At 53.9% G+C, this 230,686-nt stretch carries 214 protein-coding genes, 1 tRNA gene and 2 pseudogenes (2 of these 217 only partly in view); 118 read left to right on the top strand and 99 right to left on the bottom strand.

All coding sequences use genetic code 11. From position 1 onward, the window contains the following. Positions 1-339, top strand: the end of a protein-coding gene (locus QCD60_RS26685; protein WP_279789987.1) for a DUF4328 domain-containing protein. 390 nt of this gene lie to the left of the window's left edge; 339 of the gene's 729 nt are visible here — the last part of the coding sequence; its start codon lies beyond the left edge, outside the window; the stop codon is at positions 337-339. Here the strand turns inward: QCD60_RS26685 and QCD60_RS26680 are convergent. The 3 genes from QCD60_RS26680 to slyA are packed head-to-tail and all read right to left on the bottom strand — an operon-like array spanning position 332 to position 2,914. After that, positions 332-1,348: a DUF2955 domain-containing protein gene (locus tag QCD60_RS26680; RefSeq protein ID WP_279789986.1), complete on the bottom strand. Its 1,017-nt coding sequence runs from the start codon at positions 1,346-1,348 to the stop codon at positions 332-334. The genes QCD60_RS26685 and QCD60_RS26680 overlap by 8 nt on opposite strands. 40 nt (positions 1,349-1,388) lie before the next feature. Next, positions 1,389-2,453, bottom strand: coding sequence for an HlyD family secretion protein (locus QCD60_RS26675; protein WP_279789985.1), 1,065 nt, complete (start codon positions 2,451-2,453; stop codon positions 1,389-1,391). A 14-nt stretch (positions 2,454-2,467) separates the two neighbouring features. Continuing rightward, positions 2,468-2,914 (bottom strand): transcriptional regulator SlyA, encoded by a 447-nt coding sequence (gene slyA / locus QCD60_RS26670; RefSeq protein WP_279789984.1) that lies wholly within the window; start codon positions 2,912-2,914, stop codon positions 2,468-2,470. A 268-nt stretch (positions 2,915-3,182) separates the two neighbouring features. On the opposite strand from slyA, the gene QCD60_RS26665 reads away from it, so the two are divergent. Beyond that, positions 3,183-4,298: a hypothetical protein gene (locus tag QCD60_RS26665; protein ID WP_279789983.1), complete on the top strand. Its 1,116-nt coding sequence runs from the start codon at positions 3,183-3,185 to the stop codon at positions 4,296-4,298. 18 nt (positions 4,299-4,316) lie between these two features. Here QCD60_RS26665 and QCD60_RS26660 read toward each other — a convergent pair whose 3' ends face one another. The 3 genes from QCD60_RS26660 to QCD60_RS26650 all read right to left on the bottom strand — a co-directional run bounded on the left by QCD60_RS26660 (position 4,317) and on the right by QCD60_RS26650 (position 8,458). Beyond that, positions 4,317-4,562 carry a hypothetical protein gene (locus QCD60_RS26660; RefSeq protein WP_279789982.1) on the bottom strand — a complete coding sequence of 82 codons (246 nt, stop codon included), beginning with the start codon at positions 4,560-4,562 and terminating at the stop codon, positions 4,317-4,319. Positions 4,563-5,245: 683 nt separating this feature from the next. Next, positions 5,246-7,639 (bottom strand): ATP-binding protein, encoded by a 2,394-nt coding sequence (locus tag QCD60_RS26655; protein WP_279789981.1) that lies wholly within the window; start codon positions 7,637-7,639, stop codon positions 5,246-5,248. 228 nt (positions 7,640-7,867) lie between these two features. Then, positions 7,868-8,458: a malonic semialdehyde reductase gene (locus tag QCD60_RS26650; RefSeq protein WP_279789980.1), complete on the bottom strand. Its 591-nt coding sequence runs from the start codon at positions 8,456-8,458 to the stop codon at positions 7,868-7,870. A gap of 161 nt (positions 8,459-8,619) precedes the next feature. Here QCD60_RS26650 and QCD60_RS26645 point away from each other — a divergent pair, with 161 nt between their 5' ends. Both QCD60_RS26645 and QCD60_RS26640 read left to right on the top strand, forming a co-directional pair. Continuing rightward, a complete protein-coding gene (locus tag QCD60_RS26645) occupies positions 8,620-9,540 on the top strand; it encodes a LysR family transcriptional regulator (RefSeq protein ID WP_279789979.1) in 921 nt (306 codons plus the stop codon). 86 nt (positions 9,541-9,626) lie between these two features. After that, positions 9,627-10,022, top strand: coding sequence for a thioesterase family protein (locus tag QCD60_RS26640; protein WP_279789978.1), 396 nt, complete (start codon positions 9,627-9,629; stop codon positions 10,020-10,022). Positions 10,023-10,206: 184 nt separating this feature from the next. Here the strand turns inward: QCD60_RS26640 and QCD60_RS26635 are convergent, their stop codons facing one another. Then, on the bottom strand, positions 10,207-10,848 hold the full coding sequence (locus tag QCD60_RS26635) for a hypothetical protein (RefSeq protein ID WP_279789977.1): 642 nt from the start codon (positions 10,846-10,848) through the stop codon (positions 10,207-10,209). A gap of 322 nt (positions 10,849-11,170) precedes the next feature. Here QCD60_RS26635 and yfcD point away from each other — a divergent pair, with 322 nt between their 5' ends. From yfcD to QCD60_RS26620, 3 genes are all read left to right on the top strand, one after another. Then, the gene (gene yfcD, locus QCD60_RS26630) at positions 11,171-11,674 is read left to right on the top strand and encodes an NUDIX hydrolase YfcD (protein WP_279789976.1); all 504 of its coding nucleotides are present in this window, start codon (positions 11,171-11,173) and stop codon (positions 11,672-11,674) included. A 105-nt stretch (positions 11,675-11,779) separates the two neighbouring features. Continuing rightward, positions 11,780-13,936: an EAL domain-containing protein gene (locus QCD60_RS26625; RefSeq protein ID WP_279789975.1), complete on the top strand. Its 2,157-nt coding sequence runs from the start codon at positions 11,780-11,782 to the stop codon at positions 13,934-13,936. Between the two features lie 68 nt (positions 13,937-14,004). After that, positions 14,005-14,601: a response regulator gene (locus QCD60_RS26620; RefSeq protein WP_279789974.1), complete on the top strand. Its 597-nt coding sequence runs from the start codon at positions 14,005-14,007 to the stop codon at positions 14,599-14,601. A gap of 57 nt (positions 14,602-14,658) precedes the next feature. Here the strand turns inward: QCD60_RS26620 and QCD60_RS26615 are convergent, their stop codons facing one another. After that, positions 14,659-15,168 (bottom strand): hypothetical protein, encoded by a 510-nt coding sequence (locus tag QCD60_RS26615; RefSeq protein ID WP_279789973.1) that lies wholly within the window; start codon positions 15,166-15,168, stop codon positions 14,659-14,661. A gap of 94 nt (positions 15,169-15,262) precedes the next feature. Here QCD60_RS26615 and QCD60_RS26610 point away from each other — a divergent pair, with 94 nt between their 5' ends. Beyond that, positions 15,263-16,132, top strand: coding sequence for a mechanosensitive ion channel domain-containing protein (locus QCD60_RS26610; protein ID WP_104152177.1), 870 nt, complete (start codon positions 15,263-15,265; stop codon positions 16,130-16,132). An 86-nt stretch (positions 16,133-16,218) separates the two neighbouring features. On the opposite strand, the gene rimK is transcribed toward QCD60_RS26610, so the two are convergent. From rimK to QCD60_RS26590, 4 genes are all read right to left on the bottom strand, one after another. After that, positions 16,219-17,124, bottom strand: coding sequence for a 30S ribosomal protein S6--L-glutamate ligase (gene rimK, locus QCD60_RS26605; protein ID WP_104152176.1), 906 nt, complete (start codon positions 17,122-17,124; stop codon positions 16,219-16,221). Next, on the bottom strand, positions 17,121-17,588 hold the full coding sequence (locus QCD60_RS26600; RefSeq protein WP_279789972.1) for an ATP-dependent zinc protease: 468 nt from the start codon (positions 17,586-17,588) through the stop codon (positions 17,121-17,123). Before QCD60_RS26600 ends, rimK begins: the two co-directional genes overlap by 4 nt. Positions 17,589-17,734: 146 nt before the next feature. Next, positions 17,735-18,268, bottom strand: a complete 534-nt coding sequence (locus QCD60_RS26595) for a carboxypeptidase-like regulatory domain-containing protein (protein WP_104152175.1) — start codon at positions 18,266-18,268, stop codon at positions 17,735-17,737. A gap of 8 nt (positions 18,269-18,276) precedes the next feature. Next, positions 18,277-19,017 carry a DUF4198 domain-containing protein gene (locus tag QCD60_RS26590; protein WP_279789971.1) on the bottom strand — a complete coding sequence of 247 codons (741 nt, stop codon included), beginning with the start codon at positions 19,015-19,017 and terminating at the stop codon, positions 18,277-18,279. Between the two features lie 242 nt (positions 19,018-19,259). Between QCD60_RS26590 and cobT the strand changes: the two genes are divergently transcribed. From cobT to QCD60_RS26575, 3 genes are all read left to right on the top strand, one after another. Further along, positions 19,260-20,315, top strand: a complete 1,056-nt coding sequence (gene cobT / locus QCD60_RS26585) for a nicotinate-nucleotide--dimethylbenzimidazole phosphoribosyltransferase (RefSeq protein WP_279789970.1) — start codon at positions 19,260-19,262, stop codon at positions 20,313-20,315. Between the two features lie 99 nt (positions 20,316-20,414). Continuing rightward, positions 20,415-24,350, top strand: a complete 3,936-nt coding sequence (gene hrpA, locus QCD60_RS26580; RefSeq protein ID WP_279789969.1) for an ATP-dependent RNA helicase HrpA — start codon at positions 20,415-20,417, stop codon at positions 24,348-24,350. Between the two features lie 11 nt (positions 24,351-24,361). Then, positions 24,362-24,628, top strand: a complete 267-nt coding sequence (locus QCD60_RS26575) for a DUF1653 domain-containing protein (protein WP_104154847.1) — start codon at positions 24,362-24,364, stop codon at positions 24,626-24,628. An 80-nt stretch (positions 24,629-24,708) separates the two neighbouring features. Here QCD60_RS26575 and QCD60_RS26570 read toward each other — a convergent pair whose 3' ends face one another. Then, positions 24,709-25,368 (bottom strand): hypothetical protein, encoded by a 660-nt coding sequence (locus QCD60_RS26570; protein ID WP_104154846.1) that lies wholly within the window; start codon positions 25,366-25,368, stop codon positions 24,709-24,711. 402 nt (positions 25,369-25,770) lie between these two features. Between QCD60_RS26570 and topA the strand changes: the two genes are divergently transcribed. The 3 genes from topA (at position 25,771) to QCD60_RS26555 (ending at position 29,543) form a co-directional block, all read left to right on the top strand. Then, a complete protein-coding gene (topA, locus tag QCD60_RS26565; protein WP_279789968.1) occupies positions 25,771-28,386 on the top strand; it encodes a type I DNA topoisomerase in 2,616 nt (871 codons plus the stop codon). A 220-nt stretch (positions 28,387-28,606) separates the two neighbouring features. Further along, positions 28,607-29,128: a DUF6586 family protein gene (locus QCD60_RS26560; RefSeq protein ID WP_279789967.1), complete on the top strand. Its 522-nt coding sequence runs from the start codon at positions 28,607-28,609 to the stop codon at positions 29,126-29,128. Between the two features lie 139 nt (positions 29,129-29,267). Next, positions 29,268-29,543, top strand: coding sequence for a hypothetical protein (locus tag QCD60_RS26555; RefSeq protein WP_279789966.1), 276 nt, complete (start codon positions 29,268-29,270; stop codon positions 29,541-29,543). A gap of 312 nt (positions 29,544-29,855) precedes the next feature. Here QCD60_RS26555 and QCD60_RS26550 read toward each other — a convergent pair whose 3' ends face one another. Further along, a complete protein-coding gene (locus tag QCD60_RS26550) occupies positions 29,856-30,314 on the bottom strand; it encodes a SulA-like leucine-rich domain-containing protein (RefSeq protein WP_279789965.1) in 459 nt (152 codons plus the stop codon). 3 nt (positions 30,315-30,317) lie between these two features. Then, positions 30,318-30,953 carry a transcriptional repressor LexA gene (gene lexA / locus QCD60_RS26545; RefSeq protein WP_347950262.1) on the bottom strand — a complete coding sequence of 212 codons (636 nt, stop codon included), beginning with the start codon at positions 30,951-30,953 and terminating at the stop codon, positions 30,318-30,320. 187 nt (positions 30,954-31,140) lie between these two features. Between lexA and dinG the strand changes: the two genes are divergently transcribed. The 3 genes from dinG to QCD60_RS26530 are packed head-to-tail and all read left to right on the top strand — an operon-like array spanning position 31,141 to position 36,263. Beyond that, entirely contained in the window at positions 31,141-33,261 is a 2,121-nt protein-coding gene (gene dinG, locus QCD60_RS26540; protein WP_104154840.1) for an ATP-dependent DNA helicase DinG, read from the top strand. Positions 33,262-33,289: 28 nt separating this feature from the next. Continuing rightward, positions 33,290-34,831 (top strand): ATP-dependent RNA helicase RhlB, encoded by a 1,542-nt coding sequence (rhlB, locus tag QCD60_RS26535; protein ID WP_279789964.1) that lies wholly within the window; start codon positions 33,290-33,292, stop codon positions 34,829-34,831. Beyond that, on the top strand, positions 34,809-36,263 hold the full coding sequence (locus QCD60_RS26530) for a protein adenylyltransferase SelO family protein (protein WP_279789963.1): 1,455 nt from the start codon (positions 34,809-34,811) through the stop codon (positions 36,261-36,263). Before rhlB ends, QCD60_RS26530 begins: the two co-directional genes overlap by 23 nt. Before the next feature lie 95 nt (positions 36,264-36,358). Here the strand turns inward: QCD60_RS26530 and minE are convergent, their stop codons facing one another. The 3 genes from minE to minC all read right to left on the bottom strand — a co-directional run bounded on the left by minE (position 36,359) and on the right by minC (position 38,266). Beyond that, the gene (minE, locus tag QCD60_RS26525) at positions 36,359-36,613 is read right to left on the bottom strand and encodes a cell division topological specificity factor MinE (protein ID WP_104154837.1); all 255 of its coding nucleotides are present in this window, start codon (positions 36,611-36,613) and stop codon (positions 36,359-36,361) included. 1 nt (position 36,614) lies between these two features. Then, entirely contained in the window at positions 36,615-37,424 is an 810-nt protein-coding gene (gene minD / locus QCD60_RS26520; protein ID WP_104154836.1) for a septum site-determining protein MinD, read from the bottom strand. Positions 37,425-37,528: 104 nt separating this feature from the next. Further along, positions 37,529-38,266 carry a septum site-determining protein MinC gene (gene minC / locus QCD60_RS26515; protein WP_279789962.1) on the bottom strand — a complete coding sequence of 246 codons (738 nt, stop codon included), beginning with the start codon at positions 38,264-38,266 and terminating at the stop codon, positions 37,529-37,531. A gap of 255 nt (positions 38,267-38,521) precedes the next feature. Between minC and QCD60_RS26510 the strand changes: the two genes are divergently transcribed. From QCD60_RS26510 to QCD60_RS26495, 4 genes are all read left to right on the top strand, one after another. Next, positions 38,522-39,547, top strand: a complete 1,026-nt coding sequence (locus QCD60_RS26510) for an NAD(P)H-dependent glycerol-3-phosphate dehydrogenase (RefSeq protein ID WP_279789961.1) — start codon at positions 38,522-38,524, stop codon at positions 39,545-39,547. Further along, complete coding sequence (locus QCD60_RS26505) at positions 39,548-39,826, top strand: DUF4389 domain-containing protein (RefSeq protein ID WP_279789960.1); 279 nt, start codon at positions 39,548-39,550, stop codon at positions 39,824-39,826. Positions 39,827-39,891: 65 nt separating this feature from the next. Continuing rightward, positions 39,892-40,347 (top strand): phosphohistidine phosphatase SixA, encoded by a 456-nt coding sequence (sixA, locus tag QCD60_RS26500; RefSeq protein WP_279789959.1) that lies wholly within the window; start codon positions 39,892-39,894, stop codon positions 40,345-40,347. 18 nt (positions 40,348-40,365) lie between these two features. After that, on the top strand, positions 40,366-41,238 hold the full coding sequence (locus tag QCD60_RS26495; RefSeq protein WP_279789958.1) for an alpha/beta hydrolase: 873 nt from the start codon (positions 40,366-40,368) through the stop codon (positions 41,236-41,238). A gap of 49 nt (positions 41,239-41,287) precedes the next feature. Here the strand turns inward: QCD60_RS26495 and QCD60_RS26490 are convergent, their stop codons facing one another. Beyond that, on the bottom strand, positions 41,288-42,205 hold the full coding sequence (locus tag QCD60_RS26490) for a chemotaxis protein CheV (protein ID WP_104154830.1): 918 nt from the start codon (positions 42,203-42,205) through the stop codon (positions 41,288-41,290). Between the two features lie 192 nt (positions 42,206-42,397). Between QCD60_RS26490 and QCD60_RS26485 the strand changes: the two genes are divergently transcribed. After that, the gene (locus QCD60_RS26485) at positions 42,398-43,300 is read left to right on the top strand and encodes a DUF4892 domain-containing protein (protein ID WP_279789957.1); all 903 of its coding nucleotides are present in this window, start codon (positions 42,398-42,400) and stop codon (positions 43,298-43,300) included. A 67-nt stretch (positions 43,301-43,367) separates the two neighbouring features. Here QCD60_RS26485 and folE (QCD60_RS26480) read toward each other — a convergent pair whose 3' ends face one another. After that, on the bottom strand, positions 43,368-43,907 hold the full coding sequence (gene folE, locus QCD60_RS26480; RefSeq protein ID WP_104154828.1) for a GTP cyclohydrolase I FolE: 540 nt from the start codon (positions 43,905-43,907) through the stop codon (positions 43,368-43,370). Positions 43,908-44,023: 116 nt separating this feature from the next. Continuing rightward, positions 44,024-44,569: a Smr/MutS family protein gene (locus tag QCD60_RS26475; RefSeq protein WP_279789956.1), complete on the bottom strand. Its 546-nt coding sequence runs from the start codon at positions 44,567-44,569 to the stop codon at positions 44,024-44,026. 155 nt (positions 44,570-44,724) lie between these two features. Here QCD60_RS26475 and prmB point away from each other — a divergent pair, with 155 nt between their 5' ends. The 6 genes from prmB to rhtB all read left to right on the top strand — a co-directional run bounded on the left by prmB (position 44,725) and on the right by rhtB (position 49,473). Further along, positions 44,725-45,642 carry a 50S ribosomal protein L3 N(5)-glutamine methyltransferase gene (gene prmB, locus QCD60_RS26470; protein ID WP_104154826.1) on the top strand — a complete coding sequence of 306 codons (918 nt, stop codon included), beginning with the start codon at positions 44,725-44,727 and terminating at the stop codon, positions 45,640-45,642. A gap of 116 nt (positions 45,643-45,758) precedes the next feature. Beyond that, positions 45,759-46,862, top strand: a complete 1,104-nt coding sequence (gene aroC, locus QCD60_RS26465; RefSeq protein ID WP_279789955.1) for a chorismate synthase — start codon at positions 45,759-45,761, stop codon at positions 46,860-46,862. Positions 46,863-46,866: 4 nt separating this feature from the next. After that, positions 46,867-48,036: an MFS transporter gene (locus tag QCD60_RS26460; protein WP_279789954.1), complete on the top strand. Its 1,170-nt coding sequence runs from the start codon at positions 46,867-46,869 to the stop codon at positions 48,034-48,036. Positions 48,037-48,156: 120 nt separating this feature from the next. Next, entirely contained in the window at positions 48,157-48,429 is a 273-nt protein-coding gene (locus tag QCD60_RS26455) for a DUF6489 family protein (RefSeq protein WP_104154823.1), read from the top strand. 74 nt (positions 48,430-48,503) lie between these two features. Then, positions 48,504-48,830 (top strand): hypothetical protein, encoded by a 327-nt coding sequence (locus tag QCD60_RS26450; RefSeq protein WP_279789953.1) that lies wholly within the window; start codon positions 48,504-48,506, stop codon positions 48,828-48,830. 13 nt (positions 48,831-48,843) lie between these two features. Next, positions 48,844-49,473, top strand: coding sequence for a homoserine/homoserine lactone efflux protein (rhtB, locus tag QCD60_RS26445; protein WP_279789952.1), 630 nt, complete (start codon positions 48,844-48,846; stop codon positions 49,471-49,473). 103 nt (positions 49,474-49,576) lie between these two features. On the opposite strand, the gene QCD60_RS26440 is transcribed toward rhtB, so the two are convergent. Next, positions 49,577-50,389, bottom strand: coding sequence for a DUF2927 domain-containing protein (locus QCD60_RS26440; protein ID WP_279789951.1), 813 nt, complete (start codon positions 50,387-50,389; stop codon positions 49,577-49,579). A gap of 189 nt (positions 50,390-50,578) precedes the next feature. On the opposite strand from QCD60_RS26440, the gene hutI reads away from it, so the two are divergent. From hutI to hutH, 3 genes are all read left to right on the top strand, one after another. Then, entirely contained in the window at positions 50,579-51,847 is a 1,269-nt protein-coding gene (gene hutI / locus QCD60_RS26435) for an imidazolonepropionase (RefSeq protein WP_279789950.1), read from the top strand. A gap of 135 nt (positions 51,848-51,982) precedes the next feature. Next, on the top strand, positions 51,983-53,674 hold the full coding sequence (hutU, locus tag QCD60_RS26430) for a urocanate hydratase (protein ID WP_279789949.1): 1,692 nt from the start codon (positions 51,983-51,985) through the stop codon (positions 53,672-53,674). A 102-nt stretch (positions 53,675-53,776) separates the two neighbouring features. Beyond that, positions 53,777-55,315 carry a histidine ammonia-lyase gene (gene hutH, locus QCD60_RS26425; RefSeq protein ID WP_279789948.1) on the top strand — a complete coding sequence of 513 codons (1,539 nt, stop codon included), beginning with the start codon at positions 53,777-53,779 and terminating at the stop codon, positions 55,313-55,315. Positions 55,316-55,420: 105 nt separating this feature from the next. On the opposite strand, the gene QCD60_RS26420 is transcribed toward hutH, so the two are convergent. From QCD60_RS26420 to QCD60_RS26405, 4 genes are all read right to left on the bottom strand, one after another. Beyond that, positions 55,421-56,218 (bottom strand): copper resistance protein NlpE N-terminal domain-containing protein, encoded by a 798-nt coding sequence (locus tag QCD60_RS26420; protein WP_279789947.1) that lies wholly within the window; start codon positions 56,216-56,218, stop codon positions 55,421-55,423. 192 nt (positions 56,219-56,410) lie between these two features. Continuing rightward, complete coding sequence (locus QCD60_RS26415) at positions 56,411-59,173, bottom strand: EAL domain-containing protein (protein WP_279789946.1); 2,763 nt, start codon at positions 59,171-59,173, stop codon at positions 56,411-56,413. A gap of 18 nt (positions 59,174-59,191) precedes the next feature. Continuing rightward, on the bottom strand, positions 59,192-59,668 hold the full coding sequence (locus QCD60_RS26410; RefSeq protein WP_279789945.1) for a prepilin-type N-terminal cleavage/methylation domain-containing protein: 477 nt from the start codon (positions 59,666-59,668) through the stop codon (positions 59,192-59,194). 147 nt (positions 59,669-59,815) lie between these two features. After that, positions 59,816-61,009, bottom strand: coding sequence for an aspartate/tyrosine/aromatic aminotransferase (locus tag QCD60_RS26405; protein ID WP_279789944.1), 1,194 nt, complete (start codon positions 61,007-61,009; stop codon positions 59,816-59,818). Between the two features lie 337 nt (positions 61,010-61,346). On the opposite strand from QCD60_RS26405, the gene QCD60_RS26400 reads away from it, so the two are divergent. Further along, on the top strand, positions 61,347-61,841 hold the full coding sequence (locus QCD60_RS26400; RefSeq protein WP_104154812.1) for an Lrp/AsnC family transcriptional regulator: 495 nt from the start codon (positions 61,347-61,349) through the stop codon (positions 61,839-61,841). Here QCD60_RS26400 and QCD60_RS26395 read toward each other — a convergent pair. From QCD60_RS26395 to QCD60_RS26380, 4 genes are all read right to left on the bottom strand, one after another. Continuing rightward, a complete protein-coding gene (locus QCD60_RS26395) occupies positions 61,831-62,658 on the bottom strand; it encodes a ketol-acid reductoisomerase (protein WP_279789943.1) in 828 nt (275 codons plus the stop codon). The genes QCD60_RS26400 and QCD60_RS26395 overlap by 11 nt on opposite strands. Before the next feature lie 150 nt (positions 62,659-62,808). Then, positions 62,809-63,645, bottom strand: a complete 837-nt coding sequence (locus QCD60_RS26390; protein WP_279789942.1) for an endonuclease/exonuclease/phosphatase family protein — start codon at positions 63,643-63,645, stop codon at positions 62,809-62,811. Between the two features lie 16 nt (positions 63,646-63,661). Next, positions 63,662-64,462 carry a DeoR/GlpR family DNA-binding transcription regulator gene (locus QCD60_RS26385; protein WP_279789941.1) on the bottom strand — a complete coding sequence of 267 codons (801 nt, stop codon included), beginning with the start codon at positions 64,460-64,462 and terminating at the stop codon, positions 63,662-63,664. A gap of 308 nt (positions 64,463-64,770) precedes the next feature. Then, positions 64,771-65,559, bottom strand: a complete 789-nt coding sequence (locus QCD60_RS26380; protein WP_279789940.1) for an HAD-IIB family hydrolase — start codon at positions 65,557-65,559, stop codon at positions 64,771-64,773. A 744-nt stretch (positions 65,560-66,303) separates the two neighbouring features. Between QCD60_RS26380 and tal the strand changes: the two genes are divergently transcribed. Continuing rightward, complete coding sequence (tal, locus tag QCD60_RS26375) at positions 66,304-67,263, top strand: transaldolase (protein ID WP_279789939.1); 960 nt, start codon at positions 66,304-66,306, stop codon at positions 67,261-67,263. Positions 67,264-67,531: 268 nt separating this feature from the next. Here tal and QCD60_RS26370 read toward each other — a convergent pair. The 3 genes and pseudogenes from QCD60_RS26370 to cysK form a co-directional block, all read right to left on the bottom strand. Further along, positions 67,532-68,031 (bottom strand): annotated as a pseudogene (locus QCD60_RS26370) (transposase); the annotation flags it as partial. Positions 68,032-68,392: 361 nt separating this feature from the next. Continuing rightward, positions 68,393-69,262 (bottom strand): annotated as a pseudogene (locus QCD60_RS26365) (leucine zipper domain-containing protein). A 95-nt stretch (positions 69,263-69,357) separates the two neighbouring features. Then, positions 69,358-70,317: a cysteine synthase A gene (gene cysK, locus QCD60_RS26360; protein ID WP_279789938.1), complete on the bottom strand. Its 960-nt coding sequence runs from the start codon at positions 70,315-70,317 to the stop codon at positions 69,358-69,360. A gap of 230 nt (positions 70,318-70,547) precedes the next feature. On the opposite strand from cysK, the gene QCD60_RS26355 reads away from it, so the two are divergent. Further along, positions 70,548-71,396 carry a MoxR family ATPase gene (locus QCD60_RS26355; protein ID WP_279789937.1) on the top strand — a complete coding sequence of 283 codons (849 nt, stop codon included), beginning with the start codon at positions 70,548-70,550 and terminating at the stop codon, positions 71,394-71,396. 3 nt (positions 71,397-71,399) lie between these two features. Beyond that, positions 71,400-72,578, top strand: coding sequence for a VWA domain-containing protein (locus QCD60_RS26350; RefSeq protein WP_279789936.1), 1,179 nt, complete (start codon positions 71,400-71,402; stop codon positions 72,576-72,578). 336 nt (positions 72,579-72,914) lie between these two features. Here QCD60_RS26350 and QCD60_RS26345 read toward each other — a convergent pair whose 3' ends face one another. From QCD60_RS26345 to QCD60_RS26325, 5 genes are all read right to left on the bottom strand, one after another. After that, a complete protein-coding gene (locus QCD60_RS26345) occupies positions 72,915-73,325 on the bottom strand; it encodes a hypothetical protein (protein ID WP_279789935.1) in 411 nt (136 codons plus the stop codon). A gap of 424 nt (positions 73,326-73,749) precedes the next feature. Next, on the bottom strand, positions 73,750-73,935 hold the full coding sequence (locus QCD60_RS26340; RefSeq protein ID WP_279789934.1) for a DUF1289 domain-containing protein: 186 nt from the start codon (positions 73,933-73,935) through the stop codon (positions 73,750-73,752). 215 nt (positions 73,936-74,150) lie between these two features. Then, entirely contained in the window at positions 74,151-77,201 is a 3,051-nt protein-coding gene (locus tag QCD60_RS26335; protein WP_279789933.1) for an FAD-binding and (Fe-S)-binding domain-containing protein, read from the bottom strand. After that, the gene (locus QCD60_RS26330; RefSeq protein WP_279789932.1) at positions 77,198-78,826 is read right to left on the bottom strand and encodes an amidohydrolase family protein; all 1,629 of its coding nucleotides are present in this window, start codon (positions 78,824-78,826) and stop codon (positions 77,198-77,200) included. Before QCD60_RS26330 ends, QCD60_RS26335 begins: the two co-directional genes overlap by 4 nt. A gap of 187 nt (positions 78,827-79,013) precedes the next feature. Next, positions 79,014-79,388 (bottom strand): TonB-dependent receptor, encoded by a 375-nt coding sequence (locus QCD60_RS26325; protein WP_279789931.1) that lies wholly within the window; start codon positions 79,386-79,388, stop codon positions 79,014-79,016. Between the two features lie 646 nt (positions 79,389-80,034). Between QCD60_RS26325 and QCD60_RS26320 the strand changes: the two genes are divergently transcribed. The 5 genes from QCD60_RS26320 (at position 80,035) to yccS (ending at position 85,064) form a co-directional block, all read left to right on the top strand. Next, positions 80,035-80,202, top strand: coding sequence for a DUF1328 domain-containing protein (locus tag QCD60_RS26320; RefSeq protein ID WP_279789930.1), 168 nt, complete (start codon positions 80,035-80,037; stop codon positions 80,200-80,202). Between the two features lie 213 nt (positions 80,203-80,415). Next, complete coding sequence (locus QCD60_RS26315; protein ID WP_279789929.1) at positions 80,416-80,886, top strand: PA2169 family four-helix-bundle protein; 471 nt, start codon at positions 80,416-80,418, stop codon at positions 80,884-80,886. Positions 80,887-81,047: 161 nt separating this feature from the next. Further along, positions 81,048-81,419 carry a glyoxalase superfamily protein gene (locus QCD60_RS26310; protein ID WP_279789928.1) on the top strand — a complete coding sequence of 124 codons (372 nt, stop codon included), beginning with the start codon at positions 81,048-81,050 and terminating at the stop codon, positions 81,417-81,419. Between the two features lie 51 nt (positions 81,420-81,470). After that, positions 81,471-82,769 carry an APC family permease gene (locus QCD60_RS26305; RefSeq protein ID WP_279789927.1) on the top strand — a complete coding sequence of 433 codons (1,299 nt, stop codon included), beginning with the start codon at positions 81,471-81,473 and terminating at the stop codon, positions 82,767-82,769. Between the two features lie 99 nt (positions 82,770-82,868). Further along, complete coding sequence (gene yccS, locus QCD60_RS26300; protein WP_279789926.1) at positions 82,869-85,064, top strand: YccS family putative transporter; 2,196 nt, start codon at positions 82,869-82,871, stop codon at positions 85,062-85,064. Positions 85,065-85,128: 64 nt separating this feature from the next. Here the strand turns inward: yccS and QCD60_RS26295 are convergent, their stop codons facing one another. Both QCD60_RS26295 and QCD60_RS26290 read right to left on the bottom strand, forming a co-directional pair. Continuing rightward, positions 85,129-85,740, bottom strand: a complete 612-nt coding sequence (locus QCD60_RS26295) for a Yip1 family protein (protein ID WP_279789925.1) — start codon at positions 85,738-85,740, stop codon at positions 85,129-85,131. A gap of 394 nt (positions 85,741-86,134) precedes the next feature. Then, positions 86,135-87,007, bottom strand: coding sequence for a DUF4349 domain-containing protein (locus QCD60_RS26290; protein ID WP_279789924.1), 873 nt, complete (start codon positions 87,005-87,007; stop codon positions 86,135-86,137). A gap of 113 nt (positions 87,008-87,120) precedes the next feature. On the opposite strand from QCD60_RS26290, the gene QCD60_RS26285 reads away from it, so the two are divergent. Together QCD60_RS26285 and QCD60_RS26280 are read left to right on the top strand one after the other, a co-directional pair. Then, entirely contained in the window at positions 87,121-87,945 is an 825-nt protein-coding gene (locus QCD60_RS26285; RefSeq protein ID WP_279789923.1) for an inositol monophosphatase family protein, read from the top strand. Next, complete coding sequence (locus tag QCD60_RS26280; protein ID WP_279789922.1) at positions 87,942-89,147, top strand: methyltransferase; 1,206 nt, start codon at positions 87,942-87,944, stop codon at positions 89,145-89,147. The genes QCD60_RS26285 and QCD60_RS26280 overlap by 4 nt, the downstream gene beginning before the upstream one ends. Positions 89,148-89,393: 246 nt before the next feature. Here the strand turns inward: QCD60_RS26280 and QCD60_RS26275 are convergent, their stop codons facing one another. The 4 genes from QCD60_RS26275 to QCD60_RS26260 all read right to left on the bottom strand — a co-directional run bounded on the left by QCD60_RS26275 (position 89,394) and on the right by QCD60_RS26260 (position 93,681). Further along, positions 89,394-90,122 (bottom strand): amino acid ABC transporter ATP-binding protein, encoded by a 729-nt coding sequence (locus QCD60_RS26275; protein WP_279791071.1) that lies wholly within the window; start codon positions 90,120-90,122, stop codon positions 89,394-89,396. A gap of 45 nt (positions 90,123-90,167) precedes the next feature. Next, entirely contained in the window at positions 90,168-91,265 is a 1,098-nt protein-coding gene (locus QCD60_RS26270; protein ID WP_279789921.1) for an amino acid ABC transporter permease, read from the bottom strand. Position 91,266: 1 nt separating this feature from the next. Further along, the gene (locus QCD60_RS26265) at positions 91,267-92,472 is read right to left on the bottom strand and encodes an amino acid ABC transporter permease (RefSeq protein ID WP_279789920.1); all 1,206 of its coding nucleotides are present in this window, start codon (positions 92,470-92,472) and stop codon (positions 91,267-91,269) included. A gap of 192 nt (positions 92,473-92,664) precedes the next feature. Continuing rightward, the gene (locus tag QCD60_RS26260; RefSeq protein WP_110185982.1) at positions 92,665-93,681 is read right to left on the bottom strand and encodes an amino acid ABC transporter substrate-binding protein; all 1,017 of its coding nucleotides are present in this window, start codon (positions 93,679-93,681) and stop codon (positions 92,665-92,667) included. 651 nt (positions 93,682-94,332) lie between these two features. Between QCD60_RS26260 and QCD60_RS26255 the strand changes: the two genes are divergently transcribed. From QCD60_RS26255 to QCD60_RS26240, 4 genes are all read left to right on the top strand, one after another. Continuing rightward, positions 94,333-95,091, top strand: a complete 759-nt coding sequence (locus tag QCD60_RS26255; RefSeq protein WP_279789919.1) for a paraquat-inducible protein A — start codon at positions 94,333-94,335, stop codon at positions 95,089-95,091. Continuing rightward, positions 95,088-95,717, top strand: a complete 630-nt coding sequence (locus QCD60_RS26250; protein ID WP_279789918.1) for a paraquat-inducible protein A — start codon at positions 95,088-95,090, stop codon at positions 95,715-95,717. The genes QCD60_RS26255 and QCD60_RS26250 overlap by 4 nt, the downstream gene beginning before the upstream one ends. Beyond that, on the top strand, positions 95,710-98,271 hold the full coding sequence (locus QCD60_RS26245; RefSeq protein ID WP_279789917.1) for an MlaD family protein: 2,562 nt from the start codon (positions 95,710-95,712) through the stop codon (positions 98,269-98,271). Before QCD60_RS26250 ends, QCD60_RS26245 begins: the two co-directional genes overlap by 8 nt. Positions 98,272-98,409: 138 nt before the next feature. After that, complete coding sequence (locus QCD60_RS26240; RefSeq protein WP_279789916.1) at positions 98,410-99,474, top strand: alpha/beta fold hydrolase; 1,065 nt, start codon at positions 98,410-98,412, stop codon at positions 99,472-99,474. Positions 99,475-99,614: 140 nt separating this feature from the next. Here the strand turns inward: QCD60_RS26240 and QCD60_RS26235 are convergent, their stop codons facing one another. Beyond that, positions 99,615-100,511 (bottom strand): co-chaperone YbbN, encoded by an 897-nt coding sequence (locus QCD60_RS26235; protein ID WP_279789915.1) that lies wholly within the window; start codon positions 100,509-100,511, stop codon positions 99,615-99,617. A 192-nt stretch (positions 100,512-100,703) separates the two neighbouring features. After that, complete coding sequence (gene cobO / locus QCD60_RS26230) at positions 100,704-101,315, bottom strand: cob(I)yrinic acid a,c-diamide adenosyltransferase (RefSeq protein WP_279789914.1); 612 nt, start codon at positions 101,313-101,315, stop codon at positions 100,704-100,706. Positions 101,316-101,490: 175 nt separating this feature from the next. Between cobO and QCD60_RS26225 the strand changes: the two genes are divergently transcribed. The 3 genes from QCD60_RS26225 (at position 101,491) to rraA (ending at position 105,422) form a co-directional block, all read left to right on the top strand. Continuing rightward, the gene (locus tag QCD60_RS26225) at positions 101,491-102,561 is read left to right on the top strand and encodes an NAD(P)-dependent oxidoreductase (RefSeq protein WP_279789913.1); all 1,071 of its coding nucleotides are present in this window, start codon (positions 101,491-101,493) and stop codon (positions 102,559-102,561) included. 287 nt (positions 102,562-102,848) lie between these two features. After that, positions 102,849-104,729 (top strand): methyl-accepting chemotaxis protein, encoded by a 1,881-nt coding sequence (locus QCD60_RS26220; protein WP_279789912.1) that lies wholly within the window; start codon positions 102,849-102,851, stop codon positions 104,727-104,729. A 189-nt stretch (positions 104,730-104,918) separates the two neighbouring features. Further along, positions 104,919-105,422, top strand: a complete 504-nt coding sequence (gene rraA / locus QCD60_RS26215; RefSeq protein ID WP_279789911.1) for a ribonuclease E activity regulator RraA — start codon at positions 104,919-104,921, stop codon at positions 105,420-105,422. An 89-nt stretch (positions 105,423-105,511) separates the two neighbouring features. Here rraA and astA read toward each other — a convergent pair whose 3' ends face one another. Then, positions 105,512-106,558, bottom strand: a complete 1,047-nt coding sequence (astA, locus tag QCD60_RS26210; protein ID WP_104155230.1) for an arginine N-succinyltransferase — start codon at positions 106,556-106,558, stop codon at positions 105,512-105,514. Between the two features lie 265 nt (positions 106,559-106,823). On the opposite strand from astA, the gene QCD60_RS26205 reads away from it, so the two are divergent. Continuing rightward, complete coding sequence (locus tag QCD60_RS26205; RefSeq protein ID WP_279789910.1) at positions 106,824-107,438, top strand: HAD-IA family hydrolase; 615 nt, start codon at positions 106,824-106,826, stop codon at positions 107,436-107,438. Positions 107,439-107,474: 36 nt separating this feature from the next. Here the strand turns inward: QCD60_RS26205 and phrB are convergent, their stop codons facing one another. After that, a complete protein-coding gene (phrB, locus tag QCD60_RS26200) occupies positions 107,475-108,887 on the bottom strand; it encodes a deoxyribodipyrimidine photo-lyase (protein ID WP_279789909.1) in 1,413 nt (470 codons plus the stop codon). A gap of 31 nt (positions 108,888-108,918) precedes the next feature. Continuing rightward, complete coding sequence (locus QCD60_RS26195) at positions 108,919-109,854, bottom strand: MerR family transcriptional regulator (protein WP_279789908.1); 936 nt, start codon at positions 109,852-109,854, stop codon at positions 108,919-108,921. Between the two features lie 168 nt (positions 109,855-110,022). Here QCD60_RS26195 and hemH point away from each other — a divergent pair, with 168 nt between their 5' ends. Further along, positions 110,023-111,024, top strand: a complete 1,002-nt coding sequence (gene hemH, locus QCD60_RS26190; RefSeq protein ID WP_279789907.1) for a ferrochelatase — start codon at positions 110,023-110,025, stop codon at positions 111,022-111,024. A 77-nt stretch (positions 111,025-111,101) separates the two neighbouring features. Here hemH and folX read toward each other — a convergent pair whose 3' ends face one another. The 3 genes from folX to QCD60_RS26175 all read right to left on the bottom strand — a co-directional run bounded on the left by folX (position 111,102) and on the right by QCD60_RS26175 (position 113,198). Continuing rightward, positions 111,102-111,482: a dihydroneopterin triphosphate 2'-epimerase gene (folX, locus tag QCD60_RS26185; protein ID WP_279789906.1), complete on the bottom strand. Its 381-nt coding sequence runs from the start codon at positions 111,480-111,482 to the stop codon at positions 111,102-111,104. A 91-nt stretch (positions 111,483-111,573) separates the two neighbouring features. Continuing rightward, the gene (gene folE / locus QCD60_RS26180; protein ID WP_279789905.1) at positions 111,574-112,131 is read right to left on the bottom strand and encodes a GTP cyclohydrolase I FolE; all 558 of its coding nucleotides are present in this window, start codon (positions 112,129-112,131) and stop codon (positions 111,574-111,576) included. A 65-nt stretch (positions 112,132-112,196) separates the two neighbouring features. Continuing rightward, positions 112,197-113,198 carry a DUF523 and DUF1722 domain-containing protein gene (locus QCD60_RS26175; protein ID WP_279789904.1) on the bottom strand — a complete coding sequence of 334 codons (1,002 nt, stop codon included), beginning with the start codon at positions 113,196-113,198 and terminating at the stop codon, positions 112,197-112,199. 223 nt (positions 113,199-113,421) lie between these two features. Here QCD60_RS26175 and QCD60_RS26170 point away from each other — a divergent pair, with 223 nt between their 5' ends. The 3 genes from QCD60_RS26170 to folM all read left to right on the top strand — a co-directional run bounded on the left by QCD60_RS26170 (position 113,422) and on the right by folM (position 116,260). After that, on the top strand, positions 113,422-114,318 hold the full coding sequence (locus QCD60_RS26170) for a TIGR01777 family oxidoreductase (protein WP_279789903.1): 897 nt from the start codon (positions 113,422-113,424) through the stop codon (positions 114,316-114,318). 219 nt (positions 114,319-114,537) lie between these two features. Further along, a complete protein-coding gene (locus QCD60_RS26165; protein WP_279789902.1) occupies positions 114,538-115,548 on the top strand; it encodes an NAD(P)-binding protein in 1,011 nt (336 codons plus the stop codon). Between the two features lies 1 nt (position 115,549). Further along, a complete protein-coding gene (gene folM, locus QCD60_RS26160) occupies positions 115,550-116,260 on the top strand; it encodes a dihydromonapterin reductase (RefSeq protein WP_279789901.1) in 711 nt (236 codons plus the stop codon). A 25-nt stretch (positions 116,261-116,285) separates the two neighbouring features. On the opposite strand, the gene QCD60_RS26155 is transcribed toward folM, so the two are convergent. The 3 genes from QCD60_RS26155 to QCD60_RS26145 form a co-directional block, all read right to left on the bottom strand. Further along, positions 116,286-117,341, bottom strand: a complete 1,056-nt coding sequence (locus tag QCD60_RS26155) for an amidohydrolase family protein (RefSeq protein ID WP_279789900.1) — start codon at positions 117,339-117,341, stop codon at positions 116,286-116,288. Positions 117,342-117,492: 151 nt separating this feature from the next. Then, a complete protein-coding gene (gene lon, locus QCD60_RS26150) occupies positions 117,493-119,919 on the bottom strand; it encodes an endopeptidase La (RefSeq protein ID WP_279789899.1) in 2,427 nt (808 codons plus the stop codon). A gap of 256 nt (positions 119,920-120,175) precedes the next feature. Further along, positions 120,176-120,385 carry a cold-shock protein gene (locus QCD60_RS26145; protein ID WP_104155174.1) on the bottom strand — a complete coding sequence of 70 codons (210 nt, stop codon included), beginning with the start codon at positions 120,383-120,385 and terminating at the stop codon, positions 120,176-120,178. A gap of 314 nt (positions 120,386-120,699) precedes the next feature. On the opposite strand from QCD60_RS26145, the gene QCD60_RS26140 reads away from it, so the two are divergent. Further along, positions 120,700-121,086 carry a DUF3461 family protein gene (locus tag QCD60_RS26140; RefSeq protein ID WP_243409974.1) on the top strand — a complete coding sequence of 129 codons (387 nt, stop codon included), beginning with the start codon at positions 120,700-120,702 and terminating at the stop codon, positions 121,084-121,086. Between the two features lie 229 nt (positions 121,087-121,315). Continuing rightward, positions 121,316-121,391, top strand: a tRNA-Gly gene (locus QCD60_RS26135). Between the two features lie 373 nt (positions 121,392-121,764). Here QCD60_RS26135 and QCD60_RS26130 read toward each other — a convergent pair. Then, positions 121,765-122,592, bottom strand: coding sequence for a kinase/pyrophosphorylase (locus tag QCD60_RS26130; RefSeq protein ID WP_279789898.1), 828 nt, complete (start codon positions 122,590-122,592; stop codon positions 121,765-121,767). A gap of 482 nt (positions 122,593-123,074) precedes the next feature. Between QCD60_RS26130 and ppsA the strand changes: the two genes are divergently transcribed. Both ppsA and QCD60_RS26120 read left to right on the top strand, forming a co-directional pair. After that, positions 123,075-125,441 (top strand): phosphoenolpyruvate synthase, encoded by a 2,367-nt coding sequence (gene ppsA / locus QCD60_RS26125; protein ID WP_279789897.1) that lies wholly within the window; start codon positions 123,075-123,077, stop codon positions 125,439-125,441. A gap of 328 nt (positions 125,442-125,769) precedes the next feature. Then, positions 125,770-126,321, top strand: a complete 552-nt coding sequence (locus QCD60_RS26120) for a hypothetical protein (protein WP_279789896.1) — start codon at positions 125,770-125,772, stop codon at positions 126,319-126,321. Between the two features lie 104 nt (positions 126,322-126,425). On the opposite strand, the gene QCD60_RS26115 is transcribed toward QCD60_RS26120, so the two are convergent. The 6 genes from QCD60_RS26115 to QCD60_RS26090 all read right to left on the bottom strand — a co-directional run bounded on the left by QCD60_RS26115 (position 126,426) and on the right by QCD60_RS26090 (position 131,919). Then, the gene (locus QCD60_RS26115) at positions 126,426-127,088 is read right to left on the bottom strand and encodes an aminodeoxychorismate/anthranilate synthase component II (RefSeq protein WP_279789895.1); all 663 of its coding nucleotides are present in this window, start codon (positions 127,086-127,088) and stop codon (positions 126,426-126,428) included. Between the two features lie 2 nt (positions 127,089-127,090). Beyond that, positions 127,091-128,497 (bottom strand): chorismate-binding protein, encoded by a 1,407-nt coding sequence (locus QCD60_RS26110; protein WP_279789894.1) that lies wholly within the window; start codon positions 128,495-128,497, stop codon positions 127,091-127,093. A gap of 157 nt (positions 128,498-128,654) precedes the next feature. Beyond that, entirely contained in the window at positions 128,655-128,894 is a 240-nt protein-coding gene (locus tag QCD60_RS26105) for a Trp family transcriptional regulator (protein ID WP_104155180.1), read from the bottom strand. Positions 128,895-129,055: 161 nt separating this feature from the next. Beyond that, the gene (gene aguA / locus QCD60_RS26100) at positions 129,056-130,162 is read right to left on the bottom strand and encodes an agmatine deiminase (RefSeq protein ID WP_279789893.1); all 1,107 of its coding nucleotides are present in this window, start codon (positions 130,160-130,162) and stop codon (positions 129,056-129,058) included. Between the two features lie 2 nt (positions 130,163-130,164). Beyond that, the gene (gene aguB / locus QCD60_RS26095) at positions 130,165-131,037 is read right to left on the bottom strand and encodes an N-carbamoylputrescine amidase (RefSeq protein WP_279789892.1); all 873 of its coding nucleotides are present in this window, start codon (positions 131,035-131,037) and stop codon (positions 130,165-130,167) included. Between the two features lie 240 nt (positions 131,038-131,277). Next, complete coding sequence (locus QCD60_RS26090) at positions 131,278-131,919, bottom strand: TetR/AcrR family transcriptional regulator (RefSeq protein WP_279789891.1); 642 nt, start codon at positions 131,917-131,919, stop codon at positions 131,278-131,280. A gap of 223 nt (positions 131,920-132,142) precedes the next feature. On the opposite strand from QCD60_RS26090, the gene QCD60_RS26085 reads away from it, so the two are divergent. The 19 genes from QCD60_RS26085 to QCD60_RS25995 all read left to right on the top strand — a co-directional run bounded on the left by QCD60_RS26085 (position 132,143) and on the right by QCD60_RS25995 (position 152,555). Continuing rightward, complete coding sequence (locus QCD60_RS26085) at positions 132,143-133,129, top strand: D-glycerate dehydrogenase (protein WP_279789890.1); 987 nt, start codon at positions 132,143-132,145, stop codon at positions 133,127-133,129. A gap of 110 nt (positions 133,130-133,239) precedes the next feature. Next, positions 133,240-133,941, top strand: coding sequence for a YebC/PmpR family DNA-binding transcriptional regulator (locus QCD60_RS26080; RefSeq protein WP_279789889.1), 702 nt, complete (start codon positions 133,240-133,242; stop codon positions 133,939-133,941). Positions 133,942-134,078: 137 nt separating this feature from the next. Further along, positions 134,079-135,410: an IS4 family transposase gene (locus QCD60_RS26075; RefSeq protein ID WP_279781589.1), complete on the top strand. Its 1,332-nt coding sequence runs from the start codon at positions 134,079-134,081 to the stop codon at positions 135,408-135,410. A 170-nt stretch (positions 135,411-135,580) separates the two neighbouring features. After that, entirely contained in the window at positions 135,581-136,228 is a 648-nt protein-coding gene (locus QCD60_RS26070; RefSeq protein ID WP_279789888.1) for a TetR/AcrR family transcriptional regulator, read from the top strand. A gap of 186 nt (positions 136,229-136,414) precedes the next feature. Beyond that, positions 136,415-137,398: an oxidoreductase gene (locus tag QCD60_RS26065; RefSeq protein ID WP_279789887.1), complete on the top strand. Its 984-nt coding sequence runs from the start codon at positions 136,415-136,417 to the stop codon at positions 137,396-137,398. A 365-nt stretch (positions 137,399-137,763) separates the two neighbouring features. Then, entirely contained in the window at positions 137,764-138,795 is a 1,032-nt protein-coding gene (locus QCD60_RS26060; RefSeq protein WP_279789886.1) for a substrate-binding domain-containing protein, read from the top strand. 28 nt (positions 138,796-138,823) lie between these two features. Further along, positions 138,824-139,843 (top strand): ABC transporter substrate-binding protein, encoded by a 1,020-nt coding sequence (locus tag QCD60_RS26055; protein WP_279789885.1) that lies wholly within the window; start codon positions 138,824-138,826, stop codon positions 139,841-139,843. Beyond that, a complete protein-coding gene (locus QCD60_RS26050; protein WP_279789884.1) occupies positions 139,843-140,736 on the top strand; it encodes an ABC transporter permease in 894 nt (297 codons plus the stop codon). Before QCD60_RS26055 ends, QCD60_RS26050 begins: the two co-directional genes overlap by 1 nt. Before the next feature lie 2 nt (positions 140,737-140,738). Beyond that, positions 140,739-141,572, top strand: a complete 834-nt coding sequence (locus QCD60_RS26045; RefSeq protein ID WP_279789883.1) for an ABC transporter permease subunit — start codon at positions 140,739-140,741, stop codon at positions 141,570-141,572. Positions 141,573-141,597: 25 nt separating this feature from the next. Continuing rightward, complete coding sequence (locus tag QCD60_RS26040) at positions 141,598-142,743, top strand: ABC transporter ATP-binding protein (RefSeq protein ID WP_279789882.1); 1,146 nt, start codon at positions 141,598-141,600, stop codon at positions 142,741-142,743. Beyond that, positions 142,740-143,570 carry a phosphodiesterase gene (locus QCD60_RS26035; protein WP_279789881.1) on the top strand — a complete coding sequence of 277 codons (831 nt, stop codon included), beginning with the start codon at positions 142,740-142,742 and terminating at the stop codon, positions 143,568-143,570. Before QCD60_RS26040 ends, QCD60_RS26035 begins: the two co-directional genes overlap by 4 nt. A 153-nt stretch (positions 143,571-143,723) precedes the next feature. Continuing rightward, positions 143,724-144,221, top strand: a complete 498-nt coding sequence (locus QCD60_RS26030; protein WP_279789880.1) for a DUF4124 domain-containing protein — start codon at positions 143,724-143,726, stop codon at positions 144,219-144,221. Positions 144,222-144,446: 225 nt separating this feature from the next. Next, positions 144,447-144,872: a DUF1294 domain-containing protein gene (locus QCD60_RS26025; RefSeq protein WP_279789879.1), complete on the top strand. Its 426-nt coding sequence runs from the start codon at positions 144,447-144,449 to the stop codon at positions 144,870-144,872. Positions 144,873-144,990: 118 nt separating this feature from the next. After that, the gene (locus QCD60_RS26020) at positions 144,991-145,461 is read left to right on the top strand and encodes a GFA family protein (RefSeq protein ID WP_279789878.1); all 471 of its coding nucleotides are present in this window, start codon (positions 144,991-144,993) and stop codon (positions 145,459-145,461) included. A gap of 53 nt (positions 145,462-145,514) precedes the next feature. Beyond that, positions 145,515-147,065, top strand: coding sequence for an alkaline phosphatase family protein (locus tag QCD60_RS26015; protein WP_279789877.1), 1,551 nt, complete (start codon positions 145,515-145,517; stop codon positions 147,063-147,065). 457 nt (positions 147,066-147,522) lie between these two features. Beyond that, a complete protein-coding gene (locus QCD60_RS26010) occupies positions 147,523-149,484 on the top strand; it encodes a methyl-accepting chemotaxis protein (RefSeq protein ID WP_279789876.1) in 1,962 nt (653 codons plus the stop codon). 190 nt (positions 149,485-149,674) lie between these two features. Continuing rightward, entirely contained in the window at positions 149,675-151,144 is a 1,470-nt protein-coding gene (locus tag QCD60_RS26005) for a diguanylate cyclase (protein WP_279789875.1), read from the top strand. 163 nt (positions 151,145-151,307) lie between these two features. Further along, complete coding sequence (locus tag QCD60_RS26000) at positions 151,308-152,036, top strand: VIT family protein (RefSeq protein WP_279789874.1); 729 nt, start codon at positions 151,308-151,310, stop codon at positions 152,034-152,036. Positions 152,037-152,054: 18 nt separating this feature from the next. Next, positions 152,055-152,555 carry a hypothetical protein gene (locus QCD60_RS25995; RefSeq protein ID WP_279789873.1) on the top strand — a complete coding sequence of 167 codons (501 nt, stop codon included), beginning with the start codon at positions 152,055-152,057 and terminating at the stop codon, positions 152,553-152,555. A 106-nt stretch (positions 152,556-152,661) separates the two neighbouring features. Here QCD60_RS25995 and paaZ read toward each other — a convergent pair whose 3' ends face one another. The 7 genes from paaZ to QCD60_RS25960 all read right to left on the bottom strand — a co-directional run bounded on the left by paaZ (position 152,662) and on the right by QCD60_RS25960 (position 159,194). Then, a complete protein-coding gene (paaZ, locus tag QCD60_RS25990; RefSeq protein ID WP_279789872.1) occupies positions 152,662-154,719 on the bottom strand; it encodes a phenylacetic acid degradation bifunctional protein PaaZ in 2,058 nt (685 codons plus the stop codon). Positions 154,720-154,827: 108 nt separating this feature from the next. Continuing rightward, positions 154,828-155,925, bottom strand: a complete 1,098-nt coding sequence (gene paaE / locus QCD60_RS25985) for a 1,2-phenylacetyl-CoA epoxidase subunit PaaE (RefSeq protein ID WP_279789871.1) — start codon at positions 155,923-155,925, stop codon at positions 154,828-154,830. 119 nt (positions 155,926-156,044) lie between these two features. Continuing rightward, positions 156,045-156,617, bottom strand: coding sequence for a 1,2-phenylacetyl-CoA epoxidase subunit PaaD (gene paaD, locus QCD60_RS25980; protein WP_279789870.1), 573 nt, complete (start codon positions 156,615-156,617; stop codon positions 156,045-156,047). A gap of 27 nt (positions 156,618-156,644) precedes the next feature. After that, positions 156,645-157,424, bottom strand: a complete 780-nt coding sequence (gene paaC / locus QCD60_RS25975) for a 1,2-phenylacetyl-CoA epoxidase subunit PaaC (RefSeq protein ID WP_279789869.1) — start codon at positions 157,422-157,424, stop codon at positions 156,645-156,647. 10 nt (positions 157,425-157,434) lie between these two features. After that, entirely contained in the window at positions 157,435-157,716 is a 282-nt protein-coding gene (paaB, locus tag QCD60_RS25970) for a 1,2-phenylacetyl-CoA epoxidase subunit PaaB (protein ID WP_104155204.1), read from the bottom strand. 33 nt (positions 157,717-157,749) lie between these two features. Beyond that, complete coding sequence (gene paaA / locus QCD60_RS25965; RefSeq protein WP_279789868.1) at positions 157,750-158,742, bottom strand: 1,2-phenylacetyl-CoA epoxidase subunit PaaA; 993 nt, start codon at positions 158,740-158,742, stop codon at positions 157,750-157,752. Positions 158,743-158,840: 98 nt separating this feature from the next. Continuing rightward, complete coding sequence (locus tag QCD60_RS25960; RefSeq protein WP_279789867.1) at positions 158,841-159,194, bottom strand: hypothetical protein; 354 nt, start codon at positions 159,192-159,194, stop codon at positions 158,841-158,843. A gap of 53 nt (positions 159,195-159,247) precedes the next feature. Here QCD60_RS25960 and QCD60_RS25955 point away from each other — a divergent pair, with 53 nt between their 5' ends. The 9 genes from QCD60_RS25955 to QCD60_RS25915 all read left to right on the top strand — a co-directional run bounded on the left by QCD60_RS25955 (position 159,248) and on the right by QCD60_RS25915 (position 166,166). Then, positions 159,248-159,679, top strand: a complete 432-nt coding sequence (locus QCD60_RS25955) for a hypothetical protein (RefSeq protein WP_279789866.1) — start codon at positions 159,248-159,250, stop codon at positions 159,677-159,679. A gap of 2 nt (positions 159,680-159,681) precedes the next feature. After that, positions 159,682-160,137: a hypothetical protein gene (locus QCD60_RS25950; protein ID WP_279789865.1), complete on the top strand. Its 456-nt coding sequence runs from the start codon at positions 159,682-159,684 to the stop codon at positions 160,135-160,137. A gap of 147 nt (positions 160,138-160,284) precedes the next feature. Beyond that, positions 160,285-160,680 carry a hypothetical protein gene (locus tag QCD60_RS25945; RefSeq protein ID WP_279789864.1) on the top strand — a complete coding sequence of 132 codons (396 nt, stop codon included), beginning with the start codon at positions 160,285-160,287 and terminating at the stop codon, positions 160,678-160,680. 481 nt (positions 160,681-161,161) lie between these two features. After that, entirely contained in the window at positions 161,162-161,920 is a 759-nt protein-coding gene (locus QCD60_RS25940; RefSeq protein WP_279789863.1) for a hypothetical protein, read from the top strand. Positions 161,921-161,998: 78 nt separating this feature from the next. Continuing rightward, positions 161,999-162,307 carry a hypothetical protein gene (locus tag QCD60_RS25935; protein WP_279789862.1) on the top strand — a complete coding sequence of 103 codons (309 nt, stop codon included), beginning with the start codon at positions 161,999-162,001 and terminating at the stop codon, positions 162,305-162,307. Positions 162,308-162,419: 112 nt separating this feature from the next. After that, a complete protein-coding gene (locus tag QCD60_RS25930) occupies positions 162,420-163,112 on the top strand; it encodes a hypothetical protein (protein ID WP_279789861.1) in 693 nt (230 codons plus the stop codon). Positions 163,113-163,257: 145 nt separating this feature from the next. Continuing rightward, positions 163,258-164,073, top strand: coding sequence for a DUF2971 domain-containing protein (locus QCD60_RS25925; protein ID WP_279789860.1), 816 nt, complete (start codon positions 163,258-163,260; stop codon positions 164,071-164,073). Between the two features lie 135 nt (positions 164,074-164,208). Then, positions 164,209-164,895, top strand: coding sequence for a class I SAM-dependent methyltransferase (locus tag QCD60_RS25920; protein WP_279789859.1), 687 nt, complete (start codon positions 164,209-164,211; stop codon positions 164,893-164,895). Positions 164,896-164,948: 53 nt separating this feature from the next. Further along, on the top strand, positions 164,949-166,166 hold the full coding sequence (locus QCD60_RS25915) for an IS256 family transposase (RefSeq protein ID WP_279789858.1): 1,218 nt from the start codon (positions 164,949-164,951) through the stop codon (positions 166,164-166,166). A gap of 354 nt (positions 166,167-166,520) precedes the next feature. On the opposite strand, the gene QCD60_RS25910 is transcribed toward QCD60_RS25915, so the two are convergent. From QCD60_RS25910 to paaF, 6 genes are all read right to left on the bottom strand, one after another. Then, positions 166,521-167,054 carry a demethoxyubiquinone hydroxylase family protein gene (locus QCD60_RS25910; protein ID WP_279789857.1) on the bottom strand — a complete coding sequence of 178 codons (534 nt, stop codon included), beginning with the start codon at positions 167,052-167,054 and terminating at the stop codon, positions 166,521-166,523. Positions 167,055-167,276: 222 nt separating this feature from the next. Then, the gene (pcaF, locus tag QCD60_RS25905) at positions 167,277-168,497 is read right to left on the bottom strand and encodes a 3-oxoadipyl-CoA thiolase (protein WP_279789856.1); all 1,221 of its coding nucleotides are present in this window, start codon (positions 168,495-168,497) and stop codon (positions 167,277-167,279) included. Between the two features lie 114 nt (positions 168,498-168,611). Next, a complete protein-coding gene (gene paaI / locus QCD60_RS25900) occupies positions 168,612-169,067 on the bottom strand; it encodes a hydroxyphenylacetyl-CoA thioesterase PaaI (protein WP_279789855.1) in 456 nt (151 codons plus the stop codon). Further along, positions 169,051-170,601, bottom strand: a complete 1,551-nt coding sequence (paaH, locus tag QCD60_RS25895; protein ID WP_279789854.1) for a 3-hydroxyacyl-CoA dehydrogenase PaaH — start codon at positions 170,599-170,601, stop codon at positions 169,051-169,053. Before paaH ends, paaI begins: the two co-directional genes overlap by 17 nt. 16 nt (positions 170,602-170,617) lie before the next feature. Then, positions 170,618-171,409 (bottom strand): 2-(1,2-epoxy-1,2-dihydrophenyl)acetyl-CoA isomerase PaaG, encoded by a 792-nt coding sequence (paaG, locus tag QCD60_RS25890; protein ID WP_279789853.1) that lies wholly within the window; start codon positions 171,407-171,409, stop codon positions 170,618-170,620. 28 nt (positions 171,410-171,437) lie between these two features. Beyond that, positions 171,438-172,226, bottom strand: a complete 789-nt coding sequence (gene paaF, locus QCD60_RS25885; protein WP_279789852.1) for a 2,3-dehydroadipyl-CoA hydratase PaaF — start codon at positions 172,224-172,226, stop codon at positions 171,438-171,440. Between the two features lie 514 nt (positions 172,227-172,740). Between paaF and paaY the strand changes: the two genes are divergently transcribed. Together paaY and paaX are read left to right on the top strand one after the other, a co-directional pair. Next, on the top strand, positions 172,741-173,331 hold the full coding sequence (gene paaY / locus QCD60_RS25880; RefSeq protein WP_279789851.1) for a phenylacetic acid degradation protein PaaY: 591 nt from the start codon (positions 172,741-172,743) through the stop codon (positions 173,329-173,331). A gap of 122 nt (positions 173,332-173,453) precedes the next feature. Next, on the top strand, positions 173,454-174,383 hold the full coding sequence (paaX, locus tag QCD60_RS25875; protein WP_279789850.1) for a phenylacetic acid degradation operon negative regulatory protein PaaX: 930 nt from the start codon (positions 173,454-173,456) through the stop codon (positions 174,381-174,383). Between the two features lie 98 nt (positions 174,384-174,481). Here paaX and pbpG read toward each other — a convergent pair whose 3' ends face one another. Then, positions 174,482-175,435 carry a D-alanyl-D-alanine endopeptidase gene (pbpG, locus tag QCD60_RS25870; RefSeq protein WP_279789849.1) on the bottom strand — a complete coding sequence of 318 codons (954 nt, stop codon included), beginning with the start codon at positions 175,433-175,435 and terminating at the stop codon, positions 174,482-174,484. Positions 175,436-175,982: 547 nt separating this feature from the next. On the opposite strand from pbpG, the gene feaR reads away from it, so the two are divergent. After that, positions 175,983-176,903, top strand: coding sequence for a transcriptional regulator FeaR (gene feaR / locus QCD60_RS25865; RefSeq protein ID WP_279789848.1), 921 nt, complete (start codon positions 175,983-175,985; stop codon positions 176,901-176,903). A 310-nt stretch (positions 176,904-177,213) separates the two neighbouring features. Here the strand turns inward: feaR and QCD60_RS25860 are convergent, their stop codons facing one another. From QCD60_RS25860 to QCD60_RS25825, 8 genes are all read right to left on the bottom strand, one after another. Then, positions 177,214-178,194 carry a helix-turn-helix domain-containing protein gene (locus tag QCD60_RS25860; RefSeq protein WP_279789847.1) on the bottom strand — a complete coding sequence of 327 codons (981 nt, stop codon included), beginning with the start codon at positions 178,192-178,194 and terminating at the stop codon, positions 177,214-177,216. 428 nt (positions 178,195-178,622) lie between these two features. Next, the gene (locus QCD60_RS25855; RefSeq protein ID WP_279789846.1) at positions 178,623-179,297 is read right to left on the bottom strand and encodes an aldehyde dehydrogenase family protein; all 675 of its coding nucleotides are present in this window, start codon (positions 179,295-179,297) and stop codon (positions 178,623-178,625) included. Between the two features lie 41 nt (positions 179,298-179,338). Further along, complete coding sequence (locus QCD60_RS25850; RefSeq protein WP_279788527.1) at positions 179,339-180,271, bottom strand: IS5 family transposase; 933 nt, start codon at positions 180,269-180,271, stop codon at positions 179,339-179,341. Beyond that, positions 180,268-181,113 (bottom strand): aldehyde dehydrogenase family protein, encoded by an 846-nt coding sequence (locus QCD60_RS25845; RefSeq protein ID WP_279789845.1) that lies wholly within the window; start codon positions 181,111-181,113, stop codon positions 180,268-180,270. Before QCD60_RS25845 ends, QCD60_RS25850 begins: the two co-directional genes overlap by 4 nt. A 45-nt stretch (positions 181,114-181,158) precedes the next feature. Beyond that, on the bottom strand, positions 181,159-182,082 hold the full coding sequence (locus tag QCD60_RS25840) for a transporter (protein ID WP_279789844.1): 924 nt from the start codon (positions 182,080-182,082) through the stop codon (positions 181,159-181,161). 85 nt (positions 182,083-182,167) lie between these two features. Continuing rightward, on the bottom strand, positions 182,168-183,325 hold the full coding sequence (locus QCD60_RS25835) for an MFS transporter (protein ID WP_279789843.1): 1,158 nt from the start codon (positions 183,323-183,325) through the stop codon (positions 182,168-182,170). Positions 183,326-183,653: 328 nt separating this feature from the next. Next, positions 183,654-185,561 (bottom strand): FAD-dependent monooxygenase, encoded by a 1,908-nt coding sequence (locus tag QCD60_RS25830; RefSeq protein ID WP_279789842.1) that lies wholly within the window; start codon positions 185,559-185,561, stop codon positions 183,654-183,656. A 10-nt stretch (positions 185,562-185,571) separates the two neighbouring features. After that, positions 185,572-187,029: a carotenoid oxygenase family protein gene (locus tag QCD60_RS25825; RefSeq protein WP_279789841.1), complete on the bottom strand. Its 1,458-nt coding sequence runs from the start codon at positions 187,027-187,029 to the stop codon at positions 185,572-185,574. Positions 187,030-187,659: 630 nt separating this feature from the next. On the opposite strand from QCD60_RS25825, the gene QCD60_RS25820 reads away from it, so the two are divergent. The 7 genes from QCD60_RS25820 to QCD60_RS25790 all read left to right on the top strand — a co-directional run bounded on the left by QCD60_RS25820 (position 187,660) and on the right by QCD60_RS25790 (position 195,913). Next, complete coding sequence (locus QCD60_RS25820; protein ID WP_279789840.1) at positions 187,660-188,046, top strand: c-type cytochrome; 387 nt, start codon at positions 187,660-187,662, stop codon at positions 188,044-188,046. 45 nt (positions 188,047-188,091) lie between these two features. Then, positions 188,092-189,582 carry an aldehyde dehydrogenase family protein gene (locus tag QCD60_RS25815; RefSeq protein ID WP_279789839.1) on the top strand — a complete coding sequence of 497 codons (1,491 nt, stop codon included), beginning with the start codon at positions 188,092-188,094 and terminating at the stop codon, positions 189,580-189,582. 273 nt (positions 189,583-189,855) lie between these two features. Then, the gene (locus QCD60_RS25810) at positions 189,856-192,000 is read left to right on the top strand and encodes a TonB-dependent hemoglobin/transferrin/lactoferrin family receptor (protein WP_279789838.1); all 2,145 of its coding nucleotides are present in this window, start codon (positions 189,856-189,858) and stop codon (positions 191,998-192,000) included. Between the two features lie 151 nt (positions 192,001-192,151). Next, complete coding sequence (locus QCD60_RS25805) at positions 192,152-193,234, top strand: ChuX/HutX family heme-like substrate-binding protein (protein WP_279789837.1); 1,083 nt, start codon at positions 192,152-192,154, stop codon at positions 193,232-193,234. 47 nt (positions 193,235-193,281) lie between these two features. Beyond that, positions 193,282-194,112: an ABC transporter substrate-binding protein gene (locus tag QCD60_RS25800; protein WP_279789834.1), complete on the top strand. Its 831-nt coding sequence runs from the start codon at positions 193,282-193,284 to the stop codon at positions 194,110-194,112. Continuing rightward, positions 194,109-195,134: an iron ABC transporter permease gene (locus QCD60_RS25795; protein ID WP_279789832.1), complete on the top strand. Its 1,026-nt coding sequence runs from the start codon at positions 194,109-194,111 to the stop codon at positions 195,132-195,134. The genes QCD60_RS25800 and QCD60_RS25795 overlap by 4 nt, the downstream gene beginning before the upstream one ends. After that, positions 195,134-195,913: a heme ABC transporter ATP-binding protein gene (locus QCD60_RS25790; RefSeq protein ID WP_279789830.1), complete on the top strand. Its 780-nt coding sequence runs from the start codon at positions 195,134-195,136 to the stop codon at positions 195,911-195,913. Before QCD60_RS25795 ends, QCD60_RS25790 begins: the two co-directional genes overlap by 1 nt. A 38-nt stretch (positions 195,914-195,951) precedes the next feature. On the opposite strand, the gene prfH is transcribed toward QCD60_RS25790, so the two are convergent. The 3 genes from prfH to QCD60_RS25775 all read right to left on the bottom strand — a co-directional run bounded on the left by prfH (position 195,952) and on the right by QCD60_RS25775 (position 198,966). Next, complete coding sequence (gene prfH, locus QCD60_RS25785; protein ID WP_279789829.1) at positions 195,952-196,581, bottom strand: peptide chain release factor H; 630 nt, start codon at positions 196,579-196,581, stop codon at positions 195,952-195,954. Next, on the bottom strand, positions 196,578-197,729 hold the full coding sequence (locus QCD60_RS25780; RefSeq protein WP_279789827.1) for an RNA ligase RtcB family protein: 1,152 nt from the start codon (positions 197,727-197,729) through the stop codon (positions 196,578-196,580). Before QCD60_RS25780 ends, prfH begins: the two co-directional genes overlap by 4 nt. Before the next feature lie 340 nt (positions 197,730-198,069). Continuing rightward, positions 198,070-198,966 (bottom strand): LysR substrate-binding domain-containing protein, encoded by an 897-nt coding sequence (locus QCD60_RS25775; protein WP_279789825.1) that lies wholly within the window; start codon positions 198,964-198,966, stop codon positions 198,070-198,072. A gap of 196 nt (positions 198,967-199,162) precedes the next feature. Between QCD60_RS25775 and QCD60_RS25770 the strand changes: the two genes are divergently transcribed. From QCD60_RS25770 to QCD60_RS25725, 10 genes are all read left to right on the top strand, one after another. Then, on the top strand, positions 199,163-199,951 hold the full coding sequence (locus QCD60_RS25770; RefSeq protein WP_279789822.1) for a fumarylacetoacetate hydrolase family protein: 789 nt from the start codon (positions 199,163-199,165) through the stop codon (positions 199,949-199,951). Positions 199,952-199,962: 11 nt separating this feature from the next. Continuing rightward, a complete protein-coding gene (gene dmpH / locus QCD60_RS25765; protein WP_279789820.1) occupies positions 199,963-200,766 on the top strand; it encodes a 2-oxo-3-hexenedioate decarboxylase in 804 nt (267 codons plus the stop codon). Positions 200,767-200,779: 13 nt separating this feature from the next. Further along, positions 200,780-200,971 carry a 2-hydroxymuconate tautomerase gene (locus tag QCD60_RS25760; protein ID WP_279789818.1) on the top strand — a complete coding sequence of 64 codons (192 nt, stop codon included), beginning with the start codon at positions 200,780-200,782 and terminating at the stop codon, positions 200,969-200,971. A gap of 63 nt (positions 200,972-201,034) precedes the next feature. Continuing rightward, positions 201,035-201,988, top strand: coding sequence for an acetaldehyde dehydrogenase (acetylating) (locus tag QCD60_RS25755; RefSeq protein WP_279789816.1), 954 nt, complete (start codon positions 201,035-201,037; stop codon positions 201,986-201,988). After that, a complete protein-coding gene (locus tag QCD60_RS25750; protein WP_279789814.1) occupies positions 201,985-202,311 on the top strand; it encodes a 2Fe-2S iron-sulfur cluster-binding protein in 327 nt (108 codons plus the stop codon). Before QCD60_RS25755 ends, QCD60_RS25750 begins: the two co-directional genes overlap by 4 nt. Positions 202,312-202,379: 68 nt before the next feature. Next, a complete protein-coding gene (locus tag QCD60_RS25745) occupies positions 202,380-203,303 on the top strand; it encodes a catechol 2,3-dioxygenase (RefSeq protein ID WP_279789811.1) in 924 nt (307 codons plus the stop codon). A gap of 71 nt (positions 203,304-203,374) precedes the next feature. Further along, positions 203,375-204,388: a 4-hydroxy-2-oxovalerate aldolase gene (gene dmpG / locus QCD60_RS25740; RefSeq protein WP_279789809.1), complete on the top strand. Its 1,014-nt coding sequence runs from the start codon at positions 203,375-203,377 to the stop codon at positions 204,386-204,388. Between the two features lie 22 nt (positions 204,389-204,410). Beyond that, entirely contained in the window at positions 204,411-205,520 is a 1,110-nt protein-coding gene (locus tag QCD60_RS25735) for a hypothetical protein (RefSeq protein WP_279789807.1), read from the top strand. Between the two features lie 256 nt (positions 205,521-205,776). Beyond that, positions 205,777-206,451, top strand: a complete 675-nt coding sequence (locus QCD60_RS25730) for a PadR family transcriptional regulator (protein WP_279789804.1) — start codon at positions 205,777-205,779, stop codon at positions 206,449-206,451. Further along, positions 206,451-206,777 (top strand): DUF3861 domain-containing protein, encoded by a 327-nt coding sequence (locus QCD60_RS25725; protein WP_279789802.1) that lies wholly within the window; start codon positions 206,451-206,453, stop codon positions 206,775-206,777. Before QCD60_RS25730 ends, QCD60_RS25725 begins: the two co-directional genes overlap by 1 nt. Before the next feature lie 173 nt (positions 206,778-206,950). On the opposite strand, the gene QCD60_RS25720 is transcribed toward QCD60_RS25725, so the two are convergent. The 6 genes from QCD60_RS25720 to QCD60_RS25695 form a co-directional block, all read right to left on the bottom strand. Continuing rightward, positions 206,951-207,472 (bottom strand): cytochrome C, encoded by a 522-nt coding sequence (locus QCD60_RS25720; protein WP_279789800.1) that lies wholly within the window; start codon positions 207,470-207,472, stop codon positions 206,951-206,953. 85 nt (positions 207,473-207,557) lie between these two features. Further along, on the bottom strand, positions 207,558-208,082 hold the full coding sequence (locus QCD60_RS25715; protein WP_279789798.1) for a methylamine dehydrogenase light chain: 525 nt from the start codon (positions 208,080-208,082) through the stop codon (positions 207,558-207,560). A gap of 15 nt (positions 208,083-208,097) precedes the next feature. Continuing rightward, entirely contained in the window at positions 208,098-208,709 is a 612-nt protein-coding gene (gene mauD, locus QCD60_RS25710; protein ID WP_279789796.1) for a methylamine dehydrogenase accessory protein MauD, read from the bottom strand. A 3-nt stretch (positions 208,710-208,712) separates the two neighbouring features. Then, entirely contained in the window at positions 208,713-209,252 is a 540-nt protein-coding gene (locus QCD60_RS25705) for a MauE/DoxX family redox-associated membrane protein (protein WP_279789794.1), read from the bottom strand. A gap of 106 nt (positions 209,253-209,358) precedes the next feature. Beyond that, positions 209,359-210,516, bottom strand: coding sequence for an amine dehydrogenase large subunit (locus tag QCD60_RS25700; RefSeq protein ID WP_279789792.1), 1,158 nt, complete (start codon positions 210,514-210,516; stop codon positions 209,359-209,361). 299 nt (positions 210,517-210,815) lie between these two features. Next, positions 210,816-211,640: a helix-turn-helix transcriptional regulator gene (locus QCD60_RS25695; RefSeq protein ID WP_279789790.1), complete on the bottom strand. Its 825-nt coding sequence runs from the start codon at positions 211,638-211,640 to the stop codon at positions 210,816-210,818. Between the two features lie 216 nt (positions 211,641-211,856). On the opposite strand from QCD60_RS25695, the gene QCD60_RS25690 reads away from it, so the two are divergent. Next, positions 211,857-213,098, top strand: coding sequence for an MFS transporter (locus tag QCD60_RS25690; protein WP_347950260.1), 1,242 nt, complete (start codon positions 211,857-211,859; stop codon positions 213,096-213,098). A gap of 685 nt (positions 213,099-213,783) precedes the next feature. Continuing rightward, positions 213,784-215,085 (top strand): PAS domain-containing methyl-accepting chemotaxis protein, encoded by a 1,302-nt coding sequence (locus tag QCD60_RS25685; protein WP_279789788.1) that lies wholly within the window; start codon positions 213,784-213,786, stop codon positions 215,083-215,085. A 119-nt stretch (positions 215,086-215,204) separates the two neighbouring features. Here the strand turns inward: QCD60_RS25685 and paaK are convergent, their stop codons facing one another. Beyond that, positions 215,205-216,515 carry a phenylacetate--CoA ligase PaaK gene (gene paaK / locus QCD60_RS25680; protein WP_279789786.1) on the bottom strand — a complete coding sequence of 437 codons (1,311 nt, stop codon included), beginning with the start codon at positions 216,513-216,515 and terminating at the stop codon, positions 215,205-215,207. A gap of 578 nt (positions 216,516-217,093) precedes the next feature. Here paaK and QCD60_RS25675 point away from each other — a divergent pair. The 8 genes from QCD60_RS25675 (at position 217,094) to fabG (ending at position 224,579) form a co-directional block, all read left to right on the top strand. Then, positions 217,094-218,116 carry a TRAP transporter substrate-binding protein gene (locus QCD60_RS25675; protein ID WP_279789784.1) on the top strand — a complete coding sequence of 341 codons (1,023 nt, stop codon included), beginning with the start codon at positions 217,094-217,096 and terminating at the stop codon, positions 218,114-218,116. A gap of 18 nt (positions 218,117-218,134) precedes the next feature. Next, on the top strand, positions 218,135-218,674 hold the full coding sequence (locus QCD60_RS25670; RefSeq protein WP_279789783.1) for a TRAP transporter small permease: 540 nt from the start codon (positions 218,135-218,137) through the stop codon (positions 218,672-218,674). Continuing rightward, entirely contained in the window at positions 218,671-219,990 is a 1,320-nt protein-coding gene (locus QCD60_RS25665) for a TRAP transporter large permease (protein ID WP_279789780.1), read from the top strand. The genes QCD60_RS25670 and QCD60_RS25665 overlap by 4 nt, the downstream gene beginning before the upstream one ends. A gap of 123 nt (positions 219,991-220,113) precedes the next feature. Further along, a complete protein-coding gene (locus QCD60_RS25660; RefSeq protein ID WP_279789778.1) occupies positions 220,114-220,317 on the top strand; it encodes a type II toxin-antitoxin system VapB family antitoxin in 204 nt (67 codons plus the stop codon). Next, on the top strand, positions 220,317-220,553 hold the full coding sequence (locus QCD60_RS25655; RefSeq protein WP_279789776.1) for a hypothetical protein: 237 nt from the start codon (positions 220,317-220,319) through the stop codon (positions 220,551-220,553). The genes QCD60_RS25660 and QCD60_RS25655 overlap by 1 nt, the downstream gene beginning before the upstream one ends. Positions 220,554-221,235: 682 nt before the next feature. Continuing rightward, positions 221,236-222,321 carry a phosphotransferase gene (locus tag QCD60_RS25650; RefSeq protein ID WP_279789774.1) on the top strand — a complete coding sequence of 362 codons (1,086 nt, stop codon included), beginning with the start codon at positions 221,236-221,238 and terminating at the stop codon, positions 222,319-222,321. Then, positions 222,314-223,708: an aminotransferase class III-fold pyridoxal phosphate-dependent enzyme gene (locus tag QCD60_RS25645; protein WP_279789772.1), complete on the top strand. Its 1,395-nt coding sequence runs from the start codon at positions 222,314-222,316 to the stop codon at positions 223,706-223,708. Before QCD60_RS25650 ends, QCD60_RS25645 begins: the two co-directional genes overlap by 8 nt. 100 nt (positions 223,709-223,808) lie before the next feature. After that, positions 223,809-224,579: a 3-oxoacyl-ACP reductase FabG gene (gene fabG / locus QCD60_RS25640; RefSeq protein WP_279789770.1), complete on the top strand. Its 771-nt coding sequence runs from the start codon at positions 223,809-223,811 to the stop codon at positions 224,577-224,579. Positions 224,580-224,661: 82 nt separating this feature from the next. On the opposite strand, the gene QCD60_RS25635 is transcribed toward fabG, so the two are convergent. Then, complete coding sequence (locus QCD60_RS25635) at positions 224,662-225,702, bottom strand: AraC family transcriptional regulator (RefSeq protein ID WP_279789767.1); 1,041 nt, start codon at positions 225,700-225,702, stop codon at positions 224,662-224,664. A 191-nt stretch (positions 225,703-225,893) separates the two neighbouring features. Here QCD60_RS25635 and QCD60_RS25630 point away from each other — a divergent pair, with 191 nt between their 5' ends. Continuing rightward, on the top strand, positions 225,894-226,121 hold the full coding sequence (locus QCD60_RS25630) for a hypothetical protein (protein WP_104156961.1): 228 nt from the start codon (positions 225,894-225,896) through the stop codon (positions 226,119-226,121). Positions 226,122-226,128: 7 nt separating this feature from the next. Then, positions 226,129-226,461, top strand: coding sequence for a hypothetical protein (locus QCD60_RS25625; protein WP_279789764.1), 333 nt, complete (start codon positions 226,129-226,131; stop codon positions 226,459-226,461). A gap of 12 nt (positions 226,462-226,473) precedes the next feature. Here QCD60_RS25625 and QCD60_RS25620 read toward each other — a convergent pair whose 3' ends face one another. The 4 genes from QCD60_RS25620 to QCD60_RS25605 all read right to left on the bottom strand — a co-directional run. Continuing rightward, on the bottom strand, positions 226,474-227,244 hold the full coding sequence (locus QCD60_RS25620; RefSeq protein ID WP_279789762.1) for a DeoR/GlpR family DNA-binding transcription regulator: 771 nt from the start codon (positions 227,242-227,244) through the stop codon (positions 226,474-226,476). An 85-nt stretch (positions 227,245-227,329) separates the two neighbouring features. Further along, entirely contained in the window at positions 227,330-228,991 is a 1,662-nt protein-coding gene (locus tag QCD60_RS25615) for an ABC transporter permease subunit (protein WP_279789760.1), read from the bottom strand. Further along, positions 228,988-230,004 carry an ABC transporter ATP-binding protein gene (locus QCD60_RS25610; protein WP_279789758.1) on the bottom strand — a complete coding sequence of 339 codons (1,017 nt, stop codon included), beginning with the start codon at positions 230,002-230,004 and terminating at the stop codon, positions 228,988-228,990. The genes QCD60_RS25615 and QCD60_RS25610 overlap by 4 nt, the downstream gene beginning before the upstream one ends. 196 nt (positions 230,005-230,200) lie before the next feature. Next, positions 230,201-230,686 carry the 3' portion of an ABC transporter substrate-binding protein gene (locus QCD60_RS25605; RefSeq protein WP_279789756.1) on the bottom strand. The gene runs 531 nt beyond the window's last position, so 486 of the gene's 1,017 nt are visible here — the last part of the coding sequence; the start codon falls outside the window, past its right edge; its stop codon occupies positions 230,201-230,203.

Below are 230,686 nucleotides of genomic sequence, written 5' to 3'. Positions count from 1 at the left end.
CAACCGGCACGCAGCACTGTCCTGTTTTACTTCATTCCTGTGCTCAACTTGTGGAAGCCTTATCTGGCATTACGCGAGGTTTTTAACGAAGCCGTACCCTGTTCAGGCAGTCGTTGGCTGTTGCCGGTGTGGTGGGGCTGCTGGGTGCTTTTTCAGTCACTGTCCTGGCTGGCATTTCGTCTGGTCCAGGATACGGATGAGCTGGTGGCCTTGATGGATATGCTGCTGGCGCGGCTGCTGGCAGATGGTGCCGCGTTGCCATTGCTGATCATGTTCATGCTGGTGGTACGTCGACTGGGCACTGCGTTGCTGGCGATGCCCAGTCGCGCGGCTAGTTGACCACGTAGCGAGTGGTCTGGAAGCGGTTAAGCAGACTGTGAAAGAAATAGACAGCAGTCAGGGTGAGGAGCACGGCAACCGTGACCGAGCTGATACGGTAAAGCGCGCTATAAATCAGATCCTGATCTGCTTTCAGATATTGACCAAAGATGATGCCAAGTGTCGTCATTCCCCCAAAGGCCACTCCTGACCCCGGCCCTTCCAGATGCTGAACCCGTGCAAATAACAGCAAGCCAATAAAGAAGACCAGCACTGACAGCGTCAAATTCTGATAGTAGGTGTACAGCAGCAACTGCGCGACGATCGCATAGCTGGAGCCGAGCATAACCCCCTTTGCCCGCTTCATGCCGGAGTCCAGCACGCCGCTCAGTGTCATCGGAAACAGTATCAGGACCGACGTTGCCTGGGCTGACAGCGAGTCACGCAGATCGGCAATCTGGAATAACACAAACGACGTGGTGGCCACCGATGCACCAAGCAGCGTCTGATGAATTACCTGATGTGTTGGCTTGGCAATACGTGGCGGTGCCGCAGGTGCCTGATGCACCGGAAACCACCATAACACCAGCATGCAAATGACCAAACCTATCACTGTCGACAGCACGTTTGCCCAGGACATAACGCTGAAGTCAGCATCCGGATAGCTGGTAAAGTGCAGAAAGACGCTATTGTTGATGGTGCCCATGGCACCAAAAAGGAACAGCGGGCCTTTGGCCATGCAATAGAAGGTGAATAGAAACACCATGAAAATGAGGGGGGTAGCCAAAAAGGGATGGTTATCACAGAGGTTGTAACCGAATAGCACCACCGCGCCGAAAAGTGGCGAGGCCAGTGCCTGCAGTGCTACGAAGCGGTTGATGCGTGGCACCAGGCCCAGTAGCAGGATGGGAACAATAGTGTAAAACACTCCCCAGCTATCGAGATCGGCCACTTTGCAGATAATCAGCCCCAGGCTGGCACCGAAGGCAATTCTGAGGACCTTATTCAGGTGGTCAAGGCTGTTGATCATGGTGTGTCTTCGTTGATGGCATCAAAGATTCAGCAGGTTGCTAGTAGATATAGTGCAGCCAGCTGATCAGGCGGATCTGGGAGCTGGCCAGAAAACTGAACAGGACGTTATCAGAAGGTATCAGCTGCACTGTCGCGCGTGAGCCGACGACCAGATTGGCTGGAAAGGCTTCTTTCAGCTCCAGATTGACTCGGACTCGTTGTGCATCCCTCACCCAGCGGGTACTGGTTTCTGCACTGGCCAGCTTGCCATCGGGGCTGCCCTGAGCACTGGCCACACCGTAATCGCGATGACTTACTTCTGCATCAAAGACGGTGCCTGGCAACGCATCAAAAACAATTTTTGCCGGGGTGCCACTGCTGACTTTTATCAGGCTCTTCTCACGGAAGTCTGCTGTTACCCAGGGCGAACTGTCGGAAACCAGTGCAACTACGGGTTGATTAGCAGATGCCATGGCGCCTTCTTCCAGCTGCAGATCAGTAATGAAGCCTGCACCCTCTGCTTTTACCTGAGTACGCCCAAGTGCCAGCCTGGCGGTAGCCAGACTATTTTTAGCCTGTTTGAGAAGGATGCTTTCGCCATTTTCAATGCCAAGTTCTGCTTCGATAGATTTTACTTTGGCTTCGCTGGCGGTAACTTCAGCAGATGCTGCGCGCTGCTTGAAGACGGCGTCATCGCGATCCTTGACTGGAATGCTGCCTTTGTTCACCAGTGCCTGATAACGCTGTACGTCGCGCTGATCGTTGGCAAAGTTGATACGGGCTTTGTCCAGACTGGCCTGAGCGCTATCGAGTTCTGCCTGAAGTTGTGAAACCTGTTGCGTCACCTGCTGCAGATGTAGTTCTGCCTGTTGCACGCTCAATTGGTAATCCACGGGGTCAATCTGGAACAGCAGGTCACCTTTTTCGACGTGCTGGTTGTTGTGCACCAGTACCTGAGTTACCTGTCCGGAAACACGCGGAGCTACCTGTACGACGTAGCGTCGGACAGTGCTTTCGGTAGTGGCGGGCATGTAAATATCTGCCAGCAGGAAATAGGCAAACAAGATGACGAAAACGCCGATGGAAATTTTTAACCAGCGGTGAAACAAATGTTCTGGAGACATGGAGGTAATGCCTGTTATGTCGGGTTTTTACTACGTTCGGTCAGCGCCAGAGCGTTGGACTGAAGGAGATTGAGGGTGTGTTGGAACTGTGCCGCCTGATCCTCTGACAGACCTTGCATGACCTGCAACTGGCAACGCTCCCGTACGGTGTTGACGGGCTCAACCAGTGCTTTTCCTTTCTCGGTAAGAAACAAGCGCTTGCTGCGGCGATCATTCTGGCAGGCGCGGCGTTCTATCAGTTCCAGTTTGACCAGCTGATCCAGCGTTCTGACCAGAGAGGGATGCTCGACCGCCAGAATACGAGCCAGCTCAGTTTGGGCTATGCCTTCACCCTCAGCGTGAATGTAAACCAGTGCTACGCCCGTGGTTTGCGTCAGACCAAGGGTGGCCAGCTCCTGATCCAGCACACTGCGCCAGAGGCGGGACAGTTGATGAATGCACAACCCAATACTTGGCTTCATAATTATTGTTCGCTGAGTAATTATTAGCTTGCTAATAATATTAGTTAGGAGGCAAACCAGTCTCAAGATGGAGATGCATTGTCAGTCCGTTGCATAAATGGAACAGCAGTAGAAGTGGGGCAGGCGTGAATCAATGGAGCACCTTTTCGCAACATATTCTGCACCACCAACCAATGGTTTGGTGTCGATGTATTAGGTAAGCTCTCGGTCGGTTTGTCAGGTAAGAGACTCATGTATGCGGCTAAGGAAGGGTGTTTTCGCCTCGGTTATGGTGATAGTGGCTGGGGGCTATCTGCTGTCTTGCCTGCTGACGGCCAGAGTAGTCAGGCAGCAGCTGAATGTGCTGGGCGAACAGATTCCAGGCAGCGCAGTGCAATGGCAGGAGCAGGGGTGGCTTGGGGACCAGATAAGCATATCAGTGCCTCTGTCTGAAGAGGTGGGCTCGTTGTCATTACAGCTAAACTTGTCAGCTAGCTACTGGTGGCCGCTTCATGTGCAAAGCCACGGCGTGCTTGATGTATCAGGCAATGAACAGTCTTTGTTAAGTTCTTACCTCGGCCTGCCACCATTGGCATTCAGCGGCAGTGTTGGTTTGTCATCAGGCAATCTGAAAATTGAATTACCAAAGCTGGATCTTCATAACAGTCTGGAAGCGCTTAAAGTTGCGCAGAGTCTTGCTGAGTTGGCCTGGGACACGACGAGCATCCGTTTGAACTGGATAAGCTCGTCTGCTGACTGGTCCCGTGCCGATATGCAGATCAGGGCACAAGGTATCAATATCCATAGTCAGCTTTTCCGGACTGCAGATGTTTCAGGAGTGACAAACGCACTGAGTCATCAGGTAAATGCCGTTATTGCCTCATTGGATGTAACAGGTAAGCGTAATAACGCAATGGTCCCAATGTTAAGTGCAGAGCAGCTTCAGGCTGAGTCGCAGGGGCTGCTGTCAAACGGGAGGCTGGGATATAAGTTTCACGTATTCAGCCCAAGCATCGATCTTCTTGGTTTGAAGGGGGAATTTGAGTCCAGATCTCACGTACAGTCGATGCACACGCCCAAGTTGATGAAACTGGTGGACAATATAGGGTTGACGAGTGGTGGTGTTGCGTTGCAGGACGTACAGTCAGAGCTGATGACACAACCGATGGTGTTAATACTGGAAAACGCAGAGATGCAACTGGAAGCTGGTCTGCCCCCCTCTGCGCAGGGAGAACTGACTACGTTGCCTCAGAATGCTGCAGCCTTAGGGAAGGTTCCAACATGGCAAGGCACGTTGATTCTGTATAACATCCCGCCTTTGTTCGGGCTGATCACTGGAATGCATGTGCCGTTGGGTAAACCAGTGGAATTGGCCTTTCAGCATGGTCAGTGGTATCAGCGATAGTTCGTTTGGTGCTCGGTCTCAGTTATTGCTGTGATTGTCAGCATTTATCTGAATCAATGCTCTCAGGCGAATGATTCCTGCCGTTATGCACATGCAGACACCCACAATAATCATCGTCCACTGGTAAAAAGGGAATCGCCAACCGTCGGGAACCAGGTCTAGCGGTGTCAGCAGATCCACAACGGCGATACCTACCAAGAGCGTGCCAACGCCATTGAAGAGCATCAGGGCAAACTGGAGGTTCAGAGGAATAGAGCCACTCATAAGACATTCCTGTTTTGAGTAGATCCAGAAGAAACGTAATAAGCAGTCACCCATAGCAGAGCGGGACTTATTCGTGTTTTAGGCTACGTGAGCCACGTCAAACGTTTTATAACGATGGCGAGTCAATTGCTACGAAGTTACTGATTAAAAATCGCTACAACAGATTACATCTTTGCTACAAAGGAGGCGCTGTGGTTGCCGCAGATTTACTTCCCCAGAAGTGCTTTGGAGATATCACTGTCAGCACTTTTACGGTCTTCACTGGTATTTATCGCCATGTGCGGCAGAGCGCTGAGGGTTGTATTACTCGTAGTGTCAGGGTTTTGGTTCGCTTGATAATGGGTTCGTGCTCGATGCAGTAAATAAGTGAGCGATGACAAATAGGAGATGTAGTTAGTCTGACTTTTTGGACTGTTATGCACGACGTTGCCTTCCATGGGTATTGCTATTGCTACGTAGTGTAATCGCGAAACAGTATTTTACAATTAATTTTTCAATTTATATACAAAGTGCTTTGTATTGTATTGTCAGGTATCCCGAGCCAACATTGTCTGCTGGTGAAGTGGATAAGGGAGATGCATTGAAATGCCTTTGCTGGGCAGTAGTGAAGGGCCGAAGTGTTAATCATGATATGTATGGCCAGATTGCATTGCGCAATCTGGCCATAGCTGAACTGGGGATGGTTACTCTTCGTCCCCGTCGCCAAACTCCAGACTGATTCTGGCCAGTTCCTCAAGGCGATCAATAACACGTGCATTCAGGCTGCGTTTTGGAAAGGTGCCGTCTTTGCGTATTACACCGGCCGTCTGGCCAGTGAACAGTTCCAGGGCTTCATCTACTGTTGATACGGCATAAATAGAGAACTTGCCCTGACGTACTGCGTCAACAACATCATCTTCCAGCACCAGGTTCTGTACATTGCTTTTCGGAATGACAACCCCCTGTTCACCAGTTAAACCACGTGCCTGGCAGACGCGGAAGAAGCCTTCGATCTTCTCATTGACTCCGCCAATTGGTTGCACTTCACCATGCTGATTGACTGAGCCCGTGATGGCCAGAGACTGCTTCAGGGGGGCTTTGATCAAAGCCGAGATCAGGCAGCAAAGTTCTGCCAGAGAGGCGCTGTCACCATCGATGTAACCATAGCTCTGTTCCATGGCAATATGGGCGCACAGCGTCATCGGGGTCTCCTGAGCGTACATGTTGCCCAGATAGCCAGACAGTATCATCACTCCTTTGGAATGAATTGACTGGCCCAGGTCAACCTCGCGCTCGATGTCGACAATCCCTTTGGAACCCGGATAGGCGGTAACGCTGATGCGTGCTGGAGCACCGAACTGGGCATCACCAATCGACATGACAGTGAGGCCATTGATTTTGCCGACAGCTTTGCCGCTGGTTTCGAGCAAAACGGTGCCGTCCAGAATCTGTTTGTTGACTTCTTCGCTGACACGTCCGGTACGCTCTTGTTTGGCTTTCAGCGCTCGTTGGACATGTTCACCGGTAATCTGCTCGGCAGACCCTAGCCTGGCCAGATAGTCAGCCTCTGCCAGCAGTTCGAACAGCTCGCCAATGGAGGCAGTCATATGGTGCTGATGCTCAGCCAGGCGCGCGCTGTGGGCGATGAGACGTGCGATGGCATCATCGCTCAGGCTCAGATAACCCTCTTTGTCGCAGCGATCACGAATCAGCCGGCAGAATGACATCAGATTGTCTGGTGTGCGTTCAATGTAGTCTTCGTAGTCGACCAGTACACGGAACATTTCACTGAACTCTGGGTCCAGCGACTGCAAAGCGTAATAAATGTCGCGCGAGCCAATCAGGACAAGTTTGACATCCAGTGGAATGGTCTCTGGCGAAAGCGTAGTAGTGCTGACCAGACCCATTTCTGCGTAGGGTGACTCAATTTTCAGCTCACGACGTTTCAGAGCACGCTTCAGGGCGTCCCATACATAGTCTGACAGAACCTTATCGGCATCGACGATCAGGTAACCGCCGTTGGCTGCATGTAATGCGCCCGCGCAGATCTGCTGGTAATTGGTCACCAGTGCGCCTTGGTCATGCAGGTACTCAATACGGCCAAACAGATTGTTGTAGGTCGGGTGAGGCTCGTACACCACGGGGGTGCCAGCTGTCTGCTTTCTGGAGACCGCCAGATTGGGGCTATACAGGGACGACAGTGCTTCTCGTTTTGCAGGTTCGTCGCGGGTGTCCTGATCAACCAGTTCTTCAATGACAATTTTCTGAAGGTTGCTGGCTACCTGCTGCAGGTAGGTCAATACTTCCTGATTGCTTTCGTACTTCTCCTCTAGGGGAGCCAGCAGTGGGGCAATTGACTCTGAGATAGTGCTCTGATTCAGCGTGCGCAGTTTTTCGCTGGTCTCACGACGCCATAGGGGAAGGCCGATAAGTTCATCACGTAACTGGCTTTCCAGATCACTGATCTGACTGTTTATGCGATCACGCTCTTCTTCGGATAGCTGTGTGAAGTCGGCATCATCAAGAGGTTTGCCTTCGACAATCGGTGCAAAAGATACTGAACCTGCTTCACGGAATAGCGCAATGCCCTGGCGACTGGCTGCTTTTTCTACGCGCTCCAAGGCTTCTTCGTAGTTTTGATTGAACTCGCGCTCGATAGCATTTTTGCTTTGCTGATAGCGTGGGTCTTCAAAGGCTGCCGGGAAAGTGAGCAGCAGATTATCAATAAGTTGATTGATGTCGTCTTTGAAGGCTGCGCCTGCCTCGGCTGGCAGCTCAATAGCATTGGGGGAACGCTGGTCACTGAAGTTATTAACGTACACCCAGTCAGAGGGCGTCTTCTGGCGTTTGGCTTCACTTTTCAAATAGGAGCGTACATACGAAGCTCGGCCGGTGCCTGGCTCGCCCATAACGAAAATATTGTAGCCGGGGCGACGCATGGCAACACCAAATTGCAATGCTCTTACAGCCCTTTCCTGACCCAGGATACCGCTGAGTGGCTCAAGGTCAGCAGTTGATGAAAATGGTAGATCGCTCTTGCTTAGATGAACGGACAGCTGTTCCGGCTGTAAAGGGGAAAGACGAGGCGCTTTTGCCATCCTTTGAACTTCCTAAGGGTAAAAAACTGCCAGTCTTGTATCAGGCTGGCGCATGCAATGCAACTAACGTTGCCCGTGCCTGAGTAATGTACCTGTTTGCGCGTGTTTCTTTAGCCTGAGGCCTGGGAGTTGCTGGTTGAGTACTGCTTATATGGTTCACTTAAACTAGCTCAGTACCATGCAGGCAGCCAGCGAAATGGCTGCCTACAGGCAAGCAAGTGTAAATGTTCAGGTAATGGTGCACGCCTCGTCAAAGTCGTAGCGTGGTCCTCGGGGATAGACTTTATCAGAGAGGCCATAACCGAGATTGACAAGAAAATTCGCTTTAATGGTTGTGCCTGCGAAAAACAGATCATTCACTAGATCGGCATTGAAACCGGACATTGGCCCGCAATCCAGTCCAAGTGCGCGAGCGGCCAAAATCAGGTAGCCACCTTGTAGCGTCGCGTTACGCAGGGCGGTTGCTTCCGCTAACGCCGTATTGTTGGCAAACATATCTCTGGCGTTTGCATTGGCAGGGAATAGTCTGGGCATACCTTCATAAAATGTCATATCTGTGGCAACGATAACAGTTACCGGGGCATTCATCGTTTTATCGACATTGCCGGGAGCCAGGGCTTGCTTGAGCTTTTCTTTGGCTTTCGGCGACTTTACAAAAACCAGCCGCATGGGCTGGCAGTTCATGCTGGTTGGTCCCCATTTGGCCTGTTCATATAAAGCCTGTAATAGTGAGTCTTCGATGGGGCGAGGCTGCCAGTGGCTGTGTGTTCTGGCATCACTGAAGAGTTGCTGCATTGCATCCTGCGAGAGGTTGGACATGGATTCGTTTTCCTTGGGAGCTAAGTATCTTTGAGTTAATGTGCCAATGCGAAAAAAACAAGCCACTGTCTGATATTGAGTATCTAATTAAGGCGTCTGGACGCTGTTTTTCTTTAGATGCGATACCCGTACTTGCGATTGATACAACAGGAATATCTATTATGTCACTACCGATCAGTCTGGAAGCCTTACGTGTACTGGATGCCATTGACAGGCGAGGAAGCTTTGCCGGAGCTGCTGATGATCTGAATAAAGTGACATCTGCTGTCTCCTACACCATTCAGAAGCTGGAGCAGGATATGGATATGCTGCTGTTCGATCGGCAGGGGCATAAGGCCAAATTGACTCCCGCCGGGCAGTATTTGCTGGAACAGGGGCGGCAACTGTTGCAGACATCTGAGCGAATCGTCGAGGAGGCCAGGCAGTTGGCCAATGGATGGGAGTCGCGTCTGACGCTGGCTGTTGATTCCGTGATGCCCGTGTTTCCGATTCTCGAACTGGTGGGGCATTTCTACAGGGAAGAGCAGGGGCATACCGACATCAGATTGCAAGAGGATGTACTCGGTGGTGGATGGGACGCGTTGCTGAATGATCGTGCAGATTTGTTAGTTGCGCCATTGCACCCGGAGTTCGCTCGCGGTCTGCATCAGATCACACTAGGGTACGTGAACTTTCATTATGTTGCGGCGCCGGATCATCCTCTTACCAGACTGCAGCGCCCAGCCGATGATGAAGACATCAGAGAGTATCGGGCGATCGTCGTAGCAGACACTTCGCGTGATCGTGCACCGCTGTCTACTGGCCTGCTGGACCGTCAACCCACGCTCACTGTGTCCAGTTTTAATGCCAAGATTGCCGCCTTGAAGCAAGGGATGGGTAGTGGTTTTCTGCCGGTCAAAATGGCTGACCCGTTAATTGAAGAAGGCGTATTGGTACAAATTCCAGTAGTGAAAGAGCGTGAGCCGGTGCCAGTTTCTTTGTACTGGAAGCCAAAGCCAGGTGGGAAGGCGCGCGACTGGTTCGTACAAAATCTCCCCTCTCATCTTAAATTGCAGTGTAAGAAAGTGGGCATGGATCTGTAATCCTGCGTTTGTGGCGCTCAGTTGACGTAAACGTAAATAATTGTGATAACTGCTGCCAGATAAATAGCGGCAGTGGAGGAGTAATCATGTTTAGCAAGATGATTGAGCCAGGCTTTTATGATACGGATGCTTTAGGTCATATCAATAACACCCGCCTGCCTGTCTGGTTCGAATTAGCCAGGAATGACTTGTTCCCGCTGTTCACGCCAGATATGGACCCCAAAAAATGGAATCTGATTCTGGCGCGACTTGAGGTCGATTTTATTGGTGAGTTGTTCTTCAATCAGCCAGTAGAGGTGAAAACCTGGATTGAACGTATAGGCAATTCTTCATTTGTCGTCCTGCAGGAGGCTTGGCAAGGTGAGACACTGGGGGCTAGAGGTCGAGTGACAATGGTTTACTACGACTGGACTCAAAAGACATCGGTGCGGATTACTGACGATATCAGGGAGCGTTTACAGCTGCACATGGCCATAGCTTAATCCTTGCGAGTGGTTAAATTAAAGTCTTGTCAGGGGAAGCTGCTCTCGTGAGTCAGAGGCTCTCTTTTCACGACGAGTTAGGCAACATCAGCGGGAACTAAAAAGATCAATGTTGCCAACTATTTACAGATTCAATATTAAGAAATAGCTGGTCAGATTGCTGAAGAGTGTGCAGGAGTGATAGTTATTGCGGGAGTTCGTAACCTAGTTTCTCCAGAGCGTTAACTACCATGGCACTATCCAGCAGGTGTAGCCAGCAGGCTTCTTGCTCTGGATCATCAAGATAGAAGTGATCAATCACTGCAACAGGGCGGAGCTTTGATGGAGGCATCACCGCCCATTGGTTGCGATCAATTCCTGCTTCCATCAGCAAAGGAACAGGTACGAACCCTTGTGAAGCTCCATTTTGTCGCAGGACGTCAAATATACGCTGGCTGGGCTGAAGGCTAATAAGTTCCATTGGCCATGGCCAAGTGTGATTTTCGACCAAATAGCTCTGACTTGCCTGACCATAGGCATCTTTACGGGGGTCGGCTATTGCTAACGGCGCGGTTGGATCAAGATCTGCAAGGGTTACGCTGGTTGCAGACTGAGGGCGCCACAATGCCAAAGGCGCTGTGGCCAGCAGAGTATCGTCTTCATAGTAGCCGTCAGCACGCCAGCTCAGACGGAGTGACGCTGCCAGATTCTCGGGCGGGATATCATGCTGCTCAATGAAAAACTGAGGCTGCAGCTCACAGTATTGTGGTAGCTCCGCTGCAATTATGGATTGCAGTGGCTTCAGTGTTTCATCTATCTGGATGGAAAAAGATGCAGCAAAACACACGTTCGCAATACCAGAGCATATTGCAACGATTAGGCAGGATCGAACCAGGGAAACCATAGCAGGGTGACGAGTGATCATTGGAGGTGAGCGCATTATGCCTGAATTGCGCCTAATAAAAAGAACAGACAGAAAAAATAAAGGCCCTTTCCGGGGAAAGGGCCGCTCCCATACTCTTCAGGAGCCAAGTGAGCCAGGGAGGAAAGCGTTAGCTTTCGATGATCACTATATCTAAAGTGCGGTTTCAGGCCTTTGATAAGTATCAATGTTTGGAACGAATGCTCATCATGTTGTGAGTCGTACATCTCGTTTGAGAGGGATATAGATGAGTGATGAGCTGATTATGTGGGTTGACCGCGAGAATACCGTCATAGGCAGTGTCTCTCGTGCACGAATGCGTGCGGAAGGACTATGTCATCGCGCTGTATATGTGTTGGTCTTTAACAGTGCCGGTGAGATATGTGTACATCGTCGTACTATGCGCAAGGATTTTCGGCCGGGCTGGTTAGAGTTGTCTGCTGGCGGTGTTGTCGCTGCTGATGAAGAGTGGAGGGATGCAGCACAGCGGGAGCTGGAAGAGGAGTTGGGTGTTAAGGCTGTTCTTACTGATCACGGCATGTTCTTTGATGAGGGCGATGACTATCAGGTCTGGGGACGAGTCTACTCCTGTATGTGGGATGGAGATCTGCGCCTTCAGCCAGAAGAAGTAGAGGAAGCATGGTTTATGCCGATAGAGAATATCTCAACTAAGCTAATGGATCACATTACAGAAACAAGTCTGAACGCCTTTCACTACTGGCAGTCGGTACAGCGAAATGAGAAGATGTGACTAATTTGTTGTTTCTGAAAAGATTGCTAATTGAATATGTGGTGCGGCCGGACTGATAAGGTCAGGTAATGGCAGAACTATGTTGGCGATAACAGTCTGGGATGTATGGCTACGCTGGATATGATGAATTCGTCTTGGGATAAACAGTGGTTTCCGACGCTCACAAGTTTGATAGAGCGTATCGGCCATCTTTCTGAGGATGGATCATCGCGTGGCTTTTCAAGAATAGAGGCTGAGTGGAGTCGGTTACGGCAGGCAATGCAGCTCATGGGGGGCTATGTCTGGGAATATCGTAGTGAAGAGGGGTGGTGGCTGTCGCCTGAGCTGAAAAGTTTGCTCGGTATGGATAGTTCACCATATTGGCTCCGCTCCGAAGACTGGATGACTGTTCTCCCTGAGTCAGAGCAAGAGTTTCTGCGTGGATTAATGCAGTCAAACTCGACAGCAAAGCAGTCCAATCTGTCATTTCCCCTTACGTTGAATCAGCAGTCTTATCACTTTTCCCTGCGTGCTATTTGTCTGAGTGATGAAGGGTATAAGCGCTGGGTTGGCGTGCTGGAAGATGTCACGTCTTCCCGGGCGCTGGAAAATAGAGTGCAAATAGCGGCACATGTACTGGAGCATGCTGCTCAGGGCATCATCATTACCGATCGGCATTTTAATATCCTGAATACTAACCAGGCTTGTACAGATATCTGTGGCTACGAGCAGGCCGAGATCATTGGTCGTAAGCCACGAATGCTGGGCTCTGGCTGGCATGGTCAGCCATTCTATCAGTCCATGCTAACCCAGCTGTTTACTCAGGGGCATTGGCGCGGCGAGGTGCTGGATCGGAATAAAAGCGGCGAGATGTACATTAGCCAGATGGATATTTCATCCGTTCTGGGTGAGCAAGGAGAGGTTACTCACTTTGTCCTGTTTTTCAGTGATATCACTGAGCAGCGGCTGGCTGAGCGTAAGCTTAATCAATTGGCCTACCTTGATGTATTGACTGATTTACCCAACCGCCAGCATTTCGTCGATAATCTCAATCGATTAATGAAGCAGGCTGAAGCTTCTCGTCAGCTTGGGCTGATACTGCTGGATATGGACAACTTCAAGCTGGTGAATGAGTCATGGGGGCATGCCACTGGCGATGCGCTCTTGATTGCTGTAGCGAGAAAGTTGAAGAAGCAGCTAGGTCAGCGTGGTGAAATTGCCCGGCTGGAAGCGGACGAATTTGCTGTTCTGGTACCTGATGTCGCTACTGAAGCTGAGGCGCTGTCGGTCGCCCGAGAGCTGCATACCATCTGCACAGAATGTTTTGATATAAACGGCAAGCAAATCTACCCCAGCGCTACGCTAGGTGTTGCTCTGTTTCCCAATCAGGCCAGAGACGCTGATGAGTTATTTAAACACGCCGATATGGCACGTTTTCGTGCCAAGGCGCTGGGGAAGAATCGTATTCTCTGTTATGAGAACTCTATGGGGGAGCATCCTCAGGGACGTCTGCAAATTGCAAACAAACTACGGCAGGCCATTCCCCGTAATGAGTTAAAACTGTTTTATCAGCCAAAAATGGATACGTCTGGCCCATGTCAGTTAGCTGGAGTTGAGGCTCTCATCCGCTGGTTTCCCTTGGGTGAGGAGGGAATGATCTCGCCTATGGAGTTCATTCCAGTCGCTGAAGAAACTGGCATGATTGTCAATCTGGGGTACTGGGTGCTTGAGGAGGCTTGCCGGCAAATCGCAGACTGGCGATCCATGGGGTGGACTATCCCAATTGCTGTCAATCTGTCGGCCAGACAACTGATGGATGCGTCCCTGGTAGATAAAGTGCATGAGTTACTGCAGAGATTTGATGTTCCTGCTGAGATGCTGGAACTAGAGCTAACTGAAAGCACACTGATGTTAGATGTGGATGAGGCGCTTTATCAGTTGTTTGCTTTACGTGATTTAGGTATCGGTCTGGCCATTGATGATTTTGGCACTGGTTATTCATCCATGGCCTATCTCAAACGTTTACCCATTCAAACACTGAAAATCGATAGAGCTTTTGTTCGTGATATCGAGAACGATAACGAAGATCGCGCAATTATCTGCGCTATTTTGGCATTGGCTAAGAGTTTAGGCCTGAAAGTGGTGGCAGAAGGCGTTGAAACACAGCCCCAGTGGCAATTCCTGGCTGAAGCAGGTTGTGATATGACTCAGGGATATTTGCAGGGAAGGCCAATGCCGGTAGAAGAGTTTGAAGGCTTTCTCGAGCGTCAGGGATACAAATAACTGCCTGTTGTCAGCGGAGTATCAAATGGCTCCCTGATTGTAATAGTTTAAGAAGAAGAGGTTGTCACGTGAAAAAAGCCCTTACCACAGGCGAAGTCGCTAAATACTGTGGTGTGAATTTTCGCACAGTTATCAGATGGATCGAGCGCGGCCAGTTGAAAGCGTTCAAGCTGCCTGGCAGAGGAGACAACAGGATCAGTATTGACCATTTTGTCGCCTTTCTGCGTGAGCATGATATGCCTGTTCCTGCAGAGTTTCAGGACTTGAGCCGGCGAATCTTGATCATTGAAGATCAGCCAGCGATGGCTAGTGCTATCGAAAGGGTGTTACGACGTGCAGGTTTTGAGACCCGGGTTGTGCATGACAGCTTTCAGGCCGGGGCTCAGCTGGCTGAGTTCAATCCTTCGCTAATCACATTGGATTTGCAAATGCCCGGGCTTAATGGGTTTAGTGTTCTGGATTTTTTGCGTCAGGATGAGCGTTGGCGAGGAGTGAAAGTGCTGGTGGTTTCAGCGCTCAGTGAGAGTCAGCTGCAGGATGCTATTCAGCAGGGAGCGGATGACATTTTGTCGAAGCCATTTGAAAATCAGATGTTATTGAAGAAAGTTGCTGATTTGTTGGATATGCAAATACATATTGAAAAACCTGGCTTAAGTGCGGAATAGCATTCTGCTATTAATACATTTATATAAATAAAAAGGACCATGTGGTCCTTTTTTTCATCAGGAGTGATGCGGTAATTCAGCAGAGTGAGAAAAGTTCACATTGAACCATGCATTCCAGCAGCAGTACCAAAAAGAAAGTATTCCCCATATTAGGCCAGCCACAACACCCCCATCCAAAATTCCACGCCAGGGCTGGGGTAGAAAATGGAAAAGTATAATCAGGAGAATAACGGTGCAGGTAATGCTGATCGAGATGATCTGTCTTTTTCGCGTAGTGTGGAAATAACCCATGCAGAAAAAGGGAGCAAAAATGGCTTGCGCTGGAGTAGCTGATTGACTGAGATAACGTGCACGTGCTGCGGTGCGCGGAGAGAACGCTTTTTGAAAGCCACGATAGCCTTCGTTGTAGAGCATAAAGATTAGAAATGCCCAAAAGGTTATCCAATGCTGCCAGGACAGTGGCATGTCAAAAGCAGACAGACTCAGAGGCAACAGACGACCTATTGCCGACAGCAGCAACAGTGAGACCCCTGCAATGCCCCAAAGACCGGCAAATACTTGTAGCACAACAGTTTTCCTCTGAATCGATCAAAAAAGTCGATTATACTCCAATGGTGTCATTGATTGGATGTGACAATCCAATATCAATTCAGGAGTAAATATGGAAAATTTTGCATTCGATAGTCAATATGTGGAGACAATTATCCTGACCTGGGGGCCCAGACTAATTTCCGCCTTATTAGTCTTTATTCTTGGGTGGTGGCTGAGCAGAAGAATTAGCAGTGTCGTATTGGGTTTGTTAGTCAAAGCGCAGATGGATCCCACTTTGGCCTCTTTTGTGCGCACATTGACTCATGCCGTGCTGGTCATTTTGACCGTTATTATCACACTGACACAGCTGGGTATTCAAACAACGTCTTTGATAGCTGTCGTGGGTGCTGCAGGTTTGGCTGTAGGCCTGGCATTGAAGGACTCCTTGTCTAATATCGCCGCAGGTATCTTGTTAACCGCGTTTCGCCCTTTCCGCATTGGTGATTTTATCGATTGTGCGGGCACTGCGGGGACAGTTGAGCATATCGGCCTGCTGTATACCGAGCTCAAGACATCAAATAACCAGCATGTCGTGATGCCAAACTCCAACTTGCTGCAGAATACGCTTACTAACTTCTCAACCAAAACCGAGCGTCGTATCGATATGACAGTGGGAGTAGGGTACAGCTCGAATCTGGCCCATGTCCGTAAGGTTCTGGAGCGTATTCTGGCTGAAGAGAGCCGTATTCTGCCTGCGCCCGCACCTGTTATTGGCGTCGCCGCTCTGGCAGATAACTCTGTAAACTTTGTGGTGCGTCCATGGGTAAAAAGTAGCGATTATTGGGATGTCTATTTTGCACTTAATGAGCGTATTAAAACGCTGTTTGATGAGGAAAATATCGAAATTCCCTTCCCGCAGCGAACTATTCACATTGAAGGTGGATTCACTGGACCTGCGGCGGCATTTGCTTCTTCAGACAAGGTTGAGACCCAGGCATAAGGCCAATCTGTTCAGTCCAGCCTGACCATCAGGTCAGGCTGAGCGTCGTTAGCTGGATGTTGAGTTTCACTTTTGGGAAAGGAATCTTAACCGCGGCCTCTGGTGCGAGTGCGATTGGGCTTGGCTTGTTTTTCGATAAACTCAATGATCATTGCCGCAACATCTTTGCCCGTGGCTGCTTCTATCCCTTGCAGTCCGGGTGAGGAGTTGACCTCCATAACCAATGGGCCTCTTTCCGCTCGAAGAATATCAACGCCACACACATTCAATCCCATGATGCGTGCGGCATTTACTGCCGTCTCGCGTTCCTCTCTGGTCAACCGAACAAGAGAAGCAGAGCCGCCTCTGTGTAGATTGGAGCGGAACTCGCCAGGCTGAGCCTGGCGTTTCATGGCTGCCACGACCCGGCCACCCACTACGAAACAGCGAATATCTGCTCCTCCGGCTTCCTTGATGAATTCCTGCACCATAATGTTGGCATCGAGCCCCATAAAAGCTTCGATGACACTTTCTGCGGCCTTACGGGTTTCTGCGAGCACTACTCCTATGCCCTGAGTACCCTCAAGTAGCTTGATGACAAGGGGAGCGCCACCGACCATATCGATTAGGTCAGGGATGTCATCGGGAGAATGGGCAAAGCCGGTTACAGGCAAGCCAACGCCTTTGCGTGATAACAGTTGAAGTGAGCGAAGTTTGTCGCGGGAGCGAGAAATACCAACAGACTCGTTGAGAGGATAGACACCCATCATTTCAAACTGGCGAAGTACCGCAGTGCCATAAAACGTCACTGATGCTCCGATACGTGGAATCACGGCATCGTAGTCATTCAGGTCTTCACCCATATAGTGAATGCTGGGTGCATTGCTGGAGATGTTCATATAACAACGAAGGGTATCGATCACACGCGCTTCGTGTCCACGTTGCTCGGCAGCTTCCAGAAGGCGTTTGGTAGAGTAAAGTCCCGGGTTACGGGAAAGGATGGCAATCTTCATGATTCGGCCTTCTTGGATTTCTTTTTGCTGGCAGGTTTGCCAGACATCAGTCGTGAACGATGTGGGTCCACCACGCAGCCCTTGGGTATGGATGTACGCCCAAGCAGCATGCGGAATTGCATGTCATCGCGTGCTGTCAGGGTGATTTCAACCTGATGAAGCAGCGTACCGAGGCTAATGGTTGTCTCGATGACATACCTTAATGTGGTATGCCCTCCAGAATCCCTTACCTGACGCTGCTCCTTGACCTTGGCTTCGCAGCAGATAGAAGTGTCACTGTTGTGCTGTAAGGGATGAACATGGAACCGAATCCAGGGTTCTCCATCACGATTAAATGGCTCTACCCTGTAGGTGTGCAGGCAGGAAGTACGTGCCCCGGTGTCCACCTTCGCTTTAATCGCAGGCAGTCCGAGCTCGGGTAACGAAACCCATTCATACCATCCCAGCGTATTGCTCTGAGTCATGGTCTGTTTCCTCAACACCATAGTGGGGGAGTGCTTTTTTAACAGTGGATGATGACGTTTCTACGGCAGAGCAGACGATGGGAGGTACCAGACAACATCCGCGCAGTGTAGGTCATCAAGCTAGAAATGCAATATGCCTGTATGGACTATCGGCGGTTGTGATGACGCCAGAGCAGTAAGCCAAACAAGATCGCCAGAATGTAGCCCAGGCCACCAAAGATATCGAACAGGCGGGTGCGCTGATCATGCTGTTGCAGCTGTTCGTGCAGGTTGTCGAGCTGGTGTTGGATGATGCCAAAGTCCAGTCTCTGCGAGGGGCTCATGTCATCATCAATGGGGGTTGTCTGGCTGACAGTCGGTTGTGGCGTGAGGTGCACATGATCGGAGTGACCCGCACCTGCATCGGCTTCAACCATTACTTCCCCTCGTTCAGGAAGAGGCAGGCGAAAATAGCCATCCGCGTCAGACAGGATCTGGGTAATGGTTCTGTTTTGTGCGTCCAGTAGTTTGATAGTGGTGCCGGGGGCGGGGCCATCATTTATAAAGTAGGTTTGCCCGGAGACATAACGGCCCTCAACAGAGAGGAACAGCTTTAGTTTGTGCGCAAATGCTGAGCTGCTGAACGAGCACAGTATGCCCAGAAGGCAAAGGGAGGGCAGCTTGGAAAACAGTTTGCGCATAGGTTTGATCAATGGGCCTTGTGAATGTCGAGCGCGTGAACCCAGATCACGCCAGTTTCTTCGTGGTTAACGGCTTCACCCTCTGGATTTTTGAGGGGGTCGTTGGCCATGGCAGCGGCGGCAAAACCCCACCAGCCTGCCTTCGGTATACCATAGGTGAATGTGCCGTTGATGTCTGCTCTGATGATTTGTTCTGAATAGGAATCTGCAGGCGGAATCACACTGCCATCGTTGTGGTAGGCTACCGATAGTTCGGCATACGGGACGGGCTCTCCATGACGCAGGACGACGCCCTGAAATACATTGCCAGCCCATAGTGCATAAGGGCGGCTCAGGGGTTGAATTTCCATCGGCATACCGACCAGTACGTCCCAGCCATTACCTGCACCGTAGGCGTCCACAATGACCTTTGCATACTGGCTGATCATTTTTTGCTCGGACGAATCCCAGTAAGGGGTTGGTACTATATAAAAGATATGATCACCTGGTGCTTTGACTTCGTAGTCCAAACTGAACGTTTGCGCACCGTCTTCTGTATTTGTCTGTAGTTTGTCAGTCAGAATGGTCCGACGGCCATTGGCAATCACACCGACTTCCTCCGGGTAATCCATCGGTAGCACTGGACCCATGTCCATCGGATGAGTAAAGCGAATGTCCAGATGCAGGTGGCGTTGCAATACGTCCTGCAAAATTGCCTGATCGGGGATGATCTCCTGAAACTGTGCCTGTGCCGAGACCGAAATCACCATGCCCGCTGCAATGCCTGCCCCCCATCGTATGAGGCGCTTGGATAATCCTAAGCAGCAGAGCTGTGTATTCATCGGCTGGCGTCCTTGGTAAGCATGCCGCAGATGGTAGGAACAGGGCTTGTGATGGTCAAGGGGCAAGTGGATTAATAACTGGACTCCCTGTATGGCATTGCTTATAACCTTGGACACTTTTTATACCACCTTCACGAAAGATGTCGGTCCCCGAGGCCAGAGGAGCGAAAGTGACTGATTACTGGTTTGAGCAGGCGAGTAAATCTCCCAAGCAGATCTTCAGGCAGCAGGCTGAAGCAAGGCAGGCCTGCCTTGCCAAGCCCCTTGGAAGCTTGGGAGAGCTTGAAAAAGTGGCAGTGTTGCTGGCGGCGATGCAGTCCACAGCCAGGCCTGCCATCGATCCTGTTCATATTACTGTCTTTGCAGCCGATCACGGTGTCATTGATGAGGGTATTTCGTCCTCCCATGAAAAGCTTACCAGAGAGCGTATCCGCATATTTTCACGTGGAGGTGCGGCGATCAGCATCCTTGCTCGGACTCAGGGGGCTCGTTTTGAGCTGGTCAACGTCGGGGCGCGTGGTCAGCTTGAACCTATGCAGGGCGTGTTGAATCGAGTTGTCAGGCAAGGTACAGCCAGTTTCGTTGATCAGGTGGCAATGCAGGAAGATGAATGCTTCAAGGCGATGGCGATTGGCCGAGACCGCGTTGATGCTGCATGGGAGTCCGGCTGCCGCTTATGGCTGGCGGGGGATATCGGCAGCGGTGCAACGTCTGCAGCCGCCGCCCTAGCCGCTGCCTGTCTGGGCCTGAAAGCCGAGCAGGTCTGTGGTGCTGGCAGTGGGCTGGATGAAGATGTGCTGGCGTTGAAGGTTTCCCGTGTCGCTGATGCACTCAGATACCATCAGATAACATCTGCCACTGCGCCGTTGAAGGTGCTGCAATGTCTGGGTGGACTGGAAATAGCGGCTCAAGTCGGGGGCTTTATCCGTTGTGCCCAGTTAGGTCTTCCTGCCATGGTGGATGGTGTGGTGGGTAGTGCTGCTGCCTTGCTGGCCGTTCGCATTCAGCCTGCTGTAAGACAATGGCTGATTTTCAGTCATGTCTCTGCCGAGCCTGCGCACGAGCCTCTTCTTGCGGCAATGGAAGCGAGGCCTTTGCTTAACCTCAATATTCGCCTGGGGGAGGGTAGTGGGGCGGCCATCGCTCTGGGGGTGCTGCGCCAGGCCTGTTTGTTACACAACGACATGGCCACAGTGGAAGAAATGGAGTGGGATTGGGCTGAATAGCGGGTTCTGTCATGCGTACTCGGAGCCCACAGCTGCATAGCCTTAGGCTCTCGCCTATAATGCCCAGCCCAAATCGACAGGTTAGGATACAGGTCTGTAGTGGAAAACCTATCATTTAATGAGCTGTACGACCGCCTCGCACATTGTACGCTCGCTGATGCGCGTCAATTGCGGCGAATATTGGGTGCTATTCGCAAAGCTCAGAAAGAGCAGCGGCCGTTTGACAAGCTGCTAGGACGCTTCGAGACGCTGGCTGAGAACTCTGCGGCTACCGTCGCTTCCCGCCTGGAACAACGCGTGGTTTTCAACTACGACGAGCAACTGCCTATTTGCCAGAAGCGCGATGAAATACTGAGATTGATTGATGGTCATCAGGTAGTCGTCATTGCAGGCGAAACGGGCTCAGGTAAAACCACACAGTTGCCCAAGCTGTGTCTTGAGTTGGGTCGTGGTGCCCGAGGTCGCATCGGCCACACTCAGCCAAGACGGCTGGCCGCTCGAGCAGTGGCTGCGCGTGTGGCAGAAGAACTGTCCGTGCCGCTGGGTGAGATGGTGGGTTATCAGGTCCGCTTCACTGATGAGTCAGTCGCCAGTACACGCATTAAACTCATGACCGATGGCATACTGCTGGCAGAAACCCAGCATGATCCACTCTTGGAACAATACGATACGCTGATTATCGATGAGGCTCATGAGCGGAGCCTCAACATCGACTTCCTGCTTGGTTACCTGTGCAGAATTCTGCCGAAGCGCCCTGACCTGAAAATCATTATCACCTCTGCAACTATCGATCTGCAGCGCTTTTCCCAGCACTTTGATAATTGCCCTGTGCTTGAGGTCTCTGGCCGAACCTACCCGGTCGAAGTGCGTTACCGTCCGCTGGTGGGCTGGTCTGACGATGATGAAGAGGCTGGTGATCGTGATCTGACGCAATACGAAGGTGTGTTGGAGGCGGTAGAAGAACTGGCGGAGTACGAGCGTCAGCAGCGCTTGCCGCTAGGTGACGTGCTGGTATTTCTCAGTGGGGAGCGAGAAATACGCGAAGCAGCTGAAGTGCTGCGCAAGGCTAATCTGCGTGATACCGAAGTACTGCCTCTCTATGCGCGTCTCTCTAATGCGGAACAGCAAAAAATGTTTCATCCTTCGGGGCGTGGCAGGCGTATTGTTCTTTCGACTAACGTGGCCGAAACCTCGTTAACAGTGCCGGGTATCCGCTATGTGATTGATACCGGTGTCGCGCGCATCAGTCGTTATAGCTATCGATCTAAAGTGCAACGCCTGCCGATTGAGCCCATTTCCCAGGCGAGCGCCAATCAGCGAAAAGGGCGTTGTGGGCGTCTTGGTCCTGGCGTCTGTATAAGGCTGTATAGCGAAGAGGACTTTATTTCGCGGCCCTTGTTTACCGATGCAGAAATTCTGAGGACTAATCTGGCGTCCGTCATTCTGCAGATGTTGTCGCTCAAGCTTGGCGATATCGAAGAGTTCCCTTTCCTTGAACGGCCCGACAGCCGCTTTGTGAATGATGGCTTCCGCCTGTTGCAAGAGCTGGGGGCGGTAGATAGCAGCCGAGAGCTGTCGGCTCTGGGGCGGCAGCTGGCCAGACTGCCAATCGATCCACAATTAGGTCGCATGATTCTTGCCGCAGCTGAGCGTAGCTCCCTGAGCGAAGCACTGATCATTGTGAGTGCCCTGACGGTACAGGATCCTCGCGAGCGTCCGACAGAGAAGCAGCAGGCCGCTGATGAAAGGCACCGGCAGTGGCAGCATGATGACTCGGACTTCCTCAGTTATGTGCAGTTATGGCAGGGCTATGAAGAGCAGCGTCAGGAGTTAAGCCAGAATCAGTTGCGCCAGTATTGTCGCAAGCAATTCCTTAACTATTTGCGCATGCGGGAGTGGCGTGATGTGCATCGCCAGCTGTATTTGCTGATCAAGGAGATGGGGCTGGCTCTCAACGCAGATCCGGCAAGCTACGAGGCGGTCCATCAATCATTGCTGACCGGGCTGTTGGGGAATATCGGCCAGAAAGCGGACGAGGGGGATTATCATGGTACCCGCAATCGTCGCTTTATGATCTTCCCCGGCTCTGCACTCTTCAAGAAAAAGCCTCGTTGGGTTGTTGTTGCCGAGCTGGTGGAAACCAGCAGGCTGTACGGTCGTTGTGCGGCCCGAATTGAGCCTGAATGGGTAGAACCGCTTGCAGAAGGCTTGCTCAAAGATGCCTATCTGGAGCCGCATTGGGAGCGCAAACGTGCAGAGGTAGTGGCCTATCAGCAGCGAACCTTGTTTGGGCTGATTATTGTCCCGAAACGCAAGGTCAGTTATAGCAAGGTAGATCAGGAAGTTAGCCAGACCCTGTTCGTTCGCGAGGCGCTGGTGAATGGTGACTATGATACGCGCGCACCTTTCTTCAGTCACAACCGGGATCTGCTTGACGAGGTAGAAACATTAGAGGCGAAGTCACGCCGTCGCGACATTCTGGTCGATGAAGAAACACTGTACGCGTTCTATCGCGAGAAGCTGGATGAGCTGGGTGGACAGCAGGTCGTTGGGGGGGCGTCGTTTGAGAGTTGGCGTAAGCGTGTTGAGCAGCGCGATCCTAAAGCACTGTTTCTGACCAAAGCCTATCTGATGAGACATCAGGCCGAAGGTGTCACTGAGGCTCAATATCCCGACGTTTTCCGCTGGCAGGGCATGGAGCTCCCGCTGAATTACCATTTTGATCCGGGGCATAAGCTCGATGGTGTCACGCTGGACGTGCCTGTGGCACTGCTGCGGCAGTTACCCGCGGAGCGCCTGCAGTGGCTGGTTCCAGGCATGCTGCGCGATAAGTGTATCGCCTTGCTGAAAGGTCTGCCTAAGCAGTTACGACGTAATTTCGTGCCTATCCCTGACTTTGTTGATGCCATGCTGGCATCATTGTCCTCTGCTGACGGTAGCTTGCTCGAAGCGATAACCCATCAGCTACGCCGCATGACGGGAGTGCTCGTGCCTGCAGAGGCCTGGCAGCTAGACGCCCTTGAGGCGCATCATTTATTTAACCTGCGTGTGCTGGATTCCAAGGGCAAAGATCTTGGCATGGGGCGTGATCTCGAGGCGCTATGCGAGCAGTTTGCCGGGCAGGTGCAGCAGCAAATGGCACGCATGCCCGTGGCGGAGCTGGAGCGGACGGGGTTGACTGACTGGCCAGAGGATGTCTCCTTGCCTGAGGAGATAACGCTGGAGCAGGCGGGGATAAAGTTGAAAGGTTATCCAGCCTGGCAGGATGCTGGCGATCAGCTTGAGGTGAAAGTTTTTGATCACCCTGATCTGGCCAGAGCATCCATGCGTTTGGGGTTGTTGCGACTCTACCGGCTACGTCTGGCTCAACAAGTTAAGTATCTGCAGAAAAATATGCCTAAACTGAATCAGTCGGCTCTGTTCTTTGTGGCGGTAGGGCGGAAGGAAGAGCTGGTGGATGATGTTATTAATGCTGCTTTTGAACAGGTGTTTCTGCACGATAAAGATTGGCCGCGTACACGAGAAACCTTTGAGCTTGGCCTTGATGCAGGGCGAAATCAGGTTGTGGCGGCTGCCAATGAGCTGGCGGAGCTGGTGGCTGCCATATTGGAAAGTCGAAATCGTGTAGCAAAATTCCTGCAGGGCAAGGTCAATCTGGCCTGGGCTCTGATACTTTCGGATGTGAAGCAGCAGCTTGAAAATTTGGTATACAAAGGGTTCGTGTCTGCAACGCCTTTGCAGCATTTGAGGCGCATGAGTCTATACATGCGTGGTATTGAGCTAAGGCTGGAGCGTTTTCAGAATCATCTAGGCAAGGAAATGGCCGCCAGTCAGGAACTGCAGGCGTACTGGATGCAATACACTGAACGCAGGTCTGCTCATGAAAAACAGGGGATCGTGGATCCCAGTCTCGAAGCATTTCGCTGGATGCTGGAAGAATATCGGATTTCGTTATTCGCTCAGAATCTGGGAACATTGCAGCCTGTATCTGCAAAACGGCTGAACAAACTGTGGGAACAGGTACGACGTGCCTAAGGAGCAAAGCAGTGAGTGATGAACAGCAACCTGTTGTCCAGCCAGGATTCTACCTGCACTTCAAGGGCGGGCGGTATCAGGTGTTGGAGGTGGTGCGGCACACGGAGACTGAAGAGTGGATGGTGCTCTACAGGGCGTTATACGGAGAACGTGGCTTATGGGTAAGGCCGGTAAGCAGTTTCTGTGACAGCGTCGATGTGCTTGGCGAAATCGTTCCTCGCTTCTCCTTGCAGAAGGCGGGTTCCGGTTTGAGTGACAGCGAAGAGAGCGGGCAGTAAGTTAAGTACGCTGACTCACTGTACTTCTCTCGGCAGTGAGCCTGAATTTGCGCTGATGGGGCGCATGAAGCGGAGCCATATCAGGAAGCGGGATGGCTATAGGGGTTGGCCAGATACTGGTCAACCTTCTGCGTGCGCTCCTGACGTTCTTCGTCATGCATCACGGTACGGGCAATCATCGCCTTGGCATGCTTGAGGTGTGTGACACCCTCCTGATAATGACGTTGCTCCAGTGCCTTAATACCCTGTTGCGTGTGGGCGTCAATCTCAATGACGTTATGCACGTAGGAGAGTTGATGAATGCTTTCATCCAGCTGATGAGCGCTCAGCATGTTCTCTCCTCTCATCTGGCGAAGTGTGCGCATTACGTACTTTATATATTTTTGTGCCCGAACGATCGATCGGTCAGTGGCGGGTACCTGGTAAACGCCCTGCTGACTGCGTAGAGCCTCTTGCTCCTCGATAAGATCGTTAAGGTACGCTTCATCGGGTTTTACTTCTTTCATTTGTGTCAGCAGGCTGATATGGAAGTCGATGAGGTAGTTCCAGATCAAAGGGGGCATGATCAGGTGTTGAATGGCACTTTGAATTTCCTGAAGAAATTCAGTTCTGCTGCGTAATGCTCCAAACCGCTGTTCAATTGCCAGCATTGCCTGTTCACGCTTATAGGCCAGGTGGCTGACGAACAGTGAAGCGATCAGTACCAGCAGTAGTGCAGCGATAACAACGGTAAGCCACATAGAACATCGATCCAGGTAAATAACTCGAGATAGGATTGTACTTAATTTTGCTTTTGCTTCACGACTTATGCTGAAGTGTTTCCACTATCTACGCGAGTGATGAGTTGATTGGTAATAAAGGTCAGTAAGCAAATATCACACACGTGGTTGCGCAATCATTGCCGTTGGAGTGAAGGCGGCAGTAGTAAAAACTGCAGCTATCTTTGATACCGGCAAAACTGGTTACGTGCTGTACTGATACTGTCCTTAAATAAGATAAAACTTGACAAGGCGTTTTTGAGGTCGTTATAAGTGCCGCGCAAGACGTCGTATGAATTAGGCTTGATCCGCAATGCGCCTGCATCGTATTGCCTGGTTATGGGTTGTGGCTGTCACCCACCTGAAAGGGGTTTTTAAGGGGTTATGGGTAAAGTATTAGTAATTGTCGAGTCACCTGCCAAAGCCAAGACAATCAACAAGTACCTTGGGCCGGAGTATGTGGTTAAGTCCAGTGTGGGGCACATTCGTGATTTGCCTACCAGTGGTAGTGGCAAGACCGTAGACCCCAAGCAACGTGCTCAAGAGGCTGCGAAGACCAGAAAGATGTCAGCGGCTGAGAAAACTGTCTACAAAACCAAAAAGGCACATGAGCAGCTGGTTGCTCGGATGGGCGTCGATCCTGACAACAACTGGGACGCCCATTATGAAGTGTTGCCAGGCAAAGAGAAGGTAGTAGACGAGCTCAAACGCCTTGCTAAAGACGCTGAAGCTATCTATCTGGCAACGGACTTGGATCGCGAAGGGGAGGCTATTGCCTGGCACCTGATGGAGTCCATTGGCGGCAATCCTGACCGCTATCGTCGCGTAGTCTTCAACGAAATTACCAAGAATGCCATTCGCCAGGCTTTTACCAACCCTGGAAGCCTGGATATGAGTCGCGTGAACGCTCAGCAAGCGCGGCGTTTCCTTGATCGGGTTGTGGGCTACATGGTTTCTCCATTGCTGTGGGCCAAAATTGCACGAGGACTGTCTGCAGGCCGTGTGCAGTCTGTAGCAGTGCGCCTTATCGTTGAGCGTGAACGTGAAATTCGTGCCTTCATCCCTGAAGAGTACTGGGAGGTTGCTGCGGATCTGAAACAGAACAAAGATCAGGTGCGCTTTCAGGTGGTCAGACAGTCTGGGGAGGCGTTCCGCCCTGTCAGTCGTGGTCAGGTTGATAAGATTCTGGCATCCCTTGGAGCTTCACAGTTCAATCTTACAGAGCGTGAGGACAAGCCAACCCAGTCCAAGCCGGGAGCGCCATTTATCACTTCTACTCTCCAACAGGCAGCGAGTACGCGTCTTGGCTTTGGGGTGAAAAAGACCATGATGCTGGCTCAGCGTTTGTATGAAGCCGGTTACATAACCTACATGCGTACAGATTCTACGAACCTGTCAGCAGAGGCTGTTGCGGGATGTCGCGACTATATTCTCAGTCAGCTTGGTAGCGAATATTTGCCAGAAACAGCGAATGTTTACTCAAGTAAGGAAGGTGCTCAGGAGGCCCATGAAGCCATACGTCCTTCCGACGTAAATCTCAAGGCAACTCAGCTTGCTGGTATGGATCGTGATGCAGAGCGCTTGTATGACCTGATTTGGCGTCAGTTCGTTGCTTGTCAGATGGTGCCAGCTAAGTACCTTAGTTCAACACTGACGGTAGTGGCGGGCGAGTTTGAATTAAAAGCTAAAGGCCGGATTCTGAAATTTGACGGCTACACCCGTGTTCTGCCTGCCGCAGGCAAAAAAGAAGAAGATGTCATTCTGCCGGACTTGCAGACTGGATCGGTCATGACGTTGCAGGAGCTGTTGCCAAGCCAGCATTTCACCAAGCCAGCACCTCGATTTACTGAAGCAAGCCTGGTCAAGGAGCTGGAGAAGCGGGGGATTGGTCGCCCATCCACTTATGCTTCTATTATTTCCACCATTCAGGAACGGGGTTATGTAGAAGTACAGAATCGTCGCTTCTATGCGGAAAAGATCGGGGATATTGTCACCGATCGTCTGGTAGAGAACTTTCCCGACTTACTTGATTACGGCTTCACGGCCAAGATGGAAGAGCGTCTGGACGATGTGGCGACCGGAAGGGAAGACTGGCGTACGCTATTGAATGTGTTCTATCGTGAGTTCTCAGCCAAACTGGATGCGGCCAACGATGATGATGGCGGTATGCGTGCTAATGCACCGACTGAGACGGATATTCCCTGCCCTAAATGCGGTCGTCCAATGATGATTCGGACAGGTACCACAGGTGTTTTTCTGGGCTGCTCAGGCTATAACCTGCCACCAAAAGAGCGCTGTAAGGGAACTATCAATTTGGTTCCTGGTGATGAGGTGGTCAGCTTAGAAGGGGATGACGAAGAGGAATCCCGTCTGCTGCGTAATAAAAAGCGTTGTCATTTATGTGGTACGGCGATGGAGAGTTACCTCATAGATGCTGATCGCAAGCTCCATGTGTGTGGTAATAATCCGGACTGCATTGGATTTGATGTCGAAAAAGGTCAATTCAAGCTCAAGGGATACGATGGTCCACTGATCGAGTGTGATAAGTGCGGCGCTGATATGCAGCTAAAAACGGGTCGATTCGGCAAGTATTTTGGGTGTACCAGCGAGAGTTGTGGTAACACTCGTAAGCTTCTGAAAAGTGGTGAAGCTGCGCCCCCCAAGATGGAACCTGTCTCAATGCCTGAGATTCGCTGCCAAAAGGTAGATGATCACTACGTACTGCGTGATGGCGCGACCGGATTATTCCTGGCGGCCAGTCAGTTCCCCAAAAATAGAGAAACTCGTGCCCCATTTATCCACGAGTTGCTACCGCATAAGGATGAAATCGATTCTAAATACCATTTCCTGTTAGATGCACCTGTAAAAGATCCGAATGGTAATCCCGCAATGGTTCGCTTTAGTCGCAAAGCTAAAGAGCAATATGTCATGACAGAAGTTGAAGGGAAGGCCACCGGGTGGAAAGCACACTATAAGGATGGTCACTGGGTAGTGGGCTAGTTGAAACTGCGGTGTGGAAACATGTCGGTTTCGGTTCATGCCTGTTTGAGTTTTTAAACTCGTTGATGGGGCGACTTTGTTGAGGCTGGGTCGACCCTCAATTTATTAGTACTGCCTACTTATAATATCCTTGGTAGGGTTTCGCTATATTCTTCATGACAAGTTTCTAGTGCTTCCCTCTCTCTATTACCATCTAACGTCATAAGTTGAGGTCGTGATCATGAGCCCGCTCTATGCCAGCAGGACCAATAAGAAATTATATTTTGCACGTCTGCATCTGGATGCTCTTGTCCAGGCTGGTAATTCTACGAGTTGGGATAAACACGCTTTAATCGAGTCATTTCATGAATCCGTTTTGTTTCATCTCTACGGTGCTTATCATGCCTTTCTGAGGGAGATTGCTCAGGGCTATAAGCTCCCAGCGGAGCAGGTAAGATCTGCTTTGGATTTGCATGATTTACTCGAGCAGCGAGGTTATGAAGGGCCAGAGTATGCTTATATTCAGCAGTTACTGGGTGAGTCAGATAGCTGGTTAAGTATGCTCATTGCTGAATATCAAGGCTGCTGGCGTGCGGTTGATAAGGCTGCTACAGATCAGCCTTCCAGCAGTTCCGAAATACACATCGTCCAGCTGTCAGCCAATCACGCTGAAGACGGGTACAGATACGAGCAGTTAGCAACATGGTTGCAGGCATTGAAGGCGTTGGTTGAGCAGGGGCGCGAGCAGCTCGCTGAGTGGTAAGGTTGGTCGTATTTGCTCATAGCCTTGAGGTTATGGTCCTGGCTGTTGCGGCTTACAGAGCGTTGGTTTTCCTAAGATTCAGTCTCACCGTTTAATAGACTCAATGAATGGGTGAGCTTCATGTTGGAGTTTTGGATAAGTGAGTGAGAAGTTAGCCAGCTTGCTGGAAAATACAAAAGTATTGGAAATTGTTGAGCTGGAAAATGGGGAAATGTTGCTGCAGCTTCATGATGAAGATGAGGTTTTACCTCTAATCAAACTTCAGGTAGTGAGTGAGATGCGTGATTTTCTGGGTGAGCAATACCTGGAAATGGCCAGAGGAATGTTGTCATCAGGCGTACAAGCGTTGACTGAGAAGTTAGCGGAAAGGCAGTCTGCAGAAGTTGATTCGGAAGCGCCTCGCATATTGCATTAAGGTCGGAGCGGCTAAGCGCTTTGTGACGGGCTTGGTGGCTTGTTTGCTGAAGAGCTGTGCAGAATTAGATAGTGCCTCTATGCTGGCTAAGCCCACTGCCAAACATATGAGGCTTTTTAACTAGTTAAAGACGTCACTTATTTATTCTCATAAATCATCAAGCTAACGTCTAAGTTACTGATGAGTCTTACGTGGCATGCTTTTCATTAGGTTATGTGACATGCATCGCTCAGAACGAATCCATCTGTCCGAGTCACCGTCTTCAGTTGTCATTAAATGCCATTCACACGTTTATACAGGTGTTTAGCTGATTTAACGGGTGCGAATCAAAATGCAATGGCTGTCACCATCAAGAGCTGCTTGCTCCAAACCTTCATATTCCGCTGATGAAATTTCCTTTTCCGGCCAGTTGACAACAAGGTGGCAGTTTCCTTGGCGCAATGCTCGACGACTAAGATTGTAGACGTCATGGCCGCGACATGGTTTCAGCAGAATGCATTTGTTGAGGTCGATACCGACTGTGAGCAGCCAGTCCTTTTCCAGATTATTCGGGGGAGCTACCCAGGTAAACCAGCGGTCATCCACATTAAGCTGTGCCAGCATCGGCAGCAACCATAGTTCTTTGCCATCTCTCTGCTGATTTACCACGACTTCAGTTATACCTGCTTGGTTATGATTACCAGAGTATTCTGTGGTAGGTGGTAACGTCCGGATGTTGGCAATATGGTCTAGCTGCAATATTGAAGTGGCACGAGTATGGGATGACAGCATGGTTTAATTTCCTCTGCGAATGACGCCTACACCTAAACCTTCGATCACCAGTTCTTCAGTGGTGAGGTCTAACTCTATGGGAGAAAAGTCTGGGTTTTCAGCAATGAGTTGTACTGAGTGTCCATTGCGCTCAAAACGCTTTACGGTCACATCATCACCAATTCGAGCTACAACGATCTGCCCATTGCGGACATCCTGAGTGCGATGTACTGCGAGTAGATCACCATCAAGAATTCCAGCATCGCGCATGCTCATACCTTGAACGCGTAACAAGTAATCTGCTTTGGGGGAAAAGAAATCAGGTGGGACCTGGCAACGGTCAGATATATGTTCCTGAGCAAGAATAGGGCTGCCCGCTGCGACGCGACCGACTATAGGTAAGCCAGTCTCTTCCTCGGTTGAGGATTCATCATTGGCAGAGCCTGAATCGCTTGGAATGCGAATGCCGCGTGAGGCGCCAGCGATAATTTCGATTGCGCCTTTTCGAGCCAGGGCTTTCAGGTGCTCTTCTGCCGCGTTAGGAGAACGGAAGCCAAGCTCTCGTGCCAGGTCGGCGCGCGTTGGAGGAAAGCCAGTGCTTTCAATATACCGGCGAATGCACTCAAGAACTTCTGATTGGCGATGCGTTAGCTTAATCATTGTGATTTTATCTGTCTGTTTATACAGTATCTGTGATTATATACAGTCATCTCATGTTGTAAATCCAAAAGATGAAAATCTGACCAGCTCTGTTGGCTTGTAGTAGCACTGGTGGCAACGGACATACAAAGGGATTACCTATACAATGCTGGCGGAATGAGCCAGTCAGAATTGCGGAAGATGTTGCATGTTAGAAGAAAGCCATAAAGAGGCTATCCAGCAAGCCTATCGAGCTTATCTAGGGGCAAAATCTCTTCGACCCAGGCTTGGTCAGAGGCAGATGATTGGAACTATTGCGCGTACTTTTGGAGAGATCGAGCAAGATTCTGAGCATAACCGCATTGGTGGTCGGCACCTTTGCGTTATAGAGGCGGGCACTGGAACAGGGAAGACAGTCGCCTACTTGCTTGCTACCCTGCCGCTGGCAAAAGTATGGAAAAAGCAGGTTGTTGTATCTACTGCAACAGTTGCTCTGCAGGAGCAGATAACGCAAAAAGATCTGCCGGACTTGAAAGCTAATGGTGGTATGCAGTTTTCCTACGCTCTGGCGAAAGGCAGGGGGCGCTATCTCTGTCCAAGTAAGCTGGAGCGTCTGACAGGAGCGACAAGCGACCCGACGTTGGCATTGTTTGAACAGGATGCTCTGAACAATAAAGATGCAGAGGGTGAGGATTGGCAAAGTCTGATGCAGGTCTGGTCATCTGGTCAATGGAACGGTGACAAAGATAATTTACCCAACCCGTTGCCAGACAGCAGTTGGAGTAAGCTCACGACTGATCATCAGCAATGCACTCGCCATCGTTGCCAGTTTTTTAGTCAGTGTCCATTTTATCGTGCCCGACAGGAGCTTGAGGACGCAGATTGTATCGTCGCAAATCATGACTTGGTGCTGGCAGATCTCTCCTTGGGAGGGGGGGTCATTTTACCTGCTCCAGCCAAGACCATTTATGTATTTGATGAAGGCCATCATTTGCCTGACAAGGCGCTTGGGCACTTTACTTTTGCGATGGCTGTGCGCTCAACCGATCGATGGTTGAAGCAGCTGAACAAAAATATGGCATCAATGGCTGCGCAGTTAAGACTGACAGGCGATATGGTCAAGGCTGTGGAGCAGATTCCTTCCGAAGTGAGAACCCTTGAGCAGGGTTTGCTATACCTTAATGAATTGATTGGCAGCACTGTTACGTGGGGTGATGATAGCGAGTACAGCTCTAATGTATACCGTTTTGCTGAGGGGCGTGTGCCGGAAGAGCTGCGTGGCTTATGTGATCAGTTACGGCAAGGTTGGGGCGCACTGCAAAGTCTCGTTGATAAACTGAGTCGCGGCATTCAGCAGGCGATGGGTGGGGAATATCCTGATATATCTGCCAAGGAAGCTGAGGCCTGGTTCCCTATCATTGGGCAGATGCTTGCGCGTATTCAGGAGGCTCGGGCGCTGTGCACGAGTTACAGCGAGCATGATGCAGAAGGCGCTGTGCCATTGGCTCGGTGGGCAGAGAAGCTCGACTATCAGGATATATTGGATACTAATTTATGCTCCAGTCCGATACTGGCGGCAGAGCGTTTACGTCAGGTGCTGTGGAATAGATGTTTTGGCGCTGTAATATGCTCAGCAACATTAACAGCATTAAACAGGTTTGATCGCATTATGATGCGCGCCGGCTTGCCAAGTGATGCAGCTTATGAGCGAGTGCAGAGCCCATTTAATCATGGTGATGCTGCTGAGCTGTGGGTTCCTCTCATGCGTAATGAACCTACGCGAGCGCAGGAGCATACCGCCGAGCTGGTCGAGTGGCTGAAGCAAAACCTCAACCTGAATGAAGGGTCGCTAGTGCTATTCAGCTCTCGCAGGCAAATGGAAGAGGTGCTGGAAAAAATCGGCAAGCCCTGGGCTGATCTGATCCTTGCCCAAGGTACTTACAGCAAGCAGGAAGTCTTGAGGTTACATCGCGAAAACCTGGATGAGGGGCGAGGTAGTATTTTATTTGGGTTAGCTTCTTTCGCAGAAGGTATTGATCTGCCGGGAAAATACCTGACTCATGTTATCATTGCCAAAATTCCGTTTGCGGTGCCTGATAGCCCTGTTGAGGCTGGCCTGGCTGAATGGATTGAAAAGCGGGGTGGCAACCCCTTCATGGAGATCAGTATGCCTGATGCCAGTATTCGACTTGTGCAGGCTGCGGGAAGGCTCTTGCGCTCGGAGCAGGATACTGGCCGTATTACATTGCTTGATCGCCGGGTTGTCTCCAAAAGATACGGAAAGGCATTGCTGGATTCACTGCCCCCATTTCGTCGTCGAATAGATTAATGAATTAGTGCCTACCAGAGAGGATTTGATGCAAGAAAACAACGTGCGTGAGGCTGAAAAGCTCGACAGTGGGGCTGTGACCCAGTCTGAAGGCGAACGTGACCGTGGCGAGCGAAAGGCGTCTGGTCGTTCTAGTTCTCGTGGTCGTAATAACAAGTCTCGTCGACGTACGGATGGACGACGTAAACCCGCTTCAGAGCGTCTTGACCAGCGTGATGGTGACGAGAGCGACTCTGAGATAGAGGCCCTCTCTGCGTCAGATGATCAGCAAGAGAAAGCTGGCAATGCTCCCCGTCGTGCCAAGAATGGAACACGACGCAGTTCGCGAGATATTGAATCTCGTAACTCTTGGAGTCCTGCCGAGTTTGAGGTTTATCCAGCAGAAGGTAAGGTGCGATTTCATGATCTGAATCTGCCAGATGATGTGCTGCATGCAGTGGCTGAGCTGGGGTATGAGTATTGTAGCCCCATACAGGCCAAAACATTGCCCTTTAGCCTTCAGGGACGGGATATAACCGGTAAAGCCCAAACGGGTACAGGTAAGACCGCTGCTTTTCTTGTCAGCATTATTACCGACCTGATTGACTTCCCGTTAGATGTCGCATTGCCAAATGGAACTCCGCGTGCGCTGATACTGGCACCTACACGTGAGCTGGTAATGCAGATTGCCAAAGACGCTGTAGCACTGTCACGATTTACTGATTTGAATGTTGTCAGCATTCTTGGCGGTATGGATTTCGAGAAGCAACGTGAGCAGTTGATCGGTGAGAGAATCGATATTCTGGTTGCTACGCCAGGTCGACTGATCGACTTTATTGGCCGCGGTAATGTCAATCTGCGAGATGTTGAAGTGCTGGTTCTGGATGAAGCCGATCGCATGCTGAGCATGGGCTTTATTCCTGATGTGCGTCGCATTATTCGTCAGACTCCCCGTACGGGTGATCGGCAGACGTTACTGTTCAGTGCCACCTATTCGGGTGACATTTTGGCATTGGCTGAACAATGGACACAGGATCCGGTGCATGTCGCTATCGAATCAGAGCGATTGACCACTGACAGTGTCGAGCAAGTGGCCTACATGGTGGCCGAAAGCGATAAATACCGAATCATTCGCAATCTGGTTGTGGTTCGTGAGCTGAAACGGGTGATGGTGTTTGCTAATCGCAGAGATCAGACACGACGTTTGTACGAGCGTTTGCGCAAGGATGGAGTCAAGGTCGCAATGCTTTCTGGTGAGGTTACTCAGCGTAAGCGAGTGAGTACGCTGGAGGCCTTCCGTTCAGGATCAATTGATGTACTGGTCGCTACAGATGTCGCTGGACGTGGCATTCACGTTGACGATATCAGTCACGTGATCAATTACAATCTTCCAGAAGATCTTGAAGACTATGTCCATCGCATCGGCCGTACCGGGCGTGCGGGTAAAACGGGAACGTCTATCAGTTTGATTGGCGAAGATGATGCCTTCCTGTTGCACTCCCTGGAAGAACTGATTGGGCATAAGTTGCCGTGTGAACACCCCCCAGAAGATCTCTTAGGAGTTGCCAGTGAAAACACTGGAAACACTTGAGTTTATAAATCGATATAGCCGCTTGCCGCAGGAGTTCTATTCCCGGCAAGCGGTTGCTCCTTTAGCAGGGCTGCGGTGGTTGACTGGTAGTCCTGCCGCTGCGGCCTTGCTAGATCTGGATATCGAACAGTTCAAACGCCGTGACATTGCTGACGTCATTGCTGGTAGTGCATCGTGGGCTGGCTCCGACCCGCTCGCTATGGTGTACAGCGGCCATCAGTTTGGTGGGTATACTCCCAGGCTTGGTGATGGTCGAGGTCTCCTGTTAGGTGAAGTACAAAACACCAAAGGTGAAGTTTGGGATGTGCACCTGAAGGGGGCTGGCCCGACGCCTTATTCCCGTATGGGGGATGGGCGCGCTGTCTTGCGTTCGAGCATTCGCGAATATTTGTGTTCGGAGTCGCTTGCGGCATTGGGTGTACCAACGACAAGAGCGTTGGGTTTGCTGGGGAGTGATGAGCCGGTTTATCGAGAGTCGGAAGAGCGTGGAGCTATGCTGATTCGCATTGCTAAAACCCATGTGCGCTTCGGTCATTTTGAGTACTTCTATTACAGTCAGCAGCATGAGTTGCTAAAACGGTTGTCTGAGTTCTGCCTTGAGACGTATTTCACCCATTGCACATCGTTCGTACTTCCTTACGAAGCCATGTTTGCAGAGATTGTTGAACGCACTGCGAAGATGATCGCCTATTGGCAGGCCTACGGGTTTTGCCATGGCGTGATGAATACTGATAATTTTTCTATTCTTGGTGACACCTTCGACTTTGGGCCATTCGCATTCCTGGACGATTACGATCCACGCTTCATCTGCAATCACTCTGATTCGCAAGGGCGCTATGCGTTCTACCGACAACCATCAATTGCTTACTGGAACTTGCAATGTCTGGCGCAAGCGCTGACTCCTGTAATTGAAATGGAAGGCCTGCGAAAAGGATTGGAAAGTTTTGAGCCTGTTCTGGTGAAGGAGTTCTCTGAGCTGATGAGAAGACGCTTAGGGTTGCCTGAGTTCACGGAAAGCGATCATGAGATGCTTAAGGCCTGGTTACAGCTATTAGCTACTAATAAAATGGACTACACCCTGGCATTTCGTTGGCTGGGGGAGGTTAGGCCAGGTCGACAGCCTGAAAAATTGCGTAATGAGTTTATGCAGTTGCCTGAATTTGATGCTTGGCTTGAGCAGTATCAGCGCCGTCTGAAAGGGCAAGACTGGGATCAGCGTCAACAGTTGATGAATGCTGTTAATCCCCACTACGTGATGCGTAATTATTTGTTACAGGAAGCTATCGAAAAGGCAGGGGCAGGAGATATTAGTGAAGTCGAGCGTCTTTTCCTGATCATGCAAAATCCGTTTGATGAGCAGCCAGAGTTTCTGAAGTATGCGAAGAGATCTCCACAGTGGGGGAAATCGCTTGAGATTAGCTGCTCGTCCTGAATGTAGAATGCAAAGTACCGCACCGTAACAAAAGACCCGAGCCGACAATTAGTCGGCTCGCACTTTTATATTGATAGGCTCTTGTTAAAACGTGCTTATTTTTCTGGCAGCGTGATGTTGAGCTCCAATACCGAACAGTTGTCGGTATTGTCGATCTGAATCGATATATCGTCCTGTGCAACCTGCACATATTTCTTGATAACTTCCAGCAGTTCCTTTTGCAGCGCAGGTAAGTAATCCGGCTGCTGTCGCTGTGAACGTTCATGTGCAACGATAATTTGCAAACGTTCTTTCGCGACGGAGGCGGAGTTGGGCTTACGGCTTCGGAAATAATCGAAAAAACTGGCCACTTTAACCTCCGAACATACGTTTGAAGAATCCTTTTTTCGGAGCAGTCAGGAAACGCATCGGGCGTTCATCGCCGAGCAGTCGGGACACGGCATCTTCATAAGCCTGACCGGCGTCGCTCTGTGATTCCAGAATGACGGGAATACCTTGGTTGGAGCACTTTAGTACTGCTTCTGACTCAGGGATTACACCAAGCAGAGGAATGGCAAGAATGTCCTGCACGTCTTTGACGCCGAGCATTTCTCCCAGTTCTACACGTTCTGGGTCATAGCGGGTCAGCAGCAGGTGCTCTTTGATCGGCTCCTGACCTGTCTCTGCACGACGTGATTTACTGTGGAGAATTCCGATAATCCGGTCAGAGTCTCTTACGGAGGAGACTTCGGGATTGGTAACCACGACAGCTTCGTCTGCGAAGTACAGGGCCATCAAGGCACCTTTCTCAATGCCCGCTGGGGAATCGCATACGATGTAGTCAAATGTTTCGGCCAGTTCATTCAGTACCTTTTCCACACCCTCACGGGTCAGCGCGTCTTTGTCGCGTGTCTGTGATGCGGGCAGGATGTAAAGCGTTTCAACTCGCTTGTCCTTGATCAGGGCCTGATTGAGGGTTGCCTCATTGTTGACTACGTTAATAAAGTCATAAACAACACGACGCTCGCAATTCATGATGAGGTCGAGGTTTCTTAGACCAACGTCAAAGTCGATAACGACTGTCTTGTGGCCACGCAGGGCTAAGCCTGTGCCAATGGCCGCGCTAGAGGTGGTCTTGCCTACTCCACCTTTACCGGAGGTGACAACGATAATTTTAGCCACGGTCGTGTTTTCCTTAAAAAGCAAAAATCTGATTACTGCGTAAAATTGAAACGGCCAATTCTATAAATGACATCAAAGCACTTGGGTGAACGGCCAGCGCGAAGTTAGCTGAGCGAAAGTGGGCTCAGCTGAAGTTTGCTTTCATCCTCTAGCATGGCTTGTACACTTTGCTTCCAAAGCTCGGAATGCTGCAAATCTTCGCTCAATTTATATTGGCCTGCGATTGACAGCAGTTCTGCTTCCAGTGCATTGCAAAAAATTCTTGCCTGAGTATTGCCGTTTATACCTGCCAGAGCACGTCCGCGTAAAGGCGCGTATACGTGAATATCACCATCTGCCAACAATTCAGCCCCCGCACTGACGGGAGCAAGAACTATCAGGCTGGTATTCCGTGCATATATTTGCTGGCCAGAACGCACAGGTCGGTCAACGATACGGGCCGGTACCAGGCTGGGCTCCACAGCGGCTGGCTGTGCGTTGGAAGTCTGCGCCCGCTGTGGTGATGGAGACGGTGTGGCAGAGCCCATACTGGGTAGGCCTGCAGTAAACGCATTTTCCACCATGGCATCGCTCCCTCCTCGAATACCTACAGGATTCACCTTCAGTGAGCGGCAGATTTCGATGATTTCCTTGAAGTCAGGAGTGCTGTCGTCTGCGAGATGTTCCAGAGAGATAACCACTGGCATTTGCTGAAAGAAACGAGGTGCCTGGTTGACGGTTCTGGACAGTTGGTTGCTGAACTCTGTAGCCGAATAATGCATTAGCTCAATCATGCTGAGCGTAAACATGCTGCCTTTCAGGCGAAAACAGTCGGAAGCTTTCGATGGTGCGGGCGATGACATGAGTCGGTTGCCTGTATGTTTGCGATTGCCTAAATTGTTTGGGGCGGCTGCCAACCAGCAATCAGGGCGTGGTCGCAGGGTGAGTTCAGTAAATTAGCGGTGCAATAATAGCACGACTTTTTCATAGTTGTGTCTCAGAGGCCTCATTGACGCTGTGTAATTGCATGCGGCCTTATATCTTCAGCGAACAGCAGTGGTACCATTCGCGCAATCTCTGCCAGATTGGCGTTCAATATCGGAATATCGAGGAGAGCTATGTCTCATCATCAGGCCATAACCGTTCTGGGTGGAGGAAGTTTTGGCACCATCATTGCGAATATTGCGGCCGAGAATGGTCATCAAGTCCGGTTATGGATGCGGGATGCCCAACAGGCTGAAGAGGTCGAAAGTAGCCGCGTAAATAATCGTTACATGCCAGATTATCCATTGCTGGCAAATGTTGAGGCATGCAGTGATATAGGTTATGCCGTCGCAGATAGTCATCTGATATTTATGGCTGTACCTAGTAAGGCATTTCGACAGGTATTGCAGTTGATAAAGCCTTGTATTCAGCCCGAGGCTCAGATCGTCAGTACCACCAAGGGAATTGAGTCAGACAGCTTTAAACTGATGAGTCAGATCATGTGCGAAGAGCTGCCAGATCATCCTATTGGAGTCTTGAGCGGGCCCAACCTGGCCAAGGAAGTCGCCAGACGTCAATTAACTGCAACGGTGATTGCCAGTAACAATCCTCAGGTCCGTGCGTCTGTTCAACGTGTGTTGCGAAGAGATTATTTCCGCATTTATGCCAACAACGATATGTATGGGGTGGAATTAGGCGGGGCGCTCAAGAATATTTATGCCATAGCTACAGGTATGGCGGCCGCCCTTGGAATGGGAGAGAACACGCGTAGTATGTTAATGACGCGCAGCTTGGCAGAAATGAGTCGATTCGCAGTATGTCTTGGGGCTAATCCCCTTACCTTTATAGGATTGGCAGGTGTGGGTGATCTTGCTGTTACCTGTATGTCGCCCCTCAGTCGCAACTATCGGGTTGGGCACGCTCTGGGAAAAGGAGGATCGTTGGCCCAGATTGTTGAAGAGTTGGGAGAGGTAGCGGAAGGGGTTGGTACCCTCCAGATTGTAAAACACTGGGCGACAGAACTGGGTGTGTATATGCCTTTGGTCGATGGGTTATATGAAGTAGTGTTCAATCAGCGATCGGTACAACAGGTTGTACAGGCGTTGATGGGAGGGGAGCAAAGCTCTGACGTTGAGTTTGTACTACCAAGAGGGAACTAGATGAAATCGTCATTTTTTGGTCGGCTGTTCTCAGAAGAGAATATGATCCGCACGGTGTACATGATTTTCTTTGTTTTTCTATTGAAGCTGGCAGTCCTGGCAACCTTCGTTGTTATTGTCTTGCAGTGGCTTGTCCGCTTGATTATTGGTGAGTCCAGCCGTGCTCTGTTGGAGTGGGGATATTCGCTTCGAGAGTTTATTGGTCAGGCATTTGCATTCTTGACTTACCATTCTGAAGAAAAACCTTTCCCCTTCAGTTCATGGCCGCGCAGTAAATAGAAATCGCTATGACGTTAACCTGAGCTTGATGTGCATTTTGCTCGCTTAAGAGTGCCTGGAAAAATATGAAATTGATTGTCATGCGCCACGGTGAGGCGGAACAATGGGCAAATTCTGATGCCGAGCGGCAACTGACCTTGCGTGGTCAGAAAGACAATACGCAGGTGCTGGCTGCGTTGCTCGCACGTCATAGTCCGTCGCTTCTTTGTGCGAGTCCATTTGTACGTGCGCAGCAGACGGCTCAGCGTTGTTCAGAAATGTGCAAACAGCCGATCATCACCAGTAGTCTTTTAGTTCCAGATGCTCCCATTCATTCGACACTGGATTGGTTGAGGCATGTGCTCGAAGAGCAGCAGACTGTGATGCTGGTATCGCACATGCCTCTTGTAGGCGAACTGCTTGGTTGGCTGTTGGGGACGGATGGCGAACCATTGGGCACCAGTGAGGTTCGGGTAGTCACTATGGATGTGGTTGAATACGGGTGTGCCATGGCTGAAGGTCGTTGGATAGCAGCGCGTTAACTGAGCCGAGAGAAAAGAATGAAGGAAGTGAGTTTTCTGGGGCAGCGAATCGCTGCGCTGGAATGGGGAACACCAGGCGCTGAACCTGTGCTGGCAGTTCATGGCTGGTTAGATAATGCAGCCAGTTTTTCCCAGTTACTGGATGCGTTGGATGGGGTGTATCCCCAGGCTAGGCAGCAGATTCATCTGATTGCTGTTGATTTGCCAGGACATGGTCGCTCTGCGTGGCGGGATGAAAGTCAGCACTATCCGGTTGGGCAATATGTTAACGATGTATTGGCCGTAGCTGACGAGCTGCAATGGCGCTCTTTCACGTTGCTTGGTCACTCCTTGGGTGCGGCAATATCTACACTTGTCGCAGGTGTTGCGAGTGATCGCATCAGGAAGTTATTGCTGATTGAGTCGTTAGGGCCTCTGTCGACTGCCTGGAGTCCATCGGTATTGAAAGTGTTGCGAAAGCCCGAGGGGGCTGAACCGAAGCGGTCGGTGCGCTACTTCAAGGATTATGAGCAGGCTGCTCTAGCACGCATGAATGGGCTATGGCCACTGAGCCGACAAGCTGCAGATCGCCTGATTGAGCGGGGAGTTTCTGTGTCGGATAAAGGGCTCAAATGGAGTCATGATCCCCGTTTACGTGAAAGTACTAAGCGGATGACTGAGGAGGAAGTGATCTCTGTATTGGCTGGTCTTTCGATGCCAGTTCATTTGTTGCTAGGTGATCAAGGGAACATCAAGCTGTGGCCAGTTATGGCTCAACGTCGGGCTGTTATTTCGCATTTGCAGGTGGCTCAATTACCTGGAGGACACCACCTGCATCTGGAGGATGACACAGGCAAGGTGGCGGACTGGTTTTGGCAGGGGCTTCGAGAAGGCAAATTGCTAGTTGACTGATGCTTAAGAGCAGAAACGCGCCTCTTTAGGCGCGCTTCCGATTAACGCGTTAGCGTTTGTGAAACAGTACGCGTTCAGCTAGCACATCTGGCTGGAATTTCGCCAAAAAGTCATCAGCGCCTACTTTATCGACCATGGATTGATTGAAAACCCCGCTCAGCGAGGTGTGAAGCATCACATACAGGTCTTTCAGATCACTGTTTGAACGTATCTTTGCTGTCAGGGTATAACCATCCATTTCTGGCATTTCCACGTCGGAAATCAGCACATAGTAGTGTTCAGCTACGTTTATACCTTGGTCATTGAGCTCCAGCAGATGTCGGTAAGCCTCTGCACCGTCATTGAGCAACACGGTTTCTGCACCAACGGCCTCTACTGCTCGTTTAATCTGCTTCCGGGCCACAGACGAGTCGTCGACGATCAGTACACGGAAGTGTTCTGGGCGCTGATCCTTGACCTTGGTAACAATTTCTTCACTGACATCGTCATTGCGTGGCGCTACTTCGGACAGAATCTTCTCTACATCAAGAATTTCAATCAGACGATTCTCAAAGCGTGTAATTGACGTCAGATAGTGGCGATTTCCAAGACCACTGGGAGGCGGAAGAATATCTTCCCAATTCATATTGATAATGCGTTCAACCGCACGTACCAGAAATCCCTGAACGGTCATGTTGTATTCACTGATGACTATAAAGCTGCCATCAATGTCAGTGGGTACTGAACCACCCATTGCCAATGCCAGGTCAATAACCGGAATGGTACGTCCGCGAATATAAGCAGTACCTCTGATCACCGGATGGCTTTCAGGAATCTCGGTTAATTTGGGGGTTTGTAGAATTTCCCGTACTTTAAAAACGTTAATACCGTAGATCTGCGGACCATTCAGTCTGAAGGTAAGTAACTCAAGACGGTTCTTGCCCACCAGCTGGGTGCGCTGGTTTACGGAGTCTAGTACGCCAGCCATAGAAAATCCTGCTCGTTCAGTCCCATCTAGATGGGTTGTTGCATTCGATAAGTTCTGGCTCTATATGCTTGTTGAGCAACGGTATATCTTTGTTGTGCCAGCGCTTTTGGAAAGTGGCAGCGGTGCTGCGACAACAAGTATGATGCGGCCAGTTCACAATAGTATCAATAGTCTAGTATGTGGGGGCTGAGTGTGACAGCGTTAGCGGGAAGAATATCACTATTAGCGCGGTGGGTTGGTATCTTTGTCGTGCTTAATACAGTTTTGCAGATTTCTGCCTTTGCTGAAGATGATGTGCCAGGCAGTCAGGATAACCCTCTGTTCAGTCGTTACCCGGGTTCCTGGATAGTGACTTACCGACGAAACACCGTTGACTATCATCTGTTACCCACCGGTCCGATGGTTAAATCCAATGGTCAGATTCAGGCCGAGAGTGAGGTTCGCAGCAAAGGCAGATTATGGCGTCTGACTTACCAGTTGCCAGCTAATGTTGCACCACGAGAGGCTTTCGAATCGATCAAAGAGCAACTCGGGCCGCACGATCCCGAAGTTCTTTTTCAGTGTCAGTCGCGGGCCTGCGGTGATAGCAGCTATTGGTCCAGCGATGTGTTCAATGATCCCGTGCTTTACGGTATGGATAGAGAGCAGGACTATCTGCTAGCACGCTTTGCTGCAGAGGATGGCGATATCTACGTCGCTGCGTACTCGGTGTTACGTGCAAATCGACGCGCCTACCTTCACCTTGATATTGTGCAAACGGGGCGAAGCGGATCTGCCGAAGGGCCGCTGAAATTGCAGGTTCCGGTAGAGTTTTCGTCTGATGATCAGTTGGTGACACCTTTCCTGCCTGATCACTGGATCGATCCTGTTTTACAGGGGCAGTGGAAGTCTGTTTGGCTGGTCAGTCGCATCAAGGGGGCAGAGGATCCGGCTGACTTGCTGGAGCGTGCTCGCAACCGGGGTGAGCAGGTGAAACGTTTGCTCAGGGACCAGGGTGTCGAGGATGTCGAGATTGAAGTGTGGCCATTAGGACCATTCTCAAACGCCACTGACGATGGAGTGGCGCTCTGGGCTTATCCTAAAGACGAAAAATAGAGCTAAACAACAGTGTGAGGTCAGGGGAGTTCAGCGAGAACTCCCTAGCTTTGTAATGTTGAGCGAATCAGCGAATCAGTGACAGGAATTCGTTGCGGGTACGTTCATCGGTGCGGAAGTTTCCCAGCATCATGGATGTTGTCATGCTGGCATTCTGCTTCTCAACGCCGCGCATCATCATGCACATATGCTGAGCCTCGATAACGACGCCAACGCCTGCGGCCTCGGTGACCTGAAAGACCGCTTCAGCAATCTCTTTGGTGAGGTTTTCCTGAATTTGCAGGCGCCGAGCGAACATGTCGACAATCCGCGCCACTTTTGACAGACCTAACACTTTGCCTTTAGGAATGTAGGCGACATGTGCTTTACCAATGAAAGGCAGCATATGATGCTCGCACAGTGAGTACAGCTCGATATTGCGTACAATCACCATTTCACTGTTTTCAGAAGGAAATAGCGCATTGTTGACGATTTCCTGCAGATCTTGCTGGTAACCGCGAGTCAGATAACTCATCGCTTTGGCTGCACGCTTGGGCGTGTCACGCAGGCCCTCCCGGCCAAGATTTTCTCCTATGCTCGTGATGATATGAGCGAAAGCCTGTTCCATACAGGGTCCTCAGCTAGTCTGGCAAAAAGCCGCTAAATTACGGAATAATGCGCGTCGGGTAAAGCCCGCGAGCAGAGAGAAATGGTGAAAACTTCACACGTTGCCGTTCATGAAGTTCATCTTTGCCTGCCTTTTTTCAGCAGAACGTAGAGTGCGCCGTTGCCGCCGTCTTTGGGTAAGGCACTGCAGTAGGCCAGTACAGCAGGCATCTGTCGTAACCAGTCGTTAGTGTGGGACTTCAGTAACGGAAACTTGCCCAGATCACTGACGGCCTTGCCATGTACAACCAGTACTACGCGCATATCCATTCGTAATGCATCACGGATAAAGCGGTCTAGCTCTTCACGTGCCTGCTCTATCTTGAATCCATGCAGGTCCAGACCGGCCTCCCATGCCAGACGGCCCTGACGAAGTCGTTTGAATAAATTGAGTTGGACACCTGGCGTGCAGAACAGCAGTGGAGTATCAGATCCAACCAATTCGACGTGAGCATCAGTCAGTTCAGACTGATCCTGAACGATCTCCTGACTGGCAGCATAGCGGCGATACTGATTGAGGCTCTGATCTTTGCTTGGGCGGGAGTTGTCTACCTGCTGTGGTGCTTTTATCCGTCTTACCCCGTGCATCTGGTTGCGGAATAGCTCGAATTCGTCCTCAGTCATGGATGTTCACAGATAGCCTTGTGCTGCGTGTTTCATTAATATTGGGGCACTTTAACCGAACTGGTCCCTCCCAGCCAAATTCTGCTACTGAGACGGCAATGCTACTAAGAGTGCGCACGCTGTCCATGCTGGGACCAGGGTAAACAGGACTAGAGATGCAGTTAAACACCGAACAGGCCGTCGAAGAGCTTCGCACGGTACGCGACATGATCCGTTGGGCAGTAAGCCGTTTCAGTGAAGCAAAAATCTTCTTTGGTCATGGCACGGACAACGCATGGGATGAGGCCGTTAATCTGGTGCTCAATGCTGTTCACCTGCCGTGGGATGTGGACAAGGAGGTACTGGACGCACGCCTGACACGTCAGGAGCGCGAGAAGATTACTGACTGGGTGGTAAAACGCGTCAAGGATCGTATACCAGCAGCGTACCTGATTGGCGAGGCATGGTTTGCTGGCCTGAAGTTCTATGTTGATCAGCGTGTACTAGTGCCACGTTCACCTCTTGCAGAAATGATCGAGCAACGTTTCGAGCCTTGGCTGCAGTGCAAACCGGTACACCGCATTCTGGATTTGTGCACAGGGTCAGGTTGTATCGGTATTGCCTGTGCCAGTGTGTTTGATGATGCCAGCGTTGATCTGGTTGATATTTCTCCTGATGCGTTGGCTGTTGCCAAGCTCAATATCAAGCGCCACCAGATGGAGGATCGTGTCAAAGCGATACGTTCTGACGTCTTCAACGGTTTGGCAGAGCAGCAGTACGACCTGATTGTCAGCAATCCTCCCTATGTTGATGCCGAAGATATTGCGTCGATGCCTGATGAGTTCCACCACGAGCCTGCACTCGGTCTTGCATCTGGGGACGATGGACTGGATGTTACCCGTCGAATTCTGCGTCAGGCGGTAGACTATCTGACCCCTGATGGTTTACTCATCGTAGAGGTTGGCAATTCTGAGATTCACTTGCAGGAGCAGTACCCGCAGGTACCTTTCCTGTGGCTGGACTTCGAGCGTGGTGGACATGGTGTCTTCATGCTGACCGCTGATCAACTGCGGCAGTGTGCACATCTGTTCTGATGGCAGTATCCTGATGGGTCGGCTGGCTCATTAAGCTGCCAGATTAATCATGCTCCATGGAGCATACGAATTTTTTACAGGTTGTATGGGCAACCTGAGCAGAGGTTAGATTTCACATGGCAGGTAATACCATAGGCCAGGTATTCACGGTGACTACCTTCGGAGAAAGTCACGGTATCGCCTTGGGTTGCATCATTGATGGTTGCCCACCCGGCATTGCGCTGACTGAAGCAGATATCCAGATCGAACTGGATCGTCGGAAGCCCGGACAATCGCGTTATACCACTCAGCGCCGTGAGCCGGATGAGGTCAGGATTCTGTCCGGCGTGTTCGAAGGTGTGACAACGGGTACTTCCATTGGCCTGCTGATCGAAAATCAGGACCAGCGCTCCAAGGATTACTCCAATATCAAGGATACGTTCCGACCTGCTCATGCTGACTACACCTATACCCACAAATACGGTATTCGTGATTATCGTGGCGGTGGCCGCTCTTCTGCACGTGAGACTGCCATGCGCGTGGCTGCAGGTGCCATTGCCAAGAAGTTTCTGAAAGAGCGGCTGGGCATTGAGATCAAGGGCTACCTCTCTCAGCTGGGGCCAATCAAAGCAGATCCGGCCAAGTTCTCATGGGATGAAGTCGCCAACAATGCCTTCTTCTGTCCCGACGCGGACGCTGCAGTGCAGATGGCAGACTATATGGATGCACTGCGTAAAGAAGGAGACTCCATCGGTGCACGGATCAATGTGGTAGCCACAGGCATGATCCCTGGTTTTGGCGAGCCGGTATTTGATCGACTGGATGCCGATCTTGCCCATGCCATGATGAGTATCAATGCCGTAAAAGGTGTTGAGGTGGGGGCCGGATTTGCCTGTGTAGAGCAGAAGGGTACGGAGCATCGTGACGAGCTGACACCACAGGGTTTTCTGTCCAACAATGCCGGCGGCATTCTGGGTGGGATCTCCAGTGGACAGGATTTACTCGTCAGCATTGCATTAAAACCCACTTCCAGCTTGCGTCTGCCTGGGCGCAGTATTGATGCAAACGGAGAGCCTATCGAAGTCGTCACCCACGGTCGTCATGACCCCTGCGTTGGCATTCGTGCTACTCCCATTGCAGAAGCAATGATGGCTATTGTTGTGCTGGATCACTACCTGCGCCATCGCGCGCAAAATGCGGATGTTCAGGTAACTACACCTGTCATTCCCGCTTCTGCCTGAGCAGATGCAAGTACCTTTCAGTCGAGACGGGCTGCCTTATTGGCGCCTGTCCGGCTTTTACGCCTGCTACTTTGCCTTCATCGGCTGTTTCTCTCCCTACTGGGGTCTCTACCTCAAAGATCATGGTTTTGACGGCGTAGCCATCGGCCAGTTGATGTCCATTTATATGGCTACCCGCATCGTTGGTCCGAATGTATGGGGGTGGTTGGCGGATAATACCGGCAAGCGGCTGCGTATCATTCGTATTGGAGCCTTTCTTGGTACGCTCAGTGTCATCACTGTCTGGCTGGCCGATAGCTGGTTGACGATGGCGCTGGCCATGACGGCGTTCACCTTCTTTCTGAATGCCGTGCTGCCGCAGTTTGAAGTGATTACGCTGCAATATCTGGATTTGCAGCGGCCTTACTACAGTCGCATTCGTATCTGGGGATCGCTGGGCTTTGTACTGGCTGTGGTCGGCCTGGGGGCATTGTTTGAGAAGTTTCCTGTAAGTTTGCTGCCGCTGTTCCTGATGGCTGCACTAGCCGGAAGCTGGGGGTGCGCCTGTTCCATTAGCGAGCCACAGGTGGCCGTCAATAATCAGCAGCGACCTTCTTTCCTGCAGCGTTTTCTTGTTCCTCAAGTAATACTTTTCTACGTGGTTTTTCTGCTGTCGCAGGTCGCCATGGGGCCGTATTACACGTTCTATAGTCTCTATATGCAGGCGCATGGTTATTCCAGTATGGCCATCGGCGGATTCTGGGCGCTGGGTGTACTGGCAGAGGTGGTATTGTTTTTCTACATGTACCGTTTTTTGCGCCTGGGTGTATTGCGTCTGTTGAAGCTGGCGTTGCTGATCAGTATTGCCCGGTGGTTGCTGACAGCCTGGGCTCCTGAGTCGTTGCCGCTGGCGACGATCAGTCAGCTGTGTCACGCGGCAACTTTTGGCGTACTGCACGTTTGTGGTATCAACCTGGTCCAGCAGTATTTTTCCGGCGGGAATGAAGGGCAGGGGCAGGCGCTGTTTTCTGCAGTGGCGTACGGTGCCGGTGGCTCTCTGGGAGCCTTGGTCAGTGGCTATATCTGGGTAGAACTGGGTATGTCGCAAACGTTTATCTTTGCTGCCATAGTGACCGGCCTCGCACTGTTGCTGGCGTGGTGGGGATTGAAGGAACAGACAGCAGCAAGTACCTGATGCTTCACTCAGGGGCCGTTGGTATTGCAGCGGGCCCTCGGCTAGGCTTGGTGAAAAGATATTTAAGTGATTGTTTACGGCGTCGCGTGTACCGAGGCCATACAGACATGGAGTAAAAACATGAAGTTCAATGTTGTGGTAGACGTCACGCCTGAGGAGTTGCGTAAAGTGTTCGGCTTACCTGATCTGGAGCCGCTGCATCAGGAAATGTTGAACCGTTTTCGCGAGCAGATGGAAGCAGGAGTGGAGGGCTACGATGCCCTCAGCTGGCTAAAGCCTCATATACCTGGAGCCATCGGGACCATGGAAGCCTGGCAGAAAATGATGCTGGGAATGATGAGCAACAGCTTCGGTATGCGTCAGGAGTCTAATGAGACTGATAAGAAGGAATAGTCTCTCCAGCGACTAGCTATGCTGGAGTCCTTCATTGTCCCTCACTACAATGGGCGGCTGTTGTTGGAGGGTCTATGAACGGTTTACTTGCTGCGTTCCTGTTGGGAGGAACGTTTTCCATGTCAGCCGCACTGTCAGTGCAGGCTCTGATGAAAAAGAGCGCCTCGGAAATCAATGCAGAATTGATGATTTGGGGCAATCTTGGTGCGTTAGTGCTGATTCTTTCCGCGGTCTATGGCGCACTGAATCTTAACGGATGGATGGTGCTCTGTAGCTTGTTCGTTACCTTCCCCATTCTGCATTTCGTCATTCTGCAAAAAATTCTCAGTGGCCGGCTGGCAGCACGCGTTTATGGCGCGTTGTCAGTGCTGTCCGCTGTCTGGATGATCCTGAACTGGTAGAGACTCCTGCATCATGTCCTTAAGCGTGTGGATTACGTTCTTTGTCGCAACCCTGTTGCTCAGCCTTACTCCCGGGCCAGGTGCCGTCAATACCATGAGTAATGGGCTGAAGCATGGTTTGCGTGGCTCTATTGCCGGTATTGTCGGACTGCAGCTGGGATTGCTGGCGGTTGTTGCTATTGTGGGGATTGGATTGGGGGCTCTGGTGGCAACGTCTGTCGTTGCCTTCACGCTGATCAAGTGGATCGGTGTTGGCTATCTGGTCTATCTGGGCATTCGCAAGTGGCGAGAGAAATCCACTCTGGACTGGCAGGCGGGCGGAGATCCGCGCAAGCAGGATAGTCTCAAGCAGCTGTGGACAGCGTTTTTTGTGAATCTGACCAATCCGAAATCGATTATTTTCCTGGGGGCACTGTTCCCGCAATTTCTCGATCTGAATAAACCACTGCTGGCGCAGTACCTCATTTTGGGAGCCACGATGGTCAGCATCGACTTTGTGGTGATGGTAGGGTTTGCGTCATTAGCTTCCCGTCTGCGGCCTTTTTTCGCGGACAGTGCGCGGGTCAAAATGCAGAATCGTGTGTTGGGTAGCTTTTTTATCGGTGCCGGCAGTCTGCTGGCTGTAGCCCGCATGGGGCACTGAGTAAGCTGCTCACTCACTATACGGGCTGCTCAGGTGGCCCGTCTGAGCATGCTTTTAAACTACTCTTCCCACTGCCTGTTGTGCGGTAGTGGGATACATCCTGTCAGCTGCCGCCTAACTGGCGATACAGACCCTCACTGCGTACTTTCCGTTCAGCCCCCGTGATTTCCCCCCGTTGCTTTAGATCTTTGATAATCGTCGGAAGCAGCTTTTGCACTTCGGTGGTGCTCATGCCTGTCTGCAAGCGCGAGTCAAACAAGATCTTCAGCAGTACGTAGTCCAGACCGGACAGGTAACGGTCAATGCTGTGGTCATTGAAGATGGACGGGAAAACCTGATCCGAATCATTGGGCAAACCAAGTACCTGAGTCGTCTCCTCAATTAAGCAGTCGATGGCTTTACCCTTGGCGATGGCATTATCGATAGGGATGACTATCGTCGCGCCCTGCAGCACGCTGTTGTGCAGCTTGACCTGGCCATAACACACCGCATGACTGGTAATTTTCTTATTGAACGGTTGCCGTCCGTAGAAGCGAATCAGGGTTTGATCTACCTGAGCCTGAGGGACAATAAATATCTGCATGCGCGCTTGCTTGAAGGGCACTGATCGAAGGGGTAGTCCGGTGATGTCTGATAGCTGCTGCAAATGTGTTTTCATCAGGGCCGCGAAGGGGGCAATGGCCTCATTGGGTGTGTAGATGTAGTAGTCAATCGGATTTTGCCACTTCAGCAGGATGCCGCTGCGGACTTGCTCATGTTCGCGCTGCAGTGCGATTTTGATAAAGGATGAGGCGATGTAGCTGGGGGCTTGCCAGTTGTGTACTGAAGTAGTCTGAGCTGCATCTGCCATACCGCTCAGTAATAACGGCACAAGGCTCGTCAGGCTGCTTGCCCAGCGCTTTATTGTCCTTTTCATAACACCCTCCTCGTCAAGATCCGTATTCAGCATAGCCGATCAATAGTTAGCCATGTGCGCTAAGGATCCGATCTGCAAACAACTTACTTGTTCGTGGATATCGCTACCAAACTTTGTGTCGGGCAGTTGACGGGTAAATATTAATGTATATAGTTGTATATACAAGCAAGTACATGCAGGAGCAACCTCATGCCTCAGGTCAACCATGGCTGCGAACGTGTCTTGATCAACGCCAACCTCATTACGCTGGATCCGCAATGTGACGGAGCCTATGGCGTAATGGAGCGCGCGGCGCTACTGATTGCAGATGGCAGGATTGCCGCGATCAGATCAATGGAGGAATGGGCCGCCACCACACTGAATACTGATGGCATCGAAGTTGTTGACCTGGTAGGTCAGTGGGTCAGTCCCGGCTTTATCGACTGCCACACTCATCTGGTGTTCGCTGGCAACCGTGCTGCTGAATTTGAGCAACGCTTGTTAGGGGTTCCTTACGAAACCATCGCCCGACAAGGTGGTGGGATTCTCAGCACTGTGCGCGCTACGCGGCAGGCTGAAGTGGAAGAGCTGGTGGCAGCGGCACGTCCGCGTTTGCTGGCGCTGATGCGAGAAGGGGTGACCACCATTGAGATCAAGTCAGGGTATGGCCTGACACTCGAGGATGAGATCAAGTTGCTGCGAGCGGCGCGGCAATTGACGGCCGATATGCCAGTCAACGTATCCTTGACCTTGCTGGCTGCTCATGCCATCCCTCCTGAATTTCAGGGTAAGGCAGACGACTACGTCGACATGATCTGCCAGACCCTTATTCCTCTGGTCAGCGAAGAGAAACTGGCTGATGCCGTCGATGTGTTCTGCGAAGGGATTGCCTTCAGCCCTGCCCAGTGTGAGCGGGTGTTTCAGGCAGCGCAGACACATGGGCTGGCTATCAAGGGGCATACCGAGCAGTTGAGCCTGCTGGGGGGCACTGAGCTGGTCGCACGCTATCAAGGCTGGTCGGCGGATCATGTCGAGTATCTGGATGAGGCTGGCGTTGCTGCGATGGCCGAAGCAGGCACGGTGTCGGTATTGCTGCCCGGGGCGTTCTACTTCCTGCGTGAAAAAACCTTGCCACCCATCGAACTGTTGCGGAAGTACCGGGTGCCGATGGCCGTGGCTACGGATTTCAATCCAGGCACATCACCGCTGGCATCAATCCGACTCATGATGAACATGGCCTGCACGCTGTTCCGTCTGACTCCGGAGGAAAGCTTGCGTGGCGTCACCCAGCATGCAGCAACCGCACTGGGGCGTAGTAGCCAGCTGGGCATGCTGCGTGAAGGCATGCAGGCCGATCTGCTGGTCTGGAGTATTCGTCACCCCGCAGAGCTGGCTTATGAATTTGGGGTATCTCAGCCCACATTACGGTTTTGGAAAGGACGGCTGTCAGAGCATGAGCCTGATAGCAAGTCGATATAGGAAATACCGCCCGCGTGTGCGTGGCAATGAGAAAACTGGAATCAGCAGCAATCTCCGTTGAATTAGTAAACATCTCCGTTGGAAAAATAACTGTGCTCCGACCCGGTCGGAGGGAAAGATCAGAGGTGCATCAGCATGACTCAACAAAATACTCAAGCTAACAGCCGCCTGGATACCAGCCGGGTTATCCGTGCGCCCCATGGCACCGAGAAAACCTGTAAGAGCTGGCTGACCGAAGCCGCCATGCGTATGTTGATGAACAACCTTGACCCCGATGTGGCCGAGCATCCGCAGAGTCTGGTGGTGTACGGTGGTATCGGCCGTGCTGCACGCAACTGGGCCTGCTACGACAAGATCATTGAAGTATTGCAGCGTCTGGAAGATGACGAGTCCCTGCTGATTCAGTCCGGCAAGCCCGTGGGTGTGTTCAAGACCCATGAGAATGCACCGCGTGTTCTGATTGCTAACTCCAACCTGGTACCTCACTGGGCCAACTGGGAGCATTTCAACGAACTGGATAAGAAAGGCCTGATGATGTACGGCCAGATGACGGCTGGTTCATGGATCTATATCGGCTCACAGGGCATCGTTCAGGGTACCTATGAAACCTTCGTCGCCGTCGCCAAACAGCATTTTGGCGGTGTTGCTACAGGGCGCTGGATTCTTACTGGCGGTCTGGGTGGCATGGGTGGCGCCCAGCCTCTGGCCGGTGTGATGGCAGGCTTCAACGTACTGGTTGTTGAGTGTGATGAAACCCGTATCGACTTCCGCCTGCGTACCCGATACGTGGATTACAAGGCTACGTCGCTGGACGAGGCGCTGGAAATTATCAACGAAGCCAATGAGAGCGGCAAAGCTATCTCTGTCGGTCTGCTGGGTAACGCTGCCGATGTATACAGCGAGCTGGTCAAGCGTGGCGTCACACCTGACGTGGTCACTGACCAGACTTCTGCACATGATCCGCTGAACGGTTACCTGCCACAGGGCTGGACCATGGAGCATGCCCGCGAAATGCGTCAGCAGGACGAAGCGGTGGTAGTCAAGGCAGCCAAACTGTCCATGGCAGTGCAGGTGCAGGCCATGCTGACCTTGCAGGAACGCGGCGCAGCGACGCTGGACTACGGCAACAATATTCGTCAGATGGCGCTGGAAGTGGGCGTGGAAAACGCGTTCGATTTCCCGGGCTTCGTACCTGCTTATGTACGTCCGCTGTTCTGTGAAGGTATTGGTCCATTCCGTTGGGCGGCACTGTCAGGTGACCCCGAAGATATTTACAAGACCGATCAGAAAGTGAAGGAGCTGATTCCTGATAATCCCCATCTGCACAACTGGCTGGATATGGCGCGTGAACGTATTGCCTTCCAGGGGCTGCCAGCTCGTATTTGCTGGGTAGGGCTGAAGGATCGTGCACGTCTGGCGCTGGCTTTCAACGAAATGGTCGCCAAAGGTGAGCTGAAAGCGCCTGTGGTGATCGGTCGTGATCATCTGGACTCAGGCTCCGTTGCCAGTCCCAACCGCGAAACCGAGTCCATGCTGGATGGCTCCGATGCGGTGTCCGACTGGCCATTGTTGAATGCCCTGCTGAACACCGCTGGCGGTGCGACCTGGGTTTCTCTCCACCACGGTGGTGGTGTGGGGATGGGCTTCTCTCAGCACTCTGGCGTCGTCATTGTGGCTGACGGTACTGAAGCTGCGAGCAAGCGTCTGGGTCGCGTCCTGCGCAATGATCCGGGGACCGGGGTGATGCGCCATGCGGATGCTGGCTATCAGATCGCTGTGGACTGTGCTCATGAGCAGGGGCTGGACTTGCCGATGCTGAACGGCTGATAGGCCCTTTGTTTTAATTACCCGAGGGATGAAGTGACTCACTTCATCCCTTCAGACTTTCAAAAAAATAAAAGTGCGTCCTGCACAAGTGGAGTGGTTGCTGTGTTCAAACTCACTATCAAACCCGGTCAGCTGACGCTGGCTGATCTGCGCCGAGTGGCTCGTGAAGCGGTTGAGCTGCATCTTGATCCGGCTTGTCATCAGGCCATCCATAAAAGTGCGGCAACTGTCCAGCAGGTGATTGCGGAAAACCGCGTGGTGTACGGTATCAACACTGGATTCGGGCTGCTGGCCAATACCCGTATCTCCCCCGAAGATCTTGAGCTGCTGCAGCGCAGTATTGTGCTGTCTCACGCTGCCGGTGTGGGCCAGTTTATGGAGCCTTCCACGGTACGCCTGTTGATGGTACTGAAAATCAACTCTCTGGCGCGTGGCTTCTCCGGTATCCGTCTGGAAGTGATCGACGCGCTGGTACGTCTGGTCAACGCAGAGGTATACCCCTGTATCCCTGAGAAAGGCTCAGTCGGTGCCTCCGGTGATCTGGCGCCACTGGCTCATATGAGCACCGTACTGCTGGGCGAGGGTGAAGTGCTTTACAAGGGTGAACGTCTGAGCGGTGCGGAAGGTCTGAAGATTGCCGGGCTGGATGCGATTACCCTGGCACCGAAAGAGGGTCTGGCACTGCTGAACGGTACTCAGGCGTCTACGGCTTTTGCCCTGCAAGGGCTGTTCTATGCAGAAGATCTCTATGCGGCGGCGACAGTGGCGGGGGCCATGTCGGTTGAGGCCGCATTGGGTAGTCGTCGCCCCTTCGATGCGCGTATTCACGAAGTGCGTGGCCATCAGACGCAAATGGATGCAGCGGCGGCCTACCGCCATTTGCTGCAGGACGCATCAGAGATTGGTTCTTCTCACCAGAACTGCGAGAAGGTGCAGGATCCCTACTCACTGCGTTGTCAGCCACAAGTCATGGGTGCCTGCCTGCAACAGATCCGTCAGGCAGCCGAAGTGCTGCTGGTGGAAGCGAACTCCGTGTCTGATAACCCGCTGGTATTTGCAGACGACGGTGACATTATCAGCGGTGGTAATTTCCACGCTGAGCCTGTGGCCATGGCGGCAGACAATCTGGCGCTGGCCATTGCTGAGATTGGTTCACTGTCTGAGCGTCGCATGGCGCTGCTGATTGACAGCAATCTGTCCAAGTTGCCGCCGTTTCTGGTTAACAACGGCGGCGTCAACTCGGGCTTCATGATTGCTCAGGTCACTGGTGCGGCACTGGCATCGGAAAACAAGACGCTGGCACATCCAGCCTCTGTAGATAGTTTGCCCACCTCTGCCAATCAGGAAGACCATGTTTCCATGGCGACCTTCGCTGCTCGTCGTCTGCGTGATATGTCAGACAATACGGCAGGGATTCTGGCGGTGGAGCTGCTGGCGGCCTGTCAGGGCGTTGATTTTCGTGCACCGCACAGGCCTTCGCAGCCGTTGCAGCAGGCCCATGCTATGCTGCGTGAAGAGGTGAGCTTCTATGACAAAGATCGCTATTTTGCTCCTGACATCGCCAGAGCACAGATACTGATCCAGCAGGCTCACTACAATGCGCTGATGCCAGCCCGTCTGTTGCCCAGCGTGGGTGAATAACCACAGCCTTTGCATTGGCTAATGCAACAAAGCCGACCACTAGGGTCGGCTTTGTTGTTTTCTACGGGAGGCTTTTCAGTTCGATGGCTACTGACGGCCAGGTGCTTATTGGCATTTGCCTGCAGTCGTCAGCTTCTGCACCTGTTCAATATCCAGTACATCCTGGCCTTTGTCACCATTACCCAGATGGCCTGATACTTCCGCCAGCAGCGCTTCCTTATCCTTGCCTTGCAGCTTTTTGTACATGTTTTGCAGGTTGAGTGCTTCTGGTGTTGCTGTCAGCTGGAAGGTTTTGCCACTGCTGCACTCTTTGAGTACGGCGATATCGCCCTGATAGCTGAAGATCCCCTTAAGAGGCAGGGCGTTATCTTCATCGCTCTGGTTCAGCGTCAGGCTGTAGTTCTGTTTGGAGTCGATGGGCTGACCGTCCTGATCCAGTTGGTGCAGGGTGTGATTACTGGTGACCGCATAGCCCAGTTTGCGCTGCGGGTTATCCAGCAGGACCCGGTAGTCCTCGTATCGCCAGTTGCCCACCTGAGTGGTGGTGTGAGACTCGATTCCCAGATATGTCTCCTGCAGAACATAGGTATGGGAGGCGAGCAGGATCAGGTGGGTCGCAATACCTTCACAGTCAGCGCAGGGCAGAGTGCCATTAAAGCTGGCAGGCATATTCCAGGGTGTTCCCAGAGTGACGGCCGGTGCAGGCGCGACCACTGGTTTAACCGGTTGTGCTGATTGAGCGGATGCCACTGGTGGCATGACCTGCAGATTCTGGCCCGACGTTGTGCTACCAACCTGCGCGGTACTCTGACAACCGGCCAACAGCAGAGCAGGGCAGAGCAGCAATGCCAGATGAAGAGGGCGGCGATTGGCAGTAGCTCTGTTCCTGATAGCAGTATTCATAGTGAGGTTTCCTGAGACGGATAACGATACAGGCAGCCAGCTTTATTGATGGGCAATACAGCGGGCTGCGAGAGACGGCGTCATAATAGCAGCCGTCGTGAGCTTCCCCTACGTCTGACTCGTGAAAGTATATTTCATTGAGGTCAGATGTCGGTGTTGTGGTGAGCAGTGTAGCGTGGGGCACATGGCCTGCTAGGGCAAATCAAATACGGGGGCTAGCTGTCCTGCCTCTTCTCCGGGAAGGGGGCGGCTGAAGTAGAACCCCTGAATTTCATCACATCCCAGCTGTTGTAGCATTTTCAGCTGGCCTTCAGTTTCAACACCTTCCGCCACGACTTTGATATCAAAAGTGTGAGCCAGATCTATGATGCAGCGGATGATTTCGACCTGCTTTTGCTCCGTCTCCAGCGGAATGACAAAACCTCTGTCGATCTTTAGGACATCAATCGGCAGCTTGCCGAAGTAGGAAAGTGAAGAATAGCCTGTGCCAAAATCATCGAGTGAAATACGTACCCCCAGTGCTCTGATTTCCTCCAGCAGGCTGCAAACAGAGGCGGGCTGATTGATCAGAACACTCTCGGTGATTTCCAGCTCGAGGTGCTCAGGATTAAAGCCCGTTTCAGACAGCACGCTATGCAGCTGGCCAATAAAGCCGGTGCTGAACAGCTGCACTGGTGAAATGTTGACCGCAAGGCTGCTGACAGTTTTGCCTTCCTCACGCCATCGCAAACACTGATTCATGGCATCACGCATCACTTGCAGACCTAACCGATGGATCAGCCCGGTTTCTTCTGCGATTGGGATCAGTAACGCAGGTGAAATGTAGCCGAAATCAGGGTGCTTGCAGCGCATCAGTGCTTCAAAACCCTCCAGTTGGCCAGAGCTGGCACACACCTTGGCCTGATAAAACACCTCGATATGATGGCTTTGAACCTGAGAACGCAGAAAGTACTCCAGATCCGCTCGCTGCTTGCTGGCCTTGGTCATGTCTTCGCTGTACATATAAAGCCGGTTACGTCCGGCTGCTTTTGCGTAATACATCGCTGTATCAGCACGCTGCAGTAACTCATCGTAATTGTGTGCGTGGGTCGGATAGAAGGATATGCCGACACTGGCGCTGACAAAGGTATTGACGCTACCGAGATGAAATTCAGCTTCTGTGGATTTTAATATGGCACGCGCCGCCTGTTCGGCCATGCTGACGCTGGTATCGGGAATAAACAGAATGAATTCGTCACCACCGTAGCGGGCAAGGATGGCCTGCTCTGGGGTGACTGACTGCAGACGCTGGGAGATCTGCTTGAGCAGCAGGTCGCCCACGTGATGGCCATGGACATCGTTGACCTGCTTGAAGCGATCAATGTCGATAAACAGCATGGCGCACACTAACCCATGCTGGCTTTGATATTCCTCGATCGAATCCTGTACACGCTTTTTGAGCAACGTCCGGTTTGGTATCTGGGTGAGAACGTCATAGGTCGCCTGATAGGTCAGCTGTTTTTCACGCACGAGAGCAGAAAGTGCGATGGTGCTTCTGTTAATGAAGGCGTCCAGTGCGGCCTGTTGTGCAGGCTCAGAGGGTGTGCTTTCAGTCTGGATGATCAGCCCGCCAAGCAGTTTCCCTTGTGTGATCAGTGGCATGTAAGAGCAGTGTCCGGCGCCGTACATCGCTACCACCGCAGGTTCGCTAAGGATGGCTTCGATAGGAACGGATGCAATGCTCTTGTCAGAGGCGGCAATTAATAACGATGGCTCTAGTGGTAAGCTTTCCAGCGTGAGGGTGGCTGGTCTGGAGTGAAGTGTGCGAGTTGCCTCAAAGTAAATGGATGCACGCTGATAGGGATACACATTGTTGAGACCCTGAAGGATAGCGCGTGCAATACGTGCTTCGGCATTACCAGTGAGGATCAGTTGATCAATTTCGGTCTGGGACGTCTCCTGCTCTCGGTGAGCGTTGAGTACCATTGCCATGTCGTTGAAGGCGACCGCCAGCTCGGAGAACTCATCATGGCTGTCAATCTCGATTCTGTGCTTAAGCTCGCCAGCAGAGATATGCCGTGCTCCGATAATCAGATTGTTGATAGGTTTCAGTGAGCGACGGATGGTTCGCACACTGAAAAGCAGAATAGACAGCAGTGATAAGCCCAGCAGTGGAATATACAGCGTGCGGAATTGTTGCAATGTGGCCAGTGCTCTGTCTTTGCGTTGACTGGCAACGATCGTCCAGGGGCGGCTATTGAACTCGTGGTCGAGGAATAAGTCCCAGAAGCTGGCGATATACTCGTGATCCTGATCCTGCCAGGTAAAGTTGCGCTGAGTAGACATATTCAGCTGTGACTTCACATCTTTAACGGAGGTAAACAGGCCGTTGTCGTAGCAGGAAATCTTGTTTTTGCGGCTATCCAGAACGCAGATATCAGTGTTCTCCGGGATCGCCGTATCAGGTAACACATAGCTGTTTTTTACGACGCCCAGGGCATAAGCGTTGCCTCTTTCAAGCACTATCGGGATGGAAAGAATGACGCGAGGTTTGTCTTCTTCGTCAGGTAATACGGACAGCTTGCTGCCGTCAGATTCTGTGGGGCGCAAGCGTTGTAATACCGCCGGAGGATGTCCAAACAGGGTTGCAACGCTGTTGCCGCTTACTATCAGTGCCGCGTCGAACATGCGCTCAAGTTTCGGCTTTTCAATCGAGGTCATCAGTGAGTGTGCAGATTCGGCAAGATAGGCACTGTCTCGTAGCGTGATCTCTGCGTCCTGCAGTCGCTCGAACAGGGCAAGGCCATAGCTCTTGCTGAGATCACGCAAGTAGACCTGACGCTCTTCTGTGATCAGGTTGCTCACCTGACGGTAGGATAGCCAGGCAGTAATACCGATAGGCAGCAGGGCGGAACAGAAGAACAGTATAAAGACGCGTCTTGCGACTCGACTGTTCAGGGAGCGGCGCTCAATCATCGAGATGCTTTGTCACCCTTAGTAGTCTGAAGCAAGGCCATAATACTGGCCGTTGTTGGCCCGAATAATATCGTCCTGACTGGCCTGCGCGGTAAGTGGGCTGACTGATTTGCCATCCGGGCCCATGCTATAGAGGTCGAAGTCCGAGTTGATTGGGACGAGGTTTTTGTCTTTGCGGACCTTTCCCTTGCCTTTCGTCGTGGCAATGTTGAGGTACTGGTAGGGGTTGCCCCAAGGGTCTTCGTAGCCGCCCTGGCCAATATCATCCAGAGAGTCTGGGAAACTGCCGTTGTGGTCAAAAGCATAGGATGAGATCTGGACCGACAGCAGGCGGATATCCTGAATTGCCTGTTCCTGTTTGATTCGTTCCTGATAGTTCTGATATTGCGCTACGGCAAGGGTTGCCAGAATAGCGAGAATCGCCGTAGCAACGACCAGTTCAAGTAAGGTGAGCCCCAGCTGGAGACGTTTAATGTTGTTAGATGTGGGATGCATGAAAACCTCTGAGGGGGTAAGCACTCAGCTTATTCGACATGTGGTTGAGTATCCCGTTGCAGACAGGTATAGAAAGCAATTAATGGAATAAGGCGTGGAAAAGGCGCTATCTGTCACGACAGGCATAGCGCCTTTGGAGATAGAAGGTTAACGAATCACTGTGGCAATGGATGATGCAACGTATTCGATATTGCCTGAAGCCAGTCCGGCAATATTGACCCGGCTGGAGTCGACCATATAAATGGCGAACTCTTCGCGCAAGCGCAGGATCTGTTCTTTATTAATGCCCAGGAACGAGAACATACCTTTCTGACGTTCGATAAAGCTGAAATCCTGATCGACTCCTTGTGTTTGCAGTGCCAGGTTCAGCTCGCGACGCAAGCCATTAATGCGCTGGTTCATGACATTCAGCTCATCCAGCCATTGTTTCTTGAGGTCGGCGCTGCTGAGGATGGTCTCAACGATAGCAGCCCCATGTGACGGAGGCATGGAGTAGTGCGCTCGGATAGTCGTCATGACCTGACTACCAGCGTTGACAGCCTGTTCGGCACTGGCTGACAGCACGACCAGATAACCCACGCGCTCACGGTACAGACCGAAGTTCTTGGAGCAGGAGCCTGCCACGACCATTTCAGGTACATGAGCCGCTACATAACGAACGCCGTAGGCATCTTCATCCAGACCATCCCCCAGGCCCTGATAAGCGATATCGATAAAGGGTAGTAAGCCTTTGCGCAGCATCAGCTCGGTGACAGCGTGCCACTGGTCCTTGTCCAGATCGGCTCCGCTGGGGTTGTGGCAGCAGCCATGCAGCAGCACGATATCGCCTGTTGCGGCCTGCTCCAGAGCGCTCATCATTGCATCAAATCGAATTTCTTTTTTGACACCGTCGTAGTAGGGGTAGGTTTTCAGCTGCAGACCAGCACTGCTTAGCAGTGGAATGTGGTTACCCCAAGTTGGGTCGCTTACCCACACGGTACTGCCTGGCGCGCATTGATGCAGAAACTCAGCAACCATACGCAGAGCACCACAGCCGCCGGGCGTCTGGGCAGTGACAATGCGTTTGTCTTTGATCGCAGGGTGATCACTGCCCAGCAGCAGTTCAGCGATACGCTCATTGAACAGGGCTGAACCGGCCATGCCGATGTAGGTTTTGGTGGTTTCTTCTGTCAGCAGACGTGTTTCTGCCGCGTGAACAGCCGCCATAATCGGCGTATTGCCCTGTTCGTCCTTATAGACGCCAACACCGAGGTCCACCTTATTGCTGCGGGTGTCCTGACGAAACAAGCCCATCAGGGACAGAATGGGATCCGGAGGCAGGGCAGTCAGTTTTTCGAACATGGCAATTCTCTATAGTTGGTCGGACATGATGAGTATCAGCCTGATCTTTCGTGGCGAGAGGCCATTTTACCTTGGGTCTGTTTCGGTGGCCGGGCAGTCTGCACTGGCTGTGACGTACAGAGGTAATGGATTGGCGCCTGGTCAGATCATGCGATGGAAGTCAGGCTCTCCTGAAGAGCGGTACGCTTAAGGAAATGATTTAGCGTGGCTGTATTGTAACGACGTCTGCAGGAAATTTGCTTGCTATTTCTTTAACAAAAACGGGTTGAAACAGTTTATTCTTTCTCAGGGATGGTATTAGTCACAATAACCTTTCTTTCGCCTGAGGTCTGCTGGAATGTCGTTTTTGCCCTTTGATCAATTTGACCGCCTAATACTAGCGGAATTGCAGCAGGATGGCCGCATAAAAAATCAGTTGCTGGCAGACCGGGTCGGGCTGTCTCCTGCTGCCTGCTGGCGCCGCGTCAAAGCGCTGGAAGAGCAGGGAGTGATCCGCAAGTACACGGCTCTGCTTGACCCTCAGGCGCTGGACCAGGGGCTCTGTGTTCTGGTAACGGTCACTTTGTTACGTCACTCAGCCGATGCCGGCCGGGAGTTTGAGGAGGCCATCGTACAGTTCCCCGAAGTCCTGCAATGCTATGCCGTGACTGGCAATTCCGATTATCTGCTGCGTATCGTGGTACCTGACATGGCGACCTATGATCGCTTTCTGAATCAGAAGCTGTTCAGCATGCCAGGTATCTCTCAAGTGCATTCCAATTTCGCGCTACGTGAGGTCAAGAATGAAACCAGCATGCCTATGCAGCGCGCCATGTCTTCTGTCAGTGGCTGATGTCCTGTATGTAGCGAGCCAGCGCCTGAGCCAGTCTTGAAAAGCGCTGCGCCTCAAGATTGCCTGAAGAAGGCATGACATAGGTGGAGTTGATCTCCAGTTGGATAGCAGGTACACCATGCTGATGGCTGAAGCGGGTGATGGTAGCGTTTTTTGCAGCAGGAAAACGGTTACCCGAAAGGCTGAAAATGCCGTCCTGATGCAAGCGCTGAACCAGGTCTGACAGCAGCTTATCTTCACCCTGCAGGGATTCTCCATTCATTGTGCCAACATCCACATCGTAAGAGCGGTAAGCATGGCTACCGTGAATATCCAGCACCATACGGGGCTTGTTAAGGGCGATGAGCTGTGCCAGTTGTTCCTTAAATGCGTTGTCGTCGTAATAGTTGGGGTCTGAAGGCCCCTCGTACGTGGTGTAGATGACAGTTGCGCCCGTCAGCTCATGCAGCAGTACTGCCAGCGATGCTGTACCTCCCCCGTCAGAAAAACGTCTTTTCCCTTCTCGCCAGGGCCGTGTGGCATGAGGGGCGGTGATGATGACGGGAATGGTGCCCGGCAGTACTTTGAACCAGTTTTCGCCAGAGGGAATGGCTTCATCGGTGCGACTGTTGAGCTGTTTCTCCAGCCCGATGGCCTCTTCCACCTGTGCCGGTTCAACCAGCGCTTTTTCCAGCGACATGGGTGAAGACAGCGCGGTGGTAACCGCCTTTTGCTGCGGAGCGCAGCCTGCCATTGCCAGAAATAACGCTGTGCCCAGTATCGTAACGGCGAATGGCGCTATTGATGCCTTCGTGGCGGATTGATGTGAAGTATCCATATTGAGTGTAATTCCTTCCTTGAGGTATGAATTTAATCGGTTTTCAGCATCCCAGCATCCCAGCATCCCAGCATCCCAGCATCCCAGCATCCCAGCATCCCAGCATCCCAGCATCCCAGCATCCCAGCGTGCCTGGGTTGGCCTGTTGACTCAGGCCAAGGTGACCAGCAGGGGTTGGTGATCGGAGCTGGCTGTCGTGATATCGACTTCAATGGCCTTGATCCAGCTGGCCAGAGCTTCACTGACCAGGGCAAAGTCACGGCAATGCGGGCCTTCAGGCCATTGGTCAGCATCATGAACACCACAGGTAGGGGCGTGTGCGCTTTCCGGGTGCAGCAGATGCCAGGCATCCAGCCAGAAACGCTGCTGTAGCAGCCATTGGTAGTCGTCACTGGTCTCGGCAAGGTTCAGATCGCCACACAACATGCTGGCCAGCGGTCGGGGAGGAAATTGATAGGAGCCCTGAGCAGTGGCACAGGGAGCTTCGTTCCACTGCCTGATGCTGTGCTCCCAATCAAGCAGATAGCCAATCTGTGCCCGACGTTCGGCCTGGCTATGGAATGCCAGATGAGTGTTAATGATCCGCAGTGATCGGGTTGATTCGGGTATTTGCACTATGGCTTCCACTGCACAGCGTGGCATCTGCTTGACGCCGTGGGCGGGTGGCATAGGCAGAGTATGGATGCGGCCATCCAGAGCCAGAGGCTGGCGCACCAGTGTGAGGTTACCAAATTCGCGCCTGCTGCCACCTTCGCCCGGCCAGTTGATGGCCGCTCCCCAAAATGGCACATAGTCAGTGAAAGCTTCAGTGATGGCTGATAACTGGTCTGGTTGCTGCGCATGGCAGTACTCGGGAAAGTGTCTTGCCACTTCTTGCAGGCACAGCACATCGGCAGCAAAGGCTTTCGCCTCTTCAATGATGCGATCCAGTCTGATTTGCCCGTCGCAACCGAGACCACATTGGATATTCCAGGTAAGAATCTTCATCTGTTCGATGACCCTGTCATTCAGCAGTTGAAAGCGAGGAGGCCAGCTCGGATTGTGGCAGGCATTCAATCACTGGCACGGATTCAGTCTCACACAGGGCGCGTAGCGGGGCGGGCAGATAGTCGGTAAAAAACTCGTCCACTTCGTTCAGATGACTGCTGATCACCGGTGCATTGCGCAAATATTTGCTGGCATCGGCGACCAGAATACGTTTCTCGCTGTTGGCGATAATGGATTGAGACAGATGCGACTCTTCAGGAGAGAAGTCGACCAGTGTGCCGTCGGCACCGATTCCCCCAACGCCGAAAATGCCATAGTTGATGCGGAATCGTCGAAAGAAGCGAGTGGTGTCTTCGCCCATGATGTCCTGGTCATCCGGACGTACTCTGCCGCCGGCCAGCAAGGTTTCGATGCGAGGGTTGTGGCAAAGGGTGAGGGCGACGTTGAGGTTGTTGGTCACAACGATCAGGCCGGGGTGATCTACCATGGCCAGCGCAATCTGCTGGGGTGTAGTACCGATGCCGAGAAATACGCTGGAACCTTCCGGCAGGCTGTCTACTATTGCCTTGGCAATAGCCTGTTTGGCACCCAGATTCATAACCTGACGATTACTGAAAGACAGGTTGCGGTTCGTAGTGGGCAGGGTAATGCCACCGTGTACACGCTTGACCAGACCCTGATCGCTTAATTCATTGAGATCTTTGCGTATGGTCTGCGCGGAGACGCCGAAGGCTTCGGTAATAGTACCGCTGGAAAGTGTTCCACCCGTCTGTTGTAACCAGTCCAGAATCTTTTTTTGTCTAGAAGACAACCCCATAGATCGCATCTCCTGAGTACATCGCTTGCCTGGGCAGCCAATGTCATATGATTCGTTTCACAGGCCAGTGCGCTCATTCGCATGGTGAGGTCGATCCCTCCACTCACCGCTTTACATTCCATGTCACTGCCAACAGCTGCGTGCGCTGACAGGCAACCCGTACTTCGCGCTTAGCTGAGGCATTGTGGCACGTCTGGCCGTATTGGATATCGGATTCACCACGTTGTAAACCTATTACCCTTTTGCGTCGAAATGATGAATCTTTGGCTTTAGGCTGTACTAAATCGAGATTCATAGTGCCAGGTTCTCTACAGACTCCGCAGAACAGTATCTGCCAGTTCGACAAACCCGTATCCACCGGGGTTAAAGGTGATATAGCGCGGTGGTGGATTGAGTGTAGTCAGGAAACGCTGGATATTGGCGACGCCTACCGTGTGAGGGAAGACCGAAAACATGTTGGCATCATTGGGTGAGTCGCCGATGAATATGCTCTGCGCCAGTGCTTTTTCGTGACTCAAATGCTGTTCCTGCTCTAGCCAGGCCAGCGCACTGGAGGCTTTGTCATAGGCTCCCATCCAGATATTGACGTGAATCGAGCTGACTCTTACTGACGCTGGTGAAAGACGAATGAGTGCGAGTAGCCTGTCTAAATCGCTATTGGCGAGCCGTTCATCCTGACCAATATCGTATGCAATATCCGTCAACCGATAAGGATGATCCTGGGTCAGTCTGGCCTGGGGTAACTCTCTGGCAATATTCTCGATCAGTTGTTCAAGCTGTGATCGATTCTGGGAGCGCTCTGAAAAGGGTAAGCGGAAGCGCTGCTGCAGGCGCCCCTGCTGATCCTTCTGAATCCAGAATGCGCCGTTTTCACCTATTACAGCGGCAATAGGCCAGGTGCGAATCATGCAGTCGCACCATCCAGAGCAGGCGCCGGTCACAGGGATAATTTTCACGCCTGCCTGCTGCAGGTTTTCCATCGCGGAGTAAGTCTCAGCGGGCAGGCGGCCCTGCCACGTCAGGGTGTCGTCCACATCAGTGAACAGGTAACGAGGCAAAAAGGGCAGAGTCTCCGGCAACCCTCCTGGTCTCATCATGGTTGAGTTCCTTACTGGTAGGCGATGAAAGGGCGTGATCTGGATGAAATATGTTTCATATTGTAGTTCTTCATTCGCGCGTTGTGGTGGTTTTATTTTGTTTCAAACGAAAATTTTATTATTGCGTACGATGTGTTGTGACTGTCCGATAGCTGAAACAATCCCTTCGTTCAGGTGCGGAAACAGGTAATTGCACTGGCCTGACAATGTTGTCGCAAATTGACAAAAAAGACGCCCAGAGTACACTTGTTACACGGCATAAATGGAAAATGCCATGTCGTTGTGAAAGATGAGGAAAAGGATGCCGCATTTGCAGCAACAGACACCAAAACGATGTCTGGTGGACCAGTATCTCGAAACGAATTTGACTAACTATCGCTGCAACTGAATCACTTTATTTTTACTGTTCAATCAATACCTCGCACATTGATTGCATTTGACTATCAGTTCCCGTGCTTTCTGATAGCGTTACTTGATTCAGCGGTTCAGCGCATACCACCGACTTTGTTTTACCCTCAAAAACCCGCCTCCCAGCGGGTTTTTCCTTATCTGGTGTGTTGTTTTGCCTTTGTTAGTGCTTGTGCTGCCGTCTGTAACCATATCGTTATTTCCCCGTGATCATATGTCGGGGCTGGTGCATAATCGGCGCACTGGTTACAGCGGTGGGCAAATCTTCTGATTTGACACTCCTGAGCACCGTCAGCCAGACGGACTCGCCGTCTGTCGTATTTTGCGTGAGGGAATATGGCTACGCTTCTGCAACAACTGAGTAACGTTACCACTGTCGTCGCCGATACCGGTGACCTTGCAGCTATTCAGGCTTTCCAGCCAATCGATGCCACCACCAATCCATCTCTGGTACTCAAGGCCATGGGCCAGCCACTGGCTGAGTCGCTGATCAGCACCGCTGTTGCCTGGGCCAAGCAGCAGGGTGGTGATCAGGCTACCCTGCTGGACAATACCGCCGACAAACTGGTGGTCAGCCTTGGTATGGAAATCCTCAAGCACATCCCGGGCCGTGTTTCTACCGAAGTGGATGCCCGCCTTTCCTTTGATACCGAGAAAACACTGACCAAGGCTCGTAAGCTGATCAAGCTTTATGAAGACGCTGGCATCGGCCGTGAGCGTGTGCTGATCAAGATTGCTTCTACATGGGAAGGCATCAAAGCGGCTGAGATTCTGGAAAAGGAAGGTATCAACTGCAACCTGACCCTGCTGTTCAGCTTTGCGCAGGCGCGTGCCTGTGCTGAATCGGGCGTATTTCTGATCTCTCCGTTTGTTGGCCGCATTCTGGACTGGTTCAAGAAGCAAAACCCTGGCACCGACTACGCACCTGAAGAAGAGCCTGGTGTCGTCTCTGTCAGTGATATCTTTAACTACTATAAGCGTCATGGTTATCACACCATCGTCATGGGCGCGAGCTTCCGTAACATCGGGGAAATCATTGCGCTGGCAGGCTGTGATCGCCTGACTATCAGCCCCAACCTGCTCGAAGAGCTATCAGCCAGTGAAGGTGATCTTCAGGTACGTCTGCACGCTCAGGCTGCCAGTGCCGACAAACCCCAGGCTTTGTCAGAGGCTGAGTTCCGCTGGCTGCACAACGAAGATGCTATGGCCACTGAAAAGCTGGCTGAAGGCATTCGCCTGTTTGCTGTTGATCAGAACAAGCTGGAAAAAATGTTGAGTGAGCGTCTGGTTGGCTGATCGCTGCTGACTTTTAGATAGAACCGGTATGGGGCTTCGGTTACTGAGAGCTGATAAGGTCTTCACCTACGGGTGAGGACCTTTCAGGTTGCCATGCCAAAGAATGGAGAGTGTGTTCATCCTGTTTGATTTAGCTTATTTTGGTATGCCATCTGCCGCGAAAAGTTGATAAAACAATCTGCTTCGATTCTCCCCAAAACTTTGTCAAAAACTTTTACTACCGCAACAACGGATAATTGACACGCCCCTTGGCTTTTATCTTAAGTATGGCCTGGCCGATGCGAATGTGAGCGATCACGTCACGACCGTAGCGCGCCACCACATGAAACAAGTCGTACACCACTTCGGTTCGAGGGTCGTGCCGCTTCACTTCCAGATCAAAAGCCGTATTCATGTCCATCGCGACCGCTTCGGTGTGCTTGCAGTGCTTGCCAAGCACCTGGAAGAAGGGACAGATGGCCTCACAGCTGTCGCCATGACCCACTCATAGCACACGCTTTCGCCCGGCATCCATGATCACCGTGGCATAGCGATGACCTTTGTGCAGAGCGAATTCATCCATGACCAGACGGCGTACCTTGCCCGGCTCGAAGGTATCGATGTCCGTTTCCAGACGGCGTTAATCGAGGGCCTGAGGGTATGCCAGTGCAAACCGGTCATTTGGCTGACAGGCTGTATGCGTAGCAACTCTTCAAGCCAGCTCTGCAAACGGCGAGTCAGACGGGAGGCGCCTTCCAGCCAGTCGATGTGCTCGCCCACACGTCCACACGTCTACACGCCCACAGTACAGGCAGCCGACCTGAGGCGACAGTTCAATCAGCAGCGTATTTTCAGTGACAGAGTGAGAGGTGACGACGTCGCAGCTTGGCTAGAAAACGGTAAAGTCAATAGGATGCATGGCGATAGCAGGGAGAGGGTGTTGGTGTGTTTGGCGACTACCAATCTACTCACTTCCCTGACTGTCAATCTGCTCTTCCCCAGAATCAGCGAAGAACCATTTTTTGGGATCAGCCGCCACAGGTCTACTACCAGCGCAATCACGCCTGGGAGCGCGCGAGCTGCATTAATTACTACATCGATCAGTGATCTCGCGTCGGACGGGATCGTCTCTTTCAGGTGCTGGCGGGTATCAGCTGCTTGTGCGCCCCTGGCTGTGTAAACCTACCACGTTGTTCAGTAGAGGAGGCCGGTTGACTGGAGGCTGATAGTGCAAGCTGGCATGAGGACGATGCCAGTTGTACTGATGAAGCCACAGCGGCCAATGAGCTCTGAGGATTCATAGGAGCGGGCATAAGTCCACTCACGCAGCGCCGTCTGGATAAAACCTCCGCCTTGCTATTCGTGCGTGGCGTATAAGGTTTGGTTCGATAGTGGCGGAGGTTCAAACGTATGCACAGCCGATGGAAGTGCCGGGATTGATAGCACGCGCCATTGTCTGTCAGCACGCGCACGAGACGAATGCCGAGGCGCCGATAATAGCGCACTGCCTGTAACAGAAGTGGCACGCACTTTTGTCGGTTTCGTCGGGGTAGATTGAACTGAAGCCAATGTGTGAATGATCATCGATGGCCACATGGGTGTTTTCCCAGCTGGCGCCGGGCGAGTCCTGTCGCCGGTTACCTGTTACGCGATGGTCAGGACGAAGGAAGCGGCCGAGCTTCTTGATATCCAGATGCAGCAAGCCGCCTGAGCAGACGTGCCACTGTACTGCATCCTACCTTCAGGTGGGCGCTGATCTGGCGATACGAGTGCCGGGCACGGCGTTGCTCGACGATGAGTTCCTATGTTTGAGGCGTGGCACGTGGGCTGCGATGCGGTCGGGATGAGCGTTTGTGCAGATCGGGCTCCCTCGGTAGCGCCTGAGCCATTTGTAGGCGGTGCGTACACTGAATCCAGCGGCCTGCGCCGCTTTTTCGGGGTGTAAGCCGACTTCGACAATGCGTTTGACGAACAGGGTTCGACCGTGAATGGTTAATTGGGCATGTTTATGGTTGTTCATTCGGGGTCTCGGTGTGTTGGGTCGCGCCTCCAATTCTCCGGATACGTCCCGAATGAACAACCTAATGAGAAATCACAGTTAGACATCGCAGCCTGTTATTGCTGTGTTTCCTGCTCACTGAACATACCGTCGAACAGGACGGACGACAGGTAACGCTCACCTGAATCGGGAAGAATAACTACGAAGGTCTTGTCTGCAAATTCGGGTTGTTCAGCCAGTCGAATCGCAGCAGCCATTGCCGCCCCACAGGAAATGCCAGCCAGGATGCCTTCTTCCTGCATCAGGCGGCGAGCCATAGCAATGGCCTCGTCATTAGTGACTTGCTCCACCCGGTCAACAATGTTCAGATCCAGATTCTTTGGTACGAAACCAGCGCCAATGCCCTGAATCTTGTGAGGGGCGGGTTTGATTTCCTGGCCCTGCAATTGCTGAGTGATCACGGGGGAGTCCACTGGCTCTACCGCCACTGAAGTAATGGCCTTGTGCTGTTTGATAAAGCGGCTGGTGCCGGAAATGGTGCCACCTGTACCTACACCCGCTACCAGTACGTCAATATTACCTTCCGTGTCGGCCCAGATTTCAGGCCCTGTGGTTTCTTCGTGAATCTTGGGGTTGGCAGGGTTTTCGAACTGCTGAAGCATCAGGCGCTTGCCGGGCTGCTCTTCCACAAGTTCGCGTGCTTTTTCTATAGCGCCTTTCATGCCTTTTGCAGGCTCAGTCAGTACCAGATTGGCGCCCAGCGCTTTGAGTACTTTGCGTCGCTCAAGGCTCATGGAGGCGGGCATGGTCAATGTAATGGTATAGCCACGGCTGGCAGCGACGAAGGCCAGTGCAATCCCGGTGTTGCCGCTGGTAGGTTCGACAAGCTCCATGCCTGGTTTGAGGGCGCCGGACTTTTCTGCTTCCCAGACCATGCTGGCTCCAATGCGGCACTTGACCGATCCTGCTGGGTTACGACTTTCCAGCTTGGCATACACCCTGGCTTTGGTCAGGCGATTGATTCTGACTAGCGGGGTGTGGCCGATGGTGAGCGAATTGTCAGCATAGAGAGGCATAGTAAAAATCCTTCTGTCTTTATAACTAAATGCAATACGTTTTTGAGGAGCTTTGGCTGCATGAGTATATAGCGACTATCCAGCCAGGTTGCAAATGAGTAATTCGGCAATTAATTATCTGGATTAGCGGAAGCTGGCAGGCCTCTCGATGCCTTGGTTATGGCCGTTAGTCTAAGTGGGGATTGCGGTGCTTTTCGCTATGCTGGATGGAAAGTGAATGGGAGTTGGTTATGACGCGTTTTTCAGGCAGTGATCGTTATATCGCGCCATCAGATCTGCAGCTGGCAGTTAATGCTGCTGTTCGTTTGCAGCGACCGCTGCTGGTCAAAGGAGAGCCTGGCACCGGGAAAACGCAGCTGGCGGAAGAGGTGGCCCGCAGTCTGGGCTATTCACTGATCAGCTGGCATATCAAGTCAACGACCAAGGCTCAGCAGGGCTTATATGAATACGACGCAGTATCTCGCCTGCGTGACTCTCAGCTTGGCGATGAGCGCGTCCATGATATTGCCAATTACATTGTTAAAGGTAAGTTGTGGGAGGCTTTTACTGCGGACAGCCCGGTGGTTCTCCTGATTGATGAAATCGATAAGGCTGACATCGAATTTCCCAACGATCTGCTGTTGGAACTGGATCGCATGGAGTTCTATGTGTACGAGACCAGGCAGACGGTAAAAGCAGTTCATCGACCGATTGTTATCATCACCAGTAACAATGAAAAGGAATTGCCGGACGCATTTTTGCGGCGCTGTTTCTTCCACTACATTAACTTTCCTGAGCGCGAAACCCTGAAGCAGATACTGCATGTACACCATGGAGATATAGAGACAGAGTTGGTTGAGCGGGCGCTGGACGTGTTCTTTGATATTCGCCAGCAAAACGGTATTCGCAAAAAGCCCAGCACTTCAGAGTTGATAGACTGGCTTAAGTTATTGATGGCCGATGAAATCAGTCGGGAAGCCCTGATCGAAAAGCAGGGCGCGCAGGCGATCCCACCTCTCGCCGGAGCGCTACTGAAAAACGAGCAGGACGTACACCTGCTGGAGCGCCTGGCATTCATGCATCGCCAGCAGAAGGGTTAAGACGTGCTGGTCGACTTTTTTACCGCCGTTCGTCAGGCGGGCGTCCCCTGTACGTTGCGTGAGTGGCTGGACTTGGTTGCCGCACTGGCCGCCGACGTGGCCTTTGCCAGTATGGATGATTTTTACGTGCTCGCCAGAACGGTGCTGGTCAAGGATGAAGCACACTACGATCGCTTTGATCGGGCTTTCGCAGCTTACTTCAAGGGTATTGAAAGCGTTGAGCTTGATGTTGCGCAGCTTATTCCTCGTGAGTGGTTGCTCAACCAGTGGCAGCGCTGGCTGACTGAAGAAGAGCGTCAGCAGTTGCAGCAGCATAACAACCTGCAGGAGCTGATGGAGAAGTTGTATCAGCGCTTGCGCGAGCAGAAGGAACGGCATGCAGGTGGCAACAAATGGATCGGTACCGGGGGGACATCTCCCTTCGGCGCTTATGGCGATCATCCTCAGGGGATTCGTATCGGCCAGGACGGCAATCGGCGTCATAGTGCAGTAAAGGTGTGGGATCAGCGCCTGTTCCGTGATCTGGATGGAGACGCCACGCTGGGTATTCGTCAGATCCAGATGGCCCTGCGACGATTGCGCCAGTTTGCCCGGGATGGCGCAGCAGATGAACTGGATCTGGAACATACCATCCGGGCGACCGCCCGTCAGGCGGGTATGCTGGATCTGCAGATGCGTGCGGAACGTCACAATGCGGTAAAGGTGTTGCTGTTCTTTGATATCGGCGGGTCAATGGACCCCTACGTACAGCTCTGTGAAGAGCTGTTCTCAGCCTGCCGGACAGAGTTCAAGCATCTGGAGTATTTCTATTTCCATAACTGCATCTACGAGTCAGTGTGGAAAACCAACATGCGCCGACAGCACAATCGGACAGAGCTGGAAGAAATCTGGCGCACTTACGATGCAGACTACAAAGTCATCATTATTGGTGATGCGTCCATGGCTCCCTGGGAGGTAACGCATCCTGGAGGCAGTGTCGAGCATTTTAATCAGGAAGCGGGGTCAGTCTGGTTGCAGCGTCTGAAGTCTCATTTCCGCAAGGTTGTGTGGTTAAGCCCCATGGCAGAGCGTTATTGGGACTACACGGAATCGCTGGTATTGATCCGACAGCTGATGGAAGGGCATATGTATCCACTCAGTCTGACCGGTGTTGAAGAAGGGATACATCATCTGAGCCGCTGATCCTATTGAAGCAAGAAAAAATAAAGGCAGCGTCACGCTGCCTTAAGGTTCAGTCATTGCATCGAAGGGGATGTCAGCAACGACCTTTTTTTGCTTGTCCCGGAGGGCAATGAGCAGGTCCGGGTGCCACGATTACGCCGGGTGTGTATACCTCGGCCTGCACACCGGGAGTGCTGACTCTTGCAGCGCACCCACTTAACGCCAGACCCATTGAAGCCCACACCAGTACAGTGATGACCAATCGCATTGCTACTCCTCGTATGCCACTCGCCTTGTATATTGTTGTGGCTTCAGGTGTGTTCTAGCAAGCAATGTGTATTTTATTTCAGCAGATTGTCAGTTTTTCTTGGGGTCCAGAGGGCGAGCAGGGCTCCACTTTGGATCAACCTTATAGCCGTTGACTTCCCCCGGGCGTGTATCCCCTTTGTAGGTATAGAGTGGCTGGCCCTTGTAAGCCCATTGCAGTGTTTCATCGGCCCGCCAGAGCAGGCTGAAATGCTTGAAGCCCTGATCATTGGCTTCGGCGTGGTATGGCTCCCAGTGTTCCAGGCAATCTCTGTAGCACATGGTACGTCCCGGTTGGTCATCAGCAAAAACATACAATGTCATCTGATCCCGTGTTGCCAGCACTTTGCCCAGTTTGGTTTCGCGAAATTGCAAAGTGGCCGGAGGATTGGTGCTGTCAGCTACGGCTGATCCGGCAACCATCATCAGCAGTGATAGACATGTAAGCGTCTGCAGGCGCATTGGGAACCTCTCCTTTGTACGGTAAGTCACGGCATTTCGAGTAGCGCTAAGGCCTGTTACCCGAATCCATACTGCACTGTCTGAAGCAGTGTAGAACAGAATCACGTATTTACCCGTTCAGTCCACAGTTCAGATAGCAAACGGATAGGCTGGCGCTCATTCGCTTTACTCTGCAATTAATGAACAGATGTTAATATCGCCGCAATCTATGAAAAAATACTTATAAATAAGTGTATTGGTGTTGTAATTGGTTAAATGGTTGCTTTTTGTAATTTTTTGAAAATAAGGTTGTGTGAGCCAGACGGATACATGCATTGGCTGGGGATAGTGCTGGTCTGAATGGGAAGGGGCATAGCAAAGGCCAGAAGGATAACAATGCGCATGGGCATTCAATGGTTTGAGCGCCCCCTGCACAACTTATAAATCAGCCTGCTGAGCGTGCATCTGCCTTTTGCAGTACTTCACGCTTTTCATCATTGTTCATATCCCACCAGCGACTGATTTCCTCCAGTGTCCGCCAGCAGCCAATACAGACGTTCTGGGCATTGAGTTCGCACACGCTGATGCAGGGGCTTTCCACATTTTTTGCTGATGATGACGTCGGCGTCATAAAGCAACCTTTTATCAATGACTGGGGAGTGGAGGCAGCTATCCCGCGATAGCTGCTTCTTCACTTTTTAGCGATCTTGCGACGTGGACACGACCTCATGAGTTGAGGCCTGACAGGTGAAAAAACAGGAAGGCTGAATTGACTGGTCATAAACGAACCTCCCTAAGACTTTTTCAACGCCTCACGTTTGCGCGCAGCCGGTCGTGAAAACCTGCTTAGTGCAACTGCTGCAGCAGAATCTGCAATGGATGAGGCAACTGCTGGGCATCCATTCGCTTTACCTGACTGCGGCAGGAGTAACCTGTTGCCGTCAGTTTTCCCCGGTTAGCCGGATCATTCACCACTTTGGCCCAGCTCTGGCCATAAATGGTTTTTGATGTATCCAGATTGGCCGTTTCATGACCATAGGTACCTGACATGCCACAGCAGCCCGTGTTGATTACCGCCAGTTCCTGACCCAGCGCAGCAAAGACTTTCTGCCAGGCACTGACACTGGGTGCAGCATTGGTTTTTTCGGTGCAGTGAGCCAGTAGTTTGAAGCTTCCCTGACGCAGGCGGTCTGCTTTTGACTGCAATGTGGTGACGTGCTCTGACAGCCACTCCTGCAGCAGCTGAACCTGAGGCGCCTGTCCTGCTGCCAGATATTTTTTGTATTCGCTGCGATAGGTCAGGGTCATTGACGGATCAATGCCCACCAGAGGAATACCGGTGGCTGCCAGGGTATTGAGCAGTTGTGCCTGACGTTCTGCCGTGCGCGTGAACTGCTTGAGGAAGCCATGCACATGCAGCGGCTTACCATTGGCCCGGAAAGGCGCCACCATGGGGTTGAAGCCCAGTCTGCTGAGCAGGGCCAGAATATCGGTCACGACCTGGGTATCGAAATAGGACGTGAAGGCATCCTGCACAATAATCACAGCCTTGCTGCGCTGTTCTGCGGTCAGAGCCTGCAGACTTTCCTGAGTGGCAAAGGGAATGCCCATACTTGCCATGGCACGATCCAGTCGAATATCACTGAGTAGCGGACTGTCGGCCATGCCTGCGTATTTCTGCAGTGCTTTGCGCGTCAGGCCGTTCCCCATCAGGCCGTTATACAGCCAGGGAGTGCGTGCCAGATAAGGGATGACGAACTCCAGTGTGCCAATAAAGTAGTCCTTCAATGGGCGCAGATAGCGGCCATAGTAAAGCTCGAGGAACTGGCTGCGCAGTTCGGGCACATTGACTTTGATGGGGCATTGTCCGGCGCAGGATTTGCAGGCCAGGCAGCCCGCCATGGCTTCATGTACCTCATGGCTGAAGTCATATTCGCCACGACGTTTTGCCAGCGTGTTTTTGACCTTGGGAATAAAGGTCTGAACTGCAGAACTCTGTCGCTGTTCTTTGGCCAGCTGTACCGGGTCGGCATGTTCCTTCTGCATCAGTCGCAGCCACTCGCGGATCAGCGAGGAGCGGCCTTTGGGTGAATGGATGCGCTGCCGTGTACCCTTCCAGGACGGGCACATGGCGTCGTCCGGGTCGAAGTTGAAGCAGGCACCGTTACCGTTACAGTGCATGCCTTCTTCAAACTTGAGACGGCTGGCAACGGGAATGGTGCGATCAAACTGGCCTCGGGTCGGCACTTCATCAATTTTCAGCAGGGTTGCACCGTCTTTGGCGGGTGTGGCGATCTTGCCCGGGTTCAGCTGGTTGTAGGGGTCAAAGGTGCCTTTGAGTTCCTGCAGGCAGGCATAAAGGTTGCCGAAGAAGGCAGGGCCGTATTCCGAACGGACACCTTTGCCGTGCTCTCCCCAGATCAGACCTTTGTATTTCTGCGTTAGTGCGACGACGCCATCAGAGATGATGCGGACCAATGGCTCCTGCTCGGGATCTTTCATGTCGATGGCTGGACGTACGTGCAACACGCCGGCATCAACGTGCCCGAACATGCCGTATTGCAGACCATGGCTGTCCAGCAGTGCTCGAAACTCAAGAATGTAATCCGCCAGATTCTCTGGAGGCACGGCGGTGTCCTCGACAAAGGGAATTGGCCGACGCTCGCCCTGCGCATTGCCCAGCAGGCCGACGGACTTCTTGCGCATTCCCCAAATCTGTTTGACGTTGTCGTTGCCCATGGCCACGGTATAGCCGAGGCGGACTCCACCAGAAGCTTCAGCATCCAGCTGGGCGGTGAGGCGGTTTACCTCTTCTGCCAGTATGGCCTCATCGTCACCGGTGAACTCCACCAGATTGATACCCTGAATAGGCGTCTCGCTGGTCTGGGGGAACCACTGGGCCACGCTATGCCAGATGATGTCCTGCATCGCCAGATTGAGTACCTTGGAGTCAACCGTCTCAATGGACGTCGGGTTGCCGCGCATCAGGCCCTGAGCATCCCGCAGTGCTTCGTTGAAACTGCCATATTGCACATTGACCAGCGCAGAATATTTGGGGATGGGCAGCACATTGAGCTTGGCTTCAGTAATGAAGGCCAGGGTGCCTTCAGAGCCACACAGCAGGGCATTGAGATCAAAGCGCTGCTGCTCATCGCGGATATGCGCAAGGTCATAGCCGGTCAGGCAGCGGTTCAGTCTCGGGAAGGTCGCGCTGATTTCTTCCTGACGGGTACGTTGAATACTGTCTGCCAGACGGTGAATTTCACCGACGCGATCCTGTCTCTGCAGCATGGGCTCCAGCTGCTCCTGCGTCAGCGGGCTGGAGTGCCACAGAGTGCCGTCAAGCAGCACGCTGTGCAGTTCCAGTACGTGGTCGCGTGTCTTGCCGTAACGCACGGATCCCTGGCCACTGGCATCAGTATTGATCATGCCGCCAATGGTGGCGCGGTTGCTGGTAGACAGTTCAGGGGCGAAGAACAGGCCGTAAGGCTTGAGTGCGGCATTGAGCTGATCCTTGACCACGCCCGCCTGCACCCGCACCCAGCGTTCAGCTGCATTGATCTCAATGATTTGGTTCATGTGCTTTGACACATCCACCAGCAAGCCGTCATTCAGGGACTGGCCATTGGTGCCGGTGCCACCGCCACGGGGTGACACCTTGACCTTGTGAAAGCGAGGCTGGTTGAGTAACTGGGCAATGCGTTGCAGGTCAGCGGTCGAGGCGGGGTAGAGCACGCCCTGTGGCATCACCTGATAGATGGAGTTATCCGTTGCCAGCACCGTGCGGTTGGCATAATCCGGGTTGACGTCGCCTTCAAAACCCTGAGCTTTCAGGGCATCCAGGAAGGCCAGATAGTCGCTTTGCAGCGGCGATACTTCGGCAAGACGGGGAATCATAGGGTACTCACTTTCTCATCAGGGCCGACAGGCTGGCCTTGCTCAATCGGCTCAAAGCCGTAGAGCAATGCCGGGTTGTCGACTAAAACACGGTGTTGAAGGGCTGGGTTATCGGTCCACAGTCCCAGTAGATCCAGCAAATCGCCATCATTGGGCATGGCGCCGGGCAGGCAGGTATGAGGCCAGTCGCTGGCCCACAGTAAACGTTCAGGATTGGTCGCCAGCAGCGTTTCTGCCAGCGGGCGTACATCGATATAGGGCCAGCGATCAGCACTGATGCGCTCGGCCCCAGACAGTTTGACCCACAGCTGACCACGTTCCAGCAGGCGCAGCATGCTGACAAAGCCGGGATGCTGAGGGCCGAACTCCGGTGGCAGATGGCCCATATGATCAATGACTACCGGCACAGGCAGCCTGCCAAGGCTGGCTTCGATATCGGAGAACTCTGATACATCCAGCAGAATCTGCAGGTGCCAGCCCAGAGGGGCAACTTTGGCCGCCAGAGTACGTACGTCCGACACGGCGACGCCGCTCTTGAACAGCAGGTTGATGCGCACGCCACGTACGCCGAGTGCGTGCATGCGTAGCAGTTCATTCATCGGTGTATCAGGGTCAATCACGACCACGCCGCGGAAACGGTCACCGCCCTGTCGCAGGGTTTCCAGCGTGACGTGATTGTCTGTGCCATAGACGCTGGGTTGTACGACGACGGCGCGGGACAGGCCCAGTTTATCCATCACCCGCATATAGTCCTGCAGTGAAGAAGGGGGCGGTGTGTAGGAGCGATGAGGTGTAAAGGGGCGTTGCAACTCAGGCCAGAAGACATGCATGTGGCAGTCACAGGCGCCCAGGGGAATTGGTAATCGGGGGCGGCGAGGCATTGCATCCGGGGCCGCGCAAAGCGGAGCGAAGGGTTCTGCCAGATTGCTCATGCGGGTCCGCTCCCACCCCTGCAGGCCACGAATCCCGCAACCTTCCGCACTGTCAAGCAGATAGCGCCAGTACTCACGGCGGGCCAGGTCCGGGTCACCAAGGCGAATGGCGGCAATAATCTGCTGCCAGTGGCGGATCAGGTCCGCACGGTGCTGACTCCACCAGACGGTCAGAAAGCCGTCGGCCAGTCGGTCGGCCCCATTAAGGTAGGCCAGGAAACCGCTGAGATATTCATTGCCGGAGGCCTCGGCAACACACTCCTGCATCTGCTGCTCAATCTGCAGTGGCTGCGGGCTGTCGGTCAGTACTAGTAGCAGCTGCTCAAGTCTTATCAGCTGTTCACTCTGGCGGCGTCGTGCTGCCATGCTGGCGGCGGCCACTTCTACTTCTAGACGCAGTTCGAACAACTTACGCAGTGCCAGACGATCTCCCTCACTGGTAACGATGCGAAAGCTCTGGTGAGCAGAGGCTGAAAGTACAAACACGCCTGCGCCCTGACGGCTTTCTACCAGTCCGGATGATTTCAGTCTCGCCAGAGCCTCGCGCACTACATTGCGGCTGATGCCGTACCGCGCGCATAGCTGTGCCTCACTGGGCAGCTTGGTTCCCGCAGGATAGTCGCCAGTACGAATCTGGGCTTCCAATGCTCCGGCCAGTTCATTGGAGAGAATGGTAGGTTTACGTAGCGTCAACAGGCACCTCAACAAGTTGTCAGCTTGTAGGACAAGTTGGGGGATTCTACTGATTTCTGAGCGGAGGTGAAAGACACTGGGAATAACTTGAACAGGGGTATTCAAGGTGGAAACCGGGAACAGAAGTCTGCTGCGTTGAGCCTGGTTTCAAAAACCAGGCAACACAGAGCCAAAAGGTACGGGCAGGTCAGGTTCTGGCGTACTTGATGAACATCACTTTCATCAGCACCAGCCCACTAAAGACAATGACAGAAGCGATCCCTAACACGGGCCCCAGAATGGGTTCCGGGACAAGGCCAGCAAAAAGACAGAACAGACCGATCAGGAGCACCAGCGTGCCCAGCTGATGAATATAGAACTGCAGGTTGGCCATGCGAACAGGAACATTCTGCAACCAGAGTCTGTGACAGACGCCGTAGATAAACGACACGACAAAGCCAAGCAGCATGATATGGGCATGTGTCACCAGCTGGCTGTGGTTTTTAGACGCAGCCATATAGATGCCCAGAGCCAAACCGACTAACGCGTAGCCCAAGCCTGCCATAACAAACTTTCTGTCCATTCTCAGTCTCCTGAGGATCAGAATTACACCAGATATCAAATCGCCGTTATTCAAAGAGCAAAAGACACCTGTAGGGATCATGCTGGTGCTCATTGTCAGCATAGGCACAGGTTGCCATTTAAGGTGTAGCTCAATAAAGCGGAGTGGGCTAATACCTGACGAGGATGAGTCCAGTTAGTGTCAGGGTAATGCCATGATGATGAGCAGTTGTGGCGTGCTGAGTTGCAAACGGTTATCTGGCTGTTTTTAAGATGCGAATTGTGATGTGTAGAGATTGAATATAATTAATTGAAAACATTCAGGTTCTGACTATGTAATTATTGCCAGTTATTCCTTGTAATATTGATCTCTCAATTTTTATGAAAAATATTTAATTAATATAAATCAATCATTTATAGTTTGGCATGCATCTTGATTTGTATTTTTGCGAGAGCTGGCTTACAGCTTTCGACGCAAGATAAGAATTACGTGATTGAGAGATTGGCTATTGATGTTTTGAGAATGGCTAATCAGAACAGAGAAGAGTCAGAGGTCATGGATGATCATCACGTAAAGAACTAATAAAGGAAACTGCTAATTCTGAAATTGATTTTCTATTTGTCAGATAATAGCGAATTATTTCTTATGAATTGCCAAGGAGAATGTCATGCTTTCATGGGCTGCTGTATTTTTTATTCTCGCTATTGTGGCGGGCTTGCTGGGCTTTACCGGAATTGCTGCGGCATCGACCGGAATTGCGAAAATTCTGTTTCTGGTCTTTCTGGTGATGTTTGTCATCTTCCTTATTACTGGCAGAAGACCCCCAAAAGTCTGATCGATAAGTAAGTTTACTGGTCGTCAATCAGGTTTTTTGATAGCTGATTCAAGGATTTAGAGGCGACAGCAGCAATAATGCATTGTTGTTTTGCGAGTGTAGTTGTTGTTTTGCGAGTGTAAGACGGCTTCAGGTCAGGCCTTCATCCAAGGGATTAACAGGGATGCAACAGGGAAGTGGCGCCGACTGAAGCGCTGATTCAGGGAGAATTGTATGCGTAACCAAATAATCAATGAGTATGATGCTGATGTCCTGTCACATATCGTCAACGTGTGCGAAGACGGTAAACAGTTCTATCAGCATGCGGCGCAGCAGGCGCATAACCCGGCGCTGCGTCAGGTGTTTGACGAACAGCTGAAAGCCCGCCTTTCAGTCATCAATGCGCTTCGACCGGAGTATGAGATGCGCAAGGCTAAACCGCTCTCGCGTGAGCAAACCGTCGAGGGATACCTGCGCGAACTGTACACGGAAGTTAAAACAGCACTGGCTGCAGACGACAAGGAAGATTATGTGCTGGTTGAACAGCTCCTGGCATCTGAGGATCGTACGCTGATCGAGATGCAGGAGGCGATCAATGCCGTGAGCAACCCGGCGTTGAGCATGCAGTTAAATGACCAGTTAACCCACATCCAGCAGGCGCATGCGCGGATGCATCATCTGAAAAACGTGTTAAAGCCGCATTGAGATAAAGGGTGCACCTGCGGTTAGAAATATATCCGCAGACTCAAGAACGTGGTAAGCAGCGAGAACGTTTAAAAAGTGAGGAAGTTTGCCCACTGTGTCGCTTGAACTCAGTGGGCACGCTATTCTTGGGGCTTCCTGTGCGGCAACAACTGGAGGTTCCCATGTCGTTATCCGGTGCTATTCCGATCCTGAGAATCTTTGATGAAGCCAGAGCCCGGGAGTTCTATCTGGACTTCCTCGGCTTTCATCTCGACTGGGAGCATCGCTTTGATCGCGACTTTCCTCTCTACCTGCAAATTTCCCTCGACCAGTGTGTACTGCATCTGACTGAGCACCATGGTGATTGCTGTCCTGGCAGTGCCATTCGTATCCCCTGTGACCATCTGCATCAGTATTGCGAGCAACTGAACACCAGGAACTATGCCTACGCGCATCCGGGGATCAAGAAGATGCCATGGGGAACCAGTGATATGGCGATAATCGATCCCTTTGGAAACCGACTGGTTTTTACCAGAGACGACGAAGTTTGCTAAGCACGTGAAAACGTTCTAAGGCACCACTATTTCCGGCTTTCGGGACGATATATGAGGCAAAGCACGGCAGAGCGTATGGGGCTGATGGGGGCAATCGCCATCGGCATCGGGGGAATGGTCGGGGGTGGTATTTTTGCTGTACTGGGCGAGGCGGTGTCGACCGCCCACGGCGCTACTCCTGTGGCTTTTGCACTGGCTGGTGTAGTTGCGCTGTTAACCGCTGTGAGTTATGCCCGTCTTGCTGTGGCCTATCCCAATCGGGGCGGTACGGTGGTCTTCATTGATAATGCTTTCGGTAACAATCTGGCCTCGGGCAGTGTGAACGTCATGCTGTGGCTCAGCTATCTGGTCACCATTGCTCTCTACGCCAGTGCATTCGCCTCCTATGCGGCGACTTTTTTCGCAGATGGCGTTTCACCCCTACAGCAGCATGCCCTGATCAGTGTGGCGATTATTCTGCCAGCCGCCATCAATCTGATCAGCGCCAGTTTTGTCAGCCGTTCGGAGACCCTGATTGTGGTGCTGAAACTGGCACTCTTGGTGTTCATCATTTATTCCAGCCTGCCTTATATGGATATTCAGCATGTCAGTCCGGCCCAGTGGGGGGATCCGCTTTCTATTGTGGCGGCGGGCATGATTATCTTCGTGGCATACGAAGGATTTGAGCTCATTGCCAACGCCGCAGAGGATATCGAGAACCCGCGACGCAACCTGCCGCTGGCTTTTATCTTGTCGGTTGTGCTGGTCATGGTGCTGTATGTGGTGATTGCGGTGCTGACGGTCAGCACGGTAAGTGAGGCGCAGCTGGTGACTGCCAGGGATTATGCACTGGCCGTGGCTGCCAGGCCTGCTCTGGGCCAAAGTGGCTTTGTGATCGTAGCAGCAGCGGCTTTGCTGGCTACCTTCTCTGCTATCAACGCTACCATCTATGGCAATGCGCGTCTTGGCTACACTCTGGCCAGAGACGGACAGCTGCCTGAGCAGTTTGATCACGAGGTCTGGAATAAACCTGTGGTCGGTGTGCTGATGACCGCCATTATCAGTCTGCTGATTGCTAATACGATCAGCCTCAATGAAATCGCCATTATCGGCAGTGCCAGTTTTCTGTTGATCTTTACACTAGTGAATGCCAGTGCATGCAGATTGCGTCAGCGCATCGGGGGCAGCATCTGGCTTTATGGAGCAGGTACCGTGTTGTGTGCTCTGGCGCTGGTTGTGCTGCTCATTCACACCTGTCAGACCGACGTGCGTGCTCTCTGGGTTTTTCTCGGTTTTTTACTGATTTCCTGTGGTTTTGAGGGGGTCTTTGGCACGATCGTGCGGGGCCACTTTCTCGGCAGGCAATACTGATTACCTCATTCCGTCAGCGTAGTGGTGTGAAGACGTGGACAGTCTGGCACGGCATTCGCTAGGCTTGGAGTCGTTTGTTTCCTGGTTTTGTAGAGTCTGATGTCATTACCTGCCTTTGCCGAATCTCTGCGGCGCCTGTGGGCGCTGGAAAAGTTCACCTACAGCTTGCGTGTCTTTATTGCTCTCAGCGGCGTCATGGCGGGCTGCTGGCTGACAGATCAGATCGCGCTGGTTATTCCGCTATTTCTCGGTGTTATTGCCAGCGCACTGGCGGAAACCGATGACAGCTGGCTCGGCCGTTTACGCGCCAGCGGGGTGACTCTGGTTTGTTTTGCTGTTGCGGCTTTCGCAGTCAAGCTGCTGATGCCTTATCCGCTGCTGTTTGTGGCGGGTCTGGCGCTCTCCACCTTTGTCCTGACGCTGTTTGGTGCACTGGGTGATCGCTATGCAACCCTGGGGCAGGCGACACTGATCTTGTCGGTGTACACCATGATCGGTGTTGATCAGGGCAAAATGGCGACCACATTCTGGCACGAACCCTTGCTGCTGACGCTCGGTGCCAGCTGGTACAGCCTGTTGTCGGTGATCTGGCATGCCTTGTTTGCGCACCAGCCGGTGCAGCAGGGGCTGGCAACACTCTTTGTTGAGCTGAGCAGTTATCTGAAGATCAAGGCGACGCTACTGGAGCCAGTGAAAGAACTGGACATCGAGGAGCGTCGTCTGGCATTAGCCAGACAGAATGGTCGGGTGGTGGCCGCCCTCAACCTGGTCAAGGAAACCATCCTCAGTCGGATGGATGGCAGTGGCGGGCAGAAGGTCAATCGCTATCTGCGTCTCTATTTCATTGCGCAGGATATCCACGAGCGTGCCAGTTCGTCTCATTACCCCTATCACCAGCTGAGCAAGACATTCTTTCACAGTGACGTGTTGTTCCGCTGTCAGCGCTTGCTGGATCAGCAGGGCAGAGCTTGTAAGCGACTGGCCTTTGCCATTCGCCTGCGAAAGCCGTTTGACTATGGCGATACGCGACAGGCTCACGCCGACCTGCAAGCCTCGCTCACCTATCTGCAGGAACAGCAACGGTCTGAGTGGCGTAGCTTGCTGCGCTCGCTGAATGCGCTGGCGGACAATCTGGCCAGTCTGGAGCAGCGTCTGGCTACAGCTAATAATCCCGATGCGCTGGCCAGCGATCAGGACAGTGTGCTGTTCGACCACAATCCCCGCACGCTTAAACAGGCATGGCAACGCTTGCGCCAGCATCTGTCCGTTACCTCACTGCTGTTCCGGCATGCTTTGCGCCTGTCGATTGCGCTGTGTATTGGCTATGGCGTACTGCATGCCATTCACCCGTCACAGGGTTACTGGATTCTGTTGACCACGGTATTCGTCTGCCAGCCCAACTATGGCGCAACGCGCATCCGTCTGGGGCAAAGGGTAGGGGGAACGGTCGTTGGACTGATCGCTGGCTGGGCGCTGATTACGCTGTTTCCCAGCCCGCTCATTCAAAGCCTGATTGCAGTAGTGGCAGGCGTTTCCTTCTTTGTTACCCGCAAGAGCCAGTATGCGCTGGCGACGGGATTTATCACCCTGATGGTAGTGTGCTGCTTCAATCAGGTGGGCAATGGCTACGGGCTGATCTGGCCCCGTCTGCTAGATACGGTGTTAGGCACCCTGATTGCCGGGCTGGCAGTCTTCACCATTCTGCCAGACTGGCAGGGGCGCCAGTTACATCGTGTTGTAGCCAATGTGCTCGACTGTAATGGGCGTTTTCTGCGCCAGCTGATGCAGCAGTATGCGACCGGCAAGAAAGACGATCTGGATTATCGCGTCGCGCGGCGCGATGCCCACAACGCTGATGCAGCGTTATCGACAGCGCTGTCGAATATGCGTCTGGAGCCAGGGCATTTTCGTAAGGATGCGGAGGCTTGTTTCCCTGTGCTGGTCGTCAGTCATACTCTGCTGAGTTATCTGTCAGCCCTGGGTGCTCACCGCCATGAGCTGCTGGATGTGGCCGGTGATGAAGTGCTGGATCAGGCGGCGGAGGTGATCGTCAGCCAGTTGCAACGCATGGCGGAGGATCTGGCAGAGCGACGGCCCGTCACTCCTGCACAGCCCGATGAGCAAGCGACTTTACTGGCATTGGAGCAGCTGGCTGACGGCCTTGATGATCAACATCGTCTGGTGCAGACGCAGTTGCTGCTCATTAGCCAGCAGCTGGTACCTTTACGGGAGCGTTTGCAGGACATGCAGCAGCGGGTAGCCAGTGCAGCCCCTGCTTTGACTGAGCAGAAATAGAATGACCCGGCAGCAGGCCGGGTCATCAGGGACAGAATAATGGCTTACACCGGAGGTGGTGAGTTTATTTCATATACATCCATACCAGACTGTAATCAGAGCCCATGCTCCACAGCAATACGACCACTGCCAGCAGCGCCTCGAGCACCAGAACGCCGATGCCAAGGGTGGTGCTGGAGAGGATGAAGCCCTGTTTACGGCTTATGCCAAGGAAGCTCGGTGTGCCGATATAAAGCAGGTAGCCGGTGTAGCAAACCCCGCTGACGACTGCCAGGAAGCACAGCCACGCAATCGGGTAGAGCGCAAACAAACCACTGAGGAACATCGGTGTGGCGATGTAGCCAGCGAAGACGACACATTGCTGAAGGTCTGGGCGCTCAGGCAGGTGACGCGCCATCCAGTGGATCACACCGCCAACAAAACCGACGGCACCGATAATAAGTACGTAGAACATGATGCCGAGCCAGAGGCCATCGAGCATCGACACCTGAACGGCCTTTTCGCCTCCCAACGTCCAGCCGACCTGCGTTGTTCCAATGTAAGCACTGATGACAGGTATCGCTGCCAGCCACAGCACATGATGGGTGTAAAGGTGACTGATCGTCTCGCCTTCACTGTTGATGGACCGCCATTCACGATCGGGATGGTGCAGCAGACCCCAAATGTGATTAATCATGGATTCCCCCTCGCTTCTTTTGAAGAAGCCTTTTTATTGTCAACCCACACACTGATTCCATGCAGATGCAGTGAACTGTGTCTTGCACTTTTTCAGTATAGATGACTCTGAAAAAATCAAAGGCCTGCCTTCTTGAAAGTTATGCACACTGTGCACTCTGGCGGCTGATCGAGGCGCTATGCCAGGGGAATATGTGGCAGAAAGGGCGAAGAGCGGCATTTCTGGCGCGATTGTCTAAAGGACGGGTCCAGCAGAGCAGAAACAAAGTGAAGCAAAAAGAGTGGCTGCCAAGTGATGTCTGATCGATAGCGGCTGAGCAGATGTTTTTGGGAGGCGGGACAAGGTGATGGGGCGCGTTCCCACAACGGCTGGGAGGCGCGCCCGTTCACGGAGGTTATTTCCTTTGTTTACGGCGTACCAGAGCCACCAGAATCCATGCGGTTGGGATCAGTAGTATCAGCCAGGGCAGCAGGGCGACAGCAAAGGTCAGTACCTCGGCCACACTGCGGAAGAATACGGCGCCACTGTTGTACAGCGCATCAATAAGCGGCTGGATGATGCTACTGTCGCTGAAGGTTGGCTGCACTTCATAGTTCAGATCAATACGTACTTTTTCCGTGAGATTGGAAAGATAGGCACGTTTGCCTTTGGCGGCATCCAGATCACCCTGTACACGTCCCAGCTCACGTTCCAGTTGCACAACGTCTCCGAGGGACGCTGACTGGGTGTTGAGCAGGCCACGCAGACGATCTCGCACCTCTTCCAGATTTTTCAGGCGTGCTTCCACGTCAATCACTTCATCGGTGCGATCCTGACGGTCGATGCTGGACTCCACCAGTCCGGCATCACCGAGTGCCTTGAGGAAGTCAGCCATCTGCGGACGGGCAACACGCACACTGAGAGTGGCCCGGGCCTGCTGGTATTGCTGAGTGGTCTGGATGTTGGCGTTGATGACTTCGCAGTCAAACTTCTGGCAGAGATCTGCATGCTTCTGCCAGGTGGACTGAAGGTCTGCTTCCGGTAGCTGGAAGCGCAGATAGCGGTGTTCTTCAATGAATTGCTGCTGTTCTCCCGGCGCTGCGTCCTGCGCGGCCTCCTGAGCAAGCATCATTCGCTGTGGGGCGGGAGCCATTTTGGCAAAGCCTGCAGCCACTTGCCCGGCGGGAGCACTGCTTGCAGCGTCCTGGCCTTGCTGACAGGCCGTCAGACCCAGTGTGGCTATCAGGGAAAAGCCAATGATCGCGAATGAACGAGGTATTCCTTTCATGAAGTGCTCCTGCATATGAGAGAGGGTCAGCTGGCCATAACAGATCTGACATCGGTGCTGACGGCTGATTTTGGTAAACTGGCGCTCATTCTAGCCTAGGCCATGGACACGATATGTTTAAAGGTGATTCAGATTCATTTATTTTGCCTCTTGCTGCTTATGCCGAGTCACTGGCTCGTCATGCCGGTGAGGTACTGATCAGCGAGCGTAATAACCAGAGCTTTTCTCTTGATTACAAGCGCGGTGTCGAGCTGGTAACGACTGCGGATCTGGCAGCCGATGCGTTGATCCGTGCCGGGATCGAGTCGGTCTATCCTGACCACAATATTCTCTCTGAAGAGTCTGCTCCCGACTTTTCTGACCCTCAGGCACTGATGGGGCCGCTGTGGGTGATAGACCCGATCGACGGCACCGTCAATTTTGCCAATCAGCAACCCGCTGTTGCTGTGTCTATTGCCTTTGCTGTGGATGGCGTGACACAAGTCGGCGTGGTTCACTGCCCCTTCATGAAGGAAACCTTCACGGCTATTCGAGGTCAGGGAGCATTCTGCAACGGTCAGCCCATCAAGGCTGCTCATGTTACCGAGCTGCGACAGGCCCTCGTAGCGACCGGCTTTCCCTATGAGAAAGAAGGTGTACCGCATCTGCTGCAACGGCTGCAGCACGTGATGGCAAAGGTTCAGGATGTGCGCCGGATGGGATCGGCAGCCATTGATATCTGCTATGTGGCGGCGGGGCGCCTCGGTGCTTACTACGAAACGGTCAACCCCTGGGATATGGCCGCAGGCTATTTGATTGCCAGAGAAGCGGGGGCGCAGGTCGGGCGCTTTGCCAAAGCGAAGTCGCTGGTGCCTGAAGAGCTGAATGGCGAACATCTGCTGGTTGCCAGCCCCCCTCTATTTGGACCTCTTCAGCAGATTCTTGAATCTACCCTATGAGTGAAAATCTCGCCGAAAGGTTTGAGCAGCTCAGCCAGCTGCTGGTGGAGGGGGCTGAGTTCTGGCAGCAGGTGCCGTTCAAAACAGAGCAGCTGGACTGGCAGAAAAACTATCGCCCGCTTTGGCGGGCACTGCAGCGGGTCGATGACAAGCAATTGCAGCGTTTTGAAGATGATCCGGAACAGGCAGAAAGCTGGCTGGCAGCATGGTTGCCTGTTACTGCGCTCCAGCAGCTGAGCGGCATACCAGCGACAGGGCAGACAGTTTTATCGCTGCCCTCTACCTGGGGTGATCATATGCCGGGCCGGAAATGGCAGCAGGTATGCGCCTTTGTTTCAGGGGTGACGATAGCGTCTCCCTCGCATTTGCTGGAGTGGTGTGCGGGAAAGGGCCATTTGGCCCGGACTATTTCAAGGCTGTATCAAATGCCGGTAACGGCTCTGGAATGGCAGGTGTCGCTGTGTGAAGAAGGGGAGCGTTTGAGTCGCAGTCAAAACACCTCCGTCACAGCTGTGACTCAGGATGTACTGGCCGACTCGGTGTGCCAGCATCTGCAGGCAGACAGTCATGTACTGGCATTGCACGCCTGCGGTGATCTCCATCGCCGCCTGATTGCGTTGGCAACGCCTGAGAAGATGCAGCGTATTACGCTGGCTCCCTGTTGTTATCACCTGACTGAACAGCCGGTCTATCAGCCTCTTTCACGGCGAGGCCAGCAGATATGTGCTGACCTGCAACTCTGTATCAGTCGCGAACAGTTGCGTCTTGCTGTACAGGAGACTGTAACGGCGCCAGCTTATGTCCGGCGTCAGCGCAGGCAGGCAAGTATCTGGCGTCTGGCCTTTGATCTTCTGCGGCAGACGCTGCAGCAAGACAGCCAGTATCTGTCGATGCCCAGTATTCCGTATGGCCAGCTACCTGCTGCTTTTGCTGACTTCTGCCAGCAGCAGGCAGAGCAACTGGGGTGCTCCATACCGGATCAGACGGATTTTGCTCACTGGCTGCAACAAGGCGAGATGCGTTATCGACAGGTGCGTCTGGCAGAGGTGGTGAGGCATTTGTACCGACGGCCACTGGAAGTGTGGCTGGTGCTAGACCGTGCTTTGGCGCTGGAAGAGCAGGGGTTTTCCGTAGCGCTGAGTACCTTCTGTGCCAGAGAGCTGACACCACGTAATATTTTGCTCAGTGCACATCGGTTATAGCGTTGCCTGATGGGCCATCGCTGTTATCAGGTGTCTGGCCAGCTGTAGGTCTGTAAAAAAACGGGCCCCATAGGGGCCCGATAAACTGCGAGATTGGAGAAGATGTTTGCACATCTTCGGTACAAGCCTCAAGGTTACTCACCCACTCGGTGTGATTTTCGAGGCCGGATCATCCGGTTACCAACACACCGATGACTGCGGGACAGGGGTGGATTGGTAACTGGCTGAATCAGGAGCAACAGAGGCTTAGTGATTAAGAATCTGGCTCAGGAACAGCTGTGTACGTTCATTTTGTGGATTATTGAAGAACTCGTTCGGTTCGTTCTCTTCCACAATCTGACCGCCATCCATAAAGATCACGCGGTTGGCCACGGATTTGGCGAACCCCATTTCGTGGGTTACGCACAACATGGTCATACCGGTTTCTGCCAGGCTGATCATGGTATCCAGCACTTCCTTAACCATTTCCGGGTCAAGAGCTGATGTTGGCTCGTCAAACAGCATCACATCGGGGTTCATGCACAGTGCACGGGCAATCGCCACACGCTGCTGTTGGCCGCCTGACAGCTGGCCAGGAAATTTCTTGGCCTGATCAGGGATCTTCACCTTTTCCAGATAGCGCATGGCGGTTGCTTCTGCTTCCCGACGGGGAACCTTTTTGACCCAGATGGGGGCCAGGCAGCAGTTCTCCAGCACGGTCAGATGAGGAAAGAGGTTGAAGTGCTGGAACACCATGCCCACGTCACGACGGATGGATTCGATGTTCTTCAGGTCATTGTTCAGGGTGATGCCATTCACCATGATCTCGCCCTGATGGTGCTCTTCCAGGCGGTTGATGCAGCGAATGGTGGTCGATTTGCCTGAGCCTGATGGCCCGCAGATGACGATACGCTCGCCTTTCTTGACATTAAGGTTGACGTTTTTCAGAACGTGGAAGTTTCCGTACCACTTGTTCACGTTCTTCAGCTGTACCATGTAGTTTTCTGAACTCATTGTCTAAATCTCCAAATCCGGTACGGCTCAGCGTTTGTGGCCGGTGTGCAGTTTGCGCTCAAGGTGCTGGCTATAACGTGACATGCCAAAACAGAACACCCAGAACATCAAAGCGACGAATACATAACCTTCGGTGGAAAAGCCCAGCCATTTAGGATCGGTCAGTGCTGCCTGAACAATCGCCAGCAGATCAAACAGACCAATGATCAGCACCAGACTGGTGTCTTTGAACAGTGCGATGAAGGTGTTGACGATACCGGGAATCATCATCTTCAGAGCCTGAGGCAGGATGATCATGCTCATGCTGCGCCAGTAGCTCAGGCCCAGCGCATCCGCGGCCTCATACTGTCCTTTGGGAATGGCCTGCAGACCACCACGTACCACTTCAGCCATATAGGCCGACTGGAACAGGGTGATACCGATCAGTGCGCGCAATAGTTTGTCAAAGGTGATGTCCTGCGGAACAAACAGCGGCAGCATAACGGAAGCCATGAACAGCACGGTTATTAACGGCACGCCGCGCCAGACTTCGATGAAGACGACGCAGAAGCTTTTAATAACAGGCATCTGTGAGCGGCGACCCAGTGCCAGCAGGATGCCCAGAGGCAGCGCGGCCGCAATGCCGACGACAGCAATGACCAGCGTCAGCATAAAACCGCCCCAGCGATGGGTTTCGACTTCCATCAGGCCAAAATGACCGCCATGCATAAGTACATAAGCAACGAAGGGGAAGACAAACACGGCAAAGATCGATACCCATTTCTTCCAGGGCAGGTGGTCGATCATCAGCCATGCCAGACAGGCTGCAAGCACCACGAAGGTAGTGTCCACGCGCCAGTACTCGGTTTCCGGATAGAAACCGTAGATGAACTGAGAAAAGCGCGAGGTGATGAACACCCAGCAGGCGCCGCCTGAGGTACAGGCGTCACGGCTGGTACCGAACCAGTCTGCCTTAATGAAAGCCCAGTTGATGGCCGGGATCAGCAGCGACAGGACAATGTAGCCCAGAATCAGACTCATCACCGAGTTCAGTGGTGAGGAGAACAGGTTACTGCGCAGCCAGCCGACGATACCGGTGGTTTTCACTGGTGCGGGCAGGCTTGGCAAAGGTTTGAATTTTTCCATGTTAACGCTCCACCAACGACATGCGTTTGTTGTACCAGTTCATGAACACCGAGATGAGCAGACTGATCAGCAGGTAAACCGCCATGGTGATGAAGATAATTTCAACAGCCTGGCCGGTCTGGTTGAGCGTGGTACCAGCAAAAACAGATACCAGATCGGGATAGCCAATGGCGGTTGCCAGTGAAGAGTTTTTGGTCAGGTTCAGGTACTGGCTGGTGAGTGGCGGAATGATGACACGCATCGCCTGAGGGATAATCACCAGCTTCAGAGTACGACCGTGTGGCAGACCCAGAGCGTGTGCCGCTTCAGTCTGACCATGATGGACTGACTGGATACCTGAACGAACGATTTCGGCAATGAAGGCGGCGGTATAGATCGATAATGCTACCAGCAGGGCCAGAAACTCAGGGATAACAGTGATGCCACCACGGAAGTTAAAGCCTTTCAGTTCAGGATATTCGAGGCTGACAGGTGAGCCGGAAATAAAGAAGGCAATGACAGGCAGACCCACGATCAGGCCCAGATTGACCCAGGTAGTCGGGAAGATCTGACCGGTGTCGTCCTGACGTTTGTGCGCCCAGCGAGCAACGAAGAAGGACGCGATAACACCCGCAATCAGGGCGATCAGGATGATACTGCTGCCTGCTTCAAACACCGGGCTGGGGATATACAGGCCGCGAATATTGAGGAATACGCTCTCACCGATAGACAGGCTCTGCTTGGCAGTGGGCAGGGCGCGCAGAACGGCGAAGTACCAGAAGAAAATCTGCAATAGCAATGGAATGTTGCGGAAAATCTCGATGTAGACCAGTGCCAGGCGAGAGATCAGCCAGTTGTGGGACAGGCGCGCCACACCGATAACAAAACCGAGCATGGTGGCCAGGGCTATACCTATACCGGAAACGAGTAAGGTGTTTAGTAAACCGACTATAAAGGTACGGCCATAGGATTCTTGTTCGTTATATTCAATGAGGGATTGAAGAATCCCGAAACCGGCAGGTTTCGACAGAAAATCAAAGCCGGTCGTGATACCACGTTGCTCCAGATTGGCGAGAGTGTTATCGACGATGATCCAGATTGCTCCCCCAACCGCAAGAATCAGCAACGCCTGGAAAAACAGCGCACGTTTTTCTGGATCATTCCAGAACAGCGGCTTGTTATTAGGCATGGTGCTGTGGGCCTGAGGCTTTTTGGCTTCAGACGACATTCGCAAACCTCCTGAAAGGGATAATTCGATACTCGGGCTTCCGCCGTGGCTGGCGACCGGGTCGCACACATCTTCACCACCGACCAAGGGCATACGGCAGGGTGAGAGGCATCAGCTGAGCATTGAGAGCGGGAATATCCATTCCCGCTCGTGTTTCAAGTGCTGCGCTTTGACAAGCGCATCACACAACCATTAACGCATGGGAGGTGCGTACTGCAGGCCGCCTTTGCTCCACAGGGCGTTCAAACCACGGGCAATGCCCAGAGGAGTGTTGGCACCTACGTTGCGCTCAAAGATCTCGCCGTAGTTACCTACCTGCTTAACGATCTGGTAAGCCCAGTCATTGTTAACGCCAAGCGCCTTGCCGAAGTCGCCTTCAGCACCGGTGAAGCGTTTCACATCGGGGTTGTCACTGTTTTTCATCTGATCAACGTTGGCAGAAGTCAGACCCATTTCTTCAGCAGTAACGGCTGCGAACAGAGACCACTTGACCAGGTTGAACCACTGATCGTCACCCTGACGAACGGATGGGCCCAGTGGCTCTTTGGAGATCACTTCGGGCAGAACCATAGCAGATGAAGGATCAGCCAGTTTGATACGCAGTGCGTACAGCTGAGACTGGTCAGAGGTCAGAACGTCGCAGCGACCTGCTTCAAAGCCCTGCACGGTCTGGTCAGAGGTATCGAATACCACGGGCTGATAGGTCATGTTGTTCTGACGGAAGTAGTCAGCCAGGTTCAGCTCGGTAGTAGTACCTGCCTGGATACATACGGTGGCGCCGTCCAGTTCCAGAGCACTGCTGACGCCCAGCTTCTTGCTGACCATGAAGCCCTGACCGTCATAGTAGCTGACGCCAGTAAAGTTCAGACCCAGCGTGGTGTCACGAGTAAGGGTCCAGGTGGTGTTACGTGACAGCATGTCAATTTCGCCAGACTGCAGCGCAGTAAAGCGCTCTTTGGCGTTCAGAGGGACATACTTTACTTTGCTGGCATCACCCAGGGCGGCAGCAGCCACCGCACGGCACACGTCCACATCAAGTCCCTGCCAGTTGCCTTTGTCATCAGGGTTGGAGAACCCAGGCAAACCTGTGCTGACACCACACTGCAAGTAGCCGCGTTCTTTTACTGTATCCAGAGTCGCTGAGTGACTCTGTACAGAAAAGGTCAGCGCAACCGCTGCGGCGGCAGCTACAGAACCGATCTTCTTCATCTTGGTTATTCCTCGGTCTATCACTGGTTTGGAAGTGCCATATCTGCTAATGGCGAGCTCGACAGGTATAAAGCAAAAGCCGTGCCTGAATTTTTGGCATATGAAAAATTCATTCAAAAACCGTAACTTGAAATGCCAAACTATACGACTTTGCAGGGAAAACCTGTCTAAAACCATTAAGTTTGGCGTTATTGAGTATGTCTAATTCATATGATTAGTTGTGCTCTTGCAGAGTTGACTAAAGTCGGATTGTGTTCTAGTGGCGCTCTTGCGTAACGCCCTATGGGGAAAGTGGTAACAACGAATTGCACTACATTGATGCAAGTGCGTAAGAACTACCCTGCCAGGGTTCTTCACAAAGAAAGTGGCTTGCGTCTTGTTGCTGAAAGGATTCTTCGCCTGCATGTGAGCAGAAAAGTCAGACAATTTACGCTTGCTGACACTTTTGCTCCGGCTCGCCACGTATAATGCGTGGTTTTTCATTTGCACAGTGGGGCGCATTGTCTTTAAAACAGGGTGGCAGAGCTGATCTTCTGATAACCAGCTTCTCCAGAAGATGGTATCTGTCCATTAATCGCTGCAAGGTCTGTCATCAGTGCGCGAGTCTGATTGATGCAGGCGGACAGGTAACAGATGAGTGTTAAGGACGTTATGGCAACGAGCGATATCAGGCAGAATGCGTTGCATCAGGATGAAGGTGAATGGCTGGCGTGTCACGAGTGTGATGCCGTTTTCAGGAAGCAGGCGATTGATGTTCGTTTTGATGCCTATTGCCCACGCTGTGGATGTCATCTCTATGCCAGCCGTCCCGATACGGTGCGCCGTACGCTGGCGCTCAGCCTGACCGGGCTGATTCTGTTTTTTCCGGCGGTCTTGTTGCCGATTATCGGCCTTGATGTGTTGGGCATGTCCAATAGTGCCACTTTGCTTGCTGCGGTAATGGCACTGTTTAATGAAGGATACTGGTGGACCAGTTTTCTGGTACTTGCATGCAGTATTGCAGTGCCCTTTATCGAAATGCTGAGCCTGACAGTGGTGCTGATTGCAATCAGCCTGGACCACTATAATCCCTGGGTCAAAAGCATGTTCAAGTTCTGGCACCTGTTAAAAGGCTGGGGAATGCTGGAGGTCTATCTGATCGGCGTACTGGTTTCCATGGTCAAGCTGCTGGATATGGCGTCGGTCCATATTGGCCTTGGGCTTTATGCATTTATTGGCATGCTGCTGATGACGCTGCTGATGACGTTGAGTCTGGATACTGAAGAAGTCTGGGAGTTTCTGGAGCAGGGGATTCATGCGCCTGTACCTCATCCCGAAGCAGGATCTGCATCGACTGCGACCCCTAACGGAGATGATCAGGTGGCCACTGAGCGTTATGCATTAAAGGAAGAAGGATTAAACAGGCGATGATGGACATCCGTTCTGCCCGCTCGCTGGGCATGGCTTCCTGTAGTCTCTGTCATAAATTATGCCGTTTTGTCGATGACGACGAGATAGCTCAGTACTGTCCCCGTTGCGGTACGCGATTACATAGCCGCTATCCCAACAGTGTGGTCCGTACATGGGCGCTGCTGATTACAGCGGCGATATGTTTTTTACCGGCTAACCTGTACCCCATCATGGTGGTATCCCAGTTAGGTAATGACACGCCAAGTACCATTTTTGGTGGTGTTGTGACTCTGGTACACCATGGCGCTTACGGCATTGCGGCGGTGGTATTTATCGCCAGCCTGGTGGTCCCTTTTTTGAAGTTGATTGGTTTGGTGATTTTGTTGATCAAGATTCAGAGAGGCTGGCATCTGAATGCCAATCAATGTACCTCGATGTACCGCATGATCGAATTTATTGGCAGGTGGTCCATGCTGGACATCTTTGTCATTGCCTTACTGGCGGCCTTGGTTAATTTGGGTGCGGTCGCCCGCATAGAAGCAGGGCCAGCTGCCACGGCTTTTGGACTGACGGTGGTGCTGACGATGCTGGCGGCGATGACCTTCGACCCCCGTCTGATATGGGACAAGGAGGTTGGAGATGAGTGATACCTCCGGTAACGACAGAGACAAGTCGGTCACACTGTCTGATGACAGTGATCAGCGGATAAAGGCTGCCTCGCCAGAACAGGCTGAAGTGCAGAAGGAAGCTACTGGCGATGCCAGTCTGGCAGCGGAAGAGAAAGTAGTGTCAGAAGAAATAAAAGCAGATGAGGATGTCGTTGTTGACGAGCCTCTGGGTAGTGCTCGTCAAGCGTCATCTGACGATCGTCTTGACTGTGCCGAACTACTGCCTACGCCACGAGGTGCTGCACCGGTTGTGCGCAAGCGTCGTAGCTGGTCACTGGTGTGGTTACTTCCTCTGGTGGCTTTGTTGATGGGAGGTTGGCTACTGTGGAAGACGCTGTCAGATGTCGGTATCACAGTACACATCACCTTTAAAAGCGGGCAGGGCATTGAGGCCGGAAAAACCGAGATCCGTTATAAGGGCCTGAAGGTCGGTCTGGTCAAGAAAGTCGACATTGGCAAAGATCTGGAAACGGTCATCGTTGAAGCCGAAGTTGATCGGGCTGCCGAGTCGGGGCTGAGGACAGGAACTGAGTTCTGGCTGGTAACACCGAGCGTCAGTTTTGAAGGGGTGAGCGGTCTGGAAACGCTGGTTTCGGGTAACTACATCGGCGTGCAGCCGGGGGGAGGTTCAGAAACCACTGAGTTTGTCGCCGCCGATAAGGCACCACCCGTGAGTATGGATGAGCCTGGGCTGCATATTACCTTGCGTGCTGATTCACTGGGGTCCGTCAGCCCTGGCACGCCGGTGTATTACAAGCAAATCAAGGTGGGGACGGTACAGGAATATCGTCTGGCCAATAACAGTCAGAATGTTGAAGTCGACATCTATGTTCAGCCGCCCTTCGATGAACTGATTAACAGTGAGACCCGCTTCTGGAATGCCAGTGGTGTTGATATCAGCGGTGGTCTGAACGGCTTCAAGGTACGTACCGAGTCACTGGTTTCTTTGATAAGCGGCGGCATTGCGTTCTCTACACCTAACGATAACAAGGGCGAACCGGTGCGCAACGGCCACATTTTCTCGCTATACAGCGATTACGCCAGCGCTGAAGCGGGCATCAAGGTCAACATCGAATTCGGTTCTGCACAAGGCCTGGTGGAAGGGGTGACTCAGGTGGTCTATCGCGGGGTGCCCATTGGTACATTACAGAAAATGGAACTGAGCCCCGACTTTAACAGGGTGGATGCACATATTCTGTTCGATCCCAAGGCCGAGAGTTTTTTACGCAAAGGTTCCCGGTTCTGGCTGGTGAAGCCGAGTATCAGCCTTTCCGGCTTTTCTGATCTGGATACCCTCGTCAAAGGCAATTACATCGCTGTTGAGCCTGGAGGTGGTGAGCCATCCACTGACTTCACCGCGCTGGGACAAGCGCCTGCCTACAATGAGGCCGAGCCCGGTCTGAAGCTGACTCTGCATGGTCATCAGCTGGGCTCGGTAGCACCGGGGACACCGCTTTACTATCACCGTGTTGAAGTCGGTAGCGTGATGCAGTACAGCCTCGACAAGGATGGTCAGGGGATCACGATGGAGGTGAATGTCAGGCCGCAGTATGCGCGCCTGGTGAATACGGCTACCCGGTTCTGGCATGCCAGCGGTATCAATATCAAAGGCGGGCTGGGAGGGATCAGTATCCAGACAGAGTCGCTGCTGGCCATTGCCACCGGCGGCATTGCTCTTGGTAATGTTGATGACGAAAAGGGAGCACCGGTAAAGCCGGGAACCGAATTTATCCTCTATGACAGCCTCGATAAAGCGATGGAGCGGGGGCGTGTCGTGACAGTACGCTGGCAACAGGCAGATGGTCTGAGTGTCGGCAGTAAGGTCAGATGGAACGGGCTGGAAATTGGTGAGGTCAGAGGGCTACAGCCGGACCGAAACTTTAGCAGCATTACAGCATCGATTTTTCTTGATCTGCAGGGGCAGCGTCTGGCCCGAGAAGGTACCGAGTTCTGGGTCGTGCATCCGCAGCTGAAGCTGACCGAGGTGAGTGGTCTGGACAGCATTGTGGGCGGGGCTTATGTGCAGGTTCGTAGCAAAGGTATGAACGGGCAGCTGAAAACGCAGTTTACCGGTCTGGATCAGGCGCCGGTTGAACAACAGCTGAGCGGATTCCCGGTTATTCTGGAAACCCGTGATCTGGGCTCCATACGCCCGGGGGTTACGGTGTTCTACCGGGGGGTTGCCGTGGGCAAGGTAGTGGATACCCAGTTGGCTGATACGGCGGATAAAGTGTTAATTCAGCTGGCGATTACGCCACGATACAGATCGCTGGTCAGGACGGGATCGCGGTTCTGGAATAACAGCGGCTTCGGTATGGATTTTGGCCTGTTAAGCGGAGCCTCCATTCGCACCCAGTCTGTCGAAACGTTGCTGGCGGGGGGGATTTCATTCGCTACACCAGAGGGCGAGAAAATGGGCCAGCCTGCGGCAGCCAATAGCCGATTCGAGCTCAATGCAGAACCACAACCTGAGTGGCAGCAATGGGCGCCGCGTATTGCCTTGCCACCCCAGTCCAGGGGCAGTGAGCAGTGAAGGTCTGATCAGATGTAACATTCTTTCGGTGAGTGAAAGGTAGATTGTCAGTCAACTGGCTACACTCATTAAGCGGCGTGTAACTTTCGACAGGAGTTTTTCTGGATATTTTGATGAACAGGGCAAAGGGAGTATGCAGTGCCTGAGCTGCCCATGAGTTTTGCTGAACACGTTCAGCAATCACGTCAGCGTCTGGAGCGAGATAAATACCACTCCGAGGCGATGGGAGTTGGCCGCAGCGAGGCTATTGATGCTGTTATGCCCTTCGAGATGGGGAGTGAGCATCAACGTGTTGGCGTACTGCTCATTCACGGCCTGTCTGATAGCCCCTTTACCTTCAGGGATGTTGCCGCAGCGCTGGCACAACGTGGCATTCGTTCACGGTCGATCCTGCTTTCCGGGCATGGCTCACGGGCTGAGGACAGTTTGAAAGTGCGTGCTGGCAACTGGCGCCGTCAGGTCAGGGCACAAATTGCTGATCTGCAGAAGCAGTGCGACAAGGTTTGGGTGGGTGGTTATTCCATGGGGGCTGTTCTGGCAACCCTGGAAGGGCTGGATCTGCCGAACATCGCTGGGCTGATACTGTGGGCGCCCGCCTGGCGGTGTCGCAGTAATATGGTGTGGACCAGTCGCTTGCTGTTTCCTTTTCGGAAGTGGCACAGCGTGCGGCCTGAGCGAGACTTTGCCCGTTACTCATCCTTCAGCATCAATGCCATTCATCAGTATTACCACCTGACGTTGCAGGTTAAACGGCAGTTGAATACCTGCCAGCGCTTCCGTTGTCCGGTGTACATTGTTGCCAGTGAGGCGGATGCCACCATTAACAGTCAGTTTGTTCTGCAGCAGTTCTTACGTTTAAGGCAACCGGACAGCAGATTGGTATGGTATGGGCATGAGGAGCTGAGCGAAACGGGTGTGTTATCCCGGTCTGGTTATCTGCCGGAGCAACGAATCCGAGCTATTGCTCACACCGCTGTCACTTTTTCTCCTGCTAATCCTCACTATGGCAAGCAAGGGGATTATCGCAACTGTCTGGCATATGTGGAGGACAGCACGGCTTTTAACCGCTGCCTGCAGGATCCCGAACCCTGGTTTAGTGAGTATGGGCTGGCAGTGGAAGGAAGATATCCGGCTCGCCTGACCTTCAATCCTTATTTCGAGGAAATGATGGCTGACCTGGGCGACTTTATCTCAGACCGTTGAGCGCGAATTCGACCTTGTGGGACAGCGTCGACACTTATGCGGTTGATACAGGAGTACTGTTGATACGGAAAAGAAAATGCCAGACCCGTGTTGGGTACGGGTCTGGCATTTTTTATCGCTCTAAACGTGGCGAGTCAGGATCAATACAGGGCCTGGTAAAGCTTGCGACGGTAGGTATTCACCAGCGGGTGCGCCGCGCCCAGCATATCGAAAAGGCTAATCAGGGTTTTTCGGGCGGCATCATCACCAAAGGCACGATCCTGACGCATCAGTTGCAGTAACTGCTGCATGGCTTCCTCGTTCTGCCCAGCCATGACCAGTCTTGCGGCTAGCCAGAAACGCTCCTGAGATGCATTGGCATCTGCTTCCAGTCTGGCGTGCAGTGCCGGCATTTCCGGTGCCTCTTTGATGAGGTCCGCAAATGTCAGGCGAGCCAGTACTTCTTTTGCCAGGGTGCTGTTTTTGTGACTGTCCGGCAGGCCGTTGATGATGGCCTTGGCATTGTCTGCATCGCCCAGCTGTGCGCAAACACTGGCTTGCAACAGGAACAGGTCATAGTTTTCCGGCTGCTCTGACAGTGCATCGTTGAGAATGGCCTGAGCGGTGGTCAGCTCGCCAGCAACAATAGCCTGTTCTGCCAGTTCTTTGGGATCAATGCTGGTCTCTGCCTCGACAGGCTTGGTGTACTTCTGCAGCAGGGCACGAATTTGTGACTCGGGCTGAGCGCCACTGAAGCCATCCACGGGTTGTCCATTCTGGAATAGATAAACAGTAGGCAGGCTGCGAATGCCAAACTGCATCACCAGAGGAGACAGTCCCTGATCTTCAGTGTCCACCTTGGCCAGAATAAACCCGCCGTTATATTCCTCGGCCAGTTTGCTGAGAATGGGGAGCAGTGCCTTACAAGGTGCACACCAGTCAGCCCAGAAATCGAACAGAACAGGTGTATGAAAGGACTGCTCGATCAGTTCACGTACGTTGTCCAGAGTGACATTGACGATGAAAGGAGAGGTGCCGGGCTCGATGGCTGCTGTCATGACGGAGTCTCGGTTAATTCAATGTGATTGCAGTGCTGCAGTTTAAACGCAGGCCGGATCGACCACCACCCTCCTGCTATGGATAGAAAGTGGTGAGACCCGCCATGGCGATATACAAACTCAGGCAGCCGCTTGGGCTGTCAGACTATGTGGAGGCAATGTTATTGATTGCAAGTCATATAACGTTGCTGGTCAGAACTCGACACCAGGCTGTGCCTTTATTCCTGCACGAAACGCATGTTTGACATCGCCCAGCTCAGTAACAGTGTCAGCGAGTTCAATCAGCTCTTTCGCTGCACCTCTGCCGGTCAGTACCACATTCTGTTTCACAGGGCGATTCACCAGTGCATGAACGACCTCTTCCAGCGGCAGATAGTCGTATTTGAACATGTAGGTAATCTCATCAAATACCAGCAGGTCATAGCTGTCATCCTGCAATAAATGCTTGCCCTCTTCCCAGACCTGTCTGGCGGCAGCTATATCGGCATCCCGGTTTTGTGTATCCCAGGTAAAACCTGTTCCCATGATGTGGAAGGTCACCCGGTCATGGCCGGCGAAGAATTTTTGTTCACCGCAATCCCATGCGCCTTTGATGAATTGCACAATGCCGACTTTCTGCCCGTGCCCGAGAGCCCGGGCGACCATCCCGAATGCTGAGCTGCTTTTACCCTTGCCATTCCCTGTCAGAAGAACGATGATGCCTCGCTCTTCGGTAGCCTTCGCCACTTGAGAATCAACATGGGCTTTGAGTTTCTCCATACGGGCCTTGTGTCTCTCGGCACGGTCTGACGGGGCTTGGCTCATTGACTCCTCCACGGGCTCAGGGGCGATGCTAAAGCAAAAAGAAATATGGATTGATGAGCGGCTACAGTAACGGCTGTAACCGGGAAGTAAAGCTGCTCATTGCTGTGTTGGGGCTGTTCGTTATGTTGCTCCCCTGATGCAGTGATTTTGAGGAATGAAGGTCGATCACCTGACTATGATGAATTCTGCGTTTAATTCGTTTGATATCAAAGGTTGCGCCTGTCTGGTGATGGGAGGTGCTGAAGCGGCCGACAGGGCAGTGAGAGCACTGCTGGCGCTTGGCGGCAATGTCAGTGTCTGTGCGCCCGTTCTGGCGGAGTCCATGCAATTGCTGGCTCGTGATGGTGGTATCCACTGGATCCACAAGGGGCAACCGGAAGAAGTGCTCAGCCGTCCATGGCAGATCGTTAGTATTGCCACTGATGATGCAGAGCTGGATACCCTGTTGCTAGGCTGGGCCAGAGAGCGTGGCCTGCCCGTATTCCATGCGTCTTCCGTCTCGGCCGAAGCAGCCAGTATTCCAGTGTTGTCTTCGGCGGCACGCCACCTTGTTACTACAGAGGTGTGTGCTACTACAGAGGTGTGTGCTACTGCAGAGGTGCTTGCAGATCAGCCCGTTGCAGCGACGCTGTCTCAGGACAGTGCTGACCCTACAATGAATGACACTGTCAGCCACGTTGATGAGTGTACAGCGGACCCCATTTCCGAAGAGGTTGTCACGGTTCTGACGAACCCTGAGGACGGTGCAGACGCGCAGTCAGTACACATGCCTGAAAGCAATGGAAAGGCTGCAACTGAGGTGGCCACCGAGCCTGCGCAGCCTGTTCTGATTGTCTGGCATCTGCCTGCAGATGCCGATATACAGGCCTTGCCTCAACTCTATGCTGCTCACTGTGCTGACTATCCTGTGCTGCACGAACACAGTGCAGCGTTAGTCCCTGAGGCTGCAAGGCCAAATGAAGTCCCTCTGGATGTACTGCCTGCTCATGCGCAGTGGCTGCAGTGGGAGCAACAGGGTGGTGTGCTGCTCTGGGTCGCTTGTTATACCAAGCGTCAGGAGGCGGCTAACCAGTTGCAGGTGCTGCAAAAATTGCAGAAAACGCAAAATTTCGAGCTGCGTTATTACCGGGCCGCTGAGTTGCAGCATCAGCAAATGGCTCCTGCTGCAGTCAAAGCGCCGAGTAAACCAAGCCGGGGAAGAAGAACAAGCCGTAAACCCGCCCGAAAACCTCAGAAATCCGCATGAAGGCGTCAGTAACACGCTGACGTCTGCTCTCCCTGCTCATTCCTGTACTACACTCTGAGAGTTCGCGACATCGAGCCGCAGATATGTCTGTCGCACGGTGTCGCTGCTTGCTATGGCCTATGGATCCAGCATTCAGTTAACTGGACTGGTGACAAGTCTCGAGTTGGTAGTTGAGCGTTCGGACAACCCGAGCGGATGTAATTATTCATTTCGATAATGCACGTTTGGCGGGTGACTTTTTAAATCGCAACAGAGCCAAAACTCATATTCTGTTCAGAGAATCGACTATGACTTTAAAACGGAAACTACTTGTCTTTGTCTCACTGGTCATACTGGTGGTCACTGCACTGCTTACCACTTCTGCATACTTACAATTCCGCCAAAGCCTGGAAGCCGATGTGGTTGCCAAGGTAGTACTTACCAACACCCAGACAGCAGGTCGCATTGGCGAGTGGCTGGATGGCAAGCTCAGTGCAATCAGCACGGTAGCCAAAGCGCAGCCAGCCAAAGAGTTCCTGACCAAGGCGCTATCCATCGCCAATGACAGCGGTCACTTCTCGGTGGCCTATGCGGGTTTTGAAGACGGTGACATGGTTTACAGCGATGGCCGCTCTCCGAAGGCGGGTTATGACCCCCGCAAGCGCCCGTGGTATCAGCTGGCTCAGCAGACGAATAAGCTGTCAGTGACTGAACCCTATATTGATGCTACCACCAGCGATCTGGTGATCACCGTGGTGATGCCGGGTAAAGACGGTGACGGTAAGCGCTTCGGCGTATACGGTGGCGATGTCTTTATCAATGACATTGTTAAAACCGTCCTGGCCATTGATCTGGGCGAGCAGGGGACTGCCATGCTGGTGGATGGTAAGGGCCAGATTATCGCCTACAAAGACAAGAATCAGGTGCTCAAGCCATTCTCCAACGTGGTGGCCGGTATCAATGCCAGCGAGTTAGCGCGTCTGGATCAGGCTAAGGAGCTGACAGCAGTGACCCTCGATGGCACCAGTAAGCTGGCCAAGGTCACGCATGTTGATGGTAGTGACTGGTACCTGATGTCACTGGTTGATCCTGATGAAGTATTTGCCTCACTGGATAATCTTCTGACCAGCGCCATTCTGATCTGTCTGGTTATTTTTGTAGTCTTCATTGCCCTGGCGGTGGTGGGACTGTCTCGCTTACTGCGCCCTTTGGCCGAGGTCTCTGCAGCCTTACACGAAGTGGCCAGCGGTCAGGGCGATTTGACCAAACGGCTGGCCGTTAACAGCAACGATGAGCTGGGTAAGATTTCTGCCAACTTCAACGCTTTCATCGAGCACATCCAGCCAATCATGAGAAGGGTCGCCAAGGCAGCGGATGACCTTAATGACGAAGCAGACAAGGGCATGAAGAATGCCGTCCGTACTGATCACGAAGTCAACCAGCAGCAACAGGAGATCACCCAGGTAGCGACTGCCATGCATGAGATGGCGGTGGCAGCGAATGAAGTGGCACAGCATGCAGAAGAGACGGCGCACGCAGCGCGCAGTTCGGCGAAGTCCTGTGAGCAGGGGATGGGGCTGGTTAAGCGCAACCGTGACTCCATTGTTACGCTTGCCAGTGAAATCGAAAGTTCAACCAACGTTATCAATGAGCTGAATCGCCACGCGCAGGGTATCAGCAGCATTCTGGCCACTATTCAGGGCGTGGCTGAGCAGACCAACCTGCTGGCACTGAATGCGGCGATAGAAGCTGCGCGTGCTGGGGAGCAGGGGCGTGGTTTTGCGGTGGTTGCCGATGAAGTACGTGTGCTGTCTCAGCGTACTCATAGCTCTACTGAAGAAATTCAGAAGATGATCGAGCAGTTGCAAAACACTACCCGCACCGCCGTGCAGTACATGGAAAAGAGTGGTCAGCTGGCCACCAGTAGCGTGGTCGATGCAGAGTCTGTCAGTAACAGCCTTGGAGAAATCACTGACTCTATCAACCAGATCAGTGATCGTGCGGTACAGATTGCCAGTGCTGCAGAGGAACAGAAAGCGGTGAGCGATGATATCAGTCGCAACACGACTTCCATCAAAGAGGTTGCTGATGAGCTGGCCGTTGCTGCCGCTGAGTCGCGCAAAGGTGCAGAGCGTCTGACCGATGTCGCTGATTTGCTGAAGCGGGAGATGGGGCAGTTCAAACTCTGATTCGCTTATAGCAGACTGTAGTAAGGCCGCCTTCGGGCGGCTTTGTCGTTTATCTGATCATGCAGACTGAACGTTGATGGTGTGTTGCAGTGCATTAGACTAATTCGTCACATCGTTCGCTTAGTTTATGATGTGAAGCTGCTACTATGCGCAGGCAAATATTCACATCTGATCCTCAAGGAGCAACCCATGCGTCTCGATCTTCTGCCCGATTTGTGTGATGCCTTTCCTGATGATGTCCGTGTCGTCGAACCCATGTTCAGCTGCTACGGCGGCCGCCTCAGTTACGGTGGTGAAATCGTTACCATCAAGTGTTTTGAAGATAACTCGCTGGTCAAAGAACAGGTTGCGTTGCCCGGGGAAGGTAAGGTGCTGGTGGTTGACGGTGGTGGCTCCATGCGCCATGCACTGTGTGGCGATCTGATGGCGGAAGAGGCCATGAGCAATGGCTGGGAGGGTATTATTGTTTACGGTTGTATCCGTGATGCAGGGCTGATCGGTGAGATGGACATCGGTGTTCATGCACTGGCGACTTTCCCGGTGAAGAGTAACCGTCGTGGTCTGGGCGATCTCAACGTGCCCGTGCGCTTTGGTGGTGTGGAGTTTATTCCCGGTCAGTATGTCTATGCGGACATGAACGGTGTGCTGGTCTCTGCCAAACTATTAGAGCTGCCAGAAGAAGACGAAGAGTAAGTGACGTTGTCGCTGACCTCGAAGTAGCAAACAATCAGGCCGACATTATGTCGGCCTGATTGTTTTCCGGTGAAGGTCAGTAGCTCATATCAGAGACGGTAGCGTTCGCGGTAATAACCGTCGACGGCGACAATACGCACGCTATCGCCTTCGCTGATCTGCAGAGCATCAGCCAGCTGCTGGGAAAGCAGTACGCGGTCATGTTCCAGCACTTTGACTGGTGCAATCGTGCAGCGATAGTTTTCCAGCCCGCGGTTGCTGATCAGATACAGTTCTTCGTCTTCCGCCACATCGCCGATTCGGGCCACTTTCAGCCGACTGTTGCGGATTGAGTTTAGTTCGGTCAGTTCCGCTTCCACAGTAGGGCCGCCATCAAAAATATCGATGTAGCCTACGTGCTTGAATCCTTCCTTCTCCAGCAGACGCAAGGCAGGTTTTGTCTTGGGGTGAACCTGACTGATGGCATCACGTGCCTGTTTGGACAGCAGGTTGACGTACAGAGGGTATTTCGGCATCAACTCGGCAATAAAAACCTTGTTACCCATACCTACCAGATAGTCCGCACGGGCGAAGTCGATTTTAAAGAAGTTCTCGCCCAGCCAGCCCCAAAACGGTGACTGTCCATTTTCGTCAGAGTAGCCGCGCATCTCGGCGATCACCTTGTTACTGAAGCGCTCCGGAAAGTCTGCCAGAAACAGGAAGCGTGATTTGGACAGCAGGCGGCCATTGGTACCTGAGCGGTAGGGTTCGCGTAGGAACAGCGTGCAAATCTCAGTGCAGCCGGTGTAGTGATTGCAGAGAATCAATACTTCCATCTTGTTGTGTACACCCAGCTCCTGGGAGGCGTGTACCACAACACTTCGATGGTAATGATAGAAGGGTGACGACATACCCACTGAAGCCACAATAGCCGTGGTCCCGACGATTTCGCCAGTGGCCTGGTCTTCGAGTACGAACAGGTAGTTTTCCTGACCTGGCTGGGTAATATTTTTGGCGAAGGACTCTTTCGATGTGGCGATTTTGTCCTGCAGAATTTCTTCATTGAGAGGCAGCGAGGTAAAACCTACGCCGGACTCTTCGGCAATGGTGTACAGCGCCGGATAATCTTCAGGTTCTATAGGGCGAATAACCAGCATAGCTTCACCTTTGTTGAGTAAGTGGTCCTGACCAGCCTGACGTTTATGCACATGTTTAGGACTTGTGCGTGTGACGGCCATGTCCTGATGCGAAATTCGAGAGCAGGGTCTTGCTTCGCCAGTCTGGCGTACAGCAGGTCCTAAAGGTGTTCTTATAATGAGCACGCAGAAATAAGTCCAGTCCAGGTCGCATTCGGCCAAGATCGTGGCACAGTTGAATAAGTCGATAATTTTCAGTGATTTAATGGGTGCTTGGGAGCATTGAATGGCGGTAGTTGAAATGGCGTCTGGTTTGGCACGGTACCGTTCCTGGATATTTGATCTGGATGGGACGCTGATTCGCAATCCACTGGATTTTGTCGGGATGCGCGAAGCGCTGGGTATTGCGGCTGGAGTCGATATTCTGGCACATGTCGGCAGTCTAAATGAGGCCCAGCAGCAAGATGCTGAGGCCATCGTAACGGCCTTTGAGGTTCGCGCTGCCGAGCAGTCAACGGTGATGCCCGGGGCACGTGAAGTGCTGGTCAAGCTGAAGGAAAAACACTCGCAGGGCTATCGTGTAGGGGTGTTGAGTCGTAATCATCGTCAGGCCGTTCTGGCAGGTCTGCATCACAGCGAGCTGCTGTCATTCTTCGCGGAAGACTGCATTCTGGCCAGGGAAGATGCGGCAGCCAAGCCAGACCCTGCGGGTATTCACAAGCTGCTCAGCCTCTGGCAGGCCGGCACTTCTACCGCCGTCATGGTGGGGGACTTTCACTATGATCTCTCGGCTGGGCGGGCCGCTGGTGTGGCAACGCTTCTGGTAGGCAGAGAATCCCTATGGCCCGCACTGACGGACCATCACTATGTTGACTGGCGTGACGTGCTGGGCGCTCTTTAACTACCCGTTTTCAATTACGTTGAGCGCTGTTGGTATTCAGGCAGAGATGTCTTTCAGGGCCTGAAAGCTGTCCAGTACGCGCTGGCGTGCAAATTTGTGGTCAACCATCGGTGCGGGATAGTTGGCTACCTTGCCCGCGAGCCAGGGCGAGTGGATCGTCTTGTTATCAAGATGGGCAAGCTCAGGGACAAAGCGACGGATAAAGCGGCCTTCAGGATCAAACTTTTCTGATTGGCTGACTGGATTGAAGATGCGGAAGTAGGGTGCAGCATCGGTGCCGGTCGATGCACTCCACTGCCAGCCACCGTTATTGGCGGCCAGATCACCATCAACCAGTTTGCTCATGAAATAAGCTTCACCGAGCCGCCAGTCCAGTAACAGGTGCTTGCTGAGGAACATGGCCGTTACCATGCGCAGGCGATTATGCATCCAGCCTGTCTGGTTGAGCTGGCGCATAGCAGCATCGACCAGTGGATAGCCTGTTTGTCCCTGTTGCCAGCGTTGCAGATCCCTGTCGCTGTAACGCCAGGCCAGCGCTTCGGTGTCCTGCTTGAACGCTCTGTGTTTACTGACACGAGGAAAGCCCACCAGAATATGCTTGTAAAAGTCCCGCCAGATCAGCTCGTTGATCCAGGTTTCTGCTCCCTGATGGGCTCGTGCCTCTGGCAGTCGCGACAGCGCATAGTGCAGGCAGGTGCGGGGTGAAATGATTCCCAGTGCCAGATAGGGAGACAGGGTGCTGGTGCCCGGTTGTGAAGGAATGTCTCGCAGTTGCCCGTACATCGGCAGTTTTCGTTCAACGAACAGCTCCAGACGTCTGATCGCTTCTTCTTCACCTGCTGGCCAAAGATCAGCGCGCAGCCCTGCTTCATCAGCTTCCAGCCAGCTCGGTATGTCGTCGGCTGTCACTGTACTGGCGGGGCAGGCAGGCGGTACGGGATAGCTTTGGGGAGGCTGTTGAGTGAGTGTGGGCCAGATGTTTTTCTTGAACGGGGTGAATACAGTGTAGTACTCGCCTTTGCCAGTCAGCACCGAGCCGGGCTCATGGAAGACCTGATCGGTGTAACGCTGGATTTCGATCCCGGTCTGAACAGCAAGGCGTGCGAGTTCTTCTTCACACTGGCGTTCATTCCACTCGTAGTGGCGATTCACGTGGATGGCTGTGCAGCCCAGCTGCAGTGACAGATCCAGAATCTGTTGTGGCAGGCCAGCAAAATTGGCAGTTTCAATGACCTTCAGAGGAATATTCAATTGCGCCAGCGACGACTTCAGTGTCAGCAGGCTTCTATAATACAGGCTCTGTTTGACTGGTGCGTCACCATGGCTTTGCCACTGCTCCGGGGTTATGGCTACCACTGCGGTGACTGGCTGACCACGCTTGCAGGCGTAGTGAAGGGCAGTGTTATCGAGGGTGCGCAGATCGTTGCGAAACCACACTAGTTGCATCATTAATTCTCCACCTGAATCCGGTTGCGGATGTTCAGCTGCCGGGTTGTAGCAGTTTGCGCATCAACAAGTGTGGTGCTTCGGTTGACGTCTGAATCGCCAGCTCTGCAAACGTCTGTTGGTGTATCTGGCTGCAATGCCCGTGCATGGCGATGGCCAAATGGGGATAGAGCTGCCGTAGCCTGGGTAATTCGCTGAGCACCATTGAGCGATCCAGACGCTGATCGCTATGCAGCAGCAGGGCATCGGCCTGGGTGTGGTCCAGTGCCAGAGGAATTTCTCTGATGGGGATGGCAGTACCGAGGCTGATCACGCGAAAGCCCAGTGCACTGGCAATAGCACCTTGCAGAAGCAGTTCAACTTCCTCTGCGTCACTGGTCAGGCCTGCCAGTAACAGGGTTTTTCCCGGTTGAGTACGATTGGCATGAAACAGCCGCATACCCAGCTTGGTACGCAGATAACCAAACAGGAATTGTTTCTCCAGTGCCGCGCCGACAGGGAGACTCAGCCATTCCTGTTGCAGCTGTGTCAGCAAGGGCTGGATCAGGCGCTGTACCACACTTTCTACCGGGTAGAGAGCCAGCGCCTGATTGAGGGCGTCATCGAGACGGTTTTCGTTAAAGCTTTTAACCGCGGTATGCATCTGGGTGAAATACAGTTGCCAGGTATTGTCAGTATCACCCACTAAAGCCGCGGCGGGTTCCGGGCGATCAAGCAGCTCGCGTACCCGGCTGATAGCGACACCACGGCCCAGCCATTCGAGAATGCATTGCACCCGTGTTACGTGCTCGGTGCTGTATAAGCGATGGCCCTTGCTGGTGCGTAATGGTTTGATCAGGCCATAGCGACGTTCCCACGCGCGCAGGGTGACCGAATTGACACCGGTCTGACGCGATACCTCACGGATCGGAAAGAGGGCTTCTTCGTCTGGAAGGTGGGTGTCGAATTGCAATAAGGGTGTATCGGACATGGTTAGCGTGCTCTGTTTGCGGTGGATCCTACTACCACAGGGCAGAGTTTTTGCTGTTCTGTGCAAGTTGTCAAATATTTGTACGTTATTAGATATTTGTATAAGTTATTCTATCGTTTTATGGTGGCAGCTATGTCACTTGACCAAGAGTTGTAAGAGAGGCTGTCTGTGAGCCAGTTCAAAGGGATTAAAGAGTTCGAGCATCAGGCAGGGACCCGGACAGGTGTCCTGCTGTCTAATCTGGGTACGCCGGATGCCCCAACGGCATCGGCACTACGACGTTATCTGGCCGAGTTCCTGTGGGATCCTAGGGTTATCGAAATGCCACGTTTGCCCTGGTGGATGATTCTGCATGGCATCATCCTGCGTGTGCGGCCGTCGCGTTCTGCTGCGCTTTACAAGAAAGTATGGACCAGTGATGGCTCTCCCTTGCTGCATATTGCTGAACAGCAACGGCAGCAGATTCAGGTGGCACTGGGGACGGATACTCCTGTCGTATTAGGGATGAGATATGGTAATCCCAGCATTGCTCAGGCGCTCGCAGAGCTGAAGAAGCAGCAAGTTGAGCGACTGGTGGTGCTGCCCCTCTATCCGCAGTATTCCGGAGCTACCACAGGGTCTACGTTTGATGCTGTTAGTGCTGAACTGCAGCGCTGGCGCTGGGTGCCCGAAGTGCGCTTTATCAACACCTATCACCAGCATGCTGGCTACATAGCGTCATTGTGCGAGTCTATTGGTCGCCATATTGAGCGGTATGGTATTCCGCAAAAGTGGCTGTTTTCCTATCATGGCACGCCCAAGGAATATCACCTGAAGGGGGACCCTTACTTCTGCTACTGCCAAAAGACCACCCGATTGGTTGCTGAACGCATGGGGTGGAGTGCAGAGCAATACATGACCACGTTTCAGTCGCGTTTTGGCAAGGCTGAATGGTTGCAGCCATACACCGACATGACTCTGGAGCACCTGCCTGGTCAGGGGGTGAAGTCCGTCGCGGTTATTTGTCCGGGCTTTTCCGCCGACTGCCTGGAAACCATCGATGAAATAGGTCGGGAGAACAAAGAGGTGTTTATGGAGGCCGGTGGTGAGCAGTATCACTATGTGCCAGCCCTGAACGATGACATCAGCCATATCAAGGCGCTGGTGGCTCTGCTTGAGCCTCATCTTTAACGCACTGGAAGGCCTGGTTGCGAGCCACTGTAGCGGTGGCTCGTTGATCGTTGTGGTCGCTGAGTTATTGTTCCTGCTCAATAGCGTCTGCCATGTAATTCCATGGATACCGAGTCGGCAAAGCGCAGGGCATGGGGTTTGTCAATTTCCACCCAGGCTTCAAGAACATCACGATGCGTCAGGGCGATATCCAGCACCTCCTGGCACAGCTTCTCCAGCAGATGGAAACGGTGCTCTTCCACATAGTGGATGATCGCTTTGGTGATGGTACGGTAGTTGAGAGCGTTATCCATATCATCGCTTGAGGCCGCACGTTCAGCGTCGTAACGAATGCGCACATTGATAACCACGTCCTGACGGTTATTGATTTCTTCTTCCTTGATGCCGATGTAGGTACGCAACCGTAAATTCTTGATTCTTATGGTGGCGGGTTCCAACTGGTATGACTGGCTCGTCATGACTCTATCCTTCTGGATGGCGGTGTCTCCTGCTCCATATTGCACAGGATGAGAGAGGTTTCAGCTATCTGGATGCGCAGGGCTGATCAGTTCAGTTGCCTCTGATCAGCTGCAAAAATTCGTTACGTGACGCTTGATTGGTCCGAAAGCTGCCAAGCATCACTGAGGTATTCATCACTGAGTTTTGTTTCTCCACCCCGCGCATCATCATGCACAGGTGCTTGGCCTCGATGCTGACGGCCACCCCCGCTGCCTGCGTCACGGTTTGTATGCAGTCAGCAATTTGCTTGGTGAGGTTTTCCTGAATCTGCAGACGGCGGGCAAACATGTCGACAATACGAGCAATCTTGGACAGGCCCAGTACCTTACCCTGAGGGATGTAGGCGACATGAGCTTTGCCAATAAAAGGCAGCAGGTGATGCTCACACAGGGAGTAGAGTTCAATGTCTCGCACTATGACCATTTCATCATTGTCAGAGGAAAAAATCGCACCGTTGATGATGGTGTCCAGTTCAGTCTGGTAACCACGGGTAAGAAACTCCATGGCTTTGGCGGCGCGTTTCGGAGTATCACGCAAGCCCTCTCTGCTGGGGTCTTCACCCAGTTTTTCCAGTATTGCCCGGTAATGCAGTGCTAACTCTGTATCCATGTCTGTGTTCTCACTCAGTCAAAGGCTGCCATCTGCGTACTACTTTGCTGCGTACAGCTATGGCGTCAGATTGAATTACGCAGGCCCAGGCTTTCTGGATGTGGCTGCAGGTAGCTCTGGTGGGCCAGATAAGGCTGCGTTTGCTGATCAATGTGATGCTTGATCAGGGTTATCGGTACTACCAGTGGCAAAAGGCCCTGGCGGAATTGATGTATACGCTCGACGATGTCGTAACGAGTCTGGCTGCTGGTGCTGCGTTTGAGATAACCCACCAGATGTAGCAGTACATTGGCATGGTTTTTTCTGCTGGCGGGCTGCGATAGCGCCTCCATGAGTGTAGCAAAGTACTGATTGGCAACAGTGGTCAGATCAGCATGCTTGAGATCGCTGAGCATTTTCCCCAGTGTTTTGTAGGTTTGCTGACTATGAGCCATTAACAGATACTTGTGGCGTGAATGGAATCCAATCAAGCGCGCTGGCGTCAGTTCCTCTGCGATCAGCTGTTGCCACTCATGATAGGTGTAGACGCGAGTGACAAAATTGTCACGTAATACCGCATCATTCAGCCGGCCTTCTTCTTCAATCGGCAAGTAGGGCAGGTTGTCCAGCAAGGCCTGAGCAAAAGGTCCCCGGCCACCTTCGCGATGAGGGTGCCCGTTAGCCTGATAGACTTTGACACGATGCAGGCCGCAACTGGGCGAGTTCTTCATCAGCAGGTAGCCACTAATTTTGCCAGCGCAGACCTGCGCAGTACGAACGCCGTATTCATACAGGGCATCGGTAACATCCTGAGTCTGATCGACGGTGCCTACGGCGCGAGGTATGTGAGGATCTCCAATCAATCTGATCGGTTGCCGGGGAACGCTCATGCCAATACCAACTTCCGGGCAGAAAGGCTTGAACGTCATATACTTCGAAAGCACATCTAAACAGTAGTGTGACTGTTTGTGGCCGCCGTTAAAGCGGACTTCATGGCCAACCAGGCAGGCGCTTATGCCCAGAGTAATACCAGGTCGGGCCATATCTGTTGCGGCTAAATAAGTAGTGGTGATGTCGGCGTAAGTCATAATGCTGCTCCAGAATGTTTGAGGTGCAGGCGATGGATTCGTTCGGCGATAGCTGAGTCTTACTTTATTGTACATGAAATTAATTTTGTACAATTTTTTAAGTTTTCAGCGCATATTTACAAGCAATACGTTGAGATTGGCCGATTGGATTGCAGCGGTTGAGTGTGATGGACTGCGACAAGCGTGATTGATGCAGCCTTCATAGACATGGCGAGGGAAGCATATGCAAATATTGGTTAGTGGTGCGACGGGATTTCTGGGGACGGCGCTCTGTCACCGGCTGGTCGCTGATGGTCATCAGGTCACTGCCTGGGTACGGAGTGTCGTAAAGGCACGACGGAAGTTGCCACCCCAGGTGGTCGCTGTTGAGGTGCTACCTTCGCATGAGTCCACTTCCTGGGACGCGGTGATTAACCTTGCGGGGGAACCTATCGTCGGCAAGCGCTGGACTGCAGAGCGTAAGCTGCAGCTCAGAGAGAGCCGAATCGGGCTGACACGTCAGCTGGTGAAATGGATGGCAGAGGCGCCAGGGACCATTCCGACACTGCTCAGTGGTTCTGCTATCGGGTTTTATGGCAGTCAGCCAGCCAACGTTATTCTTAGCGAGTCTTCCAGTGGTGTGGAGTCGTTTCCGCATCAGTTATGTCGTGACTGGGAGGAAGCAGCGTTACACGCGCAGGATCGCGGGGCTCGGGTCTGTCTGTTGCGAACGGGTGTTGTGCTGGATGCCAATCAGGGAGCGCTCAGTAAAATGCTTCCCCCATTTCGGTTGGGGGCGGGCGGCCCTATCGGTTCGGGAAATCAGATGATGTCCTGGATTCATCGGCAGGACTGGATTGAGGCGGTGTGCTTCCTGCTTAACCATCCGACTCTCTCTGGTGTGTTTAACCTGGTTGCGCCCAATCCCGTCAGCAATCTTACCTTCAGTAAGCAACTGGCCAGCGTATTGCGTCGCCCCTGCTGGCTGCCCGTGCCGGGTGTTGTCATCGGGTTGCTGATGGGAGAGTCGGCAGAGCTGGTGACGGAAGGGCAGTGTGTGATTCCCAAGCGCCTGTCAGAGGCAGGCTATGCATTTCGCCATCCACAGCTGCAAGGAGCGCTATCGGATCTGTTTCCCTGACCAAGAGCTGTTGATGGCGGGGTAGATTGTTGCTGCCATCGGGATGTCATCAAGATGAGTATTAAATAGAAAGGTTTGCATCCGTATTCAACGGAATATTGATGGATGCCAGAGGCGGTACAAAGGGACGTAATAGAGTCGTGGTCACCCCTAGGCAAGTTTCGGGATTTCAGCTATTTTCGCCCTCAAGCGAAGAGCGTGTTAACTGATGAATGAAAGATGAAAAATAATGAATTTAGTGCCAAGCGTATAGCGGTAATCGGTGCTGGAATGGCTGGCGCAGTGGCTGCCAGAGAATTGCACGATGCCGGGCATCAGGTCGAAGTGTTCGACAAGAGTCGTGGCGTCGGTGGCAGACTGAGCGCCAAGCGCTACGAAGGTGCCAGCGGTGTTGATCTTGGTATTCCCGGTTTTACGGCACAGGGTTCGGACTTCATTGGCTGGCTGCGCGAGCTGGAAAGCACTGGCGTGGCAGCTGCGTGGGAGCCTCGTCAGGCGCAGTGGATGCCAGGCGAAGGTGTGCGCTTGATCGGAGGCCAGCGGCAATGGGTTGGCTTACCGAACATGCACGCTCTGATCAAAGAAGTGCTGAGTCCGCTGACGGTACATAACAAGGTACGGATTACTGATATCGAGTCACACCGTCATCACCTGACGCCGGTCAGCGAAGAGTCCTCCTATGGTAACTTCGACTTTATCGTCGTAGCTCTGCCTGCTCCTCAGGCGGAGCCTTTATTGCACTCATCACCTGCTTTGCAGGAATACTCACGTCGGGTAAAACCCAGCCCCTGTTGGGCATTGGCTGTTGAACTGGCGATGCCTTCTACACAACCTTTTGACTGGCTGGATATTCAGGGTCATCGCGTGTTAGGTCGGCTGGTTCGTGATAGTGCCAAGCCGGGGCGTCAGCATCCGGGTGAAATATGGACACTCTATGCCAACCGTCGCTGGAGTGTGGATGAGGTCAGTGCCAGCAAGGAGGATGTTATTTCCGCTATGGGCGTGGCCTTTGCTCGCTTCATGGATATTCCCGAGAAAGATGTTAAGCCTCTCATGGCCCATCGTTGGCTTTATGCCCAGCACACGCCAGTAGGAGATGCCCCGTCCTACTTCGACTATCAGCGTAAACTCGCCGTGTGTGGTGACTGGCTGGCAGGCGAGGGGATGGAAGGCGCATGGGTTAGCGGTATGAGCTGCGCTGCGAGCGTGATTGCCGCCTGCGGTGCCTGATATGAGTGGCACTGTCCTGATTACAGGAGGCGGCCAGCGTATCGGTTTCTTTACTGCGCTTGGTTTGCAGGCGATGGGTTATCAGGTAGTAGTAAGCTACCGTACGCCCCGCCCGGAGCTGGATGTCTTGCAAGAGGCGGGGGTCGGACTGATTCCCGCTGACTTTTCCAGTCTGTCGGGTATCGAAGATTTTGTACTTCGATTAACCGCTGAAGTGACTGTACTTCGTGCAGTCATCCATAATGCCTCGCTGTGGTATCCCGACCATAAGGTAGATGAACTCGCTGCGGAGCATTTCCAGCAGATGTTCAATCTCCATATGCTGGCGCCTTATCTGATAAATCGTGCTTGCCAGCCACTTCTTATGTCTCATGACGGCGCACGAGACATCATTCATATGACGGACTGGGTGGTAAACAGAGGCAGCGATAAGCATGCTGCCTATGCAGCAACCAAGGCGGGGCTGGAAAACCAGACACTCTCGTTTGCCAGATTGTTTGCGCCTGCCATCAAGGTCAATGCCATCGCCCCTGCCTTGATCTGCTTCAATGAGGACGATGACGAGGCGTATCGCTTGAAGGCTGTAAAGAAGTCATTGCTGGAGATTGTGCCTGGTGAACAGGTGGTACTGGATACCATTCTTTATCTGTTTAACAGCCCTTATGTCACGGGTGCCAGCTTACCCCTGCACGGCGGCAGGCATCTCAAATAGCCAGCCTCTCTCTACATGCTGATGATCAGCGTGGTGATAGCCCCATGAGGCGCAGAAAGTTATCGCGCGCTAAATCATTGGCAACCTCTGTAGGCAATGCATCCAGCAGGGGATTGTAGTCCTCAAGTGTTGAGCCTAGCGCATCGAAGTAGCCAATCAAATCCGAGCCAATGGTAAAGCGCTGTGGGTATTTGCGGATCAGGCTCAGCCATTCACTTCGTGGCTTGTTTTTATCATCCAGAATGTAAGGGTGTAGAACGCTCCAGGACAAATCGATATAGAGGTTATCGTAGCGCTGTAGTAATTCACTGACCAAAGAAGGCAGGAACTTCAGATATTGCTCGCGATTGATGGCTTCACTGGTGCCTGCATGTGCCCAGATAAAGGTGGTGTCAGGATGCCTTGATACCGCCTCCTCCAATTCCTTTCTATAGATGGGATCAGGGTGATAGACAGAGGTGATATTGCTGTGGATCAACACGGGCAGATGGTTTTTGGCTGCCAGAGAGTAGACGCGGTCCATAGCTTTGTTGTTCGCGCGAGGCGTCTCACCATACGTGAGTGCCGTTAAATTATCGTGACGTAGTAGTACTTCTCCTATCCCTTTCCATAACCCGGGGTGCCAGGTGAGCATGCGCTCAATGTGATCAACCGCGTTCATGTCGGTAGGGTTGAAGCCAGTAATGAAAGGAAAGAACCGGGCACGTTGACTGGCAGGCAACTGTTCTACTGCCCGGGCGACTAACTCATCTGTCGCGCTGTACCAGTAGGCTCGTGCATCGTCAGCCATCAGGTATTGAGGCTTTTGCGGCTCGTCCTCTTGCCATTTTTTTACCACGCCAAGACCCATGATCTGGGCATAGTCCACATTGCTTTTATCCATTTGTCGTAACAGTGCCTGCATACCCTGGGAGTACTGCAGGAAATCGACGTAGTGGAGGTGGCTATCCGTGTAGCGGTACTCGCGTGCTTGAGCTTGTGGTGCGTAAAAGGAAGAGATGCTCAGCCCAAGCCCTATGCCACAAAGCAGTGCCTGCTTGAGTATGCGGTTGTGGGGGGCAGTTGTGAGGCGCTGCTTCATGCATGAATTCCTGTCAAAAGAATGCAGCTACTTTATGAAAAATAGAGTGAGGAGAAAACCGGAACCCACTCTTCGTTATTTTGGTTGAGCAAGCTCGAAAGAATGAAGATTAGTGCTCCTGTCATACCGATCAGGAGCACTGGTACAGGCATTACCCTTTGCGGCTCACCTTGCCAGAGAGGGCTGTTGCTTCAAAGGCGACTTTGAACACATCACTGTAGTATTTCGCGAAATGAGCTGTGATACCTTCCTTGACGTGATCGGGTAGCTCATTGAAGTCTCGTTGATTGGCATCAGGGAGGATCAGTTCAAAAATCCCACTGCGTTTGGCCGCAATCACTTTTTCCCGAATACCACCCACAGGAAGGACTTTGCCGGTGAGCGTCAGCTCTCCTGTCATGGCAATGCCTTTTTTGGGGGGCTGGTTCAACGCCAGTGATATCAGAGCGGTAGCCATGGTCACCCCAGCACTTGGACCATCTTTAGGGGTAGCTCCTTCCGGCACATGGAGATGGATAAAGCCTTTCTCAAAGGGTTCAGGGCTTCCGGCATAGTCCGAGATATGGCTGCTCACATAGCTATAGGCAATCTCTGCAGATTCCTTCATCACATCGCCTAACTTGCCTGTCAGTTTAAAGCCTCTATTGATCTGGTGGATCTGATTGGCTTCAACGGGCAAGGTTGCTCCGCCCATTGCTGTCCAGGCCAGGCCAGTGACTATGCCGGTGCCGTACATCACTTCTTCAGGCCGGAAGTAAGGGGTGCCCACGTAGTCCACCAAATTTTTGCTGGAGATACTGACATCTTTCAGCGCTGGATCTTCGACCAGTTTTCGTACTGCTTTGCGCAATATTTTCTGTAGTAATTTTTCCAGTTGTCGTACGCCCGCTTCACGAGCGTAATGCTGCACCAGTTCACGAAGCGCGCCGTCTTTGATACTGACTTTCTTTTTGTCGACAGAGGCACGCTCCAGTAGTTTGGGCCACAAGTGACGTTTGGCGATAGCTACCTTTTCTTCCGCTAAATAGCCTGCCAGTCGAATGACTTCCATACGGTCGAGCAATGGACCCGGGATACTATCGAGCTGATTGGCAGTACAGATGAACAGCACTTTGGACAGATCCAGCCGCACATCCAGATAGTGGTCCAGAAATTCGCTATTCTGTTCAGGGTCCAGTACTTCCAGCAGGGCAGATGCAGGATCTCCCTGATATGACGCGCCGAGCTTGTCGATTTCATCCAGCATAATAACGGGGTTGGCTTTACCCACTTCCTTCAGCGCCTGAACCAGTTTGCCTGGCATCGCACCAATATAGGTCCGGCGATGGCCTTTTATTTCAGCTTCATCCCGCATGCCACCAAGGCTGAGCCGGTAGAAGGGGCGATCAAGTGATTCAGCAATCGCTTTGCCGATCGATGTCTTGCCCACCCCGGGAGGGCCAACCAGCAATACAATTGAACCACTGACTTCACCTTTCCACGCGCCCAGTGCTAAAAACTCGAGAATGCGCTCTTTTACATCGGCAAGACCATCGTGATGTTTGTCCAGCACTTTCCGGGCACGTTTAAGATCAAGCTTATCTTTGCCATGCACGCCCCAGGGTACTGATGTTATCCAATCCAGGTAGTTGCGGGTAACGCCGTACTCTGGCGATCCCGTTTCCAGTACCGATAACTTCTGCAGCTCACTTTCAATACGCTGACTGACGGGCTCTGAAAGAGTTAGCTTTTCCAGTCGGGCGCGGAACATTTCCAGATCATTGCTGCGGTCATCCTTTTCCAGTCCCAGTTCTCGCTGAATGACTTTTAGTTGTTCTTTGAGGAAGAATTCCCGTTGTCGATCCTGGATCTTGCTGTTTACTTCTTCTCGAATGGAACTCTGTAAGCGCACCATCTCCAGCTCTTTGCGCAAGAGGACTAGTACCTTCTCCATCCGCCGTACTAGTGGAATCGTATCCAGAACCTCCTGTAGCTCATTTCCCTTTGATGTGGTGATGGCTGCAGCGAAGTCACAAAGAGGAGAGGGCTCATTCGGACTGAAGTGGTTTAGGTATTGCTTCAGCTCTTCGCTATACAAAGGGTTGTGGGGAAGTAGCTCCTTGATTGCTTGAATAACGGCAAGGCCATACGCTTTCAGCTCGTCTTGGTCTTCTTCCTTGGGGTCCGGATACTCGACTTCGACCAGATAGGGAGCTTTTCTGCTCAGCCAGCCTCGAATACGGAATCGTTTAATGCCTTGTGCAATAAACTGGATCTGCCCTTCTTGCTCATTCACCTTGTGTACGCGAACAATGCAGCCAATAGCGGAGAAATTTTCTGGTCTCAATGTGTCTGGATTCTGATCCCCCACATAGCAAAGTCCCACCATTTGATGTGGGGTTCGCATAACGCGGTCCAGCGTTTCCTGCCACCGTTCCGCACTTATCATTAACGGGTGTATCTGAGCGGGAAAGAAAGGACGATTGTTTACGGGCAGTAAGTGTAATTTATCAGGCAGTGCTTGATGAGGGAGGATCAGGCTTGAACCCGACTGTTCTACGCTGATGACTTCGGGGGAAATGGCTTCCTGTTCGGGCATTCATAAACTCCAATTCTAACGGGGGAGTTTTCAGAGACTGTTGAAAGGCTGTATCACTAGATTTGCCAGTGTATTGGCGAAGTGAGTACTCAAGCCGCTCTGAACATGAACCTTTAGATGGGTACGTCTTGATAGAATTAAAGTGCAGAAGTAGAAGAGAAAAATCTGGGTGGTGGATGACGCGAGACAAGAGAGTGGGAGGCTAGCGCATGGCTGTAAAGGGAAGAGATGGCGCCAGGCGGCGCCACCCAACAAATCAGAGCACGTTCACATTCGAAGCTTGCAAACCCTTTTGGCTCTCTGCCAGATCGAAACTGACACGCTGACCTTCTACCAGGGTTTTACGGCCTTTCTGTTGAATGGCACTGAAATGGACGAACACATCAGGACCGCTATCTTGAGCGATGAAACCAAAACCTTTGGTGTCATTGAACCACTTAACGGTACCTTGGCGCGGATCAGACATAACCTCTCCTGTCAGATCGATAAACAATTTCATTAAGCTTGATCAAGGCTTTCTAACAGAAAAGGTTCGTAATCTAAGTTGATAACCTTGCTGGCAGAAGACTTAACCTGTTACCGAGAATAGGTGAGATCACTCTAAAGCACAATGGTCGTTGTAACCATTTGAATCATCCTATAGTGGAATCCTCTGGTAATAGGCTGTCGTGAATCAAATTTTTATCCTAATGTTTGAAACAGGTGTCGTTTTTAATAAACATCACAATCGCAGTTCTGATAGAATACGACCAAAGTATTAGTCTAAAACTGGAGCTGAATATGACTGAGTACCGCCATCTGGCTGAAATGGGCATTGAAGACGTTGCTGATATTGAAAAGTACACCCTGCGTCAGGAAGGTGATGAAGACGTCATCAAGATCTACCTGAAACGTGATAAAGGTGAGTGGTTCGCCCGTTCAAGAAAGTTCAAATTCAAACGTTATGTTAAAACTGTTCGTATCAATGAAGGGGCGCAGCACTACCGTGAGGTAAGTGAAATGAATCCTTTCCTGTTGCGTGCGGTTGATGAGCTGGACAGTCTTGTGGCTAAAGACCAGCGTAAGATGAGTGAAAAAGAGTTGCTACTTGAAGAGCTGGATCACCTCGAAAAAGTGGTCAGCCGCAAGATCACTGACTTGCGTGCTCAAATCGAGAATATGAAGTAATACCTTTTAAAGGTGCTTGGGGCTGTTTAACAGCCCCATAACATGTTTACATGCTGTAGACTGACTGTGTCGCGAGTGGCAATGGCAGAAGTATTCGTATCTGACCCGTAAGCTTATGCCTGATCATACTGCGTGAAATCAAACACTTGCCAAGCTAAGGTCGCGTGTGTAGTATAGCGACCACTTCAACGCCAGACGCGAAGTTAAGTCGGTGTTTGTAGACCTAAAAGCGGGAATAGCTCAGTTGGTAGAGCACGACCTTGCCAAGGTCGGGGTCGCGAGTTCGAGTCTCGTTTCCCGCTCCAAGTTTTAAGTTGTACAATATTTAAGCCGCGCAAAGCGGTTTTTTTGCGTCTGAAATTTGCCTCTTCTGCGTTCTACTATTAGTTGCACCCTCGTTTTTCAAGTTCATCTACATCATCTGTGTTGTAGTGAAGATATTTTCAGGGTTCTCCTGGTAGAGATGAAACTGCTTCATTTGGCCCCTTTGTTGTAAAACTTCCTACGTGTGAGCAAGTTCTGTGTCTCAGGAATGACCATCATTGATGAGATCAGGACCAGCCTAATCCAGGCTTTGGCCGGACCCAGCGAAACTGGCTTGGGAAAGGTAACCCCCAAGCCAGTCTAAAAGACATCGGCTAAATAAGTGCTCTGTTATCTAGCCAAGAACGTCCTTGTTTACTTCATTCGCCGTTCTAGCCCTGTTTGCGCCAATATCCGAGTTGATATTTCCTCTATGGAAAGGCTGGTTGTATCAATAAAAGGAATTCGCTCACGTGCAAATAGAGCAGATGCTTCTCTGACTTCAAATTCACATTGCTCAAATGCGGCATATTTACTGTCAGGGCGACGTTCATGTCGTATTGCTGCCAGCTGAGGTGGTTCTATGGTTAAACCGAACAATTTATGTCTGTGTTTTTTCAATGCATTGGGCATTTTCAGATGCATGCCGTCATCCATGTCTTCTTCTGTCAAAGGGTAGTTGGCTGCTCGTATGCCGAACTGCAGCGCCAGATACAGGCATGTCGGGGTCTTGCCGCAGCGAGATACACCAACCAGAATCACATCTGCCTGGTCATAGTGACGGGTTCTGATGCCGTCATCATTATCCAGGGCAAAGTTCACCGCATCTATTCTTTGTTTGTACTTCCTTTCTTCGTGAATGCTATGTGATTTGCCAACCGTATAGCTTGATCTTGATTTTAGCTCTTCTTCCAGTGGGCTAAGGAAGGTGCCAAAAATATCGATCATAAAGGCGTCTGCTTCAGAAATGATTGCTCTTATTTCAGTATTAACAATCGTGTCAAAAATAATAGGTCGACCGTCATCATAGTGAGCTGTTTTATTTATTTGCTTGACTGCATTAAAGGCCTTTTCTGCAGTGTCAATATAAGGAAGGGTGATTTGATCAAATTCGATATTGTCAAATTGAGCTAATAGACTATTTCCCAATGTTTCGGCAGTAATCCCTGTTCCATCTGAAATAAAAAAAGCGGTTCGACGCATCTGCAACTTCCTTTCTATTCTGCAGCTATGCTGCAAATTTACTGAGTTTCATATCTTGTAAAATGACAAGAAAAAAATCTGAGTCTCTTGTTATTCGCCTAATTTAAGCCGTTAAATGGTTAATTTCACATGTAACTTGTTGAATATTAAGTAAAATAAAAATTGGTCAGACCTGTAGTGAAATTACATTTGATGACCTTGGAGAAATCCCAAAAAAAATTCAGTATCATGACCCTTGTCAGGCATAACGATCCTCTTTTTATTCCAAGCCGCCATTTAATATAGAACATATATTTTGAATATGGTGCTCTGATCTGGTTACCAAGTATCAGACTAAAGTAGCTGGTTGGAAAGTCTCTGGCTCAAGTGCAGATCTGCTTTGGAACTGTGGTGAAACGCAGATCATGCAACAGCCAGTGAGGGAAAATAGGGGGTCGATGCGGTCTGGCATAAGCATCAGACGATTACAAAGGGGTTGCACCTTGCCAAACTATATTCTGTTTTTCGACAAGGTAGGAATGAATGATGTGGAGCGTGTCGGAGGTAAGAACGCTTCTCTGGGTGAAATGATCAGTAATCTGGCGTCTGCAGGCGTCAGCGTACCGAATGGATTCGCTACTACTGCCCAGGCCTATTGGGACTTCCTTGAGTATGGTGGCTTGGCCAACCGTATTGCCGATACGTTGAAAGAGCTGGACGTCGAAGACGTAAAAGCACTGGCAGAAACCGGCAAAAAGATTCGTGGCTGGTTGATGGAAGCACCATTCCAGCCCGAGCTGGAAACGGCCATCAATGCTGCGTGGGAAGAGCTTTCAGCAGATAACCAGCAGCTTGCGGTAGCCGTGCGCTCTTCTGCTACGGCAGAAGACTTGCCAGACGCTTCCTTTGCCGGCCAGCAGGAAACCTTCCTGAATATCCGTGGTCTTGAGAACGTAAAGCACGCCATCAAGGAAGTGTTTGCTTCCCTGTATAACGACCGTGCTATTTCTTACCGTGTTCACCATGGTTTTGATCATGGTGAAGTGGCCCTGTCTGCTGGCATACAGCGGATGGTGCGCAGTGAGACAGGCGCTGCAGGCGTCATGTTCACGCTGGATACAGAGTCCGGCTTCGATCAGGTGGTTTTTGTCACCGCCAGCTATGGCCTCGGTGAAACCGTGGTGCAGGGCGCGGTCAACCCTGACGAGTTCTATGTATTCAAGCCTAACCTGGCGGCAGCCCGCCCCGCTGTACTACGTCGTACTTTGGGCTCCAAAGCTATCAAGATGATCTACGGTGAAGAAGCGCGTGCCGGGCGCTCAGTTGTTACTGTTGATGTCGACAAGCAGGATCGTCAGGTTTTCTGTGTAACTGATGAGGAAGTGGAGTCTCTGGCTCGTCAGGCACTGATCATCGAGAAACACTACGGCCGTCCGATGGATATCGAGTGGGCCAAAGATGGTGACGACGGCAAGCTGTACATTGTCCAGGCACGTCCTGAGACAGTGAAAAGCCGTGCCAACCAGAACGTCATGGAGCGTTATCTGCTGAAGGAAAAAGGCACCGTTATCGTTGAGGGACGCAGTATCGGTCAGCGCATTGGTGCAGGTCCGGTGCGTATCGTCAACAGCATCGCCGATATGGATAAAGTGCAGCCAGGTGATGTGCTGGTAACCGACATGACCGATCCGGACTGGGAGCCGGTGATGAAGCGCTCGGCTGCTATCGTCACTAATCGCGGTGGACGTACCTGTCACGCAGCCATTATTGCGCGTGAGCTGGGCATTCCAGCTATCGTCGGTTGCGGTGACGCTACCGAGAAGCTGCAGGAAGGTGAAGAGGTTACCGTTTCCTGCGCCGAAGGGGATACTGGTCGCGTCTACAAGGGGCATCTGAACTTTGAGCTGAAGACTAACAGTATCGACTCCATGCCCAGTTTGCCGTTCAAGATCATGATGAACGTGGGTAATCCTGATCGCGCCTTTGATTTCTCCTCTCTGCCGAACGAAGGAGTAGGTCTGGCCCGTCTGGAGTTCATTATCAATCGTATGATCGGCGTACATCCCAAGGCGTTGCTGAATCTTGATGAACAGCCTCGCGAAGTACGTCAGGCCATCGATAAGCGCATTGCAGGATATGGTTCTCCTGTCGACTTCTATGTCAGCAAGCTGGTTGAAGGTATCTCTACACTGGCCGCTGCATTTGCGCCGAAAAAGGTGATCGTGCGCCTGTCAGACTTCAAGTCTAACGAGTATGAAAATCTGATCGGCGGTAGCCGCTATGAGCCGGGTGAAGAGAACCCCATGCTCGGCTTCCGTGGTGCATCCCGTTATATATCAGACAACTTCCGTGACTGCTTTGAGCTGGAGTGTCGTGCTCTGAAGCAGGTGCGGGATGTGATGGGGCTGACCAACGTTGAGATCATGGTGCCTTTCGTGCGTACTGTGGGCGAGGCAAGCCGGGTAATCGATCTGCTGGCGGAAAATGGTCTGAAGCGTGGTGAGAATGGGCTGCGTGTGATCATGATGTGCGAGCTGCCCGCCAATGCCTTGCTGGCCGATGAGTTCCTCGAATACTTCGATGGTTTTTCCATTGGTTCTAATGACCTGACGCAGCTGACGCTGGGTCTGGATCGTGATTCCGGTATCATTGCCCATCTGTTTGATGAGCGTAACGAGGCTGTGAAGAAGTTGCTGGCGATGGCCATTCAGGCTTGTAAGCGTAACAACAAATATATTGGTATCTGTGGCCAGGGGCCTTCTGATCATCCAGATCTGGCCAGATGGCTGATGCAGCAGGGTATCGATACGGTGTCGCTCAACCCTGACTCTGTGCTGGATACCTGGTTCTATCTGGCTGAAGGCGCGTAAGCGACCAGCTGATTCACCATAGACAGCAAAAAGCACCCAGCTCTGACTTAATCGGGCTGGGTGTTTTTGTATGTGCTTTCTCAAGCGCTGACATGCGAAGTGGCTGTGTCTTTGTGCCACCAATGTAACAGTTGCCTGCAACCCATGTCGGGATTGTGAAAATCGCTACCATCGCTTGGGGTGCCTTAGCGGGGTTGTTAAGATGTCGACCGCGGTTACATTCGGGGTTCAGCTGCTGTTCTGACATACGTAGCTGATCTGGGTTCGAATAGGGAGCGGGAGATTGGGAATGCTACAGCAATCCATAAAGAACAAGTGTCGTGCAGCTATGCTGACATTGTTGGTGATGGTGAGTGGAGCGGCGTATGCCGAAGACTTCTCGCAGCCAGGGCTGTATATCAAAACCGAAGAAGGTTACAAACAAATCCCCCCGTACAATGACTACACCCTGAATTATTCCAATCTGGGTGAAATTCCTTGGGTCAATGTCAGTCAGCCGGTCGAGCTGGTAGCAAATATGGCTGACCTCAATACTGACACCCTGTTTATCTACACCCGACCCCTTGGTTTCACAATCGAGCGGGATTTGTTGTCACCGCGCGCAACGCGGATGGATGGCAAAGATAACCTCTATCACATTGAGCTGGGGGAAATGTCCAACGACAACGTGCTGGTATATGAAGAGGGTGGTACGACCTACGCAGTGACCCTGACCAATCCACGTCAGGCGGTGATCAAACATCTGTCAAATACGCAGGAAAACGCTCTGACTGCGCAGAGTTATGCTGTGGAGGCGTTGAAGGCTTTTCCCGATGACGGCGAGATTATCCGATTGAAAGACTATTGGGATGAGCAGGTCAAAAAGAACAATATCCAGTAGCGCTGTCACGATGCTGCTTCCGTTGAAATGCAGCAGGGTAGTGAGCAACGAAAATAAAAACGGCAGCCGGATAAGCTGCCGTTTTACGTTGTGACTGCTGAAGATCAGCAGTTGAACAGGAAGTTACTGATCAGCTCCTTGCCGCCTTCGGTTGCGAAGGATTCAGGGTGGAACTGAATGCCGTGGATGGGTAGGGTTTTGTGCTGGACTCCCATTACTTCGAAGGTGCCGCCTGTACGGATCACATTCAGTTGATCGAAGTCTGTTGCCGCCAGACTGCCCACGGCAGCGGTTACGGTCAGGCAGTCAGGGAAGGTTTCTGCTTCTGCAATCAGTGAGTGGTAGCGCATGACTTCCAGCTGATCGGGAATATTTCTGAAAACGCTGGTGCCATTGTGAGTGATGGCACTGGTTTTACCGTGCATCGGCAAGGGCGCTTTGACAATCCTGCCACCGAATACATGCACAATACCTTGCATGCCGAGGCAAACGCCCAGCAGCGGAATCGTTTGGCCCAACTCGCGAATGACATCAGCACATACACCGAAGTAGCTTTCATCGTCGGGTGAACCGGGGCCGGGGGAGATGATGATGCGATCAGGGGCGGCTTTGCGAAGGTCGTTCAGCGTGACCTCATCATTCCGCTTGACCACAACTTCAAAGTCGTCGACGCGCTTCTGCTTCTTTGCTGATACCAGAATCTCGCCGACGAACTGATACAGGTTGTAGGTGAAGGAGTCGTAGTTATCGATGATATAGACTTTCATGCTTACGCCTCCTGGCCTTCACTGCTGAACATATCCAGAACCTTTTTGGTGCCAGCGAACTTACGCTGAATTTCCTCATACTCATCGGCAGGGTTGGAGTCGTAGACATTGCCACCACAGGTTTGCACATAGGCTTCTGTGCCGTTAGCAAAGACCGTTCGTATGGGGATGGCAAAGGTGCAGTCACCATTGAAGGAGAAATGGCCTAGTGCGCCGCCATAAGGGCCACGGCCATCTGTCTCCAGATCATCAATGATCTTCATCGCTTCAATCTTGGGTGCGCCAGTGAGCGTGCCTGCCGGGAAGTTGCTGGCCAGCGCAGAAAACATGTCGTGGTCCTGGGCGATGATGCCGACGATCTCACTGGAAATGTGCTGTACGTGGCTGAATCGTTTGATGTCCATCAGGCTGCGTACTTTGACTGTACCAAACTCGGCCACACGGCCAATATCATTACGATGGAGGTCGACGATCATATTGTGCTCGGCGATCTCTTTGGGATCGTTCAGCAGTTTACGCGCCAGCATGGTGTCTTCCTGTTCGTCCTTACCGCGACGTGCCGTGCCTGCCAGAGGGAAGGTTTCCATCTCGCCCTGACGCAAGCGGAACAGTAACTCCGGACTGGCACCAATGACTTTCTGCTCACCGAACTTGACGTAATACATCTGCGGTGACGGATTCACCTCACGCAGTTTTTCGTAGAGATTGGTGGTGTCGCCTTCGAGACGGAAACGCTTTTTGAAGCCCACCTCAGTCTGGAAAATCTTGCCATCAATGATGTCCTGCTTGACCTTCATGACCGCAGCAGCATGTTCCTCACGGCTCATGGTTTCACCGGTGGCGGTGATCTTCAGTGGGCCATTGCCCACATAGTCCTGCTCAATCAGATCAAGTACCAGCTGGTAGCGGTTGTCGGTGTAGTAGAAATAGATCACCTCGCCGGTCATCTTGTCGAGAATCAGACCATCCTTATACAGACCGAATTTGAACGACTCGAACATGTCGCTGGTTTTCAGCTTCAATGTCGGCTCGAAGTAGTTCATGGCGTCATAGCTGATAAAGCCCGTCAGGCCACCCGCGTATTTGCGCGAGATGATGTTCTGCGGAATAACATCGCGCAGCAGGTAATAAGGGTTGTCGCTGACATAGTCTGCCTTGCTGCCATCACGTTCGGTGATCGTCAGGGTTTTATCACGGGCAGATAACACCTTTTCAGGATCGAAGCCGATGATGGAGTAGCGGGAAATAAAGCTTTCCTCACCGAGCGACTCCAGCATGAAGCAGATATCGAACTGCTTTTCGATCTTTTTGAACAGGCCAAAGAAGTCGATGTCGGTAGCAAGGGTGATGTAATGCGGTTTGCGCGGCAGCTCAAGCATGGCTGGCTTGTTGGAATATTCCGATGACATGGTGCAGGTATCTCACAGAAGCAGCATAAAGCCAGCCATGGAGTGGCTGGAGTGGGCGAAACGTCAGTGCGTTGAGCTTCGCCATCGCTGTGAGTTGGGGCGGCAGGGCATGATGTTTTCCTGTGCTGACTATCTAGATTGACGCACCTTCACTGCGTTACTCACCACGTAAGGCACGTGAGCCGCGAGTGACCGTGGCAATGCCGACACCCAGGGTTTCGGCAATCTGACGCTGGGGAATACCTTGTTCCAGCATCTTGAATATCTGCAGACGTTTGCTGATTTCCGTTAGCTCAGAGGGGGTCAGCAAGCTGCGTAACGCCTTCTCCATGCTGCTCTGATCATTCATGGTCAGCAGATGATCAATCAATTCAATTAGATAGGTGTCTGTATTCATGTACTAGTACGATACAGATATTTTTTCGGAAGGCAAGGAAGAATTTGCTGTGTCGTCATCGGGATGGAGGTGAGTAGTTATGAGTGACTCGTGTTGAAAATAAAAAAGCACCGCCGAGGCGATGCTTTCTTGTACTTGCAGAGGCTGGCGTTTCTGCGCGGTTAGCTCTGGACAGGGGCAGGTTGCTGCTGTGTGAGGCAATGAATATTGCCGCCACCGAGCAACAGTTCGCGCCCAGGGATCATCACTACCTTATGGTCAGGGCAGATGCGCTCCAGCACCGCTCGGGCTTCCTCGTCTCTGGGATCATCGAAACAGGGAGCGATGATGCCGCCATTGACGAAGAGGAAATTGACATAGGAGCCGGCCAGACGGCTTTCAGTTGTGCGCTCCTGTGATCCTTCGACCAGATCAACGCTTGCAACCTCTTCCTCGGTTGCATAGAGCGGACCGGGAATAGGTATGGTATGAATGACAAATTCACGTCCCCGGGCATCTTTCTCCTGCTGCAGTACGTCCAGTGCGGCGCGGCACAATGCGTAGTTAGGATCCTGCTCATTGTCGGTCCATGCCAGCAGGACTTCGGCAGGGCGAATGTAGCAGCAGAAGTTGTCAACGTGGCCGTTGGTTTCGTCATTGAAGAGGCCCGTGGGCAACCAGATGACCTTGTCAATGTTCAGATGCTGCCTGAGTACCTCTTCAATTTCCGCCCGATCCAGATGTGGATTACGGTTGGTATTCAGCAGGCATTCCTCAGTGACGATCACAGTGCCTTCGCCATCAACATGAATGGAGCCGCCTTCCAGCACAAAGCCGGGCAGGGCATACCGCTGGCAGCGTTCGATTTCGAGAATTTTGCTCGCTACCTGCTGGTCACGCTTCCAGGGGAAATACAGACCGCCATTGAGGCCGCCCCAGGCATTGAAGTCCCAGTCGACGCCACGCACTTCGCCTTCGTGGTTGATAACGAAAGTCGGGCCGGTATCACGCACCCAGGCATCATCATTGGAGATTTCCACCACACGAATGTTGGGGTGATCAAGGCGTGCACGGGCGTTTTCATACTGCGCTGCCGAGACGCCGACAGTAACAGGCTCGAACTCAGCGATCGCTTTGGCAAGAGTGGCATGAGCCAGTTGTACCGGCTTGGCGCCTTCGCGCCAGTTGTCAGTACGCTCTGGCCAGATCAGCCATGTCTGGCTGTGGGGAGCCCACTCAGCTGGCATGTGGAAGCCGTCCTGGCGGGGAGTGCTGGTCAAAATGCTCATATTCAGGCTTTTCCATCCAGAGTGGTGACAGGCGTGTAAAGGTTGTAGCGACGGTCGCGGAACACACCCCAGGCGCTGCGGATTTTCTCCAGTTCATCGAGGTCAAAGCTGTGCACCAGAATGCCTTCTTCGGTTTCATTCAGCTCAGCCACTTTTTCACCAAACTGGTTGGCAATAAAGGATGAGCCGTAGAAGGTGATGTCGTAGCCATCCTGTTCTTCGTTGCCAATACGGTTAGAGGCAATCAGCGGCATAACGTTGGCACCCGCGTGGCCCTGCTGCACGCGCTGCCAGTGATCACGGGAGTTGATCGTTTTGTCGTGTGGCTCAGTACCAATAGCGGTGGGGTAGAACAGCAGTTCTGCCCCCATCAATGCCATGCTGCGCGCGCACTCGGGGAACCACTGGTCCCAGCAGATGCCTACACCAATTTTGGCATAACGGGTTTGCCAGACTTTGAAGCCGGTGTCGCCCGGGTTGAAGTAATACTTCTCGTGGTAGCCGGGGCCATCAGGAATATGGCTCTTGCGGTAAATGCCAAGCATGCTGCCATCGGCATCGATGATGGCGACGGTGTTGAAGCGGGCACGACCAGCCAGTTCAAAGAAGCTGATGGGCAGTACCACTTCCAGTTCTTTAGCCAGCTTCTGGAAATGTTGGATGGCAGGGTTGTCTTCCAGAGTAGTGGCCAGCAACAGGTAATCTGCATTGGGTTTCTGGCAGAAATAGGGTGTTTCAAACAGCTCCTGAATCAGGATGATCTGCGCACCTCTGGCGGCAGCTTCACGAACCAGTTTCTCAGCATTGGCGATGTTGGCTTCTTTATCCCAGGAACAGGCCATCTGGGTGGCTGCGACGGTAACGTTACGACTCATGGCAAACCTCATATCTGTGGTTCGTGAAGGTTGTCTGCCGATGCTGTATTGAGACAAACATCTGGCGCGAGTAACTGATGCATACAAGCGCCTTGCTCATAGGGTCAGGCGCTGTGGCGCGCAACCCGTTGATAAAGACGATATGCTGTTGGGGTGTTTTATAGTCGATATTTATCCGTATTAAAAGTGAAATTTAAAATAATCACTGATGATAAATGGGAAAATATCGATAAGTATCGGTTATTGAGTGTTGCCCGATTGACGCTGTAACAAGGGTGGCAAGTACAAACCAAGATAGGCCTGATAGGCCCGAAGCCCTTCGGCTGCCATGGTCGGCGTAATCTCTCCGTGACGCTGGATGGACAGGGTGTAGATACGGTCTGCCAGCTGCATTGCCAGATCAAAAATGTCGATGTCTGCAGGTAGCGGCGGCAGCTTGAAGTAGTGGTTAAACAAGGCGGCTACCGCATGGCTCAGCTCCACGTCATGTTGACGATCTCGTAACATCACCTCGCTCATGCCGTGGCTGGACAGTATCAGCTGTCGGGCCGCTTCATCATCGTTGTAGACCGACAACACCTGCTGCTCGATGTGGGCGGCGAGGTCATTCCAGCTGACTATCTGGCCCGCTGCTGGCAGTACGGCCAGTGCGTGCAGAAAAGCCTGATGCACTGACGCAATTAATGCCTCCAGCACATCACTCACGCTGGGGAAAAAGTGGTACACCGAAGACGGAGGAATATCGGCTTTTGCCGCAATAGCATAGATCGACAGATTGGCCAGCCCTTCACTGCTGAGCAGCTCGCGAGCGGCCTCGAGAATAGTGTCGATACGGGCCTGACTGCTGGCACGAGGGCGGCGTGTGGAGGAGCGAGTGGCCATCGTAACTGCTCTCTGACAGATGAATATCGGCTTTGCTGTGGTCGGCAGTATAGCCGGTGAGACCAGCAGCACAAGTAACGCACCTTTCTTCATCACTTGCCCACGCTGCTGCGTTGTTTTGAGGAACGCCCGACATTACAAGAGCTGGTAATGTGATGTATGACTTTTTCCGTTATCGCTGTGTGTTCCAGGCCGGTCTGCCATTGTTATCAAGGATTCCCCTATGTCTGTCTTATCAACCGCCAATGCTCCCCGTCTACTCTGTGCTGCCCCCGTGACCTCTGCCGTGGCTGAGCGTGCCGTGACCGAGTTTGATGCTCTGCTAAGCCAGGAAAAGCAGCTGACACCGGCAGAAATGCTTGTAGTGGTAAAGGCCAATCCCTCGGTTCAGGCCATTCTTGTTTCCTCCCGTATTCCTGTTAAAGCCGAGACGCTGACGGCACTGGCGCCGCAGATCAAAATCATTGCCACCAGCAGTGTTGGCTATGAGCACATGGATGTGGCTGCGGCAACGTCACTGGGTGTTGTCACCACTAACACACCCGATGTGCTGACCAATGCCACTGCTGATATGGCGATGTTGCTTTTACTGGGCGCTGCACGGCGAATGCGTGAGTACCTGCAGGTCATGGATAACGGCTGGCGCCAGCGGTTTGGCTTGGGTGACTTGCTCGGCACCGAGGTCAGTGGCAAGACGCTGGGGATCTGGGGCATGGGCCGTATCGGTCAGGCAGTGGCGCGGCGGGCCCGTGGTTTCGATATGAAGGTGTTGTACTGTAATCGTTCACGCCTGAGCCCGGAGCTTGAACAAGGTGCTACCTACTACAGCGATCTGGAGGCCATGCTGCCGAATTGTGACTTCCTCTCGTTGCACGCACCGTCCAGCCCCGAGACCACTGGCGCCATCAATGCTGACCGGCTCAAGCAATTGCCGCAGGGGGCGATTCTGGTCAATACCGCACGAGGTCAGCTGGTGAATGAAGAAGACCTGCTGGCAGCACTGAAATCAGGGCACATTGCTGCTGCAGGCCTGGACGTATTTGCTGCTGAGCCGGAATATGACCTGCGTTTTCGTGAATTGCCCAACGTCTTTATGGCGCCGCATATGGGCTCAGCCACAACGGAAACCCGCGATGCCATGGGCCTGCGTGCTCTCGATAACATCGCTGCGGTGTTGAGTGGCTACAGTGCCCGCGACGCCCTTAACTGACCTGATTTTGCTCCCTCGATAAACAGGGCTTATACTTCGGCCCTGTTTTTGTAGTCGTACAGTCATACTGACGGCGATACCGATTAGAGATGCTAAGCAGGTAATCAGCGATGGGTGCACAGTGGAAAGCCAAAGGCAAAGCCGAGGCTGCTAACGCCAGGGGCAAAATCTTTACCAAGCTGTCACGTGAAATCACCGTGTCAGCCCGTGCGGGTGCTGATCCCGATACCAATGCTGCCTTGCGTATGGCAGTGGAGCAGGCGCGTAAAGCGTCCATGCCTAAAGACACTATCGAGCGTGCCATCAAGAAGGGCGCGGGTCTGTTGAACGAAACCGTCAACTATGAGCTGGTAACCTACGAAGGCTACGCGCCGCATCAGGTTCCCGTCATCGTTGAGTGTCTGACCGACAACAAAAACCGCACTGCTTCCGGCATGCGTGTTGCCTTCCGTAATGGTCAGCTGGGCAGCTCAGGTTCTGTAGCCTGGACGTTTGACTATCTGGGTCTGATCGAAGCAACTGCCGAGAAGGCCGATGCCAATGCTGAAGAAGCTGCTATCGAAGCTGGTGCTCAGGATCTGGAAGAGGGCGAGAACGGTGAAGTACTGTTCATGACCGACCCTTCTGATCTGATGGCCGTAGCGGCAGCGCTGCCAGAGTTTGGCTACAGCGTGCAGAGCGCCAAACTGGGTTATGTGCCCAAGACCCCTGTTTCTCTGGAAGGCGATGCGCTGGCTGAAGTTGAAGCGTTCCTGGAAAAGGTGGAAGCAGACGACGACGTGCAGAATATCTATGTAGGTCTGGCAGGTTAAGTTTCACGCGGCTGACATAGCGATGTATAACAAAATAAAACCGGCTCAGGCCTAATGCCAGTCAGTTAAGCCCAACAGCTTGACCTTTTGCGCCCTGAAACGAAAATCCGATGCTTGTTTTGAGCATCGGATTTTTTATGCGACTGTCCCGCGCCTTGGCACTGACTCACGAAGCCGCTTCTACTACTCACGCCCTTGATGAACTGGGGGCGCTGCTTGATCCAGACCTGGTCAGCACCGCACTGGAAACGGCGGGAGTGGCGACCATACGTAAGCGACGCCTCCCTCTTGAGTCCATGATCTGGTGCGTGATCGCCATGGCGTTGTTTCGCCGGATGTCGGCCTGGGATGCTGCGAGTCGTATGGACATCATGCTGCCTGGGCAGAGGCCACTGGTGGCACCCAGTGCCATCGTGCAAGGTCGGCAGCGCCTGGGCAGTGCGGCGGTGCGAGAAGTCTTTTCCCTGACGCAACAACGCTGGCATGCCAGCGCCAATCACCCCACCTGGGCGGGTTTGCGCCTGCTCAGTGTCGATGGCGTGGTCTGGCGCACAGCGGATACGGACGACAACCGCAAGCACTATGGCAGCGCCAGTAATCAGCATGGCGATACCGGCTATCCCCAAGTGCGCATGGTCTGCCAGATGGAACTGACCAGTCACATGCTGGTGAGCAGTGCTTTTGCCGGTTATCACAGCAACGAGATGAAGCTGGCCGAACAACTGATCGACAGCACACCCGATCACTCGCTGACCTTGTTCGACCGTGGCTTCTATTCGCTGGGGCTTCTTCATCGCTGGCAACAAACAGGCACTCAGCGCCATTGGCTACTGCCGCTGCGCAAGGATGCTCAATATGAGGTGCTATACAAGCTGGGACGCCAGGATGCCATCGTCTCGCTAAAGACCTCGCCGCAGGCGCGTAAGCAATGGCCCGAGCTGCCCGACACGCTACAGGCCAGGTTATTAAGCAAGACCATCAAGGGCAAAGTCCGGCAAGTACTGACTTCGATGATCGATCCTCTGCGCTTTCCGCCAGATGACATCGTGGATCTGTACAGCCAGCGTTGGGAAATCGAATTGGGCTATCGAGAAATGAAGCAAGGCATGCTCGCGGGTCACTACACACTGCGCAGTAAAACGCCGGAGATGATTGAACAAGAGCTGTGGGGCGTACTGCTGGGGTACAATCTGCTGCGTTATCAAATGCTGGAAATGAGTCGCCACTGCCCTGGCATCTCCCCCTGCGAAATGAGTTTCACCGCCTGCACCTGGGCGATCCTGGGCTTCTTGAACGGGGTCTCTTTGAATCATCCAGGCAACATCCCTCGCTACCTGGCTGAACTACAGGCTTCGGCCATGCACTACGTCCTGCCTCATCGACGTGAGGAGCGCAGTTACCCGCGGGTGGTCAAGCCCAAGCCGTCCAAGTATCCGACCAGAAATAAAAATGCCAGTCAGCTTAACTGACTGGCATTAGGCTCAGGCCGGTTTTATTTTGCCTTTCTTTGGCGTTCGTGATCCTGCTTAACGCTCTTCCCTCCTTCTCAATTCGACTGACGGCGGCTGGACAGGCGGCTGTTGAGCGGGTAGTCTGCCAATTTAATAAACGATCAGTCTATAAATAGGTCGGTGCACTCGTGACAGAATCACTTACTTCACCTCGCCGCCGCGGACGCCCGCCGAAGCAGCCCGATGGCCAGCTTGAGACGCGTCTGGCGCTGATTCGCCGGGGCATGGAAGTGCTGACCGAGCGAGGGTTCACTGCCACCGGCCTGGAAGGGTTTTTAAAGCAGGTCGGGGTGCCCAAAGGATCGTTCTATCACTACTTCGACAGTAAGGAGGCTTTTGGTCGGGCGGTGATGGAAAGTTATGCCCGCTATTTCGAGCGTAAACTGGATCGCCATCTGCTTGATGAACGGCTGTCACCGTTGCAGCGCCTGGATGCGTTTATCGCGGATGCCAGTGCTGGAATGGCACGCCATGGTTTCCGCCGTGGTTGTCTGGTGGGGAACATGGGACAGGAAGTCGCGGTATTGCCGGATGATTTTCGCCAGCAGCTGGATGCCATCCTGCACAGCTGGCAGCAACGCTTGACCGTTTGCCTGCAGGCTGCTCAGGCGCAGGGGGAGTTGTCAGCTGCACTGGATGCTGAGGAGCTTGCTCAGTTTTTCTGGATAGGCTGGGAAGGGGCAGTGCTGCGTGCTCGTTTGCAGTGCAGCGCGGCACCTCTGGACGTGTTTTACAGTGGTTTTCTCAGGATGATAAGCGCAAACCGCAGCAGCTGAATTGTATGCGGCTAATCAGTGTACGCCGCCCAGCTCAGTCTTACTCGCTGTTCTGATATTGCGTCAGCACTTTTGAAATAGCCCAGGCATAACGTCTGGGTTTTTAGTGAAATTCAATAGACGATCGGTCTATAACTTGTCGCCACCCAGTAGTCAGGGTGGCCCGCTAACCAAGGAGAACCTCAGATGTTCAAGGCACTGCTGATAAGCAAAGACGAACAGGGTTATCGCACCGAACTGACCCAGCTGGATGATCACCAGCTACCCGCCGGTGATGTGACCGTGGCCGTCGACTATTCAACGCTGAATTACAAGGATGCACTGGCCATCGCGGGGACGTCGCCCATTGTGCGTAGCTTTCCAATGGTGCCGGGCATTGATCTGGTAGGGACGATAGAAAACAGCCACCACGCTGACTACAGGGTGGGCGATAAAGTACTGCTCAACGGCTGGGGAGTCGGTGAAAGCCATTGGGGTGGGCTGGCGCAGAAAGCGTGCTTGCAGGGAGACTGGCTGATTCCGCTGCCCACTGCTTTTACTCCCGAGCAGACCATGGCGATTGGCACCGCAGGCTACACCGCCATGCTGTGTGTGCTGGCCATCGAGAAACACGGCATTACCCCGTCGATGGGCTCCGTACTGGTCACGGGGGCTAATGGTGGAGTGGGGAGCTTTGCGCTGAGTATTCTGGCTAAGCTTGGTTATACCGTTACCGTATCCACCGGGCGTCCGCAGGAGGCTGAGTATCTGAAGCAGCTTGGTGCAGCCGAGATCATTGAGCGCAGCAGTCTGTCTGAGCCGGGCCGGCCTTTAGCCAAAGAGCGCTGGGTTGCTGCCGTTGACTCTGTTGGCAGCCATACGCTGGCCAACGTCTGTGCTGCTACCGCCAGTGAGGGCATTGTTGCTGCTTGCGGTCTGGCACAGGGGATGGATCTTCCCGCCAGTGTGGCGCCGTTCATTCTGCGTGGTGTTACGCTGCGCGGTATCAACTGTGTGACCCGACCCAAAGCTGATCGTATTGAAGCCTGGCAGCGGCTGGGGGAGCTGATCGATCCGCAGCAACTGGCGTTGATTACCCATACTATTGGCCTGGCCGAGGCGATACCTGTTGCCCGGCAACTGCTGGACGGCCAGGTACGTGGTCGCGTGGTAGTGGATGTAAACCGCTGAAGCCATCGCCAGCAGGTGTCGGCCCAAGCCCGCTGTTTGCTGCGCTTGCCTGAATCATTCCAGCCCGCAGCGCACGAGTTTGCGCTGGCATAAGGGGCAGGGCTTGTCATCGCCTGCCCCGTTTCTCCGTTTCTCCGTTTCTCCGTTTCTCCGTTTCTCCGTTTCTCCGTTTCTCCGTTTCTCCGTCTGACCAGCGGTTGATGGCGACCCCTCTGCTGACCACGTATCTATTCTGATCTGAGCCCTGTACGTAATTTGCCGCAAAACTGTCACGTGCTCGTCATCCTTGGTGGTTACTTTGCTACTGAATGAGATCGATCTCATTTTGGTTGTTAAATGAGCGTGTGACAGAACGGCAGCGTGCAATGACGGACTTATTGAGTGTGGCCAAAAAAGCAGGCGTGTCCCGGGCGACGGCAGCGAGAGTGTTTTCTCAGCCCGAGCTGGTGCGTAAAACGACCCTGCAGCGCGTGCTGGCGGCGGCCGAGGAGCTGGCCTTTCGCCCCAATCGTCTGGCTCAGCAGTTGCGCACTCAGGCCACCCGCATTATCGGCGTCCTGCTGCCTGATCCCCGTAATCCGGTGTTTGCCGAGCAACTGCTGGCGATGGAGCTGGCTGCCCGGCAGCAGGGGTATGCACTGCTGGTAACGACGACCGGCTACGACGCCAGTCAGGAACTGCAACTGGTGGAGGAGATGCTGTGCCAGCGCGTTGATGGTCTGGTGCTGACCGTAGCGGACGCAGAAAACAGCGAAGTGCTGGCCAAGCTGCAGCGAGAGTCCGTGCCCTATGTGCTGGTGTACAACCAGCCCACCGACCCCGATGTGCAGGCGATCAGTGTCGATAACCGGCTGGCCATGTACGACGCTGCACAGTATCTGCTGGCGCTGGGGCACCGGCAGATCGGTATGGTCGCAGGCCCGATGGCACAGTCTGACAGGGCACGGCTGCGGTACGACGGTTATTGCGCCGCCTTGCGCGAGCACGGCATCACGCCCCGTCCGGTCATTGAGATGGCTTCCCACACCCGCGCCAGCTTCCCTTTGCTGCAATCGCATGTGCAGGGCAATGAGGGGCTGACCGCCTTGCTGTGTTCCAACGATCTTTTGGCACTGAGCCTGATCAGTGATCTGCAACGTCACGGCTATGCCGTGCCTGACGATATGTCGGTGATTGGATTTGATGGCATCGAGCTGGGCGAACTGCTGTTCCCGTCGCTCTGTTCGGTGGTGCAACCGCGGGAGGCCATCGGCCGTGAAGCGGTTGCTGTGCTGCTGGCCATGATGAGGGGTGAGCAGCCTGATATTGGCAAACTGCCTCATCGATTGAGACCGGGTGAGAGTGCCGGGCCGCTGCAACGGCCCGACACCGATGCTCACCGCATCCGTACTCGCTAGTACCTGATAACAGAAAGCAGGAGACATTATGAAGAAGTCCACTTGGCTGCGCCAGTTCGCCGCCCCGATGCTACTGGCCACCCTGGGTATGATGGGCACCGCTCAGGCGGCTGACACCGCGATCTGCTACAACTGCCCGCCAGAATGGGCGGACTGGGGGACGCAGCTGCAGGCCATCAAGCAGGATCTGGGGATCAGCGTGCCGCAGGACAACAAAAACTCCGGCCAGTCGCTGGCGCAGCTGGTGGCGGAGAAGAGTAACCCGGTTGCTGACGTGGTCTATTACGGGGTGACGTTTGGCATTCAGGCGCAAAAGGCCGATGTCGTCACGGCGTATCAGCCAGCCCACTGGGATGAGATTCCGGCTGGTCTGAAAGACCCGGCGGGACACTGGTTTGCCATCCACAGCGGCACGCTGGGGTTTGCGGTCAATGTCGATGCGCTGGGCGGCAAACCCATTCCGCAGTCATGGGATGACCTGCTCAAGCCAGAGTACAAAGGCATGGTGGGTTATCTGGATCCGTCCAGCGCCTTCGTGGGTTACGTCGGTGCCGTGGCCGTCAATCAGGCTAAAGGCGGTAGCCTCGATGACTTCACGCCCGCTATCGAGTATTTCAAAAAGCTGGCAGCCAACGAGCCGATTGTGCCGAAGCAAACGGCCTATGCACGGATGATGTCAGGCGAAATCCCCATCCTGCTGGACTATGACTTCAACGCCTACCGCGCCAAATACAAAGACCACGTCAACGTTGCCTTCGTTATTCCTCAGGAAGGGACTGTGGTTGTGCCTTACGTCATGAGTCTGGTGAACAATGGCCCTCATAGTGCGGAAGGCAAGAAAGTGCTCGACTACGTGCTGTCTGACAAGGGACAGGCGATCTGGGCCAACGCTTTCCTGCGTCCTGTACGTGCCAGCGCCATTTCCAAAGAAGCGCAGTCACATTTCCTGCCGGGCAGTGACTATGCCCGTGCCAGCGCAGTGGACTACGGCCACATGGCGGATGTGCAGAAGGCATTCTCTGCGCGCTATCTGGCCGAGGTGCAGTAATGTCGCAGTCGTTACTGACGACAGGAGGGCAGCCCGCCAGCCGGGCGGCCCCTTCCGCGCGCCCACGGCGTCATTATGGTCAGTGGCTGGCGCACTGGGCGCTGGCACCCGCGCTGGCTTTCTTTCTGGCGTTCTGGTTGCTGCCCTTTGTACAGCTGATGGTGATGGGCGCTGGTGCTGACAGTGGCAGCGGCGAGCCGGGTTACTGGGCCGTGCTGACTCATCGGCAATATCTGTTCAGCCTGCTGGTGACGGTGCTGCTGTCTTTGGCCGTCGCGGTGCTGGCGGTGGTGATCGCTGCTATCTGTGGCTGCTTTCTGGCACGTAATCATTTCTTCGGGCGCAGCCTGTTGCTGTCGATGCTGACCTTTCCACTGGCCTTTCCCGGTGTCGTGGTTGGCTTTCTGGTGATCATGCTGGGTGGACGCCAGGGGCTGTCAGCACAGCTTGGCCAGCTGCTGGCGGGTGAACGCTGGACCTTTGCCTATTCCCTGACCGGGTTGTTTATCGGTTATCTGTATTTCTCCATTCCGCGCGTGATCATGACGGTGATGGCGGCCTGCGAAAAGCTCGATACCAGTCTGGAAGAGGCGGCCCGCTCGCTGGGCGCCAACAGCTGGCGGGTGATTGCTGATGTGCTTATTCCCGGCATTCGCCCGGCGTTAATTTCAACCGGCGCCATCTGCTTCGCTACCAGCATGGGTGCCTTCGGCACGGCCTTTACCCTGGGCACCCGGATTAATGTGGTGCCGATGGCCATCTACGGCGAATTTACCAATTACGCCAACTTTGCCATGTCCGCGGCGTTGTCTGTGCTGCTGGGCGCGGTGACCTGGCTGGCGCTGGCGCTGGCGCGGCGATTATCGGCAGATGCCAGTCTCGGAGGTGCGTAAGCATGTCTACATCCTTGTTGGTACGCGGTGCTGGCGTTCTGCACTGGCGCTTTGTCCTGCAGCTGATTTTTACGCTGGCCGTCTGCGCTTTCATGATTGTGCCGGTGCTGATGTCGGTGCTGGCCGGTCTGACCGAAAACTACCTTGCCGGTCTGAGTAGCGGCCTCACAACCCGCTGGATAGCCGAGGTGTGGGGGCTGTATGCCGACAGCATCTGGCTGTCCATTTATCTGGCGCTGGCCTGTCTGGGCTGTACCTTGCTGCTGGGCGTCCCGGCGGCCTATGGTCTGCTCAAGTGCCGCAAGCGCTGGGCTGCGATCATTGAAGAATTACTGCTGATGCCGGTCGCCATCCCCGGGCTGGCGACGGCTCTGGCACTGTTGCTGGCCTATGGGCAGTTTCATGGCTTTCGTAGCAGCTGGCTGTTTATTCTGGTCGGCCATGTGTTGTTTACGCTGCCCTTCATGATTCGTCCGGTGCTGGCGGTCATGCAGGCCATTGATGTGGTGCGTCTGGAAGAGGCCGCCTCCAGTCTCGGGGCCGGCACTATTCAACGCTTCTTCACGGTCATTCTGCCCAATTGCACCAGCGGCATTCTGGCGGGTGCCCTGATGGTAATTACCCTGTCGGTGGGCGAGTTCAATATCACCTGGATGCTGCATACCCCGCTGACCAAGACCTTGCCGGTCGGGCTGGCGGACAGCTATGCCTCAATGCGACTGGAAATTGGCTCGGCCTATACCCTGATCTTCCTGCTGATGATTCTGCCACTACTGACGCTGATCCAATGGTTTGGCCAGTGGGCTGCCCGGCGTGCCAGCCGAAGCGTGCAGTAATGCTGTTGAGTTTGAGTAAAACCTTATGAAGTCGACATTTGCTACTTTGCCTCAGGTCGCTCATCGCGAACCTGTGCGTATTCGCCTGCGCCAGTGTGCCCGTACATTTGCCGGGCGGCAGGGGCAACACACCGCACTGCACCCGCTGGATCTGGCTGTCGAGCCGGGGGAAACGCTGGTGCTGCTTGGCCCCTCCGGCTGTGGCAAGACCACTACGTTACGCATTATCAGCGGCCTTGAGCAACCTGACGCCGGAGGGGAAGTGTGGTTTGGTGATGAACAGGTCACCCATCTGCCGATTGAGAAGCGCGATGTGGGCATGGTGTTTCAGAACTACGCGCTGTTCCCCAACATGAACGTTGCCGCCAACATCGGCTACGGTCTGAAGATTCGTGGTTATTCTGCTGAGGTGATACGTCAGCGTACCGGCGAAATGGTGGACATGGTCCATCTGCAGGGGCTGGAGCAGCGCGCCATTCATGAGCTGTCTGGCGGGCAGAAACAACGTGTGGCGCTGGCCCGTGCCATGGCGGTGCAGCCACGGGTGCTGCTGTTTGATGAGCCACTGGCGGCACTGGATGCCAAACTGCGTGATCGCCTGCGGATTGATATCGGCCAGCTGTTGCGTCAGCTGGGCATTACTTCCGTCTATGTGACTCACGATCAGGCCGAGGCCATGGCGCTGGGGGATCGCATCGCGGTGATGGAGAGGGGGCGTATTGCTCAACTGGGCACTCCGCAGCAAATCTATCATCAGCCTGCAACGGCCTTTGTTGCGGACTTTATCGGCACGGTCAATCGCTTTGCCATCCTGGGGCGAGTGCAGGGCAGTCTGCAGGTGACGGGCGGGGGTCTGCCGTCTGACTATCAGGGTGACGCCTCCTTGCTGTATTGCCGCCCGGAAGATGTGCGGATTTGCACTGACGACGAGCCGGTGGCTGTGCGGGGCAGGGTGATTCAGCGTTTCTTCCTCGGCCAGAGTCAGCGCCTGCTGGTTGATACCGGCGCAGCGGAGCCATTACAGGTCGACAGCAGCAGCCGACAGCACTGGCAGGTCGGCGATGTGATCAGTCTGACCGTCCCGGCAGATGCGCTGTTCACCATCACCGGCAATCAGACACAGCCTCATGCCGGAAAGAAGGCAGGAAGTGCCGCAGGAAGCGCAACATGAGTCGTCAGTTTATCGTCGCCCAGATCAGCGATCTGCATATCAAGGCCGGAGGCAGGCTGTCTTACAAGCGGGTGGATACCTTGCGGGCCTTGCAACATGCCGTCACCCGCCTGAACAGCCTGCGTCCCAGACCGGATGTCGTGGTCATCACTGGTGATCTGGTGGATTTTGGCCGGGCGGAAGAGTACGCCACTCTGCGACAGGCACTGCAACCGCTGCAGATGCCGTTCTACCTGATAGCGGGTAACCATGATGAGCGTCAGGCGCTGCGTGCCGCCTTTCCCGAGCATGGCTATTTGCATCAGCAGGACAGGTTTTTGCAGTGGTGCATTGATGACTACCCGCTGCGCCTGATCGGGCTGGATTCCACCGTTCCCGGTCAGCCCCACGGCGAGTTGTGCCCGCAGCGGCTGGCGTGGCTGGAGCAGACGCTGGCAGCCGCGCCCGCTAAGCCCACGCTGGTGATGCTGCATCATCCGCCCTTTATCAGTGGTATCGGCCATATGGATGTGCAGCGCCTGTTCAGCAGTGAGCAGCTGGCGGCGGTGATCCGTCGTCATCCGCAGGTGGAGCGGGTGCTGTGCGGGCATCTGCATCGCAGTATTCAGCAGCGCTTTGCCGGTACGCTGGTGTGCTGCTGCCCCGGAACCTCCCATCAGGTGGCGCTGGATATTGATCCGCAGGCGCCATCGCGCTTTGTCATGGAGCCACCGGCCTATCTGCTGCACTGGTGGACAGAGGCGCAGGCGCTGATCACCCACACTGGCATGCTGGATGAGTATGCAGGCCCCTATCCGTTTTTTGATGCTCATGGGCTGATTGACTGAGGCAATCTCACGCAGGCTGCCTGCGTCATGACGGATGGTCTAACGGGAAATCCTGACCTGATGGTTTGAATAAAAACTGTACTGTGCTATTTCGGGCTTTGTTGGGGAACTGTAAAATGCCGAAACATTTTTTAATGGTTCGGTAGCGAGAGAATGGTGAAGTATCTACTCGTTGTGGCGGCGTTATCTGTCGCGCCTGCGGCCAGCGCTGACATCTATTTCTGCATGGTCGATGGGGTTAAAACCTTCACCGACAAGGCCTGTGCTGACGGTGTGAAGCTGTCTGAGCCGGAGGACCAGCCTGCGCCCGACATGGCGTCGGCAGCAACGGCGCCTTCAGCGGGCAGCGCCCAGAATGATGCGGTCATTGAGCAGCTGAATGATCAGCTGGCCAACAATCCTCCTGCTGCGGGAGGGTTGCCCAATGCGTTCGAGGCACAGGCTCAGCACATGAAGCGGCTGGCGGACAGTCATCGGGTAGAAAATGGCATGACGCCGTACTGGGTCGCCAGAGCCTGGGGTGAACCGACCAACAAGAGTACGCTGTCCACGGCTGACGACATTGTCGAAAACTGGCAATGGGAAGATAGCAGCGGGGCGATCATTCACGAAGTTATGTTCATGAATGGCGTGCTGTTCTCCTTCCAGTAATAGCGCCTGTGTGGATGCCTGTGAGGCTCACTGGCATCCGGCTGGGTGACCACCTCTCCTGTATCTCCTCTTTCGCACCGCTGTTTTCGCCCTGTCTGGCTTTTCTCGCCAGATCATGAAAGCGTCCCGGATTGAGAAAAGGCCATTGGCCAATTCGGGGTGCGCTTGTCAGCACGACCGAAACAGAATAGATATTCCCCTCTGCATTTTTCATGGTGACCTTCGATGGCCCGCTCACCCCGTTCTGCTGCGGTAAGTAAACCACTGCATTCCACGTCTGGCCGCGCCAGTGCGGTCTTTGTCTGGCTGTTTGCCGGCGCTTTGCTGGCACTGGTGGCCAGCGGACGATGGCCGGTCTGGCTGGCGCTGGGCTATCTGCTGCTGAGTCTTGCCACTTTTATGGTGTATGCCTGGGATAAACGTGCCGCCCGCCGGCAGGCGTGGCGCATTCAGGAAAGTACCCTGCATCTGCTGGCTTTGCTGGGCGGCTGGCCGGGCGCACTCTGTGCCCAGCGCTGGTTGCGGCATAAGTCCAGCAAGGGATCCTTCCAGTGGGTCTTCTGGCTGACGGTGGTGGTCAATATGCTGGCCCTGCTACTGCTAAGCCGACACGGTTTTTTACCGGCAGAATGGGAACTGCTTATCCGCTGACAGACCATTCATGAGGGAGTTCAGCAGGAAAGGAAACTGACCTTGTGCATTAACGTGCAGGTTTTACAGGACTGACTAGACTTGCTGGGAATATGAATTTTCATACAGGAGAATCCCCATGTTGCTGAAAGGCTCATGCCATTGTGGTGCTGTGCATTTTGAAGTGGAGTCTCCTCATCCTTACCCCTTCAATCGCTGCTACTGCTCCGTATGTCGCAAAACGGCGGGCGGTGGGGGCTATGCTATCAATCTGGGTGCGCAGTCTGAGTCGCTGAAGGTAGAAGGGCGCGACCATATCACGGTCTACCACGCCATCATTGACGGGCAAACCAGCCCGGCCGAACGTCATTTTTGCAAGCATTGCGCCACGACTCTGTGGGTGTGGGACCCACGCTGGCCGGAACTGGTGCATCCCTTTGCCTCGGCTATCGATACCGAGCTGCCGATTCCTCCCGAGCGTACTCACCTGATGCTGGCCTATAAGCCGGAGTGGGTCGAAGTGGATGTGCGTGGCCCTGATACCTGTATCTATGGCTATCCCAAGGAAAGTATTGCCGAATGGCATGAACGGCTGGGTCTGGTGAGCTGAAACCAGAACGTGCTCCGTATCCGACTCAGGTAGCTGCAGGGACGACATCAGCCATGGCCACTTCTTCCCGACCTAACGTGCTCTTTATCTCGGCGGATCAATGGCGGGCTGACTGCCTGTCTGCGGTTGGCCATCCACTGGTGAAAACCCCTCATCTTGACCGGCTGGCAGCCGAGGGGACGCTGTTTCGTAACCACTTCACCCAGGCGGCGCCCTGTGGCCCCAGTCGTGCCAGTTTGCTGACCGGCATGTATGCGATGAATCATCGCTCCATTCTCAACGGCACGCCGCTCGATGACCGCCACACCAATATCGCGCGGGAAGTACGCAAGGGTGGTTTTGATCCGATTCTGTACGGCTATACCGATACCAGTGTCGATCCGCGTACCGTGGCGGCGGGCGATCCGGCGTTGCGTGATTACGGCGGCTTACTGCCGGGGTTTCGTGAAGGCTTCAGATATGACGATGAAATCTGCCTGCCCTGGATCAACCAGCTGCGCAGCAAGGGTTACACCCTGCCATGGCATCCGGCACAGACCTACTTTGCGGACCCAGCGGTTGAGCTGCCGGCCGGGAAAGGGCACAGCTACGCTCCGACCCTGTACCGGGCTGAGGATTCGGATACGGCCTACACCGCTGATCGTATCCTCCAGCATATGCAGGCCCATCGCGGTCAGGGCTGGTTTATCCATGGTGTCTTCCTGCGGCCTCATCCTCCGCTGTATGCGCCAGAGCCTTTCAATCGCCTTTATGCGGCAGAGCAGGTGGCATTGCCCCAGCGGGAATCGTCACTGGTGGAGGCGAAAGCTCAGCATCCCTTCCTTGATTACTGGCTCGATGTGCAGCAGCGCCCGGGCTACTACTTTGGCCATCAGCATAACGTGGTGTCGTTACCGGAGGCGGAACTCCAGCAGATGCGCGCCACGTACTATGGCCTGATTACCGAGGTAGACCTGCATCTGGGGCGACTGTTCGACTATCTGCGTGAAACCGGGGAATACGACAACACCCTGATTGTCTTTACCGTCGATCACGGTGAGCAGCTGGGAGATCACTATCTGTGGGGTAAAGGCGGTTATTTCGATGCCAGTTACCATATTCCGCTGATCATCCGGGCACCGGAATGCAGCGGCGCGCGGGGTAAGCAGCTATCAGCGCTGACCGAGGCGGTGGATCTGATGCCGACCATGCTGGACTGGCTCGGGCTGCCTATACCCACCAGTTGTGATGGTGAGTCGCTGCTGCCCTGGTTGCACGGTGCTGACCCTGCACACTGGCGCAGTGAGGTGTTCTGGGAATACGATTTTCGTGATCCGCACACCCAGCAGGCCGAGCAGCGGCTGGGGCTGAACAGCAACGACTGCACCCTCGCGGTGCTGCGCAGTGAGCGCTACAAGTACGTCCACTTCACGGCGATGCCACCTCTGCTATTCGATCTGCTCGATGACCCCTGCGAGTTTCATAACCTTGCCGATAACCCGCAGTATCTGCCCATCCTTCTGCAGATGGCGCAACGCATGCTTTCGCGGCGCATGGCCAGAGCGGACCGGGTGCTGGCCAATACCCTGCTGACCCGTCAGGGCGTCATCAACCCACCGTGTTAACGTTGGGCTATTCACCGCATTTCCTTAATTCAATTCTATTGCTGGCAATTCCTGTGTTGTGGTTAAGGAATATTGCTGCTGGTAATTGCGGCTTTTGAATAAAACCCTGATTTTGAATTGGAATGCACGCTCTGTTTATATCGGTGTTTATATTTGTAATTTGTGTTTCATATGTAAAAGGCTGCAATTCTGTGTAGAGCGCTATAGGTGCATCATGCTTGTGCAGTAGGCTGATTTATAGGCGGTTTTTGGTTCTGATCTGGTGCAAAAGGTGTGATCTGGAGAGTTCAGGTCGCAGACGTTAAATTTCCCTTTTTATTGCAGGTTTATTTGTTTTGGCTCAATAGGTATATTCGGACACCAATATCCAAAGTATCTTTTTGATACAGCTAAACCATAACTTGCAGATATCTGCCCAGGGGATGGAATGTTTTTGCTGCGGCCTGTGCTCTATTTAATGAACCGTACGCGCTATGCGTACAAATTTCTGATCATTTTCCTGGTATTCATGCTGCCGTTCTGCTGGCTGTCGGTTGATAAACTCAGCAGCCTGTATACGGATATGCAGAACGCCCGCTCAGAGCAGGAAGGTCTGGGTGTCATCACCAAACTGCTGGATGTGTTTGAAGCCTCGCAGAAGCTGGCCGGAGCCAGGGTAGTGGCCATGGCGCGCAACGAAGAGGATGTCACGTCGGCGGTCAAAGATTATCAGCAGCAGTACGATACCAGCGTGGCAGACTACAACACCGCTGTTAGCGGGAGCCGCTTCGAGGGGCTGGCTGTCGACAAGGACGGCAAGCCGCAGGAACAGGGCAGTAGCACCAGCGTGCCTGTCGATACCCTGTACGTGATGAACTTCAGCCAGCCTGAGCACCTGCGTGACGTGATCAAAAACGTAGCCAGTCGGGCACATCTGAGCAAAGACGAAAACGACACGCTGTATAACGATGTCGACTTCATGCTGAACTCCCTGATACCGGCCTATGTCAACCTGTCCAGAGCGCGCACCTATAACGCCTACATTGTGGCCTATGGCTTCCTTGAGTCTGCCTCCAAACCAGGCGTGTTCAATCTGGTCAATGAACTGAAGGCTATCACCGAAAGCTCCGCCGCTGACCAGCCAATGCAGCAGGCTATCATCGATTCCAGTAAGGCGATTCTGGATCAGTTCCAGACAGCCGTTGTAGCCAAATACGCCACGGGCAGCTTCTCCTATGATGACAAAGCTCCCGCACAATGGCGCTCGCATTTTGAGGGGTACGACAAGGCAACCTCTGCACTGGTCGCTGGCCGTCAGCAGTTGCTGGATGAAGTGTCCGGCATTCTGGAGCAGCGCCTGCAGAATAAGCGTGCGGCACTGCTGGCCTGGTCTTCGATTCAGGTGGTGATGGTGCTGCTGATTGTCTATCTGTTTGCCGGCTTCTATGTGTCGGTACATGGCGCCATCAAGACTATCCGTACCGGTACCCGCCGTGTGTCTGAAGGCGACTTGAGTCAGGACATCCGCACTGATGCCAGTGATGAGCTGGGTGAACTGTCGAACGACTTCAATCAGATGCAGATCAAGATGCGTTCGCTGATCACCGAAGTGGCCAACATTTCTGAATCGACCACCGTCAAAGCCACGACCGTGAACGAAAATGCGCAATCCAGCAGCGAAAGCGTGGCGATGCAGACGGTCGAGCTTGATCAGATTGCCACCTCAATGAGTGAGCTGGTCGCCAGCGTTCACGAAGTCAGCCGCAATACCCATACGGCTTCGGGCAAAGCCAGTCAGATCGGCGCCGAGTGCGAGCAGGGGCTGGTTCAGGTCAATCAGGCCGTGGCGGGGATCAACCAGCTGTTCGGCCATATGGATGCCTCACGCGATGCCATCTCCTCGGTGGAGCAGGAAAGCGGCAGCATTTCCAAAGTGCTGGATGTGATCAAGAGTGTGGCCGAGCAGACCAATCTGTTGGCGCTCAACGCAGCCATCGAGGCGGCGCGTGCCGGTGAGCAGGGTCGTGGTTTTGCCGTCGTGGCCGATGAAGTGCGCAGTCTGGCACAGCGTTCCCATGAGCTGACCGGTGAAATCGACACCATCATTGCCCGCCTGCAGCGTCAGGTCAGCAATGCGGTCAGCACCATTGAGACCAGCCATCGCAGTGCATCAGCCACGGTGGAGGAAGTGGAGAAGACGGCCAGCATCTTCCAGCAGATCACCTCCAACATGGAGTTCATTGTTGACCACAATACCCAGATCGCGTCCGCCGCTGAGCAGCAGGCCAGTGTGGTGGAAGGGGTAGAGCAGAGCACGGTGGAAATCAAGAAAGCCAGTGAAGTGACCGCCGAGCAGGCCAGCAGCACCGCCAGCCTGAGTACCGAAGTGGCACGCATGACCCGTGAACTGCAGGGTATGATTGCGGCATTCCGCGTCTGACCTGTACTGCACTGGCTGATCCAGGAGCGCCCGTGTGGCGCTCTTTTTTTTCGCCGGCTCAGCAGGGTGAGAGCGATGGAGAAATGCTGACGGCTTTTACCCCTATGGCGTCGCCAGCGGTGTTTTCCCTGTTATTTATCCCTGTTATGAACTGCACTTAACACTCATACCCCATACGGGGGAAGGCAACATGAGTGCTGACAAATCTGGCTGGATTTCTGAACTCTGGACGACACCCTGGGCGCAGGTGCTGCGCCACGCTCTGGTCGTTGGGAGTGTCATCTTTGCGGTGGCCCTGCTGGGTATTTTTTCCCGCCCGGTAGGCTTTCTCGCGGCTATCTGGCCTGCCAATGCGCTGCTGCTGGGGATGTTGCTGCGCGCTCCCAGACTGACCAGTGGCTGGTGCTGGCTGGCCGCCTTTATTGCACTGGTACTGGCCGATCTGCTGACCGGTGGCAAATGGCTGATCACACTGTGGCTGACTGCGGCCAATCTGGCCGGAGTCGGTACGGCCTTCTGGCTCTACAGCCGTTTTCATACGGTTGACCGAACGCTGCAAAGCCCTCCAGCGGTGTTGCATCTGTTTGTTTTCTGTTTTTGCGGCGCGCTGGCCAGTGCACTGGTCGGTTGTGGCGCCAGTATCGTCCTGTTTGACCGCGATATCTGGATCGGGCTGGCCTACTGGTTCAGTGCAGAAATGGTCAACTACATCACTATCCTGCCGGTTGTACTGACTTTTCCCCTGCGTCGCATTGTGCAGTGGTTCCAGCAGGCCTTTGCCATGCGTCGTCTGGAGCTGGACTGGTTGCGTCTGGCGCCGCTGTTCAGTCTGGCAGTGTCGCTGGTAGTGATGATGGCGGTGGGTGGCTCCGGCGCCATCGCCCTGCCGGTGCCGGCACTACTCTGGTGTGCCCTGAGTTACAGCCTGTTCACCACCATGCTGGTGACACTGATCTTTACCACCATCATTAGTGTGGCGCTGGCGAGGAACCTGTTACCGGTGTTTGCTCATGCCAACTTTATTGATGACACCGTGTCATTGCGGCTGGGCCTGACCATGCTTGCGCTGGGACCGCTCACGGTGGCCTGTATCAATGCCGCGCGTAACAAACTGGTGGTGCAGCTCGATCATGCGGTGAACCATGATTACCTGACCGATGCCCTGTCACGAGCCACTTTTGAACATCGGGCAGGTAACCTTCTGAAGGAGCTCACTGCGGCGGGTAAACCGGTGGCGATGCTGATGATGGATCTGGATCATTTTAAGTACATCAATGATCACTTTGGCCATCGCAGTGGTGATCTGGTGCTGATTGAATTTGCCCGGCTGGTGGACGGCCAGTTACGCAAAGGTGACCTGTTCGGGCGGCTGGGTGGCGAGGAGTTTGCAGTCATGTTGCCGGGGATCAGCCGCGAAGGCGCCGCTATGGTGGCTGAGCGCCTGCGTTCCATGGTGGCGGAACATCGCTTTGCCGGGGTAGATGGTAAGCTGCTCAAAGCCACGGTCAGTATTGGCGTGGGGTATCTGCCTGCTAAACAGCATATCGAGCGGGAGCGCCTGCTGGTGCGAGCCGATGAAGCGTTGTATCTGGCCAAAAACCGGGGGCGCAATCAGGTACAGATTCAGGATGTGCAGGCACCTGCCGCCGACAAAAAATAACCCGTTTGAGCGAGGCTGCCAGCCGCAGGGCTGGCACATCAGATGCACATACGCCTTGTGCTGAGTGCGTATGGCACCCATACATTTTATAAACCCGGTCAGCCCATTTCAGTTGTGTCACTTCGGTAGCGTGACCTCCCCAGTTGATAAGGAAGTGGTATTCGTGAAGGACAACATCCGCACTCGTCGCAGTAGTAAGCCACACCATACCGAACATCATCGCTCGCAGAGAATTGGCTGGCTGCGTGCTGCCGTGCTGGGGGCGAACGATGGCATCGTTTCTACTGCCAGTCTGGTGATGGGCGTAGCGGCTGCGGAAGCCAGCACACACAGCATTCTGCTGGCGGGATTAGCCGGGCTGGTGGCTGGAGCGATGTCGATGGCCGCCGGAGAATATGTGTCGGTCAGTTCCCAGTCTGATACCGAGCACGCTGATCTTGAGGTCGAGCGGCAGGAGCTGGAGGATGACCCGGAGCATGAGCTGATTGAGCTGACCAATATCTACGTCAAGCGGGGGCTGGAGCGACCTCTGGCCAGACAGGTGGCAGAGCAGCTGATGGCGCACGATGCGCTTGGCGCCCATGCCCGCGATGAGCTGGGGATTACCGAGACCGCCACTGCCCGGCCTGTGCAGGCGGCGCTGACTTCTGCGCTGACCTTCTCACTGGGCGCTGTGCTGCCGCTGCTGGTGGTGGCGCTGGTGCCTGCCAGCAGTTTGCTGTGGAGTGTGGCACTGGTGGCGTTGCTCTGCCTCGCGGCATCGGGTGCGCTGGCGGCCAGAGCCGGTGGTGCACCGGTTGGGGTGGCGGCATTTCGGGTCACATTCTGGGGCGCGCTGGCGATGGCGATGACCACCGCAGTGGGTGCGCTTTTTGGTGTGACCACGGGCTAGGGAAAAGGAGAAAGACACATGAGTGCAATGCGTTTCCTGACCATCGGACTGGCGGGTGTGATTGGCACGGCGGCATCACTGTGGACACACGCCGATGACATGCCGACGGATACCACCCGGCAGGAGATGGTTCATCAGATGGGCCATGAAGTGATGCCCTTCAGTCTGGACAAGACCTCGCACATCTTTACCACCACTGATACGGGTGGTGTGCAGAAAGTGCTGGCGCAAAGCTCGGAGGACAAAGAGCAGGTCGCGCTGATTCAGAATCACCTGCTGTATGAGTCAGTACAGTTTCAGCAGGGGAATTTTGCTGACCCCACCCGCCTGCACGGTGAGGACATGCCGGGGTTAAAAACCATGGAGGAGGGCTCGACCCGTATTCGCATTCAGTACGAACGGTTGCCGACCGGGGCACAGATCACCTACAGCAGTGATGATCCCAAACTGGTGGAAGCGATTCACGACTGGTTCAAAGCGCAGCTGGATGATCATGGTGCCGATGCCAAACCGCAGTAACGCCGTTTTCAGCGCAGGATGAGGGGCATCTGCAGACAGCAAAAGGGAGGCACTGAGCCTCCCTTTGTCATCTGCGCTGGCAGCAGCTCATTGACGATGACAGCGATTACGCCGCTGCTTCGTCGTCCTTGCGCTCCACCAGTGTCAGGATGGAATACAGCGCCACCGGCTCGTTGTGCTGGTTGGTGACTTCCACATCCCACACCACTACCCCCGTCGCGCGCTGTTCATCGGGGCGTTTGTCCTTGCGGATTTTCTGCTTGCAGGTGAGGCGGGCCTGAATGGTATCGCCGATACCCACGGGGCTGACAAAGCGCAGGTTTTCCATCCCGTAGTTGGCCAGCACCGGGCCGGGTGACGGCTCGACAAACAGACCCGCTGCGGCGGAGATGACAAAGTAGCCATGGGCGACACGCTTGCCGAACAGCGAATCCTTCGCTGCCAGCTCATCGAAATGGGCATAGAAGTGATCGCCTGACAGGCAGCCGAAGTTGACGATGTCAGCCTCGGTGACGGTACGGCGATGGGTGATCAGGGTCTCGCCGATCTGCAGCTCATCGAAATAGCGGCGGAACGGATGCACCTGGGTTTTGATCTGCTCGGAGCCGGGGTGGAACTCGTTGGTGATGGCCGTCAGGGTGGTGGGGCTGCCCTGAATGGCGGTGCGTTGCATATAGTGTTTCACTGCCCGCAGGCCGCCCAGCTCTTCACCACCCCCGGCGCGACCGGGGCCGCCGTGGACCAGTGTCGGCAGTGGTGAGCCATGGCCGGTCGATTCTTTGGCACAGTCAGTGTTCAGCACCAGCAGGCGACCGTGATAGGCCGCGGTGCCGAGGATGACTTTTCTTGCTTCCAGATTGTCAGCGGTCACCAGTGAGCCTGCCAGACTGCCGCGGCCCATTTTGGCGATGGCAATGGCCTGCTCGATATCGTCATAGGCCATCAGCGTCGATACCGGGCCGAAGGCTTCAACCGAGTGAGGGATTTCGGTCTGCAGCGGCTGGTCACAATACAGCAGGGTGCTGGGGAAGAATGCGCCCGTGTCGGCACTGGCACCGGTCACGGCGAACTGGCGCTGACCACCGTAAATCACTTCTGCAGCGCCTTTGAGCTGCTCCAGTTTGGCCCAGACATCATCGACCTGATCACGGTTGACCAGCGGCCCCATGCGTACCCCTTCAACCGCCGGATCACCCAGCACTACTTTAGCCAGTCGGGCCTTGAGGGCTTCAGCGACCGCATCGGCACGCTGACGGGGAACAATGGCGCGGCGAATGGCGGTACATTTCTGCCCGGCCTTGACCGACATCTCGTTGGCGACTTCCTTGATGAACAGATCGAACTCGGCACTGCCGGGTTCCACGCCTGCACCGAGAATGCTGCAGTTGAGGGAATCCGCTTCCATGGTGAAGGGGATCGAGCGAGCAAGGATGTTGGGATGGCTGCGCAGTTTCTGACCCGTGGCGGCAGAGCCGGTAAAGGTGACCACATCCTGCTCCATCAGATGATCCAGCAAGTCGCCGGTACTGCCACAGACCAGCTGGATCGCCCCTTCGGGGAACTGCCCGGAAGCGATAATTTCCCGCACCATGGCTTCGGTCAGATAGCAGGTAGCACTGGCCGGTTTGACGATAACCGGGACACCGGCCGCCAGACTCGGAGCGATCTTTTCCAGCATGCCCCAGCAGGGGAAGTTGAAGGCGTTGATGTGTACCGCGACCCCTTCTTTCGGCACCAGAATATGGCGACCGACAAAGGTGCCCCTGGCTGACAGGCGTTCGCTGTTGCCTTCGACCACAAAGGTTTCATTGGGCAGCTCGCGGCGTACCAGACTGGAATAGGTAAACAGCGTGCCGGCACCGCCTTCGATATCGATCCAGCTGTCCACTCTGGTCGCACCGGTCAGCGCGGAGATGCGATAGAACTCATCTTTCTTGCTCATCAGATGCTGAGCCAGCGCCTTCAGACGGTTGGCGCGATCATGGAAGGTCAGCGCACGCAGTGCTGGCCCGCCTTTGCTGCGGCCATAATCGGCCACGGCTTTGAAATCGATCCCCTTGCTGGTGACGCTGCCAATCAGTTCGCCGCTGACGGCATGGAAGAGTTCCGCACCGCTGTCCTGTCCTTCGACCCACTGGCCGCATACATAGCTTTTGATTTTCATGCTGCTGACTCTGTTTGCAGGGCCATGCCGGATGAGCAGCAGGCCCCTGAATTGTTCTTGTTGATGACGTTTTGTACTGCCGCAAGGCTGCGCAGGTGCGCAGAGCGATTACAGGGTGTCGAAGTCGAGGACGACCTTTTTGCTGACCGGGAAGCACTGGCACGACAGCACGTAGCCTGCTTTGACTTCGTAGTCTTCCAGCGCGAAGTTGACGTCCATTTCCACTTCGCCTTCCACCACCTTGGCGCGGCAGGTTGAGCACACGCCGGCCTTGCAGGAGTAGGGCAGATCGGCGCCGTGTTCGTTACCGGCATCCAGAATGCTGCGGGTATCGCGGGCCAGACCGAAGTTGATCTGCCGGCCGTCTGCGATAACGGTGACGTCGCACAGCTCGGCGGCAATGGCTTCGCCACTGCTGTCACGCTGGCGGCGGGCGGTGGCAGGCAGACCGGTGCCGAACAGTTCGTAGTGGATGCGGGCTTTGTCCAGATCGTGTTGCTGCAGCGCTTCACTGACCAGCTCGATCATCTGTTGCGGGCCACACAGGAAGGCCGCGGTCAGATGTGGAACATCCAGCCAGCGGTCGAACAGCGCCTTGCATTTGTCATGATCAAGACGGCCGTTGTAGAGGTCGATGTCCTGCTGTTCGCGGGTCATCAGGAACACCAGGTTGAGGCGGCCCATGTACCGGTTTTTCAGGTCAGCCAGCTGCTCGCGGAAAATAGTGCTGGAGGTCGAGCGGTTGGCATAGAACAGGGTAAAGGTGCTCTGCGGCTCGGTATCCAGCGTGGTTTTGATGATGCTGATAATAGGGGTGATACCGCTGCCTGCAGCAACGCCAAGATAGTGACCGACCCGCTCTGCATCCAGCTCGGTGCTGAAATGTCCCGCAGGTGGCATGGCTTCCAGTTGCAGCGGCTGGGCGCTGTGCAAAAGGGCCTGCGCCTGATCGTTCAGCCAGTTGGAAAACAGACCACCGGCCACGCGTTTGACGGCAATGCGTAATTCGCCGTCATGCACACCGGAGCAGATGGAGTAGGAGCGACGTACTTCCTCATCGTTGATGCGGGTACGCAGCACCAGATGCTGGCCCTGACTGAAGCGGAAGGTGTCCTGCAGCCCGGCGGGAATGGCGAAGGCGACAGACACTGCATCGCGGGTTTCCTGGCGCACATTGGCCACATCAAGGGAATAGAAACGGCTCATGGTTACCTCGATCAATTTTGTTGTTATGCCAACTTCATGGGCCAGCAGGCCGCGCCAGACGGCGTGGCGGCTGCGTCAGGCGTTTCAGCTCAGAGGCACGTGAATCAGATGCATTTGAATCAGATACATTTGAAATAGTCGAAGGGCTCGCGGCAGTCGTCGCAGCGGTACAGTGCCTTGCAGGCAGTGGAGCCAAATTCGCTGATCACGCTGGTATGCACCGAGCCGCAATGAGGGCAGTGCACTTCCGGCTCCTCGCCTAGCAGGGTGCGCTTGCTGGCGCTACCTGCCGGGGGGGCAATGCCGTAAGCGCGCAGCTTGTCGCGGCCACTCTGGCTGATCCAGTCGGTCGTCCAGGCCGGTGACAACTGCTCCTGCAGCTCAATCTGTTCAAGCCCGGCCTGCCATAACGCCATATGAATGGCGTCGGCGATGGCCTGCGTTGCGGGGCAGCCGGAATAGGTCGGGGTCAGGGTGACCACCAGCCGGTCCTGCTGCCAGTCGAGCTGACGCACGATACCCAGCTCCACCACGCTGATCACCGGCACTTCCGGGTCTGGCACGGTATCCAGCAGTTGCCAGATAGCATCCAGCGCGGGGCGCTGTCCGTCTTCACGCAACAGGGTGCGTGGCCGGTCGCTGCTGATCAGGCCAAAGGCGCTGGCGGCAACCGCGGCGGTAGTGTGCTGCATGGTCAGCTCTCCTCGAAGGTGTTGCTCTTACCAGGTCGCGCCGGGGTAGGCGCGCGGCAGAAACTGCATTTCGGCCAGCAGATAACCCAGCTGCTCGGTGTGCAGACCCTGGCGTCCGCCGATCTGCATATAGGCGTTCTCATCCGGGCAGGTGAGGGTCGCTTCCTGCAGGGTGGTCTGCACATAGTTCAGCCACTGTTGCTGCAACGGTGCACTGGCAGGCACGATGCCTGCTTCCACCAGCAATGGGTCGGTGCTGGCGGCGGTAAACATTTCGCCGGTATAGGTCCAGATATCGTCGATGGCATCCTGCATTTTCTGATGGCTGATTGCTGTGCCATCACCCAGACGTTTGATCCAGGCGGTGGAGCGACGCAGGTGATAGGTCACTTCCTTCAGCCCTTTGCGGGCGATGGCCTGCACCTGTGCATCCGTGGACTGGCACAGGGCGGTCAGCAGATGGAAATGCCAGGCATCGAAGAAAAACTGGCGGGCCATGGTGTCGGCAAAGTTGCCGTTGGCCTGCTCGGTAATCAGCAGATTGCGGTATTCGCGCTCGTCACGCAGAAACGCCAGCTGGTCGGCATCGCGGCCCTGATCTTCCAGCTCAGCGGCATAGCTCAGCCAGCTACGAGCCTGACCCAGCAGGTCGAGGCCGACGTTGGCGAGGGCCACTTCTTCTTCCAGTGCGGGAGCATGGCCGACCCATTCACACAGGCGCTGTGACATCACCGTGTCGCTGTCGCCCAGATGCAGCAGGTAATCCACCAGCGCCTGACGGCAGGTGCTATTCAGTTGTGCAGTCATGCCGCTCTCCTTACATATGGTCCAGTTCTTTGGGCAACACATAGAAGGTGGCATGGCGATAAACCTTGTCATCCGACGGATCAAACAGCGGGTCTTTGTCGTCCGGTGAGGAGGCGGTGATCTGTGCTGAAGGCACCACCCAGAGGCTGACGCCCTCGCTGCGACGAGTGTAAAGATCACGGGCATTTTCCAGTGCCATGGCGGCATCAGCGGCGTGGACGCTGCCCACATGCTTATGGTTCAGGCCATGCTTGCTGCGAACGAAGACTTCAAAAAGGGTCCAGTCAGACATCGTGCTTACCTCAGAATCTCATCAAACGGCCAATCAGGCGGCGTGTTGTTTTTGTTGCTGTTTGCTGGCGTAAGCCGTGGCGGCTTCACGTACCCAGTCACCGTTCTCGATGGCTTCGCGACGGGTGCGCAGGCGCTCACGGTTGCAGGGGCCGTTACCTTTCAGCACATCGTAAAACTCGCTCCAGTCGATCTCGCCAAAGTCATAGTGGCCGCGTGCTTCGTTCCACTTCAGGTCGGGGTCCGGTGCGGTGCAGCCGAGCAGCTCCAGCTGCGGAATAGTCTGATCAATAAAGCGCTGGCGCAGGTCATCGTTGGACATGCGTTTGATCTTCCACGCCATGGACTGAGCCGAGTTGGGGGAGTCGGTATCGGTGGGGCCGAACATCATCAGCGCAGGCCACCAGAAGCGGTTGATGGAGTCCTGCACCATGGCTTTCTGCTCGTCGTTGCCTTCGCGCATCATGGTCAGCAGGATTTCGTAGCCCTGGCGCTGGTGGAAGCTTTCTTCCTTGCAAATGCGAATCATGGCGCGGGAGTAGGGGCCGTAGGAGGTGCGTTGCAACACCACCTGATTGACGATAGCGGCGCCATCCACCAGCCAGCCAATGGTGCCCATGTCGGCCCAGCTGCGGGTGGGGTAATTGAAGATAGAGGAGTATTTCACTTCGCCGCGATGGAGTTTGGCCACTTCGTCGTCACGGTCAGCGCCGAGGGTTTCCATAGCGCTGTACAGGTACAGGCCGTGTCCGGCTTCGTCCTGAATCTTGGCCAGTAGCTGCAGTTTGCGCTTGAAGCTGGGGGCGCGGGTCAGCCAGTTCTTCTCAGGCAGCATGCCGACGATCTCTGAATGAGCATGTTGAGAGATCTGCCGAATCAGGGTGCGGCGATAGGCTTCGGGCATCCAGTTCTTCGCTTCGATCTTGATCTCGGCATCGATCTTCTCCTGAAAGTGTCGCTCCTCGGGCGACATCTCATCCAGATTACGAACCCGCTTCACCCCGGTCTCTACGAGTTGAGCATACATGCAGTGGCTCCTCTTGTTTTTGTCTGTTGAGCACAAAATGTGCTGTATGGGGTTGATTATATGATACATAAAAATGATGTCTACAGTTTTTATATGTATCACATTTGTGATCGGTATGATTTCAACGATAGATCAAGTAAAAATGGCTCTATGGTGTGATTCGTCTTTGAGAGGTTTTGCTTTGTGTGCTTTATAAAAACCAAGTTGAAACAAAATTGCGTGTCATATTTTGATGTGCATTTCTGCGCAGGGAGAAGTGAACAGGCTGCTGCCTGATGTTGCCTGTAAGGAGACAGGCAGGTGTGCCTGCCGGGCGGGTTGATCTTCGGCGGTGATGCCCATACCCTTTCTGCTGCTTGAATGGCGTGCAGGACTGCACGAAGTGCCGCTCGATGTGCAGGCACCACAACAGGGAAGGGCTGGTTTATTTTCTGCTGCTGTGGGCCTGCCATAAGTGCTCCTTTCCTGAAGAGGGAGCGTTGCCGACAGCTATTAAGGAAAATCGATGAGCTCAGCAGAAATTCAAAGCCCGGAAGTAAAACTTGCCGTGGGTCGCTTTATCGAATTGGCATACTCGAAAGACAAGGGAATGACCGCCAAAATTCTTGCTAAAGGAAAGGCGTCTATGACCATCAATGAAAACGGTGATACTACGTTTTCTGGGAATGGAGGCATGATGACTTTCAGTGGTAATCCTGTGCTACAAAATATCGGATTAAGTTTCAAAAGGATGAGTGTCAGCTTCACCAATCAAGACGGTATGAAGGTTGGCTATGTGGCACGAATTAATGCGGGTATGACATTTAGTGTTAAGGGGAATTTTGATCTCGAAGAGCTTATTACCTCCTGCTCGGGCCTGCTCTGTCAGGCCGCGAGAGCGCTGAAGTCTCCCTTAAAATCCTATGATCGTGAATTGCAGCAGATTATGGGGAATTAATAATGCGAATGTTGTTATCCTTCTTTTTTTCTCTGTTGGTAGTTACGGGTTCATACGCTGGCCAGCCATCTCCGTTGCTGGATGCATTTGATAAATTTTCGCTCGAAGTAAACGAAAATAATGCCTTTGAAAGAGGGCCCTCCTTTTTTACAAAGGGATTTATAGAGGAGGCGCAATTTTCAAAAAATCCAGATGTAAACAAGAAGTCTCTGCTTCGTTTATATACCATGCATGAAATGTTGAAAAAGCGGGAAAATACTTTTGAAATGATGGAAAAAGGTGGGGCTTCGGGATGCCTTACAATTAATGGCTATAGTAGTGCTGATGAACCTCTGTCGATGTTTATTTTATATAAAAATAGTGAATCACATTGGTTGATAAATCAGGTTCATGTCGATTTTCTAAATGAGGGTGATGCGTTTACAGACCATGCTCAGTGCCCGCAAGAAGCGATGTGAAATGCAGTTAAAGTAAAAGGGGGAGATACCCCTTTTACTTTGCGATTCAAAAATATCTATGTGGAATTGGAGCTATCGATCTGCTTGATAGTGTCCTGAAAAGTTCGAGTTCCTATAAAACAATCAGCCCCTGAAGTGAGAATTGCTATGTGGCGTTATGCTCTGATGGGGCTGGTTTTCGGTGTGGCATCTGTTTGGTATTTCGGTTATCCGACATCGCCGGCTAGCTATATTGCTATTGAATATGAGGCGCCTTCTGGCTCGTCCAACTTGCAAGATATAGAAGTGACTGCCGGGCCAGACAGACGGCATCTGTCTGACCTTCAGCCAGGTGAAATTGCCGAAACCAAGGTATATCCACTTAAAGGTGGGTATGAAATAGGCATTGGTTTCAGCGGTAAGCTACAGCCGGAAAATGCTGGAGGCTGGGTGGTCGAGAACCCCTATGACAGTGGCGTACCGTTTCGCCTTCTGGTGAAGATTAATGAGAAGGGTGAAATTTTGTCCAAGCAGTTCTGCAAACTACCCTGTTCACTTAAGTAACCAGAAGTTGATGGGTGGATAACCCCAGTCCATCCAAGTTGAGCAGTTACCACGCAAGCATCTAACTCCAAGATATGAAAGCGTTTAATGTCACTCTGACCAAGAGAGGCTGGGTGTTATTTATTGCAGAATAGGATGAAAACTTTTGTCCAGTACAGATAGGCGTCAATGGTCCGCCTACTGTATCGATGTACCATCATGCAGTCTTGGCCAGATGTTAGAAAGAGAGGCTTCACCATGTCGAGCACTTCTTCCTTGAAAAAACTGGAAGAAGGTATACCTTTTGGATGGTCTGTTATCGATAAAAAATACCTTTTAGTGACTCGTGTTAGTGTTGGCTAATTTATTTTTTCTATTAAGATCAAAATCTTATATGACTGCTTTTAGGAGAAGGTTTACTAAAAGGTATACCTTTTAATAATTGTTATTAGGTCGAAGACCTCATTAACATACTGTTAGTTGATATTGGAGTTTAGTCATAGTGATCAATAACTGGATTAGATATGAAAATATTGAAGAAAAGAGAGCCGGTTACTATGTAAGCTACAAGCCAGTGTTTACAGATCAAGAGTTTGCAATATTAATAGTTAATATTTACGAAAAAAACCTTTTTGAAGAAGTAAAAGAAATTTGTGAATCTGAGTTAAATATTTGGATTGAAAGGTTTCCAACACCTTTGATGGTCATGGTGAAAAATATGACCGATTCTGATTTTAGTATCAAAAACGTCACTGGTGAAAATTATTTGCTCGGTTATCCAGATTGTGAGGGCGTCTATTTTTGTTGGGGTGACTACCCTAAAGGAAAGGAGCCTGATATTGATTTATCAAGGGATTCGTTATCAGAAATATACTCGACGATCCCATATAAATCTAGTGATGATGCTAGAAATGAAATTGCCTTACGTGTAAAAGGTATTAAAGCACTGCGCATTACATTAATATTGTGGCTGTGCGTGATTCCCGCAATAATTGCTTACTTGGGTTGGTCAAATCCGGTTGTTTCGCTTTTAGCGTTAATATACAGTTTGTTCATGACTTCGAAAAAAGCTCTTGAATTATGGGGTGTAAAAAATAAATCAGTTAAGCAAATAGAGAAGGAAAAGGAAGATCAGCTTAAAGAACACCATCATTACCATTGCAAACTTAATCCAGAAGGGTTTCTAAAGCTGAAACTTGAAAATCTTAAAAAGGAAAGCACGGAAAGAAAAAATTCCAAAATAGAAAGTATGCGCAACTAACAAGGTTATGAAATCGACCTCAATAAGCTGTGCTTTTTTCGGCAATTTATAACAGCGTTATAAGTCAAGGAGCAGCAAGTGGCATCTGCACAACCAGTCACCTTTTTAATATTGATCGCTATAGGCAGCGCTTTGCTTTTTCCTCCTCTCTGGTGGATTCTGTCTTATTGGCAGTGCAAAATAAAACAGAGTCGCCTGTCTAAAATTTCATTATTTCTATCAGTTATCCCAATCCTGTCAATAGGTGTTTTATTTTTAGGTAAAAGCATATTTCCGGCAAAGTTGTCTGTCCTAACTTTTTCCCTTTCTCCTTTCTTCAGCTTGGTTTTATTCATTGTTATTATGGCAATCACAATTGCAAAATCACATCAAAGAAATGACTTATAACAAACGGCTCAAACCGACCTCCACTGCGTTGCTCGTTTTGCGCTTTTTCGCTACGTTAGCGCAAAACAATCAACTCCGTTCCGGCGGCTTAGCCGGGCGTTAGGCATCAATAATGAAATCCTGGATTGATAACACAAGGCCAATAAGTAAGATTGATGCAGAAATATGCTATCTGCTGAAAGATGACTTTTATTATGGTCCCGACTCCCACCCTCAGATTGTGGAGAGGAAGGAAGTAGACCCTCTTCCAACGCTCGACTTCCCTCGGGTGGTTGAGCAAATGGCAAGAACCTCAGAAGTGTCAGGTCATGAACATCAGCTAGCGAATTATTATTCTGGTGTTTTATCTGCAGCCAAAAGGCACGAGAAGTCTTTTAACGAAATACATCAATATTTTTGGCTTCGATTTTGGCTATGGAATTCGGAAGAGGATATACATGTAGGATTTCCTTGGTACGACACGCTCGGAGAAATAGAAAACTTTATCAAATCTGTCATTGAAACTGAGAGTGGTGAGGTTTTTTATGATGTCGACCAAGGATGGGAGTTAGATGTCTATGCAAGAGATGGGTTCCTATATATCCAAGAACGGGATCCAGATTACGATGAGGTTTATTACTCAGTTAGTGTGCCTAGAGATCCTTTAATAAAAAGCCTCATTGAGCTAATTGAGAGGGCTGGCACTCAGATTGAGAGCTTGTCAAACTTGGTAGGGCATAACTATTGGCGGCCACGTGAACCCGTAGATATGCCAGCTAAAGAAGCGTCAGGAGTTTCTAAAAAGCTTTGGTGGAAACTGTGGTAAAGCCTAACAAATTGCTGTACCTGGCAAATATTGCTGCGCTCGTTTTTGTGTATGTCGAGTAGCTCCATTTTACACAAAAACGCTCTCCGCAATATTTTCAGGTGAGCAAGGCGTTAAATTTCTCAAATACGCGAAGGAGAGCATAATGAAGTCAGCTAGGGATCTTGGTGTGAAGAAGCTTTACAAATATAGAGCTTTTGAGCCCAGTAGGACGGAATTTATAAAAAGTATCTTTGAGAAAAATGAACTGTATTATCCATTTCCAAGTGGGCTGAATGACCCATTTGAGTGTCAATTTCAGCTGAAGGTAGGTGATCTTTCAGACTTGGAATACAGGTCTAAACATCGTGTTTGGGCGTATGAGGTACAAAAGCATCTGAGTCCTGTTGTAGGGCCAGTGGATTACTTTAAGTACTATGATTCATTATCTAATGAAACACATCTAAAGCTTACAAAGGACATAAGAGATAAGACATTTGAAACAGTAGATCAGAAGTGGGGCATATTCAGTCTATCGTCCGATCCTCAAAATGTCCTTATGTGGGCTCATTATGCCAATAATCATCGTGGCTTCTGTCTAGAGTTTGATACGAGTAATGATTACTTCGGTAGAGCTTGGAAGGTTAACTATGTTAACAGGATTAACTCAATTGATATTTTGGACTTCTCTGAAGAAGATGCTTTTAATTCATTAGTTACTAAGACCAAAGAATGGAGCTATGAGAGTGAGTTCAGAGTTATTTCTCACGCTCAAAATCAAGGTGTTGGACTGCCTGCACTTGTCAGAGAAAACGTTTCTGAATTTCCTGTATCTAGATTAAGTGGCATCATCTTTGGAGCAAGAATGTCCCAAGCAGATATTACGGAGGTTTTAGGTTGGTTAGATGAGAGACATAGTCATGTAAAACTGAAAAAAATCGGTTTGAACGATGACGGTACTCTTAGGGTGACCGAAATTTAACAAAGCATTTAAGAGTAATTCGCAACGCTTGAGAGACTGTTCATAGCTCTGTGTCAGCCAACACTCCCTCGTCTTGAGTCAATCAGCTACCCAGCTAGGAGATAACGACTGGCTTGATGGTGTACAGCAGGACTTATGTTGCTGTTGCTTCGCTCCAAAACGCAAAGTAAGCCTCTGCTTGTAGCGTTATGTACTTTTACGGAAAATCAGAAACTTATGGATGAGAACACTGAAATTTGGCGTCAGTATTACGAAAAGGCATTATCTCGCCCACATTCAAAACGTACAGCGTTTGCAGCCGGACTTAATAAATCAAACCTCAAAGTAGCCACTGACTGCGGTTGTGGAACTGGAAGTGATATCGCGTATCTAGAGCGACAGGGTTTTCAAGTTTATGGCTTCGATATTAACCCTGATTCGATTGCTATTTGTCGAGACAGATTTGGGTCAAAGTCACTAGTGGATATCGTAGAGTCGTCTTTTGAGTCGTTTGACTATCCAAAGTCTGGTGTAGTTATCGCAAACTCAAGCTTGTTCTTCGCTAACCCAGACCAATTTGAAGCGACATGGAGCAACATTAAATCCTCAATTGAAATCGGTGGGGTGTTTGCTGGCGATTTCATGGGTTTCAAAGACAGCTGGGCTAATAATTATCGTAGTCCAACAGCACCTTTTTCGGAATCAGAGGTAAAGGCTTTGTTCTCAGATTTTGAAATAGTCAGGTTCTTTGAACGTGATGAAAAAGAGAAAACCTCATTGGGTAGAATGAAGCATTGGCATACATATTCCGTGGTCGCGGTGAAACGTGGGTCTGTAAATTGAACTGTGTAACTGCGTTTATGGGATGATGCGGGAACACCGCGAGGAGCAGTTACATGGCACTAACGCCAGAGACATTGGATGAGCTGACTCAGGAATGTAAGACCCCGGAGGATGTCAGCAAGCTGTACGCCCAGATGCTGCAACACATGATCAATCGCAGCCTGCAAGCCGAGATGGACGACCACCTTGGCTACGACCGCCACGACAAAGCCGAGCCCGGTGCCAAGCGGGGCAATACCCGTAACGGCAAGAGCCGTAAAACGGTGCAGAGTGATGTCGGCGACTTGCTCATAGAGACTCCCCGCGACCGCGAAGGCCGCTTCGAGCCACAGCTGCTCAAGAAGCGGCAAGTTCGGCTGGCGGGGATGGAAGACAAGATCCTGACCCTGTACGCCAAGGGCATGACCACGCGTGATATCGAGAGTGCGCTGGTGGACTTATACGGTGTGACGATTTCGCACACACTCATCGCCCAGGTTACTGATGCGGTTCTGGAGGAAGCCAAAGCGTGGCAGACGCGACCGCTGGAAGCGATTTACCCCATCGTCTGGCTGGATGGTCTGGTGGTCAAGGTACAGCACAACAAGCAGGTGGTGAACAAGTCAGCGCACGTTGTGCTTGGCGTCAATCTGCGCGGCGAGAAAGAAGTGCTGGGTCTGTGGCTGGCCGAAAGCGAAGGGGCGAAGTTCTGGTTGTCGGTGCTGACGGAGTTGCGTCATCGTGGCGTGCAGGATATTTACATCGCCAGTATGGACGGTCTGAAAGGCCTGCCGGAAGCGGTCAACGCGGTGTTTCCGAAAACGTTGACCCAGCTGTGTATTGTGCATCTGGTGCGCGCCAGCTTGCGTTATGTCAACACCAAAGACAGCAAGGTCGTTGTGGGTGCCCTGAAGCGAATTTACACATCGGCGACAGCGGACGAAGCCGTGCGCGAACTGGATGACTTTGAGAGCGATTGGGGTGAGAAATATCGGGCGGTGGTGCGGTTGTGGCGCGGTCACTGGGACAACATCATGCCGTTCTTCCAGTTCCTGCCGGAGATCCGGAAAGTGATCTACACGACCAACGCCATCGAATCCCTGAACATGAGCCTGCGGAAACTGACACGTAATCGGCGCATTTTTCCGAACGACGATTCGGCACTCAAGTCACTCTTTCTGGCCATCCGCGAAGCATCGAAGAACTGGAAGGCTATTCATCACTGGAAACCGGCACTACAGAGTTTTCAGGTGATGTTTGGGGAGGAGCGCGTGCCGCTGGCCGCACTCTGAAAGGGAGCAGTTACACAGTTCGTTTGACAGACCCTGAAACGTATATAAAAAAGCAGTAAGTATCCCCCGGCAAATCGGGGCTCAAACTCCAGCCTGTCAGAGAGGATGCGCCCTGTGCCGTGGGCTCAAGCGTGCGCTTATGGCGCCAGAACCTCATGGACCCCATCGGTGACTGTTCGACAAAGCCGGTGTGCAGGTGAATAGCCAGCAGCGTCAGATCTGAGTAATCGATGGGGATGAACCCGAGCAGTTTGAGGGGCTGCGAAAAAGGAATGTGTCCCGCCCAACCTTCAGCTATTCCTCGGCTTGTGATGCCTGAAGATGGCTGCTGAAGCAGGCACGGTATCGTAACAGTCAGAGCTGAAAACCAAGCCAGATAACGGCAGACGTCGCACAGGAAACCACAGCACTGACGGGTTTGAACAACAGGCTGCCCTTGCTCTGCTCAATGCCGTGTTGCTGATGCTCCAGTTCTTCACTGAGGATCGACTGCACTGCCTGATACGCCTCACTATCATTCTCTGCTTCGAGGCTGGCCAGCTGTGCAAGGAGATGATGAGTGACAACCGTTTCCACCGCTGCCGTACAGGTCATGATGCCCGCCCGTCCCATCAGCGCAGTGATCAGCCCCAGGCAGAACCCACCGATGCCGCAAAGCCAGAAACTTTTACAGCGGGCGATGCCTCTGGACTGTAAGATGCGGCCGAAAATCTCCAGATGCTTTCTCTCATGGCTGAGAAAGTCTTCCAGTGTCGCCACCAGCTGGGGGGAGAACAGTCTGGCGACCAGGATCTGCGCTCGATAGATATTGATGGCGCCAAACTCTCCGGCATGGTTGATCTTCATGATTTTGCTGGCGATACGGACCGGCTCAATCGTATCGGGCATTAGCTTTTCATTCAGTCCCTGATTCATTTTTCCCGCCTGCTGGCTATGTGAATGTAACGATGGCATCTGTTGTAGCGCCAGTCGGTACAGTAATTCAAGTGCCAGCCACTGAAGGTGGTTGGAGAGCGTCGTCAGTTTGAGCTGATACCGCGGTGGCGGGAGATGCAAAGAAAGCCCGCAAGGGGCTTTCTTCAGAACCGGGATTAGCTGCGCAGAGGAGCGTTATGCCAGCCGTTCAATCACCATGGCGATACCCTGACCGACGCCGATGCACATCGTGCACAGCGCATAGCGGCCATTGCGAATTTCCAGCTCATTCAGTGCGGTGGTAATCAGGCGTGCGCCACTCATGCCCAGCGGATGGCCAAGGGCGATAGCGCCGCCGTTGGGGTTAACATGTTCGGCATCGTCTGGCAGGCCCAGATCGCGCAGGACGGCCAGCCCCTGTGAAGCAAAGGCTTCGTTCAGCTCAATCACATCCATATCCGCCAGTGTCAGGCCGACCTGCTGCAGCACCTTGCGCGTTGCAGGAGCAGGGCCAAAGCCCATGATGCGGGGCTCAACCCCTGCCGTGGCCATGCCCAGCACCCGGCCGCGGGCTTTGAGCTGGAAGCGATCAGCGGCTGCCGGGCTGGCCAGCAGCAGCGCGCAGGCGCCATCATTTACGCCCGAGGCATTGCCTGCAGTGACGCTGCCACCGGCGCGGAATGGCGTCGCGAGCTTATTCAGGGTGGCCAGCGTGGTGTCTGCACGAGGGTGTTCATCGGTGTCAAACAGCAACGGGTCTGCTTTGCGACGGGGGATGCTGACCGGCACTATCTCACGGGCAAAGCGACCCGCCGCCTGTGCACGGGCAGTGCGCTGCTGACTCAGCAGGGCGAACGCATCCTGATCCTGCCGGGAAATGCCGAACTGTTCAGCGACGTTTTCGGCGGTTTCCGGCATGGAGTCGACGCCGTACTGCTCCTTCATCAGTGTGTTGATAAAGCGCCAGCCAATGGTGGTGTCAAAGATCTCGGCGCTGCGACTGAAGGCACTGTCAGCTTTGCCCATCACGAAAGGCGCGCGCGACATAGACTCGACACCACCGGCGATCATCAGCCCGGCTTCACCGGCCTTGATGGTGCGTGCCGCCAGGCCCACGGCATCCATACCGGAGCCGCACAGACGGTTGACGGTGGTGCCGGGCACGGTCACCGGCAGCCCTGCGAGCAGCGATGACATGTGCGCAACGTTGCGGTTGTCTTCACCGGCCTGATTGGCGCAGCCGTAGATCACGTCATCCACCTGTGCCCAGTCAACACCGGGGTTGCGTTCCATCAGTGCCCGGATCGGCACAGCGCCAAGGTCATCAGCCCGCACGCTGGCCAGCGTGCCGGCATAACGGCCGATAGGGGTGCGAATGGCATCGATGATCAGGGCGTCAGTAAGCTGAGTGCTCATGGTTATTTACTCCGTAGAGCCTTGCAGGCTCCGGTCATTCGGTGGTCAGCAGGCCGGGTTGTGAGTGGCGGCGTGTCTGAGATGCCGCCACTGGCCTGCTTGATATGAAACGTGTCAGGCGGACAGTATTTCGCCGCGCAGCTGGTATGACTTACCGCGAAACAGCGCAATATCCTGACCGTGCTGATTGCGGATGGTGATGTCATAGACGCCCAGCTTGCTGCCGCGTGACTGCTCTGTCGCGGTGGCCGTCAGTACGTCACCTTCCCGGGCGGGCGACAGATACTCGATGCTGCAGCCTGCCGCGACCGTCGGGGCGTTGTAACTGTTACAGGCAAAGGCAAACGCTGAGTCGGCGAGGGTAAACAGGTAGCCGCCGTGGCAAGTCTGATGACCCTGAATCATGAAGTCTTTGACGGTCATGCTGACCACGGCCTGACCCGGTGCAACAGAGTTGATCTCGATGCCCAGATGGCGGGTGGCCAGATCACGCTGATACAGCGCATCAGCACAGGCTTCTGCCATCTGCTGCGGGGCCAGAGTGGTGGTCTGTTCAGGCTGCGTTGACATGGAAGTGACCTCCTGTAACCGCCATGCGTTTGAGCTGGCGTGATGGGCGGTAGCGATCTTCACCATAGGCTTGCTGCATATGAGTGAGCACCTGATAAATGCGCTGTGTGCCGACGGCCTCTGCCCATGCCAGCGGGCCGCAGGGATAGTTGACGCCAAACTGCATGGCAATATCGGCATCGGCTGCGCTGCATACCTGCTGCATCACCGCATCAGCGGCTTCGTTGGCGAGCATGGCGACGGTGCGCATCACCGCCAGCCCCGGTGCATCATCCAGCTGTGACAGCGTGATGCCCGCCAGTGCGAACAGTTCGGTCACAGGTTGCAGCACGCGCCTGTCGGCCTGATCAGCGATAGCAATAGCCAGACGGCTGGCCTGCTGGTAGTCCAGCGCCAGATCAAACAGCACCAGATTGGCTGTGGCCTCGGTTACGGCGCGCTCGCTGGCCATACGACCGTCGGTCAATGCCAGTACGGCATCACCCAGCAACAGGCGCCCCTGCTGATTAGCCAGACCCTGACGGCGAACGATATGGATGCCGGTCTGCTGCAGGCGGGTCAGCAGGGGGGCAGCGACCCCTAGGTCACCTTCCACAATCAAGGTGGGCAGCTCGGCAAGGGTGCTGCCTGCGATGCTGAGTGACTGCGGCTGAGGTTGTGCGGCATCCGCGCGATAGTCATAGAAACCACGGCCACTCTTGCGCCCCAACCGGCCGCCATCGACCAGCGCCTTTTGTGTCAGCGATGGCAGAAAGCGCTGATCGCCGTAGTAGGCGTCGAATACCGAGCAGGTGACTGCATAGTTCACGTCGTGGCCGATCAGATCCATCAGCTCGAATGGCCCCATACGGAAGCCACCGGCATCACGCAACAGGGCGTCAATCGTGGCAGTGTCGGCCGCTCCTTCTTCCAGCAGGCGCAAGCCTTCGGCATAGAACGGGCGGGCCAGCCGGTTAACAATAAAGCCGGGAGTGGAGCGGGCATGTACCGGCTTTTTACCCCAGGCACTGGCGCTGGCGTAGAGGGTCTCGGCGACATTACGGTCGGTATCCAGACCGGAGATCACTTCCACCAGCTTCATGATCGGCGCAGGGTTAAAGAAATGCAGACCGGCAAAGCGCTCCGGGTGTTGCATGCCTGCGGCGATGGAGGTGATGGACAGTGAGGAGGTATTGCTGGTCAGCAGGGTATCGGCTGCGCACAGCTGCTCCAGCTCGGCGAACAGGCTGCGCTTGATGTCCAGATTCTCGATGATGGCTTCCACCACCAGCCCGGCATCAGCCAGCTGGCTCAGTTCCTCAATGGGCTGCAGGCGGCTGAGGATGGCTTCGGCTTCGCTGTTGTCCAGCTTGCCACGGCTGACCAGCTTGCCCAGCCCGGCACCGATGCTGTCGATAGCGCGGGAAGCGGCGCCTTCAGCTTTATCAAACAGTTTGACCTGATGGCCGTAACTGGCGGCGACCTGGGCAATGCCAGCGCCCATGGCTCCTGCGCCAATAACGGCGACGATGGTGTCTTTGCTCAGAGGTGGCATGGTGATCTCTCCTCTGTCAGTGGCCGCGGAATTCGGGGTTGCGCTTCTGCATGAAGGCCGCCACACCTTCACGGTAATCCTCCGTGCGGCCCGCCAGACGTTGCAGGTCACGCTCAAGATCAAGCTGCTGGTCCAGCGTGTTGGTGCTGCTGGCCTGCAAGGCACGCTTGATCAGTGCCAGTCCGGTGGTGGGCTGGGTGGCCAGATGACGGGCTGCCTGCAGGGCCGTATCGAGCAACTCGGCATCCTCCACGCAACGCCAGATCATGCCCCAGTGTTCAGCCTGTTCGGCGCTGATTTTGTCACCCAGCATGGCCAGTGCGGTGGCGCGTGCAGGGCCGACCAGACGGGGCAGCGTCCAGGTGCCGCCTGAGTCTGGCACCAGACCGATCTTGCAGAAGGCCTGAATAAAGCTGGCGCTGCGGGCGGCGAAAACGATGTCGCAGGCGAAGGCGATATTGGCCCCGGCGCCGGCCGCTACGCCGTTGACCGCACAGATCACCGGAAAAGGCAGACTGCGCAGGGTGCGGATCAGCGGGTTGTAGTTTTTCTCGATGGAGGCGCCGAGATCCGGCATGTCGGCATCAGCGGCCACATTGCGATCAGACAGATCCTGCCCGGCACAGAAACCACGACCATTGCCGGTGATCAGCAGGCAGCGAACCTGTTCATTGGCGCGGGCCTGTTTCAGGGCCTCCTTCACCTCCAGATGCATGTCAGCGTTGAAGCTGTTCAGTGCAGCGGGGCGGTTCAGGGTCAGAATGGCGACGCCTTGCTCGACGCTGTACTCGATATGTTGGAAGGACATAACAACTCTCCTGCAGGATTCTCAGCAATTAGCGACCGCGATAAACCGGGCGACGTTTTTCCAGAAAGGCGCTGATGCCTTCGTTGCGGTCAGCGGTGGCGGCGAGGAAGGTAAAGGCGCGGCGCTCGTACTGCAGCCCACTGGACAGGCTCAATTCATACGCCTTGTTGAGGACATCCTTCGCCTGCTGCACGGCCAGTGGTGCATGGCGGGCAATTTTCTGCGCCACGGCGATGGCACGCTCAAGCGTCAGTTCCGGCTCACTGATCTCGGCGATCAGGCCCAGTTGCAACGCCTGTTCCGCACCGATGGCTTCGCCGGTCAGAACCATCATCGAGGCGGCGGCTTTACCGATGGCGCGGATCAGACGCTGGGTGCCGCCTGCGCCCGGAATGATGCCAAGGTTGATTTCCGGCTGGCCGAAAGAAGCGCTGCGGGCGGCGATGATGATGTCGGCATGCATAGCCAGTTCACAGCCCCCCCCCAGAGCAAAACCGTTGACGGCCGCAATAAGGGGTTTATTGAAGGCGGCAATGCGCGCCCAGTGCCGGGGGCGTGGGTCCTGATGTATGCCAACCGCGTCCAGCTGCGCCATTTCTCTGACGTCAGCACCCGCTGCAAAGGCGCGCTCGTTGCCGGTGATCACCACCGCGCGGATGTCTGCGCTCTGGCTGAAGGTCTCAAGTACCTCAGCCAGTTCCGCCAGCAGTGCTGTATTCAGGGCATTCAAAACTTCGGGGCGATTGAGCCGGATAACGGCCACACCCTCGACAGGGGCTTCGATCAGAAGTAACCCGGGGGAGGTGGAATGATTCACGTTGTCGCTCTCTTGTTCTTGGATTCGCAGTCGCTGGTCACGCCCTGTGTGAAACGCAGTTGCAATCAGCGGGTTGATCTCTGTGTCAGGCCGTTGCCTGTCTGTATGAGTCGTGGTGCAAGGCAGAGTAACGCCAAAAGTGATACTAATAAATAGTTAAAAATAAATATTAAGTATCACAAAATGGTGTTTTTGAATGTTTATAAGGGCTGGGTATGTTTGATGAGCGTGCCCTGGGCTCGTGATTTTCCTGAGTTTTCAGCGTTTAAAGAGCATATTTACTGCGGGTTTTGCATTTTTGGTATGGGTTTACTGAAGTAGTAATGCTGTAACGACGGTTCTGGCTATACGTGTTACATGAATCTGTTTTTGACATTAAAAAATTGTGTAATTAGGATCGGGGTTGGCTATGCAGGTCTGTAACCCTCCCGTCAGCAGTCTGGCGATGGTGAGATCAGGCGTACGGACCAACGCGAATAACAACAAAAGCAAAAAGAGCAACGAGGAGTCACTCATGCCAGTCTATCGCCTCGATGGCATCACCCCTGTTATTGACCCCACCGCCTTTGTTCACCCTACCGCCGTGCTGATCGGCGATGTGATTATCGGGCCGGGCTGCTATGTCGGGCCCAATGCCAGTCTGCGCGGCGATTTTGGCCGGCTGATTCTGGAAAAAGGCTCCAATCTGCAGGACAACTGCGTCATGCATGGTTTCCCGGATAGCGATACCGTGGTGGAGGAGGACGGCCACATCGGCCACGGTGCGGTGCTGCACGGCTGCCGCATCGGCCGTAACGCGCTGGTGGGGATGAATGCGGTGGTGATGGATGCGGCACATATTGGTGCTGAGTCCATCGTAGCGGCAGGTTCTTTCGTCAAAGCTGGCTTCAGTTGTGAGCCGCGCTCGCTGGTCATGGGTACGCCTGCCGTGGTCAAACGCACCATCGGTGACGACGAGGTGAAGTGGAAAAGCAGCACCACCGCCCAGTATCAGCAGCTGACCCGTCGCTGTCTGGCCACGCTGGAGGAATGTGAACCACTGGAGGCGGTGGAGGCCGACCGGCCGCGTCTGAAAACCGGTGATATCAAGCCGAAGGGGATGTAAACCCGCTGCATAAATGACACCGTTCTTGCCGCTCATCGTGCAAAGAGGCATCCATTCTTTGCACCACTGGCACACGGTTCGTAGAATACCGGGCACCTATCCTGACAGCGAAACCCTCTCTGATGAGCAGTTCTCCTTATCTCAATGAACTGATACAGCAGTTCTGTGCCCAGCGGCCGATCCGAGCCGGCTCGCTGATCATTTCCGTCTTTGGTGATGCCATCGTGCCCCGTGGCGGCACCGTTTGGCTGGGCAGTCTGATCAATGTGCTGGAGCCGTTTGGTCTCAATCAGCGGCTGGTGCGGACCTCGATTTTCCGTCTGAGCAAGGAAGACGAGTGGCTGTCAGCCGATCAGGTGGGCCGTCGGGCCTATTACAGCCTGACCTCGCAGGGGCGACGACGGTTCGATAAGGCATTCAAGCGTATTTATCTGCCAGTGCTGCCGGAGTGGGACGGATCCTGGTGCCTGGCGGTGCTGTCGCAGCTTCCCGCCGAGAAACGTCAGCAGGTGCGTGACGAATTGCAGTGGATGGGCTTTGGTTCGTTTTCGCCGATTCTGATGGCCTCGCCACACGCCGACATGCTGGAAGTCAATAGCACCCTGACCGAGCTGGGTGCGCTGGATGACACGATTCTGTTTGAAACCCGTGAAGGTGAGCCGTACTCCTCTCGTGCATTACGGGAACAGTCACGGGAATGCTGGAATCTGGATCAGATCTCCGAGAGCTATAAGTCCTTTCTCGAACGTTTTCGTCCGATCTGGCAGGAGTTCAGCAGCAAGGGTGTGCCGGGGCCGCAGGATTGTTTCATCGCGCGCACGCTGCTGATTCACGAATACCGCAAGGTCATGCTGCGCGACCCGCAGCTGCCTGCAGAATTATTGCCGCCGGACTGGAGCGGAGTGTCAGCACGACAGCTGTGCCGCAATATTTACAGTCTGGTGTGTGCCGGATCTGAAGCGTATATCAGTGACATGATGGAAACCGCCGACGGGCCGTTACCTGAACCGGCACCGACCTTTTACAAACGGTTTGGTGGGGTGAGGACGTAAGTTCCTGTTCTGCAGGAGCAGAAATGAGCAGGAACAAAAACAAAAGACCCGAGGCAGTGGCTGCGTCGGGTCTTGGGTGTCACAGATGATCCGCTGAATCAGCCTTCTTCGTCGGCCTTGGCCAGTGAGGCACGTTCCTGATCACGTTGTTTGCGATAGTCGCGAGCGGAAGAGGGCAGGGGGCTGACCTTGCCGGTCTCCAGCCAGTTGCGCAGGCGGGTCGCGTCGGCAAAGTGAGTTTGCTTACCGTAGGCGTCCAGCACCACCAGTGTCATCGGGTGGCCGTTGATCGTGGTACGCATGGCCAGACAGTGGCCTGCTTCATCGTTGAAGCCGGTTTTGGTCAGCTGAATGCTCCAGTCTTTCTTGCTGTACAGCAGATGATTGGTATTGCGGAAGGGCAGGGTGTAACTGGGATTGGTAAAACTGATGGATTTTTCCTTGGTCGTACTCAGCTCACTCAGCATCGGGTACTTGCGCGTGACCAGCAGCATGCGGGTCAGGTCACGGGCGGTCGACACGTTGTCGTAAGACAGGCCGGTTGGCTCGACGAAGTGGGTGCGCGTCATACCGATGTATTTGGCTTTGGCATTCATCGCTTTGATAAAGGCGCTGTAACCGCCGGGGTAGTGCTCCGCCAGACTGTTAGCTGCACGGTTTTCGGACGACATCAGGGCCATCAGCAGCATCTCACGGCGGGTCACCTGACTGTGCAGGCGGACACGGGAGAATACCCCCTTCATATGCGGGTTACTGGAGATGTCCACATCGATGACTTCATCCATTGGCTGTTTGGCATCCAGAATCACCATGGCGGTCATCAGTTTGCTGATTGAGGCGATGGGAACGACCTGATCGGGATTGCTGGAATAGATGATTTTGGTGGCTTTCATATCGAAAACCATGGCACTGCTGGAAGCCAGTTCCTGATGTTTAACCGCCACCTTGGCACTGGCTTTTGCGCTGGCATCCGTTGCCGCGCTGGCAACCACCGGAGTGGCCATTGCCAGAAACAGAGAGAAGAGTGCGAGACGACTGGTTACACGCATCATGGCAAGTATTTCGTTCTGTAAAGAGGATGAAGACAGATGAGCGGATTATGCGTGTATCAGGAAGGCAAAAACAATATAGCCAACTGTTGTGTCGGTAAATTTTGTCAGTAAATCCGCATTTTTTGAGAAATTTCTTCAGAGGCATCAAGTGCTTGGGTGGTCGGGAGCTCATCCTGCGGTGCTCTGTAAAGTGATAACTGCTGCATTTTTTGCTATCAGGCAGACCCTGCCGTACGCAATAGCCGGCCAATCTGCTGTGGGTCGCTGTGGAGTGACGTGTTGCTGGCGCGAAACGTGCCTGGGCTCAGCGTATTAGCGAGTCTGCGTCGAACTTGGCAAGTATCAGATGTCCATACCGGCCAGAACACCCTCAGTCTGCCTTGATGCAGTGCGGCATGATGAAACGGTGTTGCCTGATTGATTCGGCCAGCCCGGACCACCGGACTGGAGTTGAACCGGAAGAAAGTGGTAGTTTTTTACCTTGCCTGCGGCAGGCCAATGCTGCAGGCGAGCCAACAATAACAACAATACCGATGTCGGGGCCGTGATGATTAACCCAACCACTCGCCAGCATGCCGCTGAGTTCGACAGCTGGCTGTATCAAGTGAATGAAAACTGTGGACGTTTTCATGCCGAATTAAGAGACAGGGAGTTTGTCGGCAAAATTGATCCGTTTCGCCATCAGGCGCTGGACCTGTCCATTGTCGATATTGCACATGCCCGTTTGTTTCGTACCCGCGAAGATGTTGTGGCAGACAGTGCCGACCACTTTTATGTTGCTTTCCAGCTGCGTGGCTCATCCAGTCTGGAGCAGGAAGGCAACCGGGTGGTGATGCAGCAGGGCGACATTACCCTGATCAACTCCAGCCGTCCCTGTGACTTCACTTACGATGCCTATTCTCAGCAGTTATCGCTGATTGTCCCTCGTACCGTGATGGATCAGCACCTGCGTTTTACCCATATCGAACCGTGCCGCAAGGTGCTGGCCAATACGCCGACGGCGTTGCTGGCCAGTCAGCTGATCCTGTCGACCGCGCAGCAAAGCAGTATCTCCCGGCAGGAAGGCGAAGCGGTGCTGGATGCACTGGTATCGTTGTTGCGTCCAGCGCTCGGTCACGGTGTGGCCGAGTTGGACAGTCACGAGAAAATGTTCAGACGGGCGCTGGACGTGATCGACTGCCGTATCGGCGATGAAGCCCTGAGCCCGGAGACCGTGGCACGGGAGATTGGTGTATCGATCCGCGGCCTGTACCGACTGTTTGCCCGCAAGGATCTGGTGGTTGCGCAGTACATCAAGAATCGCCGTCTTGATCTCTGTGCCGAGGCACTGCGTCGCGAGAAAGGGGAGGTCAAGGTATCCGCCTTCGGCTACGAGTGGGGCTTCCGCGACTCCAGCCACTTCTCCACGGCCTTCAAATCGCGCTTTGGCGTTGCGCCCGGGGAATACCGCAAACGCTTTGTGTCCTGAACCACCCTGTCAAAATCACTGGCCGTGCTTGCCTCGGCGGGTAGGAGCGCTGTGATGCAGAGTAATGGCATCATCGGTCTGGTTTATGGTGAGCACAGGACAGAGGTTCTTTCTGCGGTGAAGCGGGCCATGGGAATGTCGTGTTGTGCCATTGCTGCGGGAGTAGCGAATTCTCTGAGGCTTAACGGAGCAGCTTAATCGTAGAGGCTGTATATCAACCTATACTCGACACAAGAACTATGGACCACCTCTGGTGGCGTAGTTCTGCCCGTGCTTGGAGCCAGCGAAGATACTCTCAAGCTTTTCTGAATTACTGCTGATCACTGAGTATGCTTTTTCTCCACTCTTTCGGAGATATACCAAATTTCAACTTAAATGCTCGCGAGAAATGTGCTCCATCTTTATATCCGTAATCATACGCGATAGTTGTAATGTGCTTTTTACTATTCTTGATATCGCACAAAGCAGCCGCAGCGGCTGTTAATCTTTTCTCTGAAATTTGAAAAGAGATCGTTGAACCAATTTCTTTGATAAAGAGCTGATCTAATCTGCGGCGGCTAATATTTTGCTCAATGGCAATATCTTCCGCGCTCAGATTGTCATCGTGTGCGCGTGTGTCTATTTCAGATAATCCGCGTTTTACTCTCCAATGGACTTGTGTGGAATTAGATGTCTTGGGTATGTTAATGCCTTCAAGCAGTGATATGAGTGCAGTACTCCATGCTATTGCCTGCTGATTGGATAGTATATTTAGTTTTTCGAAGGAGTGTGCAACGATCAAGGTTATATAATCAAGAAGCGGCTCATCGGCTTGAATAACACTAACTGGGCTTTCAAGTAACCCTGGCAGACTTTCTAAAGCAATTCTCCTAGGCATCGTAAAAACATGGGTATGAGATGTTCCTATAGACTCCAGAGTAAAAGCATAGCCTCCATCGATAATTCCCATTGTCCCTTTTCTTAATTGAATATGTTGATCATTTAGTTCAATTTCACTATGTCCGCTTTTTTGAATGATGAAGCCAACAGTATGCTCTGAGGAGGAAATAGAGTCGGGCTTGTTAATCATAATCTGGCTGGTCTGAATAATGGAATGCAGGCGGACAGCTCCAACTTTAGTTAACTTGACTAATGCATTTGCCTTACGATCAGTCATCCTTGAGACAGTCAGCCCGGGAAAAGTAATAGGAATCCACTGAGCCCAGACTGTAGAACGTTCTTGTATTGAAGAGAGTGCTTCTAAGTCAAGAACATACTCAGCTTTTCTTATTTTTTCTGTTGCTTCAGGCATAGAAGGGTATTTCCTGCTTTATTGCACTTGTGAGCGCAGTTAAAAAGATAGTGTCTCAGTAAGCCAAGTCCAAGCATCGGATTTCCAATCAGAGTAAACATGATGAGCATTGAGACGACTGAAGACATGCACAAGTGAATCTGCCAGTGCCATGAGCCTTGCACCAAAGACCTGCTACACAAGCGGAATCACTTCGCACCGATCGGCCTTGAACTACCCTTGGGCTCGAGCACTCGTACATCTATTAAGCATCACTCAGCATTTCGGTTTTATTTCCACTCACTTTCAGCCAGCGTAGAGCGTGCCTCTCTGGGAACGCTCCAGATTCTGGTCTCTTGGTTGGGAGCAAAACGTAAAGCGAAGTTCCGGTTGCAGCCAGTCGTATTTGAACTTCTAGCCCTCCAAAGCGAAGCCCACTTTGGACGGCTCTAAAATGGGTAATATTGATTTGGGTCTTCTACAGTCACCCATCGCAGGTCAGTGAACTCTGCAATACCGGCATCCCCGCCAAACCTTCCATAACCGGATGCTTTTAAGCCACCGAATGGTATCTGAGGCTCATCACATACCGTAGGGCCATTAATATGGCAAATTCCACTCTGTATTTTTTCGGCTAAGCCAAGGCCTTTCTTAATATCGCCAGTGTAAACGGCGGCGGCTAAACCATATTCGGTATCATTGGCAATCCGGATGGCTTCATCTTCATCTTTTACACGTATGATCGATTTTATGGGGCCAAAGGACTCTTCTGAATAAATACGCATATCAGGTGTTACATAGTCTATAAGGCCTGCTTTAACGACTGTTCCATCTCGCTCTCCGCCAGCAACTAATTTAGCTCCTTTAGACAAGGCATCTTTTATCAGATCGTCCAGTTTTTCTGCAGCTTTTTCATTGATAACAGAGCCCAAAACATTAGTGCCAGACGGATCGCCAGCAGGCAAAAGCGCCGCTTTTGAGGCAAGGGCATCGACAAACCGATCAGCAATACCTTCGGTTACAATAATACGTTCTGTGGACATACAAATTTGTCCCATGTTCATATATGCACCAAAAGCAGCGCCGTTTACTGCACCGTCCAGATCAGCATGGCTTTGTTGCATAAATAGATGTCAGCATATAAGACCCCTTACCCCAGATGATCTTATGGTATGCGCACCGTCATCGGTGTCCCGAGCCGCGTAAAGCGATTCAATATTGCCGCCCGCACCTGAAGCTCGGCGACCTGCCGGTCAAAATCCCTTGCCATCACGCGTTCACCCAGCCGCTTGAAACAGTGCATTTTGGTTTCCACCAGACTACGCCGATGATAACCGCTCCACTTCTTCCAGAGCGTCCGGCCCAGCCGGCGGGTGGCCCGCAGAATCTCATTCCTGGCAGAAGCCCCCGGGCGATTTTCCTTCCACGGCTTCGCATTCTGGCGGGTGGGTATCACTGCCTCTGCCTCTCGCCGGGCTATCGCCTCATGACAGCCTCGCGTGTCGTAGGCACCATCTCCACTGACAGACGCTATCTTCTCCTCCACCGGTATCTGACTCAGCAACCCGGGCAGCATCGGCGCGTCCCCCACCGCATTGTCGGTCACCTCAATAGCCCGGATTTCCAGCGTGTGCGCATCGATGCCCAGATGCACCTTGCGCCATTGGCGGCGGTAGTCCGCACCGTGCTTTTTGGTTTTCCATTCCCCTTCGCCCAGCATCTTGATACCGGTGCTGTCGATCAACAGATGCAGTCCGGTCGTGGCTGGGCGGCAAGGAATCACGACCTGCAGCGACTTCTGGCGCCGACAGACGGTGCTGTAGTCCGGCGCAGGCCAGTTCAGTCCCGCCAGGCGGAGTAGACTTTGCACCATGCCCACCGCCTGACGCAGGGCCAGGCCGAACAGGTTTTTGATCGTCAGGCAGAACTGAATGGCCGCCTCGCTGAAGCGCTGCGTACGCCCTCGCTGGCCGCGCGGTGTTCCGTGCCAGGTCATGTTTCTGTCCAGCCAGATCATCAATGCCCCACGCGCTTTGAGCGCGGCGTTGTAGGACTTCCAGTTCGTTGTTTTGTACTTCGGGGAGGTAGGCTTGTTCATGCCTTCATTCTACAACACGGGAGCCTGTTCCGATTTGTGCAACAAAGCCGATCAGCATCATCAAGTACTATGAATGGCGCCTTGCCTCCAAGCTCCAATAAACAGGGCTTCAGTTCATCAGCGCAGAGTTTGGCAATAATTCTTCCCACTCCGGTAGAGCCGGTAAAATTCACACGCCTGACGGCAGGCTCCTGGATTAATGTTTCTACCACTGATGAGGCATCTTCCGGTGCATTGGTTATGACATTCAGAACACCTGCAGGAAGACCAGCTTCATGAAATACTTGCCCAATGAGCAAATGTGTTTGAGGGCATAATTCAGAAGCCTTTAAAATTGCTGTATTTCCACATGCAATCGGCATGGCGATAGCACGAACCCCCAGAATAATGGCAGCATTCCAGGGGGCGATCCCCAAACACACACCAACGGGTTTTCTAATGGCCATGGATAATGTACCAGGCTTTTCCATCGGGATGATCTGACCGGAAATTTGGGTTGTTAATGCGGCAGCTTCCCTGATCATTGTTGCTGCTGTGCTAACGTTAAATGTTATCCAAGAGGTAGTGGCTCCCGTTTCAGCCATATTGATTTTGACAAAGTCCTGCGCCCTCACCTCGATCAGGTCAGCTACTCTCAACAAAGTTTGTCTGCGAGTGTGTGGGCCTACTTTCGACCAATGCTCAAAAGCATCCTTGGCCGCGTTAACTGCATACTTTGCATCGATACTCGTTGCAGCTGCTGAAATACTTGCTGTCTGACCATTAAAAGGGTTCAGGCGTTTAAATGTTCTACCGTCAAGGGCACCCCTTAACTCACCATTTATAAGTAATTTTTCGTACATGATTTGCGCTCTTAATATAGATATATATGACCTTGTTATTAATAGTTATTTTCCAAATGGCATTGAATAGTTAAATGTCAGTACCGGAAGATCCTCTGTGTTCCTTGTTCTAATATTCTTGACAAAGTTTAAATTTATTTGACCTGAGCCGAAGTTTTTGGCTAGGCCGATACCCAATCCTACTTGTTCTGCACGAGCTCTAATTCCTCCTCCGAGTAGAGGCCCTTTATTTTCGTCATCTTCAAGTTGCTTTCGCCAGAAGCCAACTGGACCGACACTGAAATTATTATCAATTTCTTTTAGTGCTGTTAAATTGAACATTAACTCTGAGCCACTTTTGTAATGCGTGTGAGGATTTTCTTCATAGATAGTTAGCGAGCTGGCAATGCTTTGGTTCCAGCCATTCCTTAAATTGCTAAATCCCATCAGGAATGAAACGGAGCGTTTGCCAGAACTCACATTAGCGGTTGTGATATCTGAATTAAAACTTTCGATAGGTATGTTAAAAACTACACCTGCAGAGGCAAAAATCTCTTTGTCAAGATTCCAGGATAAATTGAAAGGGGAGATTGAAATATCTCCAAAGCCAGAATCGTCGGTTTTTACGTGTGCAACTGAAATGTCCGTACTTTGAGAAACATGAACAATAGGTAGTGTTGCTGTGAATCTATAGTCACCACCCAGTATTCTTACCCCAGGTACATAGCTGTAACCAAGTGCTAGCGTATTTGAATTTAAAGAAACACCTATTTTATCTCCAGATGCGTCAACAATATCTCCGCGTGTCGACCTAAGAGAGATACTAAAGTAGTTTCCTGGTGGAGGGTTGGCGCCAGCAGCCACTCCGATGGTAGCGGCAGTTGGAATAGCGAAAGGAGTATTTGGCTCATATGCATGTGCTGCACTTGCTGAGAACAGAGCGATTGCAGCGGTCAAAATATTTTTTTGCTTGATACACGATAGTTTCATTTTTTGCACCAGTTGCGTTTTTAAAGTTATTTTTAACGCGGTTTAAAATTTTGCGAAAAATTAAACATACTCTGTCGTAGGCTTTCTATTCGCTTGCGTATAATGGAGACTCTAAAAATGCATCTTTCCTTGCTGCTATGAAAAATAGCAGGGTTGATACTGTGCCTATAATAATTGCTGCTATTCCAATTGCAGAGAATCCTGCAATTTCAATTAAAAATCCTCCCAGGAATGGGCCGATTGCTGAACCAGTCATAAGCATGGCAGGGGTGCCTGCAACTGCTCGTCCTTCTCCGTCTTGCTTTGCCAGATAACCGAATATGAATGTGTGGGTGAATACCTGTATTGCAGGAAAGAAAATCGCAAATACGGCATATAGTGGAAATGTTGATGTGGCCATAATGGCGATAGCGGATATTGCCTGTAAAACGGGGCCGGTCTTCGCAACCTGAAATGTATTGATGCGCTTCTGCAAGAGAGCAGCAACCATTCCTGGTATCAGATTGACCATTCCCAATACAATCAACATGATATCTATATTATTTTTATCAAATCCATGAGCTAAACCTACCTGTACCAGAAAGGAAAATACCAGTGCCTGTATTAGTGACATACATGTCATTCCAGTGATGGCGTATCGAACAGAAGGAGCAAGAGAACGCTTTGTCTGTACTTTTTCCTCCTGTTGGTTTTTTACAGCTGGTAAAAACAACATGGAAAATGTGGCCGCTAACGAAAAAATGAAAGCTATTGCATAGAAAAAAGAGGCAGGGCCGAAAATATTGATGATTTGTGGGCCTGCTCCAAGAAATACCAACGAGAAAATACCAAATCCAGTATAGGCAAAAGCAAATAAGCGATGCGGATTAGTTGTTTTTCCAATGGTTCCGTGTATGGCTGATAAAGCTATCCCTATGGACAATCCTGCGATCAAATGAAGAGCAAACCTTATCTCGATCTTGGTGAGAAAGGGCACCGCTAACATCGTCATTGCCGCTACCCAATACCCAAAGATAGCAAGGTTACGGCTGTTATATTTATGAAAACGCTTGGCAACAAAAATGGAGGCAAACACTGCACCGAGTAAAAAAACAGATGGTAAGGCTCCTGCGACTATAGGGCGGTACTGATAGCCGGATATCAATGTGTTTATCCATATAGGCAGCGCTGAGAGATCTATCATCCCAGCAATATGCCCGATTATTAGCGTTGCTCCCGTTAATTTTGAATTTGGTAAGTTCACTTTATTCTCCCGCTTTTTTCTTGCAGGAGTGAAAAGTATTCTTCAATAACCAGGGTTTGATATTTTTTTTCATTGTTATTTTCTCTTGTCATTTTTTTGGAGGTATAAATTATTTAAATAAGAGAGTTAATGGTTTTTATTCTTGTTGTGTTTATATCATTGAGGGAGTTGGTGTCATTTTTTAGGGTGGTTCATCTTGCTGGTTAAACCCGCTGATGAATAAAATCATTCAATATGACTGCCAGTAATTTCATCTCTGGCAGCCATAGCTTCTCAATTAATAGCCGTTCGTTTGCGAATGATCCTCTTTCGATTCGGGTATCTAGTTTTAGTTCTGTTGCACAAAAATTTTCGATATGAAATGACTGAGTTCTTCAGTAGCATTGAATGGGAGAATATGACTGATATATTGATCCGGTCTTACGAGAATCAGACAACCTTCTTTTATATTAATCCCTCTTTGCAGATATATATCGGTATCTTCATTTTCTCCGAAGCAGAAGACTTTTTCATAATCTCGAAGTGCAAATTTTCCTTTTCTCGGTAAGAGAAAATCATGAATGTCAGACAGGCCAATATCTCGAAAATAATAGGGAATGATGGCTCGGACATCCAAAACAGAGTCTGTTTCCCAAGTCTTAGGCGTATATCGAACAATAGGTGAATCTGTACTGGATTTGAGAAATTCACAAAGGCCATTTAACGCGTTCAACGATTCTGCAATGGTTTGTTTTTGTGGCGAAAATGCAAATAATCGCCATCTTCCATCGGCTTCAATTACATGCCCCAAGTGCATCGGTTTAGCGTCCGAAAGCCTCACAATGGGGGATGAATGAAATCGCTTGCCAACTTGAAAACCTGTGGCCAAATCCTGATATCGCGATGATCCGGTTAATATTGAAGGCGTATATTGAGTTGCTGTACCTGCGGTATATCGCCCGCTCTGTGTAAAATAAGTCTGTACATCTTCAGCGTTAACGGTTTGGTCACCTTTGGATGCCTGATGTAAAAGGGTTGTCCATTCTCTATCGAAGTTTATGAGATCCTTGGCGATGGCGTGGCGTTCACTGTTATAGGTGCGCAGTAATGCCTCGGGAGATCGACCCTGAAGAACCGCTGCCAGTTTCCATCCCAGGTTAAAGGCATCCTGCATCGAAACGTTCATTCCCTGGCCCGCTTTGGGGCTATGGGTATGACCTGCATCACCTGCAATAAAAATCTTCGGTATTGCGGTTTCGTTGTCAGAAAACGAGAGGTCGTCAAAGCGATCCGTCATACGTTGGCCAATTTCGTATACTGACCACCAGGCTACGTGCCGAACATCCAATGAATAAGGGTAGAAGACTTTGTTTGCGGCACTTATCAGGTCTTGAGCATCAAAGGTGCGAGTCTTGACCCGTTCTCCTTCACCCAACTTGTCCATTTCGACGTAAACCCGGAACAGGTAACCGCCTTCTCTGGGAATGAGAACAACCGTACCATCTCCTGGAGAGCTGATAATTGCCTTCATACGGTTGTCAGGAAAGTCGGTCACGGCCAGGATGTCCATAACCCCCCAGGCCTGATTGGCGGAGTCTCCCTTTAATTCCAGGTTCAGTTCTTTACGAACGGTGCTTCGAGCACCGTCTGTGCCAACCAGATATTTGGCGCGAATAATTTCTTTTCTGATTTCGCCATTCTCGTCTTTATGTTCAAGCTCAGCGATAACGGGATACTCACTCTCATCGGTTCTGATTGTTATCAGGGCCCTGCCATAATAGGGCTCACTTCTGTTTGGTGAATTCCTCATGACATCAAGAAAAAGTTCCTGAACACGGGCCTGATTTAGAATGACATGAGGGAATTCTGAAAGTCCTTCTTCTGTATCTCTCACTTGTCCGGAGCGATAAATGCCTTTTGAGGTTTCTTCATGCGTTCGCCAAAAGTTAAGCTCGTTCACCCAGCATGCTTCACGAAGCACTTTATGAGAAAATCCAAATGCATTGAACATTTCAACTGTTCTGCAGGCTATACCGTCGGCGTGGCCCCGTTCCAGAGGCCCCGATCTTTGTTCAACGATACAGGTGCGTATATCCGAAAATGCGGACAGTTGAGCTGCCAGTGTCAGTCCTGTAGGGCCACTTCCTATAATCAGGACATCTGTTTCTTTGGGTAAAGTACTACTATGCACTAAACCTTCTGCAGCCAGCTTTATATCAGGATCACCTGATCTGTAATCTTCAATATGGTATTGCATATAAAAGCCCTTATTGATTTAAACCATTAACCCAGTTGCCGTGTAATCCTTGTCGCATTCTGAAAGGGCATTTAATGGTTGCAATGGGGCCATTGGATAAATTTTCTGTATCCAATAGAACCAGATCAGAACTATTGGTTTTAAGTCTGTTTACCACGAGCAAAATATAACCATCGCCTTCAGGCGCATCGTCAGACCGAAGAATAAATACAGGTTCCTGAACGCTATCTGTTTCGCCGGGGCTCCAGCAGGTCAGAGATTTATTTTCCAGATCAACCTTACAAAGCATATTGAAAAAGAAAGGGTGAGGAGGGCCCATCTGCTCAAAATCCCACAGAGACACATCAGTTGCGATAGGGTAGGAATAGCGATACGGTTTTCCTAGAAAGCGGTCGTCAATCTTGTAGAACTCAACACTTAAGTCCGTGAAGACATCCGTTACCCTGCCTTTATCGTTAGAGCTGGAAGGGTCAAATTCAACACGTTGTAATGGGGCGTGAACTTCATCCGGAGAAGGGGATCGACCATGTTTATCCGGCCACCATGAAAATACATTGTCATCGCCAATCGAAAGGTCACAATAAATTTTTCCGTCTTTCTCAAAGGTGTTTTGAAGATGTCCTGGAAATCCATTAGGGAGTCGGAACCAGCGCGCATCCGAACCATCACCATGTCTTTTTATTACACCAAATAAAATATCGCGTTCGTAATTCCACTGTAAAATGGCACCGCCAGCTTCGCCATTGGATTGATTGTGATCTAAAGGAATTACAGGGAATATCAAATAGTTCTGGGTAAAACAGAAATCGTGAATGAAGGGAACCAAAGGTGCCTCGAACCATATCTCTTTAACTTTTTCGCCCTTGTCATTAAATTCATAAAAAGCAACATCTTTAGATTGTTCACCTTTTGCGCGATACGAATAGGTCAGGAAGTGATTGGTTTCAGGATCCACTCTCGGATGTGCTGTAAAGGTTCGTGCTGTAAATTGGCCATCCAGATCATCAACCCCCAGCGTCTCCAACGTAACAGGGTCCATTGCATAGGGCAGGTTGTCTTCTTTTAGCGCCAATAGCTTATTTTGGAATTGAACAATATTGGTGTTGGCTGTGCTGTAGACATTTTTCTGGGAAACACTTTCGTCATTGGTGTAGGGGTTTCGGTAAAGACCAAATAATGATCTTTCTGCATCACGTTGGAGCTTTAGTCTGTCGGTTTCAACATAGCGTTGAACCAAGTCAACATGGCCATCACTAAATTGAAAGGACGACACAACGCCATCACCATTGAAGAAAATGTCATTTCCCAACATGGGAGGATAAAGAGGATCTGGCTGAACACGAATAAATGTACCTTTTATATCTTTAGGAATTGTACCTTGAACTTCCAGATTTATTACTTTTCCTTCAATGCGTACAGGCGCAAGAGGGCCTTTAAAGTCAGGAGTATCCGGAAATATGGAATTCATTATTTAGTCCTAGTAAGTGCTTTTTGTTGTGACCTCGACTTAGCTTAGGCTTGTCCTAAATCAATTAATTGTACTTACTGGCATCATATTTTTGACTTATATGGAAATTTCTTGCCTTCAGGAGAACCATTTTCTTTCCCAGAAATGCATGAGGCACAGGTATCCACAAATGGAGGGAGATGCATGACATATACCGTTTCATCACTTCTTTACAGCTCACCCAGCGGCCAGCGCAGCGCTGCCTTTGAGAAACTGGCGACGGTCAAATGAGGGGTGAGGCTGTGACATCGGGTTTTTCCTTTTGCTGAGGGAAACGGCTTGGCTGATGTCACTTCATCCTAGGGAGCCGGGCTAATCTGACCAGCACCTTTGGTTCCACCTGATGGAACCAGTTTTTTGGCGTTTGTGGCTCAGATCTGGCAGCAGCAGGATCTGGCATTTGCGGCAAACGCCTTGGCATGGAGTACAAAACCTGCACCCCGGCGGCCTGTTAAAACTGATGTCCATAACCTCCCGGCGGCGTATGGCCATGATTCAGGCAGGCGTGGTCATCAGGAGAGCAGTAACGAAAGCCAGAGGCGGCGGGCTGTGCGATTAGCGTGCAGTGCGCGGCAGAACAAGGAGCCAAAGGTGCGTAAAGCGATAGGGCTGATAGCGATGACATTGTCTGTACTGGCCAGCGGGGTAAAAGCCGATGTGTGTGAAGGTGTCGACAAGCAGCAGGCGCAAACGCTGTATACCAACAACTGCAGTGTTTGCCACAGCGTTGAACCTGCCGGTGCAGCCATGATGGGGCCTAATCTGCACGGTGTGGTTAATCGTGATGTGGCCAGCGTGGCGGGCTTCAACTACTCCCAGGCTCTGAAAAATGCTGGTGGTCAGTGGCAGGCTGAGCGTATTGATCAGTTTATCCAGCAACCGCAGAGCGCCATGCCTGGTACCTATATGCCCTTTGCCGGGCTGGCGGATGCAAGCCAGCGCAAGGCCATTATTTGCTATCTCAGCCAGCACAGCTGATCAGAACCACAACGCTGATGCCATCAGGCGTCGCAAGGAGTCAACATGAGCCAGGTTGCAATGCTGCCGGAAGTGGCGGCCTTTCTTGAACGTCGTCACGGCTGCTTTATTGATGGCCAGTCCGTTATCCCTGAAGGGGCGTTCACTACCGTATTCAACCCTGCCACCGGTGCGCCGCTGGCACAGGTCGCTGATAGCAGGAATGACTATGCTGACCGGGCAGTGGCGTCCGCCGAGGCGGCGTTTCGCAGTGGTGTCTGGTCAGGGTTGCGTCCGGCTGATCGTGAACGCATCCTGCTGCGTTTTGCCGCGCTGGTTGAGGAGCACGGTGAAGAGCTGGCGCAGCTGGAAACGCTGAATCAGGGCAAGTCCATCAATCTGGCGCGGATGCTGGATGTCGGAGCGACGACCGAGTTCATGCGCTACATGGCGGGCTGGGCCACCAAAATTGAAGGGCAGAGCCTGAATGTATCCATTCCACTGCCGCCCGGCGCGAAGTTCACTGCATATACCCGCCGCGAGCCGGTAGGCGTCGTGGTCGGCATTGTGCCCTGGAACTTCCCGATGATGATCACCACCTGGAAGCTGATGCCGGCGCTGGCCTGCGGTTGCACGGTCGTGATCAAACCTGCCCCCGAAACCCCGCTTACGGCACTGCGTCTGGCTGAGCTGGCCATAGAAGCAGGGATTCCACCCGGAGTGTTCAACGTGGTCACAGGGCAGGGCCACACCGTAGGAGCACATCTGGTAGCTCACCCTGCTGTGCGCAAGGTGTCGTTCACCGGCTCCACTGCCGTAGGCAAGACGGTGGGCGTTACTGCCATGCAGAACCTGACCCGGGTGGCACTGGAGTTAGGGGGTAAAAACCCAATGATTCTGCTGGAGGATGCCAATATCGAGCAGGCGGTACAGGGGGCCATGCTGGGCGGCATGCTCAATCAGGGACAGGTGTGCGCGTCTGCTTCACGCTTTTACGTCCATCAGAGTATTTATGCCGAGTTTGTAAGCCAGCTGGCCGCAGCCGTCAGCAGCATGACACTGGGCGAGGGCATGGACCCGTCAGCCAGTATCACTCCGCTGGTGTCCAGAAAGCAGCAGCAGAGCGTTCTGGGCTATATTGCCAAAGCCAGGGAAGAGGGAGCGCGCGTGGTATGTGGCGGGGAGCCTCTGCAGACGGATGGCTTCTACGTGCAACCCACCGTGCTGGCTGATATTGAACAGTCCATGACCATTGCCCGCGAAGAGGTATTCGGCCCGGTGCTGTCGGTTATCTCCTTCAGTGATGAAGAAGAAGCTATTCGTATGGCCAACGACAGCCCTTATGGTCTGGCGGCCAGTTTGTGGACCAACAATCTGAGCAAGGCCATGAATCTGGTGCCCCGGATAGAAGCAGGTACGGTGTGGGTTAACGCCCATGTGCTGCTTGACCCGAGCATGCCGTTTGGCGGTATGAAGCAGTCCGGCATAGGGCGCGAGTTTGGCAGTGCCGTACTGGATGCTTATACCGAGATCAAATCGGTCTGTATTGCACATTGATTTACATACGCTGATTCACACCGCGCTAGCAGTTGACGTTTTGGGGCCCGAGCAGGCCCCTTTTTTGTGTGTTGCCATCATCTGGCACACTCTCTGCTGGCTCACTTAGCACTATGCGGGTAATGGATACTGCGACGGGAATACTACAGATGTAACACCCTGAAAGATTTTTTACTGAACGAGAATGCTAATAAATATCATTTGATATTGATTATCATTTAATAATTGATACTCTTTGTGCATCTCCATTTCGAGTTGTACCGAGAGCGTGACATGAAAATCACTCCCAGTCTGATAACGGCGGCCATTACTCTGGCGGCCAGTACCCCTCTGTTTGCGGCCAGCGCTTCATCCTCTTCTGTAACCAGTACGGATTCGTCCGGCAGTAGTCAGGACACAACCGTCCCCGTATTGCAGAAAGTTGAGGTGACCGGCAAGGCTGAACCGCAAACCCAGAAGGAAAGCGCGGTCAGTGTTATCAGCAAGGAAGATTTGCAGAAGAATGTGGCCCGCAGCGTCGCTGATATCTTCCGCTATGAGCCGGGGGTATCTGTCAGCCGTGACAGCCGTTTTGGTATCGGCAGTATCAATATTCGTGGTCTGGACGGAGACAGGGTGAAGATCACCGTTGACGGTGTGGAACAGGCCGAGGCCTATGCGCCGACCACCACCTATCTGCGTGCTACGCGTACCACCATTGATCCTGAGTCACTGGAGTCCGTTGAGATCGTCAAAGGCGGCGATACCCAGGCAGGCAGTGGAGCACTGGCAGGCTCCGTGAAGTTCCGTACCAAGGAGCCTTCCTCTTTCCTTGCTGCCGAAGGGGATGACACCTATATCGCCGTCAAGGGGGGGTACCGCAGTGACTCCGATGAGTTCAGCAAAACTGCCACCATGGCCAACCGTACCGGTGATCTTGAAACCCTGCTGGTCTATACCCGCCGTGATGGCCATGACACCAATAACTACGGTGACGGTAGCGATGTAACGGGAGCCTCCCGTGGCATGAATGATCCGGGTGATACCGACTCCGATAACGTTCTGGCCAAGGCCCAGTATCAGCTCAATGACGAAAACCGTATCGGTTTCGTGGCTGAGCACTATGTTGCTGACTCCCAGTTTGATCTGCTGTCCACGGGGTCGGGCTATCACTCGGATGATGAAAGCAAGCGCACGCACTTTGGCATCTCTCACGAAAACACTCATGCCAATGCTCTGTATGACTCGATGAAATGGCAGCTGGATTACCAGAACACCAAAACCACCAATATCACCCGAGTTGACAGCTCTGGCCGGGTGGTTGATCGCTATTTTGAGGACGACAGCTATCAGTTCCGTACCAGCCTGCAGAAGCAGCTGCAAAACCATGCGCTGAGCTACGGACTGAACTACGAGTACAACGACCTCGATAACCTCAACAAGGACACCTCGTCAGGCACCACCCGTTTTTCACCTCAGGCGACCGGCAATACCTTCGGCGCTTATCTGAAAGACAGCTGGGCGGTGAACGATCGTCTGACGCTGCTGCCGGTGGTGCGCTATGACCATTACCGCTACAGCACCCAGTCGGACCAGTACATCGACTCCTGGGGTGGGGCCAAAGGCCATGCCTTCACCGCTGAGCTGGGGGCCGAATTCAAACTCACTGATGTTTACACCCTGTTTGGTAAATACGGCACCGGCTTCCGCGCTCCGTCGATGGATGAAATGTATTACTACTACAACGCAGGTCGCGGCTACGCCATTCTGCCCAACCCGGACCTCAAGCCGGAGCACAGCATTTTTACCGAGGGCGGTATTCGTGCCGAAGGTCTCTATGGCTCAGCCGAGCTGACTGCCTACTACAACCGTTACCGCAACTTTATCGAGAGCCAGTATCTGGTTGGTACGTCTTCCACCTATCCCCTCGGTGAGTACACCTCCGTCAACCTTGACCGGGTGGTGATCAAGGGGCTGGAGCTGAAAGGCAGTTTAAATCTGGATGAGCTGTCGGCCCGCATTCCTGAAGGGTTAAGCCTGAAAGGTGCTGTGGCCTATGCCGATGGCCGCAATGTAGGTGACGATGAACCCCTGAACAGTGTTGCACCGCTGTCTGCGGTAGTAGGTCTGAATTACGACAGCCCGAATCAGAACTGGGGTGGGGCCATCAATGTCAGCTGGGCGGACGGCAAGAAGAAAGACGACCTGACGTCATCGACCCAATATCTGGCCATTCCTAATTACACCGTGGTGGATCTGACCACCTATTACAAACCCACCGACAAAATCACCATTAACGCCGGTGTGTTTAACCTGCTGGATGAGAAGTACTGGATCTGGAACAACGTCCGTACTCAGGCCAGTAGCTCCTCTGCCAATCTGGACCGTTTCACTGAAGCGGGCCGTAACGTCGGTGTCGACGTGACCTACGAGTTCTAACCAGCCGTTTGGCTCAATCCTGCCCCCGCAGGATGTGACAGTCTGCGGGGCATATCTTACCCGGTGTTGTGGCTGCTTGCTGGCCGCAACTGACAATAGCGCAGTGGTATCGCCACCCGCGATACCCATCGGTAAACCGTGGAGTACCCCCATGCAGACTTCAACTGCAGCCGCTATCCGTGAGTCCCTTTCTGCCAGCCAGCTGTTTCAGTCTTATCAGGCACTGATGCAGGCGGAACCACGCCTGCGTGCCCGTGAGCTGGCGCAGCGTCTGGGCGTCAGTGAAGGTGAATTGCTGGCCTGTCGTCAGGGCATTGATGCCTGGCAGCTGGAACCCGTCTTTCAGGACCTGCTGAATTCGCTGGAGGCCGTCGGCCGTGTGATGGCGCTGACCCGCAACGATCAGGCGGTTCATGAGCGTCACGGTATCTATAGCAATGTGAGTTTCAGTGGCGAAGGGCGGATGGGGCTGGTGCTCAATCCTGACATCGACCTTCGCCTGTTCATGCAGCAGTGGTACTGCGCTTTTGCGGTCATCGAGAATGACCGTCACAGCCTGCAGTTCTTCAGTCAGCAGGGTGTTGCCGTGCACAAGGTCTACCGTACTGAGGAAACCGACGGTGCTGCCTGGGAGCAGCTGGTCGAACAGTTCCGCCTGCCTGAACCCCAGCCGCTGACTTTTGCGGCCGCCACTGCAGCCATCCCGGTGGATCAGCTGCCAGAGGCTTTTGATGTTGACCGCTTCCGCCTCGACTGGGCCGCGCTGCGTGATGTGCACGAGTACCATGCACTGCTGCGCAAGCACCGGCTGAGCCGTACCCAGGCACTGCAGCAGATCGGTGATGACTGGGCCTGGCATCTGCCGACAGCGGCAGCGCAGCAGGCACTGACACTGGCCAGTCAGCGTCAGTGTGAAGTGATGGTGTTTGTCGGCAACGGCGGCTGTATCCAGATTCACAGTGGCCCGGTCAGCAAACTGCTGGAAACCGGCCCCTGGTTCAATGTCCTCGACCCTGATTTCAACCTGCATCTGCGGGTAGATCAGATTGCTGACATCTGGGCCATCGAACGCCCCAGTAGCGACGGTATCATCACCTCCATTGAATGCTTCAATGCCGCAGGCGAGTCCATCATGACCCTGTTTGGCAAGCGCAAACCCGGCCAGCCAGAGCTGACCCTGTGGCGTGACATTGTGGCGCAGGTGAAGCAAAGCCTGCACGCGGTGGTGGCATGAGGGCTGCGGCTAATCGGGCATTGAGCCGGTTTCTGGCAGGATTACCTGTGGCGGTTGCACTGTCAGCCAGCCTGACCAACGCAGCCCATGCTGCTGGCGTGGTCACCATCGGTGGCACGGTGACGGAAATAGTCTATCTGCTTGGTGAGCAGCAGCAGATTGTCGCGACGGACACCAGCAGCATCTATCCCGCTGACACAGAGCACCTGCCCAAGGTCGGTTATCAGCGCACTCTTTCCACCGAAGGGGTACTGAGTAAGCACCCAGACAAGATCCTGCTGACGCCGGCTGCCGGCCCGGCCAAAGTACTGCAACAGCTGCAGGACAGCGGCATCACCCTTGTCACTATTGATGGCCCGGATACGCAGGCAGGGATTGCCGCGAAAGTCCAGCAGGTGGCTGATCAGCTGGGCGTACCGGAAAAAGGGCAGGCGGCGGTGGCCAGGCTCAATCAGGGCTTTGCTGCTCTGAGCGTCCCGTCCGGCTGGCATCGCCCTCCGCGGTTGCTGTTTGTCCTGCAGATGGGCGGTTCGCCGATGATTGCCGGGCAGGGTACGGCACCGGACGCACTGTTTCGGATGGCCGGAGCTGTCAATGCGGCAGTGATGGATGATGAACAGCCCGTCAGGGGCTACAAGAACCTGACGCCGGAAGCGCTGTTGCTGGCCCGACCCGATGCCATTGTCGTGACCGATCAGGGGCTGAGTCGTCAGGGCGGTGACAGTGCCATCTGGAAACTGCCCGGGATGGCGGCCACCCCTGCCGCCAAAGCCGGTCGATTGCTGCATCTGGATGCCTTGCTGGCTCTGGGTCTGGGACCTCGCACACCTCAGGCCATCACCGAACTGCAACAGCAACTGGCAGGCTGGCAACCATGAACAGCCCGGTAGACCACCGTATCCCTCTGCCGGTACTGCTGGCGTTGTTGTTGCTGGTCAGTGTGTTCGCTCTGAGTCAGGGAGCGTACAACATTGGCTGGCATCAGCTGTTCAGCGCGCATCTGAGCGAGGCTGACTGGCAGATTCTGCTACAGGTGCGTCTGCCGCGGCTGATCATGGCGTTGCTGGTCGGTGCGGCTCTGGCCGTATCCGGTACGGTAATGCAGGCGCTGTTCCGCAATCCCCTGGCGGATCCGGGCCTGCTGGGCATCGCCTCAGGCGCCTCAGTCGCCGTAGGGCTGCTGATTGTGCTGCTGCCTGCGCTCGATACCTCGCTGATTCCGCTGCCGTTCTGGGCGCAATCCTATCTGCAAAGTCTGGCCGCCTTTAGTGGTGCCGTGCTGACCTGCCTGCTGATCTTCCGTCTGGCCAAGCGTCAGGGGCAGGTATCGGTACTGCACCTGCTGCTGGCGGGCATTGCCATCAACGCGCTGGCGGGGGCGGCAACCGGCCTGCTTACCTATATCAGTGACGATCAGCAACTGCGTGCCCTGACGTTCTGGGCCATGGGCAATCTCGGTGGCGCGCGCTGGCAGCAGGTCGCGGTAATGGCCACCCTGCTGATGCCCTCGCTGGCCTTTCTGCTATGGCAGTCGGCGAAGCTCAACGTGCTGCTGCTGGGCGAGGAAGAGGCAGGCTACCTCGGCATTCATGTCGAGCAGCTCAAACGCAAGCTGGTGGTGCTGACGGCCCTGTGCGTAGGCATCACCGTTGCCTTTGCCGGGCTGATCGGCTTTGTTGGCCTGATGGTGCCTCATCTGGTCCGGCTGATGCTCGGTGCTGACAACCGCATGGTGATGCCCTGCGCCACCTTGCTTGGTGCCAGTCTGCTGGCGGCGGCCGATACGCTGGCCCGGCTGCTGGTGATTCCTGCCGAATTGCCGGTGGGGCTGGTCACTAGTCTGCTGGGCGGGCCGTTTTTCCTCTGGTTATTGTTCAAATCCATGCGTGGAGAATCGTGATGCTGAGTGCTGATGATCTGGGCGTGACCCGCCCGGGTAAGGTGCTGCTGGCGGATATTTCCATGGCGCTGCATCCCGGTGAGCTGCTGATGGTGCTCGGCCCCAATGGCGCAGGTAAATCCACGTTACTGAAATGCCTGTCAGGGGCATTGCAACCGGATGTTGGGCAGGTCGCGCTGGACGGTGTAATGCTGCCTGAATGGCCGTTGCAGGAGCTGGCGCGCAAGCGTGCCGTACTGACCCAGCAGGTGCATATTCCCTTTGCCCTGCAGGTACAGGAAGTGGTGCAGCTGGGGCTGACACCCTGGCAGCTGTCGGCGCGTCAGCGTCAGCAACTGACCGAGGCGGCACTGGCCGACGTGGGCCTTGGCGACATGCACCGGCGCAATTATCTGCAGCTGTCAGGCGGTGAGCAGCAACGGGTGCAGGTGGCGCGCATGCTGGTGCAGCTGCGTGCGGACGGTGGCTCGTTGCAGGGTCGTTATCTGCTGCTGGATGAGCCGCTGGCGGCACTGGATTTACTGCATCAGCAGAAGGTACTGCGCCTGCTGCAACGACTGCGTGATCAGGGGCTCGGCATCCTCTGCGTTATTCACGATGTGAATCTGGCGGCACTCTACGGCGACCGCCTGCTGCTACTGCAACAGGGGCGAATGCGTTATATGGGGTCGGCACACGGCCTGCTGGAGGGAAGTCATATTGAAACAACCTACGGTGCGGATCTGATTGCACTGCGACACCCGGAGGCCGGTGTGCCGCAGTGGTGGTTCAGAGGCTAGTTATCACTGCCGCTCGTGAACACGCTCTTCCTGCATATTCACTCCGCCTTGAATCCACTACCCCGAAATACCCGCACGGCATCGCCGCGCTGCACGGCCTGATGCTGGCTCCAGCGTTGCTGTTCCTGCCGGGCCTGCTGCTCACTTTGCCGCTCAGCCAGTTTGTGTATCAGCAGCGCCCGGGCCAGTCGCTTGTTGGCGTGCTGGCTGCGTTCGCTGGCGATATGCACCGTCAGGCCGGTCTGTACATGAGTGGCCTGAATGGCCGACTCGGTTTTGTTGACGTGCTGCCCGCCGGGGCCGGACGCGCGACAGGCTTTGTAGCTGATCTGCTCGTCCATGTGCAGGTCATCCAGAGTATAAAGCTGGCCACTGAAAAACCAGTTCTTGCGTTTATGGCCGGGGCGATAGGGGCTTTCGCAGATCCATTGCATGGCGCCACTCCATTGCTGCGCCCATGACATGGCATCTGGCCCCGATGCATCTAGCCCTGATACTTCAAACAGGATGGATTTGAGGCAACCGGGCTTTTGCCCGGCAACACGTTCCAGCTCGGTCACGCTGATGGTCAGTCTGGCGGCCTGCTTTTGCAGCACTTCGGCAGCCAGCGCAACGGCACGGGCGCATTCATCCGGCCCCTGACCGGCGGAGAGTTGCAACAGAATCATGCGCTGCACTCCCCGTGGGTTTTGAATGTCAGCACTGGCTTGAGCCGGGCGACGACGTCGATCAACCCGGCATCCTGCAAGGCTTCGATGATCGACAGGCAGGGCTTGTAAGCCTGTGGTGCCTCATCGTACAGCAGGGTGCGGTCACCGCAGATCACCAGACTGCCGAAGGCGGTACGGTACAGCTCGTCACGGCTGTACTTGTGGCTCAGCCGTGCCTTGCAGTCACCCCGTTGCCATTTGCGACCAGCGCCATGAGCCAGAGAATACAGCCCGACGGCGGAGTCCCGCGGTTTGACCAGATAGGTGTGGTCACCCCGTGAACCGGGAATCACCACCAGACCCTGATCGGCCGGGGTCGCGCCTTTGCGGTGTAACCAGCCTGCCGTGCCGTCCAGTGTTTTGCTGCTGACCAGATTGTGGTTGATGTCGAACAGCACTTCGCCCTCAGCACGGATGGCCTGCAGAAAGCGTCGGGCAATCATTTCCCGATTCAGTTCTGCCCAGCGTACCGCCTGATCATGCTGTTGCAGGTAGTCGTCAAACCCGGCGCTCCCGGCGGCCAGCCCCTGATGGTTAAAGCGGCTGACATGCTCGGTCAGGATGCGCTGGCCGAGGCCACGGGAGCCGGAATGCACCAGCAACAGCAGGCGTTTGCGTTCAAGCCCCAGCGCCTCCAGCGCAATGCTGTCGAAGACGTCATCAATGGCCTGAAACTCGGCGAAGTGATTGCCGCCACCGATGGTGCCAAGGGAGGAATCAAACGCATCGCAGTGGATGGCCTGATCCTGCTTGCGTTGCTTAAGCAGATCGCTCCAGCTGTCATCCAGCGGTTGCTCGACGTCGTCCAGTCGCTTGCTGAGCTTGTCGATATTGACCTTGTGCAGCGGCAGGTCGGTTTGCCACAGGCCCATGCCGCAGCCGATGTCATTGCCGACCAGCGCAGGGTAGATGTGGCCGACGCTGAAAAAGGCCGCACCGACCGGATAGCCGCGCCCGGGATGCAGATCAGGCATGCCTGCGACTCTGTGCATGTGAGGCAGTTCGGCGGTTTTAAGCAGTTGTTGAATAGCTGTGCCTTCCATCCAGGTGTCGTTGGAGGCGATCAGCGAAACACGATCAGATAACAGTTGGACTGAATTGCCCATGTCACCCATTCCTTTTGCAAAGAGTGAATCAATAAGGTGTGGGCAGGTCAGTGCGACCGGGCGGGCTGGTTATACCAGTGATAGTAAGCGGGAAAAGAGGGGCTGGAGAATCAGCTGCTTACCGGCCGCGACCTGCGAAGGATGAAAGCGTTGTATGAGTCATGGTGTGTCCTCCTTGGTCAGCGGGGTGGATAAAAAGTGTGCGCATGGTAAGGGCATAACCACGCCGGTGCAAGTAGTCGTAGTGGCTGATCTTACAGGGGGCGAGTGTGCGGGTACCCACCCCTGCGGGCGGGCTGGTGTATTTTTGGGGTAGCGCCACCATGGCCGAAGTAGCGCCTTATTTATCGGAAAAAGTACGCAAAATCTGCAAAAAGCCGTTCAGGATGGGGGATGTGTCGCCACGGCGATACATGCAGATCAGTTCGATGGAAGAGTTAATCGTTTCACCCCGGGAAATCAGCGGTTTGTAGACCACGCCGGGTAAGCGCAGGTTGCTGGCCGCACGCGGCAGAATGCTGATCCCCAGCCCGCCTGCTACCAGTGCTACAGCGGTCGTGACATCGGTGACTTCCTGCGCGACTACCGGGGTTGCATCGTATTCGTCAAACAGCTTGAACACCTGCATCACCAGACTGCGGCGTACACCACGCGGATACAGAATCAGCGGCTGCTGCAGAATCTCTTCCATACGGATGCTGTCGGCGTCGGCCAGCGGATGGGTATCGGCCATCGCGATCATCAGCGGCTCCGTGCGCACATATTCCTGCTCAATATCGGGCTCGGCGGGGACCAGCCGGTTGAAGCCCACCGTCAGCCTGCGCTCCCGTAACGCCTGAATCTGCATGTCTTTATCCATTGGGTGCAGTGCGACATTGACGTCGGGATAGCGGGCCGCGAACTGCTTCAGCACCTGCGGTACCAGATCGAGTATCGACGAGCCGAAGATGCCGATGGCCAGCGTCCCCTGCTGGCCCTGTGACAGCAGGCGTGATTCCCGCGCTGCCGCCTGCAGCTCACTGACGATGCGCAGGGCGTGATGGTAGAAGTTGCGTCCGGCTTCGGTCAGATCCACCCGTTTGGAGCTGCGCTCGAACAGCATCGCCGGGATGCTGTCCTCCAGCTGCTGAATCTGTCTGCTCAGGGCTGGCTGGGTGATATGCAGCCGCTCAGCCGCGCGGTTGAAGTTCAGCTCTTCCGCCACCGCGATGAAATAGCGTAGCTGGCGCAGTTCCATAGTCTCTCCTCATGCCCATGCTGCAGAATGAATGATGCCTAAAAGGCATTGCTTGGTAAGAAAACAGCATTAGACGGCATTGTTGATTGTTTTTAACGTAGCTTAACAGGCGAAAACAAGCGGGCAATCCACCCGACAAAACAATTAACCATCTGTGTCGTTCTGCCCTGACAGGGCGCACGACGAGGCCGTTGCCATGAAGCAAGCACTTCCCTTTGATCAGCTGAGTGACGAGCTGTACCAGTCACTGCGCAAGGCTGAAGCCATTTCTCCCCTCAGTGAACGTTTCCCGCAGATGACGCTGGTGGATGCCTACCAGTTGCAGCTCAGCGTGCTGGCACGCCGTATCGATGCCGACGGAGAACGGGTTATTGGCAAGAAAATCGGCGTGACCAGTCAGACCGTGATGGATCTGCTCAGGGTGGATCAGCCGGATTTTGGCCACCTGACCTCTGCCATGCTGCGTGATGACGGTGCTGCCGTGGCGGTCAGCGAACTGATCGCTCCCAAGGTCGAAGGTGAGCTGGCCTTTGTGCTCAGGCACGACCTGTGTGGCCCCGGCGTGACGGTGGCGGATGTGCTGCGAGCGACCGAGTTCGTGATGCCATGCATTGAGATCGTCGATTCACGGATTCAGGACTGGAAAATCCGCATTGAAGACACCGTGGCCGACAACGCCTCATCGGCGCTGTTCGTACTGGGCGATACCGCTGTCGATCCGCGCAATATCGACCTGTCTGTGGTGGGTATGACCCTGGAAATGAACGGCGAAGTGGTCGCCACCGGGGCAGGTGCGGCAGCACTTGGCCATCCTGCCAATGCTGTTGCCTGGCTGGCTAATACGCTCGGGCGCCTGGATATGAGCCTGAAGGCGGGCGAGGTCATTCTCTCTGGCTCCCTCGGCACCATGCTGCCGGTCAGGGCGGGGCAGAACGTTCGGGTCAGTATGGGCGGCATGGGTTCCTGTGCTGTGCGTTTTGTGTAAGGAGTACTGCAATGAGTCTGAATCAAGCCACTCTGAATCAAGCAACGATCAGTCAGCTGGCCCGTCATCTTGAAGCGGCTGAAATGGAATGCCGTGACGTCGTCAAGATCACCGATGACTACCCCGATATGAGCTGGGATGACGCCTATGACATTCAGGATGCCATTCGCGCCATCAAGGAGCAGCGTGGTGTGCGAATCGCCGGGCTGAAGATGGGCCTGACCTCCCACGCCAAGATGAAGCAGATGGGGGTGACCACTCCCATTCACGGCTTTATCACCGATTACGGCAGCATTGCGGACGGCGGCGTGATCGATACTGCCAGCCTGATCCATCCCAAGGTGGAAGCCGAAATCGCCTTCGTTACGCGAGCGCCGCTGTCCGGCCCCGGCTGCAGTGTTGCTGCAGTGCTTGCCGCTACTGACTTCATCCTGCCAGCAGTAGAGGTCATCGACTCTCGCTACAAGGACTTCCGTTTTGATCTGAAGAGCGTCATTGCCGACAACACCTCGTCTGCCCGCTATGTGCTGGGCGGCAGTCACCGCAATCCCGAAGGCATCGATCTGAAAAATCTGGGCGTGGTGATGTACAAAAACGGCGAAATGGTCGCTGCTGCCTCGGCGGCGGCGGTGCTTGGTCATCCGGCCCAAAGTGTGGCCATGCTGGCCAATATGCTCGGCAGCCGGGGTCGCCATATTCCGGCAGGCACCCTGATTCTGACCGGCGGTGCCACCGAGGCCATCAGTGTCGCAGCAGGCGATGACATCACTGTGCGCTACCAGCATCTGGGTAGCGTTTCCATGCGTTTTATCTGACGGAGGTAGCACCATGCCCATCATGCAGGTTCATCTGATTGAAGGCCGAACGGAAGAGCAGAAGGCGAAGCTGATCGCCGCCCTGACTCATGCGGCGGTGGAGTCCATCGGCGCGCCGATCGAGTCCGTGCGGGTCATCATCCATGAGATTCCCAATACCGATTTTGGCATCGCGGGCGAGACGGCCAAGCAGCGCGGGCGGTAGGCACCGGTCTGCGGTTGAACCGCTCTTCAGTTCGGATTCGAGAAAAAATACAAAGGAGATTCCATGAACGCCGCTACTTCACCATCGGGCCTGGCACAACAGAAAGTGGCCATCATCGGCTCGGGCAACATTGGCACCGATCTGATGATCAAGGTACTGCGCCACGGCAAGCATCTGGCGATGGGAGCCATGGTGGGGATTGACCCTGCTTCTGACGGGCTGGCGCGGGCCAGCCGCATGGGCGTGGCAACCACCGCAGACGGTATTGAGGGGCTGCTGGCACTGCCGGAATTCAGCGATATCCGCATCGTTTTTGATGCCACCTCGGCATCGGCCCATGCCCGCCACAATGCCTTGCTGCAGCAGCATGGTATTAAGGTGATTGACCTGACACCGGCGGCCATTGGCCCCTATGTCATCCCTGCCATCAATATCGATGCGGAGCTGCAGGCACCGAACATCAACATGGTCACCTGTGGCGGGCAGGCGACCATCCCCATGGTGAGAGCGGTGGCGGATGTCGCCGCGGTGCATTACGCCGAGATCATTGCCTCCATCTCCAGCCGGTCGGCTGGCCCCGGCACCCGCGCCAATATTGATGAGTTTACCGAGACCACCAGTCAGGCCATCGAAAAGCTCGGTGGTGCCCGCAAAGGCAAGGCCATCATCGTCCTCAACCCGGCAGAGCCGCCGCTGATCATGCGTGACAGCGTGTTTGTACTCAGTGACATGGCGGACACCGCGGCCATTGAGCGCAGCATTGCCCGCATGGTCGACAGGGTACAGAGCTATGTGCCGGGCTATCGCCTCAAACAGAAAGTGCAGTTCGAGGAGATTACACAGCCGGTCAACGTACCGGGTATCGGGCCGACGACAGGCCTGAAAACTTCGGTATTCCTCGAAGTGGAAGGCGCCGCACACTACCTGCCTGCCTATGCAGGCAACCTCGACATCATGACCTCGGCGGCGCTGGCCTGTGCTGAACGCTTTGCTGCCGGTGCCGGAGTACGTTCGTGACAGGCTGTGTCCATCGCATCCATGACCTGACCCATAACGCCAGTTTCGAGGTGCCGGAAGGCAAGCCGCTGCTGCGAGGGATGGAGCTGACGGGTCAGCAGTGTATTGCGGTGGGCTGTCGCAACGGTGGTTGCGGCATCTGCAAGATTCGCGTGGTGTCCGGTGCTTTTCGCTGTGGTCGTATGAGTCGCAGTCAGATCAGCGAGCGCGAGCAGCAACAGGGTACGGTACTGGCCTGCCGCATCATTCCGCTCAGTAATCTGGAAGTGGAGGTGCTCGACCCTGACGGCCATTGCCGTGCAGGGCAGGTCTTGGCGAACTGACAGGAACGGGCGGCCCTTCGGCAAATACCGCCTCGCAAAACACATAACAAGTACAAAAAGGTGAACCTATGAAAAAAGGCATTCTTCGTCCCGGCCATGTGCAAATCCGCGTGCTGGATATGGCTGAGGCACTGCAGCATTACGTCGATCTGGTTGGTCTGGTGGAAACCCACCGTGACAGGCAGGGCCGTGTCTACCTCAAAGGCTGGGCGGAGGTGGAGCGTTTCTCGGTGGTGCTGGTGGAGTCGGACAGTCCGGGGATGGACTTTATGGGCTTCAAAGTCATCGATGAAGCATCGCTGCTGCAGCTGACGGAAGACCTGATTGCCTATGGCTGTCAGATTGAGCACATCCCGGCCGGAGAGCTGGATTTCTGTGGTCGCCGGGTACGCTTTCAGGGACCGTCGCAGCACTGGTTTGAGCTCTACACCGACAAGGAATACACCGGCCGCTGGGGTGTTTCGGCGGTGGCGCCCAACCCCTGGCCGATGGGGCTGAAAGGCATGGGCGTGCAGCGTTTTGACCATTGCCAGCTGCATACCGGTGATCTGCATCTGACCGTTAAGCTGTTTACCGAGGTGCTGGGCTTCTATGTGACTGAACAGGTACTTAATGATGCCGGCGAACATGTGGCGGCCTTCATGTCGCTGTCGTACAAAGCACACGACATTGCCTTTATCGGTGACGGCAAGTTTGGCCGCTTCCACCACGCCTCGTTCCTGCTGGAAACCTGGGAGTCGCTGCTGAAGGCAGCCGACATGATCAGCATGACCGATACCTCCCTGGATCTGGGGCCAACCCGCCACGGTATTACCCATGGCCAGACCATCTACTTCTTTGATCCGTCCGGCAATCGTACCGAAGTGTTCTGCGGCGGTGACTGCCATTACCCCGACCAGAAACCCATCATCTGGCATGAGAAAGATCTCGGTAAGGCCATCTTCTTCCATTCCCGTGTGCTCAATGAGCGCTTCCTGACGGTGTTGACCTGACCTCCTGTCAGACCGCGCCAGCTTCATACAGGGCGGCCCTGCCGCCCACTTCTACCAGCAAGGAATGAGTCATGGACAAGAAACTCTATATCTCCGACGTGACGCTGCGCGATGGCAGCCATGCGGTTCGGCATCAGTATTCTATTGAGCAGGTGCAGGCCATCGCCCGGGCACTGGATAAAGCACGGGTCGACAGCATCGAAGTGGCTCACGGAGATGGGCTCAACGGCTCCAGCTTCAACTACGGTTTTGGTGCCCACAGCGATGTGGAGTGGATCGAAGCAGTAGCGGCGGTGGTCGAGCACGCCAGAGTGGCCACACTGCTGTTGCCGGGCATCGGCACCACCCACGATCTGGATGCGGCGTACCGTGCCGGCGCCAGTGTGGTGCGCGTGGCGACCCATTGCACGGAGGCGGATATTTCCCGTCAGCATATTGAGCACGCCCGCAAGCTGGGAATGGACACCGTGGGCTTCCTGATGATGAGCCATATGATCAGCCCGGCTGAACTGGCGCAGCAGGCGAAGAAAATGGAAAGCTACGGTGCCACCTGTATCTATGTGGTGGACTCCGGTGGCGCCATGCTGATGAACGACATCCGTGATCGCTTCCGTGCCCTCAAGGATGTGCTGCTACCTGCAACCCAGACCGGTATTCACGCTCATCACAATCTCAGTCTGGGCGTGGCCAACTCCATCGTAGCGGTGGAGGAGGGCTGTGACCGTATTGATGCCAGCCTGTCCGGCATGGGCGCCGGTGCCGGTAACGCGCCGCTGGAAGTGTTCATCGCGGCGGCGGAGCGCCTTGGCTGGCACCACGGCACCGATCTGTATGGCCTGATGGATGCGGCGGATGACATCGTCCGGCCACTGCAAACCCGTCCGGTACGGGTTGACCGTGAAACACTGGCGCTGGGCTATGCCGGTGTTTATTCCAGCTTCCTGCGTCATGCCGAGCATGCCGCCAGCCAGTATGGCCTCAAGGCAGCCGATATTCTGGTCGAGCTGGGGCGGCGCAAGATGGTGGGAGGGCAGGAAGACATGATTGTCGATGTTGCACTCGACATGCTCGATAAAGCCAGCTGAGCGGACTGCGGAGAAATCGACCATGAACAATAAAAACAACACGATGGCCGCTGTACCCGGGAATGTCGCCGAAGCCGCCGCACCACTGCCGGCAGGGCAGACCTCGCCGCACAGTGCTGTGCTGCGGCGCGGCGTGTTCAGTCTGGCGGGCTGCCTGCTGCTGGCACTGGGGCTGATCAGTTGCTTCAGCAGTGCCGACTTTGCCAGCTGGGTCAGCTATTACCTGGTGGTTGCTGTGCCGGTACAGATTGTGCTGACCATGGTGTGGCAGACGGCCTATCCGCAACGGCTGGCGGCGCTGCCACAACCGGCGAAAGGGCTGGCGCTGACACTGCTGACCGTGCTGCTGTGGCTGCAGACCGGGGCACTCTGTCAGCCAACCCCGTTCTCGGTGATGTACGCCATCATGTCCGTTGTTGCCACCTTCTGGCTGGTGATCGTCTGGCGCTGCTGGCCGTTCTCCGCACTGTTCAGCAAGCCCTTAGTGCTGGGGTTGGCCATCTGGCTGACAGGGTACGGCGGCGGTTATCTGCTGTTCAGTCTGTTGTTTGATTTCTCCGCCATGGCGGGCGCGCCTTTCTACCAGCAGGGGCTCGACCCTCAGGGTACCTTTGCTGCGTTCGACAGTCTGGCATTTGCCGTCACTACGGTTGCGGTGATCTTCGCCCTGGTGTTGTTGGATTTCTGGCCGCTGAGCCGGCTGGCCCGGATACAGCAACAGCCGCTGCAGGGAGGAGTGAGCCGCTCCGTGTTGGTACTGCTGCTGGCTGCATTGCTGTATCTGTGCGGGGTGTGGGCAGGGACGCTGGAGCCGGTGGTGTTTATGGTTTGGGTCGCTATTGGCCTGTTGTTTGGCGCACTGGTGCCGCTGCTGATGTTCGAGGGCAGGCTGTTCAGCACATGGGGTCAGCCCCGGCAGGGCTTCGGTCAGCTGCTGCTGGCGGTGATCGTCGGGCCGTTACTGGCGTTACTGCTATGGCAGATGACGCCGCTGGTGTCCGGTGTGCTGCCAGCAGGGGCGCCGGGTTATGACCATGAGTTGTGGCTGGCTTCCACTCTGCTGGCGGTGACGTTTCCGCTGATGGTGGCCCATAGCCAGTTCTTTGCCTTCTGGCCGCTGCCACGACCCTGACAGACAAGGCCCTCACCTGATAGCAACGCTGTTCACATGTTAGTCACGCCGATCCGGTTCCCGCCTGATCGGCGTTGCTGTTTCTGGTGCTGCTGTTTCTGGTGCAGGAACCTGTGCATGTTCTTGCCCGTGCCCGGATAGCGTATGTCATGGTTAGAAATAATTTAGATATATCTAAATATTGACCCTATCTGAAATCACGGATAACCTGCTTTCCATATTTCGATATATCTAAAAATTAAAGAAGGTAAAGAATATGAGATTTCATCAAGGCATGCGTGACGGTCGTATGGGTCGTGGAGCCGGTCGGGGTATGGGGCGGGCCCTGGAGCCCGGTTTTATCACTGCACAGGGCATGGCTGCCGATCTGCCTCTGACCGGCGGGCGTCGTGGTCGGGGCGGCCGGAGTGGCAAACGCATATTCGCCAATGGCGGTATGCGGCTGATTCTGCTGGCACTGATCGACAGGCAGCCAAGCTACGGTTACGAACTGATCAAAGCCATTGAGACTGCCTGTGCCGGCGCCTACATACCCAGCCCCGGCGTGCTCTACCCGACGCTGAGTCTGCTGGAAGATCAGCAGCTGATTGAACAGGTTGATGATGACAGCGGTGCGCGCAAGATCTATCGCATCACGGCGGCGGGCCAGACTGAGCTGGCCGCCCAGCGTGAATGGGTTGATCTGCTGTTCGCCCAGCTGTCTTCCGTCAATGTCGCCACCCCCACCAGCAGCTTCGACAAGATCGTGACGCAGATGCGCAGCCTCAAGGCCATGCTGCGTGGTCGTCTGGTAAGCCAGAGTGTCAGCACAGCGCAGGTGGATCAGGTATCGGTGGTATTGCAGCAGGCGGGCGAACAGATCAGGCAGATTCTCGCTGTCAGCACCGCCCCCGCGGCTACAGAGCAGGGCCAGCAAGGGGAGCAGGCATAATGGGCTACCGTTATGAAGTGATCGTCCGTCCGTTAAGTGATCGTAATGGCCCGGTAGCCGAAGGCTCTGCGCTGACCTTCGAGGTGGAAAACAAAGAGGACATTATCGCTATCGCTGAACGGGCGCAGCAGCGGGGGGATCTGAACTTTGGCCAGAACGACAGCCGTGCCTTTGCTATCGGTCTGAAGCTGTTCTCTGAAGTCATGCTCAAGCACCGTGATCATCCCATCTTCGCACCCCTGAGCGGTGCTTTCCGGGAGTTCATGATGGGGCTGAAGCGTGGCGGCGGTGGTGGCAGGCCGGGAGGCGGTTTCCGCCGCGGCTAGTCAGGGTGCGGGAAGCGTAAAGAGCATTGCAACGCTGGCACGGCGGTATCGCTGTGACAGGTTGAAGCGTTGAAAGGGAAGATGGCAGGGAATGCATCGAGGGTTGGCTGCAGGCAGTGATGTCTGCAGCTTTTTTATTGTGTTTTTGCGCTGTCGCCTGCCGCTGGCGGGGATCAGTCACCCAGACCATCGGTAATGCTGATGCCCTGAGCTTTCATCTGCTCAATCAGTTTGCCGCGGGTCTCTGGCAGGTTAAGCATGGCCTGCCGGCGCACCGCTGCGACCTCATCTGCACTGTATGGCTGGAAGTGCTCCGGCATGCTGACACCGGCCATACCGTCCTTGTTCAGCAGCCAGTTGAGCATGTCGGCCAGTTGCTGATTGTTGAGGGCTGACTGTGACATCCCCGGCACGCGTACCAGAAAGGCACGGCCGCCCTCCACCTTCAGAAAATTACCGACGAAACCCGCCAGCCTCGGTGTGTCATTGGCTCTGGAGCCTTCGCCACTGGTCAGATGGCAGCCAGCGCATTGCAGCTGATAGTTGGTCGCGACGCTGTAGCCCGCTCTGGCAATGGGGGTCTGTGCCGCTTCATTGCCCGGTGCAGGCTGCTGATGAGGATCAGGAATGGAGCGGGCCAGCAGGGTAGTGGAGATCAGGGTGAGGGCGACGCCGGTAAGCAATGGCCAACGCATACTGCAATCCTCCGCAGTTGAAAGTTAAAGCATGGCGCCTGTGCTGATCTGCCACGCAGCGAGCCGGGTGGCAGATCCAGCGCCCTTAAAGCGCTACACCACGAATGATGGCAATGGTGCAGTTATAGGACTTCGATTTTGCCCCGAGACACCAGTTCACATCGTTGTTGTTGAACGGACGGTACAGCGGCTCCTCACTGTCATTACGGGTACAGGCACACTGCGAGCAGCTGTGCTTACCGCAGCAGTCGTTGTAGGAAATGATGTAGTCCTTGCCATCGGCCGGATTACGGCAGGTGCCGATCCAGGTCACCTGTGATACTTCCGCACCCGGAGGGCAGGCCGTCACCGAGCCGCCGCAGCAGCTGCACAGAAAGCCATCGATGGAGCAGTAGCGCCAGTAGTCACAACTGTTGGGATCACCCGGATCACCGGGTTTGCCGGTGTCTTCAGCCGCATGGGCGCGGGATACGCGATCAATGGGCAGCAGCAGCGGCGCGGCGGTGCCGACGGCCAGCCAGGAGCCGAAGCGGGCCAGTGCCTTGCGGCGTGAGGTGACGTTGGCCACCTTGCGCGATGAGCGCTCGAACAGGAGGTCCAGTAGTTTCATCGTGATCTCCTCGGATTAATGAGCATGGGGAGCGGGTTTGGCCGCATCGTGGTAGAGGAAGTCCTGCAGTGAACCAAAGCCCATCAGCTGCGCTTCGAACAGGCTGTCCAGATGCTCGCGGGAGTTCACCAGCCCCTTGGCGCGTAGTACGCCCTGCTGGTCGATCAGTACCGCATAGGGCAGCTTGCCGATCTGATAGGTCATCCCGACTTCCGGCCCGACCACATAGGTGCTGTCCTGCAGTTTGAATTCGCTGATCAGCGCCTGCTGTTTGTCCTGATCGCCATCGCTGATGTACACCACATCAAGACGCTCGCTCTGGTCACGGGCTATGGCTTTGACCGCAGGCAGCAGCGATTTGCAAATAGGGCAGGTGGGCGACAGGAAGAACAGCAGCTGTGCCTTGTCTGCGGCGTAACCGAAGGCCACGGGTTTACCGTTGCGGTCGGCAGCGGTGACTTTGGGCGCGGGCTCATTGATCTCTACGCCTTTGTCCAGCATCAGGGCACCCGCGGGTGCGATGCGGGCGTGCAGAATGCCAATCTGGCGTACCAGCCCCATCAGGGTAAAGGCCAGGCCAATCAGCAGAACCCAGAGCAGAATGTTGGAAATAATCAGTGCTTGCATGGTTCACCTTCCGATCAGTTTCATCAAACGGGGAGTATTGGCCATCATGGCATCGGCAGCGGCGTAGAGCAGCAGGCCGGTGGCCGCCGAGGCGATGACAATAAAGAGATCAAACAGGGCAAAGTCGCGCAGCAGCGGTGGGCAGGCGGCGAGCACGGCCAGTGTGATCAGCAGTGCGTTGCGTCCCAGCAGTTGCGGACGCAGTGGCTGGGCCTGACCGGGGCCGGAGCAGCCACAGTCAATGTCGCGTCGGCCACGCCAGAGGTTGATACCGATGGCCGCTGCGTAGAGTGCCAGCAGCAGTGCGGCACTGATGGCGGCAGCGCTGCGGCTGACAGGGGTCAGCAGGGCCAGCGCGATCAGCGCTTCCAGCCAGGGCAGCAGACGGGCCACCGGTTTCACTAGTGAGGCAGGCAGCAGGCCGTAGTCGGCCAGCTGCTGGCGGAACCAGCCGGGATGGCGCAGTTTGTGGACCAGGGCGTTGGCAAAAATCACCGCCACCATCAGGGCACAGGAGGAAGTAACAACAGGATCAAGTTGCATAAGCAGCTCCTTGGATGCTGTGGGGTAAACGGAACGGGTCGCGTGATATAGCGCATGCCCGCTCGGTTTCTGACTGAGAACAGGTGTTCAGCCTGGCAACCTGTTGTCAGTGATTGAGGATCTGGATCGGCGTCTTGGCCAGCTTCTCCATGGTGCCGGTGTGCTTGCCGCTGGTCAGATCGAAGATCTCCAGCCCGCCGTCGATGTTGGTGCCGAGCAGCAGCGGATGATCGTCACTGGTAGCGTGCAGGCTCCAGACATAGCTGGGTGATTCCAGCGTGCCAATCTTCTTGTGAGTCTTCAGGTCATACACCCAGATGGTCTGGCTGGGGTCTTCCCACATCTGCGGCTGGTGGTCGGGATGCATCAGCACATAGAGGCGGTTGAGCTTCGGTGCGATGGCCATCAGCTCCCAGCCACCGGGTGCCCAGCCGCCTTTCTTGTCTTCATCGCTCAGCAGTGACCAGCTCGGCAGCACTTTCGGCTCCTTGCCGGACAGGTCGATGCCGTGCACGGTGCCGGTGGTGGTGACGAAGCGATAGATGTCACCCACCCCTACGGCACGCTCCACCAGCTTCTCCTCATCGGGTTTGAAGAACGGCGTCTGGCTGCGGCTGACCTCCTGACCCTGATCATCCAGAGTCACCACCTGTACGTTGCCGTCGCCGCAGAGTGACGCAATCCGGCGTTTGCCGACCGGGTAGTCGAGTACACAACCAGCGATATTCAGCTCATTGACCACCTTGTGGCTGGTGGTGTCGACGACGGTGATCGAGGTGGAGGGGGTGAAGTTATAAACGTAGGCAAAGCGGTCATCGGCACTGGTGGCCACTGCATAGCGCTGGGTCAGCATGGAGGCGCGTTTGGGCGGCACTTCCACTTCCCACGCAGGCTCCAGCGTGGAGGAGTCCCAGGCGGTCAGCACATCGGTACGGGTGCCACGGGTGTAGCGGGAGTAAAACATGTCAGCAGTGAAGATGGTTTTCCTGTCGTTGGACAGCACCGCAGGCGCCATCCCGCCGGTGCTGAGCATGCCCAGCATCTTCCTGCTGTCGGGATCGACCACGATAACGCGGCTGGCCACCTGATTCTCGAATTCCGCGTCGATCACGTAGGTGCGGTGAGGTTCAGGAGGAAACGGCAATGTGGTCTGGCCGATGGTGTCGGCCGGTAAGTCGGCATGGGCCTGCGATCCTGCCAGTACCAGAGCCAGCAGCGAGGCCGACATGGAGGCTGGCAGGGGCAGGGAAGGTAGTCGTTGCATAGCGGGACTCCCGTCAGTGAATCCTGCGCACGGCGGTGTGCAGTCAGGCTGCGGCCGGGCAGGGATTCGTCTTCATTGTTCTGGCTGTGAACGGCCACCGTCTGGACTGGCAGGTCAGTAACCTGAGGTGATGAACACCCGCATGGGAAACGGAAAAGAGCCTGCTGTCGCCATGGCGTCGTTTGAAGCAGTGTGCAATAAAGCGTCAGGGGGAAACTTGGTCTGTCTGCCAGTGCGTTGCGTTCATGTGCCAGACGCCGGTCATTTCTGCCATGCCGGCGCTGATGGCAGGGCCGGAGTTATGCCGCCGGTTCAGCAGGCGTCATGTACTGGCTGGGCGGTGCACCGAGTGCCCGCCGGAACATCGCCGAAAAGGCGCTGGGGCTGGCATAGCCCAGTGCGGCGGCTATACGGGCGATCGATTCACCGCGTGCCAGCCGGCACAGCGCGTCAGACAGGTGTACCTGCTGGCACCACTGGTGGTACTTCAGCCCGGTTTCTTTGGGGAACAGCCGAATCAGGGTGCGGGGGCTGGCGCCGACCATTTCGGCCAGCTGTTCCATCGTGCGGGGCGTGCCGGGCGCTTTCATGATGGCCTGACAGGCGGTTTGCAGACGGCGGTCTTTGGGCCATGGAATATCCACCGCCAGCGTGCCTGCTTCGGCAATCTCCATCAGCAGCAAAATGGCCATGTGTTCACCGCGCCCGGGAACCGGGTACTCCATCGGCTGGGCCACCAGACTGAGGATCAGTTCGCGCATCAGTGCCGACACACTGATGACTTTCACCTCGGTGCCGAGCTGTTCGGCGGCGGCCTGCTGGACATAGATGGTGCGCATATTGACTGCACTCATCATGTTGATCTGATGCGGCACATTAGGCGGAATCCACAACGCCCGCTGCGGAGGCAGGGTCCAGACCGAATCTGGCGTCTGTACCTGCATCACCCCGGAAACGCCATACACCAGCTGCGCACGAGGGTGGAAGTGGCTGGCGACCTGCTCACCTTCCTGATAGTCCATGGCCAGGGCAACCACGGTACGGGGGATGGTCTGGGCGGCTTTGGCTCCCTGAGAAATACCCAGTGGTTCGGCGTTGGCAGTGGTAGAGCGGAGCGTCGGCATAGTCTTGTCACTTTGGCGATGATAGCTGGCATTCAGGCGTCAGACGGCCAGCTTATACTGCATTTGTGCCTCATCGCCAGCGTAGGTGTTGGGGCGCAATGCCCTTTTCAACAGCCGTTTTAAACAAGCGCTCTTTCTTACTTCAAGCGCTCTTTCTTACAACAAGAGCCGGCGTGGTCCGTGAACCATTCCCGGCGAATCAGGTATCAGAAGGAAATGGAAAATACCCTCGACCAGTCCGCCATAGCGACACCCGCCGCCCCGGTGCGTCCTGAGCCTCATGCCCGCCCTGCAGCCAGCCCGCTGGTACTGCCGGTGGTGGCCGCCGCGAGTTTTGTGCATCTGCTGAATGATCTGATTCAGGCGACGCTACCGGCCATCTATCCGATGCTGAAAACCACCTACAGCCTGAGTTTTGCACAGATCGGCCTGATTACTCTGGTGTTTCAGCTGACAGCGTCGGTGCTGCAGCCCGGCGTGGGTTTCTATACCGACAAGCACCCCAAGCCCTATCTGCTGCCGACGGGCATGCTGTTTACCTTTATCGGTCTGCTGATGCTGGCGACCGTGAACAGTTTTGAACTGATCCTGCTGGCATCGGCCTTTATCGGGCTCGGCTCATCGACCTTCCACCCTGAAGCGTCGCGTGTCGCACGGATGGCATCGGGCGGGCGTTTTGGTTTTGCCCAGTCATTCTTTCAGGTCGGCGGTAATGCCGGCTCAGCGCTCGGGCCATTGCTGGCCGCCGCGATTGTTATCCCACGCGGGCAGGGGGCGATCAGCTGGTTCCTGATGTTTGCGGTACTCGGCATTGTTGTGCTGTCACTGGTCAGCCGCTGGGTGGTACGTACTCATGCGGCGATGAAAGGGCGCAAGGCCGCGGTAGCTATGCACAACCTGCCGCGTGACAAGGTAATCGGTGCGCTGCTGGTGCTCGCGGTACTGGTGTTTTCCAAATACATCTACATGGCCAGCATGACCAACTACTACGCTTTCTACCTGATGGATCAGTTCGGCCTGTCGGTACAGAAAGCGCAGTTGTTCCTGTTCCTGTTTATGGCAGCGGTGGCACTCGGCACCTTTATCGGTGGGCCGATCGGTGACCGGGTAGGGCGTAAAGCGGTGATCTGGGTATCGATTCTCGGTGTGGCACCGTTCACCCTGTTGTTACCCTACGCCAACCTGTTCTGGGCCTCGGTACTGACGGTGATTATCGGCATCATCCTGTCGTCAGCCTTCTCTGCCATTGTGGTCTTTGCGCAGGAGCTGGTGCCGGGTAAGGTCGGGCTGATTGCCGGTATCTTCTTTGGCCTGATGTTTGGTTTCAGCGGTATTGCCGCAGCGGCTCTTGGCATGCTGGCGGATATGACCAGTATTCGCTTTGTCTTCGAGGTGTGTGCCTTCCTGCCCTTGCTGGGTATCTTCACCGTGCTGTTACCGAATATTGAACAGCGCTGAAATACCGGCCACACGGTGATGGCAAACCCCGAATGATCTGACGTGTTCGGGGTTTGCTTATTTTTTCCAGTCTTGCTCTCAAAGAGGCCGCGTCAGTCTACTGGCCGGGATCGATGTTTTTCTGCATACATCGGTGGTTTTTCTCGCAGCGGAGGTCAGCACCTTTCTCCCCTGACTGGCAGTTGAACGCATGATGGTCATATACGCCGTATCTCGCGCTCACTGCGCTGCTTTTTCCTATACGACAAGGTGTTCCGCAACCTGAAGAGCAAGCTGGCGGGGTAGACAAGCGGCACGTATCAGCCAGCGTAAATCCTTTTCCGCCGATGGCTTTCACCAACTGACCGCAAGCTCTGCGCTATCTGTTTCGGGTTAGGTTTTATCCTGCTTATACGCCTTTTGGCGACTGCACCGGATGGTATGGCGTCGACTTGATGCAGGCATCTTGCCAGTTTATTTACAATCACTAGTCTTGCACTCAGTAGAAGCCGCTGAACGCTTTTCACAGGCACTCCCGTCAACTATCCAGCCCCGGCAGTTCCGTTCAATCGTCGCCTCATCGTTCGTCGTTCACTTGTGCTTCACCTCCGCGCTGGCAGGCGCAGCGAGGATATATTTCAGGATGCCGCAAGCTCAGGGACAGCATGCTTCTGGCATTCATCCGAGAGATGAGAGAGCGCCAACCATGTTCGGCTCCCGCAAACGTAAAGAAGAAATGAGTGCACTGCGCTCAACCCTGACCGGCAAGCAGCAGGTTATTGATGCGATCAACGATAATGTCGCTCTGATCGAGTTCACCCCTGAGGGTCATATCATCTCCGCCAATGAGCTGTTTATGCAGACGATGGGGTACAGCCTCAGTGAAATCACCGGCAAGCACCACGCGATGTTCTGTAATAGCGATTACGCCAAGTCAGCAGAGTACCGTCAGTTCTGGCAGGACCTGAAGCGTGGGCAGTCCCACGAAGGTGTGTTCGAGCGTATGACCAAGGCAGGTAAACCGATCTGGCTGCAGGCCAATTACTTTCCGGTTCGGGGTGACAACGGCGCCATCACCAAGGTGGTGAAGTTCGCCACTGACGTTAGTGCAAAGGCCAGAGAACTGTTTCAGCAGCGAGCTATTTATGAGTCGATCAACCGATCAATGGCCATTATCGAATTTGAGCCGGATGGCACTATTATCACGGCCAATAACAACTTTCTTGCCACCATGGGCTACTCGCTGAAACAGATTCAGGGGCAGCACCATCGGATGTTCTGTGAAGACAGCTTCTATCAGCAGAATCCGCGTTTCTGGCAGGAGCTGGCGGATGGCCGGTTGAAGAGTGGCCAGTTCAAACGGCTGGATGCGCATCACCGGCCGATCTGGCTGGAAGCGACCTACAACCCGATCCTGAGCCGTCAGGGCAAGGTGCAGCGCGTGATCAAGTTCGCCACCAATATCACCGAACAGGTTGAAAAGTCGCAGCAGGCCCGCGCGGCGGCAGAACTGGCCAACGTCACTGCGCTGCAGACCAATCAGGTAGCCCGCGATGGTCGTCAGCGCATGCACTCCTCCATGAACATGGTGGGCATGATCGGCGACAAGATTCGCCACACCGATGATATTATTGCGCGGCTGAATGAGCAGGCGCGCGGCATTGCCAACATCGTCTCGACGATCAGCGCGGTGGCTGATCAGACCAATCTGCTGGCGCTGAATGCCGCCATCGAGGCGGCGCGGGCAGGTGAGTCAGGTCGTGGCTTTGCCGTGGTGGCGGATGAGGTACGCAAGCTGGCCAGCCGTACCAGTGCTGCGACTTCCGAGATTAACGCGGTGGTGCAGGGTAACCTGCAGATTTCCCAGCAGGTGTCGGATGCGGTCAACGAGATCGGTACGTTCAGTGAGCAGAACCGCAGCGAGATTGAATCCCTGATGGCGCTGATGGAAGAAATGGAAGAGGGCGCCCAGAAAGTGCTGGATGCCGTCAGCCATATCGGCCACTAACTCTGCTTCACCTTTCGACCCGACCAAAGAAAACGCCCGGATGATGACTCATCCGGGCGTTTTCATTTTTTGCTTCTCTGTGCACGTCTGCTGTGCCGTCTGTCCTGCTTTCAGGCTGGTCAGGACGCCTTGCGCTTGTCATAGACGTGGCAGGCTTTGCCTTCAGAACGCTTCAGGGTGTAGCAGGGGTTGAGCACAATGCGTGAACTGATGCCGATATGGGATTTGATATGGTGGCTCAGTTCGCGGCTGACAGTATTACGAGCAGACTCGTCCAGCTCACCGGCTTCTGCACGCAGTTCCACATGCACTTCAATGCTGTCCATGTTGCCCTGACGGAAAACGTGGATTTCGTAGCATTCGGCCAGTTGTTTGACCTTCAGAACCTGCTCTTCGATCTGGGTGGGGAAGACGTTCACTCCACGGATGATCAGCATGTCGTCACTGCGGCCGGTGATCTTGTCGATGCGGCGCATCGGGCGGGCGGTGCCCGGCAGCAGGCGGGTCAGGTCGCGGGTACGGTAGCGCACCATGGGCAGGGCTTCCTTGCTCAGCGAGGTAAAGACCAGCTCGCCCATTTCGCCATCGGGCAACACTTCACCGGTGAGCGGGTTGATGATTTCAGGGTAGAAGTGATCTTCCCAGATGGTCGGGCCGTCTTTGCTTTCGTAACACTCCATGGCCACGCCCGGCCCCATCACTTCAGACAGCCCGTAAATATCCAGCGCTGTAATACCGAGGCGCTGCTCGATCACACTGCGCAGCTCTCCCGTCCAGGGTTCCGCGCCGAAGATACCCAGCCGCAGTGCCAGTTTGTGCGGGTCGACACCCTGACGCTCCATCTCATCGGCCAGATTGAGCATGTAGGAGGGAGTGACCATGATGATGTCGGGCTGGAAGTCTTTGATCAGCTGTACCTGCTTCTCGGTTTGCCCGCCGGACATGGGGATCACCGTACAGCCCAGCTTTTCGGCGCCGTAGTGCGCGCCCAGCCCGCCGGTAAACAGTCCGTAGCCATAAGCCACATGTACCTTGTCGCCACGGCGGCCGCCCGCCGCCCGGATTGAGCGTGCCACCACGTTAGCCCAGGTGTCGATGTCATTCTGGGTGTAGCCGACCACGGTGGGTTTGCCGGTGGTGCCGCTGGAAGCATGCAGACGCACGACCTGATCCATGGGAACGGCAAACATGCCGTAGGGGTAGTTGTCGCGCAGGTCGCTCTTCACCGTGAAAGGGAAGCGAGACAGATCATCAAGGCTGCGCAGGTCATCCGGATGGACGCCCAGCTCAGCAAATTTCTGTCGGTAGACCGGCACGTTGTTGTAAGCGTGGGAGAGGCTCCAGCGAAGGCGGTCAAGCTGATGCTGGCGCAATTCATCAATACTGGCGGTCTCCAGCGGATCAAGCTGGACGGTATTTTTGTTCTGCATTTTCACGACTTCACTCTGGTTGTTTTTGTATGGCCAGGTGCTGGCTCGAGTGCTGGGACACATTGTGCCTGCAGTGCTCCGGCGGCGAAAGCGTTCTGCCTGACCCTGAGTTTTTTTAGTGTAGCCATCTAAAGTGATACTTAACAATAGATAAAAACAAAAATAACGTATCTAAAAAGTCTAATAACGGGGGTGTTGTTATGCACAATGTGGGTAGTTGTGAGGGGCATAATACCAAGGTTTAACTGTGCTAAGTGATTGAATTTGCACATTGTGGAAGCGTATTTACCCCTATTGCTTGCTGGAAGGGATACGCAAAAATTCATTTTTATTGATTTTTATGTGTCAAATGTGGACTATGGCTTCCGAAGGTGACACGTAATCGCGCGCCAAACTGCCAATTGCTGTAACACATAACTGTTTTATGACTGCAACATCGGCGCTTGCTCATGCGGGTGTTGAGGTGGGGTCAGTTAAACACGTGTCAGCAGGCAGGTGATTCCAGTGTCACTGACCGGCAGCCTGGCTGCTCGTCGCTGAAACCACACAACAAATACAAGAACCCTTGGGAGTCACAGATGAAATCCATCCGTTTAGCTGCGGTGATGGCTGCTGCCATGCTGGCAGGTACTGCTCAGGCTGCTGATACCTTCGTCCTCAAGTTTGGTCACTTCCTTCCTGCTACCTCGCATCACCAGCGGCTTATTTTTGAACCCTGGTGTGAAAAGCTGAAAAGCGAGTCTGCCGGGCGTCTGAGCTGTCAGCTCTATCCTTCCATGCAGCTGGGCGGCACACCGGCCAGGCTGGCTGACATGGTGCGCAATGGCGTGGCGGACATTGTCTGGACGGCACCGTCCTATTCACCGGGCAAATTCCCGCGTATTGAAGCGATGGAACAGCCCTTCATGCTGCCCTACGGCGCACGCAAGAGTAATCCGATGGTGTGGAAGTTCTATGAAGACTACGCCAGGGATGAATTTACCGATTACAAGGTACTGGCCATGCACAGTGACGGCGGCATGGGCATTCATACCGCACGTAAGCCGGTCAAAGTGCTGGCGGATCTGAAAGATATGAAGCTGCGCGCGTCCAACCGTTCTTCCGCCAGGCTGATTGAAGCACTGGGAGCGACACCGGTTTCCATGCCGCCTGCGCAGATGACCGAGTCCATCTCCAAAGGCGTGATTGATGGGGTGCTGTTCACCTGGAACGCCATGCGTGACGTCAAGGTCAACGAAGTCACGCATTTCCACACCGAGCCCTCAGCCAGTCAGCCCGCGCTGTCCAGCACCGTGCTGACCATGCTGATGAACAAGAACACCTTCAACCGTCTGCCCGACGACCTCAAGGCCATCATCGAGCGTAACAGCGGACCGGCACTCAACGAGTTTATCGGTGAGGTGTGGGACGGCGAGATGGATGCCGCCTTCAAACAGACACCGGCCAGTGAAATTGTGCAGATGAGCGATGCCGATTATCAGGCCATGCAGACGGCGGCAGCTCAGGTTGCCGACAACTGGGTCAAGGAAGTGGATGGCAAGGGCCTGGATGGCGAGGCACTGCTGAAAGGCGCACGCGCCATCAGCCAGCAGATCCAGTAACCGGTCAGGTAACAGGTAATGAACGAATCGATCTCCCTTACGCGGAGTACCGATTGGCTGCGCGGCTGGTATGGCCGCGCACTCTATCAGCTCTGCCAGTCGTGGGCGCTGCTGGGGGGGGTTGTGCTGGTGGCATTGATGGTGATGTCGCTGGTGTCCATCTTCGGGCGCAAGCTTTTTTCTGCACCTGTACACGGTGATATTGAACTGATGGAAATGGGGGCCGCCGTGGCCATCGCGGCGTTTCTGCCTCTGTGTGAAATGCGTGGCCACCATATCAAGGTGGATGCGTTCACGGCCTGGCTGCCCAGCGTGGTGAACCGCTATCTGGATGCACTGGCCCATCTTTGCTGCGCTCTGGCAGCGCTGATCCTGAGCTGGCGTACCGGCCTGCAAATGCTCGACAGCCGCGAATACGGCGATGTCACCACCTTGCTGTCGGTGCCGCTATGGATTCCGCTGTTGATGATACTGCCCAGTCTGGTACTGCTGGCGATGGCGGCACTGCTGCGCAGTTATCTCTGTGTGACTGACCAGCAGGGGAGGGATGAAGGATGAGTGGACTGACGCTGGGACTCTCCGCGCTGGGTATCCTGATGATCCTGCTGATGCTGCGCATTCATGTTGGCGTGACCATGCTGGTCGGCGGTGCGGTGTGCTTTCTGGTACTGAATCAGGGCGACACCAGCGCGCTGCTGTACACCCTCAACAATCTGGCCTATTCACGGCTGTCCAACTATGACCTGGCGGTGATCCCGCTGTTTGTGCTGATGGGTCAGTTTGCCACCCACGGTGGCCTGTCACGGGCGATCTTCGCCTGTGCCTCAGCCTTTGTCGGCCACCTGCGTGGCGGTCTGGGCATGTCAGCCATTGGTGCCTGTGCAGGCTTCGGCGCTATCTGTGGTTCGTCACTGGCCACCTCGGCCACCATGAGTCAGGTCGCCCTGCCTGAGCTGCGCCGTCACAACTATTCCGGCAGGCTGGCCACCGCCACGGTCGCGGCAGGCGGTACGCTGGGCATTCTGATTCCTCCGTCCGTACCGCTGATCATCTATGCCGTGCTGACGCAGGAGTCCATCGCCAAACTCTTTGTCGCTGCGGTGTTACCCGGTGTGCTGGCGGTGGTGGGCTATCTGCTGGTGTCACGCATCATGGTGGCGCGCGAAGGCGGGGCGGAAAATATTCCCAAAGCCAGTAATGCTGAGCGGGTCATGGCCCTGCTGCGGGTGTTGCCGGTGGTGGGTGTGTTTCTGGTGGTGATCGTCGGTATCTACGGTGGCTGGTCCAACCCGACGGAAGCGGCCTCCATTGGCGCGGCTGCCTGCGGCATTCTGGCGTATATCCAGGGTGGACTGCGCTGGCAGGGCCTGCGTGCCTGCCTGCTGGGCACGGCAGAAACCACGGCGATGATCTTTCTGGTACTGCTGGGCGCTGACCTGCTGACTACCGGGCTGGCACTGACACAGCTGCCAGCGGAACTGGCGGACTGGGTCAAAGGCAGTGGTCTGTCGCCGATGCTGGTGCTGGTGGCGATTCTGCTGCTCTACATTCTGCTCGGTTGCGTGATGGATTCGCTGGCGATGATTCTGCTGACCATCCCGATCTTCTATCCGCTGATCATGGGGCTGGATTACTTCGGCATGACTGAGGCGCAGAAATCCATCTGGTTCGGCATTCTGGCGCTGATGGTGGTGGAGCTGGGGCTGATTACGCCGCCGCTGGGGATGAACCTGTTTATTGTGCAGCGTGCCGCCGGTGACGTCAGTTATCAGGAAACCGCGCGCGGCGTCTGGCCCTTTATCGCCTCGGATCTGGTCCGCATTGCCCTGCTGGTGATGTTCCCCGGCATCAGCCTTTATCTGCTGGGGTTGTAGCAGGATACCTCTGGCATTGATGAGCACGTGTTGCCCTGTTGAACCGGCCCTCTTTCGTAAGGTGGCCGGTTTTTTCTTATTGATGTAGGCTGATGCAACTATTGATGACAGAGGGGGTAAGTGATGCGTACTACCGTCAGTGTTGATGATGAGCTGTACCAGCAAGCTATAGAACTGTCTGATCCTGCTATGGAAAAAGTGGATATCTTTCGTGAGGCGCTGAAGACCTATGTACAGGTTAAAGCAGCTCAGCGCCTTGCCGCCCTTGGCGGTAATCAGCCAGATATGGAGGAGGTACCCAGACGTCGTGATGAGGTTAAACAGTAATGAGCCTTGTGCTGGTGGATACGTCCGTATGGGTGGAGCATTTTCGCAATGACGATGCTCAACTGGTCTCTCTGCTATCACTGAATCAGGTGTTGAGTCATCCCATGGTGATTCTGGAGATGGCTTGCGGTACGCCGCCCGATCGTCAGCAAACGCTTAGCAGGCTGTTGAAAATCTATCTGCGTTGCCGAATACCGCGTCAAAAACAGGCTCAAAATGCTCATTTAGCTCACTAAACTCCGCTTTTTCGCCTGTTTTTTCCTTGTCTCGGCTGCCTCGATAACGTTTTTCAACAGCCTGTTAGGGATCTGAGCCTCCTGCCCCAAAGTACTGTAGCGACAACCTCAGAGGTTCTTGCTCTTATAGAACAACATAAGTTGTATGGGCGTGGTTGTGGTCTGGTCGATCTGACGTTGTTGGCCTCAGTATTGATCAACCCTGGCGCTCGCTTATGGACCCGAGATAAACGACTGGCCAGTCTGGCTGCATTGTTTCGCGTTAACTTTCCGTGAGACGAGGCGGTGTACACCATCAAAGCGCTTTTGCATTCAGCGCATTGGGTGGGTAACCCAAACGCTTTGTAAAAGTGGGTCAGATTTTCAAAGCCCGGATCCAGGCAGATGGACGAGGGCTGCTGGTGTTTTGTCAGGAAATGCGCTTTGTCGAGGTGCCGGTCACTGGCTATAGCCAGTTGGCCCGGTAGCTCAGGCTGAGTTGGCTCAGTAGTCCAGAAGCGCAGCCGTGGTGCATTCGCCCCTGATCACGTCCTGTCGTCTTACTTTTTGCGCCTTGTTTGGCTTCATCCCACCGCCGTGTCAGCCGGTATTCACAGAGAAAGTACCATTAGTTCAGAGGGTTAGCTGATCTGGCGCAGGCTTTGCTCTTCCTGTAGGGAAACTAAAAGTCATGAGGTTAAACATGACCCAGCCTGCGTCAGTCACGCTCTCTGCGTTTGAACAGCTCACTCCCAAGCAGCAGCTTGAACATCTGCACTCCGTTGCCCAGCGTGCGCTGGCTTGCTGGGGGCTGCGCATGGGTGCTGAATTACAGCTGCTGAGCCTGTCGGAAAATGCCACTTTCAGGGTTAGTCGCACAGGTGACAGTGAGCCGCTGATCATGCGTGTGCATCGCACCGGTTATCACAGCCGTGAGGCGATTCGCACGGAGCTGGCCTGGATGGCCGCGTTACAACACGAAGCCGGGGTACAGACACCGCAGGCGCTGGCGGGCAGCAATGGGGAGATGATCCAGAGTGTGAAAACCCTCAATCTGGAGGAAGAACGCTTTGTGGTGATGTTCCATCTGATTCCCGGTGTCGCGCCGGATGAAGCTGAGCTGATCGCGCCCTTCAAACGACTCGGTGCGGTCACCGCGAGGATGCACAACCATGCCCGTGGCTGGGCGCGGCCTGCCTACTTCGAGCGTCTGATCTGGGACTATGACGGCTGTCTCGGGCAGCGTAAACATTGGGGTGACTGGCGTGATGGCCCCGGCCTTGATCAGGCGGGCAAAGTACTGCTGGAGCAGGTCGATGAACTGCTGCATACCCGGCTGTTGCGCTACGGCATGGGGCATCAGCGTTTCGGGCTGATTCACGCAGACCTGCGTCTGGCCAATCTGCTGGAGTCTGAGGGGGATACCCGTGTCATCGACTTTGATGATGCCGGGCTGGGCTGGTTTCTCTACGATCTGGCCGGGGCGGTGAGCTTTATCGAGACTCGGGCCGATCTGCCGCAGCTGATCGATGCCTGGGTGGCAGGCTACCAGACGCAGGGCCAGCTGAGTGCGGCGGATATCGCCGAAATTCCTACCTTTATCATGCTACGTCGCCTGACCCTGCTGGCCTGGGTGGCCTCACATGCCAATACCGAGCTGGCCCAGTCGCAGGGCGAGGCATTTACCGCAGGCACCGTTGAGCTGGGCAGGAAATATCTGCAGCACATGCGTGTGGATACGGCCGAATCCCTTCAGTGCGCCATGCTGACGGACACCCTCTATGGATAAGCCTGCTGCTATGGATAAGCCTGCTGCTATGGATAAGCCTGCTGCTATGGATAAGCCCGCGGCGATCAAACCGATTCTGGAGCAGAACGCCTTCCAGCCCGGCGACCGGCTGGAACCGGCGACGGCACAGCTGGTGGAGAAACGTCTGGCGACACTCGGGCCAACCACCATGCTGTTCTACCGTCAGCCGCTGGAGATTGTGCGCGGTGAAGGCGTGTGGCTGTTCGACCGTCAGGGCAGGCGCTATCTGGATGCCTACAACAATGTGCAGGTGCTGGGGCATTGCCACCCGGCGGTGGTGGAAGCGGTCAGCCGCCAGCTGGGTCAGCTGAACATTCACACCCGCTATCTGGATGATGCCATCCATCACTATGCCGAACAGCTACTGGCCAGCCTGCCGGTAGCGGACGGGCGGCTGGTGCTGACCTGTACCGGCAGCGAGGCCAATGATCTGGCCCTGAGGCTGGCGCGGCAGTGGACAGGCCGGCAGGGCATTATCGTCTCGGCGGCGGCCTATCACGGCAATACCGAGCGGGTGACGGAGGTGTCGCCTTCTTCCTACAAAACCGGTCAGCCTCCGCCGTGGGTGGAGACTATCTCGCTCGAACCCCTGAATGATCCGCACACAGATGCCCGCCAGTGGCTGCAGCAGGAGACTCAGCGGGCACTCTGTGCGCTGGCCCGGCGCGGTTATGACTGTGCGGCGCTGCTGATCGACAGCATTTTTTCTTCCGATGGCATTTATGCCGACCCGCCGGGCTTTTTACAGCCCGCGGTCGAGCTGGTGCGCGCGGCAGGCGGCGTCCTGATTGCCGATGAAGTGCAGCCTGGCTTTGGCCGAACCGGTGAGGCGTTATGGGGGTTTGTGCGCCATGACTTGCAACCGGAGATCGTCACCTTTGGTAAGCCAATGGGGAATGGCTTCCCCGTCGCTGGTCTGGTGGCGCAGCAACCCATGCTGGCCCGTCTGGCGCAGCAGCAGGGCTATTTCAATACCTTCGGCGGCAGCAGTGCCGCCATCGCCGCGGCTCAGGCGGTGTGGGATACCCTCGAAAAGGAACAGTTGCAGCGCAATGCCGCGCATACCGGCACCTACTTCAAGCAGCAGCTGCAACGGCGTCAGCAACGCTGGCCGGTGATCAGTCAGGTGCGGGGCAGTGGCCTGTTTATCGGTGTGGATCTGAGCTGCGCCGATAGCCCTACCGAGCCTGATCCCCGGCTCACCGGTCAGCTTATCAACGCCCTGCGTGAGCAGGGGGTGCTGATCGGCGCAGCAGGCCGGTACGGCGCCACCCTCAAGATTCGGCCACCGCTGTGCTTTAACCAGCAGCATGCTGATCTGTTTCTCAGCCATTTCGATACCGTGATGCAGCAGCTGGCGGGCTGATGCCGTTGCTGCCACCGGTCAGTTGATGAGGTTGCAGCGGTCTGAATTCACCTGACCGCTGTTCACGCAGACTCTTCGCTATTGAGCAAAAGGACACACTATGACTTCCACCTTATCTCGTTCTGTTCTGGTCACCGGTGCCAGCAAAGGGATCGGCAAGGGTATTGCCCGTGTCTTCGCCAGCAAGGGCGACAAAGTGGCAGTGCTGGGCCGCGATCTGCAGGCGGTCGAAAGTACCGTCGCGGAAATTCGCGCTGCAGGCGGCATTGCGCTGGCCTGTGCGGGTGACGTCACCAGCAAGGCGTCCATGGCGGCGGTAGTCGAGGCGGTGGTGGGTGAATGGGGCAGTCTTGATGTGCTGTGTGCCAACGCCGGTATTTTCCCCTCGGCGTCACTGGAAACCATGACGGGGGATGACTGGGATACGGTGCTGAATACCAACCTCAAAGGCACCTTTATCAGCGTGCAGGCCGCGCTGCCTGCCCTGAAGCAGAGTGCTGCCGGGCGCATCGTGGTGACTTCGTCCATTACCGGCCCGGTGACCGGCTATCCCGGCTGGTCACACTACGGTGCCAGCAAGGCCGGGCAACTGGGGTTTATCAGAACGGCAGCCATTGAGCTGGCTAAATATGGCATCACCATCAATGCGGTGATGCCCGGCAATATTCTGACGGAAGGGCTGGATGGCATGGGAGATGACTATCTGGCACAGATGAGTGCATCGATTCCGCTGAAGCGCCTTGGCAGTGTGGAGGATATTGCTCACGCTGCCCGCTATTTCGCGTCGGCAGAAGCGGGCTATGTCACCGGCCAGACGCTGATTATCGACGGCGGGCAGATTTTGCCCGAGTCGCTGGCGGCTCTGGGTTAAGTCGCTGGCGGCTCTTGGTTAAGTCACTGGCGGCGCTGGGTTAGATCGCAGCGGCGTTGGGCTGAGTCGAGGGCGGCAAACGCTACACCGGTAGCGCTGAGCTCTGCCACCAGCCACCTGATAAGCGGTACTCGCCCGGTGTGGTGCCCGTCCAGCTGCGAAAGGCGCGGATAAAGGAATGGATATCCTGAAAGTCGAGCAGGAAGGCGACTTCCGCCAGCGTGTAAGCGGAGTGAATCAGATAATGGCAGGCCAGATCACGACGCAGCTGATTGAGCAGGTGCTGAAAGTGCTGGCCCTGTTCCTCCAGTTTGCGTTGCAGCGTCCGTTTGTTCAGGTCCAGCAAGGCAGCCGCATCATCAATAGCACAGCGGCCACTGGGCAGCATCAGCAGTAACGCTGCCCGCACCTGCTCGGTGAGGCCGTAACCGCTGTTGTTCAGCGCCTGCGGGCTGACCTGCAGTGCGTCGAAGAAGCGCCACATGCCTTCGGCTTTTTTCATGGTTTCGGTAGCGACGACAAAGGGCTTTGCTGCATCCTGCTGGCGGAAGGTCACGGCAAAGTGCGCACCCTGGCTGGGTATGCAGCCAAAGAACGCCTCAAAGGGCGAGGTGGCCTCCGGTAACTGCGGCAGCTCAACCCGGCTGGGAGTGACCGGGCTGCCCGTCGCCAGTCTGACCCGCTGAGTGATCAGCACCAGTTCGGTCATACCCAGCGCAAAGGGCACAGGCTCATGAGTGGCCAGACATTCGATACTGACGCGGGTGTGGTCAGCGGTGATCTCCGGGACGAGTCGCAGTGGCCCCTGCAGCTTCTGATACTGAGCCAGACGGCGCAGGCCATGGTTGAGATCGGCACTGCAGAAGCAGGCAAACTGAGCTGGTGAGAAGTGGGTGGTACTGACCGAGCGGGCGGCCTTGAGCGGCGCATCTTCCCGTGTGGTCAGGGCTGCAAGGCTGTGCCACAGACGGAAGTAGTCGGTGATACTCAGATGGGCGTCTTCCCGCTGCAGCAGGTCAGGTGCCAGTTGTGCATGCTTGAACAGTGGCGCAGGTTTGGCGCCCATCTCGCGCATCAGCGCCAGCCAGTCTCCCGCCACTTTGAACGTAATCAGGTCGGTCACGTTGTTTATATTTCCGTCGTTATTGTTTTTGTGGGTGTGATAAGTGGCTATGTAATGCCCGAGGCGGCAGAAGCAAGTTCAGCACTGGCAGACATTACCTTTCTCAGTGGTAGAAAATCGCCCATCGATCCACGACAATTCCAGCCTGATTTTTGCTGCTCCCTTTTCCACTTAACGAAGATCTACAGCTTATGAATATCTACACCATCGGTGCGCTTGTTTGTTTTGCCTTCGGTCTTTACACCCTGGTGATGCGCTTTGTTAACCCGCTGAAGTTTCCCAAGCTGCAGGAGTTGCAGGGGCATTACGGTAAAGAGGCTGGTTACATCATGCATTTCGCCGGTTTTACCCTGATGCCACTGGGGTTGGGTGGCATGTTGTTGTTGCGGGCGATGGAAGCCTCGATGCTCGGGCACTGAGAGCAGGATGATGACGGACGAGCTGTATCATTACGCTGAGGTGATTCTCAACCGCCGGGGCATACATCAGGTGGTGCATCGCGAGTCGCAGCAGCAACAGTGGCTGGATCAGGCGATTGAGGTGCATCAGCAGGCGATCACCTATCACTTCGATAATGGCGTGGTGATACGCCGCACCATGGAGCTGGATGATGACGACAGTGATCTGCTCTGCGGCGAGTGCTGGATCACCTATGAGGTACTATCTAACGACCATTCTCCAGTGCAGGTCATGCCGCAGAAAAAATCCTTCGACAATCCCTGTCGTGAGCGTTTCTGGCTGAGCTATCACGCCTCTTGAACCTGTGCACGGTTAAACCAGCAGCACCTGCTCACAGCGGCGTTGCAGCTCAGGCAGGTCATCTGCTGTTGCGGCGCCACTGTCGGTAATGATCATGTCGATCTGTTCAATGCTGGCGTAGCTGATACGGCTTTCCACACCAATCTTGCTGCAGTCCGCCAGAATGATGCACTGGCGGGCGTTGCGCGCCATGGCGGCGGCGATTTCCGCTTCCTGATGGGCATAGCTGCTGGCCCCGGCCTGACTGCTGACCCCTACCGGGGCGAGCAGAGCCACATCGGCGCGATAGCGCAAAATCTCACTCACCGTACCGGGGCCGCAGGTGGCCTGCGCAGAGCCCATCTGTCCGCCGAGCAGGATGACATCGTGATTAAGATGTTCGCTGTCCAGCGAGTTGAGTTTCAGCGCGACGTTGAGACTGTTGGTAATGATAGTCAGCCCCGGCATGGAGGCCAGTTGCTCAGCCAGAATGGTGGTCGTACTGCCAGCATCGATAAACAGGGTTTGCCCGGCGGTTAGTTGCTTGACGGCGGCCCGGGCGATCTGATGCTTTTCTTTTTCTCTGACCGTATTGCGCACCGACAGCGGCAGCTCAGGTGAAGGGCCGGTGGCCAGAATGCCACCATGCACCCGTCGCAGCGCTCCCATCGATTCCAGTTTCAGAATGTCCCTGCGCACGGTTTCACGAGATACGCCCAGATGCTGGACCAACTGTTCGGTACTGACTTGGTTGAGGGTGCTCAGTAAGGCCCGGATACGATGCAGTCGGGTTTCTTCTAGCATATCGGTCTTATCTCTCTTTTTCGGAGGCCAGTCTGCTGGCGGCCCGGCGTCAGCATCACGCCGGGCCACCTCAGGGCCCGACTTATTACAGTCGTGCTGTACGCTTACCGGCGTAACGGTTCAGTTGCTGCAATGCCAGCGCGGTCAGGCTGACCACCACCATGATGCAGGTGGAGAAGGCTGCTGCCTGCGAGGTGAAGCCCGCTTCATCCAGCCTCATGACACTGACGGCACCCAGCGGTAACGATGGCGTCACCAGGAAAATCACCGCTGACAGGGTCACCATGGAACGCATGAACAGGAACAGGGCGACGGTCACCAGAGTGATGCGCATGGCCGGCAGATACACATCGCCGAGAATACGCGGGACGCCGCCGCCCAGCACGCTGGTGGCATCTTCCATGGCCGCCGGGATGCTGCGCATGCCGGTCATCATCGTGGTAAAGCCCTGGGTATGGTAGTGGTAATAGTTACACAAGGCTATCAGCAGGGCGGAACCATAGAGCATCCCCCAGGGCAGCGTCGCAGTGTTGAAGGTGAACACATAGGACAAACCCAGCACCAGCCCGGGCACCGCTACCGGCAGTGCGCTCAGCAGAGTAGCGAAATTAGCCTGTCTGCCGGGCAACCGGCGAATACCGAAACTGAGCAGAAACAGCATTGCGGTACCCACCACGGCCGCCAGCAGTGAAATCCACATGGAGGTCCAGAGCGGGGTATAGCCGCCAGCCAGATCAATATCGTAGTGCTTCAGCGTGAAATTCAGGCGGTAGGGCCACAGGCGGATAACACTGGCGAATACCACGGTGGCAATGACGGTGATGATGCCAAGGGCGATGCTCAGGCTGACCAGAAACAGCGGGATGTCACGACGGGGCAACGGTTGCGGCTGGTGCGGAATCATGGCACTGGTGCCGATCAGCTGCTGGCGGCGGGTGGCGGCCTTTTCAATCCAGATGGAGGCCGCAGCGGGTAACAGCAGCAGAATGCCGACCACGGCACCCATGCCAAACTTCATCTGACCACTGACTTGGCTGTAGATTTCCGTCGCCAGTACCTGAAAGTTGCCGCCGATAACCACCGCATTACCAAAGTCGGTGATGGTGACAGTGAAGACCACGAAGGCCGCACTGAGGATGCCGTAGCGGGCGCCGGGCAGGGTGACATCGATAAACTGCCGCCATTCGCCTGCACCGAGTACCGTGGCCGCTTCATACTGGCGGGCGTCGCTCTGACGCAGGGCGGTACGGATGATCATCACGGCCTGGGGCAGGGCATACAGCACGTTGGCAATCAGCAGCCCGGTGAAACCGTAGATTTCCAGACGTATACCGGTGCCGTGGGAGATCAGCCCATTGCGCCCCAGCAGGAAAATCAGACCAAGGCCCAATACCAGTGAAGGTGCCAGTACCGGCATGGAAATGGCCATGCTGATAAAACGTTTGCCCTGCATCTGCGAGCATTCGAGGCCGTAGGCCAGTACAAATCCCAGCACTAGCGTCACCAGCGTGGTGGCGATGCCGAGCAGCAGACTGTTCAGGGTTGCGCGCCAGATGCCCGGCGAACTCATCAGGCTCAGGTAGTTGCTGAACCCGAGGGCGCCGCTGCGATCATCCAGCAGGCTGTGCCAGAGAATGCTGAGCATGGGCACCGCGAAAAACATCAGCAGGGCAATCAGGGGAATCCACAGGCAGCAGCGGGTGAGCCAGCGGTCAGTCACAGACTGGGGAGCAGTTAAGGTACTCATGCGGCGATCCAGAAGCAGTCTTTGGGGAAAATTTGCAGGAGGACACGTTCCCCGCGTTGCCAGGGCTGGGCGCTGCTGGTTTCGACCAGCAGTGTCTGGCCACGCCAGAGTACCTGCATGCGCTGGATGCTGCCGAGGAAGCTGATATCGCGGATTTCAGCTGAGTTGGCCGTTGGGGTGTCATCAAGGCACAGAGAAATGCGCTCGGGGCGAATGAACAGGCTGTCGTCTTCGCTATTCGGTGCGGGCAGGGTACTGATCAACTCGGGGAAGTGCTGGCTGATCTGCTGCTGCGTCAGCAGGTTGCTGTGGCCCATGAATTCGGCGACGAAGCGACTGCGCGGGTGATCGTAAAGTTCGCGCGGGCTACCGGCCTGAATGATGTGTCCGCCGTGCATGCAGACGACCTTGTCGGCCATGGTCATGGCTTCTTCCTGATCATGGGTCACCATCAGGGTGGGAATGCCCAGACGTTGCTGGACGTCACGGATTTCCCGGCGCAGATCGTTGCGGACGCGGGCATCCAGTGCGGAGAGGGGTTCATCCAGTAGCAACAAGGCCGGGTTGACGGCAAGGGCGCGGGCAATGGCGACACGTTGTTGCTGTCCGCCGGACAGCTGATTCGGGTAGCGGTCACCGAGGCTGCTGAGGTGAACCATATCCAGCAGCTGCTTCACCCGCTGCTGCATTTCGCTTTTATTCACCCCGCGAATTTTCAGGCCGTAACCGATGTTGTCGGCGATGGTCATATGGGGGAACAGCGAATAGGACTGGAAAACAATACCAAAGCCACGCGATTTGGCGGGTACATCAATCAGATTGTTGCCATCAAGGCTGATCTTTCCGGCATCTGCGGTCAGCAGCCCGGCGATGATGCGCAACAGCGTTGTCTTGCCGCAGCCGCTCGGACCGAGCAGGCAGACAAACTCGCCGTCATCAATGGTCAGGTTGATGCGATCAAGGGCGACAAAGCCGCCAAAGTTTTTGTGCAGATTCTGAATAACCAGCGCCATGGGAATACCTTTAACCAGGGAGGAGGGCTGTCCGCCTGAACGGGCGGCCTGAGAGCGTGTTCACGATCCGCTAAACCGGGCCATGCAGGGTGAAAGGCGTCGAACAGGCGTTGAGTAAAACGCGGTAAATCATCGACAGTCCCTGCACCGTGATCTGACCGGTATGCTGCAGATCGTGAGTACGTTCCGGAGTCGATCAGCGACCAATAACCTGCTGCCATTTGCTCAGTGTGGCATCACGGGTTTCTGCACTCTTGGTGAAGTCCACCGGGTAAAGAACGGTGGCGAGGTCGGCGGGCAGTCCGGCAGCCTTGGCTGCGGCTGACTGTTCCACACCCTTGATGCTGACAATCTCCTTGTATTTGGTGTACAGCGCTGCGGCCTGTGCCGACAGGGTCCAGTCGAGGAAGCGCCTGGCGTCTTCCTTGTTCTTCGCCGTGCTCATCAGGCCCGATGCTTCCATCTCATAACCGGCACCGTCTGAGGGGATGATCATCTTCACCGGATACCCCTCTTCAATGGATTGCATGGCAGCGAAGGCCAGTGAGGCGCCGATGGCATATTCACCGGTACGGGCGGCCTTGCAGGGGCGCGAGCCTGATTTGGTGTACTGCGCGATATTGCCATCCAGCGATTTGAGGAAGTTCCAGCCTGCTTCTTCACCCTTGCCCTGCAGCAGTGC

It is taken from the genome of Pokkaliibacter sp. MBI-7, assembly GCF_029846635.1.
In the GTDB taxonomy this organism is placed as follows: domain Bacteria; phylum Pseudomonadota; class Gammaproteobacteria; order Pseudomonadales; family Balneatricaceae; genus Pokkaliibacter.
Note: the sequence above shows the minus strand (reverse complement) of the source record. Positions and strands in the feature narration are given on the sequence as shown.

Excerpts from the sequence above, each read along its gene's own strand:
- QCD60_RS26680 (WP_279789986.1), bottom strand. The coding sequence starts at position 1,348 with ATGATCAACAGCCTTGACCACCTGAATAAGGTCCTCAGAATTGCCTTC.
- QCD60_RS26675 (WP_279789985.1), bottom strand. The coding sequence starts at position 2,453 with ATGTCTCCAGAACATTTGTTTCACCGCTGGTTAAAAATTTCCATCGGC.
- slyA (WP_279789984.1), bottom strand. The coding sequence starts at position 2,914 with ATGAAGCCAAGTATTGGGTTGTGCATTCATCAACTGTCCCGCCTCTGG.
- QCD60_RS26665 (WP_279789983.1), top strand. The coding sequence starts at position 3,183 with ATGGTGATAGTGGCTGGGGGCTATCTGCTGTCTTGCCTGCTGACGGCC.
- QCD60_RS26660 (WP_279789982.1), bottom strand. The coding sequence starts at position 4,562 with ATGAGTGGCTCTATTCCTCTGAACCTCCAGTTTGCCCTGATGCTCTTC.
- QCD60_RS26655 (WP_279789981.1), bottom strand. The coding sequence starts at position 7,639 with ATGGCAAAAGCGCCTCGTCTTTCCCCTTTACAGCCGGAACAGCTGTCC.
- QCD60_RS26650 (WP_279789980.1), bottom strand. The coding sequence starts at position 8,458 with ATGTCCAACCTCTCGCAGGATGCAATGCAGCAACTCTTCAGTGATGCC.
- QCD60_RS26645 (WP_279789979.1), top strand. The coding sequence starts at position 8,620 with ATGTCACTACCGATCAGTCTGGAAGCCTTACGTGTACTGGATGCCATT.
- QCD60_RS26640 (WP_279789978.1), top strand. The coding sequence starts at position 9,627 with ATGTTTAGCAAGATGATTGAGCCAGGCTTTTATGATACGGATGCTTTA.
- yfcD (WP_279789976.1), top strand. The coding sequence starts at position 11,171 with ATGAGTGATGAGCTGATTATGTGGGTTGACCGCGAGAATACCGTCATA.
- QCD60_RS26625 (WP_279789975.1), top strand. The coding sequence starts at position 11,780 with ATGGCTACGCTGGATATGATGAATTCGTCTTGGGATAAACAGTGGTTT.
- QCD60_RS26610 (WP_104152177.1), top strand. The coding sequence starts at position 15,263 with ATGGAAAATTTTGCATTCGATAGTCAATATGTGGAGACAATTATCCTG.
- rimK (WP_104152176.1), bottom strand. The coding sequence starts at position 17,124 with ATGAAGATTGCCATCCTTTCCCGTAACCCGGGACTTTACTCTACCAAA.
- QCD60_RS26600 (WP_279789972.1), bottom strand. The coding sequence starts at position 17,588 with ATGACTCAGAGCAATACGCTGGGATGGTATGAATGGGTTTCGTTACCC.
- QCD60_RS26595 (WP_104152175.1), bottom strand. The coding sequence starts at position 18,268 with ATGCGCAAACTGTTTTCCAAGCTGCCCTCCCTTTGCCTTCTGGGCATA.
- QCD60_RS26590 (WP_279789971.1), bottom strand. The coding sequence starts at position 19,017 with ATGGTGATTTCGGTCTCGGCACAGGCACAGTTTCAGGAGATCATCCCC.
- QCD60_RS26570 (WP_104154846.1), bottom strand. The coding sequence starts at position 25,368 with ATGTGGCTTACCGTTGTTATCGCTGCACTACTGCTGGTACTGATCGCT.
- topA (WP_279789968.1), top strand. The coding sequence starts at position 25,771 with ATGGGTAAAGTATTAGTAATTGTCGAGTCACCTGCCAAAGCCAAGACA.
- QCD60_RS26560 (WP_279789967.1), top strand. The coding sequence starts at position 28,607 with ATGAGCCCGCTCTATGCCAGCAGGACCAATAAGAAATTATATTTTGCA.
- QCD60_RS26550 (WP_279789965.1), bottom strand. The coding sequence starts at position 30,314 with ATGCTGTCATCCCATACTCGTGCCACTTCAATATTGCAGCTAGACCAT.
- lexA (WP_347950262.1), bottom strand. The coding sequence starts at position 30,953 with ATGATTAAGCTAACGCATCGCCAATCAGAAGTTCTTGAGTGCATTCGC.
- dinG (WP_104154840.1), top strand. The coding sequence starts at position 31,141 with ATGTTAGAAGAAAGCCATAAAGAGGCTATCCAGCAAGCCTATCGAGCT.
- rhlB (WP_279789964.1), top strand. The coding sequence starts at position 33,290 with ATGCAAGAAAACAACGTGCGTGAGGCTGAAAAGCTCGACAGTGGGGCT.
- minC (WP_279789962.1), bottom strand. The coding sequence starts at position 38,266 with ATGTCATCGCCCGCACCATCGAAAGCTTCCGACTGTTTTCGCCTGAAA.
- QCD60_RS26510 (WP_279789961.1), top strand. The coding sequence starts at position 38,522 with ATGTCTCATCATCAGGCCATAACCGTTCTGGGTGGAGGAAGTTTTGGC.
- QCD60_RS26505 (WP_279789960.1), top strand. The coding sequence starts at position 39,548 with ATGAAATCGTCATTTTTTGGTCGGCTGTTCTCAGAAGAGAATATGATC.
- sixA (WP_279789959.1), top strand. The coding sequence starts at position 39,892 with ATGAAATTGATTGTCATGCGCCACGGTGAGGCGGAACAATGGGCAAAT.
- QCD60_RS26495 (WP_279789958.1), top strand. The coding sequence starts at position 40,366 with ATGAAGGAAGTGAGTTTTCTGGGGCAGCGAATCGCTGCGCTGGAATGG.
- QCD60_RS26490 (WP_104154830.1), bottom strand. The coding sequence starts at position 42,205 with ATGGCTGGCGTACTAGACTCCGTAAACCAGCGCACCCAGCTGGTGGGC.
- folE (WP_104154828.1), bottom strand. The coding sequence starts at position 43,907 with ATGGAACAGGCTTTCGCTCATATCATCACGAGCATAGGAGAAAATCTT.
- QCD60_RS26475 (WP_279789956.1), bottom strand. The coding sequence starts at position 44,569 with ATGACTGAGGACGAATTCGAGCTATTCCGCAACCAGATGCACGGGGTA.
- prmB (WP_104154826.1), top strand. The coding sequence starts at position 44,725 with ATGCAGTTAAACACCGAACAGGCCGTCGAAGAGCTTCGCACGGTACGC.
- aroC (WP_279789955.1), top strand. The coding sequence starts at position 45,759 with ATGGCAGGTAATACCATAGGCCAGGTATTCACGGTGACTACCTTCGGA.
- QCD60_RS26460 (WP_279789954.1), top strand. The coding sequence starts at position 46,867 with ATGCAAGTACCTTTCAGTCGAGACGGGCTGCCTTATTGGCGCCTGTCC.
- QCD60_RS26455 (WP_104154823.1), top strand. The coding sequence starts at position 48,157 with ATGAAGTTCAATGTTGTGGTAGACGTCACGCCTGAGGAGTTGCGTAAA.
- QCD60_RS26450 (WP_279789953.1), top strand. The coding sequence starts at position 48,504 with ATGAACGGTTTACTTGCTGCGTTCCTGTTGGGAGGAACGTTTTCCATG.
- rhtB (WP_279789952.1), top strand. The coding sequence starts at position 48,844 with ATGTCCTTAAGCGTGTGGATTACGTTCTTTGTCGCAACCCTGTTGCTC.
- QCD60_RS26440 (WP_279789951.1), bottom strand. The coding sequence starts at position 50,389 with ATGAAAAGGACAATAAAGCGCTGGGCAAGCAGCCTGACGAGCCTTGTG.
- hutI (WP_279789950.1), top strand. The coding sequence starts at position 50,579 with ATGCCTCAGGTCAACCATGGCTGCGAACGTGTCTTGATCAACGCCAAC.
- hutU (WP_279789949.1), top strand. The coding sequence starts at position 51,983 with ATGACTCAACAAAATACTCAAGCTAACAGCCGCCTGGATACCAGCCGG.
- QCD60_RS26420 (WP_279789947.1), bottom strand. The coding sequence starts at position 56,218 with ATGAATACTGCTATCAGGAACAGAGCTACTGCCAATCGCCGCCCTCTT.
- QCD60_RS26415 (WP_279789946.1), bottom strand. The coding sequence starts at position 59,173 with ATGATTGAGCGCCGCTCCCTGAACAGTCGAGTCGCAAGACGCGTCTTT.
- QCD60_RS26410 (WP_279789945.1), bottom strand. The coding sequence starts at position 59,668 with ATGCATCCCACATCTAACAACATTAAACGTCTCCAGCTGGGGCTCACC.
- QCD60_RS26405 (WP_279789944.1), bottom strand. The coding sequence starts at position 61,009 with ATGTTCGAAAAACTGACTGCCCTGCCTCCGGATCCCATTCTGTCCCTG.
- QCD60_RS26400 (WP_104154812.1), top strand. The coding sequence starts at position 61,347 with ATGTCGTTTTTGCCCTTTGATCAATTTGACCGCCTAATACTAGCGGAA.
- QCD60_RS26395 (WP_279789943.1), bottom strand. The coding sequence starts at position 62,658 with ATGGATACTTCACATCAATCCGCCACGAAGGCATCAATAGCGCCATTC.
- QCD60_RS26390 (WP_279789942.1), bottom strand. The coding sequence starts at position 63,645 with ATGAAGATTCTTACCTGGAATATCCAATGTGGTCTCGGTTGCGACGGG.
- QCD60_RS26385 (WP_279789941.1), bottom strand. The coding sequence starts at position 64,462 with ATGGGGTTGTCTTCTAGACAAAAAAAGATTCTGGACTGGTTACAACAG.
- QCD60_RS26380 (WP_279789940.1), bottom strand. The coding sequence starts at position 65,559 with ATGATGAGACCAGGAGGGTTGCCGGAGACTCTGCCCTTTTTGCCTCGT.
- tal (WP_279789939.1), top strand. The coding sequence starts at position 66,304 with ATGGCTACGCTTCTGCAACAACTGAGTAACGTTACCACTGTCGTCGCC.
- cysK (WP_279789938.1), bottom strand. The coding sequence starts at position 70,317 with ATGCCTCTCTATGCTGACAATTCGCTCACCATCGGCCACACCCCGCTA.
- QCD60_RS26355 (WP_279789937.1), top strand. The coding sequence starts at position 70,548 with ATGACGCGTTTTTCAGGCAGTGATCGTTATATCGCGCCATCAGATCTG.
- QCD60_RS26345 (WP_279789935.1), bottom strand. The coding sequence starts at position 73,325 with ATGCGCCTGCAGACGCTTACATGTCTATCACTGCTGATGATGGTTGCC.
- QCD60_RS26340 (WP_279789934.1), bottom strand. The coding sequence starts at position 73,935 with ATGACGCCGACGTCATCATCAGCAAAAAATGTGGAAAGCCCCTGCATC.
- QCD60_RS26335 (WP_279789933.1), bottom strand. The coding sequence starts at position 77,201 with ATGATTCCCCGTCTTGCCGAAGTATCGCCGCTGCAAAGCGACTATCTG.
- QCD60_RS26325 (WP_279789931.1), bottom strand. The coding sequence starts at position 79,388 with ATGGACAGAAAGTTTGTTATGGCAGGCTTGGGCTACGCGTTAGTCGGT.
- QCD60_RS26320 (WP_279789930.1), top strand. The coding sequence starts at position 80,035 with ATGCTTTCATGGGCTGCTGTATTTTTTATTCTCGCTATTGTGGCGGGC.
- QCD60_RS26315 (WP_279789929.1), top strand. The coding sequence starts at position 80,416 with ATGCGTAACCAAATAATCAATGAGTATGATGCTGATGTCCTGTCACAT.
- QCD60_RS26310 (WP_279789928.1), top strand. The coding sequence starts at position 81,048 with ATGTCGTTATCCGGTGCTATTCCGATCCTGAGAATCTTTGATGAAGCC.
- QCD60_RS26305 (WP_279789927.1), top strand. The coding sequence starts at position 81,471 with ATGAGGCAAAGCACGGCAGAGCGTATGGGGCTGATGGGGGCAATCGCC.
- yccS (WP_279789926.1), top strand. The coding sequence starts at position 82,869 with ATGTCATTACCTGCCTTTGCCGAATCTCTGCGGCGCCTGTGGGCGCTG.
- QCD60_RS26295 (WP_279789925.1), bottom strand. The coding sequence starts at position 85,740 with ATGATTAATCACATTTGGGGTCTGCTGCACCATCCCGATCGTGAATGG.
- QCD60_RS26290 (WP_279789924.1), bottom strand. The coding sequence starts at position 87,007 with ATGAAAGGAATACCTCGTTCATTCGCGATCATTGGCTTTTCCCTGATA.
- QCD60_RS26285 (WP_279789923.1), top strand. The coding sequence starts at position 87,121 with ATGTTTAAAGGTGATTCAGATTCATTTATTTTGCCTCTTGCTGCTTAT.
- QCD60_RS26280 (WP_279789922.1), top strand. The coding sequence starts at position 87,942 with ATGAGTGAAAATCTCGCCGAAAGGTTTGAGCAGCTCAGCCAGCTGCTG.
- QCD60_RS26275 (WP_279791071.1), bottom strand. The coding sequence starts at position 90,122 with ATGGTACAGCTGAAGAACGTGAACAAGTGGTACGGAAACTTCCACGTT.
- QCD60_RS26270 (WP_279789921.1), bottom strand. The coding sequence starts at position 91,265 with ATGGAAAAATTCAAACCTTTGCCAAGCCTGCCCGCACCAGTGAAAACC.
- QCD60_RS26265 (WP_279789920.1), bottom strand. The coding sequence starts at position 92,472 with ATGTCGTCTGAAGCCAAAAAGCCTCAGGCCCACAGCACCATGCCTAAT.
- QCD60_RS26260 (WP_110185982.1), bottom strand. The coding sequence starts at position 93,681 with ATGAAGAAGATCGGTTCTGTAGCTGCCGCCGCAGCGGTTGCGCTGACC.
- QCD60_RS26255 (WP_279789919.1), top strand. The coding sequence starts at position 94,333 with ATGGCAACGAGCGATATCAGGCAGAATGCGTTGCATCAGGATGAAGGT.
- QCD60_RS26250 (WP_279789918.1), top strand. The coding sequence starts at position 95,088 with ATGATGGACATCCGTTCTGCCCGCTCGCTGGGCATGGCTTCCTGTAGT.
- QCD60_RS26245 (WP_279789917.1), top strand. The coding sequence starts at position 95,710 with ATGAGTGATACCTCCGGTAACGACAGAGACAAGTCGGTCACACTGTCT.
- QCD60_RS26235 (WP_279789915.1), bottom strand. The coding sequence starts at position 100,511 with ATGACAGCAGCCATCGAGCCCGGCACCTCTCCTTTCATCGTCAATGTC.
- cobO (WP_279789914.1), bottom strand. The coding sequence starts at position 101,315 with ATGAGCCAAGCCCCGTCAGACCGTGCCGAGAGACACAAGGCCCGTATG.
- QCD60_RS26225 (WP_279789913.1), top strand. The coding sequence starts at position 101,491 with ATGATGAATTCTGCGTTTAATTCGTTTGATATCAAAGGTTGCGCCTGT.
- QCD60_RS26220 (WP_279789912.1), top strand. The coding sequence starts at position 102,849 with ATGACTTTAAAACGGAAACTACTTGTCTTTGTCTCACTGGTCATACTG.
- rraA (WP_279789911.1), top strand. The coding sequence starts at position 104,919 with ATGCGTCTCGATCTTCTGCCCGATTTGTGTGATGCCTTTCCTGATGAT.
- astA (WP_104155230.1), bottom strand. The coding sequence starts at position 106,558 with ATGCTGGTTATTCGCCCTATAGAACCTGAAGATTATCCGGCGCTGTAC.
- QCD60_RS26205 (WP_279789910.1), top strand. The coding sequence starts at position 106,824 with ATGGCGGTAGTTGAAATGGCGTCTGGTTTGGCACGGTACCGTTCCTGG.
- phrB (WP_279789909.1), bottom strand. The coding sequence starts at position 108,887 with ATGATGCAACTAGTGTGGTTTCGCAACGATCTGCGCACCCTCGATAAC.
- QCD60_RS26195 (WP_279789908.1), bottom strand. The coding sequence starts at position 109,854 with ATGTCCGATACACCCTTATTGCAATTCGACACCCACCTTCCAGACGAA.
- folX (WP_279789906.1), bottom strand. The coding sequence starts at position 111,482 with ATGACGAGCCAGTCATACCAGTTGGAACCCGCCACCATAAGAATCAAG.
- folE (WP_279789905.1), bottom strand. The coding sequence starts at position 112,131 with ATGGATACAGAGTTAGCACTGCATTACCGGGCAATACTGGAAAAACTG.
- QCD60_RS26175 (WP_279789904.1), bottom strand. The coding sequence starts at position 113,198 with ATGACTTACGCCGACATCACCACTACTTATTTAGCCGCAACAGATATG.
- QCD60_RS26170 (WP_279789903.1), top strand. The coding sequence starts at position 113,422 with ATGCAAATATTGGTTAGTGGTGCGACGGGATTTCTGGGGACGGCGCTC.
- QCD60_RS26165 (WP_279789902.1), top strand. The coding sequence starts at position 114,538 with ATGAAAAATAATGAATTTAGTGCCAAGCGTATAGCGGTAATCGGTGCT.
- folM (WP_279789901.1), top strand. The coding sequence starts at position 115,550 with ATGAGTGGCACTGTCCTGATTACAGGAGGCGGCCAGCGTATCGGTTTC.
- QCD60_RS26155 (WP_279789900.1), bottom strand. The coding sequence starts at position 117,341 with ATGAAGCAGCGCCTCACAACTGCCCCCCACAACCGCATACTCAAGCAG.
- lon (WP_279789899.1), bottom strand. The coding sequence starts at position 119,919 with ATGCCCGAACAGGAAGCCATTTCCCCCGAAGTCATCAGCGTAGAACAG.
- QCD60_RS26145 (WP_104155174.1), bottom strand. The coding sequence starts at position 120,385 with ATGTCTGATCCGCGCCAAGGTACCGTTAAGTGGTTCAATGACACCAAA.
- QCD60_RS26140 (WP_243409974.1), top strand. The coding sequence starts at position 120,700 with ATGACTGAGTACCGCCATCTGGCTGAAATGGGCATTGAAGACGTTGCT.
- QCD60_RS26130 (WP_279789898.1), bottom strand. The coding sequence starts at position 122,592 with ATGCGTCGAACCGCTTTTTTTATTTCAGATGGAACAGGGATTACTGCC.
- QCD60_RS26120 (WP_279789896.1), top strand. The coding sequence starts at position 125,770 with ATGCTGACATTGTTGGTGATGGTGAGTGGAGCGGCGTATGCCGAAGAC.
- QCD60_RS26115 (WP_279789895.1), bottom strand. The coding sequence starts at position 127,088 with ATGAAAGTCTATATCATCGATAACTACGACTCCTTCACCTACAACCTG.
- QCD60_RS26110 (WP_279789894.1), bottom strand. The coding sequence starts at position 128,497 with ATGTCATCGGAATATTCCAACAAGCCAGCCATGCTTGAGCTGCCGCGC.
- QCD60_RS26105 (WP_104155180.1), bottom strand. The coding sequence starts at position 128,894 with ATGAATACAGACACCTATCTAATTGAATTGATTGATCATCTGCTGACC.
- aguA (WP_279789893.1), bottom strand. The coding sequence starts at position 130,162 with ATGAGCATTTTGACCAGCACTCCCCGCCAGGACGGCTTCCACATGCCA.
- aguB (WP_279789892.1), bottom strand. The coding sequence starts at position 131,037 with ATGAGTCGTAACGTTACCGTCGCAGCCACCCAGATGGCCTGTTCCTGG.
- QCD60_RS26090 (WP_279789891.1), bottom strand. The coding sequence starts at position 131,919 with ATGGCCACTCGCTCCTCCACACGCCGCCCTCGTGCCAGCAGTCAGGCC.
- QCD60_RS26085 (WP_279789890.1), top strand. The coding sequence starts at position 132,143 with ATGTCTGTCTTATCAACCGCCAATGCTCCCCGTCTACTCTGTGCTGCC.
- QCD60_RS26080 (WP_279789889.1), top strand. The coding sequence starts at position 133,240 with ATGGGTGCACAGTGGAAAGCCAAAGGCAAAGCCGAGGCTGCTAACGCC.
- QCD60_RS26075 (WP_279781589.1), top strand. The coding sequence starts at position 134,079 with ATGCGACTGTCCCGCGCCTTGGCACTGACTCACGAAGCCGCTTCTACT.
- QCD60_RS26065 (WP_279789887.1), top strand. The coding sequence starts at position 136,415 with ATGTTCAAGGCACTGCTGATAAGCAAAGACGAACAGGGTTATCGCACC.
- QCD60_RS26060 (WP_279789886.1), top strand. The coding sequence starts at position 137,764 with ATGACGGACTTATTGAGTGTGGCCAAAAAAGCAGGCGTGTCCCGGGCG.
- QCD60_RS26055 (WP_279789885.1), top strand. The coding sequence starts at position 138,824 with ATGAAGAAGTCCACTTGGCTGCGCCAGTTCGCCGCCCCGATGCTACTG.
- QCD60_RS26050 (WP_279789884.1), top strand. The coding sequence starts at position 139,843 with ATGTCGCAGTCGTTACTGACGACAGGAGGGCAGCCCGCCAGCCGGGCG.
- QCD60_RS26045 (WP_279789883.1), top strand. The coding sequence starts at position 140,739 with ATGTCTACATCCTTGTTGGTACGCGGTGCTGGCGTTCTGCACTGGCGC.
- QCD60_RS26040 (WP_279789882.1), top strand. The coding sequence starts at position 141,598 with ATGAAGTCGACATTTGCTACTTTGCCTCAGGTCGCTCATCGCGAACCT.
- QCD60_RS26035 (WP_279789881.1), top strand. The coding sequence starts at position 142,740 with ATGAGTCGTCAGTTTATCGTCGCCCAGATCAGCGATCTGCATATCAAG.
- QCD60_RS26030 (WP_279789880.1), top strand. The coding sequence starts at position 143,724 with ATGGTGAAGTATCTACTCGTTGTGGCGGCGTTATCTGTCGCGCCTGCG.
- QCD60_RS26025 (WP_279789879.1), top strand. The coding sequence starts at position 144,447 with ATGGCCCGCTCACCCCGTTCTGCTGCGGTAAGTAAACCACTGCATTCC.
- QCD60_RS26020 (WP_279789878.1), top strand. The coding sequence starts at position 144,991 with ATGTTGCTGAAAGGCTCATGCCATTGTGGTGCTGTGCATTTTGAAGTG.
- QCD60_RS26015 (WP_279789877.1), top strand. The coding sequence starts at position 145,515 with ATGGCCACTTCTTCCCGACCTAACGTGCTCTTTATCTCGGCGGATCAA.
- QCD60_RS26010 (WP_279789876.1), top strand. The coding sequence starts at position 147,523 with ATGAACCGTACGCGCTATGCGTACAAATTTCTGATCATTTTCCTGGTA.
- QCD60_RS26005 (WP_279789875.1), top strand. The coding sequence starts at position 149,675 with ATGAGTGCTGACAAATCTGGCTGGATTTCTGAACTCTGGACGACACCC.
- QCD60_RS25995 (WP_279789873.1), top strand. The coding sequence starts at position 152,055 with ATGAGTGCAATGCGTTTCCTGACCATCGGACTGGCGGGTGTGATTGGC.
- paaZ (WP_279789872.1), bottom strand. The coding sequence starts at position 154,719 with ATGAAAATCAAAAGCTATGTATGCGGCCAGTGGGTCGAAGGACAGGAC.
- paaE (WP_279789871.1), bottom strand. The coding sequence starts at position 155,925 with ATGAGCCGTTTCTATTCCCTTGATGTGGCCAATGTGCGCCAGGAAACC.
- paaD (WP_279789870.1), bottom strand. The coding sequence starts at position 156,617 with ATGCAGCACACTACCGCCGCGGTTGCCGCCAGCGCCTTTGGCCTGATC.
- paaC (WP_279789869.1), bottom strand. The coding sequence starts at position 157,424 with ATGACTGCACAACTGAATAGCACCTGCCGTCAGGCGCTGGTGGATTAC.
- paaB (WP_104155204.1), bottom strand. The coding sequence starts at position 157,716 with ATGTCTGACTGGACCCTTTTTGAAGTCTTCGTTCGCAGCAAGCATGGC.
- paaA (WP_279789868.1), bottom strand. The coding sequence starts at position 158,742 with ATGTATGCTCAACTCGTAGAGACCGGGGTGAAGCGGGTTCGTAATCTG.
- QCD60_RS25960 (WP_279789867.1), bottom strand. The coding sequence starts at position 159,194 with ATGGCAGGCCCACAGCAGCAGAAAATAAACCAGCCCTTCCCTGTTGTG.
- QCD60_RS25955 (WP_279789866.1), top strand. The coding sequence starts at position 159,248 with ATGAGCTCAGCAGAAATTCAAAGCCCGGAAGTAAAACTTGCCGTGGGT.
- QCD60_RS25950 (WP_279789865.1), top strand. The coding sequence starts at position 159,682 with ATGCGAATGTTGTTATCCTTCTTTTTTTCTCTGTTGGTAGTTACGGGT.
- QCD60_RS25945 (WP_279789864.1), top strand. The coding sequence starts at position 160,285 with ATGTGGCGTTATGCTCTGATGGGGCTGGTTTTCGGTGTGGCATCTGTT.
- QCD60_RS25930 (WP_279789861.1), top strand. The coding sequence starts at position 162,420 with ATGAAATCCTGGATTGATAACACAAGGCCAATAAGTAAGATTGATGCA.
- QCD60_RS25925 (WP_279789860.1), top strand. The coding sequence starts at position 163,258 with ATGAAGTCAGCTAGGGATCTTGGTGTGAAGAAGCTTTACAAATATAGA.
- QCD60_RS25920 (WP_279789859.1), top strand. The coding sequence starts at position 164,209 with ATGTTGCTGTTGCTTCGCTCCAAAACGCAAAGTAAGCCTCTGCTTGTA.
- QCD60_RS25915 (WP_279789858.1), top strand. The coding sequence starts at position 164,949 with ATGGCACTAACGCCAGAGACATTGGATGAGCTGACTCAGGAATGTAAG.
- QCD60_RS25910 (WP_279789857.1), bottom strand. The coding sequence starts at position 167,054 with ATGCCCGATACGATTGAGCCGGTCCGTATCGCCAGCAAAATCATGAAG.
- pcaF (WP_279789856.1), bottom strand. The coding sequence starts at position 168,497 with ATGAGCACTCAGCTTACTGACGCCCTGATCATCGATGCCATTCGCACC.
- paaI (WP_279789855.1), bottom strand. The coding sequence starts at position 169,067 with ATGTCAACGCAGCCTGAACAGACCACCACTCTGGCCCCGCAGCAGATG.
- paaH (WP_279789854.1), bottom strand. The coding sequence starts at position 170,601 with ATGCCACCTCTGAGCAAAGACACCATCGTCGCCGTTATTGGCGCAGGA.
- paaG (WP_279789853.1), bottom strand. The coding sequence starts at position 171,409 with ATGTCCTTCCAACATATCGAGTACAGCGTCGAGCAAGGCGTCGCCATT.
- paaY (WP_279789851.1), top strand. The coding sequence starts at position 172,741 with ATGCCAGTCTATCGCCTCGATGGCATCACCCCTGTTATTGACCCCACC.
- paaX (WP_279789850.1), top strand. The coding sequence starts at position 173,454 with ATGAGCAGTTCTCCTTATCTCAATGAACTGATACAGCAGTTCTGTGCC.
- pbpG (WP_279789849.1), bottom strand. The coding sequence starts at position 175,435 with ATGATGCGTGTAACCAGTCGTCTCGCACTCTTCTCTCTGTTTCTGGCA.
- feaR (WP_279789848.1), top strand. The coding sequence starts at position 175,983 with ATGATTAACCCAACCACTCGCCAGCATGCCGCTGAGTTCGACAGCTGG.
- QCD60_RS25860 (WP_279789847.1), bottom strand. The coding sequence starts at position 178,194 with ATGCCTGAAGCAACAGAAAAAATAAGAAAAGCTGAGTATGTTCTTGAC.
- QCD60_RS25855 (WP_279789846.1), bottom strand. The coding sequence starts at position 179,297 with ATGCAACAAAGCCATGCTGATCTGGACGGTGCAGTAAACGGCGCTGCT.
- QCD60_RS25850 (WP_279788527.1), bottom strand. The coding sequence starts at position 180,271 with ATGAACAAGCCTACCTCCCCGAAGTACAAAACAACGAACTGGAAGTCC.
- QCD60_RS25845 (WP_279789845.1), bottom strand. The coding sequence starts at position 181,113 with ATGTACGAAAAATTACTTATAAATGGTGAGTTAAGGGGTGCCCTTGAC.
- QCD60_RS25840 (WP_279789844.1), bottom strand. The coding sequence starts at position 182,082 with ATGAAACTATCGTGTATCAAGCAAAAAAATATTTTGACCGCTGCAATC.
- QCD60_RS25830 (WP_279789842.1), bottom strand. The coding sequence starts at position 185,561 with ATGCAATACCATATTGAAGATTACAGATCAGGTGATCCTGATATAAAG.
- QCD60_RS25825 (WP_279789841.1), bottom strand. The coding sequence starts at position 187,029 with ATGAATTCCATATTTCCGGATACTCCTGACTTTAAAGGCCCTCTTGCG.
- QCD60_RS25815 (WP_279789839.1), top strand. The coding sequence starts at position 188,092 with ATGAGCCAGGTTGCAATGCTGCCGGAAGTGGCGGCCTTTCTTGAACGT.
- QCD60_RS25810 (WP_279789838.1), top strand. The coding sequence starts at position 189,856 with ATGAAAATCACTCCCAGTCTGATAACGGCGGCCATTACTCTGGCGGCC.
- QCD60_RS25805 (WP_279789837.1), top strand. The coding sequence starts at position 192,152 with ATGCAGACTTCAACTGCAGCCGCTATCCGTGAGTCCCTTTCTGCCAGC.
- QCD60_RS25795 (WP_279789832.1), top strand. The coding sequence starts at position 194,109 with ATGAACAGCCCGGTAGACCACCGTATCCCTCTGCCGGTACTGCTGGCG.
- QCD60_RS25790 (WP_279789830.1), top strand. The coding sequence starts at position 195,134 with ATGCTGAGTGCTGATGATCTGGGCGTGACCCGCCCGGGTAAGGTGCTG.
- prfH (WP_279789829.1), bottom strand. The coding sequence starts at position 196,581 with ATGATTCTGTTGCAACTCTCCGCCGGTCAGGGGCCGGATGAATGCGCC.
- QCD60_RS25780 (WP_279789827.1), bottom strand. The coding sequence starts at position 197,729 with ATGGGCAATTCAGTCCAACTGTTATCTGATCGTGTTTCGCTGATCGCC.
- QCD60_RS25775 (WP_279789825.1), bottom strand. The coding sequence starts at position 198,966 with ATGGAACTGCGCCAGCTACGCTATTTCATCGCGGTGGCGGAAGAGCTG.
- QCD60_RS25770 (WP_279789822.1), top strand. The coding sequence starts at position 199,163 with ATGAAGCAAGCACTTCCCTTTGATCAGCTGAGTGACGAGCTGTACCAG.
- dmpH (WP_279789820.1), top strand. The coding sequence starts at position 199,963 with ATGAGTCTGAATCAAGCCACTCTGAATCAAGCAACGATCAGTCAGCTG.
- QCD60_RS25760 (WP_279789818.1), top strand. The coding sequence starts at position 200,780 with ATGCCCATCATGCAGGTTCATCTGATTGAAGGCCGAACGGAAGAGCAG.
- QCD60_RS25755 (WP_279789816.1), top strand. The coding sequence starts at position 201,035 with ATGAACGCCGCTACTTCACCATCGGGCCTGGCACAACAGAAAGTGGCC.
- QCD60_RS25745 (WP_279789811.1), top strand. The coding sequence starts at position 202,380 with ATGAAAAAAGGCATTCTTCGTCCCGGCCATGTGCAAATCCGCGTGCTG.
- dmpG (WP_279789809.1), top strand. The coding sequence starts at position 203,375 with ATGGACAAGAAACTCTATATCTCCGACGTGACGCTGCGCGATGGCAGC.
- QCD60_RS25735 (WP_279789807.1), top strand. The coding sequence starts at position 204,411 with ATGAACAATAAAAACAACACGATGGCCGCTGTACCCGGGAATGTCGCC.
- QCD60_RS25730 (WP_279789804.1), top strand. The coding sequence starts at position 205,777 with ATGAGATTTCATCAAGGCATGCGTGACGGTCGTATGGGTCGTGGAGCC.
- QCD60_RS25725 (WP_279789802.1), top strand. The coding sequence starts at position 206,451 with ATGGGCTACCGTTATGAAGTGATCGTCCGTCCGTTAAGTGATCGTAAT.
- QCD60_RS25720 (WP_279789800.1), bottom strand. The coding sequence starts at position 207,472 with ATGCGTTGGCCATTGCTTACCGGCGTCGCCCTCACCCTGATCTCCACT.
- QCD60_RS25715 (WP_279789798.1), bottom strand. The coding sequence starts at position 208,082 with ATGAAACTACTGGACCTCCTGTTCGAGCGCTCATCGCGCAAGGTGGCC.
- mauD (WP_279789796.1), bottom strand. The coding sequence starts at position 208,709 with ATGCAAGCACTGATTATTTCCAACATTCTGCTCTGGGTTCTGCTGATT.
- QCD60_RS25705 (WP_279789794.1), bottom strand. The coding sequence starts at position 209,252 with ATGCAACTTGATCCTGTTGTTACTTCCTCCTGTGCCCTGATGGTGGCG.
- QCD60_RS25700 (WP_279789792.1), bottom strand. The coding sequence starts at position 210,516 with ATGCAACGACTACCTTCCCTGCCCCTGCCAGCCTCCATGTCGGCCTCG.
- QCD60_RS25695 (WP_279789790.1), bottom strand. The coding sequence starts at position 211,640 with ATGCCGACGCTCCGCTCTACCACTGCCAACGCCGAACCACTGGGTATT.
- QCD60_RS25690 (WP_347950260.1), top strand. The coding sequence starts at position 211,857 with ATGGAAAATACCCTCGACCAGTCCGCCATAGCGACACCCGCCGCCCCG.
- QCD60_RS25685 (WP_279789788.1), top strand. The coding sequence starts at position 213,784 with ATGTTCGGCTCCCGCAAACGTAAAGAAGAAATGAGTGCACTGCGCTCA.
- paaK (WP_279789786.1), bottom strand. The coding sequence starts at position 216,515 with ATGCAGAACAAAAATACCGTCCAGCTTGATCCGCTGGAGACCGCCAGT.
- QCD60_RS25675 (WP_279789784.1), top strand. The coding sequence starts at position 217,094 with ATGAAATCCATCCGTTTAGCTGCGGTGATGGCTGCTGCCATGCTGGCA.
- QCD60_RS25670 (WP_279789783.1), top strand. The coding sequence starts at position 218,135 with ATGAACGAATCGATCTCCCTTACGCGGAGTACCGATTGGCTGCGCGGC.
- QCD60_RS25665 (WP_279789780.1), top strand. The coding sequence starts at position 218,671 with ATGAGTGGACTGACGCTGGGACTCTCCGCGCTGGGTATCCTGATGATC.
- QCD60_RS25660 (WP_279789778.1), top strand. The coding sequence starts at position 220,114 with ATGCGTACTACCGTCAGTGTTGATGATGAGCTGTACCAGCAAGCTATA.
- QCD60_RS25655 (WP_279789776.1), top strand. The coding sequence starts at position 220,317 with ATGAGCCTTGTGCTGGTGGATACGTCCGTATGGGTGGAGCATTTTCGC.
- QCD60_RS25650 (WP_279789774.1), top strand. The coding sequence starts at position 221,236 with ATGACCCAGCCTGCGTCAGTCACGCTCTCTGCGTTTGAACAGCTCACT.
- QCD60_RS25645 (WP_279789772.1), top strand. The coding sequence starts at position 222,314 with ATGGATAAGCCTGCTGCTATGGATAAGCCTGCTGCTATGGATAAGCCT.
- fabG (WP_279789770.1), top strand. The coding sequence starts at position 223,809 with ATGACTTCCACCTTATCTCGTTCTGTTCTGGTCACCGGTGCCAGCAAA.
- QCD60_RS25630 (WP_104156961.1), top strand. The coding sequence starts at position 225,894 with ATGAATATCTACACCATCGGTGCGCTTGTTTGTTTTGCCTTCGGTCTT.
- QCD60_RS25625 (WP_279789764.1), top strand. The coding sequence starts at position 226,129 with ATGATGACGGACGAGCTGTATCATTACGCTGAGGTGATTCTCAACCGC.
- QCD60_RS25620 (WP_279789762.1), bottom strand. The coding sequence starts at position 227,244 with ATGCTAGAAGAAACCCGACTGCATCGTATCCGGGCCTTACTGAGCACC.
- QCD60_RS25615 (WP_279789760.1), bottom strand. The coding sequence starts at position 228,991 with ATGAGTACCTTAACTGCTCCCCAGTCTGTGACTGACCGCTGGCTCACC.
- QCD60_RS25610 (WP_279789758.1), bottom strand. The coding sequence starts at position 230,004 with ATGGCGCTGGTTATTCAGAATCTGCACAAAAACTTTGGCGGCTTTGTC.